Here is a 230686-nt window from a genome sequence, read left to right on the forward strand (position 1 = left end):
GGAGAATTATAGAAACCTATTGCCAGACCGTTGGCAACCTTCCACAAAAGACTAACAAAACTGGGCAAGCCTCCTCTCTTGATCAGTTTTTTGTGGCAATACGTGAATACCGATACGCTTACCGTGAAATGAAAAGGAAAAGAAGTTGGTTGTTACAAGTGCCGTCAAATGAAAGATAGAATAATAGAATACGCACGGCTATGTTTAGAAAATAGACCCAAAAACTTGCTACTTTCAAAATAATAATCTATCTTTGCAATAGAGAATAATTAATATATTGATAGGAGGTAGAAACAATGGCTACAGGTATAGTGAACTTAAGAGACAGTATATATCAAGAGGCGATGCGCTATGCGAAAATGCATAACGTAAGTCTTGAATCATTCGTTGAAAATATCATCATAAATACCATTAACCGTGACAAGCACTCTTCAAAGAAATTTAAGCTTAAGTCTTTTGATGAGCTTTCACCAAGAGTGCAGAGTCTTATTGGCTCCGGACATGTAAGTAAGGAGGCGGAAGATGATATAAATGGTAGAAAAGCACGTATGGATAGTCTTGAAAGAAAATATGGCAATGGATAAAGTATTCATTGATACTAATATTATGATAGACGTCCTGCTCGGACGTAAGAAGTTCTTAGCGCAAAGCTCTAATATTTTTCAGTTAGCTGATAGCGGGGCGATAGCATTGTATGCTACAGCTCTTTCTTTTGTTAATGCTTTGTACATAGGAAGAAAGGAATTGGGAAAATCTGAAGCTTTGAAGAAGCTAAAACTGTTTCATGACTTCCTGAACACAGCACCAATGGATGAAGAAGAACTCGCAAGGGCATTTATGATGGATGACAAGGACTTTGAAGATAATCTGCAATATTGTTCCGCGTGTTCTGCTGGTTGCAACGTTATTGTTACAAGGAATGTGAAAGATTTCCCCCAAGATGGAGAGGTAAGAGTAATGATGCCATCAGAGTTCTTAGATGCGTTTGCAGAAGAAGTAGCTAATGATTCTGCCGAAATAAATCCATAATCTTTCATGTTAGCGCCTCTTGTCCCTTGTAATTTATTGGGTCAATACGCTGGTTCCGATAGTTTGGAAGTGGCCATCAATGGCAGACTGCCATCTATAGACTTTTCCTTGATTTTCACCTCACGCTTCCCTATAGAATGACTGGAAATGTTGACGAGGTTTTGTTAAGAGTTTTACAGGCTTGCCTTGGCTCCTTTCATCCTTCCTCCTTATGGCCTTATACTCAGTATTTATTCGCTTGCTTTGTTGCAGAATCCAAATAAATTGCGTAAGTTTGCAAATTCTTGCCGTTGACAATGTAGATGCCCGGCTGGGAGATGGTAGAGACGACCAGGTCAAAACGCCTTTCTGACCTTGTGAAATCACCGAGATGACAGCATCAGAAAGGCTTTCTGATAATGTAAAATTATGTTTTTCTTAATGAAACAAGTACTCTATATTTGTATTGTGTTGTGCATCAGTTGTTTATGGAAAGGGTCTCAAAATTCGCAAAATTGAGAGCAGCATAGTGGTTGGTTCAGAAAATCGCATAGAAATCGGCCGAAAATTGTCAGTTTACTCAACAAAGAACATGGATAACAACATGCCCGTTGTATTGATGCTGTAAATGTTATATGTGTTATAAAATGTGTGTCATTGTTTGTGTATTTGCTTCTTTTTTGCTAATTTTGCAGTATATTTGTAAGAACCGACGCCCCGTCTCCTTTCTGCAGAGCAGCCGCGCCAACAACTTTAGGTACATGGAAAAGGTAAAAAGAAGTAAGAGAGAGTGGATGCGGCGCTATGTGAGCTTCGTCTTTATCCTGTTTGTTATCGCCTTTGGCACTTCGCTGTCGATACGGGCTAATCTGGGGTCGTCCCCCATCTCGGCACCACCTTATGTGTTGTCGCTCATCCCCGGCATACCGCTGACGATGGGTGTCATCGTCATCTGTATGCACGTGCTGTTTATTCTCATACAGATTTTGTTGCTCCGCCGTAACTATGAGTTGCGGCAACTCTCCCAGATATTGGTGTCGTTTCTCTTTGGCTTCTATACCGACCTGACCATGTGGCTCACGGGCTTCATGCAAGTGCCGGCGTCGCTGCCTCATGCTGTGGGCTATCCGCTGCAATTCGTGGAGTTGCTCATCGGTGGCGCGTTGCTGGCTTTCGGTATAGCTTGCGAGGTGCGCTGCGACTCGTTGATGCTTGCCGGTGAGGGACTGCCGCTGGCTATCTCCAAAGCTGTGCATGGCGATTTCGGCAAGGTGAAGATGTGCTCCGACACAGGGCTCGTGGCCATTGCCGTGGTATTGATGTTTCATTTTTTTGGGCATTGGGACTGGAAGATGGTCGGTGTGGGTACCCTCGTGAGCATGTTCTATGTCGGTTTCATGGTTCGCATCTTTGCTCCACACATTGCCTGGCTCGACATCATCTTCATCCCGGTTGATGAGCGTCAGGAGGAAGCTGCGGAGAAACACGAAGAAGAGGCAGAGGAAGACGCCGTGCCGTTTGTCGTCACCATTGCGCGCGAGTATGGCAGTGGTGGCTTGACACTGGGCAAGATGCTCGCCCAGCGGCTTGGCGTGGACTACTACGACCATGCGATCATCGACGAGACGGCAGAGCGGTTGGGCTACTCCTCTGAGTTTGTGCGGGAGAATGAGCAGAACATCAGCAATGCCAAGTTATGGGAACTCATCTTCACCGACAAGAGTATCCCGATGTCGATGAATCCCTCGCATGACGATGCCATCTTCGTGAGCGAGAGCCGCATGATCCGCACGCTGGCTGTGAAGAAGCCCTGCGTGATCATCGGGCGTTGTGCCAACTGGGTGCTGCGTGGTGATGCCAAAGCCTTCCGTGTCTTCGTGACGTCGGACAAGGACGATGCCGTGAAGCGGGTGATGGACAAAGACCATCTCGATGCCGCCGCTGCCACAAAGCGTATTGAACAAGTGAACAAGGGACGCAGCAACCACTACTTCCAATATACGGGACGGCGGTGGACCGACGCCCACGACTATGATCTTGTGCTCAATACCAGTAAGCTCGGCATTAGCCGTTGCGCCGACATCATCGCTGACTGCGTGCAAGAGGGACAGAAAGAATAAGTACAAGTATCTCTTCGTTTGTTAATAAGTGATAATTATTGGCAGTTTTTCTCAGAAACATTTGGTAGTTTCGGATAATCCTCGTACCTTTGCAGTCGCAATTGAGAAATGAACATTATCTCGGTTAGCTTACATCGCGGAGTGGAGCAGTTGGTAGCTCGCCAGGCTCATAACCTGGAGGTCGCACGTTCGAGTCCTGCCTCCGCAACTAAATAGCCCGTAGATCCTTCCAATCAAAGGATTTGCGGGCTTTTCCGTTAAACCGGTCGGACTTTCGTGTTCGTGACATATCCCTTGATTCCGTCCCATGCGGCATCAGCGTTAAACTGTCCATGTCAATCGACACACTCACATCACCATCCATCTTCAAGTACTTGTTGTAGCCACGGTTGTTAACGTTCGCTTTTGTCAGTTTGCCACTTTGAAAGCGTTTCTCCAGTCTCTGAAGTCCTTTTTTTCTCATAGCCTCGTCCTTCGCAGCCCGCTTGTCGCTCATCGAAACAATGAGCCTGACTCCATTTGCCTTGTCTTTGCACCTCACATCGCCATTTTTCAGATCCATTCCAAGTATAGCTTCCTTTACCTCTGCATCCTTCGCCTATATTTCTGATTGCGGCGATTATACCTTGATATGTATGTGTGTAAAAATTAAAAAATATCTTCGATTACGATGGCAAAGTTAATCACTCTTTCCGATACTACAAAACAGATGACAGTGAAGTGGGGGAGTAAGACAGGCTTGGCTCATAAAGCAAAGTGATTCTCTGTTGAGAACAATAATAAAAATCACTTGTTTTTCTTTGCGTTTTTAATTATTATTGCTAAATTTGCACAAGAAAGTAAGCGTAGCGTAAGAAATGAAATAACGGAGAGAATAGCAATGGAAATGGTATTGGCAGACCCGCAAGGCATTACACGCATGGGACTCATGTATCTGCTTCACGAAATGGGGCAGGATAGTCCGCGTTATGTAGAAGACAAAGCTGGACTGATAGAAAGACTGAAGGAGAGCCCCGCAGAGATTATCATCCTCGACTACAATCTTTTTGATTTCAATGATGCCAACGAGATGTTCATCCTCAGCCAGCGCTTTTCCAAGACTCTCTGGCTGCTCTTCAGTGAGGAACTCAGTGTAGAATTCATGAAGATGGTGATGCTCAACGGACAGCAGTTCAGTATCATAATGAAGGACTCGCCGCTGTCCGAGATTCGTGAGGCCCTTCGTTTTGTGATGCACGGTAAGCGCTTTATCTGCCAACATGCCATGGAGATGCTCCTTGAAGAGCAGTCCTCAGATAGCCATCCCGAGATGGTCAACCTCACCAAGACAGAGCAGGAAATCCTCAAAGACATTGCCCTTGGCATGACCACCAAGGAAATAGCAGCCAAGCGCTTCTCCAGTTTCCACACCGTCAACACTCATCGCAAAAACATCTTCCGCAAGCTCGGTGTGAACAATGTTCACGAGGCTACGAAATATGCTCTTCGCGCAGGACTCGTCGATGCGGCGGAATATTATATTTGATTCTGTCGCTCACTCATATTTTCCAAAAGATTCTGCGAAGAAATACAAGAAAGGCAGGAACCAAGAAAAATTCTCTTTCTCCGCAATACATTTTTGTATTATCCGTGGCGGATTTCATATATGTCTTGCGGGGAGAGAGTCTATGTCTTATTATGGATGTACGAGCGTGCCGATTTCCTCACCGTCCATAACCTTTTTAAGGTTGCCTTTCTCGTCCATATTGAAGACATAGATAGGCAGATGGTTGTCCTGGCACATACAGATAGCAGTGAGATCCATGACACGCAGGCCACGGTCGAGCACCTCTTTGTAGCTGATGTCCTTGAACTTCTTGGCCGTCGGATCCTTTTCGGGGTCGGCGGTGTAGACGCCGTCGACACGTGTACCCTTGAGCATCACGTCGGCCTCAATCTCAATGCCGCGGAGAGAAGAACCCGTGTCGGTGGTGAAATAAGGATTGCCTGTACCGGCAGAGAAGATGCAGATGTAACCAGCCTCCAGGGCTTCGATGGCTTTCCACTTGTTGTAGAACTCACCGATGGGTTCCATGCGGATGGCTGTCATCACCTTGTTTTTCACACCGATAGCGCCTAAGGCGGAACTCAAAGCCAGTGAGTTGATGACCGTGGCACACATACCCATCTGATCGCCCTTGACGCGGTCGAAGCCTTTCTGCGAGCCGCTGAGACCGCGGAAGATGTTGCCACCACCGATGACGATACCTATCTGTACGCCCATGTCGTGGATTTCCTTGATCTGTGCAGCATAGTCGCTCAGTCGCTCTGGGTCTATGCCATAACCTTGTTTGCCCATCAGACTCTCACCGGAGAGCTTGAGCAGAATACGTTTGAATCTCATATCTTGAATGTTAATTGTTGTATGATGAATATCAGATTGCTAAAAGGTTGAATATCAAAAGATGCGTGTTGAATTGCTTCAAAAGAGAAGCAGAATTCAGAATGATGAGCGTCTCATGCGTTGATAATGAATTCCACCTCTTTGAAAGCGTAACGCCGAATGTGGTCCTCACGGTCGCGGAGCACAAGATGACCGTCGTCTTCCACCTCCACAAGGGCAGCCTCGAAGTCACCGTCGGCATCGCGATAGGGATAGAAGCCGTGAAGACGGTAGAGCCATGACGTGTAGTTGCCGACTATTGTGGCATAATCGCCATTGACAGTCGCCTGGATGTTGGCATCGAAACGCTTCAGAATATCCTGCAGGAGAGCCTCGCGGTCCACTTCGTGGCCTACGATTTGACAGAGTGAGACGGGATTGGGCGCATCACTATGAAAAGCAGACTGGTTGACATCGATGCCCGGACCGATGACACAGTTCTTGATATGTCCGCCGCTCAGCGTATTTTCAATGAGAATGCCGCAGATCTTCTTGTCTTTCCAATAGATGTCGTTGGGCCACTTGATGGTGAAATGATCGTCGTAGACAGCCAAGGCATCACGGATAGCCAAGGCGATGGCTTCAGAGAGAATGAACTGGCTGGTGACAGGAATCCAAACCGGGTGGAAGAGAATCGAGAAGAGCAGGTTCTTGCCTCTCTCGCTTTCCCACGTATTAGTCCCTTGTCCGCGTCCGGAAGACTGGAATTCTGTGGTGACGACCCAATAGCGGGCTTGGTCGGCTGCAGGGGTTGCCTCACCCTGCTGAGGGGTTGAGAGCATGCGACGAATATAGGCATTGGTGCTGTCGGTCTCTTCCACACGGGTGATCCGGAAGACATTCGTGCTATTGTTTTTATTTTTAAATAAGGAGCGGATTGAAAGCATCTTGTATATGTTCTAATTGTGGATGAGGATCATTCTCCTCACCGATGATGGTTATGATGTCGAAGCGCAGTTCCTCCACAATGTCTCTGATTTTGACATACGTGTCGGCAGCTCGCCCAAGGTTTCTCATTTTACGGATATCGACAGCATCTTCCGGGTTGGTGATTTCTTCTTTGCTTCTTGTCTTCACCTCCACGAAGGCTACAGTCCGGCGGTCTGGAGTGAGACATACAATGTCGAGATCGACCAGTCCTTTTCCCGGTCTCCAATCGCGATCAAGGATGAGATAGTCCTTGCCTTTGAGATATTGGGCGGCATATTCTTCGCCCCACTTGCCGACATCGTTGTGAGTAGCCATGGTCGCTGTTTATCTTCTTTGACGAAAGAATTCCTGCATCAGCGTGGAGCACTCCTTTTCGAGTACACCGGAAGTGGTGGATGCCTTAGGGTGCAAGGCGTGTGGCGCATAGCAGGTATAGCCCCGTTTGGGATCAGAAGCGCCATAGACGACACGCGCCACCTGCGCCCATCCGAGCGCACCGGCGCACATCGTACACGGCTCCACGGTGACATAGAGCGTGCAGTCGGTCAGATATTTGCCTCCCAAGAGATTGGCAGCAGAGGTGATAGCCAGCATTTCGGCATGAGCAGTGACGTCGTGGAGCGCCTCTGTCTGGTTGTGTGCCCGCGCAATGACGCGCCCCTTGTTCACTACGACAGCGCCCACGGGGATCTCTCCCTCGTCGAAGGCTGCCTGAGCCTCGCTCAATGCCAGTCGCATATAGTCTTCGTCGGTCATCATTCTTTATGATATCATGTCTATTTGACCAGTATCACCAGATACTTGCTCGTACTCCAGAACAACTGTGGATTGGTGATGTGCAGGACGTATTGGTTGAAGTTGTCACGCTGAAGCGTATAGCTGCTTGCCGGATGTGTGGTGAGGATCTTGGCATATTTGGAGTAGAGCTTGATGTCCTTCTCCACTCTGATGTCGATCTTCATGAAGTAGTTGTGGTTGAAAGACGCCTGCAGCACCTTTCCACCGACAAGAATATTCTGCTCTTTCAGCTCACTCTTTGTTCCAAAGACATACCATGCCGTGTTGAGCTGCATGTCCTGGCTGTTGATAGTCTGTGTTTTCTGCTCACTCTCGTTCTGCAGGTCAGTGATGTTGTTGTTGAGATTGTCAATGGTCTCGTCAAGTTCCGAGATATGGATATCCTTGGCGTCGAGCTCAGCTCTCAGTTCTTGGAGTTGCTGATCTTTCTCGCTCATGCGTCTCATCAGCCCCTCGATGGTGCGTTTGAACTCCTGACTTTTGAAGCTGCTCTGCCTGAGTTGTTTTTGCAGTTTGCTGATAAGAGCGCGGTTCTCTTGCATCTTGTCAGTGATGACCTTTATGTTCTTGGCGATCTCCTTGGCTTTATCCGTAGCATCTCCCTCGCCGGTCTGAGCCACATTGACACGGTTCTCGGCTATGTTGATGACCTCGAAGCCATCCTCAATCTGGTTCAGTGTCGCCATCATGTCGTTGATCTCGTTGTCGCGTTGGGCGATGATCTTATTGAGGGAATCAGAGGCTTGTATATTTTGGAGCATGACGGGTGCTTGCTTCTTTCCCTTGCAACCAGTTACAAGAAGCGCTATGCATGTGAGAAACACGCACAAGAAAGAAGTATGGAGCAAGCGTAATGTCATACCTGATGCTTTTTAGTGTCTTTGCCTGCGAGCACGATGACGATCTCGCCTCGCGGTTCTGTTTCCTCGAAATGAGCGATAACCTCTTCGAGAGTGCCCCTGACGTGTTCTTCATGTATCTTAGAGATCTCCCTGGCCACGCTGACCTGCCTGTCTGCGCCGAATACCTCGGCAAACTGCTTGAGCGTCTTCAGCAATCTATAGGGCGACTCATAGAAGACCATGGTACGTGTCTCGTCCTTCAAACTCTCCAGTCTCGTCTGCCGTCCTTTCTTTTGTGGCAGGAAGCCCTCGAAGCAGAAACGGTCGCAGGGCAGCCCCGACGACACAATGGCAGGGATGCAGGCTGTGGCACCGGGCAATGTGATCACCTCGATGTCGTTGCGTGCTGCCTCACGGGCAAGGAAGAATCCCGGGTCGCTGATGCCCGGCGTGCCTGCGTCACTGATGAGCGCGATGTTCTGTCCGGCCTTGAGTCGTTCGATGATGCCCGACGTTGTCCCGTGCTCATTGAACTTGTGGTGTGCCATGAGATGATTGTTGATCTCATAGTGGCGAAGGAGGTTGCCTGAGGTTCGTGTGTCCTCAGCCAACACCAGATCAGCCTCTTTAAGAATCCTCAAGGCACGCAGTGTGATGTCTTCCATGTTTCCCACTGGAGTGGGGATGATATACAATGTACCCATAATCATTTGCAAATATAAGCAAAATAATCGCTACGCCCAAATTTTATTTGCTTTTTTCTTTGGTAAGCAGAAATGTAGATATACAAATGATGTCTATTCGTCTTTTCTTATTATCTTTGCAAATAAAAAGAAAAAGAATAGATGACAGAGAATCTGATAGGGGAGAGCCGCCGTCCCGGCCGCATCGAGGTGGTTTGTGGCAGCATGTTCTCCGGTAAGACAGAAGAGCTGATACGCCGTCTGCGCCGTGCCCGCTTTGCCAAGCAGCACGTTGCGATCTTCAAGCCGACGATGGACGTGCGTTATTCGCCCCGCGATGTGGTGAGTCACGACCATACCGCTTTACGGTCCATACCCGTGCATCAGTCCGATGAGATACTGAAACTCTCGGGAGGATGTGACGTCGTCGGTATTGACGAAGCACAGTTTTTTGACAACCATCTTGTCACTGTGTGCAATAAACTCGCCAATCAGGGCGTACGCGTCATCATTGCCGGACTGGACATGGACTTCCTTGGTAACCCTTTCTGCCCTATGCCTTCGCTGATGGCGGTGGCCGACGAGGTGACCAAAGTACACGCCATTTGTGTCAAGTGTGGATCGCTGGCTTATGCCAGCCACAGGCTTGTCAATGACAAGGAACAGGTGATGCTCGGTGAGAAGCAGGAGTATGAACCCTTGTGCCGCGATTGTTTCCAGAAAGCACTCCTGGACGACAAGCGTAACGCACAAAGCCGCAATCTCTTCGAAAAATAGCGCATGGGCAACCGTGCGCAATGAATTCATTAGTCAATTATCGTATTATGCCAAAGGAAATCACATTTGATCGTTTCATACGTTGGGTAGGAGTTGGTAGCATTGTCTTGGTAGTGTTTCTGTTAGTGGACTATCTGAGCAGTGTGCTGCTGCCTTTCTTCATCGCGTGGCTCTTCGCCTATCTGCTCTATCCGATGGTGAAGTTTGTGGAGAACAAACTTCATGTGCGGGTGCGTGCCCTGTCGATTATCATCACCATGATCGTGGTCTTTGCCGTCATCGGCGGTATGCTCTATTTCATCATTCCGCCAATGATCGAACAGTTCCAGCGGTTGTATGTCATCCTCACCCATTGGGTGCATGGAGCTGCACACACCAACAACATCAGCGGATGGATTTCCAACTGGCTCATCCATAACCAGCACACGGTAGAACACTTCTTTAAGAGCCCCGACTTTACCAATATCCTGAAGAATGTAGCCCCAAAGCTGTTCTCGGTAGTAAGTCAGACGGCGAGCATCGTGATGAGCATCGTGGCATCGCTGATCACCTTATTATATATGTTCTTCATTCTGATGGACTACGAGTTCCTTACCAACAACTGGATCCGTATCTTCCCCGTGAAGAACCGTCCTTTCTGGCATGAGCTTGCCGGAGACGTGGAACGGGAGTTGAACAACTACATCCGCGGTCAAGGCCTCGTGGCTCTTTGCATGGGCATCATGTTTTGCATTGGTTTTACGATCATGAATTTCCCCATGGCAATAGGCTTGGGCATTCTTATCGGAGTACTTGACCTGGTGCCTTATCTCCATACTTTCGCCCTCATCCCGACGGCTTTCCTGGCCATGCTCAAGGCTGCCGACACTGGTCAGAACTTTTGGGTGGTCTTCGGATTGGCGGTAGGTCTCTTTGCTTTGGTACAGGTGATCACTGACATGATCGTCACGCCGCACATCATGGGCAAGGCGATGGGACTCAACCCGGCCATTCTTCTGCTCTCGCTCTCTGTGTGGGGTGCTATTCTGGGATTCATCGGATTGATCGTTGCCTTGCCGTTGACGACACTGCTTATCACCTATTGGAAGAAATACGTCACCAAGGAGGAGAGTGTCGGTAGGCTGAAGGCTAAACCGATATCCAACAGCCGACGCGACCAGACGCCTCTACAACAGAGGAGTGAGGCTTCTTTTGAAGATTGAGATAGGTGCGTCAAGACGCATATCTCTACATTTTGGACAAATGATAGAAAGCTTTTCGCATGAAAAAGACCATATTATTATGCTTCGGACTTTGTCTCTTGATGCTGTTTCCCTGCATCTCTTTGTATGCTCAGGTGGTTGACTTGCCCCGCAGCTATGCCTATATCGTCAGATATGACAAGAGTCACACGCTCATGCGTCAAGGTACAGACTTCAATGTCGTGGACTTGGATATAGAGTGGCCCGTGGTAATAGACTCTACACAGGTCGGTGCCCTGCAGCAGCAGATTGCCTCTACGGTATTGATGTCCGATGGCGTGGACTATGACAAATCAGTGCACGACTTCCTCGCGCGCTATGGCACACCGGTCTCAGGAAAGCTCGACAGTCTGCCCGATGACCGTCACTTCTGCTATGTCACCGCTTCGGCAACGATCAAAAGCTATAGTCCCGGCAAATATATCGTCTATCAACTTGATCGTAAAGTGGCGCCGCAGTCACTGAGTTCACAGCAAGTTGCGGATGACCATTTTATCTGCGTCTATGATCTCCATACCCAGAAGATCCTGCAACTCGGTGATTTGATGAAGACCTATCAACTGCAATCTTCGGCCGAAAGCCCTTTGGTCACATTGCTGACAAGCGTGCTCGACGACAATGAATACAATCGTTTGCAATCCGTGGAGGTGTTGGCTGTGTGGCCGGAAGACTCTCTTGTAGGTATGCGCGTCAGATATGGTTTTGACAATGGCGGCTATACTTCAGAGTTGAAGATGCGCTATGACTATGCCAAATCAGTATTGACCAAGCAATACCGCAACCTTCTGAAACCGGCAATTGCCCATCAAACTGTTTATGCCTCTCTGCCACTGAGCCTTGTGAAAGACACGCTCTGCTATGATCCCGATCAACTGCCGACAGAAAAAGACCATGATTTAGCCAAACGCTATATGGCAGCTCAGACCATCTCAAGCTACCAAGGTACCGGCACGGTGCTCGTTTCTTATGTTGTCGACAGTGACGGCCGCCCGACTGATTTGACGGTTGTCAACCCTGTCTCACCTTCCGCAGACCGTTGGGCCGTGTCCGTTGTGAGAGGTATGCCTCCTTTGCAACCAGCCCTGAAAGCTGGCAGACCCGTCCCCACACGGTTGATACGGGGATTCAGATTTCAATAAAGTGACAAAGGATAACTGACATATACACATTATATATAGGCTATACTTATTATATATATGGGCTATACACATTATATATATAGTATAGTTTATACCATTTCCTCTTATAGCTTGCATCGTAGCAATGTTTGGGTTGGTTGATTGAATACCTGTTCTATTAGATCTGAACGTACTCTCAGAAGATAGACACCTTGATAAATTGAAATTGAAACATTGTTTTTTGACTCATAATCTATCAAAAAACAACGTTTTTCTGTATCTGAACTTTCGAATCGTAAGCTTTGATTCTTGATATATGTCAATTTGCTTATGTGGTAAATGTTACTTACAAATATGGCTTTTTATATTGTAGTTAAATGTGCAAGAGTCTTATCTGTAAACTGAAAATTGTGTGCGAACACTTACATAATGTCATGTTTGAGCCAACTAAATATTGCATGACAGATACCCAAACTTACACTTTGCTTGTTTTGACTCGAAATTCTTTCAGAATAAAAACAAAAGTCTCTTTTAAATTATAATCAAAATTTGGGCTAAAAATAATGATAAAATTGTGTTAAAGGAATTTGGAGATTCAATATAAAATGCATACCTTTGCAGTGTCAAAAAGAAAAAGTAAAACTAAGAAAGGAAACCGATATGAAAAAGTTGATGATCTTATCAATGATGCTTCTCGCAGTTCTGAGTGCTTCAGCTCGTAAGCATGTGAGCGAGAGTGCAACTGTCGTTGCAGACACTATCTACTACGCTGCAAATCAGCAGAACGTACAGGATCGTGGTCAGGCTGCTTACTATCGTCTGCTCAAGCAGGATGGTAAAGGACTCAACAAGGAAGATGTCTTCCAGGACTTCTATATGAACGGGAACCTCAAGGCCGAGGGTGGATACAGCTTCATCGATCTCGGTAATGACAAGAACACCGTCCTCAACGGCGAGGTCACTACATACTATGTCAACGGCAAGGAGAAGCTCCATGGCAACTATGTCAATGGCAAGCGTCAAGGCTACTTCACATTGCAGCTCCGCAACGGTGGTGTCGCTGTGGTAGAATACAACAACGGTAAGTCGAAGTACAACTACTTCATGGTTACCATGCCTGACGGCACTCAGGAGAAACGCCCACTGAGCGAGATCCAAGAGTTGCTCCAGTAATAGAAGACCATAGTTCTCAAGATACTAAAGTCAGTCTAAATACATCTTATTTTCATAAATAGAATCTCTCTTACAATAATAATACGATTTATTTTTTAATTTCTTTTATTGAGCCCTTTGTTCGTGAGAATGAAGGGCTTTTTTATACCCATAAAAGATGGGGAACAGATCTTCACCCCAACGTGAGTTTGGGAAGATGATCATGGGCAAATCATACTTATTTATCATAACAGCCATTATACGCAAAACTGTTTTCTAAGCCTCAAAAAGGAAAAAACATGATCATTCGATGGTAATATAGGTAAAGTCAAAAGAAAATCTGCTTGGATTTTTCTATCTCACAAAAGGTACTTCGCTACGTAGGTTTCAATCATTCTCTGCTTAACGAAGGATCTTTTGCTATAGCATTACAACATAGATAACATAGCTTCGAGCCCTCGAACACATAGCTTCGTCCCCAACATAACATAGCTTCGTCCCCAACATAACGTAGCTTCGTTCCCAATATAACACAGCTTCGTCCCCAATATAACATAGCTTCGTTCCTAATATCACACGACCTCGTTCCCAATATCACACGGCTTTGTTCCCAAGGCCTCTTGGCTTTGCTTCATCAAAACATTGGTAAGAACATCATAAAACATCAGAGACAGATACCATGAAATTAGTTTTCTCTCATTCTTAAGATAAAAATATTAAATAAAGTTCTGAAAGATCGTCTATTCTCCTTGCTTTTTGCTATCTTTGCAAAGTTTTTATTGCAATAACACAATTATAGGTTAATAAAATAATGAAGCAGTACAGATTAGTGGACAATGTGCTGGGATGGCTTGTGTTTGCCATTGCGGCCTTTACCTATTGCTCCACCATCGAGCCGACAGCCTCTTTTTGGGACTGTCCAGAGTTTATTACCACAGGCTATAAACTTGAAATCGGTCACCCGCCCGGGGCACCGTTCTTCATGCTCACGGCCAATCTCTTCAGTCATTTTGCCAGTGATCCCAGTCAGGTAGCACGCATGGTGAACACGATGAGCGCCCTGCTCTCAGCCACCACAATCTTGTTTCTGTTCTGGACGATCACACACCTGACACGCAAACTGATTGTTAAGGACTGGGCATCGCTGACCTTGGGCAAGACCATTGCCATAGAAGCCAGTGGCGTCGTGGGTGCCTTGATCTACACATGGAGTGACACCTTCTGGTTCTCTGCCGTGGAAGGTGAGGTCTATGCCTACTCTTCTGCGTTCACTGCCATCGTGTTTTGGCTGATACTGAAATGGGAAGACCATGCCGACGAGCCCCATTCCGACCGTTGGCTGGTACTCATTTTCTATATGACAGGACTCAGCATCGGTGTGCACCTGCTCAACTTGCTGTGTCTGCCTGCCATCGTGCTGGTTTACTGCTATCGTCGCTTCCCCAACATCGAGCTGAAGGGTTCTCTGATTGCCCTCTTGGTATCTTTTGTGCTGGTGGCCGCCGTGCTCTATGGCGTCATCCCAGGCATTGTCACTGTGGGCGGCTGGTTTGAGCTGCTTTTCGTCAATGTGTTAGGCCTGCCTTTCAACACGGGACTGGTCATCTACATTGCTTTGCTGGTGGCTTCCACGCTTTGGGCCATCTATGAAAGCTATGTCGGACGCAACAAAAAATTGGAGAACATCTCTACCCTCTTGGCTTTCGCGCTGATCGGTATTCCGTTCATCGGCTACGGCTGGCGCGCCGTTGTCTGCGGCATCGTCATCCTCGCGATCGTATGGTGGCTGTTCAACCGCAAGAAGATTGTGGAAAAGAAACCGGTATATCTCGTCAGTTCACATCTGAAAAATACCGTGCTGCTGTGTATGCTGATGCTGATGATTGGCTATTCCAGCTATGCGCTCATCGTCATCCGCTCGGTTGCCAACCCGCCGATGGACCAGAACTCTCCGGAGGATATCTTCACGTTGGGCTCTTATCTCAGCCGTGATCAGTATGGCAGCTATCCCCTACTCTATGGCCAGGCTTACACTTCGCAGGTCGCTTTGGAGCAGGATGGCGACATGTGCAAGCCTAAGATGACCGAGGGCGCTCCTATCTACAGCCGCAAGGAAAAGGCTTCCAAGGATGAGAAGGACTCTTACTTCATCGTCTCTCACCGCAACAACTATATCTATGCGCAGAACATGCTCTTCCCCCGTATGTGGGACAGCAACCATGCCCAGGACTACGAGAGCTGGATGGGTGGCGTAGATGGTACTGAAGTTCCCTATGACCGTTGCGGTGAGCAGATGACCGTGAAGATGCCATCACAGATCGACAATATCAAGTTCTTCCTGTCCTACCAGTGCAACTTCATGTACTGGCGCTACTTCATGTGGAACTTTGCAGGTCGCCAAAACGACATTCAGGGCAATGGCGAGCCTGAGCACGGCAACTGGATCACGGGTATCTCTTTCCTCGACAACGCCCGCCTAGGTGATCAGAGCAAACTGCCTGACGATCTGAAGATGAACAAAGGTCACAACGTCTTCTATTGCCTGCCCTTGCTGTTGGGTCTCATTGGACTTTTCTGGCAGGCATTCCGTGGTCGTCGCGGCATCCGTCAGTTCTGGGTAGTCTGCTTCCTGTTCTTCATGACAGGCCTTGCCATCGTTGTCTACCTCAATCAGACGCCGGTACAGCCACGTGAGCGTGACTATGCTTACGCCGGTTCGTTCTATGCCTTCGCCATCTGGTGTGGTATGGGCGTGGCCGCCTTGGTCGACCTGATGAAGAAATATCTCAAGGTCGAAAGCCCGATCGCTATCGGAGCCCTCAGCCTCGTGTGCTTGCTCGTACCGATTCAGATGGTCAGCCAGACGTGGGATGACCACGACCGTTCAGGCCGTTACACCTGCCGTGACTTCGGCCGCAACTATCTGATGACGCTCCAGGACAAGGGCAACCCGATCATCTTTACCAACGGTGACAACGACACCTTCCCACTCTGGTACAACCAGGAGACAGAGGGAGTTCGTACTGATGCACGTGTCTGCAACCTCAGCTATCTGCAAACCGACTGGTATATCGACCAGATGAAGCGTCCGGCTTATGGCTCTCCATCCGTGCCTATCACCTGGCCGCGTCTCGACTACTGTTCGGGAACCAACGAATATGTCGAAGTTAACCCAAGTCTGAAGTCACAGGTTCTTGACTTCTACAAGAAGAATCCGATGGCCGCTAAGGCTCAGTTCGGTGACAATCCATTCGAACTGGCCAACGTGATGAAGTACTGGGTACGCTCTAAAGACGCAGACATGCATGTCATACCGACCGATACGCTCTACGTTACCATCGACAAGAACGCTGTTAAACACAGTGGCATGATGATGGCCAGCGACACAATTCCCGACCGTATGGTCATCTCGCTCAAAGGCAAGAACGCTCTTTACAAGAACGACTTGATGATGCTGGAGATAATTGCGCACTGCAACTGGACGCGGCCTATCTATGTCGCCTTGACGGTGGGTCAGGAAAACTATATGAATCTCGGTGATAACTTCATTCAGGAAGGTCTTGCCAACCGCATCTCGCCGTTCACCACCAACGCTTCGGGCGCTAAGAACTACGACACGCAGAAGGTCTACAACAACCTGATGTTCCGCTACCGCTATGGTGGTCTGAGCAAACCTGGGCTGTATATCGACGAGACCGTCATGCGCATGTGTTACACTCATCGCCGTCTCTTCGGTCAGCTTGCCCTTCACCTTATCGCCGAGGGACAGAAGGCCAAGGCGCTGAAAGTGTTGCAGAAGGCTGAGAAAGAGCTCCCGACCTACAACATTCCGATGAACTACATGAGCGGCGGCAATGACATTGCCCATGCTTACGCCCTGTTGGGACAGAAGAAGAAGGCGTTGGAAGTTATCAACCAAGTATGGAAGAATGCCAGCCAATACGAGCAGTACTATCTGAGTGAGGAAGGCATTCAGTTCCAAGGCTCTCAGCGTGACTGCCTGATGCAGCTGTCGATTATGACAGAGATGACTAAGATCACCGAACTGGTTGACCCTGTTCTGGCCAAGAAGCAAAACAGCCAAATCGACGCCTACTATCGCATGTATGTAGGCAAAGGCGGTCAGCAATTAGGACAGTAACCTCGCCATGTTTATAGAACAACCCGCTAAATGGCTCCGCTGGCTCTATCCAAACGCCCTGTGGCGAATGGATCAGAGCGAGCGGGCTGTATATCTCACGTTCGACGACGGTCCGATACCGGAGTCGACACCATTTATCCTTGACACCTTACGAAAGTTTGGTGCCAAGGCTACTTTCTTTATGGTCGGTGAGAACGTTTTGCGAAATCACGACCTCTACAACCGCATTGTCGAAGAAGGCCACCAGGTTGGCAACCACACGTTTAATCATATTGGAGCCTTCAAGCACTGGACGATCACCTATGCCATCAACACGGCACAGGCCAACGAACTGATCAAGTCACATCTCTTCCGTCCGCCGCACGGATGGATGCGTCATTCAGAATACTGGTGGCTGCAAAGGAAATACAAGATTGTGATGTGGGACTTGGTTACCAGAGACTATTCCAAATGGCTGACGGCTCAGGATGTTATTAACAACGTGAAGCGCTATGCACGCAATGGTTCCATCATCACCTTTCACGACTCGCTGAAGAGTATTGACAAGCTGAAGATCGCTTTGCCTTTATCACTGCAATGGCTCAAGGATCAAGGTTACGAGTTCAAGATCATTGAGTGATCTTGCCTGCGGAAGAGTCAGGGTCGTCGAACAGTCATTTGTTGTCCGTTTCCATCACCTTTTCTATTGTACTATTTTATAGATATAAAGATTATATTTACTGGCTATCAACCGCATCACTAAGAGACATGTTCGCTGTAGGCACATATTTGGGATTATTGCTATCATATATCTACGCGATTACATGTTCATATATTGTTATGAGTAATGTTGACTGTTTGTTCTTAAACCTTATTTTGGTTGACTCTGTGTACATTTCGTAAACAATAATGGTCATTAGTGGTGCCTTTTAATGAATACTTCCCTTCTTATTTTACTTCTCTCTATATTCTTTTGGTGTCATTCCCGCAAGCTTTTTGAAGAAGCGTGAGAAGTGCTGGGGATACTGGAAGCCGAGGCGGTCGGAAATCTGCGAGATGCTCTGCGAGGGGTCGAGGAGCAGTTGCTTGCTAAGCGCGAGAATGTGCTGTTGAATATAGTACTGTGCCGTCATTCCCGTCTCCTTACGAATGAGGTCGCCAAAGTAGCCCGGTGACAGACAAGCTTTATCAGCGAAGTAAGCCACTGAGGGCAGTCCGCCGCGCACGGCTAAGCCCTGCTCGAAATAATCCTTGATGTTGCGCTCAAAGGCAGAGAGAATATCGGAGTTCTCCTTGTGCCGGATGATGAACTGCCGGTCGTAGAAGCGCTGGCAGTAGTCGAGGATGAGCTTGATGCGGTCGGTGAGAATGGTCTGTGAGTGTTTGTCCACGGGCTGCTCCATCTCAAAGCGGATGGTGTTGAGCGTGTCGGTGTACATCCGCCGCTCGCGCTCGCTGAGATGGAGCGACTCAGCCGAGGCGTAGTCGAAGAAGTGATAGCCACCGATAGCCTTCCCCAAGGGTGTTCCAAAGAGAAGATCAGGATGGAAGAGCAGGCCTAAGGTGTGCGACGGCGTATGGAGCTGTTCCTCTGTCATATCCACGCGCACCATCTGCCCCGGCGCGAAGCTTACGATGGTACCGTCCTGATAGTCGTATTGCTGGCGCCCGTAGTGTAGCGCACACTGTATGCCGTCTTTCAGCCACAGCGCATAGACACCATAGCGGAAAGTGACGTGGTTGGGTATCTTCGTAGCTTCCGCCAAGTCTACCACGCTCACTAAGGGATGCAGGGTCTCGAAGCCATACATCTTATTATATGCATCGATACTGTCGATGGGGATAATCGTTGTGTCGCTCATATTTATCTGTCTTTATGTTTCTTCGTACAAAATTAGTTGAATTTTTCTATTCACGCAAGAGGGAAGCTGCAATTTCAGCAAAAAGGGTTATAGCAGCCTTAATCGGGGTAATAGCCTGTTGACAGGAAACTCGTAACTTTGCAACCGGAAACAAAGATAACAACAGATGAGAAGAATAATCACAGCCTTGGCATTTCTGATGACATTTGTAGCTGCTGGGGCACAAAGTACAAAAAAGATGACACAGTTGAAGATGACACAAGAGTGGGACAAGGTTTTCCCCAAGAGTGAGAAGGTCGACCATAAGAAGGTCTCCTTCCACAATCGTTACGGCATCGAACTCGTTGCCGACATGTACACACCCAAGAACGCTAAGGGCCGACTGGCAGCCATTGCCGTTAGTGGACCTTTTGGAGCCGTGAAAGAACAGTCGAGCGGTCTCTATGCCCAACATTTGGCAGAGCGTGGATTCCTCACCATTGCTTTCGACCCCTCGTTCACAGGAGAGAGTGGCGGCGAACCGCGGCGCATGGCTTCGCCCGACATCAACACCGAGGACTTCCTCGCTGCCGTCGATTTTCTCTCTGTGCAGGAGAATGTAGATGCTGAGCGCATCGGTATCATCGGCATTTGCGGCTTTGGAGGTATGGCCGTCAATGCCGCTGCCATCGACCCGCGCATCAAGGCAACCGTCGCCAGCACGATGTACGACATGAGCAAGGTGAACATCGAGGGCTACTTCCAGAGCGAAGACACCCCGCAACAACGCATGGAGAAGCGCAAGGCCATGGCCCGGCAGCGCACGGAAGACTACAAGACAGGGACATACAAGCGTGCAGGCGGCGTCATCGACCCGCTGCCAGAGGATGCTCCCCGGTTTGTGAAGGACTACCATGCCTATTACAAGACGAAGCGCGGCTACCATGAGCGCTCAGGCAACTCTACCGACGGCTGGAATGTCACAGGATGTCAGTCATTCCTCAATCAGCCGCTGCTGGCCTTTGCCGCAGAGATTGAGAGTCCCGTGTTGCTCATCCACGGCGAGAAGGCTCACTCACGCTATTTCTCCGAGTATGCCTTCGAGAAGATGACGGGCAAGCATGTCGAGGGGCAGAGTGCCAAGGTAGGAAACAAGGAACTCTACATCATCCCCGGAGCATCGCACGTTGACCTTTACGACGATGTGGCAGGTGTCATCCCCTACGACAAGATCGAACGATTTTTCCGTGAGAATCTAAAATAATCGTGTATGAGAAAATATCTGCTGATAATTATGACCATGTTCTTCGTCTGTTGCTCGTCCGACGGCGGGATGCAGGCGGAGACATTGCAGACAGAAAACGATATGACTATGTATATTACCATCGCAGGACAGACTCAGAGCATAACTCTTGCCAATAATGCGGCAACGCAGGAACTCGTGGAACGGCTACAGAACGGTGCTGTCACAGTTACGCTTAACTCCAGTGGCGGCTTCGAGATATGGGGACCGCTTGGTTTCTCGCTTCCTACGAGCAACCAGCAGATGACGGCACAGCCGGGAGATGTCGTTCTCTATAACGGCAGCAACATCTGCCTTTTCTATGGTTCAAACTCATGGAGTTACACCCGCCTGGGCAAGATAGACGGTTTGTCGGAAAGCCAGTTACGCACATTCCTGAAAGCAGGAGAGAGCAACATCACCGTCACCCTCTCGCTCACATCAGATGCGACAGGTATCAGCAATATAAGCAACGAGAGCCGGAACACCGCAGGTACTGATTCGCGTGCATACACGCTGAACGGTACACCTGCCTCTGCCGGCCACAAAGGCATCGTCATCAAGGACGGAAAGAAAATCATGAAATAGCATCAATATGAAACAGAATATTGGAAAGAAACTGGCACTCTATCCTACGCCAGCCACAGTAGTAGGAACTGTCGGGGAAGATGGGAAGGTAAACTGGCTGCTCATAGCACACATCGGCATTGTCAGTCACTCGAAAATACTGTTAAGTGTCCACTCGTCACACCACAGTGTGAAAGCAATTGATGAGCAGCACAAGTTATCTGTCAATATCATCGACGAGACATTCGTTGCCGCAGCCGACTACACAGGAACGGTCAGCGGGGCAAAAGTGGACAAGTCGGACATCTTCCCCTATCATGTTGGCGAGGCAGGCATGCCCGTTATCGAGCAGTCACCGCTGGTGATGGAGTGTGAGGTCGTGGATACCTATGAGATAGACGGCTTCAAAAACTACATTTGCAACATCCTCAATACCTACGTCGATGAGGACAAACTTGACGAGAAGGGCAAGCCCGACTATTCAAAGCTGAAGCCAGTACTCTTCGAAATGCCTACCTATAAGTATCTGCGCACCGGCGACATCATCGGCGACTGCGTGAAGATGGGTAAAGCATACGGCGAAACATTAAAATAAAGATACGCCTTTCATATCAACACCGTCCAATAGCCCCCTATTTTGAGGTTGGGTTACACACGAGAGAAAAACAGAAAAAGGTAAGAAAAAAGATATTCTGTATAAACCTGTATTGCGAGAAAAAAACTATCTTTGCAATATGTAACAACTATAACAGTTTTTGATTATGAAGCATTTCTTTCTCCGCAACCTTGCGGTAGCCGCACTGCTTGTTATGGGCACAACGGCCTGGGCTCAGTCCAAGGTTTATCTGACACGCGAGATCTCTCCCGCCTCACTCGTCCGTATCTACAAGGCATTAGGCGTGAAAGCCAAGGGACGTGTGGCCGTGAAAATAAGTACCGGCGAGGGCAGCAATCCCAACTATCTCAAACCGGAGCTCATCAAGGATCTCGTCTATGACGTTGACGGTACCATCGTAGAAAACAACACCGCCTATGGCGGCGATCCTAACGACGTGCGCAACAACTCTGCCAATCATTGGAAGGTCATTGACCGCCACGGATTTACAAAGTATTTCCCCGTCGACATCATGGACGAATACGATGAGATACGCATTCCCGTGCGCGACCATACCCATCTGAACTACGACATCGTAGGCGGACATCTTGCCAACTACGACTTCATGATCTGTCTCAACCACTTCAAAGGTCATCCCATGGGTGGCTACGGTGGGGCAATTAAGAACCTCTCTATCGGCTGTGCCTCATCCAACGGAAAGGCTTACATCCATTCGGCTGGTAAGATGAACAAACTCAATATGGACTCGGTGTGGACACCGAAGTACATCGGCGACCAGGACGGTTTCTTGGAGAGCATGGCTGCTGCCGCTCAGGCCGTGGTAAACTATTTTCAGAAGGAGAATGGTATCATCTATATCAGCGTGATGAACAATATGAGCATTGATTGCGATTGTGTCGACCATCCTGCTCCCGTGAAGTTGGAAGATTATGGCATCCTCGCCAGCACCGACCCCGTGGCTCTCGACCAGGCTTGCGTCGACATCATCAACAATCAGAAAGTGACGGCGAAGAACGATCCTACCGACTTGCTTAAGCGCATCGACAAGCAGCACGGCACTCACACTATCGACTGGGCGGAAAAGATAGGTCTGGGCTCGAAGAAATACACGATTGTCAACATCGACAAATAGATCAATTTAACTCTTATTCTCTTTCAAGAGTCATTAATCTACCATCTTCTTTTATGAAACACATACTCTTGGCGACCGCACTACTTGGTGCGGTCAGCACGTCCTTTGCCCAAACAGACTCAGTGCGTCTGAGCGATGTGGTGGTCACCGGTACGCGCTATCGCTCCGACATCCGACATCTGCCTCTCGACGTGTCGGTTATTGGCCGTTCCCAGCTCACAGCATCCTATCAGCCATCAGTGCTCCCTACGTTGAGTCAGCAAGTGCCGGGACTCTTCGTCACTACTCGCGGCCTCCTCGGTTATGGTCTGAGCACAGGTGCAGCAGGAACCATCAAGATGAGAGGTGTCGGTGGCTCGGCTGATCTGCTCGTGCTCATCGACGGCCTACCCCAGTATGCCGGGCTCTATGGGCATCCACTCGCCGATACCTATCAAACGATGATGGCCGACCGCGTGGAGGTCGTGGGCGGTCCCGTCTCGACAATCTATGGCAGCAATGCCATGGGCGGAGTGGTGAACATCGTGACACGCAGGATGGAAGCGGACGGCATGCAGACCGACATCAACCTACAGGGAGGCGGCTACGGCACATTCATCGGCACCGCCACCAACCGTCTGCGCCAAGGCCGTTTCTCGTCCATTGCCGCACTGAACTATGAGCGCACCGACGGTCATCGTCCTAACTCTGCTTTCAGTCAGACAAGTGGTTTCCTCAAACTCGGCTACGACCTCTCGCGCTATTGGCAGATCAACGGCACCGCGAACATCGCTTATCAGGAGTCGTCCAACCCGGGACCCGTTTCGGCACCGCTCATCGACAACGACATGCTCATCACCCGTGGCATGACAGCGCTATCGCTCACCAACGACTACGGTCGCGTATCGGGTGCTGTGCGTGCGTTCTACAACTGGGGACATCATCATATCAACGACGGACATGTTGCTACGCGTCCTGCACAGACCGCCTACTACATGCACAATGATCGCATGGGAGGCGTCTCTGCCTATGAGAGCTTTGCTCCTTTCTCCACTACTCGCGTGACGCTGGGCTTTGACTATCAGCACTTCGGTGGACATGCCTGGCAGAAGGCGATGGCAGACGGCAGTAGCACGGATCTTGTCAACCGCACCGTCAATGAGGTAGCGGGCTATGCCGACATTCGCCAGGAACTGCTGTCGTGGCTTACCGCCGACGTGGCCCTACGTCTTGACCACCACAGCGTGTCAGGATCGGAGTGGGTGCCTCAAGGAGGGCTCACTGCCCGTCTACCTCACAACATGGAGCTGAAAGCCATTGTGGGCAAAGGCTTCCGCAACCCTACGCTGCGTGAACTCTACATGTTCCGCCCCGCCAATGCCGACCTTGCGCCGGAACGCCTGTGGAACTATGAGCTCTCACTGCGCCAACGTCTGTTGGATGGGCACTTAGGTTACGGACTCAACGTGTTCTATCTCAACGCTGAGAACCTCATTACCACGCAGATGACCAACGGCCGCCCGCTGAATGTCAACACGGGCAGCACGGAGAACGCTGGTTTTGAGCTCCTTGCCTTCTACGTACCCATGCGGCATCTGCGCTTAGATGCCAACTACAGCTTCCTTCATACCAGCCGCACGCTAACGGCTGCACCGAAGCATAAGCTTTTCATGGGAGCTGACTGGCAGACGGGGTGCTTCACGCTGCACAGCGGATTGCAATGGATCGATGGTCTGCATACAGCCGACAACAGCCCTAAGACCGAGAATTTCTGGCTATGGGATCTCACGGCTTCTTTGCGCATCAGCCGTGCCTTGAAATTCTTCGTCCATGGAGAGAATCTCCTTGCCCAGCACTATGAGGTCAACGCCGGCTTCCCCATGCCGCGTGCCACAGTCATGGCAGGTGTTGAAGTGCAACTGTAGGTGTGTACTCTTTGGGTATCATTCCAGCGAGCTTTTTGAAGAAGCATTCTATTCTCGCAAGCGTGTAGACACGATTTCCGCAATAAGGGTTATAGCAGCCTTAATCGAGGTAACAGCCTATTTGCAGGAAACTCGTAACTTTGCAACCGGAAACAAAAATAAAGAATGAAAATCATTACCACCGTCATCGCACTGCTCTTGGCAGTGGCAACTGTAAATGCGCAAAAGAATATGAAAGAAAATGTTGATTTCAGTGTATGGCCGAAAGGAGAGTTGAACAGTGCTTATGCCCAGTATTTCACAGGCAATAGTTATCTGGCTCCCCTCGATGCCAAGAATGGAGGTCCAGTGAACGTCACCTTCGAGCCCCGTTGCCGCAACAACTGGCACATCCACCACAAGTCGGTGCAGGTGCTCATCTGCGTGGCTGGCTGCGGATGGTATGTCGAGGAAGGCAAGGAACCTGTCGTCCTGCGCCCAGGTGTGGTCGTGGCCATCCCTGCCGAGGCCAAGCACTGGCATGGGGCCGCTAAAGACTCGTGGATGCAGCATATCACCTATATGACAAAGGTAGAAGAAGGTGCCTCCAACGAGTGGCTGGAGCCTGTCACGGATGCAGAGTACGACAAGCTGCCTGCCAGTTCAGCAATGCTCGGCGTCACCGACGCCGAATACAACCAGCGCTTCAAGGCCTTTGCTTTCGGCGAGGTGGTGGAACAGGTGAAGACTCGTCTCGACGACCGTACCCGCTACATCTGCTATCTGGCCACGCTCCTTGGCTGTCAGGGCCTCAGCGAATACCGTGAACTGCTGCCAGAAGCACTCGCCAAAGGCGTGACACCTGTTGAGGTGAAGGAAATCGTCTATCAGGCTACGGCCTATTTAGGCATGGGACGCGTCCGCCCCTTCCTCTCGGCTACCAACGAGGTGTTGACTGACCGTGGCATCACCCTGCCATTGGCTTCACAGCAGACCACCACGATGGAGACCCGTCGTGAGGCTGGCACAGAGGCACAGGTCGGTTGTTTCGGCGACTCTATGCGCGACTTCTGGAAGTCGGGACCGGAAGACAGCCGACACATCAACAAATGGCTGGCAGACAACTGCTTTGGCGATTACTACACCCGCACTGGGCTTGACCTGAAGATGCGCGAGCTCATTACGTTCTGTTTCCTTGCAGCCCAAGGTGGTTGCGAGCCGCAGTTGAAAGGACATATTGCCGGCAACTACCACGTAGGCAACGACAAGGATCTGCTCATCGCTGTCATTTCCAGTAACCTCCCCTTCATCGGCTATCCGCGTACACTCAATGCCCTCAATTGCATCCGCAGCGTAGAGGCGGACAAATAAACAAAGTGTACCACAATGAAAAGAGCCATCTTTTTCCTCATACTGCTGACCGCGTGTGGTGGATCTGGCCGACCGCTACGGGGTGGAGATGACACAGATTTCACTGGCTTGGCTGCTGACAAAGGTGGAATCGCCGATAGTAGGAGCCACCAAACTGCATCATATCGAGGGCGCCGTGAAGTCGCTCGATGTCCATCTCTCTGCGGATGACATTCGTTATCTTGAAGAGCCCTATGTGCCGCACAATCTTTCAGGTGTGATGGCAGTCAACAAGCCCGTGATGAACGAAGAACCTGTATGGGTAGCGGCAAGCAAGAACAAGTAACTTCAATAGGTACCTCCCTTTGTTCTCATGCAAGACAAAGGGAGTTTTTTTTATGTATTGGCAGACTACAGTATTTTAAATGCTTAATGATAAACATTTTGCTGAAATTGTTTTGGAGTCTGACATTATAGCTATAAATTTGTACTATCAATCTCAGCCCTGTGATCTTCGAATACCGTTGCTCTGGGGTGTGGAGTTTCATTACAATATTAAAATACAAACTAATAATATGCAACTGATACTTGCCAGTGCCAAAATCATGAGATCCGCAGACAGCGGACGGGTTCCCACAATGACGACGCCCCTCTTTGACGACGCGGCACGCCACTTGGCGTTGGAACTTTCCCAATGGTCAGTCACCGATCTCGCCAAGGCTTTGCACTGTAGTGCTGCCATTGCCTTGGAGAATCATCAGCGTTTTCAGCAGTTCATGTTGGATGAAAACCGTATTCCCGCTATCCTCGCCTACTATGGTCAAGCCTACAAGCATCTCCGTGCTGACGAGTTTTCTGCCGATGATTTCCGTTTTGCTCAGAATCATTTGTTGATTCTTTCTTTTCTTTATGGCATCTTGCGTCCCTTGGACGGCATCCGTCTCTACCGGTTGGAAGGCAAGGTAAAGTTGCAAACTACAGACGGCAAGACACTCTTCGTGTGGTGGAAAGATCGGTTGACCGACCGCCTCATTGAGCGCGTCAAGGCCGACGACGGTGTACTGCTCCATCTGGCCACCGAGGAGTTTGAGCATCTTTTTGACTGGAAGCGCGTGGAGAAAGAGGTGAGAGTCGTGAAGCCTTACTTCTATGTTGACCAAGGTGCTCAGTTCAAGATCGTGTCGATGTATGCCAAGGGCTGCCGTGGAGGAATGGCGCGCTTTGTCATTCAGAACAAACTCAACGACCCAAAGGCCTTAAGCGCATTCTCAGAGGACGGCTTCATCTTCAATCCTCGTTTGGGCGACGAAAACCATCCCCATTTCATCAAAGCCTGATCTTGCGTCAGCAGCAACCAAGGACACAAGGAAGCGAACAAGTCTGATCATCTACAATTAACCTTTTTTTCTTGGTTCTTGTAGTTTTATTTTTTACCTTTGCAATATGAAAGATAGAATACGTTCGGAGGTGACGGCGTTTTTCCGTACCTTTGCTTTACAAGTGTTGCAGCAAGCTCATGTCGATCCCAACGATCCACGTGGGATGAAACTTGCATTGCTTGATCATTACGAAGAGATCTACCCACGGTTCTCTCTCACCCCTGTTTTTCACGAATGTTACCGTAAAGCAGGGCACGCCAAGATGGTGGAAGAGTATCGCCGCTGCTTTTCGATGTTGCTTGTCGGCCGTTTGCCGGAAGAATAGTTTGTGTATTTTCTGCCTTTCAGTCGTATTTATAAGAGAAATATTAACTAAAAACATAAACAAGAAAAATGCAAGAGACTAATCAGAAAGGGCGTTCTATCGCCATCGTGGCCATGATCTTCCTCTTCGGAATGATCGCTTTCGTCACAAATCTCGCCGCTCCTATCGGTGTCATATGGAAAAACCAGCCGGCACTCGAAGGCTCCAACACACTGGGAATGCTTGGCAACATGATGAACTTCCTGGCTTATCTGTTCATGGGCATTCCTTCCGGAAAGATGCTGCAACGCATCGGCTATAAGAAGACGGCACTGGTGGCTGTCGCCTTTGGCTTCGCTGGCGTGTTCATCCAGTTTCTTTCCGGTCAGCTGTTCACCCATAGTTTGTTGATGGGTCTGCCCACCAACTTCTATGTCTACTTACTCGGTGCCTTTGTGGCTGGCATTTCGGTGTGCATGCTCAACACTGTTGTCAACCCTATGCTCAACCTACTTGGTGGTGGCGGAAAGAAAGGCAATCAGCTGTTGCAGATCGGTGGAACGCTCAACTCCTTCATGGGTACGCTCACTCCGATGCTCGTTGGCGCGCTCATCGGCACAGTGACAAAGGACACAGCCATCAGCGATGTCAACATCGTGCTCTATCTGGCAATGGGTATCTTTGCTGCTACATTCATCATCCTCAGTTTCATCCCCATTGCTGATCCCGAAAGCAACAACACCGAGGGCGTGACTTTTGAGCACTCCCCCTTCTATTTCCGTCATTTCACGTTGGGTGTGATCGCCATTTTCCTCTATGTCGGTACAGAGGTGGGCATCCCCGGTACGCTTAATTTCTTCCTTAGTGACACGTCTGCGGCGGGTGCAGGACTGAATGTGGCGACCGCTGCGACGATCGGCGGCTTCGCTGCCGGCACCTATTGGCTGCTGATGCTTGTGGGTCGTTTTGTTGCCGGCTTGATTGGCTCCAAGGTTTCCAGTCGTGTGATGATGGGTACCACCAATGCCATCGGTGTCTGTCTGATCATCACAGCCATGGTACTTCCCAAGACCGTCACGGGAGCTATCCCGGTATTCACCGGTTCCGGCTTCGAGATGACAGAGTTGCCGCTGAGTGCCATCCTGCTCGTCTGCTGTGGTCTGTGCACTTCCGTGATGTGGAGCTGCACATTCAACCTTGCTACTGAAGGCTTAGGCAAATACACCGCCGCAGCCAGTGGCATTTTCATGACGATGGTTGTTGGTGGCGGCATTCTGCCGATGGTGCAGAACGCAATCGCCGACAAGGCAGGATATATGGTGTCGTATGTGGTGCCTCTCGTGGCCATGTGCTACATGTTCTTCTATGCCGTTTGGGGATCACGTATCGTCAATAAGGAGGCCAGCGAAGCACAGGCATAAACAAGGGAAAGACGCTTCAGATTTTTCTGAAAAGCCAATTATACACGAAGAGGCCGGGGCAATCACTGCTCCGGCCTCTTCTTCCTGTTACCTGATTAGAGTTCGATCTAAATGGTAAAATCTAAGTTACTCCCTTATCATACAATTGTCTTAACCATAATAATTATAGAAACCTAAAAATCTCTTTGATCTTTTACTGTTGCAAAGATACGCAATCCCGTTGGAAGCATAGCTTTTTGTTCAGTAAACCACCACATCCGTTCAGCGAACGGAAGAGAAAACATGCAAAAAGTGCCCCCCTATCACCAAAAGAGGGAGTGTCAACGCTGTGTTGACACTCCCTCTTGATGGGTTGTGCGGTTGGGTCCGTGATGCGGACCGTCCGTTACTTGGTTTCTATCTCTTCCTTCATGTCGAGATACTCACCCTTTGCGTCGTAGAACTCATACTGCAGGAAGGCGAGCTTCTGAGAAGGAATGATATGCACACCGAATCCGTATTTCATCTGCCACTTGCGTTTGAGGCTCATAATGCCCTGGTTGATGTAGGCAGCGACATAGGGATGAACGTGGAGATAGAACTTCTTGATGCCTATCTTGTTGACCAGGCGGTCGATTTTTCCTTCGAGCTGGTCGGTGAAGAGAATGCTTGACTTGATCTTTCCGGTACCGTTGCAGGTGGGACACGTCTCTTCCACGTTGACGTCCATTGCCGGACGCACGCGCTGACGGGTGATCTGCATCAGTCCGAATTTGCTCAGTGGCAGAATGTTGTGGCGGGCGCGGTCCTTCTGCATGTTCTTGCACATGCGCTCATAGAGCAGTTGCCGGTCCTCGGCCAGGTTCATGTCGATGAAGTCGACCACGATGATTCCTCCCATATCACGCAGTCGGAGTTGGCGCGCCAACTCGTCGGCAGCTCCGAGGTTGGTGTCGAGAGCCGTGCCTTCCTGGCCTTTTTCGTTCTTTGATCTGTTGCCACTGTTGACATCCACAACGTGCATGGCTTCGGTGTGCTCAATGATGAGATAAGCACCGTGGGCATAGTTCACGGTCTTGCCGAAGCTGGCTTTAATCTGTTTGGTGACGTTGAAATTGTCGAAGATGGGCACCTTTCCGGTATAGCGCTTGACGATACCTGCCTTTTCAGGGGCGATGAGTGCCACATAATCCTTCACTTCATGGAACACGTTGTCGTCGTTGACAAAAATATTCTCGTAGCTGGGGTTGAACAAATCGCGCAGCAAGGCAACGGCCCTGCTGGTCTCTTCGTAGACGAGTTGCGGGCGCTGCTGGGTCTTTTGCACCTTGGTGATGGCATCCATCCATCGCTTGTACAGGATCTTCAGCTCGCCGTCGAGCTCGGCTACGCGCTTGCCTTCAGCTACGGTTCTGACGATGACACCGCAGTTCTTGGGTTTGATGCTGTGGATGAGTTGCTTGAGTCTTGCTCTTTCTTCACCGCTTTTGATCTTGGAGGATACAGAGACCTTGTCGCCAAAGGGCAGCAAGACGAGATAGCGGCCGGCAAAGCTCAGCTCGCCCGTCAGGCGCGGACCCTTGGTGGAGATAGGCTCCTTGACAATCTGCACGAGCACTTCCTGTCCCTGTTTGAGCGTCTGCTGCACGCTGCCGTCCTTTTGCAGGTCGGGCAGGCGCGTGGCTTTGTCAAAGGGGAAGAGGCGCCGGCGGTCGCTCTGTATCTGCTTGAGATACTTAGCGTAGGAATTAAACTGACTACCTAAGTCAAGATAATGCAAGAAAGCGTCACGCTCATACCCTACGTCGACAAAACTGGCGTTGAGGCCCGGCATGAGCTTCTTCACCTTTGCGACGTAGATATTGCCCACAGAGAAGTTGGCCGAGCGGGGCTCGTTCTGGTATTCTACCAGTCGTTTGTCCTCGAGCAGGGCGATGGAGATCTCTTTTGGCTTGACGTCAATGATTACTTCGCTTGTCATCTCTTGGTGTTTTAGTAGGGTTAAAAAGCAAGGGGCACACCACGAAAGGCGTGCCCCCTCTCAAGAACAGTCGCCTGAGCTTACTTGCTCTTGTGGCGGTTCTTACGTAATCTCTTTTTACGCTTATGCGTAGCCATCTTGTGGCCTTTCTTCTTTTTTCCGTTTGGCATGGTAAAATGTTTTAAAAGTTGTGTATAATACAGTTTTGTTTGTCTTTCTCAGTGTAGTGTGATGGGCTTACTCGCCTTTCATCTCTTCTACGAAAGCCTTGGCGGGCTTGAAGCTCGGCAGGTCGTGGGCGGCAATGGTGATCGTGGTGTTCTTGCCAATGTCGCGGGCTGTCTTGGCAGCGCGATGCTTGATGATGAAGCTGCCGAAACCGCGGAGATATACGTTCTCTTTCTTGTCGAGCATGCAACGCTTTACGCACTCCATGAAGCTCTCCACTACTGCGGCCACTTCTTTCTTTTGCAATCCTGTCTGCTCAGTAATCTCACTGATGATATCTGCTTTTGTCATGGTGTTGATATACTTTTCTTTTATTATATGAATGTCAACGTGTTAGCCCTTTTTCTTAGGGTATGCAAAGTTACAAGTTTTTCGTGTGATACGGAAATTTATTGCAATGTTTTTTTCTTCTTGCGGCGTTTTTGTGCGCTTGAAGTGTTTCATTTTCAAACGTTTAACACTCTTTAATCACACTTGCTCCTTGCGCTTTGCCTTTTGCCGGTAGCCTCACCCCCTTCCCCCTCTCCAAAGGAGAGGGGAGTAATTACCTTCAAGGGTATTAAGAGGGTATTGCAATTCCCTCCCCTTGGGGAGGGTTAGGGAAGGGCTTCATTCCCTCCCCTTGGGGAGGGCTAGGGAAGGGCTTTAGGGAAGGACTCGAGGTTTGCTATCATTCTTTAATGCTTCTTGCCATATTCCGGCTCGATCTTGCGGCGTACGAGCATGGTCATCACCACAGTGGCGAGGCAGCAGGCCATCACCATCCAGAAAAAGTCGCGGTAGCCGATGGCCTCCTCGATGTAGCCAGCAACGAGACCGGGGAGCATCATGCTCAGGGCCATGAACGCTGTGCAGATGGCGTAGTGGGCGGTGACATACTTGCCTTCGGAGAAGTGCATCATGTAGAGCATGTAGGCCGTGAAGCCGAAGCCGTAGCCAAACTGCTCTACGGCGACGCACGTGCTGATGACTACAAGGTCGTGGGGCAGGCAGATGCTCAGATAGACAAACGTGGCGCAGGGCAGTGTCATGCTGGCGGCCATGGGCCATAAGGCTTTCTTCAGTCCCCAGCGCGAGGCTGCGATACCGCCGATGATGCCGCCTACGGTGAGCGCGATGACGCCGATGGTGCCATAGACGATGCCTACGGTGTCGGTGTCGAGGGCCAAGCCTCCCGTCGCCGTCGTGCCGAGCAGAAAGGGATTGACCATCTTCAGCAGGAAGGCTTCGGGCAGACGGTAGAGCAACATGAACACGATGGCAAGCCATACACCCGGCTTATGGAAGTAGGTGTAGAAGGTATGGTCGAACTCACGCAGCACGTCGCCGAAGGTCTGTGGCTTGCCGTCTGTCGTACGCAGCGCGTCTCTCCCCGGTTTGGGAAGCGCAAAGGTGTGGTAGAGGGCGATGGCGGTGAACAGAGCGGCGGTGATGCCCATGGTCACCTGCCACGACAGCGGGATGTTGCCCGTGCTCTTTTCCAGGCTTCCGGCGATGTACACGAGTACACCCTGGCCGAAGATCGACGAGAGCCGATAGAACGTGGAGCGGATGCCCACAAAGAAGCTCTGTTTGTCCTCGCTCAGCGCGAGCATGTAGAAACCGTCGGCCGCTATGTCGTGCGTGGCAGAGGCGAAAGCGGTGATGATGAAGAGCAACAGCGTGATGGTGAACAGGTTGATGGGTGTATGACCGGAGGCGATGACCGCCGCAGACGGGTGCGGGATGGTCAGCGTCAGCAGGACGAATGCGGCACTCATCAGCAGCTGCATGGCAAGAATCCACCACCGCTTGGTCTTGATGATGTCGACAAACGGACTCCACAAGGGCTTGATGGTCCACGGCAGATAGAGCAGACTGGTGAAGAGTGCCATCTCGCCGTTGGGCACGCCCATCTTGGTGAACATCGTCACGCTGATGTTGTTCACGATGAAATAGGGTATGCCTTCGGCGAAATAGAGCGTGGGCACCCACCACCAAGGTGATTGTGGGCGCTTCATTCGGCTTTCTCCTGCTTGTTCTGTGCGATGCGTGCCAAGAGCTCCCAGGTACGTATGCGATCCTTATAGGTGTTGTTGCGGTTTTCCTTCTCTATGCTCAGGTCGCCGTCGGAGTTGTCGTCCCAGCGGCGGCAGTCGTAGACGACATCATAGATGCGGCCGATGCGGTAGCGACGGCTGATGGCAAGGCCGAGTGCATAGTCCTCGCCATAGAGCACGTTGGGAAGATTGATGGCACGGGCCACGGGCGTGAAGAACGCACGGGGCGCTCCGAGTCCGTTGATACGCAGGGCGTTGTTGCGTCCATTCTCCAATGTCCACTCGCGATGATCGATGGTTCCGGGTGGCAGCGTGTTGAGATGGATGTCGGTCAGACGGTAGGCACCGATGACCATAGCGCACTGTTGCGGGCGGAAAGCGTCGACGAGCTTTTGCAGACTGTCCGGTCCGGAATAGACATCGTCGGAGTCGAGCTGTACGATGAAACGTCCGCAGAGCGGATGGTGCAGTGCCATGTTCCATGCTCCACCCACGCCGATGTCGTTGCGGTCGGGTACGATGTGCACGAGACGGTCGTCGTCGATGGCGTCGATAGCCTCTGTTGTCCCGTCGGTGGAGTGGCATTCGGGTCCGTTCTCCACGACGAACACATTATATTTAAAGGAGGTCTGCTGGCTGAGCGCGGATTTCAGCGCGTCGCGGATTGTGCGGATGCGGTTGCGTACGGGAATCATGATGCTTGCCTCTACTGGGAACTCGCCCTCGTCGAGGTCGACATTCTGGAACTGTGGAGCCAGGTAGGCACCCACGGCCTTGAGGTGTTCGGTGCAGGCCTGCTCCATCTCTATCTGCGAGGCTCGGTTCTTTGGGTCGACGTAGTCGAAGAGCTTCTCGCCTGTCTTGCGTGTGTCGAGTTCCACTTCAGAGTAAAGGGGTTCGTTGATATGCTCGATACGGTATTTCTCCGAGAGCTTCAGACGCAGGTCGTAGAAGCCGGCGGCCCGGTAGTCAGCGGTCATGCGGGCGGCAGCGTCCTTCAGTGCGTCGGTGCGGAAAAGCACCACAGAGCCGAAGTTGAAGTCGTCGCGCAGACTGCCCTGCTGGTAGTCGATGACGGGTGCGTCCTTGCGTTTGCCGTCGGCACTGACCTGATAGTGATCGGCGTAGACCATGCCAGCACCGGTGATGTCGGCAATCTGCACCATGCGCTCCAGAGCGAGATAGCCCATGCGTATGTAGCTGTTCTTCAGAAAGACGAGCGTATAGGGGGTACGGGCCTCGTCGGCGATGCGGTGTACTGTCTTGGTGTCGCGGACATCGCCGTCGACGACGGTAACCTCGCCCACGAGGTCGAGGCTGCCGAGAGCCTCCACGTTGCGTTTGGTTTCCTCTTCGATACCTTTGGGCACGAAGCAATTGATGAGGGTATTCATTTTCGTATCTTTGTTTTCAACACGTTTTATATCTTTTCTATAACGTGTCTCCAATAGAAATATTTTCTTTTAACGCTTCACTTTCGTGGAATTCCCGTTTCTTTCTTATTAACGCTCCACTTCGTGGAATATCGAATATAACCGAATATAAAGAATATAATTTGTAGCTCCAGATGCTTCCTGATTTGGGTTGACGGCCTTGAATATAACCGAATGCATAGAGCGTTATCTATCAGAATGCCTTGCACCAGTTCTTTTCTTCGTCATAGAAGTACTTTTCAAACTTAACGCCTTCATTCAAACTGAAATTTATCAGTAAACCGATTGGCATGTGTACCATTCGAAGGTAATGAAACAGTTGCGCGCGATGTTCTTCCTTTATGTGATCAACTGCTTTTAGCTCTAATAGAATTTGGTGGTTAAGGCTTAGATCAATTCTGTATGTCTTGTCTAATTTATGTCCTTTATAGAACAAAGGATAGTCTTTCTGCCTTTCAATATTGAAGCCATCTTGGTCAAGAAGATATGCAAGCGCAGATTCGTAGGCAGACTCTAACATGCCACCACCATATTCATTGTATACTTCAAAGGCACGGCCAATGATGTGATGGATAGAATTGCGGTATTTATCTATGTTGACCATATTCCTTATGCTTTTTGCGATTGTTATATTCTCAATATTCGTTTATATTCTTTATACGACCGAAGGGCGTGCGTTAAAAGAGCGAGGAGCATGATGGTATGTGCTCCCGTTTCTTTCTTATTAACGCTCCACTTTGTGGAATATCGAATATAACCGAATATAAAGAATATTATTCCTTGTCCTTGGGTGTTCCAGTCAACGTGAATATTCTCAATATTCTCAATATTCGTTTATATTCTTTATACGACCAAAGGCCGTGCGTTAAAAGACTGAGGAGCATAATGGTATGTGCTCCCGTTTCTTTCTTCTTAACGCTCCACTTTGTTGAATATCGAATATAACCGAATATAAAGAATATTATTCCTTGTCCTTGGGTGTTCCAGTCAACGTGAATATTCTCAATATTCGTTTATATTCTTTATACGACCGAAGGGCGTGCGTTAAAAGCAAAAACGAGCGTAATCCAAGTGCTGTTATTTCAGTGTGCTTTGGTACCAGTCATAGAGTTTCTTCACACCGTCCTCGATCTCTACCTTATGGTGCCAGCCGAGGCTGTGGAGCTTGCTCACGTCGATGAGCTTGCGCGGCGTGCCGTTGGGTTTTGTCGTGTCCCAAACGATCTCGCCTTCGAAGCCGACGGTGTCTTTCACGAGGTTTGCCAGCTCTTTGATGGTGAGTTCCTTGCCTGTACCCACGTTGATGTGACAGTTGCGGATCTCGCCAAGAGAGGGGATGGCACCGCCACGGCCCTCAGAGTTGTTGCGGTTTACCTCACCGTCGGTCTTCACACCATAGAAGACAGAAGAGTACTTCTTGATGCCGATGATGTCGCTAAAGTCGACGTTGAGCAGCACATGCACCGATGCGTCGGCCATATCCTCTGACCAGAGAAACTCACGCAGTGGGGAGCCGTCGCCCCACAGCGTCACCTTGTTGTTGTCAATGCCATAGAAGTCGAGAGCTTTCAGAATCCGCTCTTTCGGCTCGTTGCCGTCGACATTCTCTTTGCCGATGAGGTCGGCGAGCTTTGCCGGCGGGTTGATGGGCCGTTTGTTCATGTCCGTGCGGATTGCATCCCAGTTGTCGTCGTGGATGAGCTTGGCCAGATAGATCTTGCGCATCATGGCCGGCATCACGTGAGAGTTCTCCAGATGGAAGTTGTCGTTGGGGCCATAGAGGTTTGTCGGCATCACGGCGATATAGTTCGTACCGTATTGCAGGTTATAGCTCTCGCACATCTTCAGTCCTGCGATCTTCGCGATGGCATATTCCTCATTGGTGTATTCCAAGGGAGAGGTGAGCAGTGCGTCTTCTTTCATCGGCTGTGGCGCATTCTTAGGATAGATACATGTAGAGCCGAGGAAGAGCAGTTTCTTCACATGATGCTTATAGGCCTGCTCGATGACATTGCACTGCATCTTCATGTTCTGCATGATGAAGTCAGCACGATAGAGCGAGTTGGCCATGATGCCGCCCACGAAGGCAGCGGCAAGCACCACCGCGTCGGGCTGCTCCTGGTCAAAGAAGTTCTTTACTGCGAGCTGGTCGGTGAGATCCAGTTCTTTGTGTGTGCGGCCAACAAGATTGTTGTATCCGCGTTGTTTCAAGTTGTTCCAAATAGCCGAGCCCACCAGTCCGTGATGGCCGGCAACAAATATTTTATCCGATTTCTTTAAAGTCATATCACATTGCTCTCTTTGCGTTCTTAGAGCTTTAGTTTGTAATATTGAAATAAGTTTTCCTCTTCTATTTCACGATACCTTTTTCGAGATATTCTTCGAGGTTGACGCGGACGCGGGCAGCGGCATCGTCGGCAGCTACCTTCTTCATGTCGCTGTCCACCATGAGCTTGACAAGGTCTTCGAAGGATGTGCGGGTAGGATTCCAGTTCAGTTCTGCCTTGGCCTTAGTGGGATCGCCCCAAAGGTTGACCACATCGGTGGGACGGTAGAAGTCCGGTGACACTTCGATGAGCACCTTGCCGGTAGCCTGGTCGATGCCCTTCTCGTCAGCACCCTCGCCTTCCCAGCGCAATTCGATGCCCACATGATGGAAAGCCAGCGTGGCGAACTCACGTACGGTGTGCTGCTTGCCGGTGGCGATGACGAAGTCCTCCGGTGTCTTGTGCTGCAGGATCAGCCACATGCACTCGACATAGTCCTTGGCGTAGCCCCAGTCACGACGGCTGGATAGGTTGCCGAGATAGAGCTTGTCCTGCTTGCCCTGCTTGATGCGGGCGGCAGCCAGCGTGATCTTACGTGTCACGAAGGTCTCACCGCGGCGTTCGCTCTCGTGGTTGAAGAGGATGCCGTTGCAGGCGAACATGTTATAAGCATCGCGGTACTCTTTCACGATCCAGAAGCCATACTGCTTGGCCACGGCATAGGGAGAGTATGGATGGAAAGGCGTGTTCTCGTTCTGCGGCACCTCTTCCACCTTGCCATAGAGCTCGGAAGTAGAAGCCTGGTAGATGCGGCAGCTGTCGGTGAGACCCAGCTGGCGCACAGCTTCCAGGATGCGGAGCACACCGACGGCATCCACGTCGGCAGTATACTCTGGCGAGTCGAAGCTGACCTGCACGTGACTCTGTGCGGCGAGGTTATAGATCTCAGTAGGGCGAACTTTACCGATCACGCCGAGCACACTCATCGAGTCGCTCAGGTCGGCATAGTGAAGATGGAAATGTGGCGCACCCTCCAGATGAGCGATACGTGGGCGGAAGTCCACTGAGGAGCGGCGGATGACACCATGCACGTCATAACCTTTGTCCAACAGAAACTCGGCGAGGTAGGAACCGTCTTGTCCCGTGATGCCTGTGATCAATGCTACTTTTCTTTCCATATTTTCTAAAGTATGATGCTATATTGATGTTTTGTTGATGCTATATATATAATAAGGTGTAGGAAGTATATATAATAAGGTGTAGGAGGCGGTCGGCTTATTTGCTGTTGAGTCTGTCGTCCTTGAAGAGTCCGAAGAGTTCGGCGTCGATCATGTCGGTGACCTTACGGAAGTCAGCGGGCGTATCCTCAAAGCTGAGTTTGTCACCGTCGATGATGATCAGCGGTCCCTGATACGAGGCCACCCAATCCTCATAACGCTTCTGCAGTCCGGCAAGATAGTCGATGCGGATGCTCTTCTCGAACGAGCGGCCACGCTTCTCAATGTGTTTGACGAGCGTAGGGATACTCGAACGGATGTAGATCATCAGCTGCGGGAGTTTGACCAGTGACATCATCAGGTCGAAGAGATCGCTGTAGTTTTGGAAGTCGCGGTCACTCATGTATCCCTGGTCGTGGAGGTTCGGTGCAAAAATGCGTGCATCCTCAAAAATCGTGCGGTCCTGGATGATGGTGTCGTTGCTGTTGGCGATCTCCACCACTTCTTTAAAGCGCTTGTTGAGGAAGTAGATCTGAAGGTTGAATGACCAGCGTTTCATGTCGCCGTAGAAGTCATCGAGATAAGGGTTGTTGTCTACAGGCTCGAAGCGTGGTGTCCAGTGATATTTCTTGGCAAGCATCTTGGTCAGCGTGGTCTTTCCACTTCCGATGTTGCCGGCGATAGCGATATGCATGGTTGAATGATGAGTGTTGAATGATGAGTGTTGAGAATGGAGTAAGCCTACAAGGGTCGTGCATCAAGATTACAGCAGGGTGGGATGTGGCGAGAGCTGTTCGTCGATGCGGCCGATGATATATTCAAAATCTTCGCGACGGTTGAGAAAGTCGAGGTCGTCAACATCGATGGTGATGGCGCGCCCGTGATATTGCTCTGTCATGAAGCGATTGTAGCGGTCGTTGAGCTGTTTGAGATAGTTGAGCTGCATGTCCTGCTCGTAGGCACGTCCTCGTTTCTGAATGTTGCCCACGAGATGTGGAACGGAAGCACGCAGGTAGACCATCAGGTCGGGTTTGCGTGCCACCATCATCATAGAGTTGAAGAGTCCCATGTATGTTTCGAAATCACGGTCGCTCATATTTCCCAAGTCGTGGTTGTTGGCGGCGAAGATATACACGCCCTCGTAGATGGATCGGTCCTGTACGATGGTGCGCTTGCTGCGGTTGATGGTGAGCAAGTCGCGGAAGCGCTCCTTGAGGAAGAACACCTCAAGGTTCAATGCCCACCGCCGCATGTCCTTATAATAGTCTTCGAGATAGGGATTGTGCGTCACACTTTCCATTCGTGCGCGCCAGCCATAGTGGCGGGCGAGCAACTGAGTGAGTGTGGTCTTTCCGCTGCCGATGTTTCCTGCAATGACGATATGCATGAGTTAATGTCTGAGCGCAAGGTTATAGTTATAGTAATTGGCATCGCCAGTGATGTCTTTCACCACTTTGAGGAAGGGTGGGAAGTTGACGCTTTCGGTGTCGGTGATGCCTTTTGTCTCAAGGATGACAAGTCCCTGGAGCTGTCGTTGATAGGTGTCGAGCTCGAAGTATTGCCCTTTCCAGATAAAGCTCTTGCGCTTCTTGTATATCGTGTGGCGATAAGGATCGGCTTGCGAGAGCAGCGACTCATAGAGAGCGTTGCTCACCTGTCGTTCGGTCTCTACCTGCTGGTTGTGTCCGACAGTTTTCTTCATGGTGTGCACGTTGACGCGCTTGCCGCCGGGCCAGATGCGCCGGCGCAGTCTGACCTCGCTGTCCGGGTCAGCCACGAGATACGTCTGCACGATGTCGCTGTCGATGGTCTGTGGCATGTCGCCGACAACCTCCACGATGTATTTCCGCTCCTCGGTGATGGGTTGCGGCAATCCGAGCACGGCGGAGATCTCCTTGAGCACGCGGTTGATCTTTGTGTCGAAGTCGACGTGGTTGTTGATAACGCGCAGATGGGGATGGCCGCTCCATGCGTTGATGACGCGCTTGTCGAGGGTGCGAGCCTTTTCCAGTCCTTCCGACCGTTCCTTGTTATTAGCCGTTGTGTAGAACTCTTCGGCACCGTCAGCGGCGGAGACGAGGTGAAGCACGGCATCGTAGCGTCCGAGCAGTTCCGGCGTGGAAGTACCTACGCGTCCGGTGATGTCGTTCCACATGTCAGCGTCCATATACGCCGAGATGTCCATGGCACCCCGGTCACAGACGATCACCGCCGGTTCCTTCACCGTTTGGGCAATCTGTGTGAACTTATCTTCGAGCCCGAGTTGCTCCTGCAGTGTGGCGATCTCGCCTTGATAAAAGAATTCGTGATTGGTAGTCAGGTAGTCCATTCCCGCTTGGGCAAACATGGTGGGTACTTCCGGAATCGTGAAGACCTTAAAGCCCAAACTTGAGAAATGGTCGATGACCTTTACAAGAGCTGTCGTTTTGCCTGCACAAGGACCACCTGTGAGGACAATCTTTTTGAGTTGATAATCCATTTGGAGTTGTATTTCGTGTCGACACTTGGATTCGAACCAAGGACCCCCACCATGTCAAGGTGATACTCTAACCAACTGAGCTATGCCGACAAACGAACATATTTATAATGCAAAACCGTCTGCTCTTGTTTTGCGGGTGCAAAGGTACAAAGAATTTTTGAAACAGACGAAAGAATTGCATCTTTTTTTTCAATTAATTGTTGTGGTCGGTGTTTGGCCGGCCACAACAGTCTCTTATGCTTCTACTTTCTTGCAGAACTGCTCGCCGTAGTCGCGGCACTCGTCGATGGCCTTGTTGTCGGGCACCCACAAGCATTTGATACCGTCGTCAACGACGTCAAATCCTGCTTCCTGCAGATGTTTCGTGATGAGTTTCGGCGCGTCGCCGCTCCAGCCGTAAGAGCCGAAAGCAGCTGCTTTCTTGCCTTTGAACTTCAGTCCGCGTGCCATCTCGAGGATGCCTGCGATGGCAAACGAGTAGCCGTAGTTGATCGTCGGAGAGCCTACGAGCACAGCTTTTGAGCGGAACATCTGTGTGAGCACATCGTTCTTGTCTTCTTTGGCAACGTTGTAGAGTTTCACCTCTACCGACGGATCGGCGCGGCGGATGCCTTCGGCGATAGCCTCACCCATGAGTCGTGTGCTCTGCCACATCGTATCGTAGACAATGGTGATCTGATTCTCCTGATAAGGCGTCGACCACTTCTGATAGTTCTCAATGATCTGCGAGATGTACTTTGTCCAGATGACACCGTGCGACGGTGCGATCATCTTGATGGGCAGGTTCATGCCGAGCACCTCCTTTACCTTGCGGGCCACCATCGGGCTGTAGAGGTTGAGGATGTTGGTATAGTACTTCTCTGCCTCATACATCACCTCGTTGACGTCTGCTGCCGTGTCAAAGAGCGACTCGGTGGCATAGTGCTGTCCGAAGGCGTCGTTGGAGAACAGAATCTCGTCGCCGGACATATAGGTGAACATCGTGTCGGGCCAGTGGAGCATCGGTGCCTCGATGAAGGTCAGCGTATGCTTGCCGATGTTGAGCGTGTCACCTGTCTTGACGTTGACATAGTTCCAGTCCTGGTGATAGTGACCGCGCAGGATGGCCTCTCCTTTCTTTGTGCAGTAGATCGGGGTGTCCGGAATCTCACGGAGCAGTTCGGGCAGTGCGCCGCTATGGTCTATCTCGTTGTGGTTCATCACGATGTAGTCGATGTCCTTCAGGTCGATGACCTCTTTGAGCCGCTTGACAAACTCGCGGTCGTAAGGGCGCCACACCGTGTCGATGAGCACATTCTTTTCGTCCTTAATCAAATAGGCATTGTAGCTGGAGCCATGAAAAGTGGACAGCTCGTCGCCATGGAAATGGACCAAGTCCCAGTCCACCTTGCCTACCCATGTGACGTTGTCGGTAATCTTCTTTCCCATATCTTTAGTTATTCCTCTTTCATTCCGTCCTGATTTGAAATAATGGTGACGGCTTCTTGTTGTCCAGAGGCCGTCATCATCTGCTTATCTTCGTAAATCGATTATTCCTCCACGGGGCTGAAGTCTTCCTTGCCTACGCCGCAAGTGGGGCATACCCAATCTTCGGGCAGATCCTCAAAAGCTGTTCCGGGCTGAATACCATTGTCAGGGTCTCCTTTAGCGGGGTCATAGATGTAGCCGCATACATTGCATTCGTACTTTTTCATGTTGTGTTATGTTTTAAATGAATACTCGGCACCATCGCCAGGCGACGCTGCCATGAAAGTTTTCTTTTCTATGCGCAAAGATACGAAAGATAAATCAGAATACCATCATAATCTCGAAATATTTCGACCTGCAAGGCCGAAAATCACGATTAGCCAGTCAGTCATATACTTATCATTTCCTTGTCGCAAAAGTATGGCGAGCATGCGCCAAACTATGTCGAAGGAGCAAGCTCTCAAAGCGAGAGACTGACAGCAACAGACTTGTAGCAGGATAAAAAGGCTCCGTAGGTTGCAAGAGGCGAGCCCGCAGTGTATGAAGTCTCTATATACAATAAGGTGTGGAGGAGTAAGGCTTTTAAATAAAAAGTGAACAAGGCAATTAGTATGGACATGTCAAAGCAGAAAGAAAATGTGATAAGTTATTACAAAACTATGTCTCTGAACACTTGTGTTCTGGAAAAACAAAAGTGGGACAAAGAAGGGAAAATAGTGATTGAAACCACAAAATTGTGGTCGGACGTTCACAAAACGGTGAGATGAGCCGAAGAAACAAGTTGTTTCGTCGGCTCATCTCAGTTGTTTTATCAGTAGAAAACACTTAGATGACAGGCAGAAAGCAGTGTTTTCAATAGCCTACTCTTCTATGTTTTTCAACACGTGCACTTTTTCCTTGTACCCTGTCAGCCTCAGCGAGGCAGTGCCTTTTATGTCACGGATAGAGGAGCCGACCTTAAAGGTATAATTGCCGGCATCGGCGACCCATGAACTCTTCCTGGTTACAAAGGACGCAAGGTCACGCTTGTCGATAGTCATACATCAATAATAAACCTCAATTCCGCAAGAATGATTCAAAAACATGTCTTAGCACCTTTAATTACCACATCCTCACGAACTCCTTGGCATCGTTGCATGCCTTGATGACCTTGCCGTCGGGACTGATGACGATGAGGTAAGGAATAAACTGGATACGGTACGCGGAGGCAGCGGCACGGTTGAGCTGCCCTTCCGTCAAGGGTATAGTTTCTCATCCTGGGCCAGAGTTTGTAAGCGTAGTCCAGGGCCTTCCCCAATAAGTCTGACGGTGTGGTGGTCTTACTGGCCACCTTCATCCATGCCTCCATGGTATCCATGATAGGCAGTCCCCTCTCCTTTCGCTCCTTTGCCACTTCTTCATATGAGGCCTTCCGCTGGCGCAGGTTTTCCTCCTGGGTATAGAGCAGGCCAATGTATTCCAGGGCTTTTGAAGATACGCCGGGACACGCCCGTTCGGCCTTCATCCGGCAGGACAAAGCCGACTTCGAGGACGACTTCTCCGTAGAACTCATCCGGCAGGAGACCATTGACGAACTCATCGCTGCCGTGGACAGACTGCCTGAGGATATGCGGCAACTGTGCGTGATGATTTTCCGTGAAGGGATGAAGACGGCGGAGATAGCCCGGCAACTCAATATCACGGAGAGCGGGGTGAAGAAAAAGAAACGACGGCTGCTCGACCTGCTCAGAAAGTCGCTGTCTCCAGAAGCGCTGTTCTTGGCTTCTATTATTCTCACAAATTGAATTGCTGTCTTATTGTGCACCGCTATGTTAAGCGAGGTTAGGACAATACCATGTATCTCCAGGAACGATGTCTTTTTATTTCTGCCTACGGCAGATGGAGCCACTCATTACTCCTCCGTCATAATGTGTTGATAAGCAAAGGCCCCAGCCGGTTTACTCCATGATCAACCCCATGTATGTGTCGTAGTCGATATGTTCACCGCCCATACTTCTCAGGTGTGGCGTTTCAAACTGACAGTCGATCAGACGTCCCCCGACGCTCTCCATCCATCGGGCCAGAGCGATGAGCGCATATTTGGAAGCTGAAGGATGTAACGAGAACATGCTCTCGCCAAAGAAGCTGCAACCCAAAGTCACTCCATACAGTCCACCTACAAGAGAGTCACCCTCCCACACTTCTACGCTCCGTGCCAAGCCGCGCTCATGGAGACGGCGGTAGGCTGCAATCATGTCGCTGCCCAGCCATGCGCCACATTGCCGGTCGCGGCCGCCAACCTTGCTGCACGCACTGATGACCTCGTCAAACGACCGGTCGAAAGTGGCACGGTATCTGTGGCTGTTGACCAGCGTGCGCATGCTGTGACTGACGTGGATCTTTTTGGGAAAGATGACGAAGCGGTCCATCGGGCAGAACCACAGAATCTCATTTCCCTCCTTGAATCCATACCATGGAAAGATGCCATGGCTGTAGGCCAGCACCAGCCGGTCTACACTAAGGTCGCCACCTACAGCCAGCAAACCGTCAGGTTCTCCGGTATGAGGATCGGGAAAAGCGAGATAGTCCTTATCCAATTGCCAGACCGCCATCTCTCACTTCTATTTTTGCGATACCTCCATGGGCCAGCTCTCCAAACAAGATGCCGCGCATCAACAGCGGCTTCAGTTCGCGGGCTATCACGCGGTCCATCTCGCGGGCACCATATTCTGTCGTGAAGCCCTTCTTCAGCAGCAATGCTGCCGCGGCGTCGGACAACTGCATGGTCACGCCTTTCTTGACGAGCTGAGCCTGCAGAATATCTAACTTCTTTTTCAGAATCAACTGTGCCATCTGCTCATCCATATCATGGAAGACGACAGTCGCTGACAGGCGGTTGATGAATTCCGGGGTGAACGTGCGCTTCACCTGCGCCAGCATAGCCTCGCCTCTTGATGTGTGGCCATTGAATCCGACGCTGGCCTGCGACGCAAATCGTGCGCCGGCGTTGGACGTCATGATGAGGACGACATTGCGGAAGTCGGCTTTCCGACCTTTGTTGTCGGTAAGCACAGCGTAGTCCATCACCTGCAGCAGGATGTTATAGATGTCGCTGTGTGCTTTCTCAATTTCGTCGAGCAGCAGCACACAGTTGGGTGTCTTGCGGATCGCGTCGGTAAGCAGTCCGCCATCCTCATAGCCTACATAGCCTGCCGGATTGCCGATCAGCTTGGCGACGGTCTGCTTTTCGGTGTATTCACTCATGTCAAACCTGACGAGGCTGACACCTAACTCATTGGCCAGCACACGTGCCACCTCGGTTTTGCCCACACCGGTAGGCCCGACAAAGAGCAGGCTCGCCAAGGGCTTCCCCTCTTCCTGCAGTCCGGCCTTTGCCATCTCCACCGATTCCACCACCTGCCTGACAGCCTCGTCCTGACCGTAGATCTTCGCGGCGATGCGGTCGTAGAGGGTTTGCAAAGCGTGATTGTCGCTGTCCTTGAGCACCATGGCGTCGATCTTGCAGATCTTGGCCAGCACCTGCCTCACCAAGTCCTTATCCACCGTCTGCTCATCGTCTGCTGACGGATGCAGCTCGCGATAGGCTCCAGCCTCGTCGATCAGGTCGATGGCCTTATCGGGCAGGAAGCGGTCGGCGATATATTTCGCCGATGCCCTGACCGCCTCTTCAATGGCCTCGCCGGTGTATCTCACGTGGTGATAGTCCTCATAGCCATTCTCCAGTCCTTGCAATATCTCGATCGTCTCGTCGACCGACGGCTCTTTGATGTCTATCTCTTGGAAACGGCGCAGGATACCCGTGGAAGCTGACAGCCACCGCTTCAATTCGTCGTAGGTGGTGGAGCCGATAAAACGGATGTCGCCCGACTCAAGATAGGGCTTGAGCATATTCGACGCGTCTATCGAGCCGTCGCTACTGCGTCCCGCGCCGACAATGTTGTGCATCTCGTCCATATAGATGATGACATTCCCTTCCTTGCGTGCTCCATCCATCACCTTCTTGATGCGCTGCTCGAAATCACCGCGATACTGTGTACCGGCGAGCATCGTGCCCATGTCCATCGAGTAGATACGGCAGTGGCTGATACGTTCCGGCACCTCTCCTTTGTTGATGCGGTCGGCGAGTCCATAGACAAGCGAGGTCTTGCCGACACCCGGTTCCCCCACATGCAAAGGATTGTTCTTGTCCTTGCGACAGAGCACTTGGATCGTCCGCTCCAGTTCGGCCTGTCTGCCGATCAGCGGATTATGTTTTGCCACATCGTCATTGATACACGTCACCCAGGCATGCCAGTCGGCTGGCTGCTCATCGACGCAGGGATCATCAAACGGTTCGTAGTCATCCCCTTGGCCCGGCGTGGGAAAGTCCTCGTCACGATACTCGTCAAGGAGACAGGCTATAAATCCGGCAGTGTCGTCGTTGATAGCCTTGCGAAGGATGTAAGCAGCCCACGACTCTTCCATCTTCAACAAGGCGTCGATATAATGCGCGATGGTCAGATGCGCGCTTTCCGAATTATAGGCATCGACAAAGGCAAGGTGCATCAGCTGTGCGCCCTGCTCCGACATGCCCGGATACTCGCCTTCGGGTACGGGCACCTGATCCTGCTGGCTGAAGAACTTGTCCAAGGCATCAGGAATTTCGTGGGGCTGGACAGAGCAGATTGTCAGTGCGTCCTTCACCTCCGGTAGTTCTATCATCACCCGGAGCATGTGTTCCGGCATCACAAACTGATGCTGCAGTTCAGCAGCGAGCTTGCGTGCTCCCATCAGCATGTCGCCGACTTGCTCGGTACTTCCTAAGAACTCTGCCATCGTCAAACCTCCTTATATGTGATTTTCAAGGGGAAACCCTCTGCGCGCGCCATCTCTGTAGCCCATTTACAGCGACTCACAGCGACGTCGTAGGTATAGGTGCCCACAACGGCCTGACCTTTTTGGTGGACCTCCATCATCAGCCGCCCGGCATCATCCTCTGGTTTGCGAAACACTTCCACCAATACTCTCACCACAAAATCCATCGTGGTGAAATCATCGTTCCAGAAGATCACCGCCCAGCGATGAGGCTCCCGGAGATTGACCCGCTCACGCAGAGCTGTCTGTGATTTATGATTTTCCATATTACAAAGATACAACTTTCCTGTTGATTACAAAAGGGAAACAAGAAAGAATTATCGTAACTACTCAGCTGCCGTATCGCCCTTTGGCGATAACAAGTTGTTGATATAACAGGGTTAGTTATATAGAAGCGAATGTAGGTCGAAGGTAAGAGTAGAGTTACGAGCGGAGATTCATATTTGATTCTGACAAAAACAAATAAAACCCTTGCTGTGATGCACGGGCTACGCCCCTTGTTTCTTTTCCGGCTCTGTCTTGCTCCGAAGCAAGCTTCGGCAAGCCGGTGCCGGAAAAGAATTTGGCTGTATTGGGGCGGAAAAATGCCACTTTTCAAGACATTTTCGCGCTTGCGGCAAAAGTGAAGCAACTAAGTGGCCTGCTTTCCACAATCAGCGAAAACGGATTTGTGCTAAGAGGGATGGCAGTGTCTAAAGAACTAAAAAAAAGCCCGTGCTACCACTGTAGTACGGGCTTTTCTCTTGCCTAATTTTCTTCTCGTATGAAAGAAGCGCTTTGCGTGATTATTTGCGGAGACCGAGAGCCTTCACAATGGCACGGTAACGCTCGATGTCACGATCCTTCAGGTAGTCCAGCAAAGCACGGCGCTTTCCTACCAAACGAGTCAGAGAACGTGTTGTCACAAAGTCCTTGTGATGAGTCTTGACGTGCTCTGTCAGGTGTGCGATACGATAAGTGAACAGTGCGATCTGGCTCTCAGCAGAACCGGTGTCTGCATTGCTCTTGCCATACTGGCCGAAGATTTCCTCCTTCTTCTCTTTGTTTAAATACATTGTTTGTTGATGATTAATTGTTGTTGCATCATTACATCCTTCGCCCGCAGGAGTCTTCATCATAGCTCAAGCGGCCTTAAATGCATCGGTATCTCCGAAAATGCGCTGCAAAGTTACAAAAAAGTTCTCAGAGTCAGCCACTTTTACCAGTTTTTTTTGTAATTTTGCAAGCAAATTATTAGCTCTATTAAGGTAAAGTAATGCAAGACATTCGTAACATCGCAGTTATTGCGCATGTCGACCATGGCAAAACAACGCTGGTTGACAAGATGATGCTCGCTGGTAAACTGTTCCGTGACGGCCAGGACAACAGCGGCGAAGTATTGGACTCCAATGATTTGGAGCGCGAGCGAGGGATAACCATCCTTTCCAAAAACGTGTCCATCACATGGAAAGGAGTGAAGATCAATATTCTCGATACACCGGGTCACTCCGACTTCGGCGGTGAGGTGGAGCGTGTGCTCAACATGGCCGACGGCTGTCTGCTGCTTGTTGATGCCTTCGAGGGTCCTATGCCGCAGACTCGATTCGTGCTGCAGAAGGCTCTGAAGCTTGGACTGAAACCTATCGTGGTGGTCAACAAGGTCGACAAGCCTAACTGCCGTCCTGAGCAGGTCTATGAGATGGTGTTCGACCTGATGTGTGACCTCAACGCTACAGAAGACCAGCTTGACTTCCCCGTGGTCTATGGTTCTGCCAAGAACGGTTGGATGGGACCAGACTTCAACAAGCCCACTGACAATATCGATTATCTGCTCGATAAGATCCTTGAGGTCATCCCGGCACCTAAGCGCCTGGAGGGTACGCCTCAGATGCTGATCACTTCTCTCGACTATAGTTCTTATACAGGACGTATCGCTGTCGGCCGTGTGCACAGAGGTACACTCAAAGACGGTATGAACATCACCGTCTGCCACCGCGACGGTACGTTTGAGAAAGATAAGATCAAGGAGTTGCATACGTTCGAGGGTATCACTCACAAGCGTTGCGACCATGTCGACAGTGGTGATATCTGCGCTGTCGTCGGTTTGCAGCACTTCGAGATTGGTGACACCATCGCCGACTTTGAGAACCCTGAGGCTCTGCCGCCGATCGCTGTCGACGAGCCTACGATGAGTATGCTCTTTACCATCAACGACTCACCTTTCTTCGGTAAAGAGGGCAAGTACTGCACTTCCCGTCAGATCGGCGACCGTTTGCAGAAAGAGCTGGAGAAGAACCTGGCACTGCGTGTGCGCAATGTAGAGGGCTCTACCGACAGTTGGATTGTCAGCGGCCGTGGTGTGCTTCACCTCTCTGTGCTCATCGAGACCATGCGTCGTGAAGGTTTTGAGTTGCAGGTGGGCCAGCCCCAGGTAATCTATAAGGAGATCGACGGTCAGAAGTGCGAGCCTGTTGAGGAACTCGACATCAATGTGCCGCAGGACTATGCCAGCAAGATGGTGGATATGGTCACACGCCGCAAGGGTGATCTGACAGGTATGGATACCGAGGGCGACCGTGTCAACATCACGTTCGACATTCCTTCTCGTGGTATCATCGGTCTGCGTACCAATGTGCTGACGGCTTCGCAGGGTGAGGCTATCATGGCTCACCGCTTCAAGGAGTATCAGCCTTACAAGGGTGAGATCGTCCGCCGTATCAACGGTTCGATGATTGCCATGGAGACGGGCACTGCTTATGCTTACTCCATCGACAAGCTGCAGGATCGTGGTAAGTTCTTCATCGACCCGGGTGAGGAAGTCTATGCCGGTGAGGTCATCGGCGAGCATGTCCATGACAACGACCTCGTGGTCAACGTCACCAAGGCTAAACAGCTGACCAACGTGCGTGCTTCCGGCTCTGACGAGAAGGCACGTGTCATCCCGAAGACGGTCATGAGCCTTGAGGAGTGCCTGGAGTATATCAAGAGCGACGAGTATGTGGAGGTGACTCCTAAGTCGATGCGTATGCGCAAGATCATCCTGGATCATCTTGAGCGTAAACGCGCCAACAAGGAATAAAGTTCCCTACACATTATTATATATATAGTAACTCCATACGTCGAGGGTTTATCCTTTGGCGTATGGAGTTATTCTTATCAGAACATTCTTAAATCTGTTGCAACGAAGGCGTTGCCAGCGAGAACTTATGCGTCTGACTTGTTTTGTCGTCTACTCTTTGGTCTTGCTGGCTTGAAAACGCAATATTACCACTCGGAGCGTGACTTGATCAGCCCAAAGTTCAAACCGTCCAAGCGTATTGTCAATGGTGCTACAGACTTTGACGTGGCAATAAGAAAAGGTATAATCCCAGGCGCCTGTCTATAAACTGAGATTATACCCTATACATTATTTATTATATATTTCTTTGAGCGGTACCATGACGAAGTCGCGCTCATGCATCAAGGGATGGGGAATCTTCAAATCTGGTTCATCCACTTTTATGTCATCATACAGCAGAATGTCGATGTCGATGACACGGTCGTGATAAACGCCATTCACTGATTTTCCCGTGCGGCCGAGATCATGCTCGATGCGCTGAGTAGCCAAGAGCACCTGGCGCGGAGGCAGTGTGGTCAGACAGCAACAGCACGCGTTGAGGAACTTATTGGGCGACTCGAAGCCCCACGGTTCCGTTTCATGAAGGGAAGAGAGGGCAGAGACATGCCCTACCCTACTCTCCAATAGCTCTACGGCTTGCCGTATCAGTCCACGTCGGTTGCCAATGTTGGAACCTAAGCTGAGATAGACTTTATGCAAAGCCGGATTGTTTATATCTGCCATAAGCCGTTTTTACAACTATGGGATTGCTACACTGTCAGTCCACGATCAGCAGACTGTCGCCATAGCATCCAAACTTATAGCCATGCTTCAGTGCCAATGCGTAGCAGGCCATCACGTTCTCATAACCACCGAAGGCTGCTGTAGACATCAGCAGCGTAGACTCGGGATGATAGAAGTTGGCAATCATCGTGTCAGCAAGACCGAACTCGTAAGGCGGGAAGATGAACTTGGATGTCCAACCGTCAAACTCCTTGAGGAAGCCGTCAGTGCCTACTGCTGTCTCAGTAGCCTTGGCTACACTCGTTCCGACGGCACAGATATGATGTCCCTCTTTCTTGGCGGTGTTTACCATGTCGCAAGCCTCCTTGTTGACAAACATCTGCTCAGAGTCCATCTTATGCTTGGTGAGATCCTCCACCTCAATTGGTGAGAAGTTGCCCAAGCCGCAATGCAGCGTGATAAACGCCGTGTTGATGCCTTTGATTTCCATACGCTTCAACAGCTCACGGCTGAAATGAAGTCCGGTAGCCGGCACGGTGACAGCACCTTCGTTGCGTGCGAAGAGTGTCTGGAAGTCTTCCAGATCTTCCTTTGTCGCATGGGAGTGCACGTGCATCCCCTTCATATCGGGATCCTCGGGGCGGCCGTTGAGTATATACTCCGGCAGCGGAGCCTCGCCAAGAGCGAAGAGGTCGCGTTTGAACTGATCGTGAGGACAGTCATAGAGGAAGCGCAAGGAACGTCCACGGCTGGTCGTGTTGTCATAGACCTCGGCTACCATGGTGCCCACCTCATCGAAGAAGAGTTTGTTGCCGATACGGATCTTACGCGCCGGCTCCACGAGCACGTCCCACAGGTGTGTCTCCTCGTTGAGCTCACGCAGGACAAAGACCTCGATCTTTGCGTCGGTCTTTTCCTTCGTTCCGTACAGACGGGCAGGGAAAACCTTCGTATCATTAAGGATGAACACATCGCCATCATCGAAATAATCGATGACATTGCGGAAGTCAAGGTACTCGCCTTTGATCGGCTGTCCCTTGTCATCCTTCTTATAGAGTTCTATCTCGCCCGTTGTCCGGTGCAGCACCATCAGACGGGATTCATCACGACGGGTAATCCGAAAAGAACCCTTCGTACCATCGTCGTTCGTATACTCCCTCACAATGCTGTGAGGATAAAGGGCCACCGACTCGGGCGGCAACTTGAACTTGAACTGCGATAACTTCATAATGTATATTTCCTTTCTATTCTGTCTGATAATAATCCTGGTTGGGATTTGCTTTGTTTATGCCACAGGCCTGTTGTCCGCCTTGGGAGTGATCTGAGGCTTTGCCTCGGCAGGACGCTGTAGCGCAGCGGCACTCACTTCGTTGGGAATCTCACTGTCCAGCCATTCTCCGAAATGATTGAACGCAATGCAATCGCTCTCGCTGATGTCGCCCACACGTGTCCGACGCAGACTCGTGAGATAAGCTCCGCTATTCAGTGCCCGGCCAATGTCGCGGGCCAGCGCACGGATATAAGTGCCTTTGCCACAAACGACGCGGATGGCCATCGTCTTTTTCTCATCGTCATAGTCGGTGAGTTCCACCTTATCTATATGTATAGCCTTCGGTTTCAGTTCCACGTCCTCGCCATTGCGGCGCAACTGATACGACCTTGTCCCATCGACTTTACAAGCACTGTAGGTTGGAGGCACCTGCTGGATGTCACCCTCGAACTGTTTCAGCACGTCAAGGATGAGTTCACGTGTGATATGCTCCACAGGATAGGTAGTGTCGACCTCGTGCTCACGGTCATAGCTGGCAGTGGTAGCTCCCAACTGCAACGTTGCCGTGTATTCCTTGGTATGGCTTTGCAGCGTCTCGATTTGCTTGGTGCACCTGCCTGTGCAGAGGATCAGGACACCCGTCGCCAATGGGTCGAGCGTGCCGGCATGTCCCACTTTCACCTTCTGCCCTAATTTTTGTGAGAGCAGGAAACGGATGTGAGCCAATGCGCCGAAGCTCGTCATGCCATAGGGCTTGTCGATCGCTAAGATTTCTCCTTTGATAAAATCTCTCATCAATCAACCATAACAAGTGAATGACCAGTTGCCAACATTAGCAGAATGATGCCGCCAATGATGATGCGATACCAGCCGAATGCACGAAAACCGTATTTGGTCAAGAAACCGACAAACCACTTCATAGCAAGCATAGCCACCACAAAAGCGATGACGCAACCTACGATGAGCAACATGATATTGTTGCTGGTAGCCCACGTAGTGCCTTCCTTGAACATATCGATCAGGTCGAGAAGCGTAGCACCCGCCATCGTCGGCACAGCCAGAAAGAAAGAGAACTCTGCCGCACGCTTGCGTGTCAGCTTCTGCTGCATTCCTCCTACGATAGTAGCCATACTGCGACTTGTTCCTGGAATGACTGACAAGCACTGCCAACAGCCAATGAGAAACGCACGCTTCCAATCGACTTGATTGTTCTCTGACCCTTTGTTGAAGATACGATCACAGAAGAGCATGAATACGCCACCTATGACAAGCATAGCAGCCACGACGACCACACTGTCCAGCAACCAGTCGAGCAGACCGCTCTTCTTAGCTGCCAAGCCAATGACTACGGCAGGCAACACACCCACGATAAGCAGTCCGTAGAATTTCATCTTGTCGACAAACTCCTCATAGTTGCGCATCTGAAAGAAATGCTTCCAATATAGACACACAACAGAGAGAATGGCACCGAACTGAATGATAAACGTGAAGGCATGGACAAAAGGATCGCCTTGCTGTACGCCCAAAAGGTTCTGGGTGATGATCATGTGTCCGGTCGACGACACAGGCAGGAACTCTGTGAGTCCCTCCACGATGGCGATGATAATAGTCTGTATCAGTGTCATCAGGCCTCCTCGTTGTTAGATGGTGCTTCGGCAGGAGTGTTCTCGTCTCCATTGTCCTTGGGTTTGTGGATGATGGCATAGATCATGGAGATGAAGCCAACAAAGCATACCACAGGAGCTACCTTGATACGGCGGAAACTGAAGATGTCGGGATTAAAAGCCTGTTCCGTAGAACTGCTGCCACTCATCAGAATGAAGCCGATGACCACGATGGCAAAACCGATAGCCAACAACGTGAAGTTGGTACGGTCGAATGCATAATTTCTTTTATCCATATTTTGTTTATTCATTATTCTAAGTTCAAGTCTATTCATGCACGGTCACTTTTACTTAATTCAAGAGCAGCCAAGAGCAGAAAGAGTACCTTATGGTATGACAGAAGACTTAGGCAAGTCTAAATCTTATAGAGATCTCCTGCCTTCATCTTCAGGAAGCGGTTCACCGAGATGGAAGCGCAGATGGCCGTGATGATAATACCGAAAGCAACGACCGAAACAGCGGTGATGGTCATCTCACGCCACGTCACAATATTCAAAATCTCCGGCTCGTAGCGATAGAGCGCATACATACATCCACCAAGAACGATGATCGCCAACAGTGCGGCAAGCAGTCCGGTCAACACGGCACGACGGATGAAAGGCCCTCGGATAAAGCCCCAGGAGGCTCCGACGAGCTTCATTGTGTGGATGGAGAAACGGCGGGCATAGATACCGAGTTTCACCGTGTTGTTGATCAAGGAGAAGGACACAAAGGTGAGCAAAGCCGCAATGACGAGCAGGATGATACCAATCTTCGTCAGGTTACGGTTGACAGCATCGACCAAATCCTTCTGATAGTTGATCTCCGACACCTTAGGATAGCGCTTCAGCTGTGCCGAGATCCATTTCAGCGAGTCGTTGTTGGCATAGTCGCTCTTCAGCGTCAGCTCGACAGATGAGGGGAAGGGATTGATGCCATCGGTGAACTCAGAGGGATCGGCACCCATCTGACGGGTAGCATCAGCCAAAGCAGCACGCTTGCTGATGAAGTGCACTTGCTTGATATAAGGTTGCTGCTTCAGATGAGAGCACATCGTGATGGCTTCGTTGTCACTCATATCCTGTTCGAGCATCATGGTGACGACAAGGTTCTCTTTTACATACGACGAAAGATTGCGGCCGGTCAGCGTAGAAAACACGACAAGCCCCAACAGCACGAGCACCATGGCCGTGCTGATACACAAAGTAACAGCTTGCAGACGCCCAGTGTGCCTGCTTACCTTATTTCTCTTCTTTCCCATTGCAGTGGTCAAAATCTTGCATTTGGATACAAAGTTAATCAAAATATTAGAGAGAAAGAGATGATTAACTTGCATTAACCAAATAATCAAGAAGAAAAGCACCGATAATGATATATTTTTATTATCTTTGCTCAAGAATTCTGATAAGAAACGAGAATTAAAGTAAGAACAGAATTATGAGTACTGTTATTTATCCAAGTCCCATCTACGGCCCAGTGCACAGCCGCCGTTTAGGACTAAGCTTAGGTGTGAACCTGATGCCGGCAGACGGGAAGATATGCACCTTCGATTGCCTGTATTGTGAATGTGGCTTCAACAAGGACCGCCGCACACATTCACCCCATCCTACGCGGCAGCAGGTGGCGGAAGCTTTGGAAAAGCAGCTCATCAAGATGCACAACGACCAGGAGCATCCCGACGTGCTTACCTTCGCGGGAAATGGTGAGCCCACCAGTCATCCTGAGTTTCCCGGTATCATCGACGACACCATCCGGCTGCGTGACAAGTGGTGCCCGAAGGCAAAGATCAGTGTGCTGAGCAATGCCACCTTCTCCGGACACGACGACATCCGTCAGGCTCTGCTGAAGGTAGACAACAACATCCTGAAGCTCGACACGGTCAGCATGGACTATATCCGCAAGGTGGACCGCCCCATACAGCCCTCCTACGATGTCAAGGACATAATTGAGAACATGCGATGGTTCAAGGGACACGTGATCATCCAGACCATGTTCATGAAAGGCGACGGCACGGACAATACGGGTGAAGAATATGTGGCGCCGTGGCTCGACGCTGTCAAATACATTCAGCCGCAAGAAGTGATGGTCTATACCATCGACCGCGAGACGCCAGACCAAAAACTGCGCAAGGCTTCACATGAGGAACTGGATGCTATCCGCGACCGCGTCATTGCATTGGGCATTCCCTGCACGGCTTCGTATTAAAGCAAAAGACCTGTTCACAAGCAAAGCACGGTTTCATCTCCAGGCATAGAAATACTTTCACATGATCAACACTTGACTTTCGTCGGGCTATCAAATATAGATTATATTTATGAAAATCGTTCCAGCATCCATCGAACAAGCTGAGTCTATCGCCTCTCTCATCATGTTGGCGATGAACCACGAGTGTTGTCAGAACTTCGCAGGGCCAAGCCACACTTTAGAGGACTTCCATCGCATGATGATAGCACTGGTCAGAAGAGACGACAGCCAATACAGCTATCGCAACGCGATGGTGGCACTCGATGACAACACAACCGATGGTCATCCGGTGGTAGCCGGTGTCATCGTAGGCTACGATGGAGCTGATCTACATCGATTGCGCGAAACTTTCCTGCAAGCAGCCAAGGAGTTCCTGGGACAGGACTTCCGTGGCATGGCCGACGAGACGCAGGCCGGAGAGTACTATATCGACTCGCTTGCTGTCAACGAAAGCTACCGTCATCAAGGACTCGCTACGCTGTTGCTGAAAAAGCTCATCGATCAGAAGGGTCAGAGGCAGCCTGTCGGACTGCTCGTAGACAAAGGCAATCCAGGAGCAGAACGTCTCTATCGAAGTCTGGGCTTTGAATATGTCAACGACGCAACATGGGGAGGGCACGAAATGCGACACTTGCAGACAGCAGAAAAGTAAGCTGTTGTTCATAAACACACATTTACTGTTCGCCCATTACCAAGGCCAAAAGAAATTATCAACAGACGTGTAAAGAGCTAATTGTTAGTGTGAATACAAAAACACGAACTAATGTTAAAAAACTCACGGGGCGTTTTGAGTTTTCATCAAGAATGGCTAACTTTGCACGATGAAAGGAGAGATTATGTCCTGCTCCAAGCTTTTTAAACACAAAGAAATTAAACGTTATATATAATATAGGTATGAAAATTAAAAATTGTATGTTCGTAGCTTTGGCTGCGCTTTCTCTCGTTTCATGTGGAAAGAAGAGCGGCGGCGGCCTGGCTGACCTTCAAGACAATGAGTTTGCCGTGCGCACTGTCGGCGAGTCAAGCGCCGACATGCAGACCACTTATCCGGCAACCATCAAGGGTATTCAGGATGTGGAGGTACACCCAAAACTTTCTGGGTATATCACCAATGTGTATGTCCACGAAGGACAGTATGTGCGCGCCGGTCAGGTGATGTTCACCATCGACAGCGAGACCTACCGTGCCGCCGTCAGTCAGTCTCTGGCAGCATTGAACACAGCTATCGCACAGGCCAACACTACTAAACTGACCTATCTGAACAATAAGAAGCTTTTCGCCCAGCACATCATCGGTCAGTATGAGCTGGAGACCGCATTGAACAGCTACAAGACCGCTGAGGCTCAGGTGGCCCAGGCCCGCGCCAGCCTCGCCTCTGCCCGCGAGACGCTTGCATGGTGCACAGTGACCGCTCCGGCGTCAGGCGTTGTCGGCTCCCTGCCGTTTAAGAAGGGAGCCCTCGTCTCTGCTCAGAGCACGCTGACAACAGTCAGTGATGTCTCCACCGTGGAGGTGTTCTTCTCAATGAGTGAGGCCGACATCCTCGGCATGTCAAAGACGGCAGGCAGCGTAGCCGGCGTCATGCGTGAGATGCCAACCGTGAAACTACAGTTGGCCGACGGTACAGTCTACAACCAGCCCGGACGCGTCGTGAAGATGAGCGGTGTCATTGACGCTACCACAGGTGCTTACACACTGATCGCCCACTTCCCCAACCCTCAAGGACTGCTGAAGAGCGGCGGTGCAGGTCAGATCATCGTGCCGCACGTGAGCAACAACATCATCAGCATCCCGCAGGAGGCTACCTCTCAGGTTCAGGACAAGTACTTCGTATATAAGGTCGACAAGGACAACAAGGTGAAATATACCGAGATTACTGTCAACCCACAAAACGACGGACAGAACTATATCGTCACTTCCGGATTGAACGCAGGTGACCGCTATGTCTCCAAAGGCATCAGCAAGCTCACCGATGGCGAGCAGATCAAACCGCTCACTGAAGAGCAATATCAAAAGAAGATCGACGACGCAGCCAATCTCGCCAAAGAGCAGGGAACGGCAAAGGGCTTCGTCAAGGCAATGACAGGAAAATAAAATAAAGAAATGATGAATGTTGATTGTTGAATGTTGACGGTGTTCAGCGACGAGTGGCCGTGGCGCCATTAAGTCATCATTGAACATTCATCATTCAACATTCCTCATCATTTATCATTCATCATTCAACATTTAGAAGAATATGACATTTACTAATTTTATCAAGCGTCCGGTGCTCTCCACCGTGGTGTCTATCCTGCTTGTGCTGTTAGGTACCATCGGATTGGTGTCACTGCCTATCGAGCAATACCCGGACATAGCCCCACCAACCATCAATGTGCAGGCCTCCTATCAGGGTGCAGATGCCGAAACGGTGATGAAGTCTGTTGCCGTGCCTTTGGAGGAAAGCATCAATGGTGTGGAGAACATGACCTACATGACCTCGCAGACCACCAACGATGGTGTGTGTTGGATCACCGTGTACTTCAAGCAGGGCGCAGACCCGGATATGGCTGCCGTGAACGTGCAGAACCGTGTCTCCCAAGCTCAGGCTCTCTTGCCTTCTGAGGTTACGCAGGTCGGTGTGACCGTCACCAAGGATCAGACCTCTAACGTCATCATGTACGCCGTCACCTCCGACGGACGCTACGACGACCAGTTTGTCACGAACTATAACAACATCAACATCGTACCACTCATCAAGCGTATCAATGGTGTGGGTGACGTGTCAGGCCCTCCTTCCCCCAACTACTCTATGCGTATCTGGCTCAAGCCTGACAAGATGAAGGAGTACGGACTGATGCCATCGGACATCCTTGGTGTGCTTGCTGAACAGAATATCGAGGCTGCACCGGGTAAGTTCGGTGAAAACTCCAACGTGGCTTATGAATACACTCTGCGCTACAAGGGACGTCTGTCACAGCCGATGGAGTATGAGAACATTATCCTCACGAGTAAGACCACCGGTCAGACGCTGAAGCTCAAGGATGTAGCCAAGATCGAACTCGGCTCACTGATATACAACGTGAGTTTGAACAACGACGGCCAGCCAGCCTGTATGGGTATGGTGCGGCAGATCGCAGGATCTAACGCTACACAGATTGCTACTGACGTAAAGGCCGCTCTTGCTGAGCAGCAGAAGAGCATGCCGCCGGGGATGAAGATCGTCACGTTGTATGACGTGACCGACTTCCTCTTCGCCTCCATCCATGAGGTGGTGATGACGCTGTTCATCACGCTGTTCCTTGTGTTCATCGTGGTGTACATCTTCCTGCAGGATCTCCGCTCTACGCTCATCCCAATGATTGCCGTACCGGTGGCCTTGATAGGTACCTTCTTCTTCCTGTGGATCTTTGGCTTCTCCATCAACTTGCTGACGCTGTCGGCGTTGCTGTTGGCCATCGCCATCGTGGTCGATGATGCCATCGTGGTCGTCGAGGCCGTTCACGCCAAGCTCGACCAAGGTTACGACAACTCGCTCACTGCCGCCATCGACGCCATGAACGAGATCTCCAGCGCCATCATCTCCATCACACTCGTCATGGCTGCCGTGTTCATCCCTGTGTCGTTTATGGGTGGCACAAGCGGTACCTTCTACCGCGAGTTCGGTGTGACCATGGCTGTGAGTATCGTCATCTCGGCTGTCAACGCCCTGACGCTCTCTCCTGCCCTTTGCGCTATGTTCCTGAAACCTCACAAAGCCGAGGAGAACGAAAGCAACAAGAGTTTTGTGGCACGCTTCCACGCCGGATTCAACCGCGTGTTTGAGAAGACCACTAATAAATATAAGAAAGGTGTGGAGCGCGTGATCAATCACCGCATCATCACCGCTGGCATTGTCGTCGTAGGTATCGCCGCCCTGGCCATTCTGATGAATACCACCAAGACGGGTCTTGTGCCTGACGAGGATACGGGTACCATCTTCGTGACTATCTCGGCCAATCCTGGTACCTCACAGGAGCGCACCAAGGAGATTGTGAAAGAAGTCGACAAGATGCTGGCCAACAACCCGGCCATCCTCCACCGCAACGCTATCATTGGTTATAACTTCATTGCAGGTCAGGGATCTGACCAGGCTACGTTTATCATCAAGCTGAAGTCCTTTGAGGACCGTGCCGGCGGCATCACTGACCGCATCAAGCGCGCCATCCACGACAAGGACCCGATGGCTCTCGTCGTCAATCCTTACGAGCAGAACTCGGTGCTTGGCATGATCTATAAGCAGACTGCCAGCATCAAGGACGCACAGATCCTGGCCTTCGGTCCTCCTATGATTCCTGGTTTCTCCGTGCAGAATGGTGTGACCATGACCATGCAGGACAAGACCGGCGGCGACCTGAACAAGTTCTACAACGTCACGAAGAGCTTCCTCGCCGAACTGAACAAGCGTCCGGAGATCCAGCAGGCTATGACATCCTACAACCCTAACTATCCGCAGTATATGGTCGACGTGGATGTTGCCAAGACCAAGCAGGCCGGCATCTCGCCTAAGGTGGTGCTCTCCGTGCTTCAGGGTTATTATGGTGGTTTGTATGCATCCAACTTCAATGCCTTCGGCAAACTCTTCCGTGTGATGGTGGAGGGCGACGTGGCAAGCCGTATGTCACCCGACGGTCTTTCCCGCATCTATGTGCGCACAGCTACAGGCGACATGGCTCCGGTGAGTGAGTTTGTCAGACTGAAAAAGGTCTACGGCCCGTCCAACATCAACCGTTTCAACCTCTTCACCGCCATCAATGTCAGTGTCAACGCCAATGACGGTTACTCTTCCGGCCAGGTGATGAAGGCCATCGAGGAAGTGGCCAAGGACAATCTGCCGACTGGTTATGGCTATGAGTACTCAGGTCTGAGTCGTTCCGAGGCTGAGTCGAGCAACTCCACCGCGCTGATCTTCATACTCTGTCTGGTATTCGTCTACCTGATTCTGAGTGCACAGTACGAGAGCTACATCCTGCCGCTGTCAGTGTTGCTGTCCGTGCCGTTCGGTTTGGCCGGTGCCTTTGCCTTCACCAACTTGTTTGGACACAACAACGACATCTACATGCAGATCTCACTCATCATGTTGATCGGTCTGTTGTCAAAGAACGCCATCTTGATCGTGCAGTTTGCTTTGGAGCGTCGTGAGACTGGTATGGCCATCAAATATTCAGCCATCCTCGGTGCCGCCGCCCGTCTGCGTCCTATCCTGATGACCTCATTGGCAATGGTCATCGGTCTGTTGCCTCTGATGTTCGCCTCTGGTGTAGGCAAGAACGGAAACCAGACGTTAGGTGCCGCCGCCGTTGGTGGTATGCTCATCGGTACGCTCATCCAGATCTTTGTCGTGCCTGCTCTGTTCTGCATCTTCCAGTGGCTGCAGGAGAAGATCAAGCCGATGAAGTTCGAAGATGAGGAGAACGAGGAAGTTAAGGCTGAGCTTGAGCAGTACGCTCACGCTGACAAGCAAGTGCCTTACACTGACGCGTATACAAAGTAACAAAACGTAGAGTTTCGAAAATATGAAGATATATCATTTCATACTTACAGGTCTTGCAGCCGTCGCCATGACGGGCTGCAAGAGCCTTTACGGAAAATATGAGCGACCACAGGTCAACACCTCCGGGCTGGTACGCGACGCGGTGAGCAACACCGACACGCTTGCCGTGACCGACACGACCAGCTTCGCCAACATTCCCTGGAGGTCGGTATTCACTGACCCGCAGTTGCAGTCGCTCATCAGCACGTGTCTGACCAACAATCCCGACCTGCTCAACGCGGCGCTCAACGTGGATATGGCGGAGGCTCAGCTCAAGGCTGCCAAGCTCGCGTTCCTGCCGGGCATCTCGTTCACGCCGCAGGGAACCATCACTTCTTGGGATTACAGCAAGGCGACCAAGACCTATCAGCTGCCAATCAGCGCCAGTTGGGATGCCAATCTCTTTGGCAACCTCACTGCCGCCAAGCGTGCCGCCCAGGTCTCGATGCTTCAGACCAAGGACTATCAGGTCGCTGTGCAGACCAAGCTCATCGCCAATGTGGCCAACATGTACTACACCCTGCTGATGCTCGACAAGCAACTGCAAATCGTTACCGACATGGAGAAGCTCACCAAGGACACATGGGAAATCATGAAGATACAGCATCAGTCGGTCGCCGGTGTGCGCTCTACCGCCGTGCAAAGTGCCGAGGCCAACTATCTGAGCGTGCAGACGCAAAAGGAAGATCTCAAAAGACAGATCCGTGAAACGGAGAACAGTCTCTCGCTGCTGCTCGGTCAGCAGGCTCATGCGATCCCACGCGGAGACCTCGACAATCAGAATCTTCCCACCAATTTCTCCACGGGTGTGGGCATTCAGTTGCTCAGCAACCGTGCCGATGTTCACGCCAACGAGATGGCACTGGCCAACTGCTTCTATAACATAGAGGCTGCCCGCGCCCGCTTCTATCCTTCTCTGACGATCAGCGCTACCGGTGCCTTCACCAACAGCGGTGGCTTGGGTATCACCAACCCGGGTAAGATGCTGTGGAATGCCGTAGCTTCACTCGTGCAGCCCATCTTCGCAAAAGGCCAGCTCACAGCCGGACTTCGCGTCGCTGAGGATCAGTACAAGCAGGCTTACAACACCTGGCAGAACAGCGTGCTCTCCGCTGGCAGTGAGGTCAGCAATGCCCTCGTGCTCTACAATGCCTCTGACGCAAAGAGCAAACTGGAAGAGAAACGCATCGATGTGCTCAAGCGCAACGTGGAAGACACAAAGAACTTGATGGCCAGTGCAGGCTCTACCTATCTTGAGGTCATCACCGCTGAGAGCAACCTGCTCAACTCACAGCTCAACAAGGTACAGGACGACTTCAGTAAGATGCAGTCTGTCGTCAACCTCTACTATGCTTTGGGCGGGGGAGCAAAGTAAGTTAGGAATTAGAAATTAGGAATTAGGAGTTATTCAATTACGAGTTACGCTAATTACGAATTTGAAATTACGAATTACGAGTTCTCGAATTACGAATTTGGAATTTGGAATGACGTATTACGAGTGATGCGAATCGTGAACTCCATGTTTCTTTGAAGGTTTATCCCTGTAACTACTCCCCTCCCCTCGGGGGAGGGGAATGGGGGAGAGGCCTCCCTAAATATATTGAATTATGAACAACATCAGTGACAAAGCCGTAGTATCGCCGAAGGCGAAGCTCGGTGACAATATCAAGATATTCCCCTTTGTGTATATCGAGGACTACGTGGAGATCGGTGACAACTGTGTCATCTTCCCCTTTGCGAGCATCCTCAACGGCACAAGACTGGGCAAGGACAACAAAGTGCACCAGGGCTCTGTCCTCGGTGCCCTGCCCCAGGACTTTGCCTTCAAGGGAGAGCGCAGCGAGGTGGTTGTAGGTGACAACAATGTGATTCGTGAGAACGTGATCATCAACCGTGCTACGCACGAAGGCTGCAAGACGGTCATCGGCAACAACAACATGCTCATGGAGGGCGTGCACATCAGCCACGACACTAAGATTGGCAACTTCAACGTCTTTGGCTATGGTACAAAGATTGCCGGCAACTGCCAGATCGGCGATGGCGTCATCTTCTCATCGTCGGTCATCGAGAATGCCGGCACACGTGTCGGCAATCTGGCTATGCTGCAGGCTGGTACACGCTTCTCCAAGGATGTACCTCCCTACGTCATCGCAGGCGGTAACCCAATCGATTATGAAGGGCCCAACAACACGATGATGGAAGCCTGGAAAATCGACGAGCGCATCCGCAAACACGTCGCCAACGCCTACCGCCTCGTCTTCAATGGCAAGGTAAGCGTCTTCGATGCAGCTTTGCAGATTCGTGACCAGGTGCCCGACGGTGAGCAGGTTCGCAACATCATCGATTTCCTGAATTCCACAAAGGTCGGCATCATATCGAAGTAAAAAAGCAAAGATACCGCATAACGAAAGCCCCGGATGATCATGTGCCATCCGGGGCTTTATTGTTATATGCTGATGAGCAGAGAGAACTCAAATCTTCAGCAAAGAAAGATTTCTACTGAAATCGTTTATTGGTCAATTAGAAAAGCTTGTTGGGATAGACGCCCTCATCAACAAGCTTCTGGATGCGGGCAACCGTACCCGAGCGGTCAGCAGAATAGGTAACGCCGAACCACTTGCTCGTGGTGTCGAGCACCTCGCAGGTAGCCTTACCCTCATTGATCAGCTTGTTCACCACCCAAGGAATCAGGTACTCTGCCTTAGGATTGGCCTTGGTCTCAGGTGCATCGAGGAATTCTTTAAAGTATTTGTCGCTGTACTCGAAGTATTCCGGAGTGAAGCCCCACACGTTCATGCTTACCGGAGTGGTGTCAGCAATCTCCACCCACTTGCCGTTCTCGTCCTTGTAAGCCACATTGCCGTCGGCCTGGCGCTCGATCTCCGTGCGCTCCACGCAACCGGTGAGCAGGTTCTCGGCATTCTTGGAGCAGACACCACGAGAGACAGAACCATTGTCGCTCAGCGTGTTGCCGACGCGGAAACCTACCATGGCATACTTGCCTTTGCTGCCTTCTGGCAGTTCAGAGAGGAACTTGCCAATGACCTTGAAGCAGTCGCGATTGTAGAAGTCATCACAGTTGATGACACAGAAAGGCTCATGGATCACCTCTTTGGCCATCATCACAGCATGGTTGGTACCCCAGGGTTTCGTGCGGCCCTCAGGAACAGAGTAGCCCTCAGGAATCTTGTCGAGGCTTTGGAACACAAGCTCGCAGGGAATATGTCCCTCATATTTAGAAAGGATCTTCTCACGGAAGTCCTGCTCAAAATCCTTACGGATCACCCAGACGATCTTGCCGAAGCCTGCCTGAATAGCATCATAGATACTGTAGTCCATAATGGTCTCGCCGTTTGGCCCCAGACCGTCTAATTGTTTCAAACCACCGTAGCGGCTGCCCATACCGGCAGCAAGCAGTAATAATGTAGGTTTCATACTGTGTATTTTTAAATCAGTTAGAATATGCGCTATCTAAAGCAATGCAAAGTTACAGCAAATAAGCGAAAGGACAAAAAGAATCGTACCTTTTTTAAAGCTCCACCTTTTTAGCCCTGATCTCAATTACTTCAGCTTGCTTCTCTCCATATTGTAGTTCTCTTTTGAAATTGTCGATTCTTTCAGCTTCGCTATCTGCCGGAGCTTTTGCCCCCGCGAGTATGGATGCTTGCCTCTTTTTTACCCTTTACAAATGCAGTGCTTCCATGAACCGACGGATCACCTGTGGGTCGCCGGTGTGCTTTCCATTGTCTTCACTGATCTTGCAGGTGTCGTTGTAGAACGGCCATGACTCGGTGATCTTAGCAGCTACGAGCTTAATCACGATATTCATCGGGCGGATACCATCGAAATCATTGGTGAAATGTGTGCCGATGCCAAACGAAGGCTGCACATACTTCTCTGCTTCATGCTGCAATGCGATGGCCCGGTCGGTGTCGAGGGCGTTGGAGAAGATGACCTGCTTTGTCTTGGAGTCGATGCCTAAACTACGGTATTTGGCACAGATCCTATTGAGTTGCTCCATGTTATCACCGGAATCGACGCGCAGGCCTTTGAAGAGGTTGGCAAAGTCTTCGGAGAAGTTCAGGGAGAAGATATTCCAGCCAAAGGTATCGTAGAGGTATGTGCCGAGCGCACCGTTGAAGGTATGTCGCCAGGCATTCATAGCGATGTGGTTGGCCATCTGTGGGCCGTACATGCCACCTATGGCTGCTATGAACTCGTGCGCCATCGTGCCGACAGGCGTCAGATCGTATTTCATGGCGAGATAGACGTTGCTCGTCCCCACGAATCTGCCCTTCCAGTCGCGTGCCTCCTGGCAGTCTTTCATCGCTCTGACCACCGTGTCCTCAGCTTGGAACGACGCACGGCGGCGTGTACCGAAGTCGGAATAGGTACATCCGGCTTCGAGCAACCGCTCTGCCTTATGGTAAGTTTTATGGTAATAGGCGTCATAGTCAAACTTGTCTTTTTCGTTGCATACGATATAGTACAGTTCAGAAACGATGGCAAGCACCTTCACCTCCAGCAATATCGTCTCTGCCCAGACACCCTCAAACTCTATGTGCAAGTGTCCGTCCTCGTCCTGCCAGGCGTGAACCCACTTGCGGCTGAAGCGGAAGCCGCGCAGATAGATATAGAACCAGTCGGGCAGATAATAGCATTTGCGCCGCATAAAGGCAATCTCCTCGTCGGTGATGGTGAGCTTTTCGAGATACCCCACCTGCTCCATGACAAGATCGGCAAATCCCTTGGGATATACGGTGTTGTCACGGTCGTTGAATTCATACTTCACCCATGCGCGTGGATAGTTGTCGATCACTGCGCAGCACATTGTGAACTTGTATAGGTCGTCGTCGGTAAAATGGTTGATAATTTGCCGCATAATATAAATGGTCTATAAAACATTTCTGTGGGCAGTGAACAGTCGGACGACAAGGTGCGTCAATGGTTGCTTGATGAGCGTGTCACGGCTGCCAGTGCCTAACTGCAATATAACGGATTCCCTGCCTGAATATTGTCTACCGGCGCGCTCATTTCCATTGGGATGTCAACTGCTCATAACAGCTGATTGGCAAACCGAAAAGGCTATTCAAAACTGAAACGTATTGACAAAACACCTTCATCCTAAAAGCGCAATCTAGAGAGACCACAATGAGGGAAATGGCAAAATTGCGGCTTTGAAAGGCAAAAAAACAAAGATGACGCTATCATCTCAGTTGTCTGACCTTATCAAACAACTGAGATGACAAGGTCAGATAACTGAGATGACCACATCAAACAACCGAGATGACCGCATCAAAAGGGTGTTTTGATGGGAATTTCTTTCAAAAATAGCCCTTAAAAGAGTCTTTTATGCGAATGTAATTTACCGAGATGTTGCTATCTGTCTGTCAATCAGACAATTAGCAAAAAACCGCCTAAAATCGCGAAAATCCGGGCAAGGGACGACTTGCTTCTGAGAATCGCAATCTCAGGGCCGTTTTTTTGTCAGTTTATTCAACAAGTCGCTCTTTGTTCGATGATTAGTCTTTCAATATCTCTGTGTGAGGACAGAGCAACAGACTTATACGCTACAAGGCGAAGCTCTCTCTCTGTGGCTTCGTGTCTCTGTGTGAGATATAAAAAAAATAAATTTTCTTATTCGTTTTCTTTGTATTGTATTCAGATTGCAGTAACTTTGCATCTTAAAACGAAAATTATGAGAATGCTGAGTGACGACGAGCTGGCTATGCTGCTCGACAAAAAGATCTTTCACACCATATCGGAAGTGGCCGACGGCCTGGGCGTAGAGTGCTACGTCGTAGGAGGCTATGTGCGTGACCTCTTCCTCGAAAGACCGTCCAACGACATCGATGTGGTCGTCGTCGGTAGCGGCATCGACGTGGCGCAAGCCTTGAAAAACAAGCTCGGTCGCGCTGCCCATCTGAGTGTCTTCCGCAACTTCGGCACAGCGCAAGTCAAATACCACGACACTGAGGTGGAGTTTGTTGGTGCCCGCAAGGAAAGCTACAGCCACGACAGCCGTAAGCCACATGTCGAGGACGGCACGCTGGAGGACGACCAGAACCGGCGCGACTTCACCATCAACGCACTGGCCGTCTGTCTCAACGCCGACCGTTTTGGCGAGCTTGTCGATCCTTTCGACGGACTCGCTGACCTGGAGGACGGCATCATCCGCACGCCCCTTGACCCTGACATTACCTTTTCCGATGACCCGCTGCGCATGATGCGCTGCGTGAGATTCGCCACGCAGTTGAAGTTTTACATCGAAGACGAGACCTTCGACGCACTGACACGCAATGCCGAGCGGCTGAAGATCATCAGCGGAGAGCGCATTGAGGAGGAACTCAACAAGATTATCCTTGCCGACCAGCCCAGCCGTGGCTTCGTGGACTTGCACCGCGCGGGTCTGCTCACGCTGATTCTTCCTGAGCTCACCGCGCTCGACAACGTGGAGACACGCAAGGGCCGTGCTCATAAAAACAACTTCTACCATACCCTCGAAGTCCTCGACAACGTTTGCCGCCGGCAGGACGATCGTCGGAGCTATCTCGTGGAGAAGCTCCAGGACAAGGATGCCGACGAGAAGCAAAAAGAGGAGTGGAAAGCCGACTTGCAGCATCTCGACGACCACCGTCTTTGGTTGCGTTGGGCAGCACTGATGCACGATGTCGGCAAGGCAAAGTGCAAACGGTGGGACGACGCCCAGGGCTGGACCTTCCACAACCATAACTATGTCGGTGCCAAGATGGTGCCGGCGATCTTCCGTCGCATGAAACTGCCGATGGACATGAAGATGAAATATGTGCAGAAACTCGTGGACTTGCACATGCGTCCCATAGTCATCGCTGACGAAGAGGTCACCGACAGTGCGGTCAGACGACTTGTCAATGACGCCGGCGACGACATCGACGACCTGATGATGCTCTGCGAAGCCGACATCACCAGCAAGAACAGCCAGCGCAAGCAGCGCTTCCTGGAGAATTTCCGCATGGTGCGTGAGAAGATCACGGACCTGAAAGAAAAGGACTACAAACGCCTGCTGCAACCCTGCATCGACGGCAATGAGATTATGGAGATGTTCGGCCTGAAGCCTTCAAGAGAGGTCGGTCAGCTCAAGCAAGCCTTGAAGCAGGCTGTCCTCGATAACACCGTGCCCAACGAGCGTGAGCCCCTCATGGCGCTGTTGCAGGAAAAAGCAAAGGCCTTGGGACTGAAAACGAAATAGAGTAACTGTTCAGCTAATGAAGTTGAAGACTTACTACTTGTTGTTTTATCAAGAATGAGAGAATTGTAGAATCTCCGTAACTGTTAGACGGAAGAGTCCTGTGACTGTTTTCTCTCAAGAATTTTAGAATGAGAGAATTCTGTCGATAGTCGGATTCTCTCATTTCCAAATTCCAAAGGCAAGTGCCCTCAAAGCATGTATCCATAGCCTTGAGGCTCATCTTTTAACGCGCCATCTCCGATGGCGTGAAGAATATCAACGAATATAAAAGTCATATTCCCCATATATCGTAGCATTAAAAAAGGCCGGCAAGAATTTGCCGGCCTTTTATTGTGCTTTGATAGCTAACTGTTTACTTCACTGGAGTAGGAACAGCTACAATCTCATTGTTCTTACCCTGGAGAGCCTTATTGTTGTTGACCTCATCCTCAGGGATAATCCACAGCATGATCTTGGACTCTGCCGGGATGTTGTAGGTAACACTGGCTTCGTAGTTAGCGCCACGACGGTCGATAGGCTTCTTCAGACGCATGATGTCGAAGTAAGAGAAGCCCTCACCCCAAAGCTCTACACGACGCTGGAACCATACGGCATCCTGTACGCCCTCGGCAGTCGTAGCATTGCAAGTGTAGTCGGGATCGCGATAGGTGCGGACGAAGTCCTCAAGGATCTTCTTGCCGCCAGCCACGTCGCCACTCATAGCTGTAGCCTCTGCCTGGATGAGGATCATCTCCTCCACACGCATCAAAGGCACGTCGCAGGCGTTGGTCTCATTGCCATACTTATTCTGGTATGCACCGAACTTCACGTTCAGATAAGGCACTTTCCACAAAGCGAAGAGGTGATCGTCGTCCTTGCTGGTGCTGCTGAATACGTAGACTTGCTTACCAGTGTTGATCAGATAGTCGGGATTAACGATAGGAGAGTTGAACTTGCTGTCAAGCCACCAGCCCTTGCGCACGTCAGTGGAAGGAATCTCATTCCACAGCTTGCTGTTGATGGCACGGTAAGCATACGACGGAGAATAACCATTACCCGTGAAAGAGCTCATCATTGAGGGGAAGTTCAAGATACCCGTCTGTACAATGTCACTGGTCTCGTTGACATCCATACCCCAGATCCAGTTGCTGGCAGAGATGTCGTTGAAGCCTGGCTGAGCAGCATCTTCACGGCTCAGCGGCGTGTAACCCTCAGCCGCCTTTGCCGCATCATCGGCAGCAGCTTTCCAGTTCTGCATGACCAGTTCTGTGCGGGCACGGAGACCGTAAGCCACCTGCTGGTCAATATCAGCCTTACCGCTTCGGCTTGCGCCATTCAGCAGGGTGACGGCATTGTTTAAGTCATCCATGATGAAGTCATAAACAGCCTTGACAGTGGCACGGGGATTGTCAGCAGCCTGCTCAGCAGTGGTGGTTTCTTTGACAATAGGCACGCAGAGCGCATCCTCGTGACCTTTGTAAGTGAACTGGTACATCTGAGCCAGATTCAGATAGCAGAAGGCACGCATGGCCAGAGCCTTGCCACGAGCGGCAGCAGCTGCACTGTTGTCTTTGTAAGAACTTTCTGTAGCAGAAATGATGGCGTTGGCCTGGGAGATGTTCTTGTACTGCTGATTCCACAAGAAATAGGTAATGGGGCTCTTGTCCGTACGATCGTTGAAACGTAGGTTGTTGCGATACCAGTTATAACCGTTGTTGGGCGAAACCTCATCCTCTCCGGCATTGTCCATCATCATCATGGTGGAAGCATAGCCAAAGTCGAAGTGGTAGGTTGAGCCAGCCCAGCTGGTGATAGCCTCAGCCTCAATCATGTTGGAGTACATACCCTTGACCAGACCATCGAGAGAAGAAGCGTTGCTCTCCAGCTCCCCCTTGGTTAGTGTACTTCCCTGAGGCTCTGTGTCCATGCTTTCTGTGCAACTGCTGGCAGTAAGAGCCAAGGCAGCTACCACAGCAGCGGAATAGATATATTTAAATGTCTTTTTCATTGTTGTCTTTCTTTTTATCTACTAAATCTTAGAACTTCACGGTTACGCCGCCACTGACAGTGCGCAGGGCAGAATAGTTCATACCCGTGGCAGAGCTGTAAGACTGGCGGGGATCCAAGCCCTTGCGCTTAGCGAAGAGAGCTACGTTGTCAGCCGTGAAATAGAGGCGCAGACCTTTCAGGCCAATTCTGTTGACCCATGTACGTGGGAAGTTATAACCGAACGAGATGTTGTCGATGTCGAGATAGTTCGAGCTGACAAGGAATCGGTCGGATGTAGCATTGGCATACTGATCGTCAGAATCGACACGAGGAATGTTGCTGTTAGGATTCTTCTCGCTCCAAGAGTTGAGGATATCCTTGTGCCAGCCTGAGCCAGCCTCGTTAGCTGATCCGGCGTGCATCAAACTCTGATAACCCCAGTCGCGGCACTTACCGCCAAGCTGGTAAGATGTGCTGATGGAGAAGTCGAAGCCGTAGGCAGCCACCTTGACACCGAAACCACCATAGACATCAGGCAGACGGTCGCCCAACTCGTACTGAGTGGCTTTTGCCCAGTTGGCAGTCTTCTTCACGCCTGTGACCTTGCCGTTGGCATCGGTCTGGTCGACATAATACAGAGCCTGACCCTTTTCAGCTGTCTCGCCATCGACGAGGCTGGCCTTGTCAGCATCAGAGCCTGTGTAGACACCAGCGAACTTGCGCATGTAGTAGTTGTACATACTGCCGCCCTCACGATAGAGGCTCGTACCGTCGATCCAACGTCCCTTGAGCTCAGGAGCGAGCTTCTCGATGCGGTTGGTCATTGTGGTGGCGTTGGCATAGAGGCTGACGGTGATATCCTTGGTCTTATAGACATCGGAGTTCAAGTCAAACTCAAAGCCGAAGTTACGCACCTTACCGACATTCTTCGGGAAGTAGGCATAACCGTTGGACACTGCCACCGGCATGTAGTAGAGCAGGTCATCGGTAGTACGGTTGTAGTACTCCACGCTACCGCTGAGTTTGCCGTTCCAGAAGTTGAAGTCGAAACCGGTGTTGAACGAATAAGAAGTCTCCCATGTGATATCGGGATTACCCTTGACATACAAAGCTGTAGCAGCCTCGTCGTTGAGGTTCACCACACGGTAGATATCCTCGTAAGGATAGTAGTTGGGGGCAGCGGAGCCCTGAAGCAAGAGGTTGTCGTTACCTTGTACACCGTAGCTGATCTTGTATTTCAGGAAGGTCAACCAATCCTTTGTCGGCTGCATGAAGGCCTCCTTGCTGATAACCCAGGCGGCACCAACGCTGCCGAAGTCACCCCAGCGGCTGTCCTTGGCGAAACGTGAAGAACCGTCACGGCGGTAAGATACGCTGGCGAAGTACTTCTCATCATAGTTGTACTGCACACGGCCGAACCAGCCACGCGTAGAGTAGCGGTCTGTGGAAGAGCCGGTAGCCGGTGTCTTCAGTGCATTGTCCAGCTCCATGACATTCGGGAAATAGAGCTTGTTCTTGTTGCCATAGAGCTCAGAGGTCGTAAAGTCGTAACGCTCATGACCCAACAGAGCCGTGACACTGTGCTTGCCGAAGTCGTGAGAGTAGTTCAGCAGGAACTGGTGGTTGATAGCCTTGGTGGTGTAGGCATACTTATAGATAGAGCCACCCATACCGGCATACTGACCGTAATAAGCATTGTAGAGCGTAGAGCGATTGGTATGGTCAATGTCCAAACCGAGATTATAATTGAACGACAAACCATCGTAGATGTCAAACTCTGCACCCCAACGTCCGCTGAGGACATCGGCAGAATATTTGTTCTTATCCAGCTGACCGCTGCTGGCAGGGTTAGAACCGCTCATGAACGTACGTTTGCCGGCATAGTCGGTCAAGCCTTTACCATCGCCATAGTCATACATGGTGAAGCCGTTGGCATCCTTCATAACATTGCCATTGGCATCGCGCACATAGAGGGGATAGATAGGAGCCATGAAGTTGGCCACATAGAAGATGTTGGCTGATGACGTGCTGTTCCAGTCGTCCTTATCGGTGACAGAGTAGTTGGAGTTATAATGTGTGTAGGCCACATTGGATGTTAACTTCAACCAAGGCTTCACCTGATAGTCAACCTTGCTACGTGTGGTGAAACGCTCGAAACCGGAGTTCTTCACGACACCCTCGTCGTTGAGGTAACCGGCAGATGTGAAGTAGCTGATCTTCTCGCCCTTGCCGGAAACAGTAGCGTTGTACTCCTGACGGACATTGCTCTTGTTGTAAACCTCATCATACCAGTTGTCCGGCAGATAGGTGTAGTTGCTGTCCTTGTAACCAAGAGTTGCTTTAGGATTGATCTTGCCGTCCATGCCAATGAGGCTCTCGCCATCAGGCACAGTGAAGATCGTATAACCTACACCACCATTTTCGCTTGTCGGAAGTATTTTGTTGGCATATTTGTTGGCCTGCTCAGCAGTGAGGCCCTGGCCGAGGCCACTGTTGTAGATAGCCTCGTAGGCTTTCTCCATGTATGTGGCAGGGCTCTTGATGACATCGTAGTTGGACACGGCACGGGACTCATGACCGATCTTGGCATCAAAAGTCACTTGCGCCTCACCCGACTGTCCACTCTTTGTGGTGACAAGAATGACACCATTAGCACCACGCGCACCATAGAGGGCGTTGGCTGCAGCATCCTTCAACACGGTCAGAGAAGCAATATCATTGGGGTTGATGGCTGAGATATCACCATCGTAAGGTACACCGTCAACAACATACAAAGGTGCGTTGCTGGAAGAGAATGAGCCAATACCGCGGATGCGGACAGAAGCAGTCTCACCCGGCTTGCCGCTTGGCACTGTCACCTGAACACCTGCGACCTCACCGCTCAGTGCCTGTGTGAGGTTGGCGACCTGACGGTCAGCGAGTTTGTCAGCTTTGATCTCAGCAGCAGATCCGGTGAAGGAGCTCTTCTTCTGCTTACCATAAGCTACGACCATCACTTCGTCGAGGGTCTTGTTGTCATTTACCAAAACCACCTTCATGTTGCCGCCGGCCTTCACGGTCTGGGGCTTCATGCCAAGGTAGCTGACCACCAGCTTAGCGCCTGCGGGGGCGTTGAGCTGGAAGTGACCGTTCACGTCGGTGACGGTACCCGTGTTTGTACCTTCCACCTTGATGGCGGCGCCAACAACAGGTTCGCCGTCGTCTCCGGAGGTTACGGTACCACTAACATTCGTCTGAGCCATCACGCTTCCCGCGAAGAGGAAGGTTCCGGCCAAAAGCGTCATTAGTCTTTTTTCCATAAATTCTCTCTTTAGTTAAAAATATAATGTTATGATCTTATTCTCTGTTATGTTTTCTATGTTCCTGTTCAGTGTGTCCTCTCTTTTTGTCCACACCTTATTATATATGTCTTTTCTTTCTACCTGTCCTCCTCTCTCTTCTTCTGTGTCCTCCTCCCCGCGGGAGGCGGACGCTAAAGTTTGCTGATGCAACAGAATTAATGTATCTTTGCCAGTGCTTTATAATTGTATTACTAAATCGCTATACCCATGTTCCACTTTTCTTTCCACATCTCATTATCTCTCCGCCGTCTTCATTTGTCACTGTCGGGAGGATCGAGGCACAACAGCAAAGTTTCATTCTTATTAAGTGCTGAGCAGCAAGCCAAACACTGCGAAGAAGCCAATCTGTTCAGTACGGCAAAAAACTATCGGACGGCTATCCGCTCGTTCCGCTCTTTCCTGCAAGGTCATGAGTTGATGGTCAGAGATGTCTCTCCGGGGTTGATGGCAGACTATGCTCAATGGTTGCGCCAACGGGGAACCAGCATGAACACTGCATCATGCTACCTACGCTCCTTGCGTGCTATATATAATAAGGTGGTGAAGCAATATGACTTGGAAGACCGCAAGCCTTTTCAAGACCTGTTCACCGGGCACGCCAAGACCGTGAAGCGATCGGCCACCAACGACGACATCAAACGCTTGCAGGCAATGATCCTCCCCAAGCACTCCACGCTACAACTGTCCCGCGACATTTTCCTCTTTAGCCTCTATGCCCAAGGCATGCCTTTTGTCGACGTTGCCTTCCTGCGCAAGGAGCAGATACGTGACGGACTGATCGTCTATGAGCGTCACAAGACAGGACAGCAGATCGTCGTGAAGATCGAGGGTTGCATACAAGAGATCATCAACCGCTACAGCAGAGCAGAATCTGAGTTCGTATTTCCCATCATCACCGCCCACCAGCCTACTCCAGCCTATAAACAATATCAAAGCAGTCTGAGAACTTACAACCGCAATCTCCACAAACTGGAAAAGTTGGCAGGACTGAAACGCAGCATAACCTCATACGTCGTCCGCCACACATGGGCGAGCGTTGCCTACGACACCAATGTCGATCTTGCCGTCATCGCCAGCGCACTCGGCCACACCAACACAAATACCACGCGTATCTACATCCGGGACATCAACAACCGGCGGCTTGCCGATGCCAATAAAAAAGTGTTGGGAAGAATCCTTCCATAAGGAGACCAAGACATTCAATATACAATGACACATAGTTGCCTTTCTGTTAACAACCTGTTACTCCCATTCAGCAAAAGCAACAGATTTTTAAGCAAAACGAAGCAAAATCGAAACTTTAACATTAAAACATTTGCTTAATTTAAAAATATTATCTAAATTTGCAGTCTGATATAATTATATAAAATTAGAATAGGTAAATAAAGCTTGACTTATCTTCCTCCCGCGGGGAGGAGGACACAGCAGAAGAGAGAGGAGGAACAGGTAGAAAGTAAGGACATATATAATAAGGTGTGGACAAATAGAGAGGACGCACAAAACAGGAACATACATATCACACATAGACAAGACTATAACATTATATTTTAACTAAAGAGAGAATTTATGGAAAAAAGACTAATGACGCTTTTGGCCGGAACCTTCCTCTTCGCGGGAAGCGTGATGGCTCAGACGAATGTTAGTGGTACCGTAACCTCCAGTGACGACGGTGAGCCCGTGGTGGGCGCCGCCGTGAAGGTGGAAGGTACAAACACGGGTACCGTCACGGATGTGAACGGCCACTTCCAGCTCAATGCCCCTGCTGGTGCCAAGCTGGTGGTCAGCTACCTTGGCATGAAGCCACAGACCGTGAAGGTCGGCGGAAACATGAAGGTGGTACTGCAAAACGACAATCATACACTTGACGAGGTCATGGTGGTGGCCTTCGGACAACAGACCAAGAATTCATTTGCCGGCTCTGCCGCTGTCGTCAACGCAGAGGACCTGAGCAAGAAGATTGCCACCAATGCGGCTGATGCCCTCGTGGGTACAGTTCCTGGTTTACAGATTACTGGTGGCAGCGGTCAGCCTGGTGCAGACCAGGGCGACATCCACATCCGTGGTATTGCCTCACTCAATGCTTCCACCACACCGTTGATCGTCGTAGACGGTGCTCCCTATCCTGCTTCCTTGAGCAATATTCCGCAGGAGGACATCGAGAGCATCACCGTGCTGAAGGATGCCTCTAGTGCAGCATTGTATGGTGCCCGTGGTGCCGCCGGTGTCATCTTGATTACCACAAAGAAAGGCAACATTGGCAAAGCCAACATCAATTTCGAAGCTAAATGGGGTGGTACAAGCCGTGCCGTGCAGGACTACGACGTCATCACCGACCCTAAGCAGTATGCCGAGGTCTACTACAGCCAACTCTACAACTACGCTTTCTATGGCAACGGATTCTCTGCTGCCGCCGCCAATAAGTGGGTTAATGCCAACATGTTTACCAACAAGCAGTTTGGCCTGGGCTATAACGTCTTCACGGTGCCGACGGGTGAGAATCTCATCGGCCTCGACGGCAAGATCAACCCCAACGCCACCGTGGGCGCCGTCTACACCGGCCTCAATGGCACCAAATATTACTTACAGCCCGACAACTGGAAAGACGCAGCCTACCGCCATGGCTTCCGCCAGGAGTACAACTTCAACGTCAGTGGTGCCTCTGACAAACTCTCATACTACTCTTCTGTAGGCTATCTCAAGGAGAGCGGCGTTCTGTACAACTCGGGCTATGAGCGCATCACGGCCCGCTTCAAGGCTGACTACCAGGCCACCAAGTGGCTCCATCTCTTCTCCAATGTGGGCTGGGTGCACAGCAACATGAGCTCCAACCCCAACCTGAGCAACACAAGCAGCTCTGCTGACAACCCGTCCATCTATACACAGTACATCGCCCCCATCTACCCACTCTACGTACGTGGTGTGGATGAGAACGGCAACCCGTACATCATGAAAGACGAGTACGGACATGTGCGCTACGACCTTGGCTCCTCGGCTGACTATGATGGTCTGAAGCGTGGCTTCTTGGCAAATGGTAACCCTATCGGCAGCAACCAGTATGACAACGACAAGAGCCGCGGCGACCAAATCCAGGGACAGTTCAACTTCGACATCAACTTCACACCGTGGCTGAAGTTCTCGTCGAACAACAACTACACGCTCGGCCTGTCACAATACAGCATCTACGGCAACCCGTACATCGGTGCCGCAGCTTCCGAGAATGGCTCCATCGACAAGCTTAACACGGTGTCACGCCGTCAGAATTATATTCAGACGCTCAACTACCATCAGACCTTTGGCCAGCACGACATCCAGGCTATGCTCGGACATGAGTGGTACAAGTCACACAGCGACCTGCTGGAAGCTTTGGCACGCGGTGGATTCTCCCCCGACATTCAGGAGATCGCTGCTTTCTCTGACCGGTACAACAGCACCTCCAACGCTACGAACTACAATGTGGAGGGTTACTTCGGCAATGTGCTCTATAACTACGACCAGCGCTACTTCGCACAAGCCAGCTACCGTCGTGACGCTTCCTCCCGCTTCTCCAAGGACCACCGCTGGGGTGACTTCTGGAGCGTCGGCGGCGCTTGGATCATCTCCAAGGAGAAGTTCTTCAAGGACTTGAACGCCACATGGGTCAACAACCTCAAATTCAAGGCTTCTGTCGGACAGCAGGGTAACGACGGTATCCCTGACTTCCAGTTCCTCGACCGCTACAGCTTGAGTAAAGGTAATAAGCAGATGCTTCCTTCGTTTGCCCAAATTGGTAATGACGAGATCACATGGGAGACGACGACCAACTTCAACATCGGTTTGGAGTTCAGCTTGTTCAACAACCGCGTCAACGGTGAGTTTAACTGGTACAACAAGCACACTACAAACCTTCTTTTCTGGGAGCAACTTCCAGAAAGCAATGGCGTTCGTGGCTACTACGACAACATCGGCTCTATCCGCAACCGTGGTGTGGAGCTCACTCTCAGTGCTGATGTCATCCGTACAAAAGACATCACTTGGAATGTTAGTGGTAATATCTCACACAACAACGCAAAGATTCTGAAGCTCTCACCGGATAAAATTGCAAACTACGGAGGCTGGTCTCAGGCCGACGTGAGCAACGGCTTCAACGTGTCTATGTGGTACGCTGAGGGCGGGCAGCTCTACAACGCCATGCTGCCCGACTATGCCGGTGTCAACGAGAAGGGCGAGCCCCTCTACTGGGTCGACGAGGACATCTTCAAGCAGTACCAGGCCGGTACCCTCTCCAACTCCAGCAAGCCCGGCACGAAGCACTCCTACACGACGACCAACTGGAACGAGGCATCGTATTACACCCACAACATGCTGCCTTGGGCCAACGGTGGCTTCTCCACGACGCTGTCTGCTTATGGTTTCGACGTGTCGGCAAACTTTGACTTTCAGTTAGGTGGCAAGATCTATGACTTCGGTTATGCTGAGCTGATGGCACCTTCCTACAGCAGCAACCACATTGGCTATACTTACCATAAGGACATTCTGAAAGCATGGACACCCAACAACACATCGTCGAACATTCCACGTTTCCAGTATGGTGATCAAACAGTGACCTCACAGTCTACACGTTTCCTCACAAGTGCCCGCTATCTCAATTTCCAGTCTTTCATGGTTGGATATACACTTCCGAGAGCTATTGTCAACAAACTCATGCTGAGTAAAATTCGTGTCTATGTACAGGGGCAGAACCTCTGTTTCTGGTCGGCACGCAAGGGACTTGACCCACGCTTCGACTTCCAGGGTACTACATCTCTTGGTATTGACTCATATGCACCGGTACGCACGATCATGGGTGGCATTCAGGTATCTTTCTAATGTGATTAAACAGAACAGAAATGAAAACAAAGAAAATAACTTCTCTCCTTTTTGCCGGTACTATTGCTTTAAGTCTTACCGGCTGTATAGAGGAATATACACCACAGAACGGAGCACCTTCGCAGGAGCAAGTTAGCGATGCTCCAGGTGCATTTATCAGCTTGGTATCTAACCTTACCGGCAACCTGTCGGGCAAACGCCTGTATACTACTTCCAAAAATCAGGTTTGGGACTATGGCTATACGTCGTTCTTCCTCACACGTGATGTGGAGGGTCAGGACGTCGTGGCCGCCGGCAGCAATCCCTATTCTGCCTGGTACAGTGACGTCAATCACCTGGCTTCCGGGTATGCCGTCGCCCAGTTCCCCTGGACACTGTACTACGGATGGATCAACGACTGCAACAAGGTCATTGCTGCCGGTGGAGCCGCCAACTATGCCGAGCCAGACGAGACGCATAAGCATGGTGTCGGCATCGCCTATGCCATGCGCGCTATGTTCTACCTCGACCTCTGCCGCATGTACGCACAGAAGCCTTACTTCGAGGATCATAACGCGCTGACGACCATCAAGGCCGACGAAGTGCGCACAGCCGCCGAGTCGCGCAACCAGGAGCGCATGACGTGGGACGAGGCCTTCGAATTCATGCTCAAGGACCTCGACGCCGCCGAGAAAGATCTCGCCGACTATCAGCGCTCGGACAAGTACACGCCCGACGAGAGTGTCGTCTATGGCCTCAAGGCACGCGTCTACCTGGAGAAGCAGGACTGGGCCAACGCCGAGAAGTATGCCAAGCTCGCCCAGCAGGGCTACACCGTGATGAACGAGAGCCAGTTCCTCGACCATTCCAACGGCTTCAATACGCCTGACAACAACTCCTCATGGATGTTTGCCACACAGTTCAAGGACACCGACCCCAGCATCACCACCAACGACGGCAATGACTCTTGGGGCTCCTGCATGATCACGGAGAACAGCTTGGGCGATGAAGTCGCAGGATATGCCACTACCTTCGGCGGCCCGCAGGTCATCGACAAGCATCTCTATAGCACGATTCCCAATACCGACTTCCGCAAGAAGTGCTGGCTGCCCTTCAGTGCCGACACCCTCGCCGAGGAGAAGAAGACCAGCGAGCTGCTGAACTTGCTGAAGCCTTACTCTTGCCATCAGGACAACGACGGGGCAAAATTGCTTTACCGCCTCGGACAAGTCAATAAATATGGTTATGGAGGCTTGAACGTCAAATTCCGTCCCAAGAGTGGTATCCTTGACGAGAAGTATAAGATTTGGGAGGTTTCCGTTCCTTTGATGCGCGTGGAGGAAATGAAGCTCATCGAGATTGAGGCAGCAGGAATGCAAGACTTGGCTCGTGGCAAGCAGCTTCTCACCGAATTTGCTAAGACACGTGATCCGCAGTACGTTTACGGCAAGCACAACGAGGCTTACTATAACGCCAAGACTTCTGAATTTCAAAACGAGGTGTGGTGGCAGCGTCGTGTAGAACTTTGGGGCGAGGGCTTTGCCACCTTCGACATCAAGCGTCTCAACAAGGGTATCATCCGCAGCTACGCCGGTACCAACCATACCGAGGGAGCCCGCTGGAACACAACCTCCGTACCCAACTGGATGGTTTGGACCTTCGTGGACACCGAGAGCGGAGTAAACGGTGGCATGACGCTCAACCCAGATCCTGTGCAGCCTTCAGAGGATTCTCCCGCATTCAAATGGTAAAATGTAGAACTTATAAAAGCATATACAATGAAAAATATATTTGAAAGATTGACCTTGATGCTTCTATCCTTGACAATGTTCGCAGCTTGTCAGGAAGACGAGGGCACGGATCCTGGCCACGATTCCACACCAGTGGCCTCGGTCTATAAATATACCGCAGGAGACGGCTACAACGCTGATAACGACTGCCGCTTCCGCGTCATCACCAACTCTGCCGTGCAAGAGGTCTATTACCTGGCTCAGCTCAACGACGAGAAGAAGGCCTTGAATATGACAGACCAGCAATATGCCGACTATGTTGTAGAGAAAGGCACGAAGCTCGACCTTAAGGCTGCCAGCGACACCGACGTATACGTAAAGGACCTGCACGGACTCTACGACATCACCGTGGTGGCTGTCCGCGGCAACACCAAGACGCAGCAAACTATTCAGTTCGCCGGACTGGACTACAAGCCCTACGGACAGGGCACGTGGACCTCATCGTTCTTCGGCGGCTCATGGAAAGTGGATGTGGAATATTCCACTGTCGGCAACCGCTACCGCATCAAGAGCCTCTATAAGGATGGGTATGGCTTCTCCTTCTCGCCCAACGGCTCCAACGTAACGGTATATCCCAGCGGCGCCATCGAGACGGGATATGTACACTCCTCATACGGAATGGTGAGCATGACCGACCAGGGTAGCACCTACGACGCTTCGACGAAGACGTTCACGTTCAACTTCAAGTTCACTGTCTCGGCAGGCTCCTTTGGAACAAAAACAGAAACGTTGACGCTGGATAAGTAACAGCAACTTGTTATAAATATAAAAGTGAAGTAACCGTTGGGTTGCTTCACTTTTTTGTTGTATAGGATAAGTAGACTTCAATAGAATGCAGCCCTTAGGGCTGCGAACCCCGACAGTCATGCTCTGATCTCCCGGTCACTCACGAGCTTGTATCCTTTGATCTGTATCACGATGGGATGCAGCGGCCTGTGACTATTGAGTATTCTCCTTCTCATGACATCTATCGCGTTAAAAAATAGGTTTGCAGGTGCAGATGGGTACTCAGGTTCTTACGGTTTCTTTTTCAAGTGGAACAGTAAGAGCAACGCAACACAGGAGTTTACTTGGGTGACGTCTCCTGGTGAAGATGCCTCAAAATAGCCGACAGGTTTTGCTTATAGTAACTATGATGTCACAGTTGTGAAGTAGTATTCATTAATATATAAGAAACCGCATGAAAGTTGTTCTCGAACAATGCATTCATGCGGTTTTACAATAATACATAGACTATTATAGCATTCTAAGTTGACCAACTAACCATTCGGCTGCCGGCACTATTCTTATCCTATGCCCTTTGACGGTTTCCTGCTCCTCTTCGTCCATATTGATGAGCAGCAAATCATCGCAGTGGAACTTTTCAGAAGCCTTAACAAGTGCATTGAGCTCACGTTGCCGGGTCTTGTCACTGCTGATATCGTAGGAGACCTGTATCAGCTGCTCTACGGCTCCATCTTTGACGACCATGAAGTCCACTTCCCACTGTCTGTCTCGGTAATAGAAGATGTCTTTGTGCTGTGGGCGGTAACGACGCAGCAATTCTATATATACCACATTCTCCAATCGCCAGCCAAGATTTGTCGAAGCGATGACATCATTTCTGTCAGTCACGAAAGCAGGATCGACAACATAGACTTTCTCGTTCAAAATGCGCTCCCTGCTCTTATAAGAAAACTTATGAATGCCCAAGAGCAGGAAAGCTTCCTTCAGATAGCCATAATAGTTGTCTATCGTATGATCAGAAACGCCTAAGACGGAAGATAACTTCTTGGCAGAGTATTCCTGGCAGAAGTTATCCATCAGGTAGGTGGCAAGCCTTCGTAACACCTCAACAAAGCGTACCCGGAATCGCTGTGCGATGTCGTTCCTAATGATTGCATCGAGCAAGCCCTCTACATAGCCTCGTTTGTCTGACTCGTTCAACAACTCCGGGAAGCCGCCCTCAATCAGGTATTCGCTAAGAGCCTTCTTCCTCAAAGCAGTGGCTCTTACAGAGAGTGAAGACAAATTGATGTCTTTCATCCGAGCCATCTCAGTAAAAGAAAATGGAAAAAGTTCTATTCTATGGTAGCGCCCTGTCAGATGTGTTGTGAGTTCCCCACTCAACAGCTTTGCGTTAGAGCCAGTGATCACAAGATGGATATTCTGACGGAGCATACGGTTGACAAATAGCTGCCAGTCGTCTACATTCTGCATCTCATCAAGAAAAAGATATTGAAAGTCGCCATAAAGCTGATAGAGAGCATCAAGGACTGTGTCGAAGTCCTCGGTCGTAAGACCTATCAGACGATCATCATCAAAGTTGGCATACGCAAAATTTGCTTGGTTTTGACGAAGGACCTTTTCACAGAGTGTAGATTTCCCACTTCTACGCACACCAATGACCACTTGCGCCAGCTTGCTGTTCAAAGAGAGTTGACCCTCTTCCAGACGGTCGCAGAGCGTTGACAAATCGTTGCTTTCCAATTCTTCCTTTTGATCTGAAAATACCGTGATAAGTTTTCTTACATCCATAAAAAACATCGTTTGAAGACTCTGCAAAGATAAGCAAAAACTTCGATAGAATGCAATTTTTAAAGCTGAAAACTTCGATAGAATGCAAATTTAATGGCGATAAACTTCGATAGAATGCAGTTTTTCGTGCCGTAAACTTCGATAGAATGCAGGGCTTTTGTGCAGCAAACTTCGATAGAATGCAAGTTTTCGGGCTTTCAATTTCGATAGTTAATTTTAGTCTTGCGGGTTTGGGGCGGCTATGTGCCCCTACAAAAGGATAACCGACTACGAGAAAAATATTCTATATATTCGGTTATTTTCTTTATTCCGCATAGCGGAGCGTTAACTGACAGCTAACGTTTTGCTCTTAACGCACCATCTCCGATGGTATCAAGAATATAACCGAATATTGAGAATATTTTCAGTACTTTCGTTTATCAAGCTTTAATCTCCTCGTACTTCACGAGGTCGTAGCCTTTGATCTGTATCACGATTGGGTGGAGCGTGGAGCCGTGGAGCATGCTCTGCAACTTCTTGTCGGCCGCGTAGGTCTTGATCTGATCTACAGCCTCAGTCCACTGCTTTTCGGCCTCCGCCTCGGTAGCGTCGGACTTCAAGTATTTCAGTTCCAGGATGTAGCTGTGCGCCACCATCGGATAGGTGAGGTAGTTGGGCAACAGGAAGAAATCGCAATAGCCGTGGGAGAACTCCATCTCCGGTGCCACCTGATAGTAGTTGGTCAGCGTGAGGTAGGCATTCATGAAGCCTTGCAGGTTGCGCTCGCCCTCGATGAGCTGGCGGATGGCTGTGGTGTCGTGATAAGCCTTGCAGATGAACTCTATCAACGGGCGCCAGTCGCCGTCAAGCGCTGCGCTGTCATAGACACTTCGCAATGCGGCAGTGGGGAGCGCGTTGATATTCTGATATTCATCAAACATGTATTGATAGTACTGGATGCGCACATTGTTGTTGGGGATGATCAGTTTCAGCGTCTCACCGCGCACGCCACCTATGGTCAGCATGCCATAGTAGTAGAGCAGGCTGACGAAGTTGTCATAGTCCATGATTCGTTCGGCAGGGAAATGGCTGACAACCGTGCCTAAGATATATCCCTTCTCTGCGATCTCGTGAATGGTGCTGAGGCGGCTCTCTTCCATTCTGTCTATCTCTATGAGTCGCTTCAGCTTGCCATAGTCCGTCATCGTGTTGGGATCCACAAGGTCTTCGGGACGATCTCCGGTATCAACGAGCGTACTCATATAATAGCACACCATGTCGCAGTTGAACATCTTAGGATCTGTTGCGAAACATCTTCTTGCGAAACAGTAGTTGTCGTACCACGGTTTCATGTCGGCGATGATGTCGTCCTCGGTCTTGTCCTCGCTGATGGCTCCCACCTCCTTATAGTAGCGGATCATCTGGCGCACCTCCTCTTCGGAGAAGCCGAGCATCTGGTTGAAGCGGGCATCGAGGCTCATGTTCAGTGCGATGTTGTAGCCACTGGTGAGGTCGTCGAGCGTAATGGGCGAGACGCCAAGCATGATGATGCGGTGGAACATCGGCTTGAAGAGCTTGAAGATGTCGCGGTAGAAGCCGGTGCCGTGGGTGAGCTCGTGATAAGCCCGCTGTCCCTTCACGTTGAGCACATTATTGGTGAAGTTGTCGTATTCGTCGACGATGAGATAGAGCTTAAGTCTCAATTCATGTGAAGCGTCATAGATGCGATTTAGCATACCCATTCCCGTCTTCTCTCTTAGCATATCCTCCACAAATCCTTCGGGGTAATATTCGGCATATTTCTTAGCGAAGAATTCACAGCGTCTACTAAGGTAGATGTTGAAGTCTTCATATAAGGTGTCCAAGTTGCTGCCCACCATTGAGAAGTTAAGGTGTAGTACCAAAAACTCTCCCTGCTCTTTTGTCGGATGTTCAGCGACATACAGTCCTTTGAACAGCTCTTGGAAGTTGTCCTTCTGGTTGATGTCGTAATACGATTCCAGCATATCGAGAAAGAGACTCTTGCCGAAGCGGCGCGGGCGCACCAGGAAAAGAAAGTGTCCTGCCCTCTCCATCTTCTCGAAAAACATGGTTTTGTCGACCAAGTAAAGATCTTCTTTTCGCACCTGCTCGAAGTCTGCGATGCCATAAGGTACATGCTTGTAATTTGCGTTCATAGTGACTGCATTTTGTTTCTACTTGCAAAGATAGTGAAAACGAGTGGAATACGAAAAGAAAGCCCGAGCTTTATTTTCGTGGGCAATAATGGCTTTTTTCCCTCACGCATTCGCTGCCAATTGTCCATCAACTCACTCTTATGGCGATCAGTTCCTTATTAAATGTTTGTTGCAAATATAATCGTTTTATCTCACACTTGCAAGTTCTTTTGCAATTTTATCTATTGTTGATAACAAATGTCGCAACGTACTATTGTGAATCGATAGGATTTGGAGAATATTCTCTCATTCTCGAATTCTTGAGATAAAAAAGGTTGTCATAGAGATTTTCTACTGAATACTTACCCTTGTTTATTTTATTTAATTTAATGCAATGGTTGGCTATACACTAAATTAATTGACAAACTACTGTCGTCCTGAACTTTCAATCTAGAGTGCAAAACTGTAGTGAAAATCACAGAAAAGGAAGTCCTGCTTGTCAGAAAGCGTTTCTGACACTGTCATCTCGCTTGTTTCATCGCTTTGGCTCAATTCGCCACAGTTGCGATGCACCTTATTGATAGTTCCACCACCGTCTGAGTCTCATGCACCAAGAAGGCTATGGCGACAAAAGGGGGATGGACAAAGCTGCCACCCCCCTGCCGGCTATTGAGTTATCTGGTTTCCTATTGAAGAATTACGCCGGCATATAGGAATTCCTAATAGGGTACATCAAAGCAACATACAAAAAATCCAGTAAACTCCGTTAACTCAACAGTTCCCATAATCCTTCGTTCCCAACAGTTTCAATAAACCTTCGTTTACAAAAATACGAAAAATACTCCAATGTTGTTACTCTGTTAACTATCTTTAACCACTCTATAATAACTCTATACATAGAGTTTTTATAACTTTGTGCGACAATACACACAATCGAATTATGCTGAAACATATCCGCTGTATCATCCTCCCGCTGTTATTGCTTCTGGCAACTTCCAGCCATGCCGTGCTCAAGGAGCGCGACATCAGCAGTTCGCTGTCCATTCTGCGTCAGGAACTCAACAACTACCGTCACGATCTCGACAAACAGCAAAACGACCTGCGGCTCCAGCAGCAGATGGTCGTCAAGGAGCTGATCACGGTGGGCAACCAAAGTCAGCAAAACGCGCTGATGCTATACTCCCAAAAGGAGGGCAATATCTTTGACCTTACCTACGCCTGTCACGCCGCCACGGAACAGTACAAGCAGTTCCGCAACAACGCGGCGCCCTTCCGCGACTATATCACCAACACCAACACTGAGGTCAGCCGCTACGACAGTCTGATCAACGACCTGAGCAACATGTACATTGGCGCGCTCACGCCCAAAGCCAAGCTCGACCGCAACGTCTGTCTGACGCTCGCCATCAACATCCGGCGCACGCTGGCCGACAATAACGACCAGATGAAGCAATACATCACGCTGTACAACCGTACGGAAGAGGGACTGAAGAACCTCAACGACTACGCCAACATGCGCTACGGCGAGATACAGCGGAGCATCTTCAACAATGGCGGCGAGAACTATCTGATGGTTCTTCATAACCTCAGGAAGGAATACAACCTCACGCTCACCACAGTACTGATGAAATACCGGCCGGTGCATCATGCACTCTCGGAATGGGACGGAAGGGTCATCTTAGGTTTCTTCATTGCGCTGTTTATCGGTGTACTCATTGCTGCTGGCCTGAACTATCTCGTCATCGGCTTCATCTTCACCTACCTTGTCAAGCACGGCAAGATCGACTTCCTGTTCCACTGGTTCGACAAGCGCAAGGCAAGCATACAAGCCCCGTCACCGTCCCCCAATTCCATGGAGCCATCCGGAGAAGCCGCAGACGACCTTGAGATGATCCACACCAAGGCCTCGTTCAATGCCAAGCGCCGCACGATCATCGCCACATCTACGGTGATCACCTTTGCGCTGATGCTGGGCTTGCTGCGTCAGGCCGTAGCTCAGAACTTCTTTGTCATGGCTACGGGGCTGCTCATGGAGTTCGCCTGGCTGATGGCCGCCATCCTGCTCTCACTGCTCATCCGCCTCGACGGTGCTCAGATCAAGAACGGACTGCGCATCTATGCCCCTGTGCTGACGGTGTGCTTTCTGGTCATCGGCTTCCGCATCATCCTCATACCGAACACGCTCGTCAACCTGATCTTCCCACCAATGCTGTTCATCTGTGCCGTCTGGCAATGGCTCGTGGTGAAGCACTATCAGAAGCTGTTGCCCAAGAGCGACGTGTTCTACACCACGATGTCGCTTATCGTGTTTGTCTTCAGCGTGGTGGCCTCCCTCGTCGGCTACACATTGCTCTCCGTCGAAGCCTTGATATGGTGGACGATGCAGCTGACCTGTATCCTGACGATCACCTGCGTGTCGTCGCTGCTCAAGGGCTATGGCAACAATCCGCGCCGTCTTTTCTTCGACAAGGACACGTCGATCACGCGTACGTGGCTCTTCCGTTTCTTCTACTACGCCCTGCTTCCAATATCCGGAGCACTGTCTATCATTCTGTCGATCTACTGGGCCGCCGACGTGTTCAACCTCAGCGACACCACGCTGCAAATCTTCAGCATGCGTCTGATCGACACGAAGAACTTCACCTTCTCCATCTTCAAGGCCGTGCAGGTGGTGATTCTCTTCTATCTCTTCTCCTATTTCTGCCACACGTCGCTCAACCTGCTCCACCACCACTTTGCACAGAGCGAGCACGATCATGCCATAGAGGAGAATCGCCGTGAGGACTCTCAGGCCGTGATCAGTCGCACGGCCATGTGGCGCAACGTCATCCAGGTGCTTGTCTGGGGCATCTGGCTATTGATCTCGATGAAGATCTTCAACATCGACAACTCGTGGATCGTGGCTATCTCCGCCGGTCTGTCCACTGGTATCGGTTTCGCTATGAAGGACATTCTGGAGAATATCTACTACGGCATCTCGCTGATGGCAGGCCGCATCCGCGTCGGTGACTACGTCAGCATCGACGGCACACGCGGCACCGTACGCAATATCTCCTATACCTCGACGATGATCGAAGCCCTCGACGGCAGTATCATCTCGTTTCAAAACTCGCAGCTTTTCACCAAGAACTACAAGAACCTGACGAAGAACCACGGCTACGAGCTTGCCATCATTCCCGTCGGCGTGGCATACGGCAGCAACGTCGCAGAGGTGAAGGAGTTGGCCGCTGCCGCCGTGAAGCGCATCGAACGGAAGAACTATATCAAATACATCAATACGGTCTTCGTCAACTTCGGCGACAACTCCATCGACTTCAAGGTGCTCGCATGGGTCGACTCGCGCAAACAGATCTACGCTACGGGCGAGATCTACGAGGCACTGTACAACACACTCAACGAGCATCAGATCGAGATTCCGTATCCGCAGCGCGATGTGCACATCAAAAGTGACAGCACCATGACGCAGAAAGATACCCCGAAAGCATAACGAAAAGAAGAGTTGCTACTCTTTTATATCAACACATTCTTTTCGCCAAGCGACATAATAGCCGCAAAGCAGTCGCACACCAAGGAGTCATTCACTTATACCGGCGCAGCGGATATTTTCCGTGGGATGGTGGTTGGAGGAATCCAAGATGTCTTGTATGTGATATCGCCAACGTGTCACTATATATCACTCAAAAAAAGATTTAGTGTCACCCTTCCATCCCATAAGACAAGGAAAATAGTCATGGACAGGCTTGACACCTATGGTGTGGGACAGAAGCAATGGGGTGGCTGCGAGCTTGCTCGCCAAGCCACCCCATTGCTTCTGTCCCATTGCTCTATTAGGAGCAAAAGACTGACCATGATTTTCCTACTATATTCAGGTGGAAAACGTCTATGACTGTTCTCATTCCTCTTGAGGGAACCGACCTTGGATTTCATCCTTCGTCTTCTTGCCATGACAGAGATCAAGCTGCTTAGCTCTGCTCATGTGGCTTAACGCAAACGTTCGATCTATTTATCCTCACACCACCATCCACTGAAAATATCCGCTGTGCCGGAATTCCACAAAGTGGAGCGTTAAAAAAGAAAGAAACGGGAGCACATATAATCATGCTCCTCGGTCTTTTAACGCACGCCCTTCGGACGTATAAAGAATATAAACGAATATTGAGAATATTGAGAATTATTTGTTGGAATTGAACTTTCAAAAGAAAAAGTTGATGTGACTATCATTTTTGCAGATGCTCTGATCGAACTCTATCCAAGAGTGACCAGTGAGTTTAAGAACACGGTGTCTGGTTTCAAGCAAAATGTCATTTCTCTGAATAATCAGCATTAAATATCTATAAAAACGGAATGCAAAGGACTCTTTTTCGCAAAAAATAAATATCTTTGTAATATATTTCCATAATATAAACTTATCGGAAGTTGCATATGGATAATCTACTGGCACTGTCTGAAGAAGACATAAAACTACGGTACATTACTCCATCCATACTACAAAAGGGATGGTCGGTAGAAGACATAACTATGGAGACTAAGGTTAAACTTACAGATGGCAAGATTAACCTTAGAGGAAATTTAGTGGCTCGTGGTAAAGCTAAGTTTGCAGACTATATGCTTTATTACAATCGTGCTACCCCCATTGCCATTGTTGAAGCCAAGGACGCAAATCATACAGTCTCATTTGGAATGCAACAGGCAAAGGAATATGCCCAAATGATGGATATTCCTTTTGCTCTCAGTTCCAATGGCCAAGGTTATCAAGAATATGATTTCCTGACAGGAAAGGAACGCTCTTTCTCGATGGATGCCTTTCCAACGAAAGAAGAATTATATGCTCGATTCCTTACTGAGAGTAATGGTGGTAAAGGCTTCTCGGATGAAGAGAAGAAAATCATCAATCAGCCGTACTGCACAGGACAAGACATTTTCCCACCTCGATACTACCAGCGTAACGCCGTGAACCGTACCGTCAATGCGGTTGCACAAGGTAGAAACCGCTTGTTGCTTGTCATGGCGACAGGAACGGGTAAGACATATACTGCTTTCCAAATAGTTTACCGTCTTCTCAAAGCTGGTTTAGTAAAGAAAGTCTTGTATCTGGCTGACCGAAATGTTTTGGTTGACCAGTCTATTCAGCAAGACTTTAAGCCCCTGTCAAGTACAATCCATAAAGTAGATTATCAGAGCGACATTGAAACACATGGTGGACACTTAGCATACGAAGTATATTTCTCTCTTTACCAGCAGCTAATTGGGAAAGAAGGGAAACAGAACTACAAGGAGCTGTTTAAACCAGAGTTCTTTGATATGGTCATCGTTGACGAGTGCCATCGCGGAAGTGCCAAAGATGATAGCAACTGGCGTGAAATACTGAAATACTTTGAAGGAGCAATTCAACTGGGTATGACTGCAACCCCAAAGGAAACTAAATACCAGTCCAGTATCAGTTATTTTGGGGAGCCTATCTATACATATAGCCTAAAGGAAGGTATTGAAGATGGTTTCCTTGCGCCTTTCAAGGTTGTAAACATTACAACCAACATCGGTGATGAATGGCGACCTGTTAAAGGACAAAGAGACATAAACGGCAACCTCATAGAAGACCGCATCTATAATAACTCTGACTATGATTACAATATCATCATAGAAGATAGAATCAGAGAGGTTGCACATGAGATAACCCAATATTTGAAGAGCACAGATAGGATGGCAAAGACCATTGTATTCTGTGCTGATGAAGACCATGCCGACCGTATGCGCACAGCACTTGTCAATGAAAATTCCGACATGTGCAAGAAAAACCCAGATTATGTAGTGCGTATCACAGGCAGCGACCTTTATGGGCAGTCAAAACTTGACTACTTTATTTCCGTCGCTTCCAAGTATCCTGTGATTGCAACAACCAGTAAATTGCTCTCAACAGGTGTGGACTGCAAGATGGTGAAACTTATCGTACTTGACCAACGTATAAACTCCATGACAGAGTTTAAGCAGATAGTTGGTCGTGGCACCAGAATCCGTGAAAAAGAAGGTAAGACCCATTTCACAATCATGGATTTTCGTAATGTGACACGTTTGTTTGCCGACCCCGACTGGGATGGTCCGATTGAAGTTAACGACAATTATGTAAAGGGCACACCAAAGCCTTATCCAGAGATTGAGGAAGAGCCAATGGGTGTGAGCGAACCCGAGCCGGAACGTCCGCCTAAACCTATTGTTGATGAGGATGGATGCACGGTTGAGGTTATCAACAAAGTAGTGTCTGTATATGATGCCAATGGCAAACTTCTTCGCACAGAGAGCATCACAGATTATACCCGAAAGAACATCAACGACACCTACGCCAATCTTGATGACTTTATTCGCAGATGGAATGAAGCAGACAAAAAAGCTGAGATTACAGACCTACTCCGTGAGAGCGGTATTGACTTACAGGCATTGAAACATGATAGAGGCATGGATGATGTTGATGATTTCGATTTCATCTGTCATATCGCTTATGGAAAGAAGCCGTTGACTCGACGTGAACGTGCTGAGAACGTGAAGAAGCGCGACATCTTCAACAAGTATGGTGCGGAAGCCCGGAAGGTACTTGAAGCACTGCTCGATAAATATGCCAATGATGGTATTACCCAGTTGGAGAATAGAACGGTTCTACGCCTTGATCCGTTTCGGCAAATGGGTTCACCAGCCAACATAGCAAAATTCTTTGGTGGCAACCAGCAGTATTTTTCAGCAGTGAAGGAACTTGAAAGTTTAATTTATAGCAGTATAGCATAACCAGATATGGCACTTAACAATTTTGTAAAGAGCATCAGAAACATCATGCGCAACGATGCAGGTATCAATGGCGATGCCCAGCGTATCGAGCAAATTGCATGGATGTTGTTTTTGAAAGTATATGATGAGAAGGAAAACGATTGGGAGTTTGATGAAGATAATTATAAGTCGTTCATACCTGAGAATTGCCGATGGCGCAACTGGGCGAAAGATAATGGTGAAGGTGAAGCGATAACTGGCGATGCCTTATTGGATTTCGTTAATAATACACTATTTCCAACGTTGAAAGGGTTAGAGGTTAATCCTTCAACGCCGATGCGTAGTGCCATCGTTCGTACTACTTTTGAGGATGCCAACCAGTATATGAAGGATGGCGTTTTGCTTCGTCAGGTTATCAATGTCATTGACCAACTTGACCTAGGCAACTATGAAGAAAGCCATGCTTTCGGTGAGATTTATGAGTCCATCCTGAGAGAGATGCAGTCGGCAGGCTCTGCAGGTGAGTTCTATACACCACGTGCCTTGACAGACTTCATGGCAGAGATCATAGACCCTAAAGTTGGTGAAAAGATGGCAGACTTTGCCTGTGGTACCGGTGGTTTTTTAACGAGCTGGCTAAAAGCTCTTGACAAGAAGGTGAGGACGGCAGAAGATAAAGAGGAATATGAAAATTCAATCTATGGCATTGAGAAAAAGCAATTCCCTTATATGCTGTGCGTCACAAATATGCTCCTGCATGACATTGATTCTCCAAGAGTGATGCACGACAATTCTCTGACAAAGGATGTGCTTAATTACACGGATGAAGACAAGTTCGATGTCATACTTATGAATCCACCATACGGAGGTAGCGAGAAAAATGACATAAAGCAGCACTTCCCATCTGATTTGAGTTCCAGCGAGACAGCCGACCTATTTATGGTTCTTATCATGTATCGTCTTGCCGAAAAAGGCCGTGCTGCGGTTATCCTTCCAGACGGTTTCCTGTTTGGCGCCGACAATGCGAAACTGGCAATCAAGGAAAAACTGCTTCGAGAATTCAACCTTCACACTATTATCCGATTGCCTGGTAGCATTTTTGCACCTTACACATCAATTGCCACCAACATCCTTTTCTTCAATAAAGAAAAGGCAGAAGGCGCAGAAGAGGGATTTAGCACGAAAGAAACATGGTTCTATCGTCTTGACATGCCAGAAGGCTATAAACATTTCTCTAAGACAAAGCCCATGCGAGCTGAACATTGTCAGCCAATCATCGACTGGTGGACTAATCGACAAGAGATTGTGGATGCAGAGAACAACGATGAGAAATCACGCTGTTTTACTGCGCAGCAGCTTCTTGACATGGATTGTAACTTCGACCAATGCAAGTTCCCAAAGGACGAAGAAGAAATTCTTCCTCCAGCAGAACTCCTCGCCGACTACTTCAAGAAGCGCAAGGCTCTCGACCACGAGATAGACAAGACGTTGGCAGAAATACAGCGGATATTAGGAATTGAAATCAGCAAGGATTAGTACCCCCCAAAAAAATGACGGACAATGAAAGACTTGACAGTTTCAAATATAGAACGCCAAAATGTACTCAACAACCGTTTTGCTGTTGACGAAATCCAAAAGCGACTTGACATTTCAGGTATGTTTTTCAAAGGTGAATATTGGTTGACCAAAAAAATGGTTGCTGATTTTTATGCTGTTGATATATCTACTATTGATAGATACCTTGGATCCAACAGCGAAGAATTAAAGCATAACGGATATGTTTTATGTAAGGATAAGTCGCTGAAAGAGTTTAAGTTGCAATTTGCTCACCTTATAAATGAGGCGAGCAAAATCACTCAATTGGGTCTCTTTAATTTTAGGGCTTTCCTCAATATCGGTATGTTGCTTACGGAGAGTGAAAAGGCAAAAGCTTTGCGTAGCATGATTCTTGATTTAGTCATTGCAACGATACATGAAAAAACAGGTGGAGGCACAAAGTTTATCAACAGGAGGGATGCCAACTATATTCCTGCTGCAATAACAGAGGAAAGATACGTTTGTCTATGACGCCGATGAATCATGAGCGAACATTCAAGAAAGACAAGATAGGGAAGAAACTCTATCAGTTCTACCAGCAGGAGAAACAAAAAGATGAAAACTTCTAAATCAATTAGAACAGAATGAACGGCAAGCAATTAAAAAACAGCATACTGCAATGGGCTATACAAGGAAAACTTGTACCCCAGGACCCTAATGACGAACCGGCAAGCGTACTGCTTGAAAAGATTCGTCAGGAGAAAGAACGCCTGATAAAAGAGAAGAAAATCAAGCGAGACAAGAACGCATCTATCATCTACCGTGGTGAGGACAATTCCTATTATGAGAAGATGCTTGCTACGGGGGAGGTAAAGTGCATAGATGCGGAGATACCGTTTGAGATTCCAAAGGGATGGGAATGGTGTAGATTAGGAGAAATATCAACTTATGCCCAAACAAAGAGAAAGATCAACGCATCGAATGCCGATACTCAATTATGGGAATTGGATTTGGAAGATATAGAAAAAGGAGGAAGATTGCTGAATATTAAAACTGTTGGTGAGCGAAAAGCCATCGGTGACAAGACCGTCTTCAACCGTGGTGACATTTTATACAGCAAACTTCGTCCATATTTATTAAAGATACTCGTTGCACCTGAAAGAGGTATTTGTACTCCCGAAATCATACCTTTCACTTGCTACGGCAATATATGTAAAGATTATATTGTTAGCTTTTTGAAATCACCTTACGTAGATGATTACATTAATTCTGCAACGTTTGGTGTAAAAATGCCTCGTGTAAGCACAGAAACAATGACGTCTCTGTTAGTTCCACTTCCACCTCTTTCGGAGCAGTTCCGTATTGATACAAGAATAAAGGAGTTGATGCCATATATAGATGAGTATGGAAAAGCGCAGGATAAACTTAATAAGTTAAATGAAGAACTTTCCAATACTATTCGTAAGAGCCTCCTTCAAGAGGCTATTCAAGGCAAACTCGTTCCGCAAATAGCAGAAGAAGGTACTGCACAAGAGTTGCTTGAACTGATTAAGACTGAGAAGCAAAAACTCGTCAAAGAGGGCAAACTAAAGAAGTCTGCCCTCAACGATTCTGTTATATTCCGTGGTGACGATAACAAGTATTGGGAGAAGAAAGGCGCAACTTGTGAGTGTATTGACGAGGATATACCTTTTGATATACCAAAAAGTTGGGCTTGGGCACGTTTGGAAACAATCCTTAATACAGGCTCTGCTCGTAGAGTTCATGCAAAGGACTGGAGACAAGCGGGAATACCATTCTATCGAGCGAGAGAAATTGGGAAATTGGCTGATGATGGTTTTGTTGATAACGAACTATACATAGACCTCTCTTTGTACGAAGACTTTTCTTCAAGTGGAGTTCCTTTGCCAAATGACCTAATGATTACTGCTGTGGGAACTTTGGGGAAAGTATATATCGTCAAAGAAAGCGATAAATTTTATTACAAAGATGGAAGTGTACTGTGCTTGGCTAACAAGTATGGACTTTGTGCAGAATATCTAAAAATGGTGATAGAATCGCCTTTCTTTAAGGGACAATACAGACAAGAATCACAAGGAACAACAGTTGCAACATTGACAATGGTTCGCTTACAGAAGTATTTCATTCCAATACCACCATTGCAAGAACAATATAGAATTGTTGAAACGTATAAGAATATAGCAAGTATTATGAGCAAATAGGAAGCGAAGTATCTGAAATAGAACTGCCTTTTGAAATTCCAAATTCTTGGTCTCTTGCTCGATTAAATGCAGTTTGCCAACTTACAGACGGTTTAAAAACAACAGGCAAACAATGCTTATTAGATGCAAAATACCTGCGTGGTAAAAGTTCTGAAGCTATAGTAGAACAAGGTAAACTTGTATATAAAGGTGACAATATAATGCTTGTGGACGGTGAAAACTCTGGTGAAGTTTTCATCGTACCACAAGATGGCTATATGGGTAGTACATTCAAGCAGTTATGGATAAGTTCCTCAATGTACAAACCTTATGTTTTAGCTTTTATACAGTTCTATAAAGAGACATTGCGCAACTCTAAGAAAGGTGCAGCAATTCCACACCTTAACAAGGAATTGTTTTATGGGCTTATTATTGGTATTCCACCACTGCAAGAGCAGAGAAGAATAGTTCAGAAGATAGAACAATTAACGCAGTTGCTCAAATAGTTTTTCTATTTGAGCAACAATGCGTTGTTGCTCTTTTTGAGTAGGCAATGGTAATAGTTTGTCTTCCAAGTAACCCACAACAATACGTTGTTGATTAGCAGTTCCCTTAAACGTTGCTTCATCTATGAAATACGGAGACTCTAAGAAATACAACAGATACCACCTGTCTATTGTATTTCCATAGGGTCTCAATACCTTTAATTCTGTTGTTCCTGCACCGATTCCATTGGGTAAGTCATGGAAAATTGCAGACTTTCTGTTTTGAAAACATGGCGTGATTTTAGCAAAAGCAACGTCACCATTCGCAAAATGAGTAAATCCCTTTTTTATATTTCCCCATTTGACCAAATCAAAAGTGAAATCTGATTTATAACCTGCGCTTATCTTTTCCATTGGAATAAATGCAGCTAAAGTCTCATCATCAGCCTCATTCTTTGGATTTAATTGAAATACATCACGAATCCTTACCCATTGCCAATTTGCAGGAATAGGAAATGGTATTTCTTCAGTTATATCTACACATTTTTTCCCAATCTTCTCATAGTACTTGTTATCGTCACCTTTGAAGATAACACTATCGTTGAGGGCAGACTTCTTTAGTTTGCCCTCTTTTACGAGTTTTTGCTTCTCTATTTTTATTTGTTCGAGCAGTTCTTGGGCTGTACCTTCTTCGGCTATCTGTGGAACAAGTTTTCCTTGAATGGCTTCTTGAAGAATGCTCTTTCTGATAACATCATTGAGAGAAGAGTTTAACAGATTGTGCCTTTCTTGTGCCTTATCGTACTTCTCAACTTCAGTAAAAACATCCTTAAGTTTATTTGTAATTCTATTCTGTTCGGCTAAAGGCGGTAGTGGTATCAGTAAACTTTTAAGCCTATTGGCTGAGAGTCCAGGCATGGCAGTTCCTATAGATGCAAGACTATTACTCTCCTTTTGTAGGTAGATGAAGTAATACACATACTCACAAGTGCCATCTACAAGTGGCCTCAATCTGTGAATATGATTTTGAAGACAAATATCATAATCTTCATTCCAAATGGCAGAACGTCCGTAACCCGCGCCCCCTTCACAAACAAGCAAATCACCTTTTGTAGCGGAACAGCTTTTAATCTCTTCTTCTGTAAAATTCATAACCTTTACATTATCAAGGACAAAATATCCCCAATAGAGATTTGATGTAGTTATAAATTTCTGTGGTGTTCCACCACTTTTGTTACTACTACTTTGCTGTTTACCACTTGTGTGATTGAATATGTTACCAAGTCGTGTCCATTCCCACCCCTGTGGAATCTCAAACGGTATCTCCTTATCGATGCACTTCACCTCTCCCGTAGCAAGCATCTTCTCATAATAGGAACTCATAGAAATAGGTCATACATATTATATAGAGGGCAATGTCGCCCAATAATACAATATAAATATGACAGAAAACACATTTGAAAACGTTTTGCGCCAGGCAAATATGGCGCAGAACACAATTACGGCATACCTGTATGCTGTAAAGGAGTTCAACTCTAAGTTTAAGGAGCTGAACAAGAAGAACCTGTTGGTCTATAAGACCTTCTTGATTGAAACGTATAAGCCCAAGACGGTGAACCTACGTATTCAAGCCATCAACAAGTACCTCGACTTTATGGGGAAGTCCAAACTTCGCCTGAAATCTGTGAAGGTGCAGCAGCGTACCTATTTGGAGAATGTCATCAGCAATGCTGATTACCTCTTCTTGAAAAAGAAACTGAAGCAGGAAGATAACAAAGAGTGGTACTTCGTGGTTCGTTTCCTCGCAGCAACTGGGGCACGTGTCAGTGAGCTTGTGCAGATAAAAGTAGAGCATGTACAGGTAGGGTATTATGACATCTATACCAAAGGCGGCAAGATACGCCGTATCTATATCCCGAAGGCTCTACGAGTAGAAGCGGCAGAATGGCTTGAAGACTCGAAACGCACGACTGGGTATCTGTTCTTGAACCGTTTTGGTCAGCGCATCACTACCAGAGGCATAGCGCAACAGTTGAAGAACTATGCAGTGAAGTATGGACTCAACGAAAAAGTGGTATATCCACATTCCTTCCGTCATCGCTTCGCAAAGAATTTCTTGGAAAAGTTCAATGACATTTCTCTCCTTGCCGATTTGATGGGACACGAGAGTATAGAAACGACACGTATCTATCTCAGAAGAACCGCAAGCGAACAACAGACTATTGTTGATAAGGTGATAACGTGGTAAAAATAGAAGTGCATCCTCGATTTTCTACGGACAATGTAGAATATTGGGATGCACTTTAAACTAAGCTATCCTGTGGAAGTAAATCCATAAGGAAAATAGAGAATAGGCTTATTGGTGCAATGATGTAGAAAAGCCGCTGTGACATCCAAATACTTTGCCTCTGCTGACAATATCCGCCATGTGTTGTGTCTGCTTTCGGAATATGGCATCTTGCTCCTTCCTATGTTGGCTCAAAACTTTGCGCTCGTATTCTATTGCCTTGCGGTTGGTCTTCTGCACCTGAGTTACGCTGCGTTCGTACAAGTTGAAAAGGTCAGTGAGTTGGGCAAAGATAAGGCCGATGGACAAACCTTGCAGACAACCGACCAAGTTCCCTACAAAGTTGCCCTCGAAGGGGTGTACTTACATTGACCCTTCACCGTCAGTACGAGCAGGAAACAAAGGAAATCCGCACGGACGTGGAAGCCTCACGGGAGATGAACGGGCAGACGGTCTATTTCGATGCTGATCACCATCCAATCATCAACGAGAATGAAACTAAAGCAAAGGAGCCCCTCTTTGCCCCTGAGGAATACAGCCTGTAGACACAGAATGTGTCAAGGGTGAACAAAGAAAGTTCCGAGAACAAGTACGACCTATAGGTCAAAAAAATAATGAGGGAGGCGACAAACGAATGTCGTCTCCCTCATTTTCTTTATATACAGCAGGTAAGCTTTCAGGGACACAGTCGAAGCAGACACAAGTCCAACATCGAGGTCCCTTCATTCTAACCTCTGCCCTTTATAGCGTCACCACAACGCGGCTGCCATTGTACTTGACCAGTTTACCTTTGACCGCATGATCGATGTCAAGGCCTTGTGCATGTGTCGGACTGACAAGGATGACGTTGAACTTACGGTTTTTCAGCATACCATTGAACGTACCTTTGCGGGCACCGATGGTCAGCGTATGCTGGCGCTCGTTCCATGTCATCGGGATGGTGGCATAGCGTCCTTTCTCGTAGTTGTAGTTAGTATTCTCGTCCTCATAGAGCGTGAAGCTGCCGTCACGACCGGCGAAGACATAGAGATCGATGGTCTCTGCCGGTTTCTCGTCGCTCCATTCCATCTCCGGTCCTACCGGCAGCAGGCTTCCCTCGGGCACAAAGACCGGTATACGCTCCAGCGGTGCGTCGGCCGTAATGGTCTGTCCGCCATCGTAGTGCTTGCCTGAGAGCAGGTCATACCAACCACGCTGAGCGGGCAGATAGACCTCACGGCTACGTGCCTGGTACTTCGCCACGGGGCAAGCCATGAGCGAGGGACCGAACATCCACTGGTCCTTGACATTGTAGACCTTATCGTCGCCATTGAAGTCCATCACCAGCGCACGCATCATCGTGTAGTCACTGAAGTGCACGGCACCGGCCAGCGAATAGATATAGGGCATCAGACGATAGCGCAGGCGGTCGTACCAGACAATGGCCTTGTAGGCAGGATGTGACTCCGGCGCGATGTTCCACACCTCACGCAAAGGCCACTGACCATGCGTGCGGTAGAGCGGAATGAAGCATCCGAACTCATTCCAGCGGGTCTGCAACTCACGCCACTCCTTCAAGTCAGCGTTTTCCTCACCGGTCTTGTCATAGAGCTGTTGGGCTTTGACATATCGGTTCTCCACCGAGAAGCCACCCTGATCCATGCCCCAGAAGGGCAGCCCGGCCAGGTTGTAGTTCAATCCGGCTGTCATCTGCGCGCGCATGTCTTCCCATCGTGTGCCAATGTCGCCGCTCCACGTAGCTGTGGAGAATCGCTGTTCACCGGCGAAGCCACTACGTGTAAGCAGGAAGACGCGCTGGTTGGGGTTCACCTCGCGCTGTCCGTTGTAGATGGCATCGGCGTTGACGAGCGAGTAAGCGTTGAAATATTCCGTCGTAGAGCCCAAAGCAGTCGGTCCGCTCAGAGCCTTGCGGTACCACATCGGCGTACAGTCGCGCACGTTAGGCTCCGAGGCGTCCATCCACCAAGCATCGATGCCATGGTGATATTTCGTATAGAGATTCTCATCCATCTGCCGCCAGAACATCTTGCGGGCACCTTCGGCATAGGCATCGTAGAACGAGTTCATATAGCCAGGGCCCACCCAGTCACGGATGGAATCAGCGATACACTGGTGATACATCCATCCTTTGGCATCGAGTTCCTGGTAGTTCTTCGTGTTGGGATAGAACTTTGGCCATACCGAGATCATGAAGCGTCCGTGCATCTGATGTACGCTGTCGAGCATCGCCTGCGGATTGGGATAGCGCGAAGCCTCGAACTGGTGACTGCCCCACTGGTCGTCGGCCCAGTAGTTCCAGTCCTGCACGATGTTGTCCACGGGGATATGACGGCGACGGAACTCCGCGAGCGTCTGCTCAATGTCGCCGCTGGTCTTGTAGCGCTCGCGGCTCTGCCAGAATCCCAAAGCCCACTTGGGCAGCACCTGCGCCTTACCCGTCAGCGTACGATAACCGTGGATGACCTCGTCGACGGTGTTTCCGGCAATGAAGTAATAGTCGAGATCCTTGGCCATCTCGCTCCATACGGTCAACTGCTGCTGACGTTGCTCACTACGTGGAGGTGCTACTCTCAGCGCGCAATACGACACATCGCCGTCGGGCAACCAGTCGATGAGCAGCTTCACCTTTTGTCCTGCTCTCATCGGAACGTTGAACCGGCACGCATTGGGGTTCCATGCCTGCCGCCAATGTTCGGGCACTACCTCCTTGCCGTCGACGTACACTTTGGTATATCCGGCGTAGTAGAGATTGAAATGATAGTTGTTGTCAACAGGTGCCTCGAGGTATCCCTCATAGGTCACATGGGCGCCGTTGAGCTTGAAACCGGCAGGCAGATGGCTCACGTCGCCATCGCTGTTGCGCTTCAATGCCAAGGCAGGCAGGCTCACTTCGTAGCAGATGCTGTCCTCTGCGCGTGTGATGGTCTTGCCGTCGCGGTCGGTATAGGTACCGGTGAGGTTTCCTGCCACACCGTTCTTGTCGTAAAGGCGGAAAGCGCGGTTCAGCGGCAGGTTCTCACCGGGGTTGCCGAAGCGGCAATAACTGTAGCTGTCCCACAGGATGCCATAGCCTTTGTTGCTCACCACAAAGGGCACGCTGACCTTGGTGTTGTACTGATAGAGTTCCTCGTTCAGCCCCTTCATGTTCAGCTCGTTGGCCTGGTGCTGTCCGAGTCCATAGAGTGCTTCGCCTTTGTTGTCGGCGAAGCGCAACAGCCACGTCCATCCATGCTTCTGCGCGTCAGTGAGATGGCTGTCCACGCCAATCTCGCGCTCAGGCACCGTATAGGGGAAAAGCTGTTTGCCACCGGTGTCCTCAGCGAGGATCTGCTTGCCGTTCTCGTCGTAGAAGCGGACGAGTCCCGTCTGCTTGTCGACTTTCGCCACGACCGCCGACGTGTTGATCTTCACGTCGCGGCTGTCCTCCGATACCGAGTAACTGAAGGCAGGCGTTGGCTGTTTCACGATGATAAGACTCTGCTTCTCGGGGAAAGCCTTCTCGCGGGTAGCCTCCACGCGGATGATCTTCTTGCCGATGACCTGCAGGCGCACCCACTGCGGATCATTGGGACCGGGATGGGCTACCTCCACAGTGACAAAGTTGCCGCTGCGCGTAAACGACGCCGCTGACAAGCCCATGCTGGAGAGCAGCATCAGGGCGGCTATCAGATATTTGTGATGAATGTGCATAATGGTATTTAGATGATGATTGTATTGCTATTGCTCAAGGACAAGCACTCAGTCCTTGACAAATTTCTTACCTTGAAACAAGTAGATGCCCTTCGGCAGACTGGCCTCCCGAAAATTGCTCACATGGCTTTTGACGACACGTCCACAGAGGTCATAGACGTTGCCCCCACTACTTTTCCCAGCGGAAACGAGGCTGATATCCGTCGTCGGTGGTGCCGGAAAAATGCTCTCATAGTCTTCCTTCGCCTCACCTACGCCTGCTGTGATGCCGCTTAAATCATACTGATCGAAGACCGAACCGTCGCGGCGATTGATAACGGTCAGCGTGTTGGAGCCCGTGGCGTTGGTGTCCCACACAAAGGGGATGACACCGTCCTGCATGGCTTCAGCAGTGATCAGCCGATACCAATATTGTCGGCTCTCATCATGCTTGGCCTGATCACCTTCCGTAGCCGGTAAGGTGCGACGGATGGCACCGTACTCCCCAAGGATGACGGGATAGCCCTTGTCGACGAAGGCAGCGTTGAGACAGGCGAAACTGTTCTTGATCGACTGTTCCTCCTGCGCGTTGGATATGTGGGAGGCCCGCTTTGGACCGTGTTCCACCCAATAGTAATAGGCCGTCTTCGCATCCGTGTTCTGACAGAAGTTATACGGGTCGTAGCTGTGGATCTCTACCATCAGCCGGTCCTTGGCCGTGTCGTTGATGCGGCTGGCATCGAAGTGCTTCACCGTGTATCCGATATTTGTCATCGGTCCCTGCACCACGAGCACACGCTTGGCATTGTTGCCGCCCGTAGCACGGACGGCGTCTACAAAGACATTCTCGTATTCGATCAGCCGATCTGTGAACTTCTTGAGATCAGCGTCGGACGGACTCCACTGGTTTCCCAACATCAGCGAGCCTTTGGCATCCGAGCTTGCACCGCCCACGCCCGGCTCGTTGAGTCCGGCAAAGATCACCCGTTCGTCATAGTCCTTGAGCGCATTGGCGATGTTGGTCCACAGTTTTCGGAGCTGTTCCTTCTTTGCGCTGACATCGGCTTCCGTGGTGAAACCGTCGTACTCCAGCCAGCCGCCGTCCCAATGGTCGTTGATGATGACATAGAGTCCGGCGTTGATACAGTAGTCGATGATCTCCTTGACACGGCTCATCCACGCCGGATCGATGGTCATCGCCGCCTTGTCAGCAATATGCCCCATCACCCACGCACAGGGGATGCGCACGCTGTTGAAGCCATTCGCCTTGACGGCATCAAGGATCTGCTGCGTGGTCTTGGTCGGCTGCCACGCCGTTTCGGAGGCTGTACCGGCGGCGGCTGTGAAATTGTTGTAATAGCTTCCGGCCTCCAGCGTGTTGCCGAGGTTCCATCCGGGAGCCATATAGTGTGCCATCTGCGCGGCGGTGAGATCCATCGTCTTCATGCCGGGATGATCCTGGGCAAAGGCAGTGGTGAGAGAGCCTGCAAGGAGCAGGGCGAGATAGAGTTTCTTCATACAGATCAAATCAAATTATCCTATTACAAGTATATGAATGGACTGGTTGCCATGGATAACGCACCAGTCCATTCCATATTATTCTGTTTTCAAGATTAATGGAGTTTTCCGGGAGTCTCCACGCTGTTGATGGTGACCTTGACCTTTGTGGGATCAACGAGATCCTTCCACAGGTTGTAGAGCTCAACAGACCACACCACAGCACCCTGACACTCACCGGGCAACGTAGCAAATACCGAGTAGGAGCCGTCGCCAGTGACCGTTGTGCGTCCGAAACTGCTGCCGCCCCAGTAAGAGGGACTCCAGTCGGGGTCGGCATAGCTCAGCTCTGTCTTGTAGCTCTTGGCGGCACCGGCCTTGAGATTTCCGTCAATGCCCTTGATCGTGAAGTTGACAATCATATTGCCGGCGAAGTGGAGGCCAGAGGCGTCCACGCCATTCTGCTTGGTACTGCCATACTCGCTGTAGATCTCGATGCGTCCGTCGGTGTCGTTGCCGTCTTTGTTGACAAACTCAGTCTTGGAGAAGTCCATGCCCACGGTGGGGTCGGTGTCGAGCGCAATGTTCACGATCTCAGCCTTCACCTTCGACGCATCGACGAGGTCGTTGGCGAGATTGTTGATGTCGATACAGAAGACGATAGCACCATCGGCGGTCGCACCACCTGTCTCCATCCAAACGGTGTAGGTACCGTCGCCCGTGATGCGGGCATCATACTTGTCACCAGTGAGCCCGGACCAGTGAGACGGATCCCAGGAAGCGTCGGCATATTCCAGTCCTGCAATGTTTTCCTTAGCGGCTCCACTCTTGTAGTTGCCGTCGAGTCCACTGATCTTGAAGGTCACAGCCATGGTGTTGCTGAAACGGATAGAGGTGGGATCGATGACGGCATTGCCTTTCGTCTTACCGTACTCGCTGTAGATCTCAATGCGTATACGCCCGTTTTTCTCCAAGTCGCCGATGTCGAGCTTACCCGATCCGTTCGGTTTGATCTCGGAATATGGGCGTACGGTGCGCAGGCAGACGCCATAGTGTCGCAGTGAGTTGCCGTTTTTCACGATGCCATTACCGTCGAAGGTCAGCGTGTTGGCATAGTTGCCGTCGACCTTGCTTGCGGTTCCGGTCCAGTAAAAAGCCTTGCCGTCGTTGATGATCTCCTTGCCGTCGCGGTAGCCGGTATAAGGCAGGAAGATGGAGTTTCCGTTGCCGGCAGTGAAGCGGATGCCTTTCACGCCATTGACGGTATCGAAGGTTTTCTTGGTCTTCTCGATGAGCTCCTTGACCTGGTCGAGTGTCGGCATCTGGGAATAGAACGGGAACGAGCCGTCGATGTCGAGATTGTTGGTGAGGTCGAGTTCCGTGTTGGCGATGTCACCGGTGGAATAGTCAGCGTTGTCCTTGGAGTACTGTTCGGCAGTCTTGTCGCCGTATCCAAAGTAAGCGCCCACGCCTTCCTCGCTCTCCGCGCCGATGTTGCACTTCGCCCACGTGACGCTGAGTCCGAGATCGACATATTCCATCGTCTGCGTCTTGGTGGTGAGTTGCTTCACGGGACCATATACATATCCGTCGCCTACCTTGACGAAAGCCTTATAATAATAGGTGGTGCCGGGCAGCAGCCCGCCCACTGTGGTAAGATCAAAGTCGCGCGCATCGGAGAGCAGATCTTTGCTCATCCCTATCTTCATGCCTTTCTCCACCGTGCCGAGGCCTTCGAGTCCGGAAAAAGAGGCTGAGAAGGTAGCCTTGGTGTAGCTGATGTCCGTGGCGTCGAGTGTCTCGGCTTTGGCATCCGTGGCGACAAAGGTCTTCACCTCACCATATTTATATACCTTGTTCTGCAGGCAGACATAGGTGGCATAGTGGTAGGTAGTGCCGGTGTGGAGACCACTGAGACTGGCTCGGATGGTGTCGGCCGACAGTGAGCCGCGCACCTTGGTGCCGCCGGCGGTGGGATCGTCGGCTGTGGAATACATCACGCCGACCTCATAACTCGACGGATCGGCAGAGGAGAGATCATCGACGGTGCCGTCGATGGCAGCGCTGACGGCCGTCACAGCGGCGTCGCCCGTGGTGATGGAGGTGACGATCGGCGTGGTCGACACCGAGTAGTTGTCATCGTCGGAACAGGAAGTGATGATGAGCGAAGAGGCCAGCAGTGAGGTGGCCATCATCATCAGTCCGGAAAAATATTTCAGTTTCATGATAACTTGCTTTATAGTAACACTAACAATTGATGCTGGACCGTCAGCTGTTCCTCAAGCTGTGGAGGACCGACGACTCACGTCGTCTTTGTCCTCCCGAACTTGATGAATGAAGCCTAAATCCAATATCTATAAAAAACAGAGCGGTCCTTATTTGTGTGAACCACGTGTGGCACGATGATGCGCTTTGGCAGTGTCTGGTTTGACAAACGGCGCGCCAACGTCCATCTTCACGTCTACTGTCACCGAGAACGTCTTGGAGAAGCTGCATTGAGCGGCAAGTCCTGCCGAGGCTCCCCAAGGATTGACGATATAGCGGCGTGCCGTAGATTCCTTGTCACCGACTCCCCGGTCAATGGCAGCGTCGTCGAAGGCAACGTCCTTGCCGTCGGCCTGAATGCTCTTCACCACGATGTCGCAGTTAGGATGGTCACCGAGCAGTTTCTCTATATCGAGATAGACACCATAGACATTGTTGCAACTGCCGTTGATGGTGAAGGTATAGGTACCGTCAGAGCCGTCTTTGACAAAGACGTCGTCGCTCTGCTGGAAGGTCCAACCCGCGTCAAAGAGGTGCAGACCACCTTTGTAGGTCTTGGCCACACCGGCGCGCACGACAGTCCACTGATAGCCCATGTACTGATAGAACTTACCCTGATCGTCGTACTCCCGTGCTCCCCACACGATATTGTCCAGTCCGCCGGTCTGCGGATTGCAGTTGGTCTCCTGGCTGAATCCGAGGATACGCAGGCTGCTCTCATTGGTGGTCATCACGGCGCGTCCGTCCTTGCTGATGGCAAAGGTGGGCAGCGCGGGCGTGAAGGAGTAGATGCCATCCTTGCTCAGCGTATAGGTGCCCTTGGTCTCGTTGCCGTCGGGAGTGGTGAAGGTATAGCTGTGGTTGCTGCTGTTCATCACGATGGTGACGTCCTCAAGGTTGTCGACAGGTGTGAAGGCCGTCACGCCCTTGGCCTTTCCGTCCTTGGTGTACCAGTCAAAGCCAGTGAGCTTGTAGGTGATGATGCGGTCGTTCTTCGGTTCCACGAAGTCCATCCATCCGTCTTCCATGGTTGGGAAGACCTCCACCTCAGGAGCCTCGTAGTGGTCGGCATAGTCTTTCGATACGAAGTTGAAGCAGAGCCACCACTTGCCCTCGCCGGAGGTGTCAGGGTTGCGAAGGATGGCGAGACGCAGCTGGTTGTTGGTCAGCGTGACGATATGGATGTCTTTTTGCCATCCGACGGCGTCCTGACGGTCATCCCATTTGGGCGAGTGAAGCAGCGGGCAGTCGGTCAGGTTGAGCTTGTGATTGTCGAGATCGAGCAGATAAGTGCCTTTCTGAGCCTTGGCAACGCCACTGGGATCGTAAGTCACACTCTGCACGTTGGCACCATCCTTCAAGTCGAAGGTGATGGAACTCTTCATGAAGTTGCCCGACTCATCCTCGTGGTTGGCAGCGGGATCCCAGTTGCTCGTGAAGTTGTTCCACTCAGCATTGGTGGCCGAGGGGTCGCCATAGGATATCTCGCCCGAGCAGAGCCCATAGTTTCCGTTGTCGGGAATCCACGTCTTGCTCTGTCCGACACCACCGGTGAGCATGGTGTAGAGTTCGTTGTTGACAAAGTCGGCACAGAACTCATCGACGGTGAAGTGAGCGGTGTCGCCGTAGACATAGCCGCCGCGTGTGTTCACACCGAAGAGCACGTCGTAGGTGCCGGGAAACGGAATCTTCAGCGTGACCTCTTTCTCCTGAGACCGGCCTTGCGGCTCAATCCAGTTGACTTGATAGCGGTCGGCCATCTGACTCTTCAAATACACGATGTTGGGGTTCTGGTCGTCGTGGGTGATGGTATAGGCCTGTCCTTCGACGAGATCAGCCGGCGTGACATCCTTGTCGCCGAGGTCGTAGTCATCGGGCGAGCACGCTGCCATGCCGAAGAGCATGAGTGCCGCCGCTGCTAAGGCATAGATATAATGATTGATTTTCATAATGCGTTTTCTGTTTAGTCCATTCTTTGTTGATGGTGAAAGGAAAATGGTTGCTGCCTGAGGATTACCATCCGGCATTCTGCTTGAGCAGGTTGTTGGAGCGTTGGATCTGAGTAAGCGGAATCTGGCAGAAGCCTCGTTTGCTCTTGATGTTCTCGGCCTTGATGGTCACCGTCTCTTCCCTGCCGCCGGAGATGACTCTCTCTCCACTGGTGGCAATGGTGTTGGCAGCCACGTCGATGCCCTGGCGGAGCAGATCCCAGTAGCGGATGCCCTCACCGACAAACTCGAGCTTGCGCTCTCTGAGGATGTTGCTCTCGGTGGCAGGGAGCTCGCGGTAGCCGTTGCTGAGCGTGCCGTCGCTCTGCGTGAAGGCACGTTTGCGCACCTCATTGAAATAGGTCTGAGCCTTCGGCGAGCCGAGTTCTGCTGCCATCAGCAACACGTCGGAGTAGCGCATGAGCACGTAGTCCTGGGGCTGGGAGATCTGGAAGTCACCCGCCATGAGGCCCTGATAGTAGTGTGTCATCGACCAGGAGCCGTCAGTGCCCTTGGTCCACTTAGATCGTGGCGTGTATTTCTTGATGGCAAAACCAGTGTATTCGCGCTGGTCAGAGGCCACCTTCTTCCAGGCATCGAGCTGCGTGATGCCTTCCTGAGCCATGTTGATGATGGAAGCACTCTGCCGGCTGTCGCCGGTGGCGAAGTCGTTCCATGTGGCTGTGGTCACCGTGGCGCCGCCCCAGCCTTGGCCGTAGGGCACACAGATCGTGCCGCCGGTGCGCATGCCAAACATCACGATGGAGCGGTTGCCGGCATTGTTGCCGTTGTAGTCACCGGTATAGTTGAACTTCATGCTCAGCACTGTCTCGCTGTTGCCGTCGCCGGCATAGGTCGAGTCGTTGGTCCAGTTGCCGGCAGCGTCCTGCACCCAGCTGTCGCTGGCAGCGGGCCAGAGGTTCTTGAATTGCGGCACAAGGCTGTACTCGCCGCTCCCGATGACATCCTCCAAACCGGCCAAAGCCTTAGAGGCAGTCAGTCCGCCGGGCATCTCCTTGCGCTCGTTGTTGTTGTAAACGCCGTCGTAGAAGAGATAGACACGGGCGAGCATGGCCTCAGCAGCGTACTTGGTGATGCGTCCGTCGTTGGCTGCTGCCTGACTCTTGGGGTAAGCGTTGGCCGGGATATTGTCGGCCGCGTAGGTCAGATCGTTGACGATGAGCGCATAGACGCTGTCGGGATCGGCCTGAGGAACGTTCTCGTCGGTAGGCGTGGTGAGCAAGGGGATATGCTCGAACATGCGCACCATATCGAAATAGCACAGTGCACGGATGGCACGTGTCTCGCCGAGGATGCGGCCCTTGACGGCGTCGGAGCTCCACGGCGTGCCCTCGGTCTTGAGCAAAAGCTCGTTGCAGTTGTAGATCGCCTTGTAGTAGTATTCCCACAGATCGTTGTAGATGTTGGTCTGTGAAGCGTCCTGGCTGATGTCGAAACGGTCGATGACTTGGGAGTTGCGGGCGTCGTTGGCACCCGTACCGCCGAAGCACTCGTCGCTCATATACTCTGCTGACATCTGGAAAGTAAAGGTCGGACCGAGTGACACGGTGCCCTGCCAGCCGTCGTAGCAACCGATGAGGGCACGGTCGGCGTCGTTCTGGTTCTTATAATAGTTGCCCGTAGATGTCTCGGTCTTTGACGAGACATCGAGGAAATCATTGCCGCAGGCAGTCAAGCCCAAGGAAAGCAGTGCCGTGGCGGCGATGGTGAATATCTTGGTTTTCATTGTCTTCTGAGATTAAAGGTATTAGAACTTGAGATTGATGCCGACCAGACAGGTGCGTGGCCGTGGGTAGTAGCCCAGATCCACACCGCTGACCCATCCGTCCATACCGTAGCCCACCTCGGGATCCATGCCGTTGTAGTGCGTGAAGGTGAAGGCGTTCTGCACCTGGAAATAGAGGCGCGCCTGCGAGATGTAAGGCGTATGGATGAGTTTGGCAAAGTCGTAGCCCAGCGTGATGTTGCTGATGCGGAGGAACTTGCCGTCGTGGATGAAGAGATCAGAGAACTGGTAGTTGATGTTGGTGTTGGTCACGCGTGGGATCTTGTTGCTCGTTCCCTCACCGGTCCAGCGGTCGAGGATCTCTGTGGTGTAGTTGGCGGTAGTGGTACCCACGTTGCGATAGCTCTGCACGATCTTGTTGCCGGTTTCGCCGTTGGCGGTCACAGAGAAGTCGAAGCCTTTGTAGTCGAAGCCCAGCGAGAAGCCGAAGGTGAAGTCCGGCATACCGTTGCCGAGGTTGACCTTATCGGCATCGTTGATCTTGCCGTCGTGGTTGATGTCGTAGTATTTCACGTCGCCAGGCTTGGGATCAGCCTGCAGCACACCATTGCCGTTGGCGATCCAGTCTTTGATCTCCTGCTCGTTCTGGAAGATGCCGGCAGTCTTGTAGCCCCAGAAATATCCGATGGGCTCGCCGTTGCTGGCGCGATAGAACTCCGAAGAGTTGTCGTAGAGCTGATTGGTCTGTCCGTGGATGATGCCGTCCTCGTTGGGGATGTTGCCCACCTTGTTGTGGTTATAGGCACCATTGACGTTGACGAAATAGTTGAAGTCGCGGCCGATGCGGTCGTTCCAACCGAGACCTACCTCAACGCCGATGTTTTTCACGTCACCACCATTAATATATGGTGCACCTGTTCCTGCCGTGGCGAGGATAGGCGGCTGCACGAGCCAGTCCTTCGTGGTTTTGTAGTACCAGTCAAAGTTAACGTTGAGCTTACCGAGCACACGGGCGTCGAAGCCGAAGTCGGTCTGTTCAGAGGTCTCCCAAGTGATGTCTTCGTTGGCGAGACGCGTCACGCGGGCACCCCACTGGTCGGCTGCTGAACCCTTCGTCGTACCAAAGTTGTAGTAGATATTGGTGAAGGATACAGGTGCGGTATACATGTAGTTACCAATGTTTTGGTTACCGACCTGTCCCCAGCTGCCGCGCAGTTTGAAGTAGTCGACGACCTTTGCCAGCGGTTTCCAGAACTTTTCATTGCTCATCACCCATCCGGCGCTCACCGAGGGGAACCAGCCAAAGCGGTGACCGCGGGCAAAGCGGCTGGAACCGTCGCAGCGCAGTGTGGCCGTAGCCATGTAAGTCTCTTTGTAGTTCCACGACAGACGGCCGAAGTAGCTCACCATGCGCTCTTCGTCCCAAGGCGACCCGCTGGCGCTGAGTCCTTCCTCCTGCGACTTGGCGGTGCCGTTGCTCACCCAGGCATACGGCCAGGTGTCGAAGCCCTCACGCAGGGAACCGTTGGCGGCATAGAGGCTGCTGCCATTGGTGCGGTAGGCCTCAGTGCCGAGCATAGCGTCGAAGAAATGCTTGCCAAGCGTCCAGTTGTAGGTCAGGGTGTTGGTCCAAGTGATGCCAAAACCATCGCTCTTGCTCTGGCTGGCCGACGTGCGCGTGTCGTTGTAGCTGTAGACCGAGAAATGATAGAGCGGGTTGAAACCGCGGTAGTCGTTGGAGTCGTACTTCACGCCGAGTGTAGAGCGGAACTTCAGATTCTTGATGAACTGGAACTCAGCGAAGACATTGCCCGTAAAGGTGGCGTTTTGCGACTTGTTGATGTTGCTGACCATCATCACGCCGTAAGGGTTGCCGTCGGCGTTGTACCACGGGCTGTTGGTGGTGTCGTTGTAGGGACTGCCATACACGCCATTGTCGCTGTAGACCGGTGCCAATGGCGAGGTGCCGAAGGCGGCGCGCAATGAGTTGTTGTATTGGTTGCCGACGTTGAGTCCGCGCTTCTTATAATAGATAAAGGAGACCTGCTCACCGACCTTGAGGAAATTGTCGATGACGTTGTACTCGGAGTTGACACGGAAGTTGTAGCGGCCGTAGTAAGAGACATCCTTGCCGCCGACGATACCTTCCTGGTTCATATATCCCAGGCTCATGGCGTAGTTGCCACGACCACTGCCGCCGGTGATGCCGAGGGTATAGCTCTCGGTTTGTGCGTTGTCCTTGAACATCTGGTCCACCCAGTCGGTGTCGTAGATCTGTCCGGTCGTCGGGTCTGTGATGCCCCACGTGATGACGTTGCCGTCGGCGTCTTTCTGCGTGTAGTAGCTCTTCCAGTCGTAGACCTGGCCGCCAGAGTTGATATTCTGCTCGTCCATGATGGTCATGTACTGCTGAGCATTGAGCATCTTCACCTTGTGGATGGGTTTCTGCCAACCTTTGTAAGCGTCGAAGCTGACCACAGCACGGCCGTTCTTACCGCTCTTCGTGGTGACGAGCACCACGCCGTTGGCCGACTGCGAACCATAGATGGCGGCAGAGGCAGCGTCCTTCAGCACGTCGATGCTCTCGATGTCGGCAGGATTGAGCGTAGCGATGTCGCCGCGGATGCCGTCTATAATATAAAGAGGAGAAGAGGAACCGGTGGTGCCGATACCACGGATGTTGACCTTGAGTCCCTCACCGGGCTGTCCCGACTGCGAGATGATGGTCATGCCGGGGGTCTGCCCTTGCAGTGCCTGCAGAGGATTGGTGGTGTTGAGCTTAGCCACGTCGTCGCCCTTGACTTGAAGGGTAGCGCCGGTGACGAGCTTTTTCTTCTGCACGCCGTAGCCGATGACCACGACATCGTTGAGCGAGTTGGCCTCTTCGGCAAGCTGAATGGTGAGATTGTTGCCTGCCACCTTCACTTTTTGCTGCACAAAACCAATGTAGGACACGAGAAGCGTCTGACCGTCATTGGCCTCCAAGGAGAAATGTCCGTCGAGATCCGTCACAGTACCTGTCTGCGCGCCGACGACCTTGACCGTCGCTCCCGTGAGCGGCTCGCCATCAGTGGCTGACTTGACCGTGCCCTTCACAATCTTGGCGTAGAGGGCTGAGCCTTGCAATACGCCGATCGCCGGAAACAGCAAACATGCTATTAGGGCAATTTTGCATAAGATAGATTTACGCATGGTTGGTTTAGTTTTTAAATGTATAATAATTGATGTAGGTATGACTACCTGGTGTCGAACGTTATTAGGAATGACACTGCAAAATTAACTTTTTCCCAGTGAAACAGCCTGCAACCATGTTACATAAAAGGTACACATATGTTACATATTTGGCATTTTTAGGCCCGCGGAAGTGCTGATATGATGCAAGAATAGCATAAATATGGGGGCGACACCAATATTTTCACTCTTGCATTTCACGGTATCAGCAGAAAAGCGTAACTTTGCGAAATGAGAGAATAGAACGGACGGAACAACAGATTTCGCCACAACACATATTTATACACACATGGATTACAAGATGATCGTGCTCGATCTCGACGGCACACTGACAAATAGTAAGAAGGAGATGACGCCCCGCACACGCGACGCACTGCTGAAAGCTGAACAGCAGGGCGTGCGTATCGTGCTCGCTTCGGGACGTCCCACCTATGGCATCACGGCTCTCGCCGAGGAACTGGACCTGAAGACCTACCAGGGATTTATACTCGCTTTCAACGGAGGACGCATCACTGACTGCGCTACAGGCAAGGTGGTCTTTGACCAACCCTTGAACCCTGAGGTAGTGCCACCACTCTACGAGGCGGTCAAGAAGCACGGCATGGAGATGCTCACCTACCAGGACGAGAAGATAGCGGCAACGAAGAAGGCCAACAAATATGTACTTCATGAGGCATTTATCAACAAGATGCCGGTGGAGGAATACTCCGACTTCATCCATCAGGTCCGCTACCCCATCAACAAATGTCTGGTCGTCGGCGATCCTGCACCCCTGCATCAGCTGGAACTGCAACTGGCCGAAACCTTCAAAGGACAGATGGATGTCTATCGCTCGGCAGGCTTCTTTCTGGAGTGTGTGCCGCCCGGCATCGACAAGGCGCACTCGCTGGAGCGGCTCTTTGAGCTGACCGGCATCCGTCGCGAGGAGGTCATCGCATGCGGCGACGGCTACAACGACCAGAGCATGATACGCTTCGCCGGGCTCGGCGTCGCCATGGCCAACGCACCCAAAGACATTCAGGACTCGGCCAACTACATCACCTACAGCAACGAGGAGGACGGTGTGGCGCACGTGGTCGAGAAGTTTATCCTGAAATAACTTTGTTGGGATAACTGACATTTTTCCGCCCTTTTCCTGGCGTTCTTTTGCACCAAGGTGTCCTTTGCTCCGATTTTTGCGAATTTCAGCGATTTTTCGTAAGTCGCTGATTGATAAGTATATACAAGCTAACCCTTGCTTTTTAGCAGTCGGAAGTGCCCTTTCTGCATAAGAAAAACGTTGAAAGTAGGTCTCATCTCGCCATTCTGACCTTGTCATCTCGCCATTCTGACCTTGTCATCTAACCGAGATGACAAGGTCAAAAAGCCATTTTGGCCGCGTCATCTCAGAATTCTCTCTCAGAGTGCCTTTTCGTTTCTCTAGAATGAAAGCCCGCGGTGAACTACTTTTGTAAGATTCTTTGCAACTAACCGACTTGCTATGCTCACTCGTGTCTAACCATTCAATCGTCGGCGATACCGTCGGTGATCCGTTCAAGGACACTTCTGGTTCCTCGCTCAACATCCTGATCAAACTCATGTCGATGGTGAGCATTGTCATGGCCGGACTGACCGTCGCCTGTATGTAAAAGGCACAAAAAAGGCGCGGCAATAGCGCCGCGCCCCGTATAGTTGTTTTAGATAAGTCTAAATCCGGTATCCCACGCTGATCGACCAACACTGGACACGCTCGCCGCCGCCGGGATTCTTACCATTGGACCGGTAGACCTTCGACAGCGGAATGCTATAGCGAAGGTCTACGATGACACGCTCATACTCCATAGCAACACTCACAGGCACGCTCCACAGCACATTGCGCAGACCATTGCCCTTGACATTGGCTTTCTCAATGTCTGTGGAGTAAGTGTAACTGCCATTCTCGTTGACCTTGACTTCCTGGGATTCTGTATGTGTGCGGTTCCATAGTCCGATACCCGCCTGCAAGCCGGTGCCCACGGAAAGCTTGTCCGTGGCATACCAACGCGCCATCACGGGAATCTTGAGATAGTCGATCGTGAAGTAGCAACGGCTGAAGACATTATAGGTTCCCACCTGACGCTGATCCAAGACATTATCTTTATAGTTGCAACCCTCGCGCGAATAGTAGGCACCGATACTGGCGGAGAAGGGAGCACTGATGCGGTATTCGAGATCCAATCCAGCAGCTGCTCCCGCCTTAAACTTACTCTTCATCGTACCCACATCAGTGGTGAGACTCTCACCACTGATGGTGGAGAGATTGACGCCAACACGCGGTATCACGGAAAACGTACCCGGCTCTACCTGCGCCCAACCCATGGTAGACATGCCCAACAGGGCAAATAGTGCTGCAATGTGTTTCATATTCTTTTATATCAGGAACTGTTTCTTTCTATACAAGGGGCGATACTCTATATATTAATAAGGTGTCAATCCCTTTTCAAAGTTAGCAATATTCTTCCTCTCCCCGTCCTTTTCTTAAGAAAAATGCGCTCTTCTCTCAAATTATTGCCCAAATATTTGGTGGGCTCGCAAAGTTTTCGTAATTTTGCACACCGTAACACAGAGGTTCGCACAGAGCCTATCAACACAGGCATAGGGGCATAGCCCAGCTGGTTTAGAGCGCTGCAGTCACATTGCAGAGGTCATGGGTTCGAGTCCCATTGTCCCTACCAAGCCGTCCATAGCAAGTCTTTGCTTTGGACGGCTTTTCTTTTTGTGTGTTGCCATGCGTCCCCTTCCCTACCCTCTTCTCCGCAGTTTTTCCGCAACATTTCCGCCTTCTTCCTCCGCTTTGCGAGGAAAAAACCGTAACTTTGCATCTATCATCCTCTCCCCGGTCCAAAAGACTCTGCTTCTCCCCCGGCTTGTCGATGACTGCAAAAACCATCAACCCGCAAAACACACTAAAGCATATGCCAGAACAAAAAAATACCGCGCCCCGTCGCAAAAAGGCTTCCACACCCATTGACCCCACCTACGGCCACCTGCAGCCGCAGGCCATCGACGTGGAAAAGGTGGTGCTCGGTGCCCTGATGATCGACAAGGACGCCTTCTCGGTCGTCTCTGAGCTCATCCGCCCCGAGACCTTCTACGACCCGCGCCACCAAAAGATCTTCAAGGCTATCCAGACCCTGAACATGGAGGAAAAGCCTGTTGACATCCTCACCGTCACCAACGAGCTGGAGCGCGAGGGCACCATCGACGACGTCGGTGGCCCGAACTACATCATCGAGCTCTCCTCGCACGTAGCCTCATCGGCACACATCGAGCAGCACGCCAAGATTCTCAAGCAGAAGTTCCTCGCCCGACAGCTCATCTCCTTCGCCAGCGATATCGAGACCAAGGCCTTTGACACCACCGTCGATGTCGACGAGCTCATGCAGGAAGCCGAAGGCAGCCTCTTCGAGCTCTCGCAGAAAAACATGAAGCAGGACTATACACAGATCGACCCGGTCATCCGCCAGGCCATCGACACCCTGCAAAAAGCTTCCGCCAACACCAGCGGTCTGACAGGTATCCCCTCGGGCTATACCAAGCTCGACGACATGACATCGGGCTGGCAGAAGAGTGACCTCGTCATCATCGCCGGACGTCCGGCCATGGGTAAGACCTCGTTTGCGCTCTCTGTGGCCAAGAACATCGCCGTAGACTATCAGACGCCCATCGCCTTCTTCTCGCTCGAGATGAACAACGAGCAACTCGTAGACCGCCTGATCTCCAACGTCTGTGAGATCGAGGGCAAGAAGATTATGAACGGTCAGCTCGCCCGCGACGAGTGGGAACGACTCGACAAGAACCTCTCGCGACTCACGGGAGCACCCATCTATGTCGATGATACGCCGGGACTCTCCATCTTTGAGCTCCGCACCAAAGCGCGCCGCCTCGTTCGTGAGAAAGGTGTGAAGATCATCATGATCGACTACCTCCAGCTGATGAACGCCAACGGCATGCGCTTCGGCAACCGACAGGAAGAGGTCTCCACCATCTCGCGATCACTCAAAGGACTGGCCAAGGAACTCGACATCCCCATCATCGCACTCTCACAGCTCAACCGTACCGTGGAGAACCGTGAGGGCATCGAGGGCAAGCGACCACAGCTGAGCGACCTGCGTGAGTCCGGTGCTATCGAGCAGGATGCCGATATGGTGCTCTTCGTCCACCGCCCCGAATACTACCGTATCTACCAGGACGAGAAAGGCAACGACCTACACGGCAAGGCACAAATCATCATCGCAAAGCACCGTAAAGGTGCCACGGGCGACGTGCTGCTCACGTTCCAGGGACAGTATACCCGCTTCATGAACCCCGAGGATGCCCAACTGGCTCCACTGCCGGGTGAGATGAACGGTGGTGAGTTTATTGGTTCTAAGATGAATCAGGACTACGGTGGTGCTCCGGATACGGATCCTTTCGCCGGTGATCCACTGGGCGGCATGCCTCCAGACACCGGCGGCTCAGTGCCTTTCTGATAAATTATTAGAAAAACAAGCAAAAAAGTTTCAGATTATTTGCTCGTATCGGTTGAATTGTTTACCTTTGCACCCGTAAACAGAAATAGATACGAATCAATACATAAGGTTATGACAAGTTTGTACATCCTTCTAAGCATTATTATTAGCATTCGACTGTATCCCACGGTTGGAAGTGAGAAGGTGTGCGTGCATGTCTGACGGACAACAACCATACAAAGCCTTTCCACTTCCACAAGTGGGAAGGCTTTTTTGTTTGGACAAGTTTCAGGGAACAACAGAGAAAGCAAAAACATTAATACATTAAAGAATATGAGCGACAGACTTTACATTTTCGACACGACGCTCCGCGATGGCGAGCAGGTGCCTGGTTGTCAGTTGAACACAGTGGAAAAGATTCAGGTGGCCAAGCAACTCGAGCTATTGGGCGTGGACGTCATCGAGGCTGGCTTCCCCATCTCCTCGCCGGGGGACTTCAACTCTGTGGTGGAAATCTCAAAAGCGGTGACATGGCCGACCATCTGCGCACTCACACGTGCCGTAGAAAAGGACATCGACGTGGCTGCCGAGTCGCTGAAATATGCCAAGCACAAACGTATCCACACGGGTATCGGCACAAGTGACTCTCATATCAAATATAAGTTCAATTCCAACCGCGAAGACATCCTGGAGCGCGCCGTGCGCGCCGTGGCTTACGCCAAGAAGTATGTCGACGACGTAGAGTTCTACGCTGAGGATGCCGGACGCACCGACAACGAGTACCTCGCACGCGTGGTCGAGGCCGTCATCAAGGCTGGTGCCACTGTGGTCAACATCCCGGACACCACCGGATATTGCCTGCCCAACGAGTACGGCGCAAAGATCAAATACCTCAAAGAGCATGTCGACAACATCGACAAGGCCATCATCTCCACTCACTGCCACAACGATCTGGGAATGGCAACAGCCAACACGCTCGAAGGTGTGCTCAACGGCGCACGACAGGTAGAGGTTACCATCAACGGCATCGGCGAGCGGGCAGGAAACACTTCCCTGGAGGAGATCGCTATGATCCTTAAATGCCATAAAAACATCGGCATCGACACAAACATCAACACACGCAAGATCTATCCGATCTCACGCATGGTATCGTCTTTGATGAACATGCCTGTACAACCCAACAAAGCCATCGTCGGACGCAATGCCTTTGCTCACTCCAGCGGCATTCATCAGGACGGCGTGCTGAAAAACGTGCAGACCTACGAGATCATCAACCCGAAAGACATCGGGCTCGACAACAACGAAATCGTGCTCACCGCACGTTCCGGACGCGCTGCCCTCCGTTATCGTCTGGAGGTCAACGGCGTGGACATCAAGGACGAGGAGACGCTCGACAAGATCTACAAGCAGTTCCTCGTACTCGCCGACAAGAAGAAAGAGATCACTGACGACGACGTGCTCATGCTTGCCGGTGCTGACCGCACCGCCAACCACAGCGTGAAACTCGACTATCTGCAGGTGACCACCGGCAAGGGCGTACGCTCTGTGGCAAGCATCGGACTGGACATCGCCGGACAGAAATTCGAGGAATGCTCCACTGGCAACGGTCCTGTCGACGCGGCCATCTCCGCACTGAAGCGTATCGTACGCAAGCAGATGACCCTCAAGGAGTTCACCATCCAGGCTATCTCCAAAGGTTCCGACGATGTCGGCAAGGTGCACATGCAGGTGGAATACGACGGTCAGATCTACTACGGTTTCGGTGCCAACACCGACATCGTCACCGCGTCCGTTGAGGCATATATCGACTGCATCAATAAGTTCAGAGTGAAATAACATAAGCAGAATCCAATAACACATATTATATATATGAATACCCTGTTTGATAAGATTTGGGACAGCCACGTCGTTCAGATTGTCAAGGACGGTCCCACACAGCTGTATATCGACCGTCTCTACTGCCACGAGGTGACCTCTCCCCAGGCTTTCCAAGGCTTGCGCCAACGCGGGCTGAAGGTGTTCCGCCCCCAGCAGGTCTTTGCCATGCCTGACCACAACATACAAACCCACGATCAGGATAAGCCCGTCGCTGACCCTGTGGGACGCAAACAGATCGACACGCTCGACAAAAACTGTAAGGAGTTCGGCGTCACGGAGTTCAAGATGAACACGCCCGAGAACGGTATCATCCATGTCGTCGGCCCCGAGACAGGTCTCTCCCTGCCGGGTATGACTATCGTCTGCGGTGACTCCCACACCTCTACCCACGGGGCTATGGGTGCCGTCGCCTTCGGCATCGGCACTTCTGAGGTGGAGATGGTGCTTGCCTCACAGTGCATCTTGCAGCAGAAACCAAAGTCGATGCGCATCAACATCAACGGTACGCTCAAACCGGGAGTGGCCGCTAAGGATGTCGCCCTTTACCTGATGTCACAGCTGACAACCTCAGGCGCTACGGGCTACTTCGTGGAGTATGCCGGCGACGTGGTGCGAAACATGAGCATGGAAGGCCGTCTGACCCTCTGCAACCTGTCCATCGAGATGGGTGCCCGCGGTGGTTTCGTAGCACCGGACGAGAAGACTTTCGCTTATATCAAGGGTAAGAAATATGCGCCCAAGGGTGAGGACTGGGAGCGCGCCGTGGCTTATTGGAAGACACTGAAGTCCGGCGACGACGCTGTCTTCGACCGCGAGGTGACCTACGACGCAGCCGACATTGAGCCGCGTATCACTTACGGCACGAACCCAGGTATGGGCATTGCCATCAACGGCACCATCCCCACACTCGACGAGATTCCCGAGAGCGACCAGGCTTCGTTCAAGAAGAGCCTGAAATATATGGGCTTTGAACCGGGCGAGAAACTGCTCGGTCATCCCATCGACTATGTGTTCCTCGGTGCCTGCACCAACGGCCGCATCGAAGACTTCCGCGCTTTCGCCTCTCTGGTCAAGGGACATCACAAGGCACCGAACGTGGTGGCTTGGCTCGTTCCCGGCTCTTGGGCAGTGGCACAGCAGATCAAAAACGAGAAGCTCGACAAGGTACTCAACGAAGCTGGCTTCGAGATCCGTCAGCCCGGATGCTCGGCTTGTCTGGCCATGAACGATGACAAGGTACCGGCAGGACTCTACAGCGTGTCTACCTCCAACCGTAACTTTGAGGGGCGACAAGGCCCCGGCTCACGCACCATTCTGGCCAGTCCGCTGGTCGCCGCAGCCGCCGCTATCACCGGCAAAGTCACCGACCCGCGCGAGTTCATGTAATCTTCTTGGTTGAACACATCAGTATATTATCGCAATGAAACAGAAATTCAATGTCATCACATCCAGCTGCATTCCTCTTCCCCTGGAGAATGTAGATACAGACCAAATCATTCCCGCCCGCTTCCTCAAGGCTACCGACAAGGAAGGCTTCGGCGACAACCTCTTCCGCGACTGGCGCTACAACAAAGACGGCAGCCTGAAGAAGGACTTCGTCCTCAACGATCCCAGCTACTCCGGCTGTATCCTTGTGGCAGGAAAGAACTTTGGCTCTGGCTCCAGCCGCGAGCATGCCGCATGGGCAATAGCCGGTTATGGCTTCCGAGTAGTCATCAGCTCGTTCTTCGCTGACATCCACAAGAACAATGAACTGAACAACTTTGTGCTTCCCGTCGTCGTCAGCGAGCCCTTCCTGAAGGAACTCTTTGACAGCATCGCCAAGGATCATAAGACTCAGGTGAAGGTGGACCTGCCCAACCAGACGGTCACAAATATGGCCACCGGCAAGAGCGAGCACTTCGAAATCAATGGTTATAAGAAGCATTGCTTGATGAATGGCCTCGACGATGTCGACTTCCTCGTGCAGAACCGCGACAAGGTGGAGGCCTTTGAAAAGAACCGTAAGACATGGAATCGCTAAACAAGATGAAGTCGCGCATCGAGATCATGGACTCTACCCTGCGCGACGGTGAACAGACCAACGGCGTCAGCTTCCTGCCTCATGAGAAGCTGATGATCGCCCGTCTGCTGTTGGAAAAAGTAAATGTCGACCGGCTTGAGGTGGCCTCGGCTCGTGTCTCGGAAGGCGAGAAAGAGGCTGTCACCGGCATCTGCCGCTTCGCCGAGCAAGCCGGATACCTCGACCGCATCGAGGTCCTGGGCTTCGTTGACCACAACAAAAGCGTGGACTGGATCGCAGACACGGGCTGTCACGTCATCAACCTGCTGGCCAAAGGCTCGTACAAGCACTGCACCCAGCAGCTCCATAAGACGCCCGAACAGCATATCGAGGACATCCTCGACGTGCTCGACTACGCTGAAAGCAAGCACTTCCGCGTGAATCTATACCTCGAGGACTGGAGTTCCGGCATGATCAACTCACCGGAATATGTCTACCAGATGATGGAGGCGATGAAGGACACCAACATCGAGCGCTTCTTGCTACCCGACACACTGGGTATCCTCACGCCGACACAATGCGAGGACTTCATCACGAAGATGGTGAACATGTACCCCGACAAACGCTTCGACTTCCATGCCCACAACGACTACGACATGGCTGTGGCCGACTCTCTGGCTGCTGTGCGTTGCGGTGCTGCGGGTATTCACGTCACCGTCAACGGACTCGGCGAGCGTTGCGGCAATGCACCGCTGTCGAGCGTGGAGGCTGTGTTGAAAGATATGTGTGGCGTAGAGACGAACATCGTCGAGAGCCAGCTCAACATGATCAGCCGTGTCGTGGAAGGATATAGCGGCATCGCCGTATCGCCCAACGAGCCGATTGTCGGTGAGAATGTCTTTACCCAGGTGGCCGGTGTCCACGCTGATGGTGATAAGAAAGACAATCTCTATAGCAACGCATTGAAGCCTGAGCGCTTCGGACGTAAGCGTGAGTTCGCTCTCGGAAAAAACTCCGGTAAGGCCAACATCGAGAAGAACCTCGAAGAACTCGGCATGACGCTCACGCCGGAACAGGTCCGAAAGGTCACTCAGCGCATCACGGAACTCGGCGACCGCAAGGAGGTGGTCACACAAGATGACCTGCCCTATATCGTCTCCGACGTGCTCAACCGGCATGATGCCATGGAGGAGCGCGTGAAACTCCTGAGCTATATGGTCTCCACATCCTATGGACTGAAGCCTATCGCCAGCCTGAAGGTGGAGATCAACGGCAAGGTCTACACTGCCGACGCTACTGGTGACGGTCAGTACGATGCCTTTGTAAAAGCACTCCGCAAGGTCTATCGTGAGAACCTCAACCGTACATTCCCACGCCTGACCAACTATAGTGTCACCATCCCGCCCGGCGGACATACCGACGCTCTCGTCCAGACCATCATCACATGGCAGGACGACAATGGACGCGTTATCCGCACACATGGCCTCGACGCCGACCAGACCGAGGCTGCTATCAAGGCCACCTTCAAGATGCTCAACAGTTTTGAGGAAGAGAATTTCAAAAAGAAGTAAATAACAAACAATACATAGCATATTATGAAACTGAACATTGCTGTTCTCCCCGGTGACGGTATTGGACCGGAGATCATGCCGCAGGCACTCCACGTGCTCGACGCGGTGGCTAAGAAGTTTAACCATGAGTTCACCTATCACGAGGCTATCTGCGGTGCACATGCCATTGACGCCGTCGGTGATCCGTTCCCCGATGAGACGTTCAAGACATGTATGGATGCCGACGCTGTGCTCTTCGCCGCTGTTGGTGATCCGCGCTTTGACAACAACCCGACACTGAAGGTGCGTCCAGAGACCGGTCTGCTGGCTATGCGCAAGAAACTCGGACTCTTCGCCAACGTACGTCCCGTGGCTACCTTCGACTGTCTGCTCCACAAAAGCCCGCTGAAAGAAGAGCTCATCAAGGGCGCTGACTTCGTGGTCATCCGTGAGCTCACCGGTGGCATGTACTTCGGTGAGAAATACCAGGACGACGAGAAGGCATACGACACCGACATCTACCATCGTTCTGAGATTGAGCGCATCCTGAAGGTGGCTTTTGAGTTCGCTGAGCGTCGCAACCACCACCTCACCGTCGTCGACAAGGCTAATGTGCTGGCCAGCTCACGTCTGTGGCGTCAGGTGGCAAAGGAGATGGAGCCGAAATATCCCGATGTCAATGTCGACTATATGTTCATCGATAACTGCTCAATGCGCGTGCTCACTGAGCCCCGCTTCTTCGATGTCATCGTCACGGAGAACACCTTCGGCGACATCCTCACCGACGAGACGAGTGCCATCACGGGTTCCATGGGTCTCCAGCCTTCTGCTTCTCTTGGCGAGCATACTCCGCTCTTCGAGCCTGTTCACGGCTCTTGGCCACAGGCAGCAGGTAAGAACCTTGCCAACCCCTTGGCACAGATCCTCTCCGCAGCCATGATGCTCGAGCACTTCGGACTGAACAAGGAGGGCGCACTCATCCGCGAGGCCTGCGACCAGAGTCTGGAGCAGAACGTGCGCACACCGGAGATTCAGGTCGAAGGCGGAAAGCACTATGGCACTAAGGAGGTCGGCGAGTGGATCGTCAACTACATCGAGAACAAGTAAAAGCTAAGGATCAGTATTTCGCCCTTCCAAGCTGACCTATGCTTGAGAACCGCAACACTCCCTTCAAAACCAAAAGTGCAGTGCACTTTGCTATAACAACAAAAGCCGGCAAATTCTGCCGGCTTTTGGTATTCTCCCATCTTTTGTTCTTTGCCCTGTTGCTGGAAAGCTCCAACCCCTGCTTAAAAAAGAAGCCTAAAACCCTTGCTTTTCTCCTTGAAACTCCTTATTTTTGCATATCATCTTTCTATTCAACCTTTCAACCATGACGGACAAGCTGCTTCATTACATAGAAGGCGTTGGATGGCGCTACGACTGTGACCACTCCATGACGCACCGCATGAATAGCCACGACTACAAGGGCCGAAGCATCTACATGCTCACCCTCACCTTGGCGCATCGCAGTAAACCACTCCTGGGTACGCTCAGATGGAAGCAAAAAGAAGGAGAGGAAGGCATGCTCCCACAGTCTGCTAAAGAACGTGAGGCCGTTGTCGACCTCACGCCTTTGGGGAAACGTGTGCGCGATTGTTGGGAGCAGATACCCGCCCATTACCCCGATGTGCGGACGATCATCCTACAGATCATGCCCGAGCATCTGCATGGCGTACTCTTCGTAACGCAAGATCAGGAAGCCCATCTCGGACAAATGGTGAAAGGCTTCAAGATCGGCTGCTCAAAAGCATGGTGGGCACTCAACCCCTCCCTTCTCTTCGATGCCCCACAAGATGCCACGGCGGGCACCTCGTCGTTCGCTCCGTTCTGTTCGCCGAATTATAATTCGGCGCGCACAACAGCCGCCCCCGTTGCGTCCGCCATAGCCGCGCCCGCTGCGCCCTATTCCCGTCCTCTCCCTCACAGCAAGGGTGCAAAAGGTCCCTCGCTCTTCGCCCCTGGTTACAACGACTCCGTACTCATGGGCGAAGGACAGCTGGCAAATATGATCCGCTACGTACAGCAGAACCCGCTGCGCGCCATGATCAAGCGAGAGCATCCCGACCTGTTTCGCATCGTGCGTGAGCTGCACTTTGGTGGTCACACCTTTGCCGCCATCGGCAATCACTGGCTCTTGGAGCACCCTATGAGGATGCAGGTCCGCTGCCACAACAACACCACCGAGACAAACCTTAAGCTTATTGCCAAACAAAAAGAATACTTCCTGCTGCGAGGAGACAAGGGTGGTGTGGTGGTGAGCCCATGTATCTCTCCCGGTGAGAAAGAGATCGCCCGGGCAGCACTGGATGCTCAGCATCCGCTCATCGTCATCTTGGAAAATGGTTTCCCTCCGCTTTACAAACCACCCGGGAAGTATTTTGATGCTTGTGCCAAGGGCCTGTTGCTCATGCTCGCGCCGTGGCCCTACCACACAGAGCGGCGCACGATCACCCGCGAGCAATGTCTTGCCCTCAACAACTTCGCCTTTGAGATCTGTGACGAACCCTGGACCAGCGACAAAGAACAACAGCTGTTGCAACTTGCCTTGCGGAAAGACAAATAAAGACTTGCGCAAGGAAAAATAAAGACTTGCGCAAGGACGAATAAAAAAATCCCCTTGCCGCACAACGGTAGCAAGGGGATAATAAGTTATCTAAACAGAATGTTTAATCATTCTCAAGACCAAGGCTCTTCTTGATAGCCTCGATCTTCTTCATGCCCTTCTTGTCCAGTTCCTCATACTGTGAAGCATCTGTCATGGTGTCCTTCACCTCTATGTAGAACTTGATCTTAGGCTCTGTTCCCGATGGACGAACACTCACTTTGGTGTCGTCGTCGCAGAACCACTGCAGCACATTGCTGGCCTCCGGCATGACAAGGTCAGTAACCTTACCATCAGCAGCAGTAGCCTTCAACGTCTTATAGTCCTTCCACAGCACTACCTTAGAGCCACCGAGTTCCTTCGGCGGATTAGCACGGAAGTCGCTCATCATCTTCTGGATCTCCTCAGCACCACTCTTTCCGGGACGCTCCACATTTACGGTGAACTCCTTGGAGAAACCATATTCGAGATAGATGCCCATGAGAATGTCGTAGAGCGTCTTGCCCTGATCCTTGGCATAAGCACAGATCTCTGCCAACAGCGAGCAGGCAGATACAGCATCCTTATCGCGGACGAAGTCCTCAGCAAGGAAGCCGTAGCTCTCCTCACCGCCGCCGATATACTGCTGTTTGCCTTCTGAGAGTGCAATCTCGCGGGCAATCCACTTAAAGCCAGTGTAGCAGTCACGCATCTCAATGTTTTGCTTTGCAGCGATCTTGCGAATCACCTCTGTCGTAACGATTGTCTTCACGATGAAGTCCGTCGGCTTGAGCAGACCTTTAGCCTTACGGTTCGTGATGATATACCACAAGAAGATCAGACAGGTCTGGTTGCCGTTGATCAGCACCCACTCACCCTTATCGTTCTTGCAAGCCATACCCACGCGGTCTGCATCCGGGTCAGAGGCCATGAGAATATCGGCATCGAGCTTCTTAGCGTCGCGCAGTCCGAGCGTCAACGCCTCGGCGAACTCTGGGTTTGGACGGTCGACGGTTGGGAAGTTGCCGTCCTTGATCATCTGCTCAGGAACGCAGTGTACATTATCAAAGCCCCAATAAGCCAGCGAACGCGGAATCATCACGCGACCGGCACCGTGGAGCGGAGTGTAGACGATCTTCAGATCGTGCTGGCGACGGATCACCTCATGGTCGATAGAGATCGTGCGGATCTGACGCAGATAAGGCTCGTCGATGTCCTCGCCAATAATCTGAATAAGGTCTTTATTCGGCTCGAACTTCACATCGTCGATGGTTACTTTGTTCACCTCGTCGATGATGCCTTTATCGTGAGGAGCCAGCACCTGAGCACCATCCTCCCAATAAGCCTTGTAGCCGTTGTACTCTCGTGGGTTATGGCTGGCCGTGATATTCACACCGGCCTGGGCCTTAAGATAGCGGATAGCGAAGGAACACTCAGGCGTTGGGCGCAGGTCATCGAAGATATAAGCCTTGATGCCATTGGCAGAGAAGATGTTTGCTACTGTCTCGGCATACAGACGGCTGTTGTTGCGGCAGTCGTGGCAGACCACTACAGAGATCTGTTCACGATCCTTGAAGTTCTTTTTCAGATAGTTGGCAAAGCCTTGGGTGGCCATACCGACAACATAGATGTTCATGCGGTTGGTGCCAGGTCCCATGATACCACGCAGTCCGCCGGTACCAAACTCCAAGTCTTTATAGAAGCTTTCTATGAGTTGTGTCTTGTCAGGATTGTCAAGCATTGCCTGAACTTCATTGCGTGTCTGCTCGTCAAACGAAGGCGAGAGCCATGCCTTTGCCTTAGCCTCACATTGGGCTATGAGCGCTGCGTTGTTTTCCATGATATGATATCTTTGTTAGAAATAATTAGTTCTATGGGCAAAGATAGCAAATATTTGCGATAAACACGCTACGTTACAGATAAAAATTTGTAAATTTGTACCAAAACAAAAAGGAATGCATTTCATAGGACTACTTCTCGCTATCAGCACCTTTATTATAATAGGTGTCTTCCATCCCGTTGTCATCAAGACTGAATACCATTGGGGCACACGTCCCTGGTGGCTGTTTCTTATTGCCGGTTTGGCATGTATTGGCGCGTCATTGTGCATTGCCGACACCATACTCTCAGCCATTGTCGGTGTCACTGGCGCCAGTCTGCTGTGGTCGATCGGCGAACTCTTTGAGCAAAAGAAAAGGGTGGAGAAAGGCTGGTTTCCCATGAATCCCAAGCGCAAGGCACAATATTCAAGCCTCAAAGAGCAAGATGCGCACGACAACGTGCATCATTCAACCCTCGAAAAGAATGATTTATGCGACAAAGATGCTTCACTCACTAAAGGAGAATAACCATGAAGACCATCCTTATCCTCGTCGGCAAGACACAAAACAAACATTTCATTGCGGGCATCAATGACTACACTGAGCGCATCGCACACTACATGCCTTTTGAGATCCGCACCATTCCGGAACTGAAAAACACCAAGAGCCTCACCGAGGCCCAACAAAAAGAAAAGGAAGGCCAGCTGATCCTGCAAGAGTTGCAAAACAGCGACACGGTGGTGCTCCTTGACGAGCATGGCAAGGAATTCCGTTCCATAGAACTCGCCGACTGGTTGCAGCACAAGCAGAACACAGCCCGACGGCTGGTATTTGTCATCGGTGGTCCGTATGGATTCTCACCGGAAGTATACGCACGCGCCAATGACAAGATCTCGCTCTCACGGTTGACTTTCAGTCATCAGATGGTAAGACTCATCTTTGTCGAACAGCTTTATCGGGCTTGTACGATCATCAAAGGTGAGCCTTACCACCACGAATAAGTGCGCTATTTCTTAAAGAGCTTCACAACAAACTCCTTCAGGCATCGGCGCCAGGTCAGCCACTCATGGGCTGTTCCGGGCGAGACATAGTCCTCTACCTTCACGCCTGCGCCTCTGAGATCCTTGATCAGCTTCGACGTGCCCATGTTTTCCTCACTGCCACAACCGAGGAAGAGGGTATGCAACTTACTGTTCACTTCGTCAGGGCGTGAGAAGATGCCATCGTATGTCTTGTTGACATCCAACCCGAAGATGGCACCGCTGAAGCCTCCGCAATAGGAGAACTTGTCGAGATGCGTGAATACCATGTCGAAGGTTTGGTGCCCGCCCCATGACAGTCCCGCCATTGCACGGTGGTCCCGGTCGGTCTTTGTACGGAAACTCTTGTCGATCGTAGGTATCAAATCATTGATGAGCACCTGATAGAACGTAGCACCATACTGGCTCAGACCGGCTTGGTTGCCTCCATCCTTATCGGGACGGTAAGGTGCTTTCACGTCGCCGCTCTCCATCACGACGATCATCGGCACTGCCTTACCAGCGGCAATCAGGTTGTCCATGATGTTTTGCATTTTGCCCTGATGGCTCCAGCCAGTCTCGTCTTCACCCATTCCATGCTGCAGATAGAGCACCGGATAGCGTTTCTTTCCCTGTTCATATTCTGCCGGCGTGTAGACCATTGCCCGACGCCACTGGTGCGTAGAGTTGGCATAATACTGGAATGAGCGCACCTGACCCTTTGCCACGCCCTGCTGTGGACGATAGTAGTCGCCCTCGGATCCCTCCGGCACTTCCAAGGCACTGGCCTGGCGGCAACATCCGAAATACGTGTCAGTAGCTGGATCTGTCACTTGTACGCCGTCTACCCAGAAGAAATAATAGTGGAATCCCACCGGCAGGGGGTCGCTGACGCCCGTCCATGTACCCGCCTCGTCACGCTGCATATCGTATTTCTTTCCGCAGATGTCAGCCACTACATGCTGTGCGGCAGGAGCGTGCAGACGGAAATAGGCACGTCGGCTGCTGTCGATCTTCGGGAAATCATTGCCGGGTTCTGCCGTCTCGCTCGTCACGGCATCAGCCGGAACTGCGACACTCTTGAATACAGGATAGCCAAGTAGTGACAACATCTTATAAGCATACCGCCGCCCAAGTTCTCTGTAGCCGGCAGCATCGAAGTGGAGATTGTCGGGACCGTTGGTGCAGCCCTCGGAAGAGATCACGTGTGCCGTGTGGATCGTCTCAGGCAGTTTGTCGATGATTGCATTCATTGCCACACAGCGTCCGTGGCCGTCCGCACGTACCACCTCACCGGCGAGCAAGGGCACGTCTTCTGATTTCAGATGCAAGTCAGCGATAAGCTGGTTATAGACCCACGCCACCTTCTCGGGCCAGCGCACGTCTCCCGTGTTGCTCTCGCCCTGATGGAGCAGAATGCCTTTGATCACGCCGGCCTGCTGAGCCTTGCGTGCCAAGGTCACCAAACGGTTATAAGGATTGTTGCCGTAGCAGGCGAGCATACCCTTCATCCACTGAGGTGCTCGTGTCTTGACGTAGTTGTCGACCGAGTCACGCATAAACGTCTCGATATGACATCCGCCTACTGCCACAGTGATCACGCCCACGCGCACGTCCTTCGGCAGCCGTGCCACCATCTCACGACCGAAATAATCCACCGGAGTAAGGCCTGTATTCTCGCGGCAAAGTGGCGGCGTGGCAGTATACCACTCCCCCATCTTACGCCCCAACTTGTGGTCGTCGACGGCAGCCATCATCTGGAATCGCGGATCCACACCCGTGAGATCTTGCGGTTCTATCTTGGCGTTGCCCTCCATATTGCTTTGTCCGAAGCAGAGGAAGATATAGAAGTTTGGATCCGGAGCCGCTTCCATGCTCCCGGGTAAGAGCCACAGTGCCAACAGCAACAAGCCAAGATGGCGGAAATAAGGAATGATGTTCATGTGTATTATAGATTTAGTTTTTCTATTTGCAAAGATAGGGCGAATTGGCAAAACCGACTTTACAATATGTATCATATAGTTGTCGAAAACGTTTCACACATAAAAATTTAGTAAAAGATAGAATAGAATAGAAGAAAAACATTACCTTTGCAACCTATTGTAAACATTGAGAACCCATGCGAAAACTTCTACTTTCAACAATAGCCGCTTGTCTGTGGGTAATGCAGGGAGCGGCACAAGAAGGCAACGAAATCATTCTGCCACACGGAAAATGCGGCACCTCTATGATCATTGAGCGGGAGAGAGCCGCCAACCGCATTGCCAGCAGAGCTATAGGAAGCCAATATCCCAGCTATGTTCCCCACAAAGGAAGCATTGCGATCCCCGTCATCCTTGTCAACTTCAAGGATGTGCATTTCAGCATCAACAAGCCGAGAGAAGCTTTTGAACAGTTTTTCAACGGAACGGAGCAAAAGAGTATGGGCTATGGCAACGCCAAGAACCATGGCTCCGTCGCCCAGTATTTCTCGGATATGAGTTCCGGCGCGTTCACTCCTACCTTTAAGATTTATGGTCCCGTGACGTTAGACCAGGACGAGACCTACTATGGAGGCAACACTCATGGAAACAATTCCGACGAGAATCCAAGAGGCTTAGTGAAGGACGCGATAGCCAAACTCCAAAGTAGCAGTGAGAAGATCGATGACGCGACATCATTCTGCGCAGACGGCAATAGCGTAGACTGTGTATACATCATCTATGCAGGTGTAGGACAGAACTACAGCACATACCCCAACGCAGCCGACGACGTAGCCACAGCTGTTTGGGCAAACACAGGAAGCATCAGCGGATCGCTTGCCAACAAAAGCCTGAGATGGTATAGCATGGCCGGTGAGCTTACGCCAGTATATCTGAATAGCAACGAAGAGTTTGATACAGAAAATGGCACAGTCCCCTGTATAGCAGGCGTAGGCGTCACCTGTCACGAGCTGAGTCACGCCTTAGGTTTACCCGACTTCTACCCTACATCAGCCTCTGCGCAAGTCGACAACCAGGAGATGGAATACTGGGATCTCATGGACGGAGGGGAATACGGTGATAATGGTTTCTATCCTACCGCATACACAGCATGGGAAAAGAAGCAGATGGGATGGCCGGTTGTCATTACAGAATTGGACGGCGACCAACAAGTAACCATCGCCAACTCCACAGAAGAAGGCGGTAAGGCCTATAAGATTACCAACCCCGACAACAGCAACGAATACTTTATGTTGGAAAGCATCCAACGAAAAGGATGGAACAGTTACCAATACGGCAACGGCCTGCTCGTCTATCACGTCAACGAGCCAAACAATGGCACGGTCAACATCTTCGACACTTATAACAACATAAAAGGCTATCCCGGTATGGCGGTAGTACCTGCTGATGGAGCCTGCCAGTCCTCGTACCTTGACGCAAACAAAGATACATATTACAACAGTCTTTATGGTGATCTCTTCCCTGGAACTGGCAATGGAACAAATATGAATGTTATGGAGCTCAGCGACACCAATGTCAAGCCTAACTGGCGCTGGTACAACTCCGATAAAACCGAAAAGTTGCCTACCAGCAAGGCCCTCCGCAACATCACCTACGACAGCTCTACGGGTATTGTCTCCTTTGACTATGTCCACGACACCACTACCGACATCAAAGGCATTGAGCACAATGGAACGACAACAAGGTGCATCTATACGCTTGACGGCCGCTATGTCGGCCAGGACTTCAACGCCCTGCCACATGGTATATATATAATAGGTGGTAAGAAGATCGTGAAATAACGAAACTGGGAAACCCGATATAACCACTAAAAAAAGAGGGTGTATCATAATTAAGTTTTATGGTGCATCCTCTTTTCTTTTACAATGATAGTCGTAAAATTAGGATTAGGTCGACTTTTTAGTTAAAATTCCATTTTTCGCTGTTTTTAGAGTCGTCAGGACCACAAGTAGGCAGGAATAGGCCGTATTAGTGGCTCCAAAAGGCTTTCCCTTGCCTTTTTTGTTGATTTTCGAGCACATTTTCTTTATGTTGAAAGCAATCGCAAAGAAGGCAAAGTCCATCTTGACTTGTCCATATCGAAGTGCCTGAAGCGTTTGTAGTTCATGTCGTACTTCATCTGTCCGAAGACGGCCTCTGGCTCTATGCATCTTTTCCCCCTATATTTTATTCCTTCTTCCGAAGTAAGTCTTTCCGCGGCCTGCTTTCTGTATTTGGCAAGACGGTGGTTGACTTCGATGATCCTGTTGCCCTTGATTGAGTGGGTTTGAAGCTGCATTCTTGCGGGGTCGAAGCTATGTTCTTTTGGGGTCGAAGCTATGTTCCCAATGTTGTAACGCTATAGAAAAAGATCGTTCGCTACGCAGGGAATGATTAAAATCTACGCAGCGAACAATCATTTGTAAGGCAGTAAAAACAAGCGTTGAAAATCTATTTCCTACCCTCCTCCGGGGAGGAAGGAGCCGCCGGAATCCGGCCTTTCACTCCCCCTCTCCCCTTATTGGAGAGTCAGAAAGGGTTGTTGGAATTGACAACTCGTGTGTTTCCTTTTTTACTTGCCTTGCAGTCCGTCTGCGAAGCCTGCGTAGGTATGCTTGCGGTTATAGTTCAAATCCCATAAACCCGTCGGACTGTTGGCAAGCCAACCACTGTTTGCCGGGCTGTCCGTGGCGCACCATTGGCAAATGCCCCACTGCTGGGCAACTGGTATGATCTCGAAATACTTGCTGACAACAAACTTATAGAGATCAGCCATCGCATGGTGCTGCTCCTCTGTAACATCAGCCGTATTGACATTTTTGCCATCCTTGTCCACAAGACACATATCCAACTCTGAGATACGGACGAGTTTGCCGGATTGAGCCAAGAGCTTAAACATGTTGACGATCGCATTTTTCTTGCTTTCTTCCACCTGCTTGTCCATATAGCATGTGATGTGCATTTGAGAACCGATACCGTCGATCTTTGTTACGCCATCACCTTCCCACAGCTGAATCCAGTGTATCAGGCTCTTGAGCTTCTTATTGCCGTCCCAGTCACTCTCCAGATTATAGTCGTTGATGAAGAGTTTCACGTCCTTGGGACCATATTGGCGGGCCAGGCGAACAGCCGTACGCACATAGTCGAGGTCGCCAAGATAGTCCTGCCAATAGAAGTTGTTCTTAGCATCATCTTTGCTGACAGTTCCCCGTGTAGCCGACTGCAAGTCATAGTAGCCGTCGCCATCTTTGTCCTGACCGGAGATTGCCTCATTGACGACATCCCAAGCCTTGACCTTCCCCTGACAAGCTTCCATCATGCCCTTAATCCAGCGATCCATGGCTTTGGTCAGCGTGTCCTTCTTCTCTTCAGGAGTCTGTGGCTGTACATTAAGCAACACTTTCTTTTGAATAGTGATAGACTGCAGATCGATGGTAGCTTCGGCTGTTCCAGGCTGTATGATCATATCATAATTGCCGCCTTTGACTCGGGGCATCTCAAACACAATATCGCTCCAGCCCTCATTAAGCGTGATATTACCTTGAATCTTTTGGGCATCACCGTCCCATCCATTCTGCACGACAAAGTTCGCATTCACCTGTGCAGACGACTTCACATGGATGACCGCTTTATAGTCTCCTGCTTCCAAGCTATTGCCTTGGGAACAGAAGAACTGAGACCAATTGCCTGTTCCAACGAAATGGATAGATCCGTCGATGACAGGCGGTTCGCATCCCATAGGATAGTAAGGGAATTTACGGGGCACTGGTAAAACCATGTGGATTTATTACGCGTAGATGAGTGAAACTCGGTAGAGGAAGAATTCCACATCAATGACTCCATGAAGCTGTGCTCTGAAGTTCTTGATCTTCGAGTTCAGCGACTCAGCAGAGGCATTGGTGGAACGGTAGACGAAGTAGTTGACAATCTCCTCTTGTTTCTCGTAGATGGTAGCAGAGACGGTATTGAAGGCATCGTCGTCAAAGTCAGTAACCTTGTTGTACCACTCCCCGAGGCTCTCCAGTGCAGATTCTCTGGTGGCGTTCTTATTGTTGTAGATCATTCTCAAGGAATGGTTGATGCTATATGCTTGCTGAAGGATCGGATACCTCTCGAAGAGTATCTTCGCCCGCAATTTCTGCGAATCCGTCCATTTGTCACCAGACTGCGTGAGAAGATATCTGCTCCGGGTCAGCAGCTCGATGGGCGTGTCACCGTTTGCCAGCCGCATGGGCTTGTACGCCTCGTTCTTGCGTTTGCGCTTAGCCCCGCGGTTGTCCGTCTTGTCCTCTTTGCGGCGCTCCAGTCGGCGCTCAACGTTGTACTTATGCTGCTCTCGTGCTTCAATGTCTTTCTTGCGCTCCTCGCGCTTCAAACGCACTCGGAGCTCTTGCATGGCATCAATGGAGAACTGCTGCGTATGGAACCGGTCAATGGTGATCATCGCCTTGGGGAAGCATTCCTCAGCTATGGCGTGCATGCTGTCTGAGAAGTCCATCGTGATTTCAACGACAAGGTTTCGCTTGGCTTCGTCTATCTTCTTCAGAGCCTCAGATACGGTCTCGGACTTGGTACCCTTGACAAGCGCTATGATAGCGCCTTTCTGCCCGTGAGCTGCTTTGTTGGAGACGATGGTGTACAACTCGCCCATGGACACGGCCGTCTCGTCTATGCTGATGTGAGTGCCGATGTTCTCAGGGAATATAAGCCAGTCGGCCGCATGCTCGGCCTCCGTCCAGTCACGGTAGCCGCTGAGATGATCCTTGTACGCTCGTTCAAACTGATCGCCTTTGATATGGAAGTATTTCTCAAGAGAGCGGGCCGTAATCGGGTATTTGTCCAAGCAACCCTTTTAAAAAAGCCGCAAACTCAACTGAGTAGCGGGTACCTTTCTGGACCAATGTCCAGTCCGTTCCGATGTTCTCTCCCTGAGGGTCTATCCACCTACGGCGACGCACATGTAGCGTCACCTTATGGTCACGGATGGGAAAGTCACGAATCAGCATCTCAGGGTAGAAGCCGTTCGGCCGCAGGTCTGTCCGGTTGTCCGGCGTCGCCCTGTCCTCATCAAGATAGATATGGAGCATGTCGCCACCTGACACCTTCTCCACTTCAACTTTCTTCAACTCGAATGACTCACTCACTTCTGGCGGAAGCACCAGCTTCACTAACTGTACGTATGGATCCATATTCTTGTTCCTTGGGTGGTGCAAAGGTAACAAAGAATATTCAATTCAAGCGGTGAAAGCGTTAAATTATCCACATGGATTTGCTAGTGCGCCGAATTTACCATCCTTATAGGTTATCTTCTTTACGTCCGTCCATCCCACAACGGCCGGGCCGTCGCTGGTCATCTTATCAGCAATACATTTATTTAAATAAGCCACAGGTTGCTGTGAGTGCCAGGCCAGCGTGTGACCATATACCGACAGGCCAGCGTCAGTAGCAGCGTTGACATAGTTCTCCACTGTTTCGAAGTTCATGTCCCCATCAGCGTTCACACAAGAAGCCATCTTCATGGCATTTCCCGGTTCCGTCTCCGTGAAGTTGCTGTTGGTCAAAGCATAGACTACACCCTTCTTGATATAATCAGAAGCAGAGGTACCTACTCCTAAATGTACATTAGGATTCTTGCTTTGAGCCAGATATTCCTTCAGTGGTGCATAGCTGTCGAGATATGCATAAGCCGAATCGTAGGCAGGCTCGTCGACACTGAATCCGGGAACATTGTCGTCGGCACAGGCTGAGAGCATCAGTGCTGTCGCCGCGATGAATAATATAGATTTGTTCATAGTCAGGTCTAAAAAAAATTACTTGGTAGAGAATGTCTGCATCTTATTGCCGCGCGTCTGCATCACTAGTTTCTCGTCATAGTCTTTGACGAGCGTCTTGGTTTGGCCGCCGTCGGTGTACTTATAAGTAATGGTATACTTCACTTCAAAGAGGTCACGGTCCTTGTCGCCCCATTTCTTTGAAGTATCTTTCTTCGCGCCGAGTGATGTCCACTTGCCGGTACCCGTCACCGTACAGTCTTGGGAAGCCGTGGAGAACGTCACCGCACCGTCGTTGCCAACTGTCATGACCACCGTGCCGTCGAGCGATTTTTCCTTGCCGTCGACCTTTACTACCTCAGAATGAGGATAAGCCACCTGGCTCATCGACAGCGTAGAGAGCGTCACGACGCTGCCATCGTTGGTGACAATCCAGCTTCCGGCATACGGATTCTTATAGGTGATGGCATAGAGCGTGTAGTCTTGGCCCTTCAGGATAGAGTCCTCAGCCGACACGATACGCACCGGCAGCACATAGGTAACCTCAGCCGACTTGGGATCAGCGAAGAAAGCATCGGTGAGATGCACGTTGACCTTACCGCGCACATCGCCTGCTGGAATGGTCACGTCAGTTGATTCCAACTCATAATAGTTCTGCGGCATTGCCATGACAGGCTTACCCGTGTTGGCAAACGCAGCACCGTTGATACCGTCAAAAGAGAGGTTGTCGACGAGGCTGTTGTCCACAGCGATCTTCACATGACGGTTTTTATTGTTTTTCCAGACGCCACCGACAACGACCTGTAACTGGCACTCATGCTGGTTGTCGAGGTCATTGGGGAACACATCATCCTCGCCGAGGGTGATAGTACGTATAGGATTCTGCTGGGCGAAATAGACTGTCTGGTAGTCATAGTCGTCAAATTCCTTGTCGCCATTCTCGCAGGAAGCGAATCCCAGCGCGAGAGTCAAAGGCAAGGCGAGTGTCGCCAGCATTTTTAAAGTCTTGTTCATAATCATATTCATTAATTACAGAATGATTTGAATGATGTTAAAGCTGATCAAGTCTTCGTCTCTTCCCTGCCCTCTCCTATATATAATAAGGAGAGAGCAGCATGAGACGGGCTTTACCAACCCTTGTTTTGTTTCAGTTCACTGAATTTCAGCATCTCGGAATAAGGAATCGGACCATAGTACATATAGTCTTTATAGTCGCGTTCCTCCACGTTGACAGGCGTATAAATCTTATTTCCGTCCTTGTCAGCAGAGATGCTCATACCCTTAGCCGCAGTGGTAATCGGTGCTTTCCAACGACGGAGATCCCAGAAGCGGAAGCCTTCGAAGGAGAGCTCGATGCGGCGCTCGTTGCGAATAAGCTCACGCATCTTCTCCTTAGACTGAGCGCACTCGTCGAGATAGCTGTCGTCGGTGATGCCGGCACGGTGGCGCAGTGCCTTGATGACGTCATAGGCCGAGTAGCTGTGCGTACCGGTACCTTTCGGCCCGAAAGCCTCGTTGGCAGCCTCGGCATAGTTGAGGAAGATCTCGGTGTAGCGGATACGCGGCGTATAGTGATACTGTTTGCTGTTGACCTTCGGATCGAGGTTGATATCCTGACGGAGCAGCTTCCGCAGATAGTAACCAGTGCGCGTGGAGCTTCCCACCTCGGTGTTGATACCATCCTTACCGGATCCCACCTCTGTATTGATCTTAGTGTTGTTCACGCCGACCTGTCCGCCGTCGACAACCACATAAGCCGTCAGTCGCGGATCGCGGTTGGCATAAGGATTCTTGGCATCGTAGCCACTGCGCGGGTCAGTGATCGGATAGCCATTGGCTGCGGGGAAGGCATCGACAAAGTTCTGTGTTGGGTTGATGCGGCCCTTGCCATAGAGCGAAGGAGGATAGTTGTCGGACTCCCAGTTGTAGTTCTCTTTCGACTTCTCGCTTCTCCACAACACCTCTTTGGGGTTAGCACCGTTGGAGAGAGCGTCAATCTCACTTCCGTTGGCATACCATGTCCATCCGTTGGGATCCATTCCGGCGATGCCACCGATGGCATCGAGTACCTGAGCAGCATAGTCGGCAGCCTGCTGATAGTTGGTGCCGGAAGCATCGGCGAAAGCCGGACTGGCTGCCAACAGGGCAGCCTTGGAACGGAACGCCTTGACGATGGAAGCATCCATACGTCCGTTGAACTTTGCGCCGAAGACACGGTTCATACGGTCCACGTCAGCTCCCATTTTCTTGTAATATGCCGGGATGCTTGCGTCGGAAGTGATGTCGACATACTTGTCGGGCAACAGGGCGAGCGCAGAGTCGCAGTCAGCATAAAATGCCTTCATACACTCCTCAAAGGTATTTCTCGGCACGTTGAAGTTGCTGGAGGCACCCTCCGGCGTAGTGACGACAGGCACACCGAGAAGCTGTCCGCTCTCGTCGTATCCGGCATGAGCCTGTAGCAGATAGTACATAAACATGGCACGCATACCGAAAGCCTCCCCCTTTTCACGGCTGGCATAGAGGCGGCGGGCCACATCGTCGTCGGCCCAGTGCACACCGTCGACACGGCTGAGGAAGAGGTTGACATACATGATTCCTGCCCGACAGTCGCGCCAGCGCTCCGTGGGGTTGTTGTTTGATGTCCACGTGCCCCCGGCGAGTTTACGCCAGCTGTTGGTAGCATCGTTGCTCACGGCATCGTCAGTGCCCACCTCACTGAAAGGAAAGCTGCCACAGGGAATGCGCGTATAGGCATTGCCGAGCACACCCTCGGCGTAGGACGCATTTTTGTCCATGTAGTCAAGGCCGAGGTTGTTTTCCTTGGCGGGCTCGAAGAGGTCGTCACAGGAAGTGAGCGTCAGACCGAGTGCCGCCACGAGAAAGAGATATTTATATTTTCTTGTTTTCATGATGACAGAAGAATTAGAAGTTTACCTTAGCACCGAGATTGTAGAACCGTGTCTGTGGGAACGATCCCACGCTGGTCTCCATATATTTCCGCTCTCCCGATATGGTGAGAAGATTGCTGCCGCTGAGATACACGCTCAGTCCCTTGACCCACTTGCCTTGGAAGAGGTTCTCAGGCAGGTCGTAGGTCAGTTGCACCTTGTTGAGGCGCACGGCATCGGTCTTATAGGTCCAGAAATCAGAGGTTACGAAGTTGAGCTCACCGCCCTCGGTAGTCAGGCGGGGATAAGTGGCTGTTGTGGCAGTCTCCGGTGTCCAGCGTCCGAGTACCACATCAGAGTACTTGCGGCTGCCGTAGCACCACATGTAGCTGTTGTCCTTCACGCCCATGCCACCGAAGTTGCCGGTCCAGTTCATGAAGAAGGTAAAGCCCTTGTACTTCGTTGTGAAATGGACTCCCAGATAGAAGTTCGGCGTCCAGTGTCCGAGCACCACCTGATCACGGCTGTCGATAAGTCCGTCACCGTTCATGTCCTGGTATTTGAGATCACCGGGCTTGGTGTTGCTGTTGATGACAGCGATGCCGTCTTTGTATCCGGTAATAGCCCCGTCAGTGCCGCGCACGACGTCGTCTTCATTGATGAATCCTAAGCAATGGTATCCGCGAAGTGCATCGATGCGTGCGCCCTGGCTCTTCTGCCAGTCATACTCCACATTCTCGCTGACCTTGGTGTTCTTCGATGAGAAAGTCATGCCAGTGATGCCACCGCTGAGATCCACGTCGCCGACCTGCTTGTGCACGTCGACAGTGAAATCGAAGCCACTACGACGCTGAGCGTTGTAGTTGATATAGGGCATGAACGTCGACACGGGCCAGTAAGTATGGAAATAACTCGGGTAGAGCGTCTCCGGCGTGATGAGTAGTCCGTCGAACTTCACGTTATAGTAGTTGGCATTGAGTCGAACGAGTCCCTTTCCGAAAGAAGCGTCGAGGCCGAAACGCAGCTCTTTGCGCTTGACAAAGCCCAGGTCTTTGTTACCACCACGCTGAGAGTCGGACGTCTGCATGGAATTGGCACTCTCACTCCAGCCCCACCAAGTACCGGTGGCGGTGAAGATGTCGTCGTACATATAGTATTTCTCAATGTCGAGATCCTCGTTGATCACACCATAGGAGGCATTGATCTTCAAATCGTCGAGCCACGACTCTGTCGGCTTCATCCATTTCTCACGGCTCACGCGCCATGCGACGGTAGCCACAGGCGAGAGGGCCTCACGGTGTCCCTCAGCCAGCTTTGCCGAGTGAATGGCAGCCATAGCCAGGTTGGCGTAGTAGCGTCGGTCGTAGTTGTAGTCGACGTTCAAGCCGAGGTTGGCGTTGCTCGTACGGTGATACTCTCCCGTGGTGGTCACCTGATAGCCGTGAGCCAGCAAGGTTGCGTCGACAGCATGGAGGCCAAACTGACGGTTGTAGTCGAACTGTCCCGAGAAGAATACCGTCTGAATGGTCTTTGAGCCGCTTACGATCTTTGTGCCCGTGTGCTTATCTATGCCGTATTTTTTCAGTCCGATGATCTCATCCTTGCCATTCATGTTTGTCCAGATGGGCTCATAGGTCGAGTAGTCGTTCTGGATGCTGCTGTTGTACGAGGTAGCGTAGTCGATGGCAGCATGGGTCTTGAAGCTCAGTCCTTGCAGCACTTTGTCGAGATTGAAGTTGATGCCGGCGTCGAACTGCAGCTGACGGCTGGTATAAGTGCTGTATCCAGCCGCATACATGGCAGCGAAAGGATTGGTCTGCTGGCTCTGCGTACCGCCGAGCATATACTTTCCGTCAACGACATAGTTGCTGTTAGCGATCATCTTCTGCATTTCCTGCACGTCGGGATTTATCAGGTCGATAGGGATGAGCGGCGTGAGCGGGTACTGGCTTGTGGGGCGCATCGAAGCACTCTGGCTCCAGTAGTTGCTGCGGTCGCCGCGCTGATCATAGAAGGTAGCGTTGGCGTCTACCCATCCCGTGATCCAGTCGTTGAGCCTCAGGTCGATGTTGCCACGCACGTTGAGCCGGTTGGTGTGGTTGTGCTTACCCTCGCCGAACTTAATGAGGTCGCCGACATGATACAGTCCGATGTTGGCATAGAAGTGCGCGAACTTTCCGCCTCCCTCAAACTCAGCATTTCCGTCGTAGCGTGTATATGCTTTCTTGAGGTAGTCTTTTGAGAAGAAGTCGATGCTGGGATAGCGATAGGGATTGCGTCCCGAAGCATAGTTATAGATATCCTCGTCGGTGTAAGCGGCACTCTTGCCATCGTTGGTCAGGGCCTCGTTGTAGAGGCTCATGTACTGTGCGGCACCGAGATAGGTAGGATACTCTTTCGGTGTGAAGAGTCCGGCATTGCCACGCACGCTGACGTGGAGTCCTTCGGTACGTCCACGCTTGGTAGTAATCAGCACGGCACCCTTAGCCGCACGGCTTCCATAGAGTGCCACGGCACTGGCCGACTTGAGGAAAGTGATCTGCTCAATCTCTGTGGGCAGCACGTTGTTGGCATCGCGGGGCACTCCATCGACGAGCACGAGGGCGTCGCCCATGTTCCACAGCTGCCCCGTGTATCCACCGGCATAGGCCTGAAGGGCGTCGAGGCTGTAGGTGTTATAGTTCTTGCGAGTCAGATCCACCATGTCAATGGCCGAGACACCGCCCATGAGTTCCGATTTCGCCTTGGAGCCGAAAGCCACGTTGACTTGTGTGGAGTCGGCAACGGTCTGTCCGAGAGCCGTAGCAGACATGGCAAGCATGGCGAGCGTCAGAACATTTGTCTTATATGTTTTTGGATTATTCATTGAACGCTAAGGTTTGAAGTTTTACCTTTTTACTTTTTTACCCTTTTACTTTTACAGTTCTCATAGAGGATCACCATCCTGGGTTTTGCTTAAACTCGGGATAGATGCTCACGTCGCTCTTCTTCAGCGGCAGCCAGTAGTGCTTCTCCGAGAAGTTGCGGGTGAGGATGACTTTCTGTGTGAAGCCCGACACCTCGTTGTTTTCCGGATGCTCGAGATCACATTTCACGCGCTTGAACTCCTGTGAGGTCTTGATGGTGTAAGGATACTTGTCAAGGAGCAGCCAACGGCGCAGGTCGTTGAAGCGGTGGCCCTCGTAGGCCAGCTCTACGGCACGTTCACGTCGCAACTCGCTCATGAAGCCGTCGAGTGAAGAGGCGTACTTGGCAGCGACAGGGTCAACACCGGCACGAGCGCGTACCTTGTTGACGGCCTCCAAAGCTGTCAGCGGGCACTGTCCCACCTTAGCATTGGCCGAGCCCATGGCCTCTGCGGCAGCCTCGGCATACATCAGATAGACATCGCTCAGGCGCATCCAGGGCAGATGGATCAGGAAGTGGTGAGTAAAGCCATAGCCGTCGTCGAGTTTGTTGCAGCTGTTGTCAATGAACTTATAGAGCAGATAGCCTGTGCGGCTGCCTTTATCCACACTGCGGTACATGCCGCCTGTCTCGAGGTCGGCGTAGCGGATGGACTTTGCGGGATCTGCACTGATCTCTGCTTCTGTGTGCACTTCGTGCTTGGCGACATCGTTGCTCTTGAAGATCTTCTCGCCGTCGAAGCGGATATCATTGTAGAAGCGCGGGTCACGGCCTTTCCAAGGATGAGTGGGATCGAAGCCGCTCTGCGGGTCATCGAGGGGCAATCCGTTGGCCATGCCATAGTAATTGACATAGTTGGCAGTGGGCAGTGACCACACACCACCTTCGGAAAGGTCGCTGTTCACGGCACAGAACTGCTTCGAGAGTCCCCAGTTGGTTCCATTCCAGTCGCCGTTGAAGAGCGGACCGCGGAAGATAGCCTCCGTGACGGAACCGTCGGCACTCTGCCCGGGCACCTTGCCGTTGTCGTCGATAGAATAGAAGTTGCGGCCATAGTCCTTCATCGGCAGCAGGCCAAACTGTGTCTGTCCGCTCTCCACCATGGCGAGCGCCTCGCCGAAGGCCTCAGCGGCACGCTTGCAGAAATCCTGGTTGTAAGAGGCATTGCCCGTGCTCACCTTATTCATCAGCGGTGAGCCTGCCCAGAGCAGATCCTTGCCGAGATAGGCTAGAGCGGCAATCTTGGTCACGCGCAGCTGGTTCTTGCCGAGCGTGTTCTTACCCACTGTGGTGTTGTCCCAGTTGACGGGCAGCAGGTCGGCAGCCTTGCGCAGGTCCTCAGCAGCCTTCTCGGCGCACTCCTGATAGCTCAGTCTCGGCTCGCGCAACTCCTGGTCGGCGGGTAACACCTTATCGATATAAGGCAGTCCACCAAAGTACTGCATGAGCTGGAAGTGGAACCAGCCACGGAAGAAATAGAGTTGTCCCATGATGAGGTCCTTCTCTTCCTTGGTACCCACGAAGTTGTCGATGTTGGCAAGACCGAGGTTAGCCTTGCGGATACCGTACCAGCATCCCGGCACGAGAGAGTGGGAGAAGCGGTCGCCGCCCGTGTTGAAGCCGTTGCGGTCCATAAATCCACTCTGCCAACCGTCGTGGCTGCTCTGCCAGCCCCAGAAGTCGCCCTGGTCGATCTTGTAGACCATGTGGTAGTTGATGCCGACGTTTTGCAGTTCATCCTCGCCCCAGTTCCATGAGTTAGTCCAATATCCCTTGTCAAACTCAGGGATGCAGTTGTAGAGTTCCTCGGTGAATCCCTGGAAATTCTGGAAGTCTTTAAAGGCATCCTTGTCCGAGATGTCGCTTTCGGGTGCCTTGTCGAGGTAGTCGGTGCAGCTGGTCTGTGCGAGTGTCAACGACAGCGAAGCACACAACAGCCCTATATATAGTCTTATCTTTTTCATTGTTGGAGACAGTATTACAGATTGATTTTAATACCCATGTTGACACGCTTGACAGTAGGATAAGCACCTTGCGAGGCCAGACCCGTACCGGCGTAGTTGCTCTCACGGTCATCCGGCATACGGCTCCACACCCAGAGGTTGTTGCCGTTGACATAGACCATCAGGCTGCTGAGTCCGAGATGCTTCACCCACGGCTGGGTGAAGGTGTAGCTCACCTCGGCGTTCTTCAGACGGATGAAGCTGCCGTCGTAGTGGAAACGTGTGCCTTCGTAGTACGAGGGTTGGGAGTTCAGACGTGGAATCGGCGCGCTGGCATTCTGGGTGTACTTGGTCCAGAAGGTACCCTCGTCAAAGACGGTGTCGAGGTTCTTGCCCAGTGAGTTGAAGCCGACATAGCGGTCGACATTCGTCACACCATAGAACTGCACATAGACCGAGAATCCTTTCCAGTCCCAACCGATGGTGGCGTTGTAGGTGTTCTCCGGTGTACCGGTGTAGCCATAGGGTGCGCTATCGTTGCTGTCGATGACACCATCGCCGTTGTAGTCAATAACATCATACATACCCGGCATTTTCTGGTCGTCGTTGGTGTCGTAGCGGGTGACGCCGATGACGTCGTCCCATGAGTTGGCGAAGCCTGTGGTCAGAAAGGCGTGATCCTGACCGATGGCATAGCCCTCCTGCTTCTGATAGCCTGGGAGCAGTGACGGGTCATCGTACTTCAGAATCTTGTTGGTAGCGTGCGTCATGGAGAAGTTACCCCAGACGTGGTGACCGTTGAAGGTCTTGTTCAAACGCAACTCCAACTCATAACCTTTGGTACGCACCTTACCGAGGTTGGCCGTCGGCGCTGTGGCACCGAAGTAGGAAGGAATGGCGCGGTTGCCACCGGCAATCAGCACGTCGTGTCGGTTGTCGACGAAGAAATCGATGTTACCCGTGATGAGTCCGCCGAAGAAGCCATAGTCGATACCGAAGTTCTGCTTGGTTGACTTCTCCCAGTGGATGTTCGAGTTACCAATCTTCGACTCCTTGTACCATGTATAAGGACTGTTGTCGCCGTTCAGTCCCAAGACCGCGCTGCCGCCATAAGCCCACTGTGTGGCATAGAGCCAGCGGCCGATGTTGGCACCGTCGTCACCGACCTGACCGATGCTGTAACGGAACTTGAGCAGGTCGACATACTTCTTGAGCGGTTTGAAGAACTTCTCCTCGCTGATCGTGTAGCCCACGGCACCGGAGTGGAACCAGTCGAAACGATAGTCGGGACCGAACTGTTCGGAACCGTTGTAAGCACCATTGTACTCAGCGAAGTAGCGGCCGTCGTAGTTATAAGTGGCACGGAAGGCCCAGTCCTCACGGTAGTGCGAGAAGTCGCTGCCGTAGGCATTCTCCGTACTGTTGAATACGCCCATGGCGGTCACGTCGTGCTTGCCGAACTTGCGGGCATAGTTGAGCTGTGCCTGATAGAAGAGGTTGCGCACGGTGGCACCGTTGTTGACCGAACCGCCGGCCGTAGTCCAAAGGATGCCTTCCTGGAAATCGAAGTTGGTGTTTCCCTGCTGTGGCTGCAAGTACACGGTCTTTCCCGTTGCGGGATCAATCCATTTCTCCTGTGCATTGTGATAGAGATCGTTGATGCCGCGTCCGTCCTCCTGGAAGACGTTGTCCCAACTGACGAGCGCGCTGGCCGAGAGTCCCTTGGTGATGAAGTCGAGATTCTGTGTCAGCGTGAAGTCGGTGTTGATACGTGTGGTGGTGTGTTTCTCTGTACCGGAAAGGGCAAGGTTGAGGATAGAGTTCGGTGCCCCCTGCGTGTCGGCGGGATAGTAGCCCCATGTGCCGTCGCTATAGCGTGGAATAAAGGCGTCGCGCGGTGCGCTGTAAGCGGCCTGCCAAAGTTGACTCTCACCAAACGAACCGGTAGCGGTGCCCCAAGGTCCCTTGCGCTCACCGTGGCTGCCGAAGAGGTTCACCTTTAAGGTAGTGGTGCGTGTGAGTGCGAAGTCGAGGTTCGTACGCGCGTTGATACGGTCATAGCCGTAACCTGCCTTGTAGCCGCGGTTGTTGTCCCACTGGCGGAAGAGGTCGCCCTCATGCAGGTAGTCGATGGCAGCGAAGTACTTGACAAAGCGTGTACCTCCACTGACGTTGACGTGTGGGTTATAGGCCATGGCGTGGTTCTTGAACACCTCTTTCTGCCAGTCTACATCGGGATAGCGCTCAGCCTCCTCAAGATTGGCAGGATGACGGTATTTCTCAATGATGTCGATGGGCAGTACCTTGTTCCAAGAGTCAGGCTTCAAGCCGAGCTCCTGCTCAGCGGCCTGGTTGCGGATCATCAGCGCGTCGGCACTGTGGAGCGAGCCAGGCAGCTGACTGACGAACTTCAGCGTGGCGTTCATGCCTACTTCTATCTTGGCCTGACCCTCCTGACCACGCTTGGTGGTGATGAGGATCACGCCGTTGGCACCACGCACACCGTAGACGGCGGTAGCGGAGGCATCCTTGAGTACGGAAATGCTCTGCACGGAGGAGATGTCGATGCTGTTCATCGGACGCTCAATACCGTCGACAAGGATCAGCGGGTCGCTGTTGTTCCACGAGCTCACGCCACGGATGACGATCTTCGGGTCTTCCTCGCCCGGCATACCCGTGGAGCTCATCGTCACCACACCCGGCAGGTTACCGGTCAGTGCGGCACCGATGCTGCTCACGCCACCGGCGCGCTCAAGCACCTTACCCGTGGTCTGAGTGATGGAACCGACCACAGAGGCCTTCTTCTGCTGGCCGTAACCGACAACGACGACCTCACCGAGATTCTGGTCGTCATCGCGAAGAGTGACACGCATCGTATGCTTACTGCCCACCTTCACGTCTTGCGGCAACATGCCCACATAAGAGATCTTCAACGTGGAGCCGGCACCTTTGACATTGATGACAAAGTTGCCGTCCAAGTCGGTGACGGTACCATTGGAAGAACCGCCTTCCATGATGGTGGCGCCGATAACCGGCTCACCTTTCTCGTCAACCACACTACCCTTGACCGTATACTTCTGCTGGGCCTGCACGCCTACAGCAAAGAGCGAAGCCAACGTCAGCGTGGTGGCTAATCGTTGTGTTCTTAACAATAGTTTGTTCATGTTCTCTTCATTATTTAAGCTTTTTATTTATTAGGATCTATACCACCGTTTTTAGCCTTTTATGTTAACCTTAATATTTTTTTGGTTGAAAACGCTGCAAAGTTAACATATAAAAAGCTCATAGAGTTTGTAACATGTAACAAACTCTTTGTGATACATACCATAAAGCCTTGAAATAACAAAAGAGAAACTTCGTGTTACTTATTTCTCAATCCGCTTAAGTGATATTTGGGGCCAGATGCGAAAGTCCATAGAGAGAGAATCACTGTTTTTTTGCGCATAGAATGCCCGTGTGCCCTCTTGGGGCACCTCGTTGTCAAAGGATGCACGAGCTAAAAATCGTGCCAAGTGGTTTATTTATGATGATTCAGTGGTCAAATACTATAGCTGAATGATCATGAATTATGTATAGAATAATATGTCTTTTATGTCTTTATATCTAAAAAGACAATGGTTTTTCTGTCTAAGGCTATTCGTCTTTCTGTCTAAGCCCTCTGCTGTTCTGTCTCCTCGCTTTGTGTCTCGTCTGTCCCCTCCTCCATCTCTCGGTCCAGTCGTCCTCGCCACAGATACTTACGTGTCTCGTGCACGATGATGCCGCTGAGGAAGAGCAGGGAGAGCAGGTTGGGGATTGCCATGAGCGCATTCATGCAGTCGGCGATGTTCCAAACCAGTTCCAGAGAGATCACACTGCCGATGAACACACACACGATGTAGAGCAGGCGGTAGCCCAACATCCAGCGGCGGCCACCCAAATACTCCACACAGCGCTCGCCATAATAGCTCCAGCCGAGTATCGTGCTAAAGGCGAAGGTCAGCAATCCAAAGGTCAGCAGTGGCTTGCCGACGTAGGGAATCTTGCTGAAAGCCACCTTGGTGAGCTGCGCGCCGTCGTGGAACGTAATGTCGGGATAGGCGATGATGCTGCTGACGATGACCAGTCCGGTCAGCGCGCAGATGATGACGGTGTCCCAGAACGTTGCCGTACTCGATACCAAAGCCTGCCTGACCGGGTTGCGTGTCTGTGCGGCTGCGGCTACGATCGGTGCCGAGCCCAGTCCCGACTCGTTGGAGAACAGACCGCGGGCGATGCCGTAGCGGGCTGCCATGATCACCGTGCCACCGACAAAACCGCCGCCTGCTGCCTGCGGCGTGAAAGCCGAACGGACGATTAGTTGTAGGGCGGGCCACAGACTGCTGTGGTTGACAAAGAGAATATAGATGCAGCCTAAGACATAGAAGACCGCCATGAACGGCACCAACATGCTGCATACCTTGGAGATGCTCTTCACGCCGCCAATGATTACCGCCGCCGTGAGCAGCGTGATGACGGTGCCGACGATCGCCGGACTGATGCCGTAGCTCTCGTGGGCTATCGTCGCGATGGCGTTGGCCTGCACGGTGTTGCCGATGCCAAACGAGGCACATGCGGCAAAGACAGCGAAGAGCACGGCCAGCCATTTCCATCCCAAGCCTTTCTCCAGCGCATACATCGGACCGCCCAACATGCGGCCGTCGGCTGTCTTGACGCGGTATTTGATGGCGAGCAGGCCTTCGGAATACTTTGTCGCCACGCCGAAGACACCTGTCAGCCAGCACCACAGCACGGCACCCGGACCGCCGAGCGAGATAGCTGTCGCCACGCCGACGATGTTGCCCGTGCCGATTGTCGCTGCCAATGCCGTGGCCAGTGCGCCAAACTGCGACACGTCGCCCGTGGCACCGGGGTCACGCTTCACCGACAACTTGATGGCTGTCCACAGAAAGCGCTGCGGAATGTGCAACCGAAAAGTCAGAAAGATATGCGTGCCCAACAATAAGATGATCATTGGCCAGCCCCACAGCAGTCCGCTGAGAGTCGTGAAGAATTCGTTGACTTGACTCATGCTATCCTCTATGTTACTTGTTTTCTATCCTGATGTTTTTAAATCCCAGTGCATGGAACATCGTCCAGAGCTGCGTCCGTGCGTTTTTCCGTGCCGATGCCAGATTGGCTTTGCTCAGACAGCGTTGCCGCATCTTTGCCTTTGCTTGCTCGGCCATGGCGGTGCGGTCTTGCTCGCTCCATTTCCCACTCTCGTAGAAGGAACGTGTGCGGGCCTCGTCGAGAAAGTTGTCGTCTACCAGTCCGATGGGTGGCAGCGTGGCGATGAGCGTGTCGCCCCGGACGCTGAGCCACTCCTCTTTATATTGTTGCATGTCGAAGCCGAGGCGCAGCGTGCCGTAGTAGACGCGTGCCAGCTCGTCGTCGCCGAAGAAGCCGTGGCGCACGGTGTCGACGAGTTCCTCGTCAGCGATCTCCATGAACACCCACTGCCCCGTGTTGCGGATGCTCTCCATGACCACGGGCGTGACGCTGATCTCCTGGTTGTGCGTAATCTCAACGTGCTGATCCGACAACGCCCGCTTGATGAGGAACACGGCAGCGACAACGAGCACGAGGGTGACCGTAGCCGAGATGAGCACCAGGCGCAGGTCGGTGCTTGCGCGGCCCAGCAGGCGAGAGAAGAGAGAGTGCTTTGTTGTCATGGCTTAGTTCGTTTTACGGATAAGGGTTTCAAAGGGGCTGTTGCCGAGATCATCGCGGAAGGTGATCACCACGTCCTCGTCGCTCCAGCCCATCTGCCGCAGCATCGGCATGAGCTGCTGTACGGCACTCTGTCGTGCGCTCTCGGTGAGGTTCATCTGTTCCAGCGACTTGACGATGGCCGTACGCCCCTGCTGCTCGATGCGTGAGCGCTCTTCGTCGGAGAATCGGGTGCGCAGCAGCGACACCTTCTCCTTGACTTGTTCGTGGTCGATGGTCGTGGCGGTGAGCGTCACCTGCGGGTCAGGCAGGATGATCTCCAACTTTTTGCCGTCGTGCCGTACCTGTGAGGCTGAGAAATGGGAGAAGTCGATCGAGGCTTGCGCCGTGGCCGTCATGGGTATGGCAATGCGGCGCTTGCCGAGAGGCAGGTTCATCTTGAAATCTTGCCCGAACACGTGTCCGGTGACTGCCGCAGTGTCGTCGTAGACGACGATCTTGCGGAGCTTATACTCTTGGGTATATAGTTTCGCACAATGCTGTATCTGATAGACCATCATGGCCGTCGTGTCCGTGGCGGTCTCTTGTGGTTTGCTGACATTTTGATGTCGGCAACCCATCAGTAAAAGGACAAAAAGAAACAGTGCAATGACTTTTCGTATCATCAGTTCTCTGTTTGTTGATGGTTTGTTACATGTTTGTAGATGCAAAGTTAGTGTAAACGAGTGGAATATCAAAGAAAAAGCGTCTTTTTCTTAGTATTCTTTTGTGCAATCTGTCGCTTTTTCGTAGTTTTTTCCTACCTTTGCACCGGTAAATACACAAAAAACGATGAAAATATACACTTCATTGGCTTTGATACTCCTGACGGTGATGCTCTTTATGGGCTGCAAGGACAATACCAAGGTGCAGCCTGTGCGCAAGGTTCAAAAGGTCGTCGAGCCGAAAGGTCCCCGTGTGATGGGCGACAACACTGTGTCGCGCAAGGTTGGCTGGGTCGGTGGCATCTATACTGTCGAGGTCAAGCGCCATGCCGATAAGAGTCTGGCCAAGGCTTCTGATGGCAGCCACGAGTACTATGATAACAAGATCAGCGTGCGTATCCTGCGGCAGAACGGCTCCGAGTTTTTCAACCGTGAGTTTACCAAAGCTGACTTCAAAGCCAAGGTCGATGACCAGTATTATAAGAATGGTGCGCTCTTGGGCATTGTCTTTGTGCGTTCCGAGGGGCCGGAACTCGTCTTTGCGGCCAGCGTTGGCAATCCCGACAAGTCGAGCGACGAGTATGTCCCGCTCGTGCTGAAGATCAGCAAGCTGGGGACAGTGACGATCACGCAGGATGAGAATCTGGAATAGAAAGGGCAGGAGTAAGTGCTTTTTCTTTTGAAGACAACTGTTTTCTTCGTCTCTCATGGCAAAAATGAGCCTAAAGAATCAGAAATCCGCGTTTTCCTTCTCTATATTGCAACCTCGCCACGACAAGCTTTTGTCGGGAAAAATCAGAGCTGTAATATATTTCAAGGCATCATATATATACAACCTACATGTCGTGCCCATCGACAAGAACAACTCGCTGAGCTGCAACCGCCAATCGTTTTTGTGCCACTTCCTTGTCGAGCGGATTCTCGTCAGCGGGCTGTCCGTCGTTGATACATACTACTTGCGAGAAGCCAGCGCCGAGCAATGCGTCCCGGTCCTCTATGCGTCCACTGGCAAGAACGACGGGGACTCCTGCCTTCTGCGCATGACGCAAGACTATGCTTGGCAGTTTGCCCATGAGTGTTTGGGTGTCGGAAGCACCCTCGCCCGTGATGACAAGATCGGCATGTTGCAGCATGTCGTCGAAACGATTGCTTCGCAATACCAGTTCAGCGCCACTCTCCATCTGAGCATCCATGAACTGCATGAAGGCATAGCCCAGTCCACCGGCGGCACCGGCGCCGGGTCTTTGGCTCATGTCGTAGCCCTGATGTTTGGCAGCCATCGTAGCGAAGGTTGCCGCCCGACGCTCAAGAAGTTCCACTTGCCGGTCATCGGCTCCCTTCTGCGGTGCAAAGACATGGGCAGCGCCACGCGGACCTGTGAGCGGATTATCGACATCGGAAGCAAGCGTCACGCGGATCGACTTCAGCACAGAGGTGTCGAAAAGGTCGTACCACATCTGATGCAACCGCTGTTGGGCATGGTGGCGCAGACAACGAAGCATGCCCAGTCCGCAGTCGCTCGTCGCTGAGCCGCCCAGTCCCACGATAAACTCGCGGCAACCCTGTTCCCACGCTTGCACCATCAGCTCGCCGACGCCGTAGCTCGTGGCCACGAGCGGATTGCGCAGTTCCGGTTCTATCTTGTCGAGCCCCACGGCCTGCGCCACCTCGATGATGCCCTTGCCATCCTTGATACCATAGGCAGCATCGGTCCACCGCATCATCGCATCGTGGACATGGCAGTGCTCCACCCTATCGGGACGCATTGCTCTCAGGAAGCCCTCGCCACCGTCGCTGGCCTCGATCTGCTTTATCTCCACATCGCCATGCTGGGCTCTCAATCCTTTGGCGCACGCCTCGTTTGCCTCCTGGCTGCTCATGCAACCCTTGAAACTGTCAAATATCAATAATATCATATTCAACCAACAACTAAAGAATATCTGAGCCCAAGTGCATTACTAATTAAGAGAAAGGTTGACAGCTGCATATCACTATTACCACGCTCTATATTACTGATAAACTCACGCTTCTTGCCAATCTTATCAGCCAATTGTTGTTGAGTCATCTTCTGTTGCTTACGCTGCTCTTTCAATATTTCAGCATAATAGAAAGATTTAGCACGAGCTTCAAAAGCTTCACGTGAAGGAGAACTTTTTGGGCCATACTCTTTATCTAATCTTGCTGATGAGGTCTGAAGCTTATTTAACTTGTTTTCTTTATACTCATCCGAATAGTAGATTTCCCTTATCTTCTTATCCATACTACAAAAGTAAGTGTTTTATTCCAAACAGACAAATAAAATGGAACGAATTTATTACTTTTTATCGAATACGGCAAACTCCGTAATAAGCGAAAAGCCTTTGAAGAACATTTAGGACTCGCCTTTCTGTAATATTTCCGCCCTTTCTACGTTAATAATACCATGATACGTAGACTTTTCATCTTGATGATACTCACGTTGCTGGGCCTGGACGGCATGGCACAGAGCTTCACACTGCACGGCCGCGTCATCGACGAGGAGGGCAATCCCGTGGAGTTCGCCAGCGTGTCGTGCCTGCAACAGGGCAAGGCCACCGTGACCTCAGCTCATGGCAACTACAGCCTGACGCTTCACTCCGCTGACTCGGTGGTGGTGAAGTTCTCGATGCTCGGCTACCGCACGAAGACACGTGTGCTGAGGAACCCCAAGGGACCACAGACCTTGCAGGTGACGCTCTACGGCATGGCTAACACACTCGGGCAAGTAGATGTCACGGGACAAAAGATACAATCGGGACAAGGGCAGGAGCTCAGCACCAAAGACATGAAAGGATCGCCGTCGACAACGGGCAACGCTGTGGAGGAACTCGTACAGAGCCAGGCCGGTGTGTCGACTCACTCTGAGCTGTCGTCGCAATACAATGTGCGCGGCGGTGCCTTTGACGAGAACTCTGTATATATAAATAATGTGGAGGTCTTCCGTCCTTTCCTCGTACGTAGCGGACAGCAGGAAGGACTCTCGGTTATCAATCCCGACATGGTGGAGCGCATCAACTTCTCCACCGGCGGCTTCGAGGCAAAGTACGGTGACAAGATGTCGTCGGCTCTCGACATCACGTATCGTCAGCCCAAGCGTACCGAGGTCACGGTGACGGCGTCACTGCTCGGGGCCAATGCTTACGTGGGACTCGGCGGTAAGAACTTCTCGTGGACCAACGGCCTGCGCTACAAGACTACGAAGTATCTCCTCGGCTCGATGGAGACCAACGGTGAGTACAAACCAAACTTCCTCGACTACCAGACCTATCTCCACTGGCGGCCCAACAAGTTGTGGAGCTTCGATATCATCGGCAACATCTCTGACAACCACTATACTTTCCACCCCGAGAGCCGCGAGACCACCTTCGGCACGCTCGAAGACGTGAAGTCGTTCAAAGTCTATTTCGACGGACAGGAGAAGGACCGCTTCCGGACTTATTTCGGCACGGTGGGCATCACGCGCCACTGGGGTGACTCCACTTCGGTGTCGCTCCTTGGCTCGGCATTCACCACCAGCGAGCGTGAGCAGTACGACATACAAGGACAATACTGGCTCACGCAGACCGAGACCTCGGAAGACCTCGGCGTGGGCACCTACTTCCAGCACGCCCGCAACTACCTTAAAGCACGCGTGGGCAGCGTGAAGCTCATGGTCAAGCACAAGACCGCCGCACACAACATCGAGGGAGGCATCACCTTTAAGAAAGAACATATCGAGGAGAACTCGCGCGAGTATGAGATGCGCGACTCAGCAGGATACAGCATCCCACATACGGGTAAGGATCTGTATATGATCTATTCCCTTAGAGCAAAAAACAAGCTCGACGCCAACCGTACCGAGGTTTATCTGCAAGACACTTGGCGCTATCACCGCAACGACTCCAGCACACTCTATACGCTGTACTATGGTGTGCGCTTCTCGCATTGGAACTTTAACCAGGAGTCAACGCTTTCGCCGCGCGTCTCACTCGGCATCACGCCCTCGTGGAACCGCGACCTGACTTTCCGTCTGGCAACAGGTCTCTATTACCAGGCTCCCTTCTTCAAGGAGTTGCGCGACACGTCGACCGTAAACGGCATGACCGTGGCTTCGCTCAACAACAAGGTGAAGAGTCAGCGTGCCATCCACGTCATCGGTGGCATGGACTACCGCTTCAAAGTCAACAACCGTCCTTACCGCTTCTCGGCAGAAGCATACTATAAGTTCCTCCATAACCTCATCCCTTACTCGGTAAGCAACGTGCAGGTGGTCTACTACGGCGATCATACCGCCACAGGTCATGCAGCCGGTGTGGACCTGAAACTCTACGGTGAGTTTGTTCCCGGCACTGACTCGTGGATCACACTCTCGCTGATGAATACGAGGATGAACGTAGACGGGCGCTCGCTGCCGCTGCCTACCGACCAGCGCTTTGCCGCCCATCTCTTCTTCACCGACTATTTCCCCGGCACCACCCGCTGGAAGATGAGTCTGAGGCTGACCTATGCCGACGGTCTGCCCTTCTCCACGCCACACCGTGAGCTCACCTCTGCCTCCTTCCGTGCACCGGCCTACAAGCGTGCCGACATCGGCATGAGCTACCGACTCTACGACAACAGTGACCACCACAGCAGCCATTGGCTGAAGAATGTGTGGCTCGGCCTCGACTGTCTCAACCTCTTAGGTATCAACAACGTCAACTCCTACTACTGGGTCACCGATGTCGTCGGCCAGCAGTATGCCGTGCCCAACTACTTGACCGGCCGTCGCATCAACGCCAAGGTCACCGTAGAGTTCTGAGCATAAGGCGTGCGGAGCCTTTATCGCCAAATAGCCCGTGCTGTTCTGAGTGCTTGGTTCTGTATGTTGCTTTTGTGCAGCAACCCTCGCTCGGTGTGTGCTTCTCACCTCTCGCTGACAAACGTGGTGACAGATCGCGGCTCAAGCATGGCGTTGCCCATGCTCTTTCCCACCGGTTTTAGGTTTTCTCCCGTCACGTCCGACGTGCGGTAGAGTTGCCAAGCGTGCTTACTTTCTGGAAGAGGCAGAACGATCGGAGCAGAGCCTTCTCCATAATTAATGGCGACCACCACCCACGAGCCGTCTACATTGCGATAGGCTGAAGTCATCACGCCATAAGGTTGTGTCTCACCGTCTGCAACAAGTTTTCCTCCATCTGTAACAGACATCGCATACCGCCGTGCTCCTGGACGGATGAAGCGGCTATAATTGCCCAACGTCCACATCAGCTTAGAGTCAATTGCCTTGCCCGTTTTCCAACCGTCATTACTGAGCACGCGGATCAGTCCATCTTTGTAGTCGCCTCCCAAGGCACGCCACCACGACCAGCTCTCAGCATCGCCATAGACCAGATCATGATGGATGACACGAGCCACATAGAGAGCCGTCATCATCGAAAAGTCGAAATGGCCGCCTCCCCCGATCTCCTCATCGTTGCTCATAATGCAAAGTTCGCTTTGCCAATAATGAAGACCATACCGCGCCAACGTGTCTCGGAGTTGCTCGCGTACCTGACGCATATATTTCACGGGCGTATTGGTCCAATAGCTGTGAGCCAACACGCAGTGCGGCACGCCCGGGCAATTGCCCAAATAGGTCTGCACGCTGTCTTTATTGAAGAAGCTGGAGATTTCGAAACCGCGCTGCCAGTCTGTCTCGTGAGTACCCAAGAGGCACCGCAGATCGCTACTCTCATTGATCGTTATCTGTGTATTGACCTTTTGCTTTTTAAATGCTTTCGAAACAGCCCTCACCAACTTTGCTACTTCCCGGTTGGTAGCGGGCGACCCTTCCTGCTTCGGTCCCAGCCAGTTCCAGTGTCCGTCCGGCTCATTGACCGGACTGACATAGTCGAAGTGGATGCCGTCGTGCGCTTCCAGTCCTTTCAAGCTTGTCGCGATGAACCGTGCGGCACGGTCATAGCAGTCTGGCTTTAGATTAATCGTTCCTCCACGTCCCGTGTTGGTTGCAAGTCCGTTTTGTGTAAAGTAGACCGGCATAGAATTCATGAAAGCCAGAAAGTGGTCAACGCCACGCTCTTTGGCAAGTTTCAGGAAGTTGCGCTGCCCCTGCTGCTTGCTCCAGTTGTAACTGCCGTCAGCATTCAGGAAGCATTCCGTCCGCGTAGCTTGCTGGATATACGAGCTGTCGCCCTGCTCCTCACTGCCGGCACCAAGGTTGAAACGCCATAATGAAAGTCCGATGCCGCGTGGCTGACCTTGTGCATCGTCGTCTGTGCTGAACAGCCAGTCGGCGATTTGTTGCTGCTGTTGCTCCGGCCACAGCCCAACATACTTCATACTCCATGCGTCAGATGCCCCAAAGTGCAGAATCTGTTGGCGCGGTTGATCTGCGTTGATCCGGTAGATCCGTTGGGCATGGATTGACACTGCCGCCATCAACAACAGCACTGAAAAGAGAAAACGATGATATTTCATAGCAGAATAGGATATATGATGAGGATAGTTAATTCTTCATTCAGTGATTGACGATTTTCTTTCCATCAACGACATAGATACCTTTCGGCAAAGAATGCAGAAGAGAGACATCGTCAGCGACCTTCGTTCCTGTCAAGGAAAAGACGGCATTCACTTTTTTAGCATCTTCTTCTATGCTCTGAATGCCGGTAGCAAAGTCACCGTCGAGAGTGAAGGTCACTACAGAGCGAGCCGGAATGAGGATACGTGTGTTGGCATTGGGCGTTGTATTTAGTGTAGCGTCAAGGCTCAGCGAATGCGTAGCATCGGTCACATATTTATGAATAGCAGTTGCGGAAGTATTAAATTTGACGCCTTTTGCTGCGTCTCCATTATTGACAAAGACCGCCACGACGCGCTTGCCGTCCGGTGAGACAAAGGCTGTAGCCATCAATCCGTCGATGTTGTCGACCGTCGTGCCCGTCATGGCTATGCGCTGATAGCCGGGGCGTACAAAGCGGCTGTAGTTGCCGAGTACCCACAGATTGGGATTGGCCGTGACGGTTCCACCTTTTGTGAGATCACCATAGCTCTCGTAGCCAGTGTCTCCCGTGGCGTTGAGCCGAAGCAGTTCAAACCGGTTTTTCTGGCTCCATTGTGATTGTGCCATTACTGTCCAGTACGACCATGACGACATGTTGCCTTCGGTGAGCCCTATATAGATGAGTTTTCCCATGAACAACGCAATGTCCATGTCAGTGGCTTCATCGTATGAACTTGGGAAACCAGTGTCTGTACCAGGCTCTTTGTCAAGCATGCTCCACTCGGTTTGCATGACTTTCAATCCGTATTGCGCAGCTTTCTGTGCCACCTTCTTTCGTGTGTCCACTAATGCAGCGTCGCTGCCAAAGGTCCAATAGTCGTGTCCGGCCACGGCCTTCTCCACATGGCTCAGTCCACCAATATATGTTTCACTGTTTGCCGGATTCCAAAAAGCCTCTATCTGATCCGAAGCCCTGCCACCATAGTCAGAGCAAGGCTGATAGAGCCGGTCCCATGCGCTTGCTTCCGGCATGACAATGGTAGTCCCCGACAATTGCTGTTTATCAAGTGCTTGGTCCAATTCCTTTACGAGTCGGCTGATCTCAGCGTTCTGCCAAGGCGATCCCTCCTGACCGTCGCGCCAGTCGAAAGCCGGCTCGTTGACAGGGTCGACATAGGTGATAGGATAGCCTAAGTCGGTGAAGTGTCGGGCTGTGGTGGCGATATAGTTTGCGAAATCGTCATAGCAATCTTCCTTAAGGTTGGCTCCCGCTGCCCCGTCCTTGTTGTTGGCCAGTCCGTTTGCCGTATAATAAATAGGTGCAGAGTTTGCGAAAAGAAGGAAATGACCAACGCCATAGCTCTTGGCCTGCTCCATGAACCATTGTTGTCCGGCACAGCGGTTCCAGTCGTAGGTGCCGTCAGACTGGATGTAGCAGTCAGCGCGTCGCGTGGCATCACTGATGTTCGATCCGTCGCCTTGTTCACTGCTGCCAGCACCCAAGTTCACTCTCCACACCGAGAGTCCGATGCCTTCGGGATTGCCGTTGCTGTCCATCTTTTGCGAGAAGAGCAGGCGCGCAGCCTTTTCCTTCTCTGTGGTGGAGAAGTATCGTCCCACAAATTCTGTTGTCCAGCAGTCTGAAGCCCCGAAGTCCATGATGGTCTGGTAGTGCTCGGAAGGATTGAATCCTATTGTGTAAGTCGACTGGGCAGAGGCTGACAAGACTGTAGACAAAGCAAAGATGGAGATAAGTATTTGTTTCATACGAGATAATATAAAAAGAAGTGTGAAGAGAAAATCTAACCAACAATGAAAGGTTCATAGGTTCCAAAGGTTCCGTAGGCTTAAAGATTCCATACGATCGACAAAACCTTTAAGCCAACAAAACCTTTAAAACCTAAAGAACCTTCGAAACCTAGAATTTAGTATAATGGATTCTGCTTGATGGATCCGTTGGACATGATAATCTCTGAGTTAGGAATTGGGAAGAGCTCATCGCGTCCCTCTTTAAACGTGATGCCTTTGTCGCTGCTCTCACCCTTATTCTCTTTCTCGTACTTATCAGTACTCTCATAGAGGTTGTAATGTACAAACGTACCGTTGGGTCCCATGATATTGTCGATAGCGGGCTTGCCATTGTCGTCTTTCCAGCGGCGCAGGTCGTAGAGGCGGTTGTCCTCAAGAGCCAGCTCCAGACGGCGTTCCAAGCGAATGGCATCGCGCAGTTCCTTGTTAGAAGCGGTCACAGGAGAGAGCTTGACACGGGCACGCACCTGATTGAGAGCTGCGCGGGCTTCCGCATCATTGCCCAATGCGTTCTCTACCTCGGCATACATCAGCAACACGTCGGCATAGCGCAGCAGACGATAGTTCAGCGGAATATGCGGAGCATCGTAAGGTGATGGGCGCTTGGCGACAGGAATATAGAGCTTCATGTTGCATCGTGCGCTCTTGTGCTTGCTCGGTGAGATGACATAGGGATTGTCTTCTGTCCACGTAGGATCGTTAGGCACACTGGTCTGTCCGTCGTGCAGGATGGTCCACTTCAGGCGGATAGAGTCACCGGCATCTTCAAATGCTTTCTCCAGATTGCTGGTCGGCAAGCCCCACGACCAACCGGAGTCATCGCGAGAACCGACAACCACAGAGATGCGTTCGCCAAGACTAAAGCTGATGTCGCTGTTGGTCTGAACCTCAAAGAGACTCTCCTTGCTGTTGTTGTGGTCCATGCTCCACACATCGCCAAAGTTGTCGAGCAGTTGATATTCTTTGCTGTCGATGACGGCTTTGAGCTGAGCCTCCGCCTCTTTGTATTTCTCCTGATAGAGATACACCTTTCCGAGCAGTCCTTGGGCGGCCCCTTTCGTAACGCGTCCAAGGTCTTTGCTGCTGTATGCGCTGCGCACGGGCAGGTCAGGAATAGCCTCGAGCAAATCTTTCTCGATCTGTGCATAGGTCTCCTCTTTGCTGGCGCGCTCTATGCCTTCCACCTCTGAAGGCATCTTCAAGTCGAGCACCAAAGGCACGCCACCAAAGTTCTTTACCAGATCGAAGTACTCAAAGGCACGTATGAACTTAGCCTCAGCGATATAGCGTTTCTGGAGTGCCTCGTTGTTGAACTTCACACCTGGTATGCGGTTGATGGCGATATTGCACTGGAGAATGCCTTTGTAGCGATACTGCCAGAAGTTTTGGCAGCTGTTACCCGCACTGATGGTGTTGCCCGTGTAGTGAGCCAGGTGAAGATAATCGCCCGGATCCTGCGTGGTGTTACCCATCCATTCGTCGTCGGTGCACATGTCACCGGCAACGTAGAACTTGTATATCTGCCACCAGTCGTCGTAGGTCAGACTCTGATAGCAGCCTGTCACCTGCTTGGCACATTCGTCCTCCGTAGAGAAATAGTTTTCCATGTCCTGCTGACCAAGGATAGGCTCATCGAGGAAATCGGAGCAGCCGCTCACAGTGAAAGTCAGTGCAGCCGCCATGGTCAGACCCAAAATATATTGTTTCATAGTTGTTGATGATAATCGTTAAAAGTTCATGTTCACACCCACCAGGAAGGTACGTGGGTTAGGATAACCGGTCCAGTCGATACCAGCCTGTGTGGCACTACCCATAGCAGCCGTTTCCGGATCCATGCCGCTGTAGCCTGTGATTGTGAAGAGGTTTTGGGCAGAGAGCGAGAAACGCAGCGTGCAGGTGCCAAGAAGCTTCTTAGGCAGCGTGTAGCCCAGTTGCAGCAACTTGCAGCGGAAGTAACTGCCGTCTTCAACGAAGTAAGTCGAAGGACGCGTGTAGTTGGAGTTCGGATCTGCAACGGTCAGACGCGGATATTCCGTGGAAGTGCCTTCTCCGTGCCAAGCCTTTTCAAGCGTACCGGCATAGACGTTCTGACCGTCCAGACCGAAGTAGCGCTCACGATTGAGGTTATAGATGTCATTGCCAAAGGTGCCATAGAACTGAGCTCTGAAGTCGAAGCCTTTGTACTGAGCGTTGAGGTTCAGACCGAGCATCAGGTCAGGGAAAGGATTGCCGATATAGGTCTTGTCCTTCTCGTCGATGGTGCCGTCGTGGTTGAGATCTTTATAGCGGAAGTCACCGGGCTGAGCGTTTGGCTGCATGGCATTTCCGTGCTCGTCGGTGTAGGAGGTCACTTCTGTCTGGTTCTGGAAGATGCCGTCAACGACATAACCGTAGAACTGGCTGATCAGTTTTCCTTCCTCGTTGCGGATGATATAATCGCCATTGTGATTGCCTGTGTATATATAGTTGCCATTGAGGTTGATGGCTTTGTTGCGAACTGAGCTGAGGTTCACTCCGACGCCATACTGCAAACCACCCACATGGTCGTTCCAGTCGATGCCAAGTTCCCATCCGGTAGCCTTCATGCTTCCGATGTTCTCCCACATCTGTCCGTTCCACATCGGGTAGCCAAGGATGAGCAGATTCTCTTTCTGCATGAGCATGTCGTGGCTCTTCTTGGTGTACCAGTCAGCGGTGACGCGCAGGCGATTGGCCAGGAAAGCCATATCGAGTCCGATATTGTAGTCCTCGACAGTCTCCCATTTCACGTTTGTGTTACCAATTGATCCGATCGTAGAACCTACAATCGTGGCAGGTGTAGCGCCGAGAGTATAGCGTGTGGTGGAGATGGAACTGATATAAGCCGAGTTGTCGATGTTCTGGTTGCCCACCTTACCCCAGCCGAGTCTTAACTTCAAGTCGTCGAAGACGTGCTGATGTTTCATAAACGACTCACCGGAGATACGCCAGGCTGCACTGACAGCGGGGAAAGTAGCGTACTTGTTGCCTTTGGGGAACTTGGATGAGCCATCGACACGCACACTGGCTGTGAGGTAGTAGCGTTCATCGTAGTTATACATCACACGACCGAGATACGAGATCAGCGAGCTGTAGCTGTTGGTACCCGAAGCCTGCATGTTCTCTGTACCGGCACTCACATAGCGCATTTCCTCAACGTTGGAGGGGATGTTGTCGCGGCTGCCGCTGAGCCAGTAGTCCTGGAAGCGCTCCATGGTGTAGCCTGCCATGACGTTGAGGTTATGGCGTTTGTTGAAACTCTTCATATAAGTCAGCGTGTTGGTCCAGTTCCAGTCCACCCAGTTCTGCATGGTGCGTGAGGCATTGCTCTTCTCGCTTTGCTCGAGGTTGTCGATATGGAAGTCTGGTGTGTAGCCGTCCGAAAGGCGGAAACGTGCGTTGATGCCAAACTGTGTGCGGAAGGTCAGTCCGCTGATGGGGCTGATGCTGATGAAAGGAGTAGCCAGCAGGCCATATTCGTCGGAGTGACTGTCGAGGCGATACATCGAAGCCACTGGATTCCATTCCTGGTTGTTGTTTGAGCGTGCATAGTTGCTGTAAGGGTTGGACGTCCACTCGCTCTTGTCACGCATGACGGGCGTTGTCGGATCCATGGCCATGATGGCACCCATCAAGCTGGGCGTATCATTCCAGTTCTCATATTTCGGCGTGAAGTCAATACCGGCCTTGACAATCTTGTTGAAGTTATACTCCATGGAGAAGCGAGCCGTGAGTTTCTGCCAGTCGCCTACCTTGTACTGTGAGTTCTGACGGAAGTAACCGATGCTTGCCGAATAGAGCAGTTTGTCGGTGCCACCGGAGAATCCGATATTGTAGTTCTGTTGCAGCGCGATGTCACGGATACACTGGTCCCACCAGTCTGTACCCTGAGCGTCGGTGATGTTCTCAATGCCTTTGTAAGCACCGGTGCTGCCGTCATTGGCGTAGCGCATCTTATATACTTTCTCATATTCCGAAGCCTTGGCAACATCGGGCTTGCTGAGTGTCTGGAAGCCCTCAGAGACGGAAGCCTCAAACTTCATGGCTCCCTTACGGCCTTTCTTGGTGGTGATCAGGATGACACCATTGGATCCTCGTGTACCGTAGATAGCTTCAGCGGAAGCGTCCTTGAGGACCTGCATACTCTCGATGTCGTTTTGATTGAGGAAGTTGATGTTATTTCCTACCGGCATACCATCTACGACATAGAGCGGGTCAGAACCGTTGATGGTGCTGATGCCTCGAATGATGACACGCGGTGTGGATCCCGGTGAGCCGCTGTTGGTCACCTGCACACCATTGACCTGTCCCTGCAAGGCGTCCATGACGTTGCCTGTGGTGAGCTTATTGAGCTCATCACCTTTGATGGCGGAAATAGAACTGGTCAGATCGCCTTTCTTGGCGACACCATAACCGATGACCACCACCTCATTGAGGTCAGAGGCATTGTCTTTCATCACAACGTTGATAGCAGTGCGTCCGGCTATGGCGATCTTCTGTGACGAGAATCCCATCATGGAAAATTCCAGCGTGGCATTCTTGTCGGCATTGATACTATAGTGTCCATCCATATCGGTGACAGTGCCGTTGGTCGTGCCGGCGACCTTGATATATGCTCCCATCAGGGGTTCATGGTCATCGGCAGAGGTCACTGTACCCGTGATCTTCATCGTCTGCGCCTGCAGGCACAGGGCGAAGACGGACAGGAAAAGGGATAACAAATATTTTTTCATTTGTCTGTTGATTGGTTATACTATTGTTCAGGTTCTGTTATTTCACTGGAATGATGCGGCTCCGCAGCAGGGCATAGTCAAACTCGAAGAGATACTTGCCGTCAGCAGGCACCGTCATCTCCTTCATGTTGTCACCGCCGTTGGGCTTGTTAGCCTCGTTCTCATCACTGCCGTCGAAGCGCCAGTACGGCTCAGGCCACCATCCCCAGATGTGAGCGACACTGATCGTGAAGCTGATCTTCGTGCCTTTGGTAAGCGTCATCTCGCGATAGAGACGGTAAGGATTGTTCTTGTCCTGATAGAGCACAAACGCATTGTTGTTGGGGTTCGTTGTCCAGCTCGGCGCACCTGGCAGCCCACTGCCCGCTAACACGATTTCGTAAGCCTGTGCGCCACTGCCATCCTTGAAGTCGATCTTTTGTGAACCGTCAAGGATTCCCAACGAAGCGGTTGTCGGAGTATAGCTCTTCACGTCGTATTCTCCAGTGACCGTGTTAAAGTCGATCTCGTAGTAGCCTACCTTGCTCAGCTTGATGGGCTGTCCGACATTGGGGTTGCTGGTCAGCAGTCCTGTCGTAGGATCCACGCCAAAGCAAATTGGCTGGAAGTCGGTCTTCTGAGGGATGAAGCGCACGCCGGTACCTGCCTTCTGGTTGTAGTAGAGGGCACGATACTGATATTTTCCTGTGTGATCAATGAGCATGGGCACGCCATAGACGTCGCTGGTCAGGTCGGCAGCGTCATCGACATCGGCCAGATACATCTTGTCGAAGTCAGGCAGATCACTCACTTTGATTGTGCTTGTCGTGGTCGCCGTGTTGTTGAACTTGTCTCCTACCTTTACAGTCATCGTGTAAGTTGCTTCTTTTTGTGGCATCTCATACACCTTATTATATATATAGGTCGTTCCGCTGATGCTGACGCTGTCGTGTACGTTGAGGTCAGGGATGCTCACCACGATATAGCTCAGGTTCTTGTTGTCGGCAACAGCCGTGGTGAGGTTGAGCTTAGGATTCTGCAAGAGCACGGTGAGCTCTTTGGAAGGTGCCTGTGTGAATGTCGGAGCTGTGAAGTCACCGTCGGGAGTGACAAGCACGGTTGTCTCTGTCTGATGTCCTCGCACGTCCTCCACCGTCACCTTTACGGGAAACTGATCTCCGTCTTTCCATTCCGAGCCGGCAGTGTAGTGATAGCTCAGACTGTACTCATGCAGCAACGTGTCGGGATAATAAGTCAGGAAGTCGATGGTCTTGTCGAGGTTCATCCCTTCGTTTTCCAGGGTGATGCTCTTCAGTCCGTCAGCATCCTTGGCGACGCCCTCAATGGTGAACTGTCGTCCGGGTTCGGTTTGAATGTGATCCGTAGTCAACTGGATTACGGGAGCCTGGTCATCAACAGCAGGATAGTCATCGTCACTGCTGCACGATGTCATAGACACGGTAGCAAGCAATCCGAACAAACCCGCCAATAATGGCCGGAAAAAGTTTTTGTTCTTATTCATATAAGTACGCTTTAGTAAGTTGATTGTTTATGTTATGTATTTATTGCGTTAATGTTGATTACCTTTTGCGATCCTGTAGCAATCCCTTACGAAAGAAAAAGAACTTTAAATATTGAAGATTAGAGCGGATAAATTATTTGCTGCAAAGTTAGTAAACATAGGCTGAACGTGGGGTACAATTATCGTGCTTTCAGTAGTTATAAATCGTGCAAAAGGCTATATTTCGGTCAGCAAGCACCATAATATTGCAAAAAAAATCATATCTTTGCATGGTATGATAAAGATCAATAAACATCTCGCTTGGTTGTTGCTGCTTACCTGCTTCGCCTTGTTGCCGGTTCCAGCCAGTGCTGCCATTCTTGCATCCTCTCAAGACTATGCCGTCAAGCCTTTAGGTATAGACATGGGTCTGTCGAGCAACTACTGTGTTGCCATTGAGCGTGACAAGTGGGGCTATCTGTGGATCGCTACCGAGGAAGGTCTCAACCGCTTCGATGGTTCTCATTTCTATACCTATTATCAATACCTCTCTCCCGGCTTCCATGGAGATGCCCTCGGCAGCAATGCGCTGAGTGCCTTGCTTGACGACACATACAGTCCGGTCATGTGGGTTGCCACACAACGCAATGGACTCAATGCCATCAACTATGCCGACTACTCGATCCGTCACTATACCCATCAGGCCAAAGACGACCACAGCATTGGGTCTAACGACCTGACTGGATTGGCACGAGCCAGTGACGGCGGACTTTGGGTATGCACTTATTGGAATGGTGTTGATCACTTCAATACGCATACCGGGCAGTTTACCCACTACTGCCGGCGTACGCTTCCCACTCTGCCAAGCGACCAGGTCTGGTGCGCGCTCGATGGCGGGCACGGTTTCCTCTATGTAGGACATGTCTACAACGGTCTGTCGGTCATAGACACCCACAGCCGACGTGTCACCAACTACAACCATCGCGATGACATTCCATCGTCCATCAGCGGCAATGAGGTTCATTGTCTCTTCCGCGACCGCATGGGACATCTTTGGATAGGCACAAATCATGGACTGGATCTCTTTGACCCCATTCGCCAAGCCTTTTTGCACTTTCAAGATGTTCCGCAACTCAAAGGAAAGATTATGGACATCCGTGAGCTCGGCGACAACCGCCTTTGGATCGCTACAGAGTTGCAGGGTATTGTCATCCTCGACATCTCACGTATCTCAGGCAATAGCCCAGGCAGTTCGCTTATGCCCAGCGCCGACGCACTGTCTGCCTCGATGATCATCGGGACCATCACAGAAGGAGCGTCCTCATCGCAACTTACCGGCAACGGCATCCGCAGTCTCTGTCCCGACGCCTTTGGCAATGTGTGGGTAGGGCTCTACGGTTCCGGCATGGATATGATTACACAGGAGTTGCCAGCCTTCACACACATTACCTATTCACCTTTTCCACAGACGGGACAACTCACTAACAAGAATGTCTTCGGCCTGGCTATCGCTCCCGACGGCTCTCTTTGGGCAGGAACGGATGGCAGTGGCGTCAACGTCTTCAACGGCGGGGGACAGCGCATCGCGGACATGCCAGCGACAATGGGAAGCTGCGTACAGACGATCTACCGCGATCATGAAGGTCGGCTATGGACAGGCTCCTACACCGACGGTGGAAAGGTGCGTGAAACCAATGGCACCATCCACGCCATAGAAGGCCTTCCGGCACACGCCGATGTACGCTGCTATTTCGAAGACAATAAACAGCAGATGTGGATCGCAACCTCGTCAGGACTGTACAAGACAGCCAAGACAACAAGCCGCGTCGAGGCTCACTGGCCCGTCAAAAGCTATCTGCTCAGGGCGGTCTATGTCGATGACAGGGGCTATGTGTGGCTGGGCACCTTTGGCAATGGCTTTTTGATCTGTTCTCCTTCCATGCGCATCCTGCACGAGATGAATGAGACCAACGGCTTCCCTTCCAGCGATATCTATCACATACAGAACGACCATCGTGGACATATATGGATTGCCACCAATCAGGGACTGGTGTGTATGTCTTCGGAAAAGAGGCAGATCCAACATGTCTATGGCAGGCGCGACGGCATGGAAAGCAGTTACACCCGTGCTTCGATGATGGACTCTGACGGCAACCTATGGGTCAGCACCAATAAGGGAATCAGCTGTCTGCGCCACAATGCCAGAGCTTTTATCAACTATTCCTGGCGGGACAACTTGCCAAAAGGCAACTTCAACGACGGCAGTGTATGCGCGCGCGCTGACGGTACGCTGTTTTTCGGCAGTACAGATGGCATCGTCTCTTTTCTTCCTCAAAAAGTGCTGACACAACGACGGCCACCGAAAGTCTTCATCACAGGATTGTCGTTGCCCTCAGCCAACAGCATCGGGCAGGACAGCATCGTGTGCGTTATCGGCAAAAAACAGATCACGGTCGATTACCATCACACCACCTTCTCCATTCTGTTCAGTGCTCAAGACTATGCCTTGTCACATACAGTGGAATATGCCTACCAGCTGGAGGGACTGCACAGCCAGTGGGCGCTGCTCGACGACAACAAGGTCACGCTCCACGATCTGCCTTACGGACACTACAAGCTACTTGTGCGCTGTCGTCTGCGCAATCAGCAATGGTCGGCACCAACAGTGATGGAGCTCACCATGCAACCTCCGTTCTGGCTCTCTTGGTGGGCAAAAACACTCTATGCGCTTATGGTCCTGGCGGTTGTCATCGCCGCCATACGGCTCTATCTGCGTAAAGTCCGTCTCGAATATCTCTACAACTCGGAGAAGCGAGAACACCAGTTGCAACAAAAGATTACGGAAGAACGACTGCAGTTCTTCACCAACATCGCCCACGAACTGCGTACGCCGCTGACGCTGATCCTTGGCCCGCTGGACGACATGGCCCGCCATTCCGACATACCACGTGACGCTAAACACACGCTGGCTGTGGTTTTCCAAAGCGCGCAAAGACTAAAGGCGCTCATCGACAAGCTGCTGGAATTCAGAAAGACGGAAACGGCGAACAGAAAGTTGCAACCGCAATACGGTAATCTAGTGGACTGTGTACGCGATGTTTGTCTGAAATATGAGGAGTTGAACCGCAACCCTAATGTTGTTATCACTACGATGGCGTCGCAGCCGGAAATCATGATGAACTTCGATAAAGATGTGGTGACGATCATCTTGGACAATCTTATCTCCAACGCGATAAAATACACGGATCGTGGCCAGATCACCATTGCGGTCAGCAGTGAGGATGGCGATGGTCAGTGTAGGGCCGTGCTAACCGTATCGGATACCGGTCGTGGCATCTCGTCGGAAGCCTTGCCTCACATCTTTGACCGCTTCTATCAAGAGCAAGGACCGCATCAGGCATCAGGTACGGGCATAGGACTGGCACTGGTGAAAAACCTCGTCGGCCTGCACCACGGCACGATTACCGTAGAGAGTAAACCGGGAAAAGGAAGTGTGTTTAGTGTCGTCATCTGTGGGGAAGACTCAGAAAAGTTAGCTTCAAACACGTTGCTAAAAGAAAATGGAGGGTCTACCGAAGCCATAATAACCCCGCATACTTCCGAAGGCTCCGGGCAAGCAGTTCTCCCCCTCTCGGGGGGAGCTAGAGAGAGGCTTCTCCTCCTTGTTGTCGAAGACGACCAAGACATCAGAGAGTTCATCGCTTCGGTATTTACCGGATTGTTTGACGTCAGACAGGCCAAAGACGGAGAAGAAGGATGGAAGGTAGCACAGGAGACAACGCCCGACATCATCATCAGCGACATCATGATGCCCAGGATGGACGGCAACGAGCTGTGCCGGAAAATCAAAAACGATGTACGCACCTCCCACATCCCCGTCATTTTGTTGACAGCAAAAGACACCGATGCCGACAAGACCGTGGGCTACAACGCCGGGGCAGACTCGTATCTCACCAAGCCTTTCACGGCCGGACTGCTCCGCGCACGCGTCGACAATCTGCTCCGACAACGGCAACAGCTCAACGACACCATCGCCCACTCTGAGCCGGACTTCAGCTTGAAGCGCAAGCAACTGCAAGCCTCGTTGCAGGATATCGACCGGCAGTTCTTCCAACAGCTCGACCATCTCATCGAGGAGCGCATCTCGGGAGATGTCGACGTGAGTTATCTGGCTGAGGAACTGCATGTCAGTGTCAGCACACTCTACCGCAAGATGAAGACGCTCACAGGCATCTCTACCAATGAGTACATCCGCAAGTACAAGATGCAATACGCCGAGCATCTGTTGCTCACAGGACGCTACTCCATCAGCGAGGTCAGCTTCATGGTGGGCATGAGCAGTCCTTCCTACTTTCGGCGCTGCTTCAAGGATGCCTACGGCATGATACCCTCGGAATATATCCAAAAGATGAAAAGGAGCGTATAGGACATTACGTCAACCAGTCTTACCCTCTATTTTAGTTTCGGTTTCAGCTCGTCCGGTGAGTCTTTGGTGTACATGTTCACGGGCGGAGCCGTCTTTGTAAAGAGGTCGCTGATGACCGTGACGGGAAACGTCAGGGCAGGCTGGAAGCTGTCACTCTCCATATAGTCGATGAGAGCCTTGCGCATCTGTCGGGCCACCAGACGGCGGTCGAGGTGGCTGCTGATGTCCATTGTGGTCATCAGCAATTTACCGTTGAGCACGTTGGCCTCTATCATCATGCCGAGCTTGCGGCTCACATGCCACGTATCGATAGGCTGTATGGGCGACTGATAGTCACGAGGCAGTGCTGCGAGGTTCATCACCTGAGCATTGTTGACCAGCTCCCATCAGTTGAGATTGCTCCAGTCGTCGGTGGAAAACTCACGGAACAACGGGTGCTGCGAATCAATGGCCAAGCCCGTGGTATGCGGCGGCCGCATCTTAAACCAACTCGTATTCCAGAAGACGGGCAGGTAGGTCTGCTTCACATCGTTGCCATAGCGTACCTTGCCGGCCGCCGTGATGAAACTACAGTCTTGAAAATCTGCGATACGCCTCTTCCCTACTCTATACCTTTCTGGCTTCACTCTGCTATCTGAAACAGTTCAGACACTATAATGCTCAGCAAGAACGCATCGACACCACGGACATCGTCACCATGGCGGTAAGGTATATGAAAGAGAATTACTTCAACCGGCTCAAAGTGAACCGCGCCTGCCAGCTCTTGGAGACAACAGACCTCAAAGTCAATCAGATCTGCACGATGGTAGGCATCGATGACAGCTATTATTTCTCGCGGGTGTTTACCAAGATTGTTGGCGTTTCGCCTAAGAAATATCGGCAAACAATCGCAGAGAAAGATTCTGATTTCACAAGTGAATAGACTTTGTGTCCGGCTCCTCTCCCCCCTCGCTTTTCCTAACTTCGCCGTTTCTTGATCCTTGCTCGACCTTAAAGGTTGATCCTTTCCCTAAACTTCAGGAAGCCATCTGCTCTCACTTTCCCCGCAGGCAGGGAATGCTTTACTCGTTTGTACACAGTATGAATGGGAAGTGGACTTCTTTTCCAGTGTTGAATGTTACCCTAAAAAACAATCTATTTAAACCTAATGAACTGAGCCTATCTTAGATGCAAGCATTTGAGGTTTGAGGACCTTTATGAAAGAATCCTCTTATTTCCGAATTCTTGATATGCGCGATAACCATGGAGCAGGGGGACGAGCCCCATGCTCTCAATGGCTTTATTTCATCTTCCAAATCTTCGCCTTGCCACCTTTTACGCTCAACTTGTCGTAGGGCTTGGTGGGGAAGACAAGATTGGTGAGAGCGAACTTGCCGTCGCCGTCAAAGACTTCCACACTGCTCTTGTCGATGAAGATCAGCACGTGGCTGACTTTTCCGTGGGTGGGTGCTGATGTCACTGCGGGGAAGACTTCGCTGAAATCGGTCTTTCCGCTCTTCATGCGGTCGACGGAGAAACTCTTCTCAGCGGCATCGTAGCGCATGACCACACGCTCGTTCTTGTTGTTGGACAATTCGATGGTGGCGTTACGGCGCAGTCCGCTCACCTCTATCATGCAGGCATCGCTCAAACTTGAGGCTTTCTTGTTGAAGGCTTTCATGATCTCCGGCGACGGCTTCACGCTGAGGTATTCCTCACCTTCGTCGGTGAAGATGCCGAGATCGCGTGGAATGCCATTGCCCGAGCGGTATTGCAGCGTCGGCACCACTGCCGCATACTGCCAGTTGCTCATCCAAGGCAGAGCCACATGGCGGCCGTCGGGAGCATTGCTGAAAGTGACAGTGGCGTAGTGATCCTTGCCGTAGTCCATCCACTTCGTTGTCTCAGGCTTGCTCTCACAGGTGAACTTATGTCCGTCCCAGTGGCCTACAAAGTACTGAGTAGCCGAACCGCCGTAGGGGCCACCGGGGTTGATGTTGCAAATGAGCACCCATTTGCCGTTTGCCATTTGTATCAGGTCGGGGCATTCCCACACACCTTTGTGGCAACCGTAGCCTTCGCCGAAACTGCTCTCGTATTTCCAGTTCTTCAAGTCCTTTGATGAGTAGAAGTTCATCTTCTGTCCCGTAGCCATCACGAGGTTCCACTCTTTCGTGGCTTCGTTCCAGATCATCTTCGGGTCGCGGAAGTCCGGCTCTTTGGCCGTGAGGGTCGGGTTGCCGCTGTATTTGGTGAAGGCCTTACCGCCGTCGTTGCTGTAGGCCAGGCTCTGTGTCTGGTTCTCAGCGGCGGTAGTGTACATCGCCACGATGGCATCCTTGCCGAAGCCTGCCGTGTTGCTGCTGTCGACGACAGCTGAACCGCTGAAGATAGTACCCAAGTCGTCGGGTTCAATGGGCGTGCCCTCGTATTGCCAATGAACTAAGTCGCGGCTGGTGGCGTGGCCCCATGTCATGTTTTCCCAGGTAGAGCCGTAGAGATTGTACTGATAGTAGAGATTCCACACGCCATCCTTATAAAACAATCCGTTGGGGTCGTTCATCCATCCCCACAGAGGAGTATGGTGATAGACGGGTCGGTAAGCCTCTCGGTTGGTGGTGTCGAAGGTGTTGCTCTCCTTCATCAGCTGCCAGCAGCTGTAGTCCTCAATGTTGCCTACTGTGCGGTAGTTGCCTTTGAAGTTCAGATCGAGGAGCACACTGCCGTCCTTGCCAAACCGGCTGAGATCCAAGGGCACATAGTAGTCGGGCTTGCCTGTGGCGAGTCGCACGTTGATGGCTTGCATGGAGTGTCCGTCCTTGATGATCCTGATCTTTGTCTCGCTCTCCTTCTCCTCCACGGGCAGGAGGAGATAGCGCTTCTGCGTGTCCACGCTCATCATGGCGTGCTTGTCGGAGAGAATGTGGCGTGTGAACCACTGATGGCTCTGAGCCAGAAGGCTGCCCGTGCCCATGAGCAGGGCAGCCAAGAGGATTGAGAATCTTTTCATGTGGGAAACAGATGTGTACTGAATGGTTTACTTGTCGTAGCCTTTATTCTGCGTGTACAGTCCGGGGATGTAGTAGAGCTGGTTGTAGGGAACCGGCCAAAACTCGTTTTTACCCGGCGTGAAGTTCGCGTCCTTGTAGTACTCGGCATAAGGCTGACCGTCGTAGACATCCTTGGCCTCGCTCTTGAAATAGTTGTTGAGAGTTTCGGAGGCGATGCCCCAGCGGCGCAGGTCGAAGAAGCGGCTACCCTCCATACCCATCTCCAGTCGGCGCTCCCAGCGCAGGCACTTGCGGGCTGTCTCCTTGTCCTGGAAGTAAGACTCAGGATAGAGAGCGATGTCGCACTGGTCGGCGGCGTATTCAATATGCTTTTTGATAGAGTTCTTGGCACGCTGACGGATGTCGTTGATGATCGTACGGGCTTCTTGCAGACGGCCCAACTCGATGAGAGCCTCGGCGCGCATGAGCATCACGTCGGTGTAGCGCAGCACATAGTCGTTCATGTCGAAGGCCTGCCAGGGACGGTTGTAGGACTCGCCCTTGGAACGCTGCGGCACTTCCTTCATCGAAGTATAGTAGCCGTAGGTGTTCGGCGTGCGGGAGTTGGCCTTGGTGAGCGTGTATTCCGGCTCATACTTGTAGGGGAAGGTCGGCATGCCCACCGTGTGGAAGAGCCGCGGATCCCACTTCTGTGCTGTCGGCTTGCCATTGACAGGATATTCGTCGCTGTCGTTGTAGTCGGTGAACTCGGGCAGACCGTTGCGGGTCTTATAGGCATTGACGAGGTTCTGTGAAGGCTTGTGGAAGTCCCATCCGCACGACCAGATGCCCCAGCAGCCGTTGAGCGTGTTGGACCAGTTGGCGCGCCCGTAGCGAGTGTGGTCCTCGGAGTAGTCACTGGCCTGCACAGCGAAGATGCTCTCCTTGCTGTTCTTGTAGTCGGGCAGGAAGATGTCGCCATAGTCCTCAAGGTAACCATAGTGTGATGCCTTGACCACGTCGGTGTAGTCCACTACCTTCTGCATATAGTCCTTGTTGATGTGGCTCACGCCGTCGGTAGCCTCGTAGCCGTCGCCCCAGGCCAGGGTGAGATAGCACTTGGCCAAGTAAGCGGCGGCGGCAATCTTGTTGGCGCGTCCGCCCTCGCTCTGCTTCTCGGGCAGATTATCGTAGGCAAACTTAAAGTCGTCGATGACTTTGCCGAAGAGCTGTTCGTAGGTGTATTGTGTGTTGGAGGTCTTCTCCGTGGCCTTGTCCTTATAGACCTGCTCGTCAATCCATGGCACCTGACGGAACACGGAGATGAGCTTGAAGTAGAAGTGGGCGCGCAGGAAGCGGACCTCAGCTTCGCGCTCTGTCGTTGTCTGCCCCCCAAGCACGTTGTTGCCGTTCTCCTCCAGGGAGACCAGGGCGCGGTTGCAGCGTGACACGGCACAGAACAGACGGTACCAGAGCTCGTCGAGCTCGCCACGTGTGGAGGTCAGCGAAGACCATACCTCGATGTCGTGATAACCTGTGTCGCCCGTTCCGCCACCGCCTTTGAGACAGTCGTCGGATGCCAGGTCGCCGTAGGGCCAGAGGTTGAAGGGATAGGAATACCAGCAGTCGCCGAGCATGGCATAGGCACTGTTGACCATCTTCTCCGGGTCGGAGAAAGCCTTGTCCTCATCGACTACGGCGGTCGGTGTGTAGTCCAGAAAATCGTTGCAGCCGGTCAGGCTCAGGGTCATAGCAGCTGCCAAAGCGATGACATATATCTTTTTCATGATGTGATACTTTATTATATATATAGATGTGATGGTGTTAGAATCCTACTTGCAAACCGAAGGAGACGGAGGAAGAGAGAGGATAGTTCCAGTCGGGGTTCTCAGGATCGGGGCAGGTCAGCGAGCTGCTCTTGATGGTCAGCAGATTCTGCCCGGAGACATAGACGCGGGCACTGGTCATGTGGAGCTTGCTGAGCAGCGATGCCGGCAGGCGGTAACCCATTTGCAGGGTGCGGAGCTTCAGATAAGATCCGTTCTCCACGAAGTAGGAAGAGGCACGGCCCTCGTCCGCGCGGTTCATCGTGCTCAGACGTGGAATCGACGAGCTGGTGTTGTTGGTGTTCCAGGCACCGAGCAGTCGGCTGCCCTTGTTCGATCCCGGGTCGGTGATGGCCCAGAAGTCAGTCTGGAACTTTTGGTTGTTGTACACATCCTGGTCGGCAACGCCCTGCCAGAACATGGTCATGTCGAAGTCTTTATATGTCAGACCGATGTTCAGACCGTAGGAGAAGGCGGGCACCGGATTGTAAATCCACGTCTGGTCGTCGCTGGTGATCTTGCCGTCGTGGGTCAGGTCCTTATATTTCAGACCGCCGAGGCGTGCGTTGGGCTGTCCGGAGGCGTCGACCTCCTCCTGTGTCTGGAAGAGTCCGTCGGCGACATATCCTACGATGGAACCGTAAGGCTTGCGGCTCTGTACGAGGTTCTGCGTCGTCGTGTGGGCATAAGCGCCTGTCGTTGAGGAGGGCAGATAGGTGACGCGGTTGCGGAAGAAGCTCAGATTGCCGTTGAGGTCGAGGCCGAGGCCGCAGGCCAGCGTCTTTCTGTAGCCCAGGGCGAACTCCATACCCCAGTTGCGCAGCGAGGGGCCGTTCTGCCACTGGTTGCCGCCCTCACCCGTTGCTCCAAGGTAAGCGGGATTGATGAGCATGTCCTTCACGTTCTTGATATAGGCGTCAACAGAACCGTAGAGTGAGTTGCCGAGCGTGGTGAAGTCCAGACCTACGTTGTACTGCGTGGCGGATTCCCACTTGAGGTCGGGGTTGGCCAGCTGTGTGGCACGGTAGCCGGAGGGGAAGGTGCCGGAGCCTTGCAGGGCGAGGTCATAGGCGGTGGAGGTGACGCGGTCGAGGCCGTAGTCTACGACATAGAGGCCGAACTGCGCGTTGTTGTCGATGGCCTGGTTACCGGTCTGTCCCCAAGAGAGACGGAGCTTGGCGTCGTTGAGCCAGTTGTAGTGGAGCAGCTGAGAGAAGCGGAAGCCGAGGGAGGCAGCGGGGAAGGTACCCCAGCGGCTGTTCTTACCGAAGCGGGAGGATCCGTCCTCGCGGATGGTGAACGATGCCAACAGCAGGTCTTGCCAGTTGTAGTCGATCTTGACGAAGAAGGAAGCCAGGCGATAACCGAACTTGGCTCCGCTGTTGTTCATCGTGCCGGTGGCAGCGTTGGGCCACATATAGTCCACGTCTTCCAGGGCATACCCCTCGGAGTAGGCCGAGAAGTCGATGATGCTCTGCTTCGAGAGCTCGCTGCCCAACAGCATGTTGAAGCGGTGGTCGCCGGGGAGCGTGAAGAGATAGTTGGCGGTGTTGGACCATACCCAGTTGGTCTCGTTGTTGTTGGAGAGCGTCGTCTTGGCGATGTTGTTGCGGACCACGTCCGACTGGTAGGTGTGGGTCAGCGCATTAATGAACGATGTCTTGTAGTCAATACCGAAGTTGGACTTCAGCGTTAGGCCTTTGATAGGCTTCAGCTCTACGTAGGCGTTGCCGAAGATTCTCCAGTAGTCGAGATGGTTGTCGCGGTTGTCATACTGCTCACGGGCCGGGTTCTCACGGTCGGACATGGAACCGACCGGTCCGGCGAAGGTCTTTCTGTCTTTCTCATATACCGGTACGACGGGCGGCATCTTCAGCGCGTTCTCCATCGGAGCGCAGTCCACCTGTGTAGAATAGGTGACGGTGAGGTTCTCGCCCACGGTGACCATCTTGTTGAGATTCCAGGAGGTGTTCAGCCGGGCGGCGATGTTCTGGAAGCTGGTGTATTTCAGGATTCCGTCCACATCCTTGTATCCCAAGGAGAACATGGCACTGTGCTTGTCGTTGGCGTGAGAGAGCGAGAGGTCATAGTTCTGCGAGAAACCAGTGTGGGAGATGGCGTCCACCCAGTCAGTGTCAGAGAAGGGCATGGTCTGCCGCTCGTTGATATATCCGTTGTAGCGTCCGGCGGCCGTATAGGAAACGGTCTTGCCGGTTGCCGGGTCGTAGGCGGTGACCGGAATGCCGTTGGCGGCCTTGAGGTCCACGCCGTAGTTGCTGGCATAGGCCACGGGGTCCAGTCCGTCGTTGAGGGCGGCCTGTGCCATGGCGGTGAGATAGCTGCCGGTGTTCAACAGCTTCATCTTCGACTGGCTGGTATAGAACTGTGCGGTGAGGTTGGTCGAGAAGTCGATGGCGATCTTGTCGCCTTTCTTTCCCTTCTTCGTCGTGATGATGATCACACCATTCGAAGCGCGTGAACCGTAGATGCTGGCTGAGGCTGCGTCCTTGAGCACCTGCATGCTCTCGATGTCGTTCATGTTGAGTGAGTTCAAAGCCATGTTGGTCGGCACGCCGTCAACGATGAACAATGGGTCCTGCGAGGAGTTGAACGAACCGATACCACGGATGCGTACCGTTCCCGTGCCGATAGGCGAGCCGTTTGTGGTGACGGTCATGCCCGGCACCTTACCTTGCAGGGAGCGCATGGGGTCGGGATCAGGAGATGTCTGCAGGTCCTTTGTGTTCACCACAGCCACCGAACCGGTCAGGTCGGCCTTGCGCTGAACAGTGTAACCCGTGACGACAACCTCGTTGAGCTCTTTGGCATTCTCCTTCAGCTCAATGGTCATGTTGCTGCCGGCTTTCAGTTCCTGTGTAGCATAACCTATATAGGAGACGACCAGCGGAGAGCCCTGTGGCGCCTTGAACGAGAAGTGGCCGTCGAGGTCGGTGACGGCACCGTTGGATGTACCTTTCTGGATGACGGACACACCGATGATGGGCTCACCAGTAGCATCCTTGACTGTACCGCTGACGATGATGTCTTGTGCCCAAGCCGACACACTGACTGTTGCCAACGTCATACCGAGCAACGCTCTTCTGAAGTGTTTCATGATTTTAAATTTTAGTTATTAATCCGTAGGGACGATTTGATTTCGGTTGCAAAGTTACGGGATATTGACATAAGTCAATTCAACGATCTGCTCAGAGGATGAAACAATTGATACATGTAACAATATTCGAAGCATTGGTCAAAAATGTAAGATTACGCTTATTGTCCAGCGAAAGATTTCGGTGACTCTTTTATTTCAAGAATTTGAGAATGAGAGAATACTTCCATCTAAAGGAGTTAAAGAGAATGACCAGATGAAAGCAACGAAGCTGTTTTTATTCTTCGATTCTTATCAATTCACAGTAATGCACGGGGTATTCTATAATTCTCTAATTCTTGATAAAAAAGGAAATAGCGTGTGATAAGGCTCCAACTTCATAACGTAATAAACGCAAGAACCCCAATACACCCTATATATAATAAGGTGTACTGGGGTAGCTTGTTTTTCTCCTTTGCAGGAGTGAGCTATGATAGTGGAGCGAACTACTTCACTCTGTTGAGCAGGCTCTCTGGCAATTTAGGCATGGCACCGGGCTGAGTGCAGACAAAGGCACTGACTTCCACAGCGAGCTTATGGGCGTCCTTGATAGGCATTCCGGCAAGGATGGCAGAAGCAAAGGAGCCTGTGAAGCTGTCGCCGGCACCGACGGTGTCGTCCACCTCCACCTTCGGTGTGGGCTGATAGCTCTTCACGCCGGGAGCAAAGACATAGCTGCCGTTGGTGCCGCAGGTGAGCACGAGCATCTTCAGGTTGTACTTACCAAGGATGAGATAGCACTTGTTCTCGATGTCGAGACCGGGATAACCAAAGAGACGGCCGATGGTAACGAGTTCCTCATCGTTGATCTTGAGGATGTCACAAGCTTTGAGACTGTCCTGGATGATCTCTTTGGAGTAGAAGTTCTGGCGCAGGTTGATGTCGAAGATCTTCAAGCATGCCATCGGCGTGGTGTCAATGAAACGGTGGATGGTGTCGCGCGATATTTTATTGCGCTGTGCCAATGATCCGAAACAAACACAGCCACAGTGCTTGGCGATGTTTTCTATCTCAGGTGTGAAGGGAATGTTGTCCCAAGCCACGTTTTGTTTGATGTCGTAGGTAGGTACTCCTTCTTCATCGAGTTCCACCTGTACGGTACCTGTCGGATAATCGACACGCGGCATGACATACTTCAGATGCTTCTCGTCGAACTCTTTGAGCGTTTGATCGCCGAGCGCGTCGTTACCAATAGCACTGATGGCATAGGCGTCATTGCCAAACTGACTGGCATGATAAGCGAAATTAGCGGGTGCTCCACCCAACTTGCTGCCGTCGGGCAGACAATCCCACAAGGCCTCACCGAGGCCGACAATGACTTTGTTCATAGTTATTATTTATTTGACGTTCTTGATATAGGTAAAAAGATAAGCTACACCTACAGCCATGACGAGCACGGCACCGGCTTGTCCCATAGCGTCAGAGGCAAAGCCCATGATAAGCGGGAAGACCGTACCACCAAAAAGTCCCATGATCATCAGTCCACTGACCTCATTTTGTTTGTCAGGCACACTCTGCAAAGCTTGAGCGAAGACAAGTGAGAAAACGTTGCTGTTGCCGTAGCCTACAAGTGCGATGGCAATATACAGTACAAGTTTGGTGGTTCCAAAGAACAGTCCGCACATCGAAAGGGCCATCATCGTGATGGAGATGACAAAGAACAGCCGGTTGTTGACCACACGCAGGAAAAACGAGCCTGTCAAGCACCCAAGAGTACGGAAGATAAAGTAAAGCGACGTTGCGAAGGCGGCATCGTTGAGCGTCATCCCCAGCCGCTCCATGAGAATTTTCGGTGCTGTCGTGTTGGTGCCAACATCGATACCCACGTGACACATGATGCCGATGAAGCTCAGCAGCACGATGGGCTTACCCAGCAGGCGGAAGCAGGCAGCGAACTGCTTGCCCACAGTTGGCGAAGTCTCCCCGGCAAAGGCAGGTCCTTCTTCCTCAATGGGTGTAGAGAGCAGGAACAGCGAGGCGGCGATACCGATAATCATATAGATAGGGAAGAGCACACGCCAGCCGAGGCCAAAGGAAGGGATGGCCTGAGTAGCGCCCCAAGCAGCGATATAGGGAGCCATGAACGAGGCGATAGCCTTGACAAACTGGCCGAAGGTGAGCGTAGAGGCGAGATGGCCGCCGCGAACCACTGTGGCAACAAGGGGGTTGAGCGAGGTCTGCATGAGCGCGTTGCCGATACCCAAGAGCGAGAAGCTGACGAGCATCAGTCCAAAGCTCTCACCGAAGAGCGGCAACAAGAGCGACACCACGGTGACAACGAGTGAAAGTAATACCGTCTTCTTTCGTCCGATCTTATTCATCAGCACACCCGTCGGCACAGAGAAGATAAGAAACCAGAAAAATACCAGAGATGGGAAGATATTGGCAGTGGCATCGTTGAGCTCCAAGTCACTCTTCACATAATTCGATGCTATGCCCACCAAGTCAACGAACCCCATGGCGAAGAAGCAAAGCATGACACTGGCCAGAGCCAGCTTGTTGATTTTGTTGTTCATGTCTTTATTAATTTAGGTTTTTTGTTCTATATCATTAAAGACCGCCTTCGTTAAAAAAGGACTATCCTTTAATTGCTGGCACGAAATTACGAAAACAAATTCAATGTTATGTTATGCATTCATACAAATGCTGTAACTTTTTCGACATGTATCAATATTTTCATCGAATGAAACAATTGTTAAGTCTTTCGATACCCTTAAACTTACTCTTTTGCGTCTTCCTTGATGTCTGTTGGGTATTTGCCGTATTGCTTCTTAAAACAAGAAGAGAAATATCCAGGTGTACCGAAACCTACCTCATAGGCTACTTCTGCCACAGTCTTGTCGGTGGCTTTGAGCAATTTCATAGCCCGTTTGAGACGCATCTCTTTCAGCAATTCCACAGGAGACATGCCCGTCATGGCCTTCACCTTTCGGTAGAGCTGCACACGGCTGATACCCATGTCAGCCCCGAGGTCGTCCATCTTCAGTTTGGTGTTGCTCATATTCCTAAGGATAGCCTGGCGCAGTGTGTCCATGAACATCTTGTCGGGCGTGCTGAGCTTTTCTTCTTGTTCCTGGTTTTCATTCGTCTGTTGCTTTTCTGCGGAAAAGACTTTCTTGAGTTTCTGCCGATTGGCGAGCAGGCTGGCGATATGCGCGAGAAGCACCTCGGCACTGAAGGGTTTGGTGAGATAGGCATCAGCCCCTTGGCTGAGTCCTTCGGCCTGTTGCTGTTCTGTGCTGCGCGCTGTTAGCAGGATGACAGGGATATGGCTGGTCAAGGGCTCCGTCTTGATCTTGCCACAGAAGGTCAGTCCGTCCATCACTGGCATCATCACGTCGCTGATGATCAGGTCGGGCACACTCTCGCGTGCCAGTTTCCAACCGCTCTGTCCGTCGCTGGCTTCAAGCACGTAATAGCGGTTGAGGAGCAGCGTGCGCAGGTAGCGGCGCATGTCATCGTTGTCGTCAACGATCAATACAGTCGCGAGTTCGTCACTTTGGTCGCGCACGACGATGTCATGTTGCCCGTCCTGCACCGACCGTCGGCTGATGGCGTGTGCGTCATCGGGCTGCGGCTCCTTGACCATCTTTTGCGTTTCCTTTTGGAATTGCAGCACATCGGTGACCAAATGCAACAATTGTTCCGCATTGCGCTGTACGATGTCGAGCAGTTCATGGTCGCCCACACTGAGTGTCTTGCTCTCACTAAGTTGCTGCAGCGGGCCGTTGATGAGTGTCAGAGGCGTGCGCAGCTGGTGGCTGGCATTGGTGTAGAAGCGGTTTTGTTCTTTCCCCAGTTCTTTTATCCGTCGGTTAGCGCGCCGTGTGATCACGATGGCTCTCCATACCAGCAGCACGGCGATGAACAGCACAAGAGCCACACAAACAGACACAAAGAGAATAGTACGCTGCACGTGATAGAGTCCGAGATAATCCTCGAGTTTGTTCTGTATAGTAATGAGATATTCGTTTTGTCGCATCATCGCATTGGCATTGACAGCGATCTCATCTACATTTTGTGGTGTGACAACAACGCTCTTGATGATGTTTTCACGCTTATAAGGCTTGTGCTCCAGGATTTTCAGGGCCAACGCGATAATCTCTTCACCGTGTGTGGGATAGATATAGCTGGCAGCGAGTTTTCCTTGCTGAATGGCCTCAATACCTTCATTTGGGAGTGCGTCAATACCGAGGAAAAAGATACTTTTTTCTTTCCCGAGCTCTTTGGCGGCCTTGTAAGCGCCAAGTGACGCCAAGTCGCTATGGCAGAAGACCACATCGAGAGGCTTGCCCTCAAGCAGCCATTTCTTCGTGGTCGCATAGGAGTCCTCAAACGTCCAGTTGGTCTTGATATGCTGAAAGTCGAGTTCAGGGTGTTGCTTTATGACAGTGCTGAATCCTTCGTATCGTTCACGGTCCGGCGATGTCACCAATTGACCGGTGATCTCAAGTACGACCGGCCGTCGCCCGACGTGTATGCTGTCGTGGCACAGTCGTGCGGCATAGGAACCCATCGCTCGTCCTGCCTCCACATTGTCGCCACCGATATAAGCAGTGTAATTTTGCGATGAAGTCTTGCGCTCAAAGAGAATAACGGGAATTCCACGTTTCTTAGCCCGTTCCACACAGGATGAGAGCGGTTTATATTCGTTGGGAGCAATGACGAGCAGATCTACGCCAGCGTCAATGAGACTGTCGATCTGCTGCCGTTGCCGGTTGGTGTTATTGTCAGCATTGGTGATACACACCTTCACGTCAGTGTCGTAGAGATGCTGTGAGGAAAGCATTTCATTGTTGACTTTGTCGCGCCATTTTCCGCCTACGCACTGCGACACACCTATTTTATATTTATAGGAGGCTGGCGGTGTGCAGCCCGTGGTGAACAAGAGCATCATCAGGGGCAGGATGAACAGTTGTACTGTAAGTATCGTTTTAGGTCTTTTCATAAGCCATTGGGCATTACAGGGATCAAAGTCTGTTCTCGCGTCAGTAGACCCTCACGTCGCTGATCACCGAGGAGCCGACAGCCTCGTTGAGTCGACGGGTGAGTTGCGTATGCATCATACTGAGGTCTTGCCGTAGTGCCGGATTGTCGATCTTCACGTGCAACACTTGGTTGCGGATGAACTTCTCCCGTGTATAGCTTGAGATCATGTGTCCGGTGACCACGTCCCAGGCATCCACGATACGTCGCTGCAGCAGGGGCGTTTCCAGTCCTTCCTTTCTGAGCATTTCCTTCAGCAGGTCTCCTATCGGTTTTACTTCACGCTTAAACATATATATAGATGAACGATAAATTGAGAATGAACACTTTTCTCACTTTGGAGCAAAAAGAGTCAACACTTAACACTGTGTCGCGTTTCCGTCCTCGACATGAAAGAGCTTATAATCCTCGCCCACATGTTGGAGGATATGGTCGAGATGGTCGCGGTTGGTGTCTGTAATGAAGATTTGTCCATAGTCAGGCCGTGCTACGAGTTTGATGATCTGCTCCACGCGCTTGGCGTCAAGCTTGTCAAAGATGTCGTCGAGAAGCAGCAAAGGCGTCGTGCCGGATGCTGTCTTCTTCAAGAAAGAGAACTGAGCGAGCTTCAGTGCCAGCACGTAGGTCTTTGTCTGCCCTTGGCTCGCCTCGCGCCTCATGGGGTAGCCCTCAAGGAGCATCTCCAGGTCATCGCGGTGGATGCCGTGGAGCGAATAACCCACGGCACGGTCTCGCAGACGGTCGCGGCGAATCACATCGAGCAGAGGACCACGCTGACCGTGAGAGACATAGTGCAGGGAGACGGCCTCGTGGTGATCGGAGAGCGTGTCGTAGATCTGCTGAAACACCGGTGTCATTTCTTCCACAAACTGGCTGCGCTTGTGAAAGACCTCCTCTCCCGCCGAAGCCATCTCCTCTTCCCACAGGTCCATGAGCGAGGCGTCAGGCTCCGTTTCCATCTTCAGCAAGGCGTTGCGCTGCTGCAATGCTTTGTTGTAGCGCGTCAGTGCGTCCATATAAGTATGGTCATACTGCGCGATGACGACATCCATGAGCCTCCGCCGCTCCTCACTTGTACCGCTGACCAGACTGTTGTCTGAGGGCGTGACGAAGATGAGCGGGATGAGACCAATGTGTGTCGAGAGCTTCTTATAGTCCTTATGGTTACGCTTGAACTGCTTATGTCGTCCGCGCTTCATAGCCGCGTAGATATTTTCCTGCTGTCCCTCGTCGCCCTCATAGTCGCCCTCGATGACGAAGAACTCCTGGTCATGGTTGATCACCTGTGAGTCGATGTTGGTGAAGTTGCTGTGGCAGAACGAGAGAAAATAGACAGCGTCGAGGATGTTGGTCTTGCCTTCACCATTGTTGCCGATGAAGCAGTTCACCTTCGGCGAGAGCTCCAGCGCAGTGCTCTTTATGTTCTTGTAATTGATGATTGATATCTTCTTCAGTCTCATGATCCTATGGGCTCTATGGGGCTTTCCCTTGCCTTACATGTGCAAAGATAAGAGTTTTGAAGCTAAAAAGCGAAAAAAGAGTCGCATAAATTTTAGTATTCGAGGGAAAATTGCTAATTTTGTACCGATATATTGCGCCGTGTCTGCTGGAGATGGTGCAGCTGTGTATCAACAATCGTCAATGGAATAACAAAAATCATTTCAAATAAATGGCAAACAACAACGGTCAGGCAACATTTGACGCTGCCTTTAAGTCACAAGAGTTTTTCGACAAGAACAAGAAGATTTTACTGGGTGCTATCATCGCAGTGTTAGTCATTGTCGCAGGATATTTCTGCTATAGCGCATTCATCGGCGGTCCCCGTGAGGAAAAAGCCAGTACAGCATTGGCCCGTGGTCAGGAGTACTTCAATGCCGAGCAGTTCGACAAAGCCCTCAACGGCGACGGTGCCGGCTACACCGGCTTTGTGAAGATTGCCGATGACTACAGTTCTACGGATGCCGGCAACCTTGCCAAGCTCTATGCCGGACTGAGCTATGCCTATCTGGGCAAGTGGAACGATGCCGTGAAATATCTTGAGGACTACTCCCCCAAGGGCGATGCTATGGTCAGCCCTGCCGCTATCGAGGCTCTGGGCAACGCATACGCTCATGTCGGACAAATCGACAAGGCCGTGAGCAAGCTTCAGGAGGCTGCTGACAAGGCTGACGACAAAGCAGAGGACGGCGCCAACAACAGCCTGTCTCCTATCTTCCGCCTGCAGGCCGGTGAACTGCTCGAGTCTCAGGGCAAGAAGGCCGACGCACTGAAAGTCTATCAGGACATCAAGAAGAAATATGTCAACTCACAGCTTGTTCAGAGCAACGAGATCGACAAATACATCGAGAGAGCCAGCATCTAAAGCCGGGCTCTTTCACAACGTTAGGAGGATTTAGCTAAAAATATTATGGCTACAGCATTACATCATTTATCTGATTACGATACAGCCAGCGTACCCGATGCCAGCAACATGTGCTTCGGTATCGTTGTCGCTGAGTGGAACAAGGACATCACGGGCGCACTGCTCGACGGCTGCGTGTCTACGCTTGAGAAGCACGGTGCGCTGCCCGAGAACATCCATGTCAAGACGGTGCCCGGCAGTTTCGAGCTCGTCTATGGCGCACAGCAACTGTGCAAGAACGATGGTTTCGACGCCATCATCATCCTGGGCAGCGTCATCCGTGGCGACACGCCGCACTTCGACTATATCTGCCAGGGCGTCACCTTCGGCATCTCCCGTCTCAATGCTACACAGAACATTCCTGTGATCTTTGGACTGCTGACTACAGACGATCACCAGCAGGCCCTGGACCGCTGTGGCGGCAAGCTCGGCAACAAAGGCGATGAGTGCGCCGTCGATGCCATCAAGATGGCAAAGTTCTAATGGTTGTATATCATCTTTATCAGCAGACTTTATGATTCTCTACGATCTCTTGCAGGCCTATCGTTTCGACGAGATCATGGCCACCATAAATAATATGTATCCCGGTACATCGGGCTACCGTGACCAGCTTCATCTGGCCTACGACCTGTTGCTGAACATGCGTCCCGTGCCCTCCAAGAAGCCGATACGCTTCAAGATCATCGACGGACCGGGCGATCTGAAGTATATGGGAGCAGAAGACCGCGACTTCAACACCACGTGGGAGGTCTGTCTCGGCAAAAACCTCGTCAGAGAGAAAGGCGTTGACCTCACCGACGATGAGCTTGTCGCCAACTGTCTGGTCAACATCTGCTTCACAGCGCGCCACCCAAAAGCTTTCGACAAAGCCTTTGAGGAGCTGCATCAAGAGTAACATCCTTTATCTTTCTTCTTATAGTCAGGACAGGAGAGATCCTGCCCTGATTTTTTCTTCTAACCATCTCACATTTACCAATTATTTACTACCTTTGCATCCATGAATACAGAAATGAATCTCAACGTACTTTCCGAGAACGATCTTCTTTGGTTGAGAGAAAAAATCCAGTCTTCCAATCATATCGTGATAACAGGCCACTCGCGTCCCGACGGCGATGCCATGGGCTCATGCCTTGCCTGGGCCACCTGCTTGCGTGAGGCTTTTGGCAAGGAGCCTACCGTCATCATGCCCAATGCCTATCCCGATTTCTTGCAGTGGCTGCCGGGCACACATGCCATCATCCGTTACGACAAGCATCCCGAGAAAGTCGCGCAGGCACTCAACGAGGCAGACCTGCTCTTTTGCATCGACTTCAACGACAACAACCGTGTCGACACCATGGCAGAGATTCTCACTGCCTGCCAGGCACCGCGCGTACTCTTCGACCATCATCTCGGCCCACAGATGCAGGCCGACGTGAAGGTCAGTTCCGAAGAGTTCTGCTCGGCTTCTGAGGTCGTCTTCCGTACCGCTTGGCAGTTAGGTGTCTTCGAACAGCTCAGCAAGACCTTTGCCATTTGCGACTATTGCGGCATGATGACCGACACAGGTGGCTTCACCTTCGCGTCCTCACGTCCGGAGATCTTCTACATCATCTGTCAGCTGCTCACGAAAGGCATAGACAAGGACAAGATCTATCGCAACGTGTTCAACAACTACAGCACGTGGGCCATACGCCTGCGCGGCTATCTGATGTCGCAGAAACTCAATGTCTTTGAGGATCTTCACGCATCCTACTATACGCTGACACGTCAGAACATGCTCGACTTCCACTACAAGCGTGGTGATGCAGAGGGACTCGTCAACGAGCCGCTGCGCATCAAGGGCATGAAGGTCAGCATCTCGCTGCGTGAGGACGACCGCATCGACAACAAGATCTGGGTGAGTCTGCGCTCTGTCGACGATTTTTCGGTGGAGGACATGGCACGCCGCTTCTTCAATGGTGGCGGACACTTCAACGCCAGCGGCGGGCATCTCGACTGCTCGATCGAGGAGGCAGAGAAGATCACACGCGAGGCCTTCGCGTATTATAGTGAGCAACTCAAAGGCTGATGAAGGCATTTAATGTTTTTTATTCCTCTATATCAGTACTATCCAGCCTTTTTTTGCTACCTTTGTAATATTAATCAACAATAACAATAGACAGACAATGAGGAAACTGGGCTTTTTGTGCCTGATGCTGATAGGCTTGATGATGGTCGCCTCCTGCCATGATGAGGAGACTTATGCTGACCAGAAGAAGCGTGAGAGATCAGCTATCAACAAGTATATCGCTGACTCGGCAGTGACTGTGATCTCAGAGGACGAGTTCTTGAAGGATACGACGACCGACGTGAATAAGAACGAATGGGTGCTCTTTGAGTCCTCCGGCGTTTATATGCAGATCGTGCGACGTGGCTCCGGTAAGCCTTTGGCTTATGGCGAGAGTGAAACTGTCCTGTGCCGCTTCACCGAGCGTAACCTGCTAACCGACAGCATCCAGTTGAGCAATGTTCTTTTCCCGAGCGTTTCTCAGACGTTTGATAAGATGAGTGTGGAAAACTATTCCGGCACCTTCCGTGGATCGTTTGACAAGAGCAGTCTGATGTATCGCGCCTATGGAAATGGTTCGACAACCGTTCCGCAGGGATGGCTCGTGCCGCTGACGTTTATCAACTTAGGCCGCTATATCCATGCAGACGATGAGATTGCTAAGGTGAGGCTTATCGTGCCTCATGACATGGGACAGGCCTATGCCACAGCCAGCGTCTATCCCTGTCTCTACGACATCACCTACCAGCGTGGGCGATAACCGACAGTAAACTATCATAGATGATTATCAATATATGACTCTGATTAAATCTATTTCCGGCATTCGCGGCACTATTGGCGGCCGCACAGGTGATACACTGAATCCCCTGGACATTGTGAAGTTCACTTCCGCTTACGCTACGTTCATCCGTCGCAGCGCAAAGTCTAATGCCAACAAGATTGTCGTTGGGCGTGACGCCCGCATCTCCGGCCCGATGGTCCGCAGCGTTGTCTGCGGCACGCTGATGGGCATGGGCTACGATGTGATTGACATTGGCTTGGCAACAACGCCGACCACCGAGCTCGCCGTGCGCATGAGTGGTGCTGACGGCGGCATCATCATCACGGCCAGCCACAATCCACGTCACTGGAACGCGCTGAAGTTGCTCAACAACGAGGGTGAGTTCCTGACCAAAGCTGACGGCAATGCCGTGCTGGACATTGCCGAGAAAGAGGACTTCGAATACGCTGATGTAGACCATCTCGGACACTATACCCACGACGACAGCTTTAACCAGCGCCATATCGACAGTGTGCTGGCTCTCGACCTCGTGGACGTGGATGCTATCAAGAAGGCTCACTTCAAGGTGTGCGTAGACTCGATCAACTCGGTTGGCGGCATCATCCTGCCCCATCTGCTCGACGCCCTCGGTGTGGAATATAAGTTCCTCAACGGCGAGGCTAACGGCGATTTCGCCCACAACCCTGAACCCTTGGAGCGCAACCTCGGCGGCATCATGAGCGAGGTGACCAATGGCGGGTATGACCTCGGTATCGTCGTTGACCCTGATGTAGACCGTCTGGCATTCATTCAGGAGGATGGTAAGATGTATGGCGAGGAATACACACTGGTGACAGTGGCTGACTACATCCTCGACCATGTCAAGGGTTCTACCGTGAGCAACCTGAGTTCTACACGTGCCCTGCGTGATGTCACAGAGCGCCATGGCTGCAAATACTACGCAGCAGCCGTTGGCGAGGTGAATGTCACTACGAAGATGAAGGAGGTAGGAGCTGTCATCGGTGGTGAGGGCAATGGTGGAGTCATCTACCCCGAGAGCCACTACGGTCGTGATGCCCTCGTGGGCATCGGCCTCTTCCTCAGCAGCATGGCGCAGAAGGGTATGAAAGCCAGTCAGCTGCGCGCCACTTTCCCGAACTATTTCATGGCAAAGAACCGCGTGGACTTGCAGCCTGATACAGACATCGACGCTATATTAAATAAGGTGAAGGAGCACTTCGCTTCTCAGCCTGACGTACAGGTTACTGACATCGACGGCGTGAAACTCGACTTCCCCGACAAATGGGTGCACCTGCGCAAGAGCAACACTGAGCCGATCATCCGCGTCTACAGTGAGGCGCATACCGCCGAAGAGGCTGACGCACTCGGCAAGGAGCTCATGGCGTTTGTGAAGAGGTAGAAAAGGAGCCTCACCCCCAACTCTACAGCCTCACCCCCAACCCCTCTACAGCCTCACCCCCAACCCCTCTCCGAGGGAGAGGGGAGTGATATGTTGGCTAAACAATTCATAAGCGGTGCCTATATGGATGAAAGTTAGGTGTTAGAGGAAGAGTAGTATGGCTGAAAAGGGGCTTTCATGAGAGTTCGCGACTAATAGCTATGCATAAAAGACGAAGAGGGTGTATCATAATTAAGTTTTATGGTGCATCCTCTTTTCTTTTACAATGATAGTCGTAAAATTAGGATTAGGCCGACTTTTTAGTTAAATTTCCATTTTTCGTTGTTTTTAGAGTCGTCAGGACCGCAAGTAGGCAGAAATAGGCCGTATTAGCGGCTTCAAAAGGCTTTTCCTTGCCTTTTTTGTTGATTTTCGAGCTCATTTTCTTTATGTTGAAAGCAATCGCAAAGAAGGCAAAGTCCATCTTGACTTGTCCATATCGAAGTGCCTGAAGCGTTTGTAGTTCATGTCGTACTTCATCTGTACGAAGACGGCCTCTGGCTCTATGCATCTTTTCCCCCTATATTTTATTCCTTCTTCCGAAGTAAGTCTTTCCGCGGCCTGCTTTCTGTATTTGGCAAGACTGTGGTTGACCTCGATGATCCTGTTGCCCTTGATTGGGTTTGAAGCTGCATTCTTGCGGGTTTGAAGCTGCATTCTTGCGGGGTCGAAGCTATGTTCTTTTGGGGGCGAAGCTATGTTCCCAATGTTGTAACGCTATAGAAAAAGATCGTTCGCTACGCAGGGAATGATTAAAATCTACGCAGCGAATAATCATTTGTAAGGCAGTAAAAACAAGCGTTGAAAATCTTGCTAAATTTCTGTATAAACGTTTGTTGCAATATCTTTGTCAAGACGTTGAGGAAAAAGGATAATTTGTTTGGGATTGTAATCAAGAAAGTGTATTTTTGCCATGTAATTCGTTTATATCACAAAGATACTAAATTTTTGTGATATGACAAAGCCCCGGCTTGTGAAAGTCAAAGAGGATGAATCAGAATTTTGATACACCCTCTTCGTCTTTTTGTATGTATCTTCTTCTCTTTATTAAAGAGTCTACAACCAGTTACTTCGATAAGCAAAAGGTGTCTTTAGGGTTTCGCCAGAGTGATTACTCCCCTCTCCTTCGGAGAGGGGGTGGGGGTGAGGCTCATAGTCTACAACCAGTTACTTCGATAAGCAAAAGGTGTCTATAGGGTTTTGTCAGAGTAATCACTCCCCTCTCCTTGGGAGAGGGGCTGGGGGTGAGGCTTTAGATCCTCTCCCAGGTGCGTCGTCTGCTCTCGCTTGATGCGTTCGCGGATCATCTTGGGCTTGGTGGCATAGACGATCGTGCGGATAGAGACGTTGTAACTGAAGTATTGCCATGCCCAACTGAGCATCACCATCAGCTTGTTGCGCACACCTAAGATGGAGCGAAGGTGAACGATGAGCCATAGCACCCATGCTATGAATCCCTGTGTGCGTACCTTGCCCAGGTCGGCGACGGCCTTGTTGCGGCCAACGGTGGCCATTGAGCCAAGGTCGTTGTAGTGGAAGGGCTTGAGGTCCGTGTCGTGGTGAGACAGTCTTTTGAGGTTTTCGGCGAGTTGGGTAGCCTGCTGGATAGCTACCTGCGCCAACTGCGGATGGCCTTTGGGATAGGCGGGATCGGCAGTCATCAGGCACTGGTCGCCGATGGCAAAGATGTTGTCGTAGCCACGCACACGGTTGCAGCCATCGACAAGAATGCGGAAGCCACGTCCGAGCTTGTCGCCTTCGATGCCCGTGATCGGCTGGGCACGGATACCGGAAACCCAAAGGAAGGTGCGTGTGGCGATCGATGTGCCGTCTTTGATGATGATGCGATAGTCGCGGTAGTCGGTCACCATCTTTCCAAACTGCACGTCGACGCCCATGCCTCTTAAATATTCGAGAGCCTTCTCCGATGCTTCTTGCGACATACCTGCCAAGAGACGGTCTCCGGCTTCAAGCAGATAGATGTGCATGTGCGATGCGTCCATGTCGGGATAATCGTAGGGGATGACATAGCGCTTCATCTCCGAGATGGCGCCGGCAATCTCCACACCGGTAGCACCACCGCCTACGATGACGACGTTGAGCAGTTCCTGTCGCTCTTCCTCCGTGGCGCAGGTCAGTGCACGCTCCAAGTTTGAGAGCAGTGCATTGCGCAGCCCCATGGCCTCAGACAGTGTACGCATGGGAATAGACCACTCTTCCACGTTCTTGTTGCCAAAGAAGTTCGTCGTTGCTCCGGCCGCAAAAACGAGGTAATCGTAGTCGATCTTACCGATGGAAGTCTGTAGAATCTTCTTATCGGGGAACACCGCACGGGCTTCAGCCATGCGGAAATAGAAGTTCTTGCGCTTGCGGAATATCTGTCGGAAGGGGAAGGAGATGGAACTGGGAGCAAGTCCGGCCGAAGCCACCTGATAGATCAGTGGGGGAAACTGATGGTAGTTGTTCTTGTCGATGAGTACTACTTGCAGGTTGCTGTCCTTGAGTTGATTGGCAAGCCGCAGGCCTCCTAAGCCGCCACCAACGATGACTACTCGCTTCAGACCGTTTCTATTGATATTGACACTCATTATGATATATATGTAGTTACGATTAGAGGATTTGCGTTCTGCGCATTTCCTGCGATACAGCTCACCCTCTTTTGATTGTTGTTACAAAGGTAATGCAAAATTCTGAATTCTGCAATTCCATGTGTTTTCTTTTGTTTGTTGCCATCCCTAATTCAACTTTATTAGGAGAAATAGGTCTATCGATGTGAAGTGTTCCCTGCCTTTGCTCATAAACTAAGAAGAGAACCTATTGAATATGGTATTGATATAGGTATAAAAGGTTAGCATCGGTCACACGAAAAGGCCCCAGGCCATCAACGGCTTGGGACCCTCTCTCTTGTATATTAACTTCAAATGGAAAAAGTAGACTATTCCTCAGCGGTAGCCTCTGCCTCATGAGCGGCAATGAGCTTCTGCTGGATGTCGTTCGGCACGAGCTCGTAGCTTGCGAACTTCGTGGTGAAGCTGGCGCGGCCACCAGTCAGTGAGCTGAGTGCCACACTATAGTTCGACAGTTCCTTCAAAGGTATCTTGGCACTGAGTTTCTGATAGCCTGCCTCAGCATCCATACCCATGATGATGGCACGACGGCCTTGCAGGTCGCTCATCACATCACCCATGTAGTCACTCGGCACGTAGACTTCCAAGTCATAAATCGGCTCCAGAATCTTCGGGCCGGCCTCCTTGAAAGCCATAGAGAATGCATGACGCGCTGCCAACGTGAAGCTGAGCTCGTTGGAGTCGACTGGATGCATCTTACCATCGTAGACCACCACACGCACGTCGCGCGCATAGCTGCCTGTCAACGGACCGTGCTCCATGCAGTCCATCACACCCTTGAGGATGGCAGGCATGAAACGCAGGTCGATGGCACCACCGACAACGGAGTTGATAAATACCAGCTTTCCGCCCCATGGCAGGTCGCGCTCTTCCTTCTGTTTGATGTTCATCTTGAACTCCTGACCGCCGAAGTTATAGCTCACGGGATCAGGCATTCCCTCTGCATAAGGCTCCACGATGAGATGCACCTCACCAAACTGTCCGGCACCACCGCTCTGTTTCTTATGACGGTATTCAGCCTTTGCCTTCTTGGTGATCGTCTCACGATACGGAATCTTCGGCTCTTCAAAGGTCACGGGTATCTTCTCATTGTTCTCCAAGCGCCATTTCAGCGTGCGCAGGTGGAACTCACCCTGTCCATGCACGATGGTCTGCCGGAGTTCTTTGCTCTGCTCCACCACCCATGTCGGGTCTTCCTGGCGCATCTTCAGCAATGCAGCCATCATCTTCTCGGTATCTTGCGGGTTGTTGGCTTTGACGGCACGGCTATACTTCGGGTTAGGATACTTGATGAAGTCAAAACGCTCTTCGGTACCCTTACCATCGAGTGTGTTGCCCGTCTTCACATCTTTCAGCTTCACGGTACAGCCGATGTCACCGGCGTTGAGCTGATCCACGGGGATACGGTTGGCACCGGCACAGACATAGATCTGTCCCATACGCTCCTTGGATCCACGGTCAGCATTGAAGAGATCATCGCCCGGCTTGACACTTCCACTCATCACCTTGAAGTAAGACACCTCGCCGATATGCGGCTCTATGCCGCTCTTGAAGAAGTAGAGGCTCTCCGGGCCATTGCTGTCGGGCGTCACCTCTTCGCCGCGCGTGTTGCGCACCTTAGGCATCTCGCTGACAAACGGCACCACATTGCCCAAGAACTCCATCAGTCGTTGTACGCCCATATCTTTATGCGCATCGACGCAGAACACGGGGAAGATGCTGCGCGTGACGAGTCCCTTACGGATACCCTCACGCATCTCGTCCTCGGTAAGCGACTCCGTATCGAAAAACTTCTCCATGAGCTGGTCGTCGTTCTCGGCCGCGGCCTCGACAAGAGCTTTGTGCAGTTCCATGGCCTTATCCATTTCCTCAGCAGGAATCTCCTCACGCTTGGGCTCACCGCCATCGGGTCCCCAAGAGAGTTTCTTCATGATGAGTACATCGATCAGGCTGTGGAAGTTTGGACCCGTCTCCAATGGATACTGGATCTCCACGCACTTGCCGCCGTAGATGTCCTTCATCTGCTCGATGATGTTGTCATAGTCGCACTTGTCTGAGTCGAGCTGGTTGATCAGGAAGATGACGGGCTTCTTCAGCTTTTCGGTATAACGGAAGTTGTTTTGTGTACCCACCTCCGGACCAAACTGTCCGTTGATGAGAATCACGGCCTGGTCAGTGACATTGAGCGAAGTGATGGCTCCGCCGATGAAGTCGTCACTACCCGGGCAGTCGATGATATTGAGTTTCTTATTGTTCCATTCCACATGAAACACGGTGGGGAAGACGGAGTAACCATACTCAAGCTCTACAGGGAAGTAATCGCTCACAGTGTTCTTCCCTTCCACTGTACCACGCCGCTTGATGACGCCGGCTTCATAAAGCATACTCTCGGCAAGGGTGGTCTTGCCGCTTCCCGCACTGCCCAGCAGGGCAATGTTCTTGATTTCGTCTGTCTGATATACTCTCATATCAAAAGGGTTTAAAGTTGTTAGATAAATGTCTCGGTCAAGGTAAACGGGGTTGTGCCCGCTAATTCGTGGCTAAAGATAGGAAAAAAAACAATAGGTTGCAAATCAAACTATCATTTATGGGCTATTTTTTAAAACTTATTAGTAATTTTGCAGTCGTAAATAACCAAGAGTGTATCATGGCGGGACTATACGTTCACATTCCTTTTTGTGCCTCGCGGTGCATCTACTGCGGCTTCTACTCCACGACAATGCTGGAGTTGAGGTCGCGCTATGTCGATGCACTATGCCGGGAGATGAGCTTGCAAAAAAAACATCCGCCCATTGAGACGATCTATCTCGGTGGCGGCACACCCAGTCAGCTGAGCCACGACGACCTGCTGCGGCTGTTCACCTATATATATAAGGTGTACCCCGTTGCCACTGACGCGGAGGTGACGATGGAGTGCAATCCCGACGACATCTCCCCCTCGATGTTCCGTGATCTGCCTGTCAACCGCGTGAGCATGGGTGCCCAGACCTTCGACGAAAACCGTCTGCGACTGCTCCACCGCCGCCATACCGCAGAGGAGGTAAACCGCGCGTTCGACATCCTGCGCGCCGACGGCATCCGCAACATCAGCCTCGACTTGATGTTTGGCTTCCCGAATGAGACCATGGACGACTGGCAACACGACATCGACCACGCCCTTCGCCTACAGCCCGAGCATCTCTCTGCCTACGGACTGATGTACGAGGAGGGCACACCACTCTACCGTATGTTGGAGCAAGGCAAGGTCAGTGAGATCGACGAAGAACTGAGCATCAGCATGTACGACACGCTTATCGACCGACTCTCCAAGGCTGGCTACGAGCACTACGAGATCAGCAACTTTGCCAAACTGTCAGACGATGACAAGGCTCTGCACCGCCCTTCGTCCTATCGCAGCCGCCACAACAGCAGCTACTGGCATGACATCCCATATATCGGACTCGGCGCGGCGGCCCACAGCTACGACGGCCATTCCCGCCATTGGGCGGTCGCCGATCTCAAACAGTACATCACGGCCATCGAGGCCGGGCGACTGCCCTATACCGAGGAGTCCATCGATGAGAGCACTCACTACGACGACCTCATCACCACGGCCCTGCGCACACGGGAAGGCCTCGACCTCGACAGGCTCTCGCCTCCCTATCGCTCCTATCTCCTCGCCCAAGCCCAGCCCTTCCTCGACAAGCAGATGCTGGCCATCACCGGCCATCACCTCCACCTCACCCGTCAAGGCATCTTGCTGAGCAACACGATCATGAGCGACCTGATGCACGTATAGAGGCCTCATCCCCCCGCCCCCTCTCCCAAGGAGAGGGAGAGCAATATGCTTCAAGGGGGCATAGGGCGTTCATCCCTTGTTTCGTCGAGTTCGCTCGGTTCGGTATGCCGCTGTTGTGCAGCGGCCCTCTCGCAGTGCCTTATCCCCCCACTGTGTTGCCCTCTCTATTCACCATTCATCATTCAACAATGAAACTAAAAGGCTTTGCGGCAGCTCTCTTAGCCGCCATCTTCTACGGTACCAACCCCCTGGGTACCCTGCAACTCTATGCCGACGGCATGAATCCGTCGTCGGTACTTGTCTACCGCTATGCTTTCGCCACCCTGATGTTCCTCATCTGGATGGTTGCCAAGCGTGAGTCGCTGACCATCAGTTGGGGCACAGCCATCCGTCTGGCCATCCTCGGCACGCTGATGTCGATGTCCTCCGCCACGCTCTACCTGAGTTTCCGCTATATGGATGCCGGTGTGTCGAGCACAATTCTCTTCAGCTATCCCATTATGGTGGCCGTGCTGATGGTCGTCTTTTACCACGAGCACATGACATGGAGCACCACGCTGTGCATCCTCATGGCGGTCAGCGGCATTGCCCTACTCTATCACGGCAAAGGCGGCGTGACGCTCAGCACCGTCGGCGTATCTCTCGTCATCCTCTCCTCACTGCTCTACGCTTTCTACATCATCGGTGTCAACCAAACCCACACCAAGCTCTCGCCCGTGAAGTTCACCTTCTGGATCGTCTTCTTCGGCCTCCTTGCCCTACTCGTCTACACCTTATTTATAGGTGAGCCGCTCGAACCGCTGCGTACACCGTTGGAATGGGCGTCGGCCCTGCAGCTTGCCCTGCTTCCCACCGTGCTAAGTCTCTACTTCATCAACATTGCCATCGAACATATTGGCAGCACACCGACTGCCATCATGGGAGCCGTAGAACCTGTCACCGCCGTGTGCATCGGCGTGTGCATCTTTGGCGAGAGCTTCACCTTACGCCTGGCCATCGGTATCGTCCTCATCCTCTCCGCCGTCATCCTCTTGGTGCTCTCAAGAGAGAAGAAGACTGCAAAATAGGAAAAAGAGACAAGCATATATTGCATTTATGTTACAAACAGGACAAATCTCGTCAATACGGCAAAGAGTGTGCTGACAACATTTGACTTGTATCAAGCAATCGACTGACAACTTTTGACCCACGTCAAAATGCGCCTACAAAAAGTGATTTTTTACACTTTTAAGTTGCCAGTATGGGGAAATGGTCGTAACTTTGCAGTGTCATAAGACGAAAACAATATAAAGGTTTAAGATAAACAAGGTATCAAGATACAGGATAACGTAGGTATCGGTCAGGTATTAAGATACAGGATAACAACATTGAAGAATGGGAACCGTGAGGCTCCCGACATGAGAGTTAGTTAACAGATTGTGTAACCTTTTAAAGTAAGAAAGGAAAAAAGATGAAAAAGTTTATGGATAACATTAAGATGACTTTGAAGAAAGTTTGGGAGAATTACTTGGAGTGCATGAACGCTTACGGAGATGCCCTGATGAAGGGCGGATCCTATGGCTGCGCCTAACCAAGGATTTCCACAGTAAAAAAGAGAAAGCGCCTCAAGCCTACACACACAGAAGGATGCAGGCCTGAGTGAACATAAGATGCCCCAAGGGTTCACGCAAGTGAGTCCTTGGGGCATCTTCATTTATACAAATCACCAACATCTATGAGCAGACATTGGCAATATAGAAAAGCAAAGAACAGCGCAGCAAAAAAACACAAGATAGAATTTAGCTGATAGATTTGCTTTTCTCACTATTTTTTCGTTACTTTGCATGGTATAGAAGACATTTGGAACATATAGCATGAAGAAATACCTCAAGTGGGCGGGCATTGCCGTAGGCATTCCCGTATTGCTGATCATCATACTCTGCCTGCTCTTCTACTTCCCACCGTTTCAGAACTGGGCGGTAGGGCAGGTCACACGCTATGCATCAGACAAGATGAAGATGCAGATCAGCGTGGGACACGTGCGCTTGGCATGGCCGTTGGATCTCGCCCTCGACGAGGTGAAGGTGCTTGAGCCCAACGACTCGCTGCGCGGCGTGACGGACACTGTGGCACATATCCATCGCACCGTCGCCGACGTGCAGCTCTGGCCTCTGCTGAGAAAGCAGGTCATGGTCGACGAGCTCTCCTTCCGCGACATGCAGGTCAACACCACACACTTCATCCCCAAATGCCGCATCAAGGGCAAGGTGGGCACGCTGACGCTCAAAGCCCACGGCATCGACCTCGGCAAAGAGCATGTCAACGTCAACCACTGCCTGCTCGACAACGCCAACATCGACATCGCGCTCAGCGACACCGTACCGCCCGACACCACGCCGAGCACCAACTACTGGAAGATCGCCATCAATCGGCTCAAGGCCCGCAACACCGCCTTTGCCCTGCACCTGCCCGGCGACACGCTCGCCATCCACGCCCTCATGGGCAGTCTCGACGCGCGGCAAGCCTATCTCGACCTGTTCAAGAGTCTCTATACCGTCGGCCATCTCGACTGGCAGACGGGCGCGCTGGCCATGGACCAGAACTTTGTCAAGAAGACGAAGGGCCTGGACTTCAACCATCTCGCACTCTCGGAACTCAACCTCAAGGCCGACTCCTTTTATTATTGCGACTCCAAGATCAACCTCATCATCCGTCAGGCTGCCTTTCACGAAAAGAGCGGTCTGACCGTCGACAAGCTGCAAGGACCCTTCCGCATGGACAGCACACGCCTCGAACTGCCCGGACTGAGCCTTGAGACACCGGGCTCGCAGCTGCGCCTGGCCTTTGCCATGGACATGAACGCCTTTGCCGACAGCCTGCCGGGAAGCCTCCGCGCCACCGTCCACGGCCACGTGGGCATGAGCGACATCAGGCTCCTCGCCGGACCATACATGCCACGTCAGCTACTCAACAACCTGCCCCGACAGCCGCTGATCGTCAACGGCAGCTTCGGCGGCAACCTCCGGCGGCTGCATCTCGACGCGATCAGCCTCGCCGTCCCCACCCTGCTGCGCCTCTCGGCCGACGGTTTCCTGAGCAACTTGACCGACCCGAAACGCATCACGGCCGACCTCAACGTCAAAGCCCACACTTTCGACCTCAAACCCGTGAAGCGAATACTTGGCAGCGCACTGCCCAAGACGGTCGCCCTGCCCAATGGCATCGGCTTCCGCGGACGCGTCAAGGTCAACGGACCGCGCTATGCCTCGACATTCATCGCCACGCAGGGCGGCGGTTCGCTCAGCGGTCAGGCAGCCATAGACACCCGTGGCGCACTGGCCTATAAAGCCCATCTGCGTGCACGCCGCTTCCCACTCAACCACTTCCTCCCCCGCCAGGGCCTGCATCCCTTCACCGGCACGCTGGCCGCCAACGGCACGGGCACCGACCTCTTCTCGCCCCGCACCCGCGTGAAGGCCGAGATTCACAGTCTGCAGTTCGCTTACTCCGGCTATAACCTCAGCGGCATCAAGGCCACGGCAAACATCCGCGGCGGCCGTGTAGAAGCCCACGTCAACAGCGTCAACCCGCTATTCAAGGGTCTCGTCGGCATCAACGCCCAGCTCAACCGCCACGCGTTTATCGGCACGGTCGCCTGCGATCTCGCCCACGCCGACCTCTACGCCCTGCATCTCGCCGACAAGCCGATCACCCTCGGACTCTGCGGGCACGTCGACATACGCTCAGACTTGAAACAGCATCACGACATCGAGGGCATGTTCAGCGACATCACACTCAGCGAGGGCAACCGCCACTATCGCCCGCAGGAGGTGATGCTCGACATACTCACCACGCGCGACACCACCCACGCCATCGTGGACTGCGGCGACTTCCACCTCAACATGGATGGCAGAGGCAGCTATGAACGACTCATCAAGCACGGCAATGCCCTCGTGACAGAACTGCAGCGGCAGATGACCAACAAGTATATCGACGAGGCACGCCTGCGCCGGCTGCTCCCCGATCTGCGCATCCAGCTCTCGGCGGGCAGCGAGAATATCGTCTACCGCGTATTGAAGCATTTTGGCTACGACCTCCACAACCTGCAGATGAACATGAGTTCCTCGCCCCTGCTCGGCCTCAACGGTACGGTGCAAGCCGACTCTGTGGTCTACGACAGCATGGAGGTGGACACCATGAGGCTGAGCATCAAGTCGGGACTCGACAATGTGGCCTACACCCTGCAGCTGCACAACGGTAAGAAAAACCCGAAGTATGTCTTCAACGCCCTTCTCGACGGCACGTTGCAGGGCAGCGGTACGACGCTCACCACACGTCTCTACGACGCCAAGGACAAGCTCAGACTCCGCCTCAGCCTCGAAGCCGCCATGCTAGACCACGGCATACGCATCCATCTCGCGGGCGACAACCCGATACTGGCCTACAAGGAGTTCAGCGTCAACGACAGCAACTATGTCTTCCTCGACGGCAACCGGCGAGTCAGCGCCAACGTGAAGATGAAGGCTGCCGACGGCATGGGACTGCAAGTCTTCACCAACGACGAAAACACCGAAGCTCTGCAGGACATCACCGTCTCCACGCATCAGCTCAACCTCGGCGAGGCACTGTCCATCATCCCCTACATGCCGAATATTTCGGGAATCCTCAACGGCGACTTCCACCTCATCCAGACACCCGAACAGCTCTCGGTGTCCTCGGCTGTCGACGTGAAGGACATGGTCTATGAGGGTTGCGAGATGGGCGACGTAGGCTCGGAGTTCACCTATATGCCGAAGCCCGACGGCACCCACTATGTCGACGGCATCCTCACCCACGACGGCGACGAGGTGGGTACACTTACAGGTACCTATAACGCAGCCGGAAACGGTTACCTCGACGCAAAGGTCAACACCGACCACCTGCCGCTGGCCTTGGCCAACGGTTTTATTCCGCAGAAAATCGTGGGATTTAAGGGTACTGCCGACGGCAACCTGACCATCAAAGGCTCGCTCACCAAGCCTGTCGTCAACGGAGAGCTCTTCCTCGACTCGGCCAGCATGTTCTCTGAGCCCTACGGCATGGAGCTTGCCTTCGCCTCAGACCCCGTGACGTTCAAGGACAGCAAGCTGCTCTTTGAGAACTTCGAGGTCTTTGCCCACAACGACCAGCCGCTCAACGTCAAGGGCTCCTTTGACTTCAGCGACCTCGACGCCATGCGGCTCAACGTACAGATGCGCGGCACCAACCTGCTGCTCGTAGACGCCAAGGAGACCAGCCGCTCCGAAGTCTACGGCAAGGCCTACGTCAACTTCTATGGTACGATGACAGGACTGCTCGACAATCTCAAGGTACGTGGACGCACCGACGTGCTCGGCACCACCGACCTGAAATACAATCTGAAGGACACTCCGCTCTCCACCGACAACCAACTCGACGGACTCGCGCAGTTTACCAACTTCAGTGACACCATCAATGACGAAGTCAGCCGGCCGCCGCTCACGGGTCTGAACGTGGACTTGAACATCCACATCGACGACGGCGCGCACGTCGACGCCTATCTCAATGCCGACCACTCCAACTATGTCGACGTCATCGGCGGCGGCGACATGCGCATGCAATACAACATCGCCGACGGCGTCATCCTCCGCGGACGCTACACCATCGGCTCGGGCGAGATGAAATACTCACTTCCCGTCATCCCACTGAAGACCTTCACCATCCAGGACGGCAGCTACATCGCCTTCACCGGCGACCCGATGAATCCGACGCTCAACATCACGGCAACCGAACAGACCAAGTCGGCCGTGGGCAGCGAGGCTGGCGAGGGACGTATGGTCACGTTCAACTGCGGCGTCGTGGTCACGAAGACCTTGCAGGACATGGGACTGGAGTTCACCATCGACGCACCCGAGGACATGACGATCCACAACCAGCTGCAATCCATGTCGAAGGAGGAGCGCGGCAAGCTCGCCGTTACCATGCTCACCACAGGCATGTATCTCGCCGACGGCAACATGAGCAACTTCACCATGAACTCGGCACTGAGTGCCTTCCTCAACAGTCAGATCAACCAGATCTCCGGCAAAGCCCTGCGATCGCTCGACGTCAGCGTGGGCGTGGAGAACTCTTTCAACTCGCAGGGCGCACTCCACACCGACTACTCGTTTAAGTTTGCCAAGCGCTTCTGGAACAACCGGCTGCGCGTCTCCATCGGCGGCAAGCTGTCGACCGGTGCCGACGTGTCGCCACAGCAGGATCAGACTTTCTTCGACAATGTGACGCTGGAATACCGGCTCAGTCCCACCTCGAACAAATATCTCAACCTGTTCTACGTCCGCGACAGCTATGACTGGCTGGAGGGCAACGTGAGCAAGTTCGGCGGCGGCTTCCTGTGGAAGAGAAAGTTCAGCGGCCTCAGCGACCTGTTTGGCAAAGAGAAAAAAGACTCGCTCGACAACTGACACCTTATATATATAGCAATTTCAATCCATGACATACACGCATATCACTCGACTCGCAAAAACGCTGATGTTGGCGCTGACGACGGTACTCGTCACCGCCTGCTCGACCACCCGAAGCATCCCCGACGGTGACCAGCTCTTCACGGGACTGGCCAAAACCGACTATATCGCGTCCGTGCACGACACGCATTTCACCAGCACGCAAGCGGAAATAGACGCTGCCCTGGCCACAGCCCCCAACGGTGCTCTCTTCGGCAGCAGTTCGGTCAGATCGCCCTTTCAGGTGGGACTGTGGGTCTGGAACGCCTTTGTCGGCAGCGATGACGGTTTCTCGAAATGGATGCTATCCTCCTTCGGCTCCCGTCCGGTGCTGCTCAGCTGGGTCAACCCTGCCCTGCGCGCCTCGGTGGCGCAGGAGGTGCTGCGCGCCCACGGCTACTTCCACGGCAAGGTGGGATATGACATCATCAAGCAGCACAACCCGAAAAAGGCCAAGATCAAATACACCGTAGACATGGGACCGCTGTGGACGGTGGACTCGCTCAGCTATCAGGGCTTCCCGTCTCAGGCCGACAGCCTCATCATGGCGACCACAGCCGAGGCAAGAATCCGCGAGGGCGACGCCTTTGACGTGAACACCCTCGACGCCGAGCGCCGACGCGTGAGCACCCTGCTGCGCAACAACGGCTTCTTCTACTATCAGCCGTCCTATGCCTCGTGGCTCGTCGACAGCGTCTCGCAACCGGGAAAAGTGCTGTTGAAACTGCAACTCGCCGAGCAGACGCCAAGCGTGGCGGAGCGCAAATGGACCATCGGAAAGATCAACATCGACTTGCACAAAAGCTATGGCGACAGCCTCATGAACAGCGAGACGCGACGCGACATCACCATGCGATACAATGGCAAGCACTCGCCACTGCGCGTGCCCGTCATCCTCAGCGCCAACCGTCTCTTCCCCCGCCAGCTCTACAACTATTCTGAATATCAAGCCGGTATCAGCAACCTGTCCTCAACGGGACTGTTCAGCACCGTCGACGTCAACTTCTCGCCACGCGACACCACAGGGCGTGCCGACACACTCGACATGCACATGAACCTGGTCTTTGACAAGCCTTACGACATCTACTTGGAAGGCAACGTCACCGGAAAGACCAACAACCGCATCGGACCGGGCGCTGTGCTCGGCATCACGCGGCGCAACGCATTCCGCGGCGGCGAGCTCCTCGACCTGAAGATCAAGGGCAACTATGAGTGGCAGACGGCACACCACGGAGAAGGCAACGCGTCGAAGTTCAACAGCTATGAGTATGGTGCGGATGTCTCGCTGCAACTGCCGCGTATGGTCATCCCTTACGTCTCGTATTTCCGCAAGAAGCTCTTCAACCACTTCCGCCGCATCGGCTTCTTCTCCACGCCGTCGACAACGCTGAAGTTCTCGACCGACATCCTCAACCGTGCGGGATTCTTTAAGCGCCGCATCGTGTCGGGTGAGTGGACTTACAACCTCCAGACGTCACCGACGAGCAAACACCAGTACACTCCCCTATCGTTCTCCTATGAATATATGAAGCGGCGCACGGCAGCCTTCGACTCGGTGCTCACCGCCAATCCTTATCTGGCCTACACCATGCGCGACCAGTTCATCCCGAAGATGCAGTATGTCTACACCTACACGAGTCCGAAGACCTACCGCAATCCGCTGTGGTGGCAGACCACGGTCAGCGAGAGCGGCAACATTCTGTCCCTTGGCGAGATGGTGGCCGGAAACAAATGGAGCAAGAAAAATAAGGAGCTATTCAAGAATCCATACGCTCAGTTCTTCAAATTGGAAACAGAGCTGGTGAAGACGTGGCAACTGACGGAGCACAGCAGTCTCGTGGCGCACGGCGACTTGGGTATGCTGTGGGCTTACGGCAACTCGGGCGAGGCGCCCTACAGCGAGCAGTTCTATGTCGGTGGTGCCAACAGCATCCGTGCCTTCACCGTGCGCAGCATAGGACCGGGAAGCTACCACAACGCTGAGTCAGCAACGAATAACTATCTCGACCAGACGGGCGACTTGAAGCTCTTGGGCAACCTAGAATACCGTCCGCGGCTGTTCGGCAACCTCTATGGTGCGATGTTTCTTGATGCAGGCAACGTGTGGTCGCTGCACAAGGACGACCGCAGCGGCGGACATTTCGAACCGAAGAACCTCCTCAAGGAGATGGCACTCGGCACGGGCGTTGGCCTGCGCTACGACATGGACTTCCTGGTCATCCGTGTGGACTGGGGCGTCGGCTTGCATGTGCCCTACAAGAGCGGCTTCTACAACGTCGGCTCGTTCCGCGACAGTCAGAGCCTTCACTTCGCCATCGGTTACCCGTTCTAATAAGGTTGCAGACAACATCTCTTCCGTCGGCCATGTGGCACCATAAGTCCATGCTTACCGGTTGATGATCTTCTCCAGTGCCGGAATGAAGATGCAGCCACGAGTCCATATCACAAGGTTGGCCCGCTCCCATTGTCGGAGAACGGCAGACAGGCGGCGACGGTCGATGTTCAGCTCTTTTTCTATTCTTGTGAGCTTGATGTGGAGAACCTTCCTGCCGGCCGGGCGTATCGAATGCACCAGGAAGAAACGGCGAAGGAACTCCTCGTCGGAGTGTGGCGCGGCACGCCAGAAGAGTGCTTGCCGCTTCTGCACCTGCGTGGAGAGCAGGTTCAGGAGGTTGAGACGGAAGATGAGCGAGTTGTCGCTGAGCTTGAGAATCTCCTGCTTGTCGAGCGTGATGAGATGGCAGGTGGTCTTCGCTTTCCATAACTGAGAAAAGCGCTGTGCCAGTCCGAAGACATATTCCGGTTGCACGAGCACGGGGCCGTTGATGTCTTCCTCCACCCAATAGGCTTTATCATCGGAGTAGGACGTAGCCACAGCCGTACCGTCGGTGAGCATGACGAGCATACCGCTGCGTGTCGTCGTGTCGACGATGACCTCTCCCTCGCGCATCGTGTGGAAGGAGAGTTTCGTCTTCGCCACGATAGTCTCCAGCTCTTCCCGTCCCATGCCGATGAAGAGCGGAAAGCTGACGAGCGTCTTGAAGATTTCAGCGGCCATGCGTCACGACAGTTTTATTCCGCGATGGCCTTTTTCATCGAGGGCGAGTACCACACCTGGTTGTGCCCCTTGCCATCGTCGTAGATAAAGTAGACCATCAGCTCAGGATGCTTGCGGAGAATCGCCTGCGCACCTTTCAGTCCTGTGACCATAAACGCGGTGGCATAGGCATCGGCTGTGGCGCAGTCACTGGCCAGCACAGTCGACGACAGGATGTTGTGCTGCACGGGATAGCCCGTCTTCGGGTCGATGGTATGAGCGTATTTCTTGCCGCCTTTATAATAGAAGTTGCGATAGTTGCCGCTTGTTGCCATGGCTTTGTCCGTGACGTTGAGCACCGTCTGCAGCTCCTGGTTGGTTTGCGTAGCGTCGTCGGTAGGCTTTGTAACTCCTATCTTCCAGGGTAGTCGTTTCTCACTGATGCCACTCGTGACGATCTCGCCGCCGATCTCCACCATGAAGTTCTCGACACCCTTGTCGCGTAGGAGTTTCGCCACCACGTCGACGCCGTAGCCCTTGGCGATGCCCGAGCAGTCGAGCATCAGTCGCGGATCCTTCTTGACGATGCGGCCGTCGACGAGTGCCACCTTCTTATAGCCTACAAACTGCCGCAACGAGTCGACGATATGGCGCGAGGGATGCACACCCGACTTAAAGCCGAAGCCCCACGCGTTGACGAGCGGTGCCACAGTGATGTCGAAGGCACCGTCGGTCTCACGCGAGATGGACTCGGCCTTGCTGAACACCTCAGTAAACATCTCGCTGAGCTTCACCGGCCGGTTGTTGTTGACCTGCGTGATCACCGACTGCTTATTGAAAGGCGAGAGTGCTGTGTCAACTTGTGCCAACGCCTTGTCAATTTCCGGCTGCAAGTCGTCTGAGGACTGATAGGTGATATGGTATTCCGTGCCGAAGACAAAACCCGTATCGTGCTGATAAGGCGTGTTGCGCTGCTGCATGATGATCAGCACCGTGCCCACGACGAGAACGGCAAGGAAGATGATTTTCAGGACATTCTTTTTCTTCATAGGTCATAGGATCAAAGTTCCACAATGATGTCGAAGGTGCCACCGATGCGTGTGGAGGCTTGCTTTCCGAAGCCCGGCACATACCAGACGTTGCCCAGCGGCCCGTCGTCGTGGGAGAGTCGGCGGTAGTAGCGTACGCTCCAGCCGAGGTGTATCGGCCCGTAGATCTTCGCGTCGATGCCCGCCAGTGCTTCCATCCATGTGTACTTGGCTTTCACGCCCTCTTCGTGCACCGGATGGTTGCCGCCGTAGACAGGATCGATGATGGCGGGATTGTCGACATCGTATTTAAAGGAAGTACCGGCAACGCGGGCACCGATATAGGTACGGTAGATGTCGTGCTTGTTCTTCATGATGTTGAAGTCCATACCAATCTTGGCGTAAGGTGCGGAGGTGTGATAGCTGATTGCCGTCGTCACCTCGCGGTGGTCAGCCTTACCAAGACCAAACTCCACGACGGGAAAATACTTATCCTTGAAGTTCACGCGCACGCCGGCCTCGTACTGTCCGTAGTCCGAAACGGCCTTCTGAACGAGTCCGATGGCATCGACTTTAACCTGTACGCCACGGAAGAAGGGTATGGAGTCATCGATCTCCTTGCGCCGCAGGGCTTCCTGCTCCTCTTTGGAGAGGTGGCGTGGCTGTTGCGGCTGCTTCTGCATCGCCTTCTTCTGACCGTAGACGGCGGGAGCGAGGAGCATCAAGAGACTAATAACGATACTCCTTAAAATATACATAGAAATGCTTCTTGGATGCATCATAGGTGATATCGCGGTTTTGGATGGTGATGGAGTCAATGGCATTGCGTGTGTAGTGTATGCCTTTGACCTCATGGAAATAGTTCATGCCACAGTCCACGGACTCAAAGTGCGGGATGTTGGTCTTGTCGATGGTCACCGTGTCCATGGTGTGGTTGGTACGGAGGTAGAGGATGTCGCGGTCACGGGCGTAGCTCACGGGCAGCGTGAAGCTGTCGGTGTTGACTTGTTGGTTGATGAGTATGGTATCGTTGCCATCGTTGCGGCTGGTCCAGATGGTGAGCGTGTCGGGCAGCGTCGTTACCTTGCCCATGAGCTTATAGTTGGCATACACCGTGTTGTTAAGAGGGCAGTCAACGGAGGAGCAAGAGGCGAGGAAGAGCAAAAGAAAGAGAGGAAGAAAGAGTAGACCCTCTCTAGCTCTCCCTAAAAGGGAGAGAAATGCCCATCGAAAAGAGCCGTTGGAAGGATGGTTGTTATTTTGCATATTTGTTGATGCCAATGTTATTATTATTGTTGCCGGGTATTGCAATTCTCTCCCTCTTAGGGAGAGCTAGAGAGAGTCTAGAGTTAGAGGGCCTTTTAATCTATTTCCTTCTCAATCTGATAGTCATTCCTGCTTGGGTTTTGCCTGCTGATCAGATCACCGATGAAGCCGGCGAGGAAGAACTGCGAGCCGAGGATGAGTGCCGTGAGCGCCACGAAGAACGAGGCGTGCTGGCTGAGCAGATCGCCATAGACACCGTTGCAGAGGTTATAGATCTTCTCACCGAAGAGCCAGCAGAGCGAGAGGAAGCCGATGAAAAAGACGATGCTGCCGATGAAACCAAAGACATGCATCGGTTTCTTGCCAAAGTTGGTGAGAAACCACAGCGTCAGCAAATCGAGATAACCATTGAAGAAACGGTTGATGCCGAACTTCGAGTGACCGTATTTACGGGCCTGATGGTGCACGACTTTCTCTCCGATCTTGGTGAATCCGGCGTTCTTGGCCAGATATGGGATATAGCGGTGCATCTCTCCATAGACCTCAATATTCTTCACTACGTCGCGGCGGTATGCCTTCAGTCCGCAGTTGAAGTCATGGAGATTGTGGATACCCGAGATCTTGCGCGCCGTAGCGTTGAAGAGCTTCGTGGGAATTGTCTTCGACAGCGGGTCGTAGCGTTTCTGCTTGTAGCCCGAAACGAGGTCATAGCCTTCATCCTTGATCATGTGGTAGAGGCCCGGGATCTCGTCGGGCGAGTCCTGGAGGTCAGCGTCCATGGTGATGACCACATTGCCCTGAGCCTTCTTAAAACCGCAGTAGAGAGCCGGGCTCTTACCGTAGTTGCGCCGGAACTTGATAGCCTTGACGTTGCCGTCCTTCTTCGACAGCTCCTCGATGACGTCCCAGGAGTGGTCGGTGGAACCGTCGTTGACAAAGATGATCTCGTAAGAGAAGTTGTTGGCTTGCATGACGCGCTGGATCCAGGCGTGCAGTTCCGGCAGCGATTCTGCCTCATTGAAAAGGGGTACTACAACAGATATATCCATGATGATGTTTCTTTCTTTTTTAGGTGGTTGGTAAGTGTTTTGCTTGGTGCTATTCAGCGTGCTCGTGTTGTCCGTGGTTCTCTTGTCCGTTGGTGGGCATGTAAGCCTTTGTCCGGCACGCCAGCGCAATGGGCAGGCTGAGCAGCGCGCCTATGAAGAGGTTGTCCATCATGACGACGAAGGTCAGCTGCAAGGGCGAGAGCTGTCCCACCATGCCGATGGTCTGCTTCATCTGCTCCACAGCCTGCAAGGCAGCGGCACCTTCTTGGCGGTAGACATCCTCCATCGTCTTGATCGACGCGCCGAGCATAGCCATGAAAGCGCCATGGTCGAAGAAGCGGAGATAAACAAACTGCACGGCCGCAAAGAGCAGAGACGCATAGAAAAACGTATAGCAACTAAACGCATAGCCGCGACGGAAGGAGATATGCCCGTCCAAAGCGTCGTTGCGAAAGCGCACTAAAAACCAGCCCACAACGATCGGTGTGCTCAGCGCCAGCAGACTGCCCAACACGGAGGCAGGAGCAAGGACGATGCTCAAGAAGCTGGCAGTCCACACCAAAGCCAGCGCCGCACCATACTGGCGGGCGTAGGCTTTGAGCTGTACCAAGTCCATTACATTGATTATCATACTGCAAAATTACTCATTTTCAGCAAGAAAGATTAAGGTTTTGTCGCTTTTTAATGATTTTTCTAATCATGGGACAGAAGCGTATCTGTTCAGCGAATATATCTCACACCGGGAAATTCGCTGAACAGTCACAGGTCCATCATCTGGAGCTAAGGCAGCCTATTTTAATTGCTCCAACCGATGAAGGAGATAGGCACGCACATCTTTCCAGTGGTAGTAAGGTGCTTTGTCTGTAGAGATAGGCAATGTGGCTTCGTTTTCGTTGAGGAGCACTTTGACGAGGATGTCGGCATTGGTGAGATCCGTGGCCGTGTTGGGCTTATAGAAGATGAACTGCACGTTGCATGCCATGGGATAGATGTCGTAGTTGTTCCATCCGCGGTCATCGAGCTGTTCGAGGTCGTCGATGGTCTCGCCGTAGTGGTTGAGGTTGAGCAGGCACACCAGTGGCATGACATCCGACTCATGGGCAAAGCGCAGCGTAGCACCGGGATGCTGGAGAAGCAGACAGCTGTCGGCCGTCGTGATGATATTGTTCAGCAGGTTGGCTTGCGTGAGCAGTCCATAGCTGTGAGCCTGTCGTGAGGGACCGTAATACATATACCACATCGCATTCTTGCGCTGCCAGGAGTCATAGACCTCCTTGTCGGTGAAGATCGGCCAGAGGCTGAACTTATGTCTGAGTTCCGTGCTCTGGATGTTGGCGGCCAGGTCAAAGAGACGCTGTCCGAGCTTGTTGGCATCGATGGTGTGGGCGTAGGCCGTGTCGTTGAAGAGCAGTCCCATCAGATGGCTGTAGTTCTCATGGTTCTTGTTGAAGTCGGCGAGTGCCTGACGGGCCTCCGGCGTGTCGCGCAGCTTGTTGTATTTACCGTGCTCATCGTTCATGTAGTACATGTCGTGCTGACTGGCGTCGCTGGTGATGACCATGCGTGGGTTGAGACGGGCCAGTTCCATGAGCTCATTCTCCATGGAGAGGATGCAGCGGATGACGATGGTGGAGCGTGCGTCGACGTGCACGTTGCCGTTGAATACCTGCGGGAATCGCATGTACATGCGGTGGGCGATGCCGCGGTGCTGCTCAGCGCCTAATGGTGTCAGCTCACCTAAGCGTCCCTGCGCCTCAGCGACCAGCATTCTTACTTTGTCGAGCACGTCGTGACCGCGTGGCGAGAGCTTGCCGAGGCTGTCGGCTTTGGCCAGGATGTTCACCGCATCGCTGTATTGGGCCGGACTGATGAGATAGCGTGATCCGTGGCGGCCGTAGTGACTAATATAATAAGGTGTGTAGCCTTCCGGTGCCTTGGTCAGCTTCTGTTTCGGTCCGGGATAGGCGAGATAGTTGCTGGCCGCGAGATTGCGGTCGGCCTTGATTTCCTCTTTTGCTCTTTGCGCCATGGCCGGCATCGTGAGCACGAGCAGCATGGCAATGAAAATCTTTCTCATCTGCATATTATATGACTTCTTTTTAGCTCTTATCTACATTCTCCATTCAATATTTAACATTGAGCATTCAACATTGATCATTGTTTTCATTGAACATTCAACATTGAATCCATTCATCATTCAACATTCAACACTCATCATTCGCTAACCGGGTACGGGATCTCGAACTCTTTCTGCACCTCCATGGTAGCCTTGTTGAGCTCGATCTCGTTGAGCAGGAAACTGTGTGGATAGATGATGGTGAACGTATAAGGATTGATGACGTTGAAGAGATCCTCCTTGTTCGAAACGGCGAGGATATTCATCAGCTCATCGTCTGATGGTGTCATGTTCTGGTCTGTCTTCATCAGTTTCATGGCTCCCGTCTTCACGTCGACTTGGTAGAGTCGTGTGGCAGACTGACGGAGCGGCATCTCCACGATGTAGGCGAAGGGCAGGTTCCGTTTCTTTGCCTGTTTGATGAGCAGTTTCAACATGTCTTTCTCCGGTGTGGTCGATGTAGCCTGCACCTGCATGGTGTTGAAGCCCGTGCTGATGCTTGGCTTGTCGGGATCGTTGAAGAAACGTGCACTGCCCGTGGTGGCGGGAGCGAACAGCGTAGGTACGGCACCGTTGAGTTTGGCCTTCAGCACGCCATGGTCGATGAGCGTGAACTGTGGAGCCGGTGTCACGCCGTCGGCATCTGCCGTCGTGTGGCCATAGACCGGCTGATCCTCGTAGGTCTTCAGGTCGTTGCGGTTGACGATAGAGATCATGTTGCTGATGAAGGGCTCACCGATCTTCTGTCCGATGTCGTCGCCATCTTCTTCGTAGGAAGGCTCTGAGATCAGTCGGTTGTCGACGAGAGAGTTCATGGCGGCACCGTCGACATAGAGGGCCGGACCCTTGTAGTATTTCGGCATAGCGGGTGCCTGACAGAGCGTCATGCAGCTGTCGGCAAAGGCGCGTACCTGAGCTTCCAGCACGTCGTCGGCAGGAATCTCAGCCGTACTCTCGTAGGCGAAGGTGTAGTCATCGCTTTGCTCCACCTGGTCGGCATCGCGGAAGTAGGCTTCGGCAGTGATGATGACACGGTGATGGGGCTGCTTGATCTTCACGTTTTCAGATGTCAGGCGGTAAGAGACCATCTGCTCTCCGCTGATCTTCACCGAGGTGTGATAGAGCTTGGGATAGTGCTCAAAGACGGCAGAGAGGCGCTTGGCGGTCTGCTCCAGCCTTGGCATGTCGATGTCGAAGCCGGAGTTGTCGTCGACGATCTGCGTGGACGGCTTCATCGGTTGCAGGTTGGGGAGCTTCGACAGATCGAGCGAGGGAGGATTCTGTTTCAAGTAAGAGTTCTTCTGTGCCTGCAATACCACAGCCTGCTTATAGGCGGCGTCGTTGAGTTGCCAGAAGGCGCGGCGGATGTCGTTGTAGTCGACTTGTTCGCCATTGTTGAGTCCGAGCACGTTCTCTTGTCCCGGCAGTTCGTTGGTACTCTTATAGTTGCCGAGAAGCAGATGGGTGGACAGATAGGTGTGCCACGGTGTCTGGTCGCTCAAGGAGATGCCACCCAATTCGCCGGTGATGTCGAAACCACGTGAGCGTGTAGCCATCATGTCGAGATAAAACGGCTTGGGCGATCCTTCGAGTTGCAGGCTGTCCATCGACCGTTTCATGTCGTCGCTCATGGCGGTGAAGATCACGTTGTCGACATCCTTGCCGATAGCATTGGTGAGCGGTTGGTACTCCTTATTATATATAGGGGCCTTGAGGATCGGCGGTACGAAGTCGGTCTTCTGTGCACGTTGGGTCTCTATCTGACTGACAAAGACGGCAGGGGCGCAGGCTGTCACGGGCACCCAACCCGACTCAGCGCCACAGCTGCCGGTGAACACGGCGGGACGGTCGCCTGCTGCCTGGATATGGGAGAACATCGAGAGCGGTGTGCCGATGAGGCTCACACCACGCACGAGCTCGTCGGGCTTGCCGTTGACAAAGACACGGTAGACCTCCACGGGCGTGACGTTGAACGAGTTGATGCTTCCGCCTTCGCCCGTCATCGTGTAGCCGCTCGTCACCGTACGGAAGAAATAGCCGTAGGGCTTGCCCTGCCGCTTGGCCTCGCGGATGAGCATGTCGCGCAGCTGGGCATCTGTATAGGACTTGGTGGTCTCTACGATCAGGTTGGACTGTCGGCTGACGGGATCGCTTTTCAGGTCAGCGCGGCCGTGTCCGTTGCTCTCGTGGAAGCCGTCGATGGGTTTGCGGCTCATGAGAAAGGAGCGCAACACGCCGTTTACGACATTGTCGACGCGACGGGCTTTCACGCCTTCGTCGTCGTAGCGGTAGCTGCCGTTCATGTCCACGCCGGCATAGTGGCGCAGCGTAGGATCGCAATAGACGTTGAAGGTGGTGGGCAGCACTTGCTTGCCGACCATATTCTTAAAGGTCTCGCCGCCTTTCTTGAGGCGGTGGCCTTCGAGACGATGACCGAAGATCTCATGGAAGAAGACGCCGGCAGCCGGACCCGAGAGGATGGCCGGACCGGTATAGGGGTTGGCGACGGGAGCAGCCTTCAGTGCTTGTACACGTTTGAGCAGGTCTTGTGCTGCGCTGACGAGACGCTCCTCAGAGGGCAGCGAGTCGGGGTTGAAGGCAAAGAAGTCCTGCAACACAGGCAGCATCATGCCGTCGTCGGCCATGGCCTGCGCGAGGATGACAATGCGCGCCGAGCGCCGGTTCTGCACCACCTCGGTGCCGTCGGTGTTGACGAGATAGGATCGGTTGACCTCATAGATCAGTGCTGCCGTACCGTTCTGAAGGGTAGGATCAGCCTTGAACACGGCGCTGACGGCATTGAGCTTCTTGACCCATTGCTGGTCGTCGAGCTTCGTCGTGGTGGGATCAACGGGCTCTTCGTAGTAGCGCTCGGCCGGTGCTTTGGAGAAGCAGGGTGCCTTGTCCTCGTCGGCGGCTGACGTGGCGGCCTTGCTCTTGGCGTCCTCGTATGCCTCTACGGCTCCGTCGTAGGCAGCCATCGTGGCTTGCCAGAAGTTGGTGGTGATGCCGTCGGTGGCATTGTCGTCAAAGGGCAGTGTGGCTCCCTGCTGGCGTCCGCCGTCGGTATCGTCCTTGTAGTTGTCAAGTGCCATGGAACCGACGCGTACCTGTGGGATAAACGATCGCATGTGACTGTCGTTGTTGCCGTTGAGCACGCCGAAGGTACTGGTGATCGTGTGCGTGTTGTTGTCCTCCACGCGATAGCTCATGAAATAGGGCTTCACCGCCTGCTTTTGCAGCTCGGCGAAGTTGTATTTCAGCCGGTCACGAAGGAGCGTGAGCAACTTGTCTTGCTGCTGGGCGGAGGCTGTGAGGGGGTAGAGGCAGAGCAATAGCAGTGCCCACGCTAACTGTCGAAAAGCAGTTGCTTTGTCAGAGAATAGGTGTTGTTTCATGGTGACTTGATTATATTTATGGCAAACTTACATAAAATATTTGGAATATTTACTTTTTTGTGGCAATAAAATGCAGTTCTTTGTGCAAAAGAGCGATAGAAAGGTCGTGGTGGTGTTGTTTTATCCCTTGTTTGCTGCCTTTGCACACGTTGCTGTATTTAAAATTATGAGAATAGCACTACAAAGGTTTAGAATCTCCTTCTCGTTGTTGAGCAATTCCGATTACATAGATTCGTAAAAGAAATAAGAATGAGCTGTAGAGCAGATGGGGAAATACGGGGGTGACGTACAGGTATGAAAAAAGGAAGTATGCTTTCTATCAAAGACCAGCCGAACAGATAAATTGTTCATACTTTTACCAATAAGCACGATTGAACAACAGATAGGAATTGATACCAGAGAAGGGATATCGAGCAGGGTATCAAACAGGGTATCAAAACTATGTCGTAAGCTGACAATCCCTGTCGTATCATGTCGTAGCGTGTCCACTTGATTTCAATCCCTCGAAGCAACTGAGAATCAGTGTTTTATCAACTAATTGACTGGAAGCCAACGAAAAAGGGAGAGCGTTTGGCTCTCCCTCTGAGTGACTCGCATGGGGTTCGAACCCATGACCCCAACATTAAAAGTGTTGTGCTCTACCAACTGAGCTAGCGAGTCAACGGTTTTGTTTACTTGTCGGGATTACTGGACTCGAACCAGCGACCTCGCGCCCCCCAGACGTGTGCGCTACCAACTGCGCCAAATCCCGTAGTTTTTAAAACCGAGTGCAAAGGTACACATTCTATCTGAATCCACCAAATTTTCGGGCAACTTTTTCATTTGTTTGTTGTTTTTAATGTAAATATATAGGGCGTAACTACGTTATTTCAAGGGATATTTTGTATTTTTGCAAGACGTATAAATAATGAAGAACGTACTATAGATGTTGGTCAATCAAAAACATTTTGCCCTGTGGCTGCTCCTAACTCTGTGCTTGGGGCTTACAGCCTGTGGGGGCGACGACGGCCTTGTGTCGGTCGACGAAAGCAAATTGGTCACCGACACTGCTGAGATAGACAGCAACTATGAATATGAGTTGCCGGTTATCTTCCATGTCCTGTATAAGGACCAGTCCGATGCGACCCAGTATATTCCTGCCGCACGTTTGAAAAACCTGCTGCAATATGTCAATGAGATCTATCAGGGAGGAATCTATGGCGAGAGCGAGAATCTGCATCTGAAGTTCGTCTTGGCGGAAAAGGACGAGAAAGGAAAGAAGCTCGGAACGCCCGGGGTCGAATATGTGAAGTACGACGGCGACTATCCCATCGACGTCAGTGCCTTCATGTCTGACAACACCGGTGCCAATGTGAAATATATTTGGGACCCCAACCAATATATCAATGTGATGATGTTCAACTTCAAGTCAGCGTCTTCCAATGAGGTGACGTTGGGCATCTCTCACATGCCGCACACGGTAGACAACAGAGTAGAGGGGCTGGACAATGTTAAGACACAGTATATTGCCAAAAGTCAACTGAAATATCCGCTTTGCTCTTCTATCAACAGCACTTATGCCGCACAGGCTTCTGGTGGTGGCTATTTCCAGTCTGACCGATACACAGACGACAACCATACAGCCCATACGCTCTCCACGGCAGATGTCGTCGTCACGATGGCACATGAACTGGGACATTATCTCGGTCTCTATCATGCTTTCACGGAAGATAAGAAAGACGGAGGCTTTCAGCCCGTAGACTCTTGCGGTGACACCGACTACTGCAAGGACACGCCATCGTATAATCGTATCGACTATAATAATTATTTGGAAACGCTGAACTTCGAACAAAACGACCCCAGCATTACTAAGAAGATGCTGTCAAGAAACTCATGTGACGGTAAGACCTTTGAGTCGGACAACATCATGGACTACAGTCTGACGATGGGATTCCAGATTACCGCAGATCAGAAGAAGCGCATCAGAAACGTGCTTTACTATAGTCCGCTCATTCCAGGACCCAAGAAAAACAATATCAACACCAGAACACGGGCCACAGACGACAATCACCCGCTGGATTTGAAATTCACCATTATTAAATAAGCAACCAATAGATTATGACATACGATATTACAGCACCGAAAACGCTCGACGCCAGCATCAAACTGCCGGCATCGAAAAGCATCAGCAACAGAGCATTGATCATCTACGCACTCAGCGGCGGAGAGCATGTGCCCACAAACTTATCGGACTGCGACGACACAGCCGTAGTCATCAACGCTTTGAAGTCCACCGACAAGGTCATCGACGTGAAGGCAGCAGGCACTGCCATGCGTTTTCTCTCGGCATATCTGTCTCTCACACCCGGCGAACACGTCATTACCGGATCTGAACGCATGAAGCACAGACCTATCGGCATCTTGGTGGACGCGCTTCGTGCGCTGGGCGCTGACATCGAGTATGTCGGTGAGGAGGGCTTCCCTCCCCTTCGTATCACAGGTCATCAACTGGAAGGCGGCCAGCTGGAGATTCCCGGCAACGTCAGCTCTCAGTTCATCTCAGCTCTCCTGCTCATTGGTCCTATGCTGAAAAATGGCTTGCAACTGACACTTCAAGGCGAAATCATCTCACGTCCTTACATCGATCTGACGCTGTGGGTGATGAGTAGTTTTGGTGCCCAAGCCAGTTGGATGGACAACAACACGATAGAGGTGAAGCCACAACCCTACGTCAACAAGCCCTACGTCATCGAGAACGACTGGAGCGCAGCCAGCTACTGGTACGAGATGGTGGCACTCTTCGGCGACAGCATGCCGGAGGTGAGACTCAACGGACTCATGGACAGCTCACGCCAAGGCGACTCGATCATCAAATACATCTTCTCGCTCTTAGGTGTAAAAACCTCGTTCTGTACTGATCCCAAGACGGGTGAGACCTTTACCACTCTGAAACATAAGATCGGCGGTGTGCAGCATTTAGACTTCGACTTCATCAATTGTCCCGACTTGGCACAGACCGTTGTGACGGCCTGTTGCGCTTTGGGCGTGTCATTCCATTTCACGGGACTGGCGAGCCTGAAGATCAAGGAAACCGACCGCATAGAAGCCTTGAAAAACGAGCTCCGCAAGATGGGCTTCCTCATCCGTAGCGTGAATGACAGCGAACTGATTTGGGATCACGGACGTTGCGAGCCTACTTTCGAACCTATCGACACGTATGAGGATCACCGCATGGCTATGTCGTTCGCTCCTCTTGCCATCGTGCATCCCCATCTGCGCATCAATCATCCCGAAGTCGTCAGCAAGTCTTATCCTCATTTCTGGAGCGACTTGCGCCAAGCCGGCTTCCTTATCGAAGAAGAACAATGAATATCATCGTCTATCTCCTCATCAGTCTCGCCGTGCTGGGCATCATCACAGCGGGCTCCAGTTTGCTTTCCCGTCATCGTGGACACGACGAGGAACCGGTCATCCCCGATGCCTCGGACAGTTGCGCCACCTGTACGGGATTCAACGACAAATGCGAGCAAGACTGCATGTTGGAAGCAGCTACAAAGCCTATCGAGTATTTCGAAGATGAAGAACTCGATGCCTTTAAGGGTCGTCCTTCCGATAAGTACACCGACGAAGAGGTAGAGCAGTTCGCTGAAGTCCTGGAGTCGTTGCGCCCGGAAGAAGTTGCGGCATGGGGACGAAGCCTCAACCTTAGGGGAATAGAGTTGCCGGATATGCTAAAGGACGAATATGTGGCAATGGTGAAATAATTCGAGAATAAAACACAAAGTGAAGTTCCAAAGCTCATATCTCTTATCCGCTGTCCTGCTGTCAGCCGTCATCTTGGTCATAGCAGGTTGCTCCAGTAGTAAGAACACCGCGGGCACTCGCTGGTGGAAGGCCTTCAACGCCCATTACAACACCTATTATAATGGTACGCTGGCCTATATCGACGGTTCGCTGGAAAAGGAGAATGGCAACAAAGACAACTTCACAGAACTGATTCCGCTCTATACCGTTGGCAACAAAAACAGCCGCGAGTTGGGTAAATCCAACTACGACAGAGCAATAGAGAAAAGCCAGAAAGCCATACAGCGCTATAGCATCAAGCGCAGACCCGTGTGGGACAAGAACCGCAAAAAGACGGAGCGTGACATAGAATGGCTACAACGCAGAGAATACAATCCCTTTCTTTGGAAAGCCTGGATGCTGATGGGACGCTCACAGTTCTACGAAGGTGACTTCGACGGAGCCGCTTCTACCTTCAGCTATATGTCGCGGCTCTATGCCACTCAACCGGCCATCTACAGCCGTGCTCAGGCTTGGCTGGCCAAGACCTACGTGGAGAGCGGGTGGATCTACGATGCTGAGGAAGTCATCCGCAATGCCCGACGTGACTCCATTCCGAGTGTTGCCCGCAAGGAATGGGACTATACTTTGGCCGATTACTATATCCATACACAGCACTATGCCGAAGCGATCCCCCATCTGAAAAAGGTTATCCGCCATGAGATGCGACGCAAACAGAAAGCACGCGAGTATTTCCTGCTCGGGCAGATTTATGCACTCACCAACATGAATCAGGATGCCTATAAGGCATATCAGAGGGCTGTCCGCGCCAATCCGCCCTATGAGCTGGAACTCAATGCTCGCGTGGCACAGACGGAGGTGATGGCTTCGCGGCAGTCGGGAAAAATGATCGGACGGCTCAAACGCATGGCGGCTTCAGATAAAAACAAGGAGTATCTCGACCAAGTGTACTATGCGATGGGTAACATATACCTCTCCCAACGCGACACGACAAAGGCGATCGCAGCTTACGAGCGGGGTGGTGCCAAGTCCACGCGCAATGGCGTCGAGAAAGGTGTGCTGATGCTGAAACTTGGAAATCTCTATTGGGACAAGGAGCGTTTTGCCGATGCTCAGCGTTGCTACACCCTGGCGATAGGCATGTTGGACAAGGATCGGAAGGACTACGCACAGCTTACCGAGCGCTCCAAAGTCCTTGACGCACTCGTACCCTATACCGAAGCTGTGCATCTCCAAGACTCTCTGCAATCGCTGGCAAGGATGGATGACGCGCACCGCAACGCAGCCATCGACCGCGTCATCACTGCTTTGAAAAAGAAGGAAAAGGAAGAGAAACGTGCGCAGGAAGTGCAGGAGGCCTCCAACCGACTGTCGGAAGGCAATGACATGGAGCGCACACAGCAGAGATCATCGCAGCGTCAGACCAACACGACGGGCTTCCAGCAAAATGGCGCCTGGTATTTCTATAACCCTATGGCCGTGCAGCAAGGTAAGGAACAGTTCCAACGGCTGTGGGGAAAACGCAAGAATGTCGACAACTGGCAGCGTGCCAACAAGACGGTGGTGGCCGATGGTCAGGCCAACACGGACCTTGCGTCCACTGACTCCTTATATAATAAGGACACCGGAAAGGAAGTCTCGGCTGACTCTACGGCAGAAGATTCCAAGACGGTCAAGCCCTCTGAGGATCCTCACACGAGAGAATACTACATGGCACAAATACCTTTCACAGCCGAGCAACTCAAGGCCAGCAACAGCATTCTTTGCGACGGATTGTTCAACAGTGGCATCATCTTCAAGGACCAGTTGGGCAATATGGAACTCAGTCGCAAAGCCTTGGAGCGCTTGAACCGCAATTATCCCGACTACGAGAAGGCCGATGAGGTGCTCTATCACCTCTTCTTGCTCTACTCACGCATGGGCGAAACGACCCAGGCTCAGCAACAGGTGGCGACGCTGAAAGCCAAATTCCCCAAGAGCCATTGGACAACGCTGCTCTCTGATCCCAACTTTCTGTCCAACGCACGCTATGGCGAGCAGATCGAGGACTCGCTCTATGGTGCCACCTACGATGCTTTCAAGGCTGAGCGCTATACCGAGGTAGCGGCCAACAACCGTGTTTCGGCCCAGCGGTTCCCCCAGGGACAAAACCGCGATAAGTTCATCTTCATCGGTGGACTGACCCGCCTCAATGAGGGCGACAGCCAAGGATGTCTCGCAGCGATGGACTCTCTGGTGGCTCGTTTCCCCGAGAGTAAGCTGACCGAACTGGCCGGAATGATCATCAACGGAGTGAAGGCCGGCCGGCAACTCCACGGCGGACATTTCGACATTGGCAATTTCTGGCAGCGGCGTACCGAGGTGCTGACCGAGGCAGACAAGAAGAAAGAGATGAAGCTCAGCAATGAGCGCAACACACCTTTCTGCTTTCTGCTTGTCTACGCTCCCGATTCTGTCAGGGAGAACCAGCTGCTATTCCAGGTGGCCCGCTATAACTTCACAAGCTATCTTGTCCGTGATTTCGATATCGCCATTGACGATTTGGACGGCATCCACCGCATGAGGATATCCGGTTTCAACAATTACGATGAAGCACGGCAGTACGCCAATCAGGTGCTGCAACAGCCTTCTATCCAAAAACTCACGGGTAAAGCCCGCGCATTCATCGTTTCCGAGACCAACCTTCCACTGTTGGGAGCGCAGTTTAGTTACGACGACTATTCCAAGTTCTACAACACCCATTTCGCGCCATTGAAGATTTCCACCGCCAGACTGCTGATCGATCCCGCAGAAGTCGTCACGCAACCTATAAAGGAAAAGGTGCCGATGACGGAGAAAGAAGTCGACGACTATCTCAACGGTATCACGGTGGAACCGGAAGAGACACAGGGAGCGTCCTCTACCTTCATTCCTGTTGACAATGGCAATGACCAGAACTACGGCAAGGGTCAGTCGACAGAGGTGGTGACGGAACCGGAGAAGGAACAGACGCAGAGCGGCACCATCATCACAGTAAACGATGATGACGCGAAGACGGCCCAACCTACGACAAAATCTGAAAAGACTGTGAGCAAGACAGCAACGCCTGTTATCAAGTCCAAACAGCAGGAAACGCGGAAGCAACAACTTCTCCCGAAGCCTAAGGAAATGGAGAGCAAGAAGGTGGAAATTGCTGGGAAGACGGGTAACAAAGCCGTGGAGAAGGGCCAGACCGAGAAGCCGAGGCTCTATCCCGACCTGACAAATGGCGCAGAAATCATCTTTGACGACGCTCCGGCAACAACGAAGCCGGCAACAACAGTAGGCACCCCGGTAAATAAGAAACAACAAGGAAGTAAACAGCAGACAACCTCTAAACAGGGCACAACCAGTAAAGTTGGCAACAACAAACAGACCGACAAGGCGAAAGCCAAGCCCAAGGAGCAGACCAAGAAAGAGAAGTCCTTTGACTTAGAGGATGAGTATTACGATTTAGACGGATTTTAAAGATGAACAACGGAGACATATTATGGGTAGATGACGAGATGGATTTGCTCAAGGCTTATCTCATCTTTCTGGAGAAGAAAGGCTATCAGGTAGCCACTGCCAGCAATGGTGCCGATGCCATAGAACTCTGTAAGACGCAGACGTTCGACCTGATCATGCTCGACGAGATGATGCCGGGACTCACAGGCCTGGAGACGTTGCAGCGTATCAAAGAGATACAGCCTCAGACGCCCGTGGTGATGGTCACTAAGAGCGAAGAGGAAGATATCATGGATCAGGCTATTGGCTCTAAGATCGCAGACTACCTGATCAAGCCAGTCAATCCCAGCCAGATACTCTTGACACTCAAGAAGAACATCCATCGGCGGGAGATCGTCAATGAGGTCACACAGAGTTCTTACCAGCAGGAATATCAGCAACTGTCCATGCAGATCGATGATTGCCGCACGTGGACAGACTGGATGGAGGTCTACCGCCGCCTATCATATTGGGACATGGAACTCGGCAGTACCGACAGCACCTTCGCCGAAATGCTGAGCATGCAGAAGGAGGAAGCCAACAACGGCTTTGCCAAATACGTCAAGCAAAACTACCTCGACTGGGTGGATCCACGCCGTTTCCTTCAACAGAAGGCCGGCGAGGACCGCCCGCAGATGAGCCCCGACATCTTCAAGAAATGTGTCTTCCCCGCCATCAGCGCAGGGGAGAAGGTCTTTCTTGTCGTCATCGACAACTTCCGTTGGGACCAGTGGCGCACGCTGGCAACGGAGATTGGCGACCTCTTCGACATTCAGGAAGACATGTACATGAGCATTCTGCCGACAGCCACGCAGTATGCCCGAAATGCCATCTTCAGTGGATTGATGCCGGTGAAGATCCAACAGATGTTCCCGGAGCTGTGGGTTGACGAGGACGAAGAGGAAGGCAAGAATCTCAACGAGGCACCGCTCATCGCCACACAGATCGAGCGCTACCGCCGTCACGACCGCTTCTCCTACCACAAAATCAATGACTCGGCAGCTGCCGACCGCTTCCTGCAACAATACAACAGCCTGAAGGATAACGACCTCAACGTGGTGGTGATCAACTTCATCGACATGCTCTCTCATGCCAGAACGGAATCTAAGATGGTGCGCGAGCTCGCCAGCGACGAGGCAGCCTACCGCAGCATCACGCAGAGCTGGTTCCGCCACTCTGTCATCGGCGAGCTTTTCCGGCTGTTGTCTCAGAGCGATTACCGTGTTATCCTGACCACGGATCACGGTTCCATCCGTTGCGAGAAGCCCATCAAGATCGTCGGTGACCGCAACACCAACACCAATCTGAGGTATAAACTGGGAAAGAACCTCAACTACAACTCCAAAGAGGTCTTCACCATCAAAGCACCTAAAGACGCTCAGTTGCCGGCCCCCAATGTAAGCACGACCTACGCCTTCGCCACAGGAAACACGTTCTTTGCCTATCCCAACAACTACAACTACTACGTGCAATACTATCGCGACACGTTCCAGCATGGCGGCATCTCGATGGAAGAAATGCTCGTGCCGTTAATCACGATGAAGGCAAGAAAGAAATAAAAGCATGATAGAAGCAGCGGAACTTAAGCGTCAGGCTCTCGACTTAGGCTTTTCTGCCTGTGGTATCGCACGGGCTGAACACGTAGACGCCAAGACCGAGCAAGGGCTGAGAAAGTGGCTCAGCGACGGCATGAATGCCGGGATGGACTATATGGACAACTATCTCGACATGCGTCTCGACCCACGGCTGATCATGCCCGGACTAAAGACAATCATCTCCGTAGCACTGAATTATGCGCCCGCACAGACGATGCCAAAGGACCAACCTCAAATGGCAAGCTATGCACTCGGGCAGGATTATCACACCGTCATGCGCGACAAGCTGCTGCTACTGGCTGCCCGGATCATGCCGGAAGAGGTTCGCTTCAATGGCAAGAAGCCGATACCGTCGCCACATTATCGCGTCTTTGTCGACAGCGGACCCGTCCTTGAGCGTTACTGGGCCGTGAAGGCGGGACTCGGATGGATGGGAAAGAACCATCAGCTCATCATCCCACATGGCGGAAGCATGTTTTTTCTTGGTGAGCTCTTCCTCGACATAGAGCTTCCTCCCGACGATCCGATGCCTAACCGCTGCGGCATTTGTCGTCGCTGCATCGATGCCTGTCCGACGCACGCCCTGCTTGAGTCGGGCGAGTTCAACGCTGACCGCTGTCTCTCTTACCAGACGATTGAGAACAAAGGTGAGCTCAGCGAGGAAGCACAGTCGGCGATGGGCAATTGCTTCTACGGTTGCGACCGCTGTCAGCAGGCGTGTCCCTGGAACAGATTTGCAAAGCCAAACACCACGCCGGAACTGCAGCCCAAAGAAGAACTGCTTGAGATGACACTCGACAAGTGGCGTCAGCTCTCTGTCGAGGACTATCGCCGCCTCTTCAAAGGCTCTGCCGTGAAGCGTGCGAAATACGAGGGGCTGATGAGAAACATCCGTCACCTGAAACAAGAATAAACCCAGTTTAGAGCTCATTCTGACCTAAATATCATACTTAATAACAAAGACCAATATGCAAGTAATCATTGAAAACGACTATGAGACGCTCTCTCAGTGGGCTGCGGACCATGTGATCCGTCGCATTAACGCATCGCACTCTACAGCTGACCATCCCTTTGTCTTAGGCTTGCCAACAGGTTCCACGCCTGAGGGCATGTATGCTCTTTTGGTCAAGGCCTGCCGCGAGGGAAAGGTGTCTTTCCGAAATGTAGTTACCTTCAACATGGATGAATACGTCGGTTTGGCTGAGGATCATCCTCAAAGCTACCACTCTTTTATGTTCAACCATCTTTTCAACCATATCGATTGCCCGCAAAAGAATATCCATATTCTCAACGGCAATGCCACGGACCTGCAAGCCGAATGCGAAGCCTACGAGCGTGCCATCAGGCAAGCTGGCGGCATTGACCTGTTCATCGGCGGACTCGGCGTTGACGGGCACATCGCTTTCAACGAGCCGGGATCGAGCCTGCGTTCACGTACAAGGGTGATGACACTCAACGATGACACCCGAATCGCCAACTCACGCTTCTTCGGCGGTGATGCCAGTCTGACGCCACGTCAGGCACTCACCGTAGGCGTAGCCACCGTGACCGATGCCCGTGAGGTGATGATTCTGTGCAACGGACACCACAAGGCGCGCGCGCTTCAGGCCGTTGTCGAGGGACCTGTCACACAGATGTGCCCGGCCAGCGCCCTGCAACTCCATACCAACACAGTCGTCGTCTGCGATGAGCAAGCCACAGACGAACTGAAAGTCTCCACCTATCGTTATTACCGTTCACTTCAAAAATGATTCATTTCAACCTTACTTCCCATATCGTTCTGAACAAAGTGGCCGAGAATCTCTATCAGCCCAAGACGGCCGTTGAGCGTTCGGAACTGACTCGCTTCGAGAAAATCCACACAGATATCTTTCCCAAAACAGAAGATGCCGTGGACAATATCGCCGACGCCATCGAAAGAGAAATCAAAGCCAAGGCACAGGAAAACAAGCCTTGCTTATTGGCACTCGGCACCGGACAGAGTCTGACACCCATCTATGAGGAACTCGTGCGCCGTCACCAATGCGAAGGATTGAGTTTTCACAATGTCATCGTCTTCAATGTCTATGATTACTTTCCACAGAAGGCCGGTTCTGCCATTACCAGTCTGCGGCAGTTGCGTGACCGCTTGCTCGACCATGTTGACATCTGTCCGGAGAATATCTTCTCGCCCGATGGCAGTGTCGCGCAAGAGAATATTCAGGATCAGTGCGCACAATATGAGCAACAAATCCAGCGCTATGGCGGTTTAGACATTGCTCTTCTCGGCATCGGGCGCAGTGGCAACATCGCGGCCAACGAGCCTGGATCAGTCATCACCTCAAGGTCACGGCTGATTCTGATCGACAGTGTGTCGCGTGAAGAGATGACGATGAGTTTCGGTGGACAAGAGCCCGTACCGCCTTGCAGCATCACGATGGGCATCAGCACGATACTCTCTGCCCGCCATATCTTCCTCACGGCATGGGGCGACGACAAGGCCGACATCATCCAAAAAACGGTAGAAGGTCCTATCACGGAGGACATCCCCGCATCGTTTCTTCAGACTCACAACGACGCGCATGTGGTCATCGACCTCGCTGCCGCTGCCAAGCTGACCCGCATCGTCCACCCTTGGCTGGTCTCCAACTGCAAATGGGATGACAAGCTCACCTGCGCCGCTGTGGTGTGGCTTTGCGAGAAAACGCAGAAACCGATACTGAAACTGACCAACAAGGACTATAACAGCAACGGTCTCTCCGAGCTTTTGGCTCTCTACGGTTCGGCTTATAACTGCAACATCAGGATCTTCAATCACTTGCAACATACGATTACCGGATGGCCAGGCGGCAAGCCCAATGACGACGACACCTATCGTCCGGAGCGTGCAAAACCCTATCCCAAGCGGGTCATCGTCTTTTCGCCTCACCCCGACGACGACGTCATCTCGATGGGCGGAACCCTGCACCGTCTTGTAGAGCAAGGCCATGATGTCCACATCGCTTACGAGACGAGCGGTGACATTGCCGTCAACGACGAGGAGGTGACACGTTTCATGCACTTTCTCAACGGTTTCAACCAACTGTTTATGAACGCTGATGATCAGGTAATCGTCAGCATGTATCACGACATCAAACAGTTTCTTGCCAACAAGAAAGAAGGAGACATAGACACGCAGGACGTAAGAACGATCAAAGGATTGATCCGTCGTGGCGAGGCCCGTACGGCAAGTACATATAATGGAGTGCACTCCGATCATGTCCACTTCCTCGACCTTCCTTTCTACGAAAGTGGCAGAGTGGAGAAATATCCGATGACAGAGCGTGATGTCAACATTGTGCGCCGCTTGCTTCAGGACATCAAGCCTCACCAGATCTTTGTGGCTGGTGACCTTGCCGATCCGCACGGCACACACCGCAAATGCACCGATGCGGTACTCGCAGCCATAGATCTTGAGCAACAGGCGGGAGCGGAATGGCTCAACGATTGCCGCATCTGGATGTACCGCGGAGCGTGGGCAGAGTGGGACGTAAAGGATATAGAGATGTGTGTGCCCATGTCGCCTGAACAGCTGCGCCACAAGCGCAACGCCATTCTCAAGCATGCTTCTCAGGCCGACTTCGCGCCCTTCTTGGGCAACGACGAGCGACTGTTCTGGCAGCGCGCGGAAGACCGCAACCGTGCCACGGCAAAGAAGTACGACGATCTCGGCCTTGCCTGCTATGAGGCGATGGAAGCCTTTGTGGAGTACAAAAGGGACTGACACGAGACATTTGGCTGAATGGTCTGGCCTTTTGGCTGAAAGATTAAAGCAACAAAGAAGGTTTTTTCATAACTTTGCTACTCGAAAAGGACATCGGATTACAGTTTGTAGGAATGATGTCATAAGAGAGTGAGTTCATACGATAAACAATGCCATTTGTGCCAGAATAGTCTTTTCATTCATATAGTACTCGCGGTGCAAGTTTCGTGGGGACACGAGGCTTGCACCATTTTATGAAACGGGTATCATGGCGCAAGACTATATATGGTGCAAGCGGGTAGTACATCAATCGTTCTTGGGCTCATAATGTAGCATAATAAGTTAGATAATTGATCGTTAATAATAGCAATGAGAAGAAAATACTGGCTATCTCCTGAGAATGCCATCTACGTGCTGATGTGGCTGCTGTTTTTCCTATTGCCTATCATCATATTCTATTTGCGTTCCTTCACAGTGACGCAAGCAGAGTTTCATTGGGAAGAAGTCTTCCATATCTGGCGATGGTTCTTGATCTTCTGCCTGTGCTTTATTATCCATAACTTCTTGCTGGCTCCGTTACTGATCAAGAAGATGCGTGTCGCATACTTCTGTTCGGTGCTCGCTTTGCTGGCAATTTTCTTCGCCGTGTCAAACTATCTTCATGGTCCGGATCCCTGCAGAAATCGTCCGCCGCTCTGGCTGATAGAAAGAGAGAACAGGTTGGCACAAAAGAATCACATACAGCCCCCGTTTCCCATGCGTCACTTCGATGATCACCACTTGGGGGCATTAGGTCCGGAGTATGTGGTGAACCTGCTCCTGCTCGTAGGCGTACTTGGACTGAATCTCGGCGTGAAGTTCTATTTCAAATCAGAGCAAGACCGCAACCATCTACAGCAACTTGAGAAAGAAAGGATGTTCCTGCAACTGCAATATCTGAAGTTTCAGATCAACCCGCACTTCTTCATGAACACCCTCAACAACATTCAGGTGCTCATCGACATGGATGCGGAGAAAGCTAAGGAATGCCTGAGAGAACTGTCTGTGATGATGCGTTTTGTACTCTATGAAGGCGATAAGGACCGGGTCTCTCTACATAACGACATCCTTTTCCTGCGAAATTATGTGAAGTTGATGCGGCTGAGATACAACGATCGGTTGACCGTGACGATCGACATTCCCGACAATCTTCCCGACGTGAGCATACCGCCACTGATCTTCCCCACCTTCGTAGAGAATGCCTTCAAACACGGCGTCAGCTATAAACAGGACAGCTTCATCAACATCGCGATGGACGTCGACGACGGTGAGCTGCTCTTTTCCTGCATTAACAGCAAGAAGCCCGTGACGGAGGCGAGCAAGGTGCCTTCCGTCGGTGGAGTAGGGCTCACCAACGTGAAGCGTAGGCTTGACCTGATTTACGATGATCGCTATACACTTGATATCAAGGACAAGACAGACGTTTACGACGTCCTTCTCCGATTCCCCATACAAAAGACAGAAAATCATGATTAGATGTTTGGCAATTGACGATGAGCCGCTCGCTCTGCAACAACTGGTTAATTTCATTAATAAGATTCCTTATCTTCAACTTGTCAAGGCATGCCCCAGTGCCATGGAAGCTAAGGAGGTGTTGTCGAAAGACATGGTAGATGCTGTGTTTTGCGACATCAACATGCCCGACCTCAACGGCATGGACTTCATCAAAAGCCTGTCGTTTCCGCCGCTCGTCGTGTTTACGACAGCCTACTCAGAATACGCGGTGGAAGGCTTCAAGGTCGATGCTGTGGATTACCTCCTAAAACCTTTTGGACTCGACGACTTCCGTCGGGCATCAGAGAAGTTGCGCAGGCGACTGGGAGAAAAGGAGCAGGCTTCAACACCGGTTACATTGCAGCAACCCTCAGCAAACCGTCAGGAACAGTGCGGCACGACGGAGCCGACTGACTCTTCTCTTCCGAAGATTGGCAGCAGCACCGATTCTCTTTTCGTCAAGGTGGAGGGACGTATGGTCAAGATTCGGTTGAGCGACATCATCTACATAGAAGGAATGAGCGAATACCTGAAGATTCATCTCGACGGAAAGGATGACCGTGGACTGCCACGCCGTCCTGTTGTCTCGCTCTATTCACTGAAACGGCTGGAAGAGCGTCTTCCCGACTATTTCATGCGAATCCACCGCTCCTACATCATCAACCTCCGTCGTATCCAGGAAGTCAGCAAGACGCGTGTGATGCTCGACAACGACATGCTGCTGCCCATCGGTGATCTGTACAAAGAAAAGCTCAACGACTACCTGTGCAGAAACTATATTGGCAAATCATAGGGTCGAACAAAAGAAATGAAAGTACTATAACAATTGCAGATCCCTACCCTTTCATGTGAATGGGTAGGGAAATTCTGTGTATTGGCAGACATGCACATTTCGTGCAATGCATGAAATGCTTATAGTATTCTTGAGGAACGGCATCAACCAAATGCTTACTCCTTCAACGCATTCCAACCTTGCGCCGTGATGTCAAACTCCTTATTGTCGCGAGAGATCAGGCGAGTACCCAACTCCTCTTTCGTGATATATCCGATCTGCTTGATGCCCTTGCTCTCCAAAGCGTCGAGCTTGTCGTGATCACCAATCGGACAGGTGAAGAGAAGCTCATAGTCGTCGCCGCCGTTCATCGCACACGTTGTGACATTCATGTTCAGCTCTTCCGCCATCACCGCCGTCTGATAGTCGATCGGAATATTCTTCTCATAAACGCGACACCCACAGTGACTCTGCTTGCAGATATGCAAGAGCTCGGAAGAGAGTCCGTCAGAGATGTCCATCATTGCCGTGGGATGGATATTGTTCTCCCGCAACAGGTTGATGACATCGCCACGCGCCTCCGGCTTGAGCTGCCGTTGAAGCAGATATTCCTTACCGGCGAAGTCCGGTTGGAAGTCATTGAGCTTGCGTGCCTCCTGCTGCAGATGCTCTACCAGCTTCGTGTTCCCGGCCTTGTGCGCCTCCTGCAACTTCTTGTTCATGGCGTCGACTTGCTGATAGAACACACTCTTCTCGCGCTCGAGCAACTGCAAGCCCATGTAAGCAGCACCGAGATCGCCTGTGACACAAATCAAGTCCGTCTCATTGGCACCATTGCGGTAGACGATGTCCTCTTTCTTTGCCTCACCGATACACGTGATGCTGATGGCCAGTCCGGTATAGGATGCCGTCGTGTCTCCACCTACGACATCCACGCTCCACTTCTCGCAAGCCTTGCGCAGGCCATCGTAGAAAGCCTCGATGTCCTCCACTTTCAGTCGTTTGCCGATAGCCAAAGACACTGTCATCTGCCGTGGCGTACCGTTCATGGCAAAGATATCAGATATGTTGACCATCGCGGCCTTGTAGCCCAACTCCTGCATCGTGATATAGGTAAGATCAAAGTGGATGCCTTCCATGAGCATGTCCGTGGTCACCAATACCTCCGAATCAGGATAATGGAGCACCGCGCAGTCGTCGCCCACACCGTAGCGTGTCGACTCGTTGATTGGCTTGATGTCTTTAGTGAGATGATCGATCAGACCAAACTCACCCAACTTTGCAATTTCCATATATTCTCCTACGAGTATCTGTATACTATGTTACTATGTCTAATTTTAAGTCCGTATACTATGTTACTATGTCTAATTCAAAATCAGTATACTATGTTATTCCGTCTTTTCTACTTGTTACTCTGTCTAATGATCATTTCGCGCATGATCTCCGTCATCTTGGGTTCCGCGCTGTTGGCAGCCTTCTGCACTTCCTCATGGCTGACCTCCACAGGTGGCTCAAAGCCGCCCAAGTCGGTGATGATGCTCATGCCAAAGACCTTGATGCCGCAGTGACGCGCCACTATCACCTCAGGAACAGTAGACATGCCTACCGCGTCACCACCCAAGAGATGATACATCCGATACTCGGAAGGCGTCTCGAAGGTAGGACCCTGTACGCCTACATAGACACCATGCTGCAGGGCGATGCCCTTCTCCTTGGCGATGCTGTCGGCGAGAGCGATCAGCTCATGGTCGTAAGCCTCATGCATATCGGGGAAGCGCGGACCTGTCGGGAAGTTCTTACCACGCAGAGGATGTTCGGGGAAGAGGTTGATATGGTCGGTGATGACCATCATGTCGCCGATATGGAACTTCGGGTTCATGCCGCCGGAGGCGTTGCTGACGAAAAGCGTCTTGATACCCAACTCATACATCACCCGCTCGGGGAAGGTAACCTCCTTCATCGAGTAGCCCTCATAGAAATGGAAACGGCCGTCCATGGCAATGATGTCCACGCCACCGAGCTGTCCGAAGATGAGCTTGCCGGCATGTCCCTCCACGGTAGACACGGGGAAGTTGGGAATATCCTTGTAAGGGATTTCCAGTGTCTTAGTTATCTCGGAAGCTAATTGTCCGAGGCCTGTTCCCAGAATGATGGCGGTCTGCGGGCTTGCTGTCATCCTTGCCTTTAGCCAGGATGCTGTTTCTTGAATTTTTTTGTACATAGCTAATGATTTTATGGTTGAACGTCTCAGCCTCGTCGAGCATAAACCTGATGCGGATGGGCAGGCGGTAGAGATGCCGCCGCACATCGTCGTCAAGTCCTTCGAGGT

164 protein-coding genes, 5 tRNA genes and 6 pseudogenes (1 of these 175 cut by a window edge) are annotated in these 230686 nt (G+C 51.6%); 80 read left to right on the forward strand and 95 right to left on the reverse strand.

Going from position 1 to position 230686, the window contains the following annotated elements:
* The first annotated feature begins 296 nt into the window (after positions 1 to 296).
* The 4 genes from NG346_RS00005 to NG346_RS00020 all read left to right on the forward strand — a co-directional run bounded on the left by NG346_RS00005 (position 297) and on the right by NG346_RS00020 (position 3336).
* Positions 297 to 584 (forward strand): hypothetical protein, encoded by a 288-nt coding sequence (locus NG346_RS00005; RefSeq protein ID WP_154534054.1) that lies wholly within the window; start codon positions 297 to 299, stop codon positions 582 to 584.
* The gene (locus tag NG346_RS00010) at positions 577 to 1029 is read left to right on the forward strand and encodes a type II toxin-antitoxin system VapC family toxin (protein ID WP_262278901.1); all 453 of its coding nucleotides are present in this window, start codon (positions 577 to 579) and stop codon (positions 1027 to 1029) included. The genes NG346_RS00005 and NG346_RS00010 overlap by 8 nt, the downstream gene beginning before the upstream one ends.
* Positions 1030 to 1769: 740 nt before the next feature.
* Complete coding sequence (locus NG346_RS00015; protein WP_262278900.1) at positions 1770 to 3128, forward strand: DUF6198 family protein; 1359 nt, start codon at positions 1770 to 1772, stop codon at positions 3126 to 3128.
* A gap of 135 nt (positions 3129 to 3263) precedes the next feature.
* A tRNA-Met gene (locus NG346_RS00020) sits at positions 3264 to 3336 on the forward strand.
* Here the strand turns inward: NG346_RS00020 and NG346_RS00025 are convergent.
* On the reverse strand, positions 3337 to 3690 hold the full coding sequence (locus tag NG346_RS00025) for a hypothetical protein (RefSeq protein ID WP_262278899.1): 354 nt from the start codon (positions 3688 to 3690) through the stop codon (positions 3337 to 3339).
* 318 nt (positions 3691 to 4008) lie between these two features.
* Here NG346_RS00025 and NG346_RS00030 point away from each other — a divergent pair, with 318 nt between their 5' ends.
* The gene (locus NG346_RS00030; protein WP_262278898.1) at positions 4009 to 4653 is read left to right on the forward strand and encodes a response regulator transcription factor; all 645 of its coding nucleotides are present in this window, start codon (positions 4009 to 4011) and stop codon (positions 4651 to 4653) included.
* Between the two features lie 150 nt (positions 4654 to 4803).
* On the opposite strand, the gene pyrH is transcribed toward NG346_RS00030, so the two are convergent.
* From pyrH to rsmI, 6 genes are all read right to left on the reverse strand, one after another.
* Positions 4804 to 5511: a UMP kinase gene (pyrH, locus tag NG346_RS00035; RefSeq protein WP_262288032.1), complete on the reverse strand. Its 708-nt coding sequence runs from the start codon at positions 5509 to 5511 to the stop codon at positions 4804 to 4806.
* A 113-nt stretch (positions 5512 to 5624) separates the two neighbouring features.
* A complete protein-coding gene (locus NG346_RS00040; RefSeq protein WP_262288033.1) occupies positions 5625 to 6437 on the reverse strand; it encodes a biotin--[acetyl-CoA-carboxylase] ligase in 813 nt (270 codons plus the stop codon).
* Positions 6412 to 6795, reverse strand: coding sequence for a YraN family protein (locus NG346_RS00045; protein ID WP_262278895.1), 384 nt, complete (start codon positions 6793 to 6795; stop codon positions 6412 to 6414). Before NG346_RS00045 ends, NG346_RS00040 begins: the two co-directional genes overlap by 26 nt.
* 9 nt (positions 6796 to 6804) lie before the next feature.
* The gene (locus NG346_RS00050) at positions 6805 to 7236 is read right to left on the reverse strand and encodes a nucleoside deaminase (RefSeq protein ID WP_396266664.1); all 432 of its coding nucleotides are present in this window, start codon (positions 7234 to 7236) and stop codon (positions 6805 to 6807) included.
* A 20-nt stretch (positions 7237 to 7256) separates the two neighbouring features.
* Positions 7257 to 8138, reverse strand: coding sequence for a Cbp1 family collagen-binding glycoprotein adhesin (locus NG346_RS00055; protein ID WP_262288035.1), 882 nt, complete (start codon positions 8136 to 8138; stop codon positions 7257 to 7259).
* Entirely contained in the window at positions 8135 to 8824 is a 690-nt protein-coding gene (gene rsmI, locus NG346_RS00060; protein WP_262288036.1) for a 16S rRNA (cytidine(1402)-2'-O)-methyltransferase, read from the reverse strand. Before rsmI ends, NG346_RS00055 begins: the two co-directional genes overlap by 4 nt.
* A gap of 141 nt (positions 8825 to 8965) precedes the next feature.
* Between rsmI and NG346_RS00065 the strand changes: the two genes are divergently transcribed.
* The 6 genes from NG346_RS00065 to NG346_RS00090 all read left to right on the forward strand — a co-directional run bounded on the left by NG346_RS00065 (position 8966) and on the right by NG346_RS00090 (position 17851).
* The gene (locus NG346_RS00065; RefSeq protein WP_262288037.1) at positions 8966 to 9580 is read left to right on the forward strand and encodes a thymidine kinase; all 615 of its coding nucleotides are present in this window, start codon (positions 8966 to 8968) and stop codon (positions 9578 to 9580) included.
* 47 nt (positions 9581 to 9627) lie between these two features.
* The gene (locus NG346_RS00070; protein ID WP_262288038.1) at positions 9628 to 10782 is read left to right on the forward strand and encodes an AI-2E family transporter; all 1155 of its coding nucleotides are present in this window, start codon (positions 9628 to 9630) and stop codon (positions 10780 to 10782) included.
* Positions 10783 to 10841: 59 nt separating this feature from the next.
* On the forward strand, positions 10842 to 11960 hold the full coding sequence (locus NG346_RS00075; protein ID WP_262288039.1) for an energy transducer TonB: 1119 nt from the start codon (positions 10842 to 10844) through the stop codon (positions 11958 to 11960).
* Positions 11961 to 12599: 639 nt separating this feature from the next.
* Positions 12600 to 13112, forward strand: a complete 513-nt coding sequence (locus tag NG346_RS00080) for a toxin-antitoxin system YwqK family antitoxin (RefSeq protein WP_262278888.1) — start codon at positions 12600 to 12602, stop codon at positions 13110 to 13112.
* 790 nt (positions 13113 to 13902) lie between these two features.
* Complete coding sequence (locus NG346_RS00085; protein WP_262288040.1) at positions 13903 to 17232, forward strand: protein O-mannosyl-transferase family; 3330 nt, start codon at positions 13903 to 13905, stop codon at positions 17230 to 17232.
* A gap of 7 nt (positions 17233 to 17239) precedes the next feature.
* Positions 17240 to 17851: a polysaccharide deacetylase family protein gene (locus NG346_RS00090; RefSeq protein ID WP_154533655.1), complete on the forward strand. Its 612-nt coding sequence runs from the start codon at positions 17240 to 17242 to the stop codon at positions 17849 to 17851.
* A gap of 313 nt (positions 17852 to 18164) precedes the next feature.
* Here the strand turns inward: NG346_RS00090 and NG346_RS00095 are convergent, their stop codons facing one another.
* Entirely contained in the window at positions 18165 to 19073 is a 909-nt protein-coding gene (locus tag NG346_RS00095) for a helix-turn-helix domain-containing protein (protein WP_262288041.1), read from the reverse strand.
* Between the two features lie 199 nt (positions 19074 to 19272).
* Here NG346_RS00095 and NG346_RS00100 point away from each other — a divergent pair, with 199 nt between their 5' ends.
* From NG346_RS00100 to NG346_RS00145, 10 genes are all read left to right on the forward strand, one after another.
* A complete protein-coding gene (locus NG346_RS00100) occupies positions 19273 to 20316 on the forward strand; it encodes an alpha/beta hydrolase (protein ID WP_262288127.1) in 1044 nt (347 codons plus the stop codon).
* 6 nt (positions 20317 to 20322) lie between these two features.
* Positions 20323 to 20922 (forward strand): cyclophilin-like fold protein, encoded by a 600-nt coding sequence (locus NG346_RS00105; protein ID WP_262288042.1) that lies wholly within the window; start codon positions 20323 to 20325, stop codon positions 20920 to 20922.
* Between the two features lie 7 nt (positions 20923 to 20929).
* Positions 20930 to 21496, forward strand: coding sequence for a flavin reductase family protein (locus tag NG346_RS00110; protein ID WP_262288043.1), 567 nt, complete (start codon positions 20930 to 20932; stop codon positions 21494 to 21496).
* A 166-nt stretch (positions 21497 to 21662) separates the two neighbouring features.
* A complete protein-coding gene (locus NG346_RS00115; protein ID WP_262288044.1) occupies positions 21663 to 22649 on the forward strand; it encodes a DUF362 domain-containing protein in 987 nt (328 codons plus the stop codon).
* Positions 22650 to 22702: 53 nt separating this feature from the next.
* Positions 22703 to 24553: a TonB-dependent receptor gene (locus NG346_RS00120; RefSeq protein ID WP_262288045.1), complete on the forward strand. Its 1851-nt coding sequence runs from the start codon at positions 22703 to 22705 to the stop codon at positions 24551 to 24553.
* 165 nt (positions 24554 to 24718) lie between these two features.
* Positions 24719 to 25903 (forward strand): cupin domain-containing carboxymuconolactone decarboxylase family protein, encoded by a 1185-nt coding sequence (locus NG346_RS00125; protein WP_262288046.1) that lies wholly within the window; start codon positions 24719 to 24721, stop codon positions 25901 to 25903.
* Positions 25904 to 25958: 55 nt separating this feature from the next.
* Positions 25959 to 26228 (forward strand): aldo/keto reductase, encoded by a 270-nt coding sequence (locus tag NG346_RS00130; protein WP_262288047.1) that lies wholly within the window; start codon positions 25959 to 25961, stop codon positions 26226 to 26228.
* Positions 26229 to 26457: 229 nt separating this feature from the next.
* On the forward strand, positions 26458 to 27219 hold the full coding sequence (locus NG346_RS00135) for a YaaA family protein (RefSeq protein ID WP_262288048.1): 762 nt from the start codon (positions 26458 to 26460) through the stop codon (positions 27217 to 27219).
* A gap of 106 nt (positions 27220 to 27325) precedes the next feature.
* On the forward strand, positions 27326 to 27586 hold the full coding sequence (locus NG346_RS00140; RefSeq protein ID WP_262288049.1) for a hypothetical protein: 261 nt from the start codon (positions 27326 to 27328) through the stop codon (positions 27584 to 27586).
* Between the two features lie 68 nt (positions 27587 to 27654).
* Positions 27655 to 28986 carry an MFS transporter gene (locus tag NG346_RS00145; RefSeq protein ID WP_262288050.1) on the forward strand — a complete coding sequence of 444 codons (1332 nt, stop codon included), beginning with the start codon at positions 27655 to 27657 and terminating at the stop codon, positions 28984 to 28986.
* A 385-nt stretch (positions 28987 to 29371) separates the two neighbouring features.
* Here the strand turns inward: NG346_RS00145 and NG346_RS00150 are convergent, their stop codons facing one another.
* The 16 genes and pseudogenes from NG346_RS00150 to NG346_RS14545 form a co-directional block, all read right to left on the reverse strand.
* Positions 29372 to 30946: an Rne/Rng family ribonuclease gene (locus NG346_RS00150; RefSeq protein WP_154533988.1), complete on the reverse strand. Its 1575-nt coding sequence runs from the start codon at positions 30944 to 30946 to the stop codon at positions 29372 to 29374.
* Positions 30947 to 31183: 237 nt separating this feature from the next.
* The gene (locus NG346_RS00155; protein WP_154533989.1) at positions 31184 to 31465 is read right to left on the reverse strand and encodes an HU family DNA-binding protein; all 282 of its coding nucleotides are present in this window, start codon (positions 31463 to 31465) and stop codon (positions 31184 to 31186) included.
* A gap of 386 nt (positions 31466 to 31851) precedes the next feature.
* Positions 31852 to 33174: an MFS transporter gene (locus NG346_RS00160; RefSeq protein WP_262288051.1), complete on the reverse strand. Its 1323-nt coding sequence runs from the start codon at positions 33172 to 33174 to the stop codon at positions 31852 to 31854.
* A complete protein-coding gene (locus tag NG346_RS00165) occupies positions 33171 to 34607 on the reverse strand; it encodes a glycosyltransferase family 2 protein (protein ID WP_262288052.1) in 1437 nt (478 codons plus the stop codon). The genes NG346_RS00160 and NG346_RS00165 overlap by 4 nt, the downstream gene beginning before the upstream one ends.
* Before the next feature lie 232 nt (positions 34608 to 34839).
* Complete coding sequence (locus NG346_RS00170; protein ID WP_262278874.1) at positions 34840 to 35250, reverse strand: GxxExxY protein; 411 nt, start codon at positions 35248 to 35250, stop codon at positions 34840 to 34842.
* Between the two features lie 473 nt (positions 35251 to 35723).
* Complete coding sequence (locus NG346_RS00175; RefSeq protein ID WP_262278873.1) at positions 35724 to 36932, reverse strand: GDP-L-fucose synthase family protein; 1209 nt, start codon at positions 36930 to 36932, stop codon at positions 35724 to 35726.
* A 64-nt stretch (positions 36933 to 36996) separates the two neighbouring features.
* Positions 36997 to 38091, reverse strand: coding sequence for a GDP-mannose 4,6-dehydratase (gene gmd, locus NG346_RS00180; RefSeq protein ID WP_154533993.1), 1095 nt, complete (start codon positions 38089 to 38091; stop codon positions 36997 to 36999).
* 97 nt (positions 38092 to 38188) lie between these two features.
* Complete coding sequence (locus NG346_RS00185) at positions 38189 to 38824, reverse strand: deoxynucleoside kinase (RefSeq protein WP_262278872.1); 636 nt, start codon at positions 38822 to 38824, stop codon at positions 38189 to 38191.
* A gap of 69 nt (positions 38825 to 38893) precedes the next feature.
* Positions 38894 to 39517: a deoxynucleoside kinase gene (locus NG346_RS00190; protein WP_262288053.1), complete on the reverse strand. Its 624-nt coding sequence runs from the start codon at positions 39515 to 39517 to the stop codon at positions 38894 to 38896.
* A gap of 3 nt (positions 39518 to 39520) precedes the next feature.
* Positions 39521 to 40609 (reverse strand): AAA family ATPase, encoded by a 1089-nt coding sequence (locus NG346_RS00195; RefSeq protein ID WP_262288054.1) that lies wholly within the window; start codon positions 40607 to 40609, stop codon positions 39521 to 39523.
* A gap of 16 nt (positions 40610 to 40625) precedes the next feature.
* Positions 40626 to 40699 (reverse strand) — tRNA-Val (locus NG346_RS00200).
* 144 nt (positions 40700 to 40843) lie between these two features.
* On the reverse strand, positions 40844 to 42037 hold the full coding sequence (locus NG346_RS00205) for an anaerobic nitric oxide reductase flavorubredoxin (RefSeq protein WP_262278869.1): 1194 nt from the start codon (positions 42035 to 42037) through the stop codon (positions 40844 to 40846).
* Positions 42038 to 42138: 101 nt separating this feature from the next.
* Positions 42139 to 42303 (reverse strand): rubredoxin, encoded by a 165-nt coding sequence (gene rd, locus NG346_RS00210; RefSeq protein ID WP_262278868.1) that lies wholly within the window; start codon positions 42301 to 42303, stop codon positions 42139 to 42141.
* 633 nt (positions 42304 to 42936) lie between these two features.
* On the reverse strand, positions 42937 to 43116 hold the full coding sequence (locus NG346_RS00215) for a fibronectin type III-like domain-contianing protein (RefSeq protein WP_262288055.1): 180 nt from the start codon (positions 43114 to 43116) through the stop codon (positions 42937 to 42939).
* A gap of 61 nt (positions 43117 to 43177) precedes the next feature.
* Positions 43178 to 43315: a hypothetical protein gene (locus NG346_RS00220; protein ID WP_262278866.1), complete on the reverse strand. Its 138-nt coding sequence runs from the start codon at positions 43313 to 43315 to the stop codon at positions 43178 to 43180.
* A gap of 46 nt (positions 43316 to 43361) precedes the next feature.
* Positions 43362 to 43643 (reverse strand): annotated as a pseudogene (locus NG346_RS14545) (IS66 family transposase); the annotation flags it as partial.
* On the opposite strand from NG346_RS14545, the gene NG346_RS00225 reads away from it, so the two are divergent.
* A complete protein-coding gene (locus tag NG346_RS00225; RefSeq protein WP_262278865.1) occupies positions 43528 to 43860 on the forward strand; it encodes an RNA polymerase sigma factor in 333 nt (110 codons plus the stop codon). The pseudogene NG346_RS14545 and the gene NG346_RS00225 overlap by 116 nt on opposite strands.
* 153 nt (positions 43861 to 44013) lie before the next feature.
* Here the strand turns inward: NG346_RS00225 and aat are convergent, their stop codons facing one another.
* The 4 genes from aat to rpsO form a co-directional block, all read right to left on the reverse strand.
* Positions 44014 to 44667 carry a leucyl/phenylalanyl-tRNA--protein transferase gene (gene aat / locus NG346_RS00230; RefSeq protein ID WP_262288056.1) on the reverse strand — a complete coding sequence of 218 codons (654 nt, stop codon included), beginning with the start codon at positions 44665 to 44667 and terminating at the stop codon, positions 44014 to 44016.
* Positions 44645 to 46852 carry an AAA family ATPase gene (locus tag NG346_RS00235; RefSeq protein WP_396266666.1) on the reverse strand — a complete coding sequence of 736 codons (2208 nt, stop codon included), beginning with the start codon at positions 46850 to 46852 and terminating at the stop codon, positions 44645 to 44647. The genes aat and NG346_RS00235 overlap by 23 nt, the downstream gene beginning before the upstream one ends.
* 41 nt (positions 46853 to 46893) lie before the next feature.
* Positions 46894 to 47196, reverse strand: a complete 303-nt coding sequence (locus NG346_RS00240) for an ATP-dependent Clp protease adaptor ClpS (RefSeq protein WP_262288058.1) — start codon at positions 47194 to 47196, stop codon at positions 46894 to 46896.
* 519 nt (positions 47197 to 47715) lie between these two features.
* Positions 47716 to 47985, reverse strand: coding sequence for a 30S ribosomal protein S15 (gene rpsO, locus NG346_RS00245; RefSeq protein ID WP_154533507.1), 270 nt, complete (start codon positions 47983 to 47985; stop codon positions 47716 to 47718).
* Between the two features lie 200 nt (positions 47986 to 48185).
* On the opposite strand from rpsO, the gene typA reads away from it, so the two are divergent.
* A complete protein-coding gene (gene typA / locus NG346_RS00250; protein ID WP_262288059.1) occupies positions 48186 to 49988 on the forward strand; it encodes a translational GTPase TypA in 1803 nt (600 codons plus the stop codon).
* A 327-nt stretch (positions 49989 to 50315) separates the two neighbouring features.
* On the opposite strand, the gene folK is transcribed toward typA, so the two are convergent.
* From folK to NG346_RS00280, 6 genes are all read right to left on the reverse strand, one after another.
* Positions 50316 to 50726 (reverse strand): 2-amino-4-hydroxy-6-hydroxymethyldihydropteridine diphosphokinase, encoded by a 411-nt coding sequence (gene folK, locus NG346_RS00255; protein WP_262288128.1) that lies wholly within the window; start codon positions 50724 to 50726, stop codon positions 50316 to 50318.
* Positions 50727 to 50784: 58 nt separating this feature from the next.
* Entirely contained in the window at positions 50785 to 51978 is a 1194-nt protein-coding gene (locus tag NG346_RS00260) for an S-adenosylmethionine:tRNA ribosyltransferase-isomerase (RefSeq protein WP_262288060.1), read from the reverse strand.
* A 57-nt stretch (positions 51979 to 52035) separates the two neighbouring features.
* On the reverse strand, positions 52036 to 52815 hold the full coding sequence (gene truB, locus NG346_RS00265; protein ID WP_262288061.1) for a tRNA pseudouridine(55) synthase TruB: 780 nt from the start codon (positions 52813 to 52815) through the stop codon (positions 52036 to 52038).
* Positions 52815 to 53645 carry an undecaprenyl-diphosphate phosphatase gene (locus NG346_RS00270; protein ID WP_262288062.1) on the reverse strand — a complete coding sequence of 277 codons (831 nt, stop codon included), beginning with the start codon at positions 53643 to 53645 and terminating at the stop codon, positions 52815 to 52817. Before NG346_RS00270 ends, truB begins: the two co-directional genes overlap by 1 nt.
* A complete protein-coding gene (locus tag NG346_RS00275; RefSeq protein WP_154533502.1) occupies positions 53645 to 53920 on the reverse strand; it encodes a DUF3098 domain-containing protein in 276 nt (91 codons plus the stop codon). The genes NG346_RS00270 and NG346_RS00275 overlap by 1 nt, the downstream gene beginning before the upstream one ends.
* Before the next feature lie 119 nt (positions 53921 to 54039).
* Positions 54040 to 54924, reverse strand: coding sequence for a cell division protein FtsX (locus NG346_RS00280; protein ID WP_262278858.1), 885 nt, complete (start codon positions 54922 to 54924; stop codon positions 54040 to 54042).
* A gap of 176 nt (positions 54925 to 55100) precedes the next feature.
* Here NG346_RS00280 and NG346_RS00285 point away from each other — a divergent pair, with 176 nt between their 5' ends.
* The 6 genes from NG346_RS00285 to lpxA all read left to right on the forward strand — a co-directional run bounded on the left by NG346_RS00285 (position 55101) and on the right by lpxA (position 63839).
* Complete coding sequence (locus NG346_RS00285) at positions 55101 to 55868, forward strand: radical SAM protein (protein WP_262278857.1); 768 nt, start codon at positions 55101 to 55103, stop codon at positions 55866 to 55868.
* A gap of 109 nt (positions 55869 to 55977) precedes the next feature.
* A complete protein-coding gene (locus tag NG346_RS00290) occupies positions 55978 to 56559 on the forward strand; it encodes a GNAT family N-acetyltransferase (RefSeq protein ID WP_262288063.1) in 582 nt (193 codons plus the stop codon).
* A gap of 242 nt (positions 56560 to 56801) precedes the next feature.
* On the forward strand, positions 56802 to 58001 hold the full coding sequence (locus tag NG346_RS00295; protein ID WP_262288064.1) for an efflux RND transporter periplasmic adaptor subunit: 1200 nt from the start codon (positions 56802 to 56804) through the stop codon (positions 57999 to 58001).
* 142 nt (positions 58002 to 58143) lie between these two features.
* Positions 58144 to 61416, forward strand: a complete 3273-nt coding sequence (locus NG346_RS00300; protein WP_262288065.1) for an efflux RND transporter permease subunit — start codon at positions 58144 to 58146, stop codon at positions 61414 to 61416.
* A gap of 22 nt (positions 61417 to 61438) precedes the next feature.
* Positions 61439 to 62830: an efflux transporter outer membrane subunit gene (locus NG346_RS00305; protein WP_262288066.1), complete on the forward strand. Its 1392-nt coding sequence runs from the start codon at positions 61439 to 61441 to the stop codon at positions 62828 to 62830.
* Positions 62831 to 63062: 232 nt separating this feature from the next.
* Entirely contained in the window at positions 63063 to 63839 is a 777-nt protein-coding gene (gene lpxA / locus NG346_RS00310) for an acyl-ACP--UDP-N-acetylglucosamine O-acyltransferase (RefSeq protein WP_263010659.1), read from the forward strand.
* 136 nt (positions 63840 to 63975) lie between these two features.
* Here lpxA and NG346_RS00315 read toward each other — a convergent pair whose 3' ends face one another.
* Together NG346_RS00315 and pncB are read right to left on the reverse strand one after the other, a co-directional pair.
* The gene (locus NG346_RS00315; protein ID WP_262288067.1) at positions 63976 to 64890 is read right to left on the reverse strand and encodes a glycosyltransferase family protein; all 915 of its coding nucleotides are present in this window, start codon (positions 64888 to 64890) and stop codon (positions 63976 to 63978) included.
* Positions 64891 to 65137: 247 nt separating this feature from the next.
* Complete coding sequence (gene pncB, locus NG346_RS00320) at positions 65138 to 66337, reverse strand: nicotinate phosphoribosyltransferase (RefSeq protein ID WP_262288068.1); 1200 nt, start codon at positions 66335 to 66337, stop codon at positions 65138 to 65140.
* 816 nt (positions 66338 to 67153) lie between these two features.
* On the opposite strand from pncB, the gene NG346_RS00325 reads away from it, so the two are divergent.
* Positions 67154 to 68683 (forward strand): CCA tRNA nucleotidyltransferase, encoded by a 1530-nt coding sequence (locus NG346_RS00325; RefSeq protein WP_262278850.1) that lies wholly within the window; start codon positions 67154 to 67156, stop codon positions 68681 to 68683.
* Between the two features lie 352 nt (positions 68684 to 69035).
* Here the strand turns inward: NG346_RS00325 and NG346_RS00330 are convergent, their stop codons facing one another.
* A complete protein-coding gene (locus tag NG346_RS00330; RefSeq protein WP_262278849.1) occupies positions 69036 to 70670 on the reverse strand; it encodes a RagB/SusD family nutrient uptake outer membrane protein in 1635 nt (544 codons plus the stop codon).
* A gap of 28 nt (positions 70671 to 70698) precedes the next feature.
* Positions 70699 to 73950: a SusC/RagA family TonB-linked outer membrane protein gene (locus NG346_RS00335; RefSeq protein ID WP_262278848.1), complete on the reverse strand. Its 3252-nt coding sequence runs from the start codon at positions 73948 to 73950 to the stop codon at positions 70699 to 70701.
* A gap of 249 nt (positions 73951 to 74199) precedes the next feature.
* On the opposite strand from NG346_RS00335, the gene NG346_RS00340 reads away from it, so the two are divergent.
* From NG346_RS00340 to NG346_RS00355, 4 genes are all read left to right on the forward strand, one after another.
* Positions 74200 to 75177 (forward strand): tyrosine-type recombinase/integrase, encoded by a 978-nt coding sequence (locus NG346_RS00340; RefSeq protein ID WP_262288069.1) that lies wholly within the window; start codon positions 74200 to 74202, stop codon positions 75175 to 75177.
* A gap of 381 nt (positions 75178 to 75558) precedes the next feature.
* The gene (locus tag NG346_RS00345; RefSeq protein WP_262288070.1) at positions 75559 to 78837 is read left to right on the forward strand and encodes a SusC/RagA family TonB-linked outer membrane protein; all 3279 of its coding nucleotides are present in this window, start codon (positions 75559 to 75561) and stop codon (positions 78835 to 78837) included.
* Positions 78838 to 78857: 20 nt separating this feature from the next.
* Positions 78858 to 80567, forward strand: coding sequence for a RagB/SusD family nutrient uptake outer membrane protein (locus NG346_RS00350; RefSeq protein WP_262288071.1), 1710 nt, complete (start codon positions 78858 to 78860; stop codon positions 80565 to 80567).
* 75 nt (positions 80568 to 80642) lie between these two features.
* On the forward strand, positions 80643 to 81353 hold the full coding sequence (locus NG346_RS00355; RefSeq protein WP_262288072.1) for a hypothetical protein: 711 nt from the start codon (positions 80643 to 80645) through the stop codon (positions 81351 to 81353).
* 489 nt (positions 81354 to 81842) lie between these two features.
* Here NG346_RS00355 and NG346_RS00360 read toward each other — a convergent pair whose 3' ends face one another.
* Positions 81843 to 83123 (reverse strand): ATP-binding protein, encoded by a 1281-nt coding sequence (locus NG346_RS00360; protein WP_262288073.1) that lies wholly within the window; start codon positions 83121 to 83123, stop codon positions 81843 to 81845.
* Positions 83124 to 83542: 419 nt separating this feature from the next.
* A complete protein-coding gene (locus NG346_RS00365) occupies positions 83543 to 85279 on the reverse strand; it encodes an ATP-binding protein (protein WP_262288074.1) in 1737 nt (578 codons plus the stop codon).
* A 919-nt stretch (positions 85280 to 86198) separates the two neighbouring features.
* On the opposite strand from NG346_RS00365, the gene NG346_RS00370 reads away from it, so the two are divergent.
* The 6 genes and pseudogenes from NG346_RS00370 to NG346_RS00395 all read left to right on the forward strand — a co-directional run bounded on the left by NG346_RS00370 (position 86199) and on the right by NG346_RS00395 (position 96254).
* On the forward strand, positions 86199 to 88745 hold the full coding sequence (locus tag NG346_RS00370) for a mechanosensitive ion channel family protein (protein ID WP_262288075.1): 2547 nt from the start codon (positions 86199 to 86201) through the stop codon (positions 88743 to 88745).
* Positions 88746 to 89680: 935 nt separating this feature from the next.
* Positions 89681 to 92032 carry an EcoAI/FtnUII family type I restriction enzme subunit R gene (gene hsdR, locus NG346_RS00375; protein ID WP_262288076.1) on the forward strand — a complete coding sequence of 784 codons (2352 nt, stop codon included), beginning with the start codon at positions 89681 to 89683 and terminating at the stop codon, positions 92030 to 92032.
* 6 nt (positions 92033 to 92038) lie between these two features.
* Positions 92039 to 93547 (forward strand): type I restriction-modification system subunit M, encoded by a 1509-nt coding sequence (locus NG346_RS00380; RefSeq protein ID WP_262288077.1) that lies wholly within the window; start codon positions 92039 to 92041, stop codon positions 93545 to 93547.
* Between the two features lie 24 nt (positions 93548 to 93571).
* Positions 93572 to 94066 (forward strand): annotated as a pseudogene (locus tag NG346_RS00385) (DNA-binding protein); the annotation flags it as partial.
* 125 nt (positions 94067 to 94191) lie between these two features.
* Positions 94192 to 95769, forward strand: a complete 1578-nt coding sequence (locus NG346_RS00390; protein WP_262288078.1) for a restriction endonuclease subunit S — start codon at positions 94192 to 94194, stop codon at positions 95767 to 95769.
* A gap of 206 nt (positions 95770 to 95975) precedes the next feature.
* Positions 95976 to 96254: a restriction endonuclease subunit S gene (locus NG346_RS00395; RefSeq protein ID WP_262288079.1), complete on the forward strand. Its 279-nt coding sequence runs from the start codon at positions 95976 to 95978 to the stop codon at positions 96252 to 96254.
* Here the strand turns inward: NG346_RS00395 and NG346_RS00400 are convergent.
* Positions 96234 to 97616 (reverse strand): restriction endonuclease subunit S, encoded by a 1383-nt coding sequence (locus NG346_RS00400; protein WP_262288080.1) that lies wholly within the window; start codon positions 97614 to 97616, stop codon positions 96234 to 96236. The genes NG346_RS00395 and NG346_RS00400 overlap by 21 nt on opposite strands.
* 58 nt (positions 97617 to 97674) lie before the next feature.
* On the opposite strand from NG346_RS00400, the gene NG346_RS00405 reads away from it, so the two are divergent.
* The 3 genes from NG346_RS00405 (at position 97675) to NG346_RS00415 (ending at position 99065) form a co-directional block, all read left to right on the forward strand.
* The gene (locus NG346_RS00405) at positions 97675 to 98481 is read left to right on the forward strand and encodes a tyrosine-type recombinase/integrase (RefSeq protein WP_262288081.1); all 807 of its coding nucleotides are present in this window, start codon (positions 97675 to 97677) and stop codon (positions 98479 to 98481) included.
* A 138-nt stretch (positions 98482 to 98619) separates the two neighbouring features.
* Positions 98620 to 98892, forward strand: a complete 273-nt coding sequence (locus tag NG346_RS00410; protein WP_262288082.1) for a hypothetical protein — start codon at positions 98620 to 98622, stop codon at positions 98890 to 98892.
* Entirely contained in the window at positions 98889 to 99065 is a 177-nt protein-coding gene (locus NG346_RS00415; RefSeq protein ID WP_262288083.1) for a hypothetical protein, read from the forward strand. Before NG346_RS00410 ends, NG346_RS00415 begins: the two co-directional genes overlap by 4 nt.
* 196 nt (positions 99066 to 99261) lie before the next feature.
* On the opposite strand, the gene NG346_RS00420 is transcribed toward NG346_RS00415, so the two are convergent.
* The 6 genes from NG346_RS00420 to NG346_RS00445 form a co-directional block, all read right to left on the reverse strand.
* Entirely contained in the window at positions 99262 to 102210 is a 2949-nt protein-coding gene (locus tag NG346_RS00420; RefSeq protein ID WP_262288084.1) for a TIM-barrel domain-containing protein, read from the reverse strand.
* 48 nt (positions 102211 to 102258) lie between these two features.
* The gene (locus NG346_RS00425) at positions 102259 to 103707 is read right to left on the reverse strand and encodes a cellulase family glycosylhydrolase (RefSeq protein WP_262288085.1); all 1449 of its coding nucleotides are present in this window, start codon (positions 103705 to 103707) and stop codon (positions 102259 to 102261) included.
* Positions 103708 to 103802: 95 nt separating this feature from the next.
* Positions 103803 to 105911 carry a hypothetical protein gene (locus tag NG346_RS00430; RefSeq protein ID WP_262288086.1) on the reverse strand — a complete coding sequence of 703 codons (2109 nt, stop codon included), beginning with the start codon at positions 105909 to 105911 and terminating at the stop codon, positions 103803 to 103805.
* Between the two features lie 150 nt (positions 105912 to 106061).
* A complete protein-coding gene (locus NG346_RS00435; protein ID WP_262288087.1) occupies positions 106062 to 107900 on the reverse strand; it encodes a hypothetical protein in 1839 nt (612 codons plus the stop codon).
* A 64-nt stretch (positions 107901 to 107964) separates the two neighbouring features.
* Positions 107965 to 109686, reverse strand: coding sequence for a RagB/SusD family nutrient uptake outer membrane protein (locus tag NG346_RS00440; RefSeq protein ID WP_262288088.1), 1722 nt, complete (start codon positions 109684 to 109686; stop codon positions 107965 to 107967).
* A 21-nt stretch (positions 109687 to 109707) separates the two neighbouring features.
* On the reverse strand, positions 109708 to 112878 hold the full coding sequence (locus NG346_RS00445; RefSeq protein ID WP_262288089.1) for a SusC/RagA family TonB-linked outer membrane protein: 3171 nt from the start codon (positions 112876 to 112878) through the stop codon (positions 109708 to 109710).
* A gap of 328 nt (positions 112879 to 113206) precedes the next feature.
* On the opposite strand from NG346_RS00445, the gene NG346_RS00450 reads away from it, so the two are divergent.
* A complete protein-coding gene (locus tag NG346_RS00450) occupies positions 113207 to 114016 on the forward strand; it encodes a Cof-type HAD-IIB family hydrolase (protein ID WP_262288090.1) in 810 nt (269 codons plus the stop codon).
* Between the two features lie 403 nt (positions 114017 to 114419).
* Positions 114420 to 114545 (forward strand): annotated as a pseudogene (locus NG346_RS00455) (sodium/proton-translocating pyrophosphatase); the annotation flags it as partial.
* A gap of 58 nt (positions 114546 to 114603) precedes the next feature.
* On the opposite strand, the gene NG346_RS00460 reads toward NG346_RS00455, so the two are convergent.
* Positions 114604 to 115299: a porin family protein gene (locus NG346_RS00460; RefSeq protein ID WP_262288091.1), complete on the reverse strand. Its 696-nt coding sequence runs from the start codon at positions 115297 to 115299 to the stop codon at positions 114604 to 114606.
* Positions 115300 to 115532: 233 nt separating this feature from the next.
* Here NG346_RS00460 and NG346_RS00465 point away from each other — a divergent pair.
* The 8 genes from NG346_RS00465 (at position 115533) to NG346_RS00500 (ending at position 125421) form a co-directional block, all read left to right on the forward strand.
* Positions 115533 to 115610 (forward strand) — tRNA-Val (locus NG346_RS00465).
* Positions 115611 to 115850: 240 nt separating this feature from the next.
* Positions 115851 to 117407, forward strand: a complete 1557-nt coding sequence (gene dnaB / locus NG346_RS00470; protein WP_262288092.1) for a replicative DNA helicase — start codon at positions 115851 to 115853, stop codon at positions 117405 to 117407.
* 312 nt (positions 117408 to 117719) lie between these two features.
* Positions 117720 to 119222 carry a 2-isopropylmalate synthase gene (locus NG346_RS00475; RefSeq protein WP_262278833.1) on the forward strand — a complete coding sequence of 501 codons (1503 nt, stop codon included), beginning with the start codon at positions 117720 to 117722 and terminating at the stop codon, positions 119220 to 119222.
* A gap of 33 nt (positions 119223 to 119255) precedes the next feature.
* Positions 119256 to 120650 carry a 3-isopropylmalate dehydratase large subunit gene (gene leuC, locus NG346_RS00480; protein ID WP_262288093.1) on the forward strand — a complete coding sequence of 465 codons (1395 nt, stop codon included), beginning with the start codon at positions 119256 to 119258 and terminating at the stop codon, positions 120648 to 120650.
* A 34-nt stretch (positions 120651 to 120684) separates the two neighbouring features.
* A complete protein-coding gene (gene leuD, locus NG346_RS00485; RefSeq protein WP_262278831.1) occupies positions 120685 to 121287 on the forward strand; it encodes a 3-isopropylmalate dehydratase small subunit in 603 nt (200 codons plus the stop codon).
* Positions 121275 to 122837 (forward strand): alpha-isopropylmalate synthase regulatory domain-containing protein, encoded by a 1563-nt coding sequence (locus tag NG346_RS00490; RefSeq protein ID WP_262288094.1) that lies wholly within the window; start codon positions 121275 to 121277, stop codon positions 122835 to 122837. Before leuD ends, NG346_RS00490 begins: the two co-directional genes overlap by 13 nt.
* Positions 122838 to 122861: 24 nt before the next feature.
* Positions 122862 to 123923, forward strand: a complete 1062-nt coding sequence (leuB, locus tag NG346_RS00495) for a 3-isopropylmalate dehydrogenase (protein WP_262288095.1) — start codon at positions 122862 to 122864, stop codon at positions 123921 to 123923.
* A 265-nt stretch (positions 123924 to 124188) separates the two neighbouring features.
* Positions 124189 to 125421 carry a hypothetical protein gene (locus NG346_RS00500; protein WP_262288096.1) on the forward strand — a complete coding sequence of 411 codons (1233 nt, stop codon included), beginning with the start codon at positions 124189 to 124191 and terminating at the stop codon, positions 125419 to 125421.
* A gap of 103 nt (positions 125422 to 125524) precedes the next feature.
* Here the strand turns inward: NG346_RS00500 and NG346_RS00505 are convergent, their stop codons facing one another.
* On the reverse strand, positions 125525 to 127279 hold the full coding sequence (locus NG346_RS00505) for a phospho-sugar mutase (protein ID WP_262288097.1): 1755 nt from the start codon (positions 127277 to 127279) through the stop codon (positions 125525 to 125527).
* Positions 127280 to 127394: 115 nt separating this feature from the next.
* Here NG346_RS00505 and NG346_RS00510 point away from each other — a divergent pair, with 115 nt between their 5' ends.
* Positions 127395 to 127787, forward strand: a complete 393-nt coding sequence (locus NG346_RS00510; protein WP_262288098.1) for a DUF4491 family protein — start codon at positions 127395 to 127397, stop codon at positions 127785 to 127787.
* A gap of 2 nt (positions 127788 to 127789) precedes the next feature.
* Positions 127790 to 128260: a 23S rRNA (pseudouridine(1915)-N(3))-methyltransferase RlmH gene (gene rlmH / locus NG346_RS00515; protein WP_262288099.1), complete on the forward strand. Its 471-nt coding sequence runs from the start codon at positions 127790 to 127792 to the stop codon at positions 128258 to 128260.
* A 5-nt stretch (positions 128261 to 128265) separates the two neighbouring features.
* Here rlmH and NG346_RS00520 read toward each other — a convergent pair whose 3' ends face one another.
* Positions 128266 to 130152: a sialate O-acetylesterase gene (locus NG346_RS00520; protein WP_262288130.1), complete on the reverse strand. Its 1887-nt coding sequence runs from the start codon at positions 130150 to 130152 to the stop codon at positions 128266 to 128268.
* A 245-nt stretch (positions 130153 to 130397) separates the two neighbouring features.
* Between NG346_RS00520 and NG346_RS00525 the strand changes: the two genes are divergently transcribed.
* Positions 130398 to 132041: a M6 family metalloprotease domain-containing protein gene (locus tag NG346_RS00525; protein ID WP_262288100.1), complete on the forward strand. Its 1644-nt coding sequence runs from the start codon at positions 130398 to 130400 to the stop codon at positions 132039 to 132041.
* 105 nt (positions 132042 to 132146) lie between these two features.
* Here NG346_RS00525 and NG346_RS00530 read toward each other — a convergent pair.
* From NG346_RS00530 to NG346_RS00590, 13 genes and pseudogenes are all read right to left on the reverse strand, one after another.
* Positions 132147 to 132514 (reverse strand): annotated as a pseudogene (locus NG346_RS00530) (transposase); the annotation flags it as partial.
* A gap of 297 nt (positions 132515 to 132811) precedes the next feature.
* Positions 132812 to 134017, reverse strand: a complete 1206-nt coding sequence (locus NG346_RS00535) for an endo-1,4-beta-xylanase (RefSeq protein WP_396266650.1) — start codon at positions 134015 to 134017, stop codon at positions 132812 to 132814.
* A 9-nt stretch (positions 134018 to 134026) separates the two neighbouring features.
* Positions 134027 to 135082, reverse strand: a complete 1056-nt coding sequence (locus NG346_RS00540; RefSeq protein WP_262288101.1) for an ISAon1 family transposase — start codon at positions 135080 to 135082, stop codon at positions 134027 to 134029.
* Positions 135048 to 135428: an ISAon1 family transposase N-terminal region protein gene (locus NG346_RS00545; RefSeq protein WP_449727792.1), complete on the reverse strand. Its 381-nt coding sequence runs from the start codon at positions 135426 to 135428 to the stop codon at positions 135048 to 135050. Before NG346_RS00545 ends, NG346_RS00540 begins: the two co-directional genes overlap by 35 nt.
* Before the next feature lie 66 nt (positions 135429 to 135494).
* A complete protein-coding gene (locus NG346_RS00550) occupies positions 135495 to 136031 on the reverse strand; it encodes an endo-1,4-beta-xylanase (protein WP_262288103.1) in 537 nt (178 codons plus the stop codon).
* A gap of 18 nt (positions 136032 to 136049) precedes the next feature.
* Complete coding sequence (locus NG346_RS00555) at positions 136050 to 137024, reverse strand: BT_3987 domain-containing protein (RefSeq protein ID WP_262288104.1); 975 nt, start codon at positions 137022 to 137024, stop codon at positions 136050 to 136052.
* 113 nt (positions 137025 to 137137) lie between these two features.
* Positions 137138 to 138922, reverse strand: a complete 1785-nt coding sequence (locus NG346_RS00560) for a RagB/SusD family nutrient uptake outer membrane protein (RefSeq protein ID WP_262288105.1) — start codon at positions 138920 to 138922, stop codon at positions 137138 to 137140.
* A gap of 13 nt (positions 138923 to 138935) precedes the next feature.
* The gene (locus NG346_RS00565; RefSeq protein ID WP_396266651.1) at positions 138936 to 141767 is read right to left on the reverse strand and encodes a SusC/RagA family TonB-linked outer membrane protein; all 2832 of its coding nucleotides are present in this window, start codon (positions 141765 to 141767) and stop codon (positions 138936 to 138938) included.
* Positions 141768 to 141837: 70 nt separating this feature from the next.
* A complete protein-coding gene (locus tag NG346_RS00570) occupies positions 141838 to 143772 on the reverse strand; it encodes a RagB/SusD family nutrient uptake outer membrane protein (protein WP_262278821.1) in 1935 nt (644 codons plus the stop codon).
* A gap of 14 nt (positions 143773 to 143786) precedes the next feature.
* The gene (locus NG346_RS00575; protein ID WP_262288106.1) at positions 143787 to 146915 is read right to left on the reverse strand and encodes a SusC/RagA family TonB-linked outer membrane protein; all 3129 of its coding nucleotides are present in this window, start codon (positions 146913 to 146915) and stop codon (positions 143787 to 143789) included.
* A 485-nt stretch (positions 146916 to 147400) separates the two neighbouring features.
* Positions 147401 to 148801 carry an alanine/glycine:cation symporter family protein gene (locus NG346_RS00580; protein WP_262288107.1) on the reverse strand — a complete coding sequence of 467 codons (1401 nt, stop codon included), beginning with the start codon at positions 148799 to 148801 and terminating at the stop codon, positions 147401 to 147403.
* Between the two features lie 13 nt (positions 148802 to 148814).
* On the reverse strand, positions 148815 to 149444 hold the full coding sequence (locus NG346_RS00585; protein ID WP_262288108.1) for a DUF4230 domain-containing protein: 630 nt from the start codon (positions 149442 to 149444) through the stop codon (positions 148815 to 148817).
* Between the two features lie 3 nt (positions 149445 to 149447).
* Positions 149448 to 150107, reverse strand: a complete 660-nt coding sequence (locus NG346_RS00590; RefSeq protein WP_262288109.1) for a DUF4230 domain-containing protein — start codon at positions 150105 to 150107, stop codon at positions 149448 to 149450.
* A gap of 166 nt (positions 150108 to 150273) precedes the next feature.
* On the opposite strand from NG346_RS00590, the gene NG346_RS00595 reads away from it, so the two are divergent.
* Positions 150274 to 150798, forward strand: coding sequence for a DUF4738 domain-containing protein (locus tag NG346_RS00595; protein WP_262278816.1), 525 nt, complete (start codon positions 150274 to 150276; stop codon positions 150796 to 150798).
* 184 nt (positions 150799 to 150982) lie between these two features.
* Here NG346_RS00595 and NG346_RS00600 read toward each other — a convergent pair whose 3' ends face one another.
* A complete protein-coding gene (locus NG346_RS00600; RefSeq protein ID WP_262288110.1) occupies positions 150983 to 152062 on the reverse strand; it encodes a glycerate kinase family protein in 1080 nt (359 codons plus the stop codon).
* A gap of 2 nt (positions 152063 to 152064) precedes the next feature.
* Complete coding sequence (locus tag NG346_RS00605) at positions 152065 to 152406, reverse strand: helix-turn-helix domain-containing protein (RefSeq protein WP_262288111.1); 342 nt, start codon at positions 152404 to 152406, stop codon at positions 152065 to 152067.
* 162 nt (positions 152407 to 152568) lie between these two features.
* On the opposite strand from NG346_RS00605, the gene NG346_RS00610 reads away from it, so the two are divergent.
* Positions 152569 to 154944, forward strand: coding sequence for a TonB-dependent receptor (locus NG346_RS00610; protein ID WP_262288112.1), 2376 nt, complete (start codon positions 152569 to 152571; stop codon positions 154942 to 154944).
* A 104-nt stretch (positions 154945 to 155048) separates the two neighbouring features.
* Here NG346_RS00610 and NG346_RS00615 read toward each other — a convergent pair whose 3' ends face one another.
* The 5 genes from NG346_RS00615 to NG346_RS00635 all read right to left on the reverse strand — a co-directional run bounded on the left by NG346_RS00615 (position 155049) and on the right by NG346_RS00635 (position 164685).
* Positions 155049 to 156602 carry a glycoside hydrolase gene (locus NG346_RS00615; RefSeq protein ID WP_396266652.1) on the reverse strand — a complete coding sequence of 518 codons (1554 nt, stop codon included), beginning with the start codon at positions 156600 to 156602 and terminating at the stop codon, positions 155049 to 155051.
* A gap of 40 nt (positions 156603 to 156642) precedes the next feature.
* On the reverse strand, positions 156643 to 158391 hold the full coding sequence (locus NG346_RS00620) for a glycoside hydrolase family 30 protein (RefSeq protein WP_262288113.1): 1749 nt from the start codon (positions 158389 to 158391) through the stop codon (positions 156643 to 156645).
* Positions 158392 to 158549: 158 nt separating this feature from the next.
* Positions 158550 to 160142, reverse strand: coding sequence for a RagB/SusD family nutrient uptake outer membrane protein (locus NG346_RS00625; protein WP_262288114.1), 1593 nt, complete (start codon positions 160140 to 160142; stop codon positions 158550 to 158552).
* 18 nt (positions 160143 to 160160) lie between these two features.
* Positions 160161 to 163184 carry a SusC/RagA family TonB-linked outer membrane protein gene (locus tag NG346_RS00630; RefSeq protein WP_262288115.1) on the reverse strand — a complete coding sequence of 1008 codons (3024 nt, stop codon included), beginning with the start codon at positions 163182 to 163184 and terminating at the stop codon, positions 160161 to 160163.
* A gap of 37 nt (positions 163185 to 163221) precedes the next feature.
* On the reverse strand, positions 163222 to 164685 hold the full coding sequence (locus NG346_RS00635) for a hypothetical protein (RefSeq protein WP_262288116.1): 1464 nt from the start codon (positions 164683 to 164685) through the stop codon (positions 163222 to 163224).
* Between the two features lie 274 nt (positions 164686 to 164959).
* Here NG346_RS00635 and NG346_RS00640 point away from each other — a divergent pair, with 274 nt between their 5' ends.
* Entirely contained in the window at positions 164960 to 169090 is a 4131-nt protein-coding gene (locus NG346_RS00640) for a hybrid sensor histidine kinase/response regulator transcription factor (RefSeq protein ID WP_262288117.1), read from the forward strand.
* Between the two features lie 26 nt (positions 169091 to 169116).
* Here NG346_RS00640 and NG346_RS00645 read toward each other — a convergent pair.
* Positions 169117 to 169653: pseudogene (locus tag NG346_RS00645) on the reverse strand (beta-glucuronidase); the annotation flags it as partial.
* A 149-nt stretch (positions 169654 to 169802) separates the two neighbouring features.
* On the opposite strand from NG346_RS00645, the gene NG346_RS00650 reads away from it, so the two are divergent.
* A complete protein-coding gene (locus tag NG346_RS00650) occupies positions 169803 to 170012 on the forward strand; it encodes a helix-turn-helix transcriptional regulator (RefSeq protein WP_262288118.1) in 210 nt (69 codons plus the stop codon).
* 357 nt (positions 170013 to 170369) lie between these two features.
* Here NG346_RS00650 and NG346_RS00655 read toward each other — a convergent pair whose 3' ends face one another.
* From NG346_RS00655 to recF, 8 genes are all read right to left on the reverse strand, one after another.
* A complete protein-coding gene (locus NG346_RS00655) occupies positions 170370 to 172079 on the reverse strand; it encodes a DUF4980 domain-containing protein (RefSeq protein ID WP_396266653.1) in 1710 nt (569 codons plus the stop codon).
* Between the two features lie 27 nt (positions 172080 to 172106).
* Positions 172107 to 173846: a RagB/SusD family nutrient uptake outer membrane protein gene (locus NG346_RS00660; protein WP_262278807.1), complete on the reverse strand. Its 1740-nt coding sequence runs from the start codon at positions 173844 to 173846 to the stop codon at positions 172107 to 172109.
* Positions 173847 to 173883: 37 nt separating this feature from the next.
* Positions 173884 to 176970: a SusC/RagA family TonB-linked outer membrane protein gene (locus tag NG346_RS00665; protein WP_396266668.1), complete on the reverse strand. Its 3087-nt coding sequence runs from the start codon at positions 176968 to 176970 to the stop codon at positions 173884 to 173886.
* Between the two features lie 512 nt (positions 176971 to 177482).
* A complete protein-coding gene (locus NG346_RS00670) occupies positions 177483 to 178364 on the reverse strand; it encodes a carbohydrate kinase family protein (RefSeq protein ID WP_262278805.1) in 882 nt (293 codons plus the stop codon).
* A 9-nt stretch (positions 178365 to 178373) separates the two neighbouring features.
* Positions 178374 to 179552: an MFS transporter gene (locus NG346_RS00675; protein WP_262278804.1), complete on the reverse strand. Its 1179-nt coding sequence runs from the start codon at positions 179550 to 179552 to the stop codon at positions 178374 to 178376.
* Positions 179553 to 179755: 203 nt separating this feature from the next.
* Positions 179756 to 181984: a hybrid sensor histidine kinase/response regulator transcription factor gene (locus NG346_RS00680; protein ID WP_262278803.1), complete on the reverse strand. Its 2229-nt coding sequence runs from the start codon at positions 181982 to 181984 to the stop codon at positions 179756 to 179758.
* Positions 181985 to 182024: 40 nt separating this feature from the next.
* Positions 182025 to 182315 (reverse strand): DUF721 domain-containing protein, encoded by a 291-nt coding sequence (locus NG346_RS00685; RefSeq protein WP_154534021.1) that lies wholly within the window; start codon positions 182313 to 182315, stop codon positions 182025 to 182027.
* A gap of 66 nt (positions 182316 to 182381) precedes the next feature.
* The gene (recF, locus tag NG346_RS00690; protein ID WP_262278802.1) at positions 182382 to 183482 is read right to left on the reverse strand and encodes a DNA replication/repair protein RecF; all 1101 of its coding nucleotides are present in this window, start codon (positions 183480 to 183482) and stop codon (positions 182382 to 182384) included.
* A 209-nt stretch (positions 183483 to 183691) separates the two neighbouring features.
* Between recF and NG346_RS00695 the strand changes: the two genes are divergently transcribed.
* The 6 genes from NG346_RS00695 (at position 183692) to glmM (ending at position 188632) form a co-directional block, all read left to right on the forward strand.
* Complete coding sequence (locus NG346_RS00695) at positions 183692 to 184384, forward strand: tetratricopeptide repeat protein (protein WP_262278801.1); 693 nt, start codon at positions 183692 to 183694, stop codon at positions 184382 to 184384.
* Positions 184385 to 184429: 45 nt separating this feature from the next.
* Entirely contained in the window at positions 184430 to 184906 is a 477-nt protein-coding gene (gene ribH, locus NG346_RS00700; protein WP_262278800.1) for a 6,7-dimethyl-8-ribityllumazine synthase, read from the forward strand.
* Positions 184907 to 184937: 31 nt separating this feature from the next.
* Entirely contained in the window at positions 184938 to 185318 is a 381-nt protein-coding gene (locus tag NG346_RS00705) for a hypothetical protein (protein ID WP_262278799.1), read from the forward strand.
* A gap of 114 nt (positions 185319 to 185432) precedes the next feature.
* A complete protein-coding gene (locus NG346_RS00710) occupies positions 185433 to 186473 on the forward strand; it encodes a DHH family phosphoesterase (RefSeq protein ID WP_262278930.1) in 1041 nt (346 codons plus the stop codon).
* A gap of 97 nt (positions 186474 to 186570) precedes the next feature.
* A complete protein-coding gene (locus tag NG346_RS00715) occupies positions 186571 to 187212 on the forward strand; it encodes a DUF4827 domain-containing protein (RefSeq protein ID WP_262278798.1) in 642 nt (213 codons plus the stop codon).
* 34 nt (positions 187213 to 187246) lie between these two features.
* Positions 187247 to 188632 carry a phosphoglucosamine mutase gene (glmM, locus tag NG346_RS00720; RefSeq protein ID WP_262278797.1) on the forward strand — a complete coding sequence of 462 codons (1386 nt, stop codon included), beginning with the start codon at positions 187247 to 187249 and terminating at the stop codon, positions 188630 to 188632.
* 286 nt (positions 188633 to 188918) lie between these two features.
* Here glmM and NG346_RS00725 read toward each other — a convergent pair.
* The 3 genes and pseudogenes from NG346_RS00725 to NG346_RS00735 form a co-directional block, all read right to left on the reverse strand.
* Positions 188919 to 189286, reverse strand: a pseudogene (locus NG346_RS00725) (transposase); the annotation flags it as partial.
* Positions 189287 to 189861: 575 nt separating this feature from the next.
* Complete coding sequence (locus tag NG346_RS00730; RefSeq protein WP_262278796.1) at positions 189862 to 191259, reverse strand: NAD(P)/FAD-dependent oxidoreductase; 1398 nt, start codon at positions 191257 to 191259, stop codon at positions 189862 to 189864.
* Positions 191260 to 191606: 347 nt separating this feature from the next.
* On the reverse strand, positions 191607 to 193766 hold the full coding sequence (locus NG346_RS00735) for an elongation factor G (RefSeq protein ID WP_262278795.1): 2160 nt from the start codon (positions 193764 to 193766) through the stop codon (positions 191607 to 191609).
* 179 nt (positions 193767 to 193945) lie between these two features.
* Between NG346_RS00735 and hemW the strand changes: the two genes are divergently transcribed.
* The 4 genes from hemW to tamL all read left to right on the forward strand — a co-directional run bounded on the left by hemW (position 193946) and on the right by tamL (position 203887).
* Entirely contained in the window at positions 193946 to 195076 is a 1131-nt protein-coding gene (hemW, locus tag NG346_RS00740; protein WP_262278794.1) for a radical SAM family heme chaperone HemW, read from the forward strand.
* Between the two features lie 188 nt (positions 195077 to 195264).
* Positions 195265 to 196143 carry a DMT family transporter gene (locus tag NG346_RS00745; protein WP_262278793.1) on the forward strand — a complete coding sequence of 293 codons (879 nt, stop codon included), beginning with the start codon at positions 195265 to 195267 and terminating at the stop codon, positions 196141 to 196143.
* 786 nt (positions 196144 to 196929) lie between these two features.
* Positions 196930 to 201516, forward strand: a complete 4587-nt coding sequence (locus NG346_RS00750; protein ID WP_262278792.1) for a translocation/assembly module TamB domain-containing protein — start codon at positions 196930 to 196932, stop codon at positions 201514 to 201516.
* Positions 201517 to 201544: 28 nt separating this feature from the next.
* Positions 201545 to 203887 carry a translocation and assembly module lipoprotein TamL gene (gene tamL / locus NG346_RS00755; RefSeq protein ID WP_262278791.1) on the forward strand — a complete coding sequence of 781 codons (2343 nt, stop codon included), beginning with the start codon at positions 201545 to 201547 and terminating at the stop codon, positions 203885 to 203887.
* A gap of 54 nt (positions 203888 to 203941) precedes the next feature.
* Here the strand turns inward: tamL and NG346_RS00760 are convergent, their stop codons facing one another.
* The 10 genes from NG346_RS00760 to NG346_RS00805 form a co-directional block, all read right to left on the reverse strand.
* Entirely contained in the window at positions 203942 to 204613 is a 672-nt protein-coding gene (locus NG346_RS00760; RefSeq protein ID WP_262278790.1) for a cyclic nucleotide-binding domain-containing protein, read from the reverse strand.
* A gap of 14 nt (positions 204614 to 204627) precedes the next feature.
* Positions 204628 to 205641 (reverse strand): FAD:protein FMN transferase, encoded by a 1014-nt coding sequence (locus tag NG346_RS00765; RefSeq protein ID WP_262278789.1) that lies wholly within the window; start codon positions 205639 to 205641, stop codon positions 204628 to 204630.
* Between the two features lie 11 nt (positions 205642 to 205652).
* Positions 205653 to 206378, reverse strand: a complete 726-nt coding sequence (locus tag NG346_RS00770; RefSeq protein WP_262278788.1) for a DUF6048 family protein — start codon at positions 206376 to 206378, stop codon at positions 205653 to 205655.
* A complete protein-coding gene (locus NG346_RS00775; protein ID WP_262278787.1) occupies positions 206350 to 206886 on the reverse strand; it encodes a DUF6452 family protein in 537 nt (178 codons plus the stop codon). The genes NG346_RS00770 and NG346_RS00775 overlap by 29 nt, the downstream gene beginning before the upstream one ends.
* Positions 206887 to 206981: 95 nt before the next feature.
* Positions 206982 to 207935, reverse strand: a complete 954-nt coding sequence (locus NG346_RS00780) for a glycosyltransferase family 2 protein (RefSeq protein WP_262278786.1) — start codon at positions 207933 to 207935, stop codon at positions 206982 to 206984.
* Between the two features lie 49 nt (positions 207936 to 207984).
* Positions 207985 to 208566 (reverse strand): DUF4199 domain-containing protein, encoded by a 582-nt coding sequence (locus NG346_RS00785; RefSeq protein WP_262278785.1) that lies wholly within the window; start codon positions 208564 to 208566, stop codon positions 207985 to 207987.
* A 159-nt stretch (positions 208567 to 208725) separates the two neighbouring features.
* Positions 208726 to 210012 (reverse strand): histidine-type phosphatase, encoded by a 1287-nt coding sequence (locus tag NG346_RS00790; protein ID WP_396266654.1) that lies wholly within the window; start codon positions 210010 to 210012, stop codon positions 208726 to 208728.
* A 137-nt stretch (positions 210013 to 210149) separates the two neighbouring features.
* Positions 210150 to 213449 carry a TldD/PmbA family protein gene (locus tag NG346_RS00795; protein ID WP_262278783.1) on the reverse strand — a complete coding sequence of 1100 codons (3300 nt, stop codon included), beginning with the start codon at positions 213447 to 213449 and terminating at the stop codon, positions 210150 to 210152.
* Positions 213450 to 214036: 587 nt separating this feature from the next.
* Positions 214037 to 214109 (reverse strand) — tRNA-Lys (locus tag NG346_RS00800).
* Between the two features lie 18 nt (positions 214110 to 214127).
* Positions 214128 to 214200: transfer RNA gene (locus tag NG346_RS00805), tRNA-Pro, on the reverse strand.
* A gap of 174 nt (positions 214201 to 214374) precedes the next feature.
* Between NG346_RS00805 and NG346_RS00810 the strand changes: the two genes are divergently transcribed.
* The 10 genes from NG346_RS00810 (at position 214375) to NG346_RS00855 (ending at position 228378) form a co-directional block, all read left to right on the forward strand.
* Positions 214375 to 215532: a zinc-dependent metalloproteinase lipoprotein gene (locus tag NG346_RS00810; protein ID WP_262278782.1), complete on the forward strand. Its 1158-nt coding sequence runs from the start codon at positions 214375 to 214377 to the stop codon at positions 215530 to 215532.
* 14 nt (positions 215533 to 215546) lie between these two features.
* Positions 215547 to 216797, forward strand: coding sequence for a 3-phosphoshikimate 1-carboxyvinyltransferase (locus tag NG346_RS00815; RefSeq protein ID WP_262278781.1), 1251 nt, complete (start codon positions 215547 to 215549; stop codon positions 216795 to 216797).
* A gap of 5 nt (positions 216798 to 216802) precedes the next feature.
* A complete protein-coding gene (locus tag NG346_RS00820; RefSeq protein WP_262278929.1) occupies positions 216803 to 217192 on the forward strand; it encodes a hypothetical protein in 390 nt (129 codons plus the stop codon).
* A 19-nt stretch (positions 217193 to 217211) separates the two neighbouring features.
* Positions 217212 to 220718 carry a type IX secretion system periplasmic lipoprotein PorW/SprE gene (gene porW / locus NG346_RS00825; protein WP_262278780.1) on the forward strand — a complete coding sequence of 1169 codons (3507 nt, stop codon included), beginning with the start codon at positions 217212 to 217214 and terminating at the stop codon, positions 220716 to 220718.
* 2 nt (positions 220719 to 220720) lie between these two features.
* The gene (porX, locus tag NG346_RS00830; protein ID WP_262278779.1) at positions 220721 to 222295 is read left to right on the forward strand and encodes a T9SS response regulator signal transducer PorX; all 1575 of its coding nucleotides are present in this window, start codon (positions 220721 to 220723) and stop codon (positions 222293 to 222295) included.
* Positions 222296 to 222299: 4 nt separating this feature from the next.
* The gene (gene queG, locus NG346_RS00835) at positions 222300 to 223244 is read left to right on the forward strand and encodes a tRNA epoxyqueuosine(34) reductase QueG (RefSeq protein WP_262278778.1); all 945 of its coding nucleotides are present in this window, start codon (positions 222300 to 222302) and stop codon (positions 223242 to 223244) included.
* 55 nt (positions 223245 to 223299) lie between these two features.
* Positions 223300 to 224082 carry a glucosamine-6-phosphate deaminase gene (nagB, locus tag NG346_RS00840; RefSeq protein WP_262278777.1) on the forward strand — a complete coding sequence of 261 codons (783 nt, stop codon included), beginning with the start codon at positions 223300 to 223302 and terminating at the stop codon, positions 224080 to 224082.
* The gene (locus tag NG346_RS00845; RefSeq protein WP_262278928.1) at positions 224082 to 226073 is read left to right on the forward strand and encodes a glucosamine-6-phosphate deaminase; all 1992 of its coding nucleotides are present in this window, start codon (positions 224082 to 224084) and stop codon (positions 226071 to 226073) included. The genes nagB and NG346_RS00845 overlap by 1 nt, the downstream gene beginning before the upstream one ends.
* 348 nt (positions 226074 to 226421) lie before the next feature.
* On the forward strand, positions 226422 to 227567 hold the full coding sequence (locus NG346_RS00850) for a sensor histidine kinase (RefSeq protein WP_262278776.1): 1146 nt from the start codon (positions 226422 to 226424) through the stop codon (positions 227565 to 227567).
* Complete coding sequence (locus tag NG346_RS00855; RefSeq protein WP_262278775.1) at positions 227560 to 228378, forward strand: LytR/AlgR family response regulator transcription factor; 819 nt, start codon at positions 227560 to 227562, stop codon at positions 228376 to 228378. The genes NG346_RS00850 and NG346_RS00855 overlap by 8 nt, the downstream gene beginning before the upstream one ends.
* Positions 228379 to 228533: 155 nt before the next feature.
* Here NG346_RS00855 and thiL read toward each other — a convergent pair whose 3' ends face one another.
* The 3 genes from thiL to lpxK form a co-directional block, all read right to left on the reverse strand.
* Positions 228534 to 229649 (reverse strand): thiamine-phosphate kinase, encoded by a 1116-nt coding sequence (thiL, locus tag NG346_RS00860; protein WP_262278774.1) that lies wholly within the window; start codon positions 229647 to 229649, stop codon positions 228534 to 228536.
* A 110-nt stretch (positions 229650 to 229759) separates the two neighbouring features.
* On the reverse strand, positions 229760 to 230578 hold the full coding sequence (locus NG346_RS00865) for a purine-nucleoside phosphorylase (RefSeq protein ID WP_262278773.1): 819 nt from the start codon (positions 230576 to 230578) through the stop codon (positions 229760 to 229762).
* Positions 230463 to 230686, reverse strand: the final stretch of a protein-coding gene (gene lpxK, locus NG346_RS00870; RefSeq protein ID WP_262278772.1) for a tetraacyldisaccharide 4'-kinase. Its footprint extends 964 nt past the window's final position; the window shows 224 of its 1188 coding nt (coding positions 965–1188); its start codon lies beyond the right edge, outside the window — the gene reads right to left on this strand; the stop codon is at positions 230463 to 230465. Before lpxK ends, NG346_RS00865 begins: the two co-directional genes overlap by 116 nt.

Origin of the sequence: Hallella absiana, from assembly GCF_025457485.1 — a bacterium.
GTDB lineage: Bacteria > Bacteroidota > Bacteroidia > Bacteroidales > Bacteroidaceae > Prevotella > Prevotella absiana.

Excerpts from the sequence above, each read along its gene's own strand:
- NG346_RS00050 (WP_396266664.1), bottom strand. The coding sequence starts at position 7,236 with ATGACCGACGAAGACTATATGCGACTGGCATTGAGCGAGGCTCAGGCA.
- rd (WP_262278868.1), bottom strand. The coding sequence starts at position 42,303 with ATGAAAAAGTACGAATGCAATGTATGCGGCTACATCTATGACCCCGCT.
- pncB (WP_262288068.1), bottom strand. The coding sequence starts at position 66,337 with ATGCGGCAAATTATCAACCATTTTACCGACGACGACCTATACAAGTTC.
- NG346_RS00290 (WP_262288063.1), top strand. The coding sequence starts at position 55,978 with ATGAAAATCGTTCCAGCATCCATCGAACAAGCTGAGTCTATCGCCTCT.
- NG346_RS00045 (WP_262278895.1), bottom strand. The coding sequence starts at position 6,795 with ATGGCTACTCACAACGATGTCGGCAAGTGGGGCGAAGAATATGCCGCC.
- NG346_RS00810 (WP_262278782.1), top strand. The coding sequence starts at position 214,375 with ATGTTGGTCAATCAAAAACATTTTGCCCTGTGGCTGCTCCTAACTCTG.
- NG346_RS00445 (WP_262288089.1), bottom strand. The coding sequence starts at position 112,878 with ATGCGTAAATCTATCTTATGCAAAATTGCCCTAATAGCATGTTTGCTG.
- NG346_RS00420 (WP_262288084.1), bottom strand. The coding sequence starts at position 102,210 with ATGCACATTCATCACAAATATCTGATAGCCGCCCTGATGCTGCTCTCC.
- NG346_RS00070 (WP_262288038.1), top strand. The coding sequence starts at position 9,628 with ATGCCAAAGGAAATCACATTTGATCGTTTCATACGTTGGGTAGGAGTT.
- leuC (WP_262288093.1), top strand. The coding sequence starts at position 119,256 with ATGAATACCCTGTTTGATAAGATTTGGGACAGCCACGTCGTTCAGATT.
- NG346_RS00090 (WP_154533655.1), top strand. The coding sequence starts at position 17,240 with ATGTTTATAGAACAACCCGCTAAATGGCTCCGCTGGCTCTATCCAAAC.
- NG346_RS00305 (WP_262288066.1), top strand. The coding sequence starts at position 61,439 with ATGAAGATATATCATTTCATACTTACAGGTCTTGCAGCCGTCGCCATG.
- NG346_RS00435 (WP_262288087.1), bottom strand. The coding sequence starts at position 107,900 with ATGAAAATCAATCATTATATCTATGCCTTAGCAGCGGCGGCACTCATG.
- lpxA (WP_263010659.1), top strand. The coding sequence starts at position 63,063 with ATGAACAACATCAGTGACAAAGCCGTAGTATCGCCGAAGGCGAAGCTC.
- NG346_RS00235 (WP_396266666.1), bottom strand. The coding sequence starts at position 46,852 with ATGCTGATGGGAGCACGCAAGCTCGCTGCTGAACTGCAGCATCAGTTT.
- NG346_RS00550 (WP_262288103.1), bottom strand. The coding sequence starts at position 136,031 with ATGAACAAATCTATATTATTCATCGCGGCGACAGCACTGATGCTCTCA.
- NG346_RS00010 (WP_262278901.1), top strand. The coding sequence starts at position 577 with ATGGATAAAGTATTCATTGATACTAATATTATGATAGACGTCCTGCTC.
- NG346_RS00570 (WP_262278821.1), bottom strand. The coding sequence starts at position 143,772 with ATGAAAAAGATAAGACTATATATAGGGCTGTTGTGTGCTTCGCTGTCG.
- hsdR (WP_262288076.1), top strand. The coding sequence starts at position 89,681 with ATGGATAATCTACTGGCACTGTCTGAAGAAGACATAAAACTACGGTAC.
- NG346_RS00170 (WP_262278874.1), bottom strand. The coding sequence starts at position 35,250 with ATGGTCAACATAGATAAATACCGCAATTCTATCCATCACATCATTGGC.
- NG346_RS00695 (WP_262278801.1), top strand. The coding sequence starts at position 183,692 with ATGGCAAACAACAACGGTCAGGCAACATTTGACGCTGCCTTTAAGTCA.
- tamL (WP_262278791.1), top strand. The coding sequence starts at position 201,545 with ATGACATACACGCATATCACTCGACTCGCAAAAACGCTGATGTTGGCG.
- NG346_RS00280 (WP_262278858.1), bottom strand. The coding sequence starts at position 54,924 with ATGGGAAAGAAGAGAAATAAGGTAAGCAGGCACACTGGGCGTCTGCAA.
- NG346_RS00340 (WP_262288069.1), top strand. The coding sequence starts at position 74,200 with ATGTTCCACTTTTCTTTCCACATCTCATTATCTCTCCGCCGTCTTCAT.
- thiL (WP_262278774.1), bottom strand. The coding sequence starts at position 229,649 with ATGGAAATTGCAAAGTTGGGTGAGTTTGGTCTGATCGATCATCTCACT.
- NG346_RS00275 (WP_154533502.1), bottom strand. The coding sequence starts at position 53,920 with ATGGATAAAAGAAATTATGCATTCGACCGTACCAACTTCACGTTGTTG.
- NG346_RS00260 (WP_262288060.1), bottom strand. The coding sequence starts at position 51,978 with ATGAAGTTATCGCAGTTCAAGTTCAAGTTGCCGCCCGAGTCGGTGGCC.
- NG346_RS00565 (WP_396266651.1), bottom strand. The coding sequence starts at position 141,767 with ATGAATAATCCAAAAACATATAAGACAAATGTTCTGACGCTCGCCATG.
- NG346_RS00450 (WP_262288090.1), top strand. The coding sequence starts at position 113,207 with ATGGATTACAAGATGATCGTGCTCGATCTCGACGGCACACTGACAAAT.
- NG346_RS00520 (WP_262288130.1), bottom strand. The coding sequence starts at position 130,152 with ATGGAAGCGGCTCCGGATCCAAACTTCTATATCTTCCTCTGCTTCGGA.
- NG346_RS00065 (WP_262288037.1), top strand. The coding sequence starts at position 8,966 with ATGACAGAGAATCTGATAGGGGAGAGCCGCCGTCCCGGCCGCATCGAG.
- NG346_RS00105 (WP_262288042.1), top strand. The coding sequence starts at position 20,323 with ATGAGAAAATATCTGCTGATAATTATGACCATGTTCTTCGTCTGTTGC.
- NG346_RS00140 (WP_262288049.1), top strand. The coding sequence starts at position 27,326 with ATGAAAGATAGAATACGTTCGGAGGTGACGGCGTTTTTCCGTACCTTT.
- rsmI (WP_262288036.1), bottom strand. The coding sequence starts at position 8,824 with ATGGGTACATTGTATATCATCCCCACTCCAGTGGGAAACATGGAAGAC.
- NG346_RS00380 (WP_262288077.1), top strand. The coding sequence starts at position 92,039 with ATGGCACTTAACAATTTTGTAAAGAGCATCAGAAACATCATGCGCAAC.
- truB (WP_262288061.1), bottom strand. The coding sequence starts at position 52,815 with ATGAGAGATTTTATCAAAGGAGAAATCTTAGCGATCGACAAGCCCTAT.
- NG346_RS00370 (WP_262288075.1), top strand. The coding sequence starts at position 86,199 with ATGCTGAAACATATCCGCTGTATCATCCTCCCGCTGTTATTGCTTCTG.
- leuD (WP_262278831.1), top strand. The coding sequence starts at position 120,685 with ATGAAACAGAAATTCAATGTCATCACATCCAGCTGCATTCCTCTTCCC.
- NG346_RS00715 (WP_262278798.1), top strand. The coding sequence starts at position 186,571 with ATGAGGAAACTGGGCTTTTTGTGCCTGATGCTGATAGGCTTGATGATG.
- NG346_RS00650 (WP_262288118.1), top strand. The coding sequence starts at position 169,803 with ATGAAAGAGAATTACTTCAACCGGCTCAAAGTGAACCGCGCCTGCCAG.
- NG346_RS00240 (WP_262288058.1), bottom strand. The coding sequence starts at position 47,196 with ATGGAAAATCATAAATCACAGACAGCTCTGCGTGAGCGGGTCAATCTC.
- NG346_RS00730 (WP_262278796.1), bottom strand. The coding sequence starts at position 191,259 with ATGAGTGTCAATATCAATAGAAACGGTCTGAAGCGAGTAGTCATCGTT.
- NG346_RS00025 (WP_262278899.1), bottom strand. The coding sequence starts at position 3,690 with ATGGATCTGAAAAATGGCGATGTGAGGTGCAAAGACAAGGCAAATGGA.
- NG346_RS00005 (WP_154534054.1), top strand. The coding sequence starts at position 297 with ATGGCTACAGGTATAGTGAACTTAAGAGACAGTATATATCAAGAGGCG.
- NG346_RS00505 (WP_262288097.1), bottom strand. The coding sequence starts at position 127,279 with ATGGAAAACAACGCAGCGCTCATAGCCCAATGTGAGGCTAAGGCAAAG.
- NG346_RS00475 (WP_262278833.1), top strand. The coding sequence starts at position 117,720 with ATGAGCGACAGACTTTACATTTTCGACACGACGCTCCGCGATGGCGAG.
- NG346_RS00770 (WP_262278788.1), bottom strand. The coding sequence starts at position 206,378 with ATGTATATTTTAAGGAGTATCGTTATTAGTCTCTTGATGCTCCTCGCT.
- NG346_RS00205 (WP_262278869.1), bottom strand. The coding sequence starts at position 42,037 with ATGGGAAAGAAGATTACCGACAACGTCACATGGGTAGGCAAGGTGGAC.
- NG346_RS00080 (WP_262278888.1), top strand. The coding sequence starts at position 12,600 with ATGAAAAAGTTGATGATCTTATCAATGATGCTTCTCGCAGTTCTGAGT.
- recF (WP_262278802.1), bottom strand. The coding sequence starts at position 183,482 with ATGAGACTGAAGAAGATATCAATCATCAATTACAAGAACATAAAGAGC.
- NG346_RS00560 (WP_262288105.1), bottom strand. The coding sequence starts at position 138,922 with ATGAAAACAAGAAAATATAAATATCTCTTTCTCGTGGCGGCACTCGGT.
- rlmH (WP_262288099.1), top strand. The coding sequence starts at position 127,790 with ATGAAGACCATCCTTATCCTCGTCGGCAAGACACAAAACAAACATTTC.
- NG346_RS00775 (WP_262278787.1), bottom strand. The coding sequence starts at position 206,886 with ATGCAAAATAACAACCATCCTTCCAACGGCTCTTTTCGATGGGCATTT.
- NG346_RS00575 (WP_262288106.1), bottom strand. The coding sequence starts at position 146,915 with ATGAACAAACTATTGTTAAGAACACAACGATTAGCCACCACGCTGACG.
- NG346_RS00660 (WP_262278807.1), bottom strand. The coding sequence starts at position 173,846 with ATGAAAAAGATATATGTCATCGCTTTGGCAGCTGCTATGACCCTGAGC.
- NG346_RS00400 (WP_262288080.1), bottom strand. The coding sequence starts at position 97,616 with ATGAGTTCCTATTATGAGAAGATGCTTGCTACGGGAGAGGTGAAGTGC.
- NG346_RS00750 (WP_262278792.1), top strand. The coding sequence starts at position 196,930 with ATGAAGAAATACCTCAAGTGGGCGGGCATTGCCGTAGGCATTCCCGTA.
- NG346_RS00630 (WP_262288115.1), bottom strand. The coding sequence starts at position 163,184 with ATGAAAAAATATTTGTTATCCCTTTTCCTGTCCGTCTTCGCCCTGTGC.
- NG346_RS00500 (WP_262288096.1), top strand. The coding sequence starts at position 124,189 with ATGACGGACAAGCTGCTTCATTACATAGAAGGCGTTGGATGGCGCTAC.
- NG346_RS00360 (WP_262288073.1), bottom strand. The coding sequence starts at position 83,123 with ATGGATGTAAGAAAACTTATCACGGTATTTTCAGATCAAAAGGAAGAA.
- typA (WP_262288059.1), top strand. The coding sequence starts at position 48,186 with ATGCAAGACATTCGTAACATCGCAGTTATTGCGCATGTCGACCATGGC.
- NG346_RS00705 (WP_262278799.1), top strand. The coding sequence starts at position 184,938 with ATGATTCTCTACGATCTCTTGCAGGCCTATCGTTTCGACGAGATCATG.
- NG346_RS00655 (WP_396266653.1), bottom strand. The coding sequence starts at position 172,079 with ATGAAAAGATTCTCAATCCTCTTGGCTGCCCTGCTCATGGGCACGGGC.
- NG346_RS00405 (WP_262288081.1), top strand. The coding sequence starts at position 97,675 with ATGACAGAAAACACATTTGAAAACGTTTTGCGCCAGGCAAATATGGCG.
- pyrH (WP_262288032.1), bottom strand. The coding sequence starts at position 5,511 with ATGAGATTCAAACGTATTCTGCTCAAGCTCTCCGGTGAGAGTCTGATG.
- NG346_RS00115 (WP_262288044.1), top strand. The coding sequence starts at position 21,663 with ATGAAGCATTTCTTTCTCCGCAACCTTGCGGTAGCCGCACTGCTTGTT.
- porX (WP_262278779.1), top strand. The coding sequence starts at position 220,721 with ATGAACAACGGAGACATATTATGGGTAGATGACGAGATGGATTTGCTC.
- NG346_RS00085 (WP_262288040.1), top strand. The coding sequence starts at position 13,903 with ATGAAGCAGTACAGATTAGTGGACAATGTGCTGGGATGGCTTGTGTTT.
- NG346_RS00615 (WP_396266652.1), bottom strand. The coding sequence starts at position 156,602 with ATGAAATATCATCGTTTTCTCTTTTCAGTGCTGTTGTTGATGGCGGCA.
- NG346_RS00855 (WP_262278775.1), top strand. The coding sequence starts at position 227,560 with ATGATTAGATGTTTGGCAATTGACGATGAGCCGCTCGCTCTGCAACAA.
- NG346_RS00225 (WP_262278865.1), top strand. The coding sequence starts at position 43,528 with ATGTATTCCAGGGCTTTTGAAGATACGCCGGGACACGCCCGTTCGGCC.
- NG346_RS00555 (WP_262288104.1), bottom strand. The coding sequence starts at position 137,024 with ATGAACAAGACTTTAAAAATGCTGGCGACACTCGCCTTGCCTTTGACT.
- NG346_RS00270 (WP_262288062.1), bottom strand. The coding sequence starts at position 53,645 with ATGACACTGATACAGACTATTATCATCGCCATCGTGGAGGGACTCACA.
- NG346_RS00155 (WP_154533989.1), bottom strand. The coding sequence starts at position 31,465 with ATGACAAAAGCAGATATCATCAGTGAGATTACTGAGCAGACAGGATTG.
- NG346_RS00795 (WP_262278783.1), bottom strand. The coding sequence starts at position 213,449 with ATGAAACAACACCTATTCTCTGACAAAGCAACTGCTTTTCGACAGTTA.
- NG346_RS00300 (WP_262288065.1), top strand. The coding sequence starts at position 58,144 with ATGACATTTACTAATTTTATCAAGCGTCCGGTGCTCTCCACCGTGGTG.
- NG346_RS00670 (WP_262278805.1), bottom strand. The coding sequence starts at position 178,364 with ATGAACAAAGTCATTGTCGGCCTCGGTGAGGCCTTGTGGGATTGTCTG.
- NG346_RS00190 (WP_262288053.1), bottom strand. The coding sequence starts at position 39,517 with ATGCATATCGTCATTGCAGGAAACATCGGCAGCGGAAAGACCACACTC.
- dnaB (WP_262288092.1), top strand. The coding sequence starts at position 115,851 with ATGCCAGAACAAAAAAATACCGCGCCCCGTCGCAAAAAGGCTTCCACA.
- NG346_RS00765 (WP_262278789.1), bottom strand. The coding sequence starts at position 205,641 with ATGAAGAAAAAGAATGTCCTGAAAATCATCTTCCTTGCCGTTCTCGTC.
- NG346_RS00535 (WP_396266650.1), bottom strand. The coding sequence starts at position 134,017 with ATGGTTTTACCAGTGCCCCGTAAATTCCCTTACTATCCTATGGGATGC.
- NG346_RS00175 (WP_262278873.1), bottom strand. The coding sequence starts at position 36,932 with ATGACTTTAAAGAAATCGGATAAAATATTTGTTGCCGGCCATCACGGA.
- NG346_RS00680 (WP_262278803.1), bottom strand. The coding sequence starts at position 181,984 with ATGAAAAGACCTAAAACGATACTTACAGTACAACTGTTCATCCTGCCC.
- nagB (WP_262278777.1), top strand. The coding sequence starts at position 223,300 with ATGCAAGTAATCATTGAAAACGACTATGAGACGCTCTCTCAGTGGGCT.
- gmd (WP_154533993.1), bottom strand. The coding sequence starts at position 38,091 with ATGGAAAGAAAAGTAGCATTGATCACAGGCATCACGGGACAAGACGGT.
- NG346_RS00780 (WP_262278786.1), bottom strand. The coding sequence starts at position 207,935 with ATGGATATATCTGTTGTAGTACCCCTTTTCAATGAGGCAGAATCGCTG.
- NG346_RS00430 (WP_262288086.1), bottom strand. The coding sequence starts at position 105,911 with ATGAAACTGAAATATTTTTCCGGACTGATGATGATGGCCACCTCACTG.
- NG346_RS00015 (WP_262278900.1), top strand. The coding sequence starts at position 1,770 with ATGGAAAAGGTAAAAAGAAGTAAGAGAGAGTGGATGCGGCGCTATGTG.
- NG346_RS00685 (WP_154534021.1), bottom strand. The coding sequence starts at position 182,315 with ATGTTTAAGCGTGAAGTAAAACCGATAGGAGACCTGCTGAAGGAAATG.
- NG346_RS00150 (WP_154533988.1), bottom strand. The coding sequence starts at position 30,946 with ATGACAAGCGAAGTAATCATTGACGTCAAGCCAAAAGAGATCTCCATC.
- NG346_RS00790 (WP_396266654.1), bottom strand. The coding sequence starts at position 210,012 with ATGAGAAAGATTTTCATTGCCATGCTGCTCGTGCTCACGATGCCGGCC.
- NG346_RS00735 (WP_262278795.1), bottom strand. The coding sequence starts at position 193,766 with ATGAGAGTATATCAGACAGACGAAATCAAGAACATTGCCCTGCTGGGC.
- NG346_RS00665 (WP_396266668.1), bottom strand. The coding sequence starts at position 176,970 with ATGACGTTGGCAACAGTCAGTGTGTCGGCTTGGGCACAAGACATCATC.
- NG346_RS00350 (WP_262288071.1), top strand. The coding sequence starts at position 78,858 with ATGAAAACAAAGAAAATAACTTCTCTCCTTTTTGCCGGTACTATTGCT.
- hemW (WP_262278794.1), top strand. The coding sequence starts at position 193,946 with ATGGCGGGACTATACGTTCACATTCCTTTTTGTGCCTCGCGGTGCATC.
- NG346_RS00355 (WP_262288072.1), top strand. The coding sequence starts at position 80,643 with ATGTTCGCAGCTTGTCAGGAAGACGAGGGCACGGATCCTGGCCACGAT.
- NG346_RS00040 (WP_262288033.1), bottom strand. The coding sequence starts at position 6,437 with ATGCTTTCAATCCGCTCCTTATTTAAAAATAAAAACAATAGCACGAAT.
- NG346_RS00490 (WP_262288094.1), top strand. The coding sequence starts at position 121,275 with ATGGAATCGCTAAACAAGATGAAGTCGCGCATCGAGATCATGGACTCT.
- NG346_RS00710 (WP_262278930.1), top strand. The coding sequence starts at position 185,433 with ATGAATCTCAACGTACTTTCCGAGAACGATCTTCTTTGGTTGAGAGAA.
- NG346_RS00285 (WP_262278857.1), top strand. The coding sequence starts at position 55,101 with ATGAGTACTGTTATTTATCCAAGTCCCATCTACGGCCCAGTGCACAGC.
- NG346_RS00640 (WP_262288117.1), top strand. The coding sequence starts at position 164,960 with ATGATAAAGATCAATAAACATCTCGCTTGGTTGTTGCTGCTTACCTGC.
- NG346_RS00215 (WP_262288055.1), bottom strand. The coding sequence starts at position 43,116 with ATGACTATCGACAAGCGTGACCTTGCGTCCTTTGTAACCAGGAAGAGT.
- NG346_RS00195 (WP_262288054.1), bottom strand. The coding sequence starts at position 40,609 with ATGGATTATCAACTCAAAAAGATTGTCCTCACAGGTGGTCCTTGTGCA.
- NG346_RS00785 (WP_262278785.1), bottom strand. The coding sequence starts at position 208,566 with ATGATAATCAATGTAATGGACTTGGTACAGCTCAAAGCCTACGCCCGC.
- queG (WP_262278778.1), top strand. The coding sequence starts at position 222,300 with ATGATAGAAGCAGCGGAACTTAAGCGTCAGGCTCTCGACTTAGGCTTT.
- NG346_RS00330 (WP_262278849.1), bottom strand. The coding sequence starts at position 70,670 with ATGAAAAAGACATTTAAATATATCTATTCCGCTGCTGTGGTAGCTGCC.
- NG346_RS00675 (WP_262278804.1), bottom strand. The coding sequence starts at position 179,552 with ATGAACAACAAAATCAACAAGCTGGCTCTGGCCAGTGTCATGCTTTGC.
- NG346_RS00345 (WP_262288070.1), top strand. The coding sequence starts at position 75,559 with ATGGAAAAAAGACTAATGACGCTTTTGGCCGGAACCTTCCTCTTCGCG.
- NG346_RS00850 (WP_262278776.1), top strand. The coding sequence starts at position 226,422 with ATGAGAAGAAAATACTGGCTATCTCCTGAGAATGCCATCTACGTGCTG.
- NG346_RS00325 (WP_262278850.1), top strand. The coding sequence starts at position 67,154 with ATGAGAATGCTGAGTGACGACGAGCTGGCTATGCTGCTCGACAAAAAG.
- NG346_RS00165 (WP_262288052.1), bottom strand. The coding sequence starts at position 34,607 with ATGAATACCCTCATCAATTGCTTCGTGCCCAAAGGTATCGAAGAGGAA.
- NG346_RS00600 (WP_262288110.1), bottom strand. The coding sequence starts at position 152,062 with ATGATATTATTGATATTTGACAGTTTCAAGGGTTGCATGAGCAGCCAG.
- NG346_RS00440 (WP_262288088.1), bottom strand. The coding sequence starts at position 109,686 with ATGAAAACCAAGATATTCACCATCGCCGCCACGGCACTGCTTTCCTTG.
- NG346_RS00745 (WP_262278793.1), top strand. The coding sequence starts at position 195,265 with ATGAAACTAAAAGGCTTTGCGGCAGCTCTCTTAGCCGCCATCTTCTAC.
- NG346_RS00120 (WP_262288045.1), top strand. The coding sequence starts at position 22,703 with ATGAAACACATACTCTTGGCGACCGCACTACTTGGTGCGGTCAGCACG.
- NG346_RS00585 (WP_262288108.1), bottom strand. The coding sequence starts at position 149,444 with ATGACAACAAAGCACTCTCTCTTCTCTCGCCTGCTGGGCCGCGCAAGC.
- NG346_RS00185 (WP_262278872.1), bottom strand. The coding sequence starts at position 38,824 with ATGCATATCGCTATCGCCGGCAACATCGGAAGTGGAAAGACCACGCTG.
- NG346_RS00425 (WP_262288085.1), bottom strand. The coding sequence starts at position 103,707 with ATGAAGAAACTCTATCTCGCCCTGCTCCTTGCAGGCTCTCTCACCACT.
- NG346_RS00635 (WP_262288116.1), bottom strand. The coding sequence starts at position 164,685 with ATGAATAAGAACAAAAACTTTTTCCGGCCATTATTGGCGGGTTTGTTC.
- NG346_RS00815 (WP_262278781.1), top strand. The coding sequence starts at position 215,547 with ATGACATACGATATTACAGCACCGAAAACGCTCGACGCCAGCATCAAA.
- NG346_RS00625 (WP_262288114.1), bottom strand. The coding sequence starts at position 160,142 with ATGAAACAATATATTTTGGGTCTGACCATGGCGGCTGCACTGACTTTC.
- rpsO (WP_154533507.1), bottom strand. The coding sequence starts at position 47,985 with ATGTATTTAAACAAAGAGAAGAAGGAGGAAATCTTCGGCCAGTATGGC.
- NG346_RS00160 (WP_262288051.1), bottom strand. The coding sequence starts at position 33,174 with ATGAAGCGCCCACAATCACCTTGGTGGTGGGTGCCCACGCTCTATTTC.
- NG346_RS00030 (WP_262278898.1), top strand. The coding sequence starts at position 4,009 with ATGGAAATGGTATTGGCAGACCCGCAAGGCATTACACGCATGGGACTC.
- NG346_RS00760 (WP_262278790.1), bottom strand. The coding sequence starts at position 204,613 with ATGGCCGCTGAAATCTTCAAGACGCTCGTCAGCTTTCCGCTCTTCATC.
- glmM (WP_262278797.1), top strand. The coding sequence starts at position 187,247 with ATGACTCTGATTAAATCTATTTCCGGCATTCGCGGCACTATTGGCGGC.
- NG346_RS00125 (WP_262288046.1), top strand. The coding sequence starts at position 24,719 with ATGAAAATCATTACCACCGTCATCGCACTGCTCTTGGCAGTGGCAACT.
- NG346_RS00390 (WP_262288078.1), top strand. The coding sequence starts at position 94,192 with ATGAACGGCAAGCAATTAAAAAACAGCATACTGCAATGGGCTATACAA.
- NG346_RS00365 (WP_262288074.1), bottom strand. The coding sequence starts at position 85,279 with ATGAACGCAAATTACAAGCATGTACCTTATGGCATCGCAGACTTCGAG.
- NG346_RS00590 (WP_262288109.1), bottom strand. The coding sequence starts at position 150,107 with ATGATACGAAAAGTCATTGCACTGTTTCTTTTTGTCCTTTTACTGATG.
- aat (WP_262288056.1), bottom strand. The coding sequence starts at position 44,667 with ATGGCGGTCTGGCAATTGGATAAGGACTATCTCGCTTTTCCCGATCCT.
- NG346_RS00075 (WP_262288039.1), top strand. The coding sequence starts at position 10,842 with ATGAAAAAGACCATATTATTATGCTTCGGACTTTGTCTCTTGATGCTG.
- NG346_RS00610 (WP_262288112.1), top strand. The coding sequence starts at position 152,569 with ATGATACGTAGACTTTTCATCTTGATGATACTCACGTTGCTGGGCCTG.
- NG346_RS00095 (WP_262288041.1), bottom strand. The coding sequence starts at position 19,073 with ATGAGCGACACAACGATTATCCCCATCGACAGTATCGATGCATATAAT.
- NG346_RS00055 (WP_262288035.1), bottom strand. The coding sequence starts at position 8,138 with ATGACATTACGCTTGCTCCATACTTCTTTCTTGTGCGTGTTTCTCACA.
- NG346_RS00110 (WP_262288043.1), top strand. The coding sequence starts at position 20,930 with ATGAAACAGAATATTGGAAAGAAACTGGCACTCTATCCTACGCCAGCC.
- NG346_RS00100 (WP_262288127.1), top strand. The coding sequence starts at position 19,273 with ATGACATTTGTAGCTGCTGGGGCACAAAGTACAAAAAAGATGACACAG.
- NG346_RS00335 (WP_262278848.1), bottom strand. The coding sequence starts at position 73,950 with ATGGAAAAAAGACTAATGACGCTTTTGGCCGGAACCTTCCTCTTCGCG.
- NG346_RS00460 (WP_262288091.1), bottom strand. The coding sequence starts at position 115,299 with ATGAAACACATTGCAGCACTATTTGCCCTGTTGGGCATGTCTACCATG.
- leuB (WP_262288095.1), top strand. The coding sequence starts at position 122,862 with ATGAAACTGAACATTGCTGTTCTCCCCGGTGACGGTATTGGACCGGAG.
- NG346_RS00595 (WP_262278816.1), top strand. The coding sequence starts at position 150,274 with ATGAAAATATACACTTCATTGGCTTTGATACTCCTGACGGTGATGCTC.
- NG346_RS00580 (WP_262288107.1), bottom strand. The coding sequence starts at position 148,801 with ATGAGTCAAGTCAACGAATTCTTCACGACTCTCAGCGGACTGCTGTGG.
- NG346_RS00145 (WP_262288050.1), top strand. The coding sequence starts at position 27,655 with ATGCAAGAGACTAATCAGAAAGGGCGTTCTATCGCCATCGTGGCCATG.
- NG346_RS00865 (WP_262278773.1), bottom strand. The coding sequence starts at position 230,578 with ATGTACAAAAAAATTCAAGAAACAGCATCCTGGCTAAAGGCAAGGATG.
- NG346_RS00605 (WP_262288111.1), bottom strand. The coding sequence starts at position 152,406 with ATGGATAAGAAGATAAGGGAAATCTACTATTCGGATGAGTATAAAGAA.
- NG346_RS00295 (WP_262288064.1), top strand. The coding sequence starts at position 56,802 with ATGAAAATTAAAAATTGTATGTTCGTAGCTTTGGCTGCGCTTTCTCTC.
- NG346_RS00135 (WP_262288048.1), top strand. The coding sequence starts at position 26,458 with ATGCAACTGATACTTGCCAGTGCCAAAATCATGAGATCCGCAGACAGC.
- NG346_RS00620 (WP_262288113.1), bottom strand. The coding sequence starts at position 158,391 with ATGAAACAAATACTTATCTCCATCTTTGCTTTGTCTACAGTCTTGTCA.
- NG346_RS00545 (WP_449727792.1), bottom strand. The coding sequence starts at position 135,428 with ATGGATCCATACGTACAGTTAGTGAAGCTGGTGCTTCCGCCAGAAGTG.
- NG346_RS00525 (WP_262288100.1), top strand. The coding sequence starts at position 130,398 with ATGCGAAAACTTCTACTTTCAACAATAGCCGCTTGTCTGTGGGTAATG.
- ribH (WP_262278800.1), top strand. The coding sequence starts at position 184,430 with ATGGCTACAGCATTACATCATTTATCTGATTACGATACAGCCAGCGTA.
- NG346_RS00315 (WP_262288067.1), bottom strand. The coding sequence starts at position 64,890 with ATGAAACCTACATTATTACTGCTTGCTGCCGGTATGGGCAGCCGCTAC.
- NG346_RS00510 (WP_262288098.1), top strand. The coding sequence starts at position 127,395 with ATGCATTTCATAGGACTACTTCTCGCTATCAGCACCTTTATTATAATA.